A 229,239-nucleotide genomic window follows, 5' to 3' on the forward strand; every position below is an offset into this window, starting at 1 on the left:
CGTGCGTGCCGATCACCAGTTGCGCGGTGCCGAGCGCCGCGGCCTCGATGGCTGCGCGCTTCTCCCTGGTTTTCAGACTGCCGGCCAGCCACGCGACGCTCACGCCAAGCGGCTCCAGCCAGCCGCGCAGCTTGCGTGCGTGCTGTTCGGCGAGGATTTCGGTCGGCGCCATCAAGGCGGCCTGATAGCCGGCGTCGATGGCCTGCGCGGCGGCAAGCGCGGCGACGACGGTCTTGCCGCTGCCCACGTCGCCCTGCAGCAGACGTTGCATGGGATGTGGCTGCGTCAGATCCAGTGCGATTTCACCGCCCACGCGCTGCTGGGCGCCGGTCAGCGAAAACGGCAGCGCTTTCAGGAGCCGCGCCACCAGTGAGGCTGGATCGTCCGCAGTTCGTCGTGGCATGCCAGGCGCCGCGCGCGTGCGGCGCTCATCGTGCGCGCGCTTCAGGGACATCTGCTGGGCGAGCAGTTCCTCGAACTTGATGCGTACCCATGCCGGATGCGTACCGTCCATCAGGGCGGTTTCGTCCGAGTCGACGCCGGGGTGATGCAGCATGCGCACCGCCTGCATCAGTGGCGGCACGCCAAGCGGGTCCAGATAAGTCCTGGCGACGGCCTCGGGCAGCAATTCCGGTAGTGCCGCGCGCGACAGCGCGTTGTCGATCGCCTTGCGCAGATAGGCCTGGCTGACGCCCGCCGTGCTCGGATACACCGGCGTGAGCGCTTGCGGCAAAGGCGTGTCTTCATCGACGACGCGCACGGCCGGATGCACCATCTCCATGCCGAAGAAACCGCCACGGACGTCGCCACGCACCCGCAGGCGTGCGCCGATCGCCATCTGCTTGACCTGCGAGCCATAGAAATTCAGAAAGCGGAGCACCAGTTCGTCGCCGGTGTCGTCGCGTAGTTTGACCAGCAACTGGCGGCGCGGGCGATAGGCGATTTCGTTATCGAACACCACGCCTTCGGTCTGCGCCATGCCACCCGGCAGCAGGTGCGCGATCGGCGTCAACGAGGTCTCGTCCTCGTAGCGCATGGGCAGATGCAGGACCAGATTGATGTCGCTCGTGAGCCCGAGCTTGGCGAGCTTGTCAGCGGTTTTGGCAAGCGCCGGAGCGGGCTTCTCTGCCGCCTTGGGTGCCTTCGCTCCCTTGGGCGCTTTGGCCTCGCCGGATGCGCTCGTCTCTTTAGGCGCTTTGACCGCCTTCACCGATCTGGCTTCCTGCGACGGCCCAGGGTTGAGCAGTTCGCCCCCCTTGCCACGAGCGGCGGGGCGCTTCGGCTCGACGCTCACTTCGTCGGTAGCGGAGGGCAAACGGCGGTCGGACAAAGGCATGGGTTGCTTCGCAAGTACAATATCGGCTTTCAAAGGTTTCGCGACGCCGCTGCGGCGTCCCGCAATCATAGCCGCAGGCCGCGAGGCTTCGGTGCAAATCCGACCGGCTTCGGCCCAATTCAGTTTCGTTCACGTCCTGCTTCCAGCCAGTCCGCATGTTCACGCTTTCCGATTTCGATTTCGACCTGCCACCCGAACTCATCGCGCAAACGGCGTTGCCAGAGCGCAGCGCGAGCCGTCTGCTTGAAGTGGACGGCTTCGCCACGCCGGCGCGTTTCACCGACCGCCGCTTCGCGGAGCTGCCTGAATGCATCGCGCCAGGCGACCTGCTGGTGTTCAACGATACCAAAGTCCTGAAGGCGCGCTTCCTCGGCCAAAAGGCCAGTGGCGGCAAGATCGAAGTGCTGGTCGAGCGGCTGACCGGCGAGCGCACCGCGCTCGCGCAGGTCCGCGCCAGCAAGAGCCCGGCGCCCGGCACGACGCTGCGTCTGGCGGATGCCTTCGACGTGACCGTCGGCGAGCGCGTTGAGCCGTTCTACACCCTGCACTTTCCCGAAGACTGCCTGACGCTGATCGAACAGTTCGGCCGGCTGCCGCTGCCGCCCTACATCGAGCACGATCCCGACGCGACTGACGAAACCCGTTATCAGACGGTGTTCGCGCAGAATCCGGGAGCGGTGGCTGCGCCGACCGCGGGGCTGCACTTCGATGACGCGCTGCTGGCGCGGCTCGACGAGCGCGGCGTGGAACGCGCGACGCTCACGTTGCACGTCGGCGCCGGCACGTTCCAGCCGGTGCGGGTGGAGAACATCTCCGAGCACAAGATGCACAGCGAGTGGTACCAGTTGCCGCAAACGCTGGTGGACCGGATCGCCGCGACCAAAGCCCGCGGCAACAAGGTGATCGCAGTAGGCACGACGTCGATGCGCGCGCTCGAAGCCGCCGCGCGCGACGCCGAAACCGCCGGCCGACCACTTGCCGCGACTGCCGCCGAAACCGATATTTTCATCACGCCGGGCTACAGGTTTCGCGTGGTCGACCGGCTGGTGACGAACTTCCATTTGCCGAAATCGACGCTGTTGATGCTGGTGTCGGCGTTTGCGGGCATCGAGACGATCCGTTCCGCGTACCGGCATGCCATTGAAGAGCGCTACCGGTTCTTCAGTTACGGCGACGCGATGCTGCTCACGCGCAAAGACGGCTGAGCTGAGCCCCTGTAGTTACGCGTCCGCATGACGATATGCCGTCCGGTAGCGTTGCGCGCGCGCCTCGCTCGGGGTAGTCTGCCGCACCTTGATTTCTTTACCCAGCCGTCGGGGCTAGCCCGGCGGCGTTCATGTCATGCGCCGGACTGTTCTCCGGTGGCACAGGAGTTCTCATGACCGAAGGTCATAACCACGATACCGGCGCCTCGAGCGCCAATTGTCCAAGCTGCGCCAATCACGACGGCAACTCCGCCGAACGTCCCGACAACGGCCTCAAATTCGAGCTGCTCAACACCGATGGCCAGGCGCGCCGCGGCCGCTTGACGCTCAATCACGGCGTGGTCGAAACACCGATCTTCATGCCGGTGGGCACCTACGGCACCGTGAAGGCAGTCCAGCCGCGCGAACTCGAAGAGATGCATGCGCAGATCATCCTCGGCAACACCTTCCACCTGTGGCTGCGGCCGGGACTCGAAACGATCGGCGCGCACGGCGGCCTGCACCGCTTCATGGGCTGGAACCGGCCCATCCTCACTGACTCCGGCGGTTTTCAAGTGTTTTCGCTGGGTGATCTGCGCAAGATTACCGAAGATGGCGTCACGTTCGCCTCACCGATCAACGGCGACAAGCTGTTTCTGTCGCCGGAAGTGTCGATGCAGATCCAGAAGGTGCTGAACTCGGACATCGTCATGCAGTTCGACGAATGCACGCCCTACGCCACCAACAACATCCCGACTTCGCACAAGGACGCCGCCGACTCGATGCGCATGTCGATGCGCTGGGCCCAGCGTTCGATCAACGAATTCAACGGGCTGGGCAATCCGAACGCGCTGTTCGGGATCGTCCAGGGCGGCATGTTCGAGGATCTGCGCGACGAATCGCTGGCGGGTCTCGGAGAGATGGACTTCCATGGCTACGCGATCGGCGGCCTGTCGGTGGGCGAGCCGAAGGAAGACATGATGCGCGTGCTCAACCACATCGGCCCGAAGCTGCCGGCCCACAAGCCGCACTATCTGATGGGCGTAGGCACGCCGGAAGACCTGGTAGCGGGCGTGGCAGCCGGCGTCGACATGTTCGACTGCGTGATGCCGACCCGCAATGCGCGCAACGGCTGGCTCTTCACCCGCTTCGGCGACGTCAAGATCCGCAACGCGACGCACAAGAACTCCCTGCGCCCGCTCGACGAAACCTGCGGCTGCTATACCTGCCGGAATTTCACCCGTGGCTACCTGCACCATCTGCATCGCGTTGGTGAAATTCTTGGCGCGCAGCTCAACACGATCCACAATCTGCACTACTACCTCGAACTGATGAGCGAGATCCGCGAATCAATCGAGACTCAGACGTTCGAGGCGTTCCGCACGCGCTTCCACGAAAACCGGGCACGGGGTGTCGAACAGGCCGCCTAGAGGGTTTCTAAAAAAGCCCCGCTGAAAGATTTCGCTGACGGCGCCCGAACTCAAAAAAGAAGATGCGGACGCAAGCAAGTAACCAAGGAAGGCGCACAATAGCGCCCGCCGACGGATTCCCCCGAAGAAACCGTCGGCGCGAGACCTGAACATTACAATTCCATTTCGCGACGGCCCAAAGAAGCCTTTAACAGCTTGATCGGAAAGCTCATTTGCCGTGCCGTCGTACCAAATGCCGGTGGTAGAATAATCGGCTGATTTTTTTGTTCGTTATAACGGAGAGACCAACGTGTCGTTTTTTTCCAACGCCTTCGCTCAAGGCTCAGGCGGTGCAGAATCAAGCCTGATGAGCTTCCTGCCGCTGATCCTGATGTTTGGCGTGCTGTACTTCATCATGATTCGCCCTCAAATGAAGCGCCAGAAGGAACATCGCAACATGCTCGCCGCTATGGCCAAGGGCGATGAAGTGGTCACGAACGGTGGCATCGTCGGCAAGGTGACCAAGGTTAGCGACGCGTACGTCGGCGTCGAAATCGCCGAAGGCACGGAAATCACCGTGCAAAAAGCATCGGTCACGACGATTCTCCCGAAGGGCACGATCAAGTCGCTGTAAGGCCTGCTCTCTCGCGTCCGGCGCGGCCTCGCGAAACTGAAGCCAGCATGCCTGTCATGCCATCCATGCCAACAGGTACGCTGCGCCTTCCGCGCCCATCGCCGGACGCATCGCTTACGAGCCAACTTTCCCGTTGGACCACTCCATGAATCGTTACCCCCTCTGGAAATATGTCGTGATGGTCGTGGCGCTTGCCATCGGCCTCATCTACACATTGCCCAATTTCTTCGGCGAAGCGCCGGCGGTGCAGGTGCTGAGCGGCAAGGCAACGGTCAAGCTCGATTCGTCGACACTGTCGCAAATCGAAGCCACGCTGGCCGCCAATCAGATCGCCGCTTCCGACGTGACGTACGACAACTCGTCGAGCAACGCGAATATTCGCGTGCGTCTGTCGGATACCGACACGCAGTTGCGCGTGAAGGACCTGCTGTCGAAGACGCTGAACAGCGATCCGAACGATCCGAATTTTGTCGTCGCCCTGAACCTGCAAAGCGCGTCGCCGCGCTGGCTGACTGCCCTGCACGCGTTGCCGATGTACCTCGGCCTCGACCTGCGCGGCGGTGTGCACTTCCTGCTGCAGGTGGACATGGCGGGCGCGCTGAACAAGAAGCTCGACTCGGACGCCTCCGACGCGCGCACGCTGCTGCGTGACAACAACATCCGCGATGGCGGCGTGAATCGCGTCAACCAGACCGTGGTGATCAATTTCGCCGACAAGGACACGGCGGACGCGGCGAGCAAACAGCTTTCGCGCAGCATCAGCGAGCTCCAGTGGGAAACGCAGACGGCGCCTGACGGCAGCTATCAGCTGGTCGGCACGTTTACGCCGGCCGTGCAGAAGACGGTCGAAGACGCGGCGCTCAAGCAGAACATCACGACACTGCATAACCGGGTCAACGAACTTGGCGTGGCCGAACCGGTGATCCAGCAGCAAGGCGCCGACCGCATCGTGGTCGAACTGCCAGGCGTGCAGGACACGGCGAAGGCGAAGGACATCATCGGCCGCACGGCGACGCTCGAAGCGCGTCTCGCCGATCCGAACGACCTGCACCCGAATCCGGGTGACGCCGTGCCGCCGGGCGACGAACTGTTCACCGAAGGCAACCAGGCGCCGGTCATGTTGAGGAAGCAGGTGATCTTCACTGGCGACCGCATCATCGACGCTTCGGCAGGCTTTGACGAACACCAGCGTCCGTCGGTCAACATCCGTCTCGACTCGGCCGGCGGCCGGGCCGTCGCGAGCGTCTCGCGCGACAACATCGGCAAGCCGATGGCGATGGTGCTGTTCGAAAAGGGCAAGGGCCAGGTGTTGACGGTCGCGACGATCCAGTCCGAACTGGGCGACCGCTTCCAGATCACTGGCCAGCCGACCCCGCAAGCTGCCGCCGACCTCGCGCTGCTACTGCGCGCCGGTTCGCTGGCAGCGCCGATGGACATCATCGAAGAACGCACGATCGGCCCGAGCCTCGGCGCCGATAACATCAAGAAGGGCTTCCACTCGGTGATCTGGGGCTTTACGGCCATCGCCGTCTTCATGATTGCGTACTACATGCTGTTCGGCGTGGTCTCGATCATTGGCCTGTCGGTCAACCTGTTGCTGCTGATCGCGGTGCTGTCGATGCTGCAGGCCACCCTGACCTTGCCGGGTATCGCGGCTATCGCGCTGGCGCTCGGTATGGCCATTGACGCGAACGTGCTGATCAACGAGCGCGTGCGTGAAGAGCTGCGTCACGGCGCGCCGGCGCAGCTGGCCATCCAGAACGGTTACGCGCATGCATGGGCGACCATTCTCGACTCGAACGTAACCACGCTGATCGCCGGTCTGGCGCTGCTCGCGTTCGGCTCGGGTCCGGTGCGCGGCTTCGCGATCGTGCACTGTATCGGCATCCTGACGTCGATGTTCTCTGCCGTGTTCTTCTCGCGCGGTCTCGTGAACCTCTGGTACGGCGGCAAGAAGAAGCTGAAGTCGCTGGCCATTGGCCAGGTGTGGAGGCCGGCAGCGGTCGAAGGCGCCGCCGCTGCCGCGTATCTCGGCAGTGAAGATGCCGAAACCGACACAGGACGGGCCATCACCGCAGCAGCCGCCAAGCCGAAGGCCGCGGCCCAGGCTCAGGCCCGCGCCGGCAAGCCGACGGTGCGCCGTCGCAATGCCCCCGGCAACACGCCGCAGAAACCGGGTTCATCCCGCTGAGTCCCGGAGAACAAGACCATGGAATTTTTCCGCATTCGCAAAGATCTACCGCTCATGCAGCGGGCGTTGGTGTTCAACGCGATCTCGCTGCTGACGTTTATTGCTGCCGTGTTCTTCCTGCTGCATCGCGGGCTGCATCTGTCGGTGGAGTTCACCGGCGGTACGGTCATCGAAGTGCAGTATCCGACCACGGTGCCGCTCGAACCGGTGCGCGGCACACTCGCCAAACTCGGCTATCCGGACGCTCAGGTGCAGAACTTCGGCACTTCGCGTGATGTGCTGATCCGTCTGCCGGTCAAGGCCGGCCTCACCTCGGCCCAGCAGAGCGATCAGGTGATGGGCGCATTGAAGGGTGAAGATGCCCAGGTGCAGTTGCAGCGCGTCGAGTTCGTCGGCCCGCAGGTCGGCAAGGAACTGGTCACCAACGGTCTGCTCGCGCTCGCCTGCGTGGTGGCCGGCATCGTGATCTACCTGTCGTTCCGCTTCGAATGGAAGTACGCCGTGGCCGGCGTGATCGCCAACCTGCACGACGTGGTGATCATTCTCGGTTTCTTCGCGTTCTTCCAGTGGGAGTTCTCGCTGTCGGTGCTGGCTGCCGTGCTTGCGGTGCTCGGTTACTCGGTGAACGAGTCGGTGGTTATCTTCGACCGGATTCGCGAAACCTTCCGCCGCGAACGCAAGATGACGGTCATCGAGGTCATCAACCACGCCATTACCAGCACGATGTCGCGGACCATCATCACCCACGGCTGTACGCAGATGATGGTGCTGTCGATGTTCCTGTTCGGCGGTCCAACGCTGCACTACTTCGCTCTGGCGCTGACGGTCGGTATTCTGTTCGGTATCTATTCGTCGGTGTTCGTTGCGGCAGCGCTGGCGATGTGGCTCGGCGTGAAGCGCGACGACCTGATCAAGGAAAAGAAGGAACGTCACGACCCGAGCGACCCGAACGCAGGCGCACAAGTCTGAAGTTCGAGACAGTCGGGAACAAACGCAAAGGCCGGTTCAGTGGAACCGGCCTTTGTTGTTTACCGCCGTCGTTTGGTGCGAGCGTTCTAGTCCGCGTGCCTGCCGGCAATGCTGATGCGCAGTACGCCTTACTTACGCGCTGCGACGATATGAAACCTGATGACGACGTCGTCGGCCACCACCGAGGTGTCCTTCCACTCGCCGGTACCGATATCGAACTGTGAACGCTGGATCGTCAGCGCCCCATCGAACGCCTCGCTCCCGCCCTGCTGCGTGACGGTCACAGGCACGACCATGGTCTGCGATTTACCCTTGATGGTCAGCTTGCCAGTCACCTTGAACTGGTTGCCGCCTGCCGGCGCGATTGCGCTCGAGACAAAGGTCGCCTGCGGGAACGTCTTCGCATCGAACCATTCCTTGCCGCGCACCTGCTCGTTGTAGCTTTCGTCACCCAGATCGTAGCTGCTCACGTCGACGCTGAACTGCGCGCTGCCTTCGGCCGGCTTCGCCGGGTCGAACTTCACGTCCGCACTGAACTTGCCGAACTTGCCTTCCACCGGCACGTTCATCTGTTTTGAGGTCGCGGTGAGCGTGCTCTTCGCGATGTCGACCTGGGCCAGCGCGCTGCCCGCCGCACTGAGGGACGCGGCAGCAAACGCCGCCAACATGTAGCGATAAAACGAAACCTTCATGTCGCTCCTTATTTGAGGAAAGGGATCATGCGCGACAGCAGGCCGTCGCGATCGAGCCACTGATGTTTGAGCGCCGCCGCCACATGCAGCACGAACAGGACGAGCAGCGTGTAGTTGAGCGTGATGTGGATATTTTTCAGCAACACCTTGAGCACGGGATCGGGCGCAATCAGGCGCGGCAGCGGCACGAGCCCCAGATACACCACCGGCACATTGGCCGCGGAGCTGTACAGATAGCCGGAGACCGGAATCGCGATGATCAGCACGTACAGCAGCAGATGCACGAGATGGGCCGCGCCCCGTTGCCACGACGATATCCGGCGCGGCAACGGCGGCGCATCATGGGTGGCGCGCCAAAGGATGCGCAGCACCGAAAGCCCGAACACCGTCACGCCAATCCACTTGTGCCAGGAAAAATAGCGCAGCTTCGTAGGCGTGAAGCCGGGGATATCGGTCATCACCCAACCGAGCGCGAAGCCGCACACAATCAGCAACGCAATCAGCCAGTGAAGCGCGATGGCTGTTCGCGTGTACGAATCGCGGGAGCCGAAGTTAGGTTTGGGTGCCATGAAAGCTCAACGCAAGCTGAAAGGTTAGCGGCGCACGAGGGTGGAGTCCCCCTATGCGAACTGCGCAGAACGCGGCTGCCAGGTGTCGGCAGACAACAGCGAAGCACGCCAAGGCCGCCATGCTACTCCAAGCCGAAAAAGCCGGCTGGCAAGTTCCGCACGGGGCTATGCGGCGTCAAATACAGCTTAACAAGAAGGATTGAACAATTGGGGCCGGAAAATGTCCGACAGCTGTCAGGGTATGCTGCGCGGTGCTGCCGTTTTGCCTGACGGACGTCGCACAAGCAGCCCTGTTACGCACGAGCGAGCGCCTTTGGTACTATTGCTCCAGGCTTTCGCCATTCTTTCGCCAGTCCATACCGTGCAAGCCTTCGATGCACGCTCCCGCTCATGTCGTTTTGCCCTTCTGCCGTATGGAACATGACAACCTGATCGCGTGCCACGAGTGCGATACCCTTTTCACCAAACCGCGTCTGCTCGGCAGCCGGACGGTGGCGCGCTGCCCGCGTTGCGGCGCGACGCTCTATCGCGGCATCTCGCGGCGGCTGGACGCCATCTGCGCCATGACGCTCGCCGCGCTGATCACGTTTCTGATCGCCCAGGGCTATCCGATCGTCGAACTGGACGCCAACGGCATTACCTCGCAAACCACGCTGTTCGGCGCGCTCGTCGCGTTGTGGAACGAGGACATGCAGATCGTCGCGGTCATGGTGTTCTGCGCGACCACGCTGTTTCCGCTCACCGAACTGGTCGCGCTCCTCTACGTGCTGATCCCGATCCGCTCGGGCTTCGTGGCGCCGGGCTTTAACCAGGTGCTGCGGGCCATCCAGTTCGTGCGGCCGTGGGGCATGATCGAAGTGTTCATGCTTGGCGTGCTGATCACCATCGTCAAGATGGTGAGCCTCGCCCGCGTGATCCCCGAGGCCGCGCTGTTCGCCTTCGGAGTGCTGACCTTGATGTTCGCCGTGGTCGTCACGTTCGATCCGCGCACCTTGTGGGATCTCGCCGACGAGCTGAACGCAAGGCGTGCGCGTCCCATGCCGCGCACGGCTGCCGACAGCGCGGCAGCTGCGGTCACGGCGAACGTGGACAGCCAGTCCGCCGCGCCCCATCAGGGATAACGCACGATGAATTACATTACCGCGCGCCGCGCGGGCCTGGTTTCCTGCCACGCGTGCGGCAGCGTGGCACCACGCATCCGCTCGATCACGAAACAGCACTGCGCGCGCTGCGGCGCGGTACTGCACCGGCGCAATCCGGACAGTCTGATGCGCACATGGGCACTACTGATCGCAGCCGCATTGCTGTATATTCCGGCGAATCTGTTGCCGGTGATGCACACCTCCTCGTTGCTTGGCTCGGAAGACGACACGATCATGAGCGGCGTCGTCTACTTCTGGACCTCGGGCGACTGGCCGCTGGCCGTCATTGTGTTTATCGCCAGCATCATGGTGCCGATGCTGAAACTCACGATCCTCGTGCTGCTCTGCATTACGGCTCAGCGCCGCTCACGCTGGCGCCCCACGCAACGCGTGAAGCTGTACCGGATCGTAGAGCGCATCGGCCGCTGGTCGATGCTCGACGTGTTCGTGGTCACGCTGACGGTTGCGCTGGTGCGATTCAAGTCGCTCGCCGTGATCACGGCGGGGCCTGGCGCGATCGCGTTCGGCTCGGTGGTGATTCTGACGATGCTGGCATCGATGCAGTTCGATCCACGGCTCATCTGGGACAACGTGGAAGGCGCGGACAACTCGGAAAATGCAAAGAATGCGAAGCGCGCCCGCCGTGCCAAAGATGCAAAAAGCGGTACCCAACAAACTCAGGACCAAACATGACTAGCCCGCAAGGACCGACGCCCGCTCCCAGCGCGCCGCGCAACGATTCGAACGGACCCACGCTCCCACCCAACCTGCCCGATCCCGAGATCGAGCCGCGCAGCCACTGGTTGCCGTCGCTGGTCTGGGTGATTCCGCTGATCGCCGCACTGATCGGCGTCGCGCTCGTGATCAAGTCCGTGACCGAGAAAGGGCCGCAGATCACTATCAGCTTCAACGATGCCGAAGGGCTCGAGCCGGGCAAGACCCAGGTCAAGTACAAGGACGTCGACGTTGGCCTCGTAAAGGCCATCACGCTCTCGAAAGACCTTTCACACGTGCTGATTCAGGTCCAGTTGACCAAGGAAGCCGAGAACTTTGCCGTCAAGGACAGCCGCTTCTGGGTGGTGCGTCCGCGGGTCGGCGCGAGCGGCGTCTCGGGTCTGAGCACGCTGCTCTCCGGCGCGTACATCGGCGTGGACGCCGGTCATTCGCAGGATACGCAGAAGGACTTCGTCGGCCTTGAAACGCCCCCACCAATTACCGGTGGGCAGAAGGGCCATCAGTTCACGTTGCATGGCGACTCGCTCGGCTCGATCGATATCGGCTCGCCGATCTTCTACCGGCGCGTGCAGGTCGGCCAGGTGGTGGGCTTCTCGCTCGACAAGGACGGCACCGGCGTGACCATGCAGGTGTTCGTTGCCGCGCCGTATGATCAGTACGTCGGGATCAACACGCGCTGGTGGCATGCGAGCGGCGTCGATCTGCGGCTCGACTCGGGCGGCTTCAAGCTGAACACGCAGTCGCTTGCGACCGTGCTGGTCGGTGGCCTGTCGTTCCAGTCGCCACCGGGGCAGCCGGTCGGAGCGCAGGCGCCGAACAACATGACGTTCCGCCTGGGTTCCGACGAAGCGGACGCCATGCGCGAGCCGGACGGCGTGCCGCTGCGGGTGGTGATGACCTTCAACCAGTCGCTGCGCGGGCTGTCTGTGGGGGCGACGGTCGATTTCCGCGGCATCGAGCTCGGTCAGGTGACCAACATCGGCATCGACTACGACCCGAAGACCAACAACTTCACCATGCCGGTGACGATGAACCTGTACCCCGACCGCCTCGGCAAGCGCTTCCGCGAGACGGCGCCGGAGCCGGGTAGCGTGGCCGGTCAGCAGTTGCTGAAGAGTCTGGTGCAACACGGCCTGCGCGGCCAGCTGCGCACGGGCAACCTGATTACCAGCCAGCTGTACGTCGCGCTCGACATCTTCCCGAAGGCGCCGCCGGCTACCGTCGACGTCAATAGCGATCCGCTCGAGCTGCCGACGATTCCGAATACGCTCGACGAGTTGCAGGTGCAAGTGGCCGATATCGCCAAGAAACTCGATCAGGTGCCGTTCGACCAGATCGGCGACAACCTGAACAGCGCGCTAAAGAACGCCGACCAGTTGTTCACGCGCCTGAATACCGAGGTGGTGCCGCAAGCGCGCGACACGCTGGCCGCCGCCAAGCAGACCTTCGGGTCGGCCGAGGCGACGCTGCAGCAGGACTCGCCGCTGCAATCGGACGTCCATCAGGCGCTGCAGGAATTGACCCGCACGCTGCAGTCGTTGAATGCGCTGTCGGACTATCTGGAACGCCATCCGGAATCGCTGTTGCGCGGAAAACCAGGAGATAAACCATGATGTTTGCCCGGCTCCCCCGTTCGCCGCGCGGGCTTGCCCGCGCCACCGCGTGCCTCGGTGCCTGTGCCGGACTGCTGGCGGTAGCGGCATGCTCGTCGTCGCCGCCCAGCCATTTCTACACGCTGGGCGCCAATGGCGCGCCAAGCACCGCGAGCACGATTTCGGCTCCTTCACTGCTGATCGAAGTAGCGCCGGTCGACGTACCGTCCCAGGTCGCGAAGAACCAGCTCGTGGTTCAGACTGGCCCGACCCAGGTGCAGGTGCTCGAGCAGGAACGTTGGGCCTCGTTGCCGGGTGACGAGATTCGCCGCGCGCTGTCGACCGATCTCACGCAGCAACTGGGCACGATCGATGTGTATGGCACGCCGTATCCAGAAGGTACGCCGGTCTATCGCGTCAGTGTGAACGTGCAACGGTTCGAATCGTGGCCGGGTTCGCATGCCTTGATCGATGCCGTGTGGAGCGTGCGCGCGGTGCGCAGCGAAGCCATCATGACGTGCCGCAGCGTCGTCAACGAGCCTGTGACGGGCAGCTATGACGCGCTGGTCGACGGTCATCGGCAGGCCGTGCAGCAGATCTCTATGCAGATCGCCGCCGGCATCAGGGCCTTGGCCGCTGCCGCGCCGCGGATGCCGACGAGTACCGCCGCAAAAGGCGCATCCGGCACGCAAGCGCGCATGACGCCCCCGACGGTGCCGTGCCCGTTGCCCACCGGCCCAAGCGCTGCGCTCGACAGCGCCGGCGCGGACAATCGCACGACCGGCTGACCGGCTCCTGAAGCTCGCGCGGCGAACTCCACCGTCGCCCGCGAGCCTACGCACTATCCCATCCGGCCAGCTTGCGGGGTCCTCTGTATTTAGCGATCCTGAGTGCTTCGGCCCACAAGAGTGCGCCTTGCCACACATCTGACAATCCATGTTTCGCTCTCTCAAAACCTTCGTCAAGAAATGGCGCGCGTCGCGCAACAGCGGCCATCAACTCGATGCGCTGCTGGCGATTGCCGACCAGAACGCGCCGTATGCGGACCGCAGCGAATGGCTGATCGAGGTGGCTCACTGGATTCATCGCGACGGAAGCGTGCAGCCGGTCGTGCCTTCGGTCACGCAGGACCCGACCGAAGACAACGTGCGCCGGGTACGCGAGCATGCGCGTTTGCGCTATCTGCTGCATGTGCTGGATCGCAACCCGGCGTGGAAAGCGAACGTCGCGGGGATTCTGCGCGCGCTGCTGCGCGAAAGCGACGGCATCTCGCTACTGTGCGATGCCGGCATGCCGGTGCACTCGGCATTTTTCGGCGCCCTGTTCGAGCGCTTCGAGTCGTCGCTGATCCCGCCAGCACCGAACCGCCGTGACCTGACAGCGATCTTCACGTTGATGTTCACGTCAGCGCGCGATGCCGAATGGATTGCCGCGCTACCTACCGACCTGCTCACGCGTATCCGCGAGCTTTTCATCTATGGGCAGGAGGCGAGCGATCAGCGAGAGGCGGCGCCGTTCTCGCTCGATCTGCTAGCGGCGCTGCACAACCTGACCTGCCAGATCAGCTCCACCGGGCTGTCGCAAACGGTGCGCAGCCGTCTGGGCGACGCCGACGTGCGCGTCGCCATGGAAAAGCAGCCGTTCTACCGGCTCACACGAGCCATGCTGGCGGTCGAGGCCGCCCATCAGGCGCCTGAAGGCGGCGCAGAGCCGGGCAAATTGCTGCACGAGGTCAACTATCTGCGTGTGCTGCTCGACGACTGCCGTATCGCCACCGATAACGTCTTTACCCACCTGTACCGCAACGGCGTGAGCGTCGACATCGTGTTTCAGGTCGAGCGCATGCGTATGCGCATCCAGCGCGCAGAACATCTGCTGGACGCCTGGATGGCGTCCGACGACCTGCACGCCGGCTCGCGCCTCGTCGCCGAACTGGTCAATGCAAATCACGCGAGTCAGAGCGTCGCCCATCTGATGCGCAGCAATTTCTCGTTGCTGGCGCGCAAGGTGGTCGAATATAGCGCGGATACCGGCGAGCATTACATTGCCCGCGATCGCGCCGAATATCTGAAGATGCTGCGCATGGCGGCAGGCGGCGGCCTCGTCACCGTGGTGACGGTGTGCGTCAAGTTTGCGATCACCGGCTTGCATCTGCATGCAATGCTGGAAGGCTTGCTGGCCGGCATCAACTATGCGGCGAGCTTCCTGCTGATGCACTTCCTGCATTTCTCGCTCGCCACCAAGCAGCCGGCCATGACAGCGCCGACCATCGCCCGCGAACTCGACGGAGCAGGTACACCTGAAGGGGTAGACAGTTTCGTCACCTCGGTAGTCGCGCTGATCCGCACCCAGGCTGCCGCCGTGCTCGGCAACGTGATGCTGGTGTTTCCCGTGTCGCTGGGCGTGCAGTTGCTGTGGCACGCCGTCTTCAATACGAACATCATCTCGCCGGAAAAGGCCCACGCCACGCTGCATTCGTTCTCGCTGCTCGGACCGACGCCGCTCTATGCGGCGCTGACGGGCGTGCTGCTGTGGTCGTCGAGCCTGCTCGCGGGCTGGGCCGACAACTGGTTCGTGCTGCACCGGGTCGCGGACGCGCTGACCTACAACCGCCGCCTGCGGATGACGCTTGGCGTCGCTGGCGCCGCCCGGCTGGCGAGGTTCTGCCGCTCCAACGTCGCCGGCGTGGCGGGCAATATCACCTTGGGCCTGATGCTTGGTCTCGTGCCTGCCATCCTCACCGCCTTCGCTTTCACCTTCGAAGTCCGGCACGTCACCTTGAGTTCGGGTTCGATCGGCGTCGCACTCGGTGTGCTCGGCAAGGGCGCGCTGGACCTGCCGGAGTTCTGGTGGGCCATCGCCGGCACGTTCAGCATGGCAATCCTGAACGTGGCCGTCAGTTTTGCGCTCGCGTTTCATATGGCCGTGCGTTCGCGCGATCTGCGGCGCAACTATGTGCGCTCGTTGCGCGGCGCGATCTGGCGCCGGGTGTTCCACCGGCCGCTGGATCTGGTGTGGCCGGTCAGCGCATCACGCGAAGGGCATTGAACGCCAGCGCGCGGGAAGCACACCCCGACCGCGTACAATAGCGCCTTATTCAACGCCTCCCGGCAACTTCAATGTCCTTCGATTTTTTCATCCCCTGCCCTCGCGGCCTCGAAGCCGCGCTCGCGGCCGAACTCGCCGAAATCGCCTCGCGCCACCTGAACGGAGCACCGTTCACTGCGGGCGCGCAGGTGCCGGGCGGCGTGCATTTCCGCGGCGGCTGGGCGGCCGGTATGGCGGCCAATCTGCATTCGCGCATCGCGAGCCGTGTGCTGCTGAAGATCGCGCATCGTCCGTATCGCAGCGAGCAGGACATCTACGACCTCGCGCTCGAGCAGCGCTGGGAACAGTGGTTTTCCGCCCAGGAGACGCTGCGCGTCGACGTCACGGCCATCAAATCGCCGCTGCGTAGCCTCGAATTCACCACGCTGCGCGTCAAGGATGCGATCTGCGACCGCCTGCGCGACGTGAGCGGCGCGCGTCCGAACATCGACACCAGCGCGCCCGACGTGCGCGTGTTTGCGTTTCTCACCGCGACCGATTGCACCTTGTATCTCGATACCTCCGGCGAGCCGCTTTTCAAGCGCGGCTGGCGGCTCGATAAAGGTGCGGCGCCGTTGCGCGAAAATCTCGCGGCGGGCATCTTGCGCCTGACTGGCTGGACCGCCGGCACACCGCTGTACGACCCGATGTGCGGCAGCGGCACGTTCCTCGCGGAAGCTGCGCAAGTGGCGCTGAATATCGCGCCGGGCGCGGAGCGGCGCTTCGGCTTCGAGAATCTCAAGCAGTACGACGCGAAAGCGTGGCAGGCGTTGAAAGCCGCGGCACTGGATGCGAAGCACGCCGCCCGCACGTCGCGCACCGATCTGCAGATCTTCGGCAGCGACATTTCCGGTGACATGCTGGTCAAGGCGCGCGCCAACTTCGAGCGCGCCGGTCTGTCGTCGGTCTCGCTCAAGCAGGTCGACGCACGCGGCATGACCCCGCCGTCGTCGGAGCCGGGCATTCTGGTGGCCAATCCGCCGTACGGCGAGCGGATCGAAGTGCGTGGCCGCAACGCGCGTGGCGAACTTCGTGAGACGGGCCGTGAAAGCCGCGATGACGACAGCTTTCGCCGTGCTCAGGAAGAAGCACCGGACAGCGAATTCTTCAAGTCGCTCGGCGACGCGCTCAAGCAGCGTTTCACCGGATGGCACGCGTTCATTCTGACGTCGGATCGTAAGCTGCCGGGACAACTGAGGTTGCGCGAATCGACCAAGACGCCGCTTTTCAACGGCGCGCTTGAATGCAGGCTGTTTCGCTTCGATCTGATCGCGGGCAGCGTCAGGCAACGTCCGGCGAGCGACACGCCGGCGGCTTAAGCCGGCAAGTCAACGCCGGGAAGAATTTCGCAGCCAGCCAATCGCTACTGACAGAACGCTGTCAGTAGCCCCGCCGCACACTCCTGATCACGCCATCCGGCGCATCACATGGGCCTTCGGGTCATGCCAAGGAGAGTGTCATGTCAGCAGCCGCATCCCACGTCATTTCCTGGTTCGAAATTCCGGTCACCGATTTCGAGCGCGCCGCACGTTTCTACGAGACTACGCTCGGCACGACACTGCGGCGTGAAAATTTCGGCGGCGAGCCGATCGGCATTTTTCAGTACACCGAGCCGTCCACCGGCGGCTGTATCATCCAGAGCCCCAACGCCAGGCCTTCCGGCGATGGCGTCGTCGTTTACCTGAACGCGCAGCCGAACGTCGACACCGTGCTGGGCCGCGTCGAGAAGGCCGGCGGGAAGGTGCAAGGGCCGGTCATCGATCTGCCGCAGGATATCGGTTATATCGGCTTCTTTACCGATACCGAAGGTAACCGCATCGGGCTGCATTCGCCGAAGAACGGTTGACCGATTGGCCCGCGCAGGGGTGACGGCCACGCAGCACCGCATGAGCGTCACGCGGCGCTATGATCTCGGGAATGCCCGTTTGCGGGCCGCGGTTCGCAACCCCCGTGACGCGGGCCACTCCGTTTCGGGTGAAGCGATCGCAACACCCCCGCCCCTACTACAACACGACAAGACGCCCACGATGACGCGCCGCGCCGACCGCCTGTTCCAGATCGCCGAACTGCTCCGCGGCCGGCGTCTGACTACCGCGCAACAGCTCGCGGACTGGCTGCATATCTCGCCGCGCACGGTCTACCGGGACGTGCGCGATCTGCAACTCTCAGGCGTGCCGATCGAAGGGGAAGCGGGAATCGGCTACCGCCTGAACCGCTCGGCGAGCTTGCCGCCGCTCACCTTCACCGTCGACGAACTCGCTGCGCTCGCCGCCGGCGCACGCATGCTCGAAACATGGGGTGGTGCGAGCTTCGCCAAGGGCGCCCGCGGCGCGCTGGCGAAGATCGCCTCGACCATGCCCGCTGACAAGCGCGCGACGCTCGACCGGCTGCCGATCTTTGCGCCTTCGTTTCACATCAAGGGTGAATTCGCGGAGAAGGTCGATGCGCTGCATCTGGCCATCGACCGCAACCGGATCGTGAGTTTTGCGTATCGCGATCGCAAAGGCGCGCAAACCGAGCGGCGCGTCTGGCCGCTCGGGCTCTTTTATTGGGGTGCGCGCTGGACCATCGGCGCGTGGTGTGAGTTGCGCGGAGACTTCCGCAATTTCGACGTCGAAGAGATTCGCGAACTGCAGGTAGTCGAGCCGTTCCCCGATATGGAGGGCAGACGGCTCGCGGATTTTCTGAGGCACGTCGAGGTGAAACAGCGCTAACTGCAGCGACAGCGTTCAAGGCCGCATACCGTTGCGGCCCCAACCCTCACTCCACCGACTTCACCATATCCTCGATCACCTTCTTCGCATCGCCGAAGACCATCATGGTCTTGTCCATGTAGAACAGATCGTTGTCGAGACCCGCATAACCGGCCGCCATCGAACGCTTGTTGACGATCACCGTGCGCGCCTTGTACGCCTCGATAATCGGCATGCCCGCAATCGGCGACTTCGGATCGTTCTTCGCCGCCGGATTCACCACGTCGTTCGCGCCGAGCACCAGCACCACGTCCACTTGGCCGAACTCGCTGTTGATGTCATCCATCTCGTAGACCATGTCGTAGGAGACTTCGGCTTCAGCGAGCAGCACGTTCATGTGCCCCGGCATGCGGCCCGCCACCGGGTGGATCGCGTACCGCACATCAATGCCCTTTTCGGTCAGCTTGTCCGTAAGTTCTTTCAGCGCATGCTGCGCCCGTGCCACCGCCAGACCATACCCCGGCACGATCACCACGGTTTCAGCGTTGCCCAGCATGAACGACGCATCCTCGGCCGAACCCGACTTGACCGGCCGCTGTTCCTGGGCTCCGCCCGCAGCCGCCGCGCCCGCCTCCGCGCCAAAGCCGCCCAGCAGCACATTGAAGAACGAGCGGTTCATCGCGTGACACATGATGTACGACAGGATCGCACCGGACGACCCCACCAGCGAGCCTGCGATGATCAGCATCGGGTTATTCAGCGAGAACCCGATGCCCGCCGCCGCCCAGCCCGAATACGAGTTGAGCATCGACACGACCACCGGCATATCCGCGCCGCCGATCGGGATGATGATCAGCACGCCCAGCGCGAACGCGATCAGCGTCATGATGATGAACGGCAGCCACGCTTGCGTCAGAAAGAAGATCACGCCGAAGCCGATCATGCCGATCGCCAGCATCAGGTTGATCAGATGCTGACCCGGATACACCACCGGCGCGCCCTGAAACAGGCGGAACTTGTACTTGCCCGAGAGCTTGCCGAACGCGATCACTGAACCGGAGAACGTGATCGCCCCGACGAAGGTGCCGATAAAGAGCTCAATCCGGTTGCCGTACGGCAGAAACCCCGGGATCGGATTGTCCGGATCGACGAGGCCGAACGCCGATGGCTCCGAGACGACCGCATAGGCAATGCACACGGCAGCGAGACCGATCAGCGAGTGCATGGCGGCGACCAGTTCGGGCATCTTGGTCATCTCGACGCGCGCGGCGACGAACGCTCCGATCGCGCCGCCTACCACCAGCGCCGCGAACAGCAGTCCGAGGCCCAGCCCGAGATTCGAGCCGAGTCCGGCCGCCTGCTTGAGGATCAACGCGATGGTGGTGAGGATCGCGATCGCCATCCCGGCCATACCGAACGTATTGCCGATGCGCGCGGTCTTCGGATTCGAGAGCCCTTTGAGCGCCTGAATGAAGCAGACCGAAGCAACCAGATAAAGCAGCGTGACGACGTTCAGACTCATTGCGCCTTCTCCTTTGCCGCTGCGGGGAGCTTCTTCGGCTCTTTCTTCTTGAACATCTCCAGCATTCGCCTGGTGACGAGGAAGCCGCCGAACACGTTGACCGCTGCCAGCCCGACCGCCAGGGTCCCGAAGAACTTGCCTGTGCCGCCCACCGTCAGGCCGGCCGCAAGCATCGCGCCCACAATGACGATCGCGGAAATCGCGTTGGTCACGGCCATCAGCGGCGTATGCAGTGCCGGGGTGACGTTCCAGACCACGTGGTAGCCCACGTAGATCGCCAGGATGAAGATGATCAGGTTGATGACCGTATGGTTGATGACTTCCATCGCCGGCTCCAGTTATGCCTTGCGCGTGACTTCGCCGTCACGGGCCAGCAGCGTGGCCGCGACGATGTCGTCCGCGAGATCGATGTTGAGTGCGCCTTCCTTGTTGATGATCAGCTTCAGGAAGTCGAGCAGGTTGCGTGCGTAGAGCGAGGAGGCGTCGGCGGCCACCATCGAGGCCAGGTTCGTGAAGCCGACGATCTGCACGCCGTTTCTGGTCACGATCTTGTCCGCCACGGTGAGCGGACAGTTGCCGCCGCGCTGGCCTTCGTACTCGGGGCCACGGCCGGCGGCCAGATCGATCAGCACGGAACCGGGTTTCATGGCCTGCACGGTTTCGACCGAGATCAGCGTCGGTGCAGGACGGCCGGGGATCAGCGCGGTCGTGATGACGATATCGGCCTGTTTGGCGCGTTCGTGGACCAGAGCGCTCTGGCGTTGGAGCCAGCTCGGCGGCATAGGGCGAGCATAACCGCCTACGCCCTGTGCGGCCTCGCGCTCCTCGTCGGTCTCATACGGCACGTCGAGAAACTTGGCGCCGAGCGATTCGATCTGCTCTTTCACCGCCGGACGCACGTCCGAGGCTTCGATCACCGCACCTAGGCGCTTGGCAGTCGCGATCGCCTGCAGACCCGCCACGCCGGCGCCGAGAATCAGCACACGCGCCGCTTTCACCGTGCCTGCGGCGGTCATCAGCATCGGCATGAAGCGGGGGTAGAGATCGGCGGCGAGCAGCACGGCCTTGTAGCCGGCAATGTTGGCTTGCGACGACAGCACGTCGAGGCTCTGCGCACGGGTCGTGCGCGGCGCGGCTTCCAGCGCGAATGCCGTTACACCAGCCGTTGCGAGCTTCGCCGCGTTGTCGGCATTGAAAGGATCGAGCATGCCCACCAGCACCGAGCCGCGTTTCAGATGCGGCAGCTCGGCTTCGGTTGGCGATTGGACCTTGAGGACGAGATCGGCGCCGAAGGCGGTGGCTGCATCGACGATCTCCGCGCCCACCGCGCTGAAAGCCTCGTCAGGAAAGCTGGCGCCAGTCCCGGCGCCGCTCTGGATCGTGACCCGGTGGCCCTGCGATACGTATTTCTTGACCGTCTCGGGGGTGGCGGCAACGCGTGTTTCATGCGCTCGCGTCTCGGCTGGCACTCCGATGTGCATCGTTGAATCCTCCTCGGCCTTCCTGTTGTTACGACAGAGCTGCCGACGAGGCACGCCGGCTTGAACTTGCAACGGCAACGACGCCACTGTAACCGAAACCGGGGGGTTCCCCGAAATCAGGGACAATCCGGGGGGCAGCCGACCGCTTCCGGGCAGCCAGCCGTCATAGACGGTAAAATACCGCCCCATGAATCCGGAAACCTGGGCTGCGCACGTCACCGTGGCCGCCATCGTCGAGCGCGACGGACGCTTCCTCCTCGTCGAGGAACATACGGACGACGGGCTGCGTCTGAACCAGCCCGCCGGCCATCTGGAGGCGGGCGAAACGCTCGTCGAAGCGGCCGTGCGCGAAACGCTCGAAGAATCCGCGCATCCGTTCACGCCCGAGGCCCTGGTAGGCGTCTATATGGCGCATTTCGGACGGCCCGCCGCTGCAGGCGCAGCGCAGGATGCGGGCGGTGGAAATACGGACGGCAGCGCGACTGGCGCCACTTATCTGCGCTTCACCTATTGCGGCAGTGCCGGGGCAGCCGATCCCAACCGCGCGCTCGATCCCGATATCGTCCGCACGCTGTGGATGAGCGCCGACGAGTTGCGCGCGTGCCCCGAGCGGCATCGCACCCCGCTCGTGATGCGCTGTATCGACGATTACCTCGCAGGCCGGCGTTTCCCGCTCGACTTCGTGCATACGCATTCGGTCGGGCCCACCCGATCAAGCAAGTCAGGCAACCCATGAGCAAGCAGAAAGTCGTAGTAGGCATGTCGGGCGGCGTCGATTCGTCGGTCACCGCATGGCTGCTCAAAGAGCAAGGTTACGACGTCGTCGGTCTTTTCATGAAGAACTGGGAAGACGATGACGACGGCGAATACTGCTCGACCCGGCAGGACTGGATCGACGTCGTTTCGGTGGCCGATCTGATTGGCATCGACGTCGAGGCGGTCAACTTCGCCGCCGAATACAAGGACCGCGTGTTCGCCGAATTCCTGCGCGAATACTCGGCCGGCCGCACGCCGAATCCGGACGTGCTGTGCAACGCCGAGATCAAGTTCAAGGCTTTCCTCGATCACGCCATGACGCTTGGCGCCGAGACCATTGCGACTGGCCACTACGCCCGCGTGCGCGAAGTCGAAGGCCGCTTTGAACTGCTAAAGGCGTTCGACCACACGAAAGATCAGTCGTACTTCCTGCATCGCCTGAATCAGGCGCAGTTGTCGAAGACGATGTTTCCGCTCGGCGAAATCCCCAAGACGAAGGTGCGTGAGATCGCCGAGCAGATCGGTCTGCCGAATGCGAAGAAGAAGGATTCGACCGGCATCTGCTTCATTGGCGAGCGGCCATTCCGCGATTTTCTGAACCGCTATCTGCCGACCAAACCAGGGCCCATGAAGACCACCGACGGCAAGGTGGTTGGCGAGCATATCGGCCTCGCGTTCTACACCTTCGGCCAGCGCAAGGGTATCGGTCTGGGCGGCAGCAAGGAAGGCAGCGGCGAGCCGTGGTTCGTGGCGGGCAAGGATATTCCGTCGAACACGCTCTACGTCGCACAGGGCCACGATCATTCGTGGCTGCTGAGCCATTCTCTGAGTGCCGGCAATACCAGTTGGGTGGCGGGCCATCCGCCGACCGAAGACTTCGCGTGCGGCGCGAAAACGCGCTACCGCCAGGCCGATGCCCCCTGCACATTCAGCACGACGGGCGAGGCAGACGGCCACTTCGCGCTGCATTTCGAGGACGCGCAGTGGGCTGTCACACCAGGGCAATCGGCTGTGCTCTACGATGGCGAAATCTGTCTTGGCGGTGGCATCATCGAACACGCAGCAACTGCACAGCCGGCCGTGCGGCAACCTCAAAGCGCTGCACTGCTGACCGCGCGGTAAGGGGCGCGCTCAGCGGCGCAGCAAGATAACAATCAGCGGTCAACCGCTCTCTGCAACGGAGTCCCCATGTTTTCTCGACGCTACCTGGCCATGTGGTGTGCAGTTGCCCTGCTCGTCGCGTGCGCGGCGCTGGCCGCGACACAACACCTGTCGTGGTTCTGGATCATCATTCCCGTGCTGCTGGTCGCGCTCGGCCTGTTCGATCTGACCCAGGAGCGCCACGCGATCCTGCGCAACTATCCGTTGTGGGGCCATTTCCGTTTCATGTTCGAATTCGTCCGGCCTGAGATCCGCCAGTATTTCGTCGAGGACGATACCGAGGAAAGGCCGTTCTCGCGCGCGCAGCGAAGCATCGTCTATCAGCGCGCCAAGAACGACGTCGACAGCCGTCCATACGGCACCGAGCTCGACGTGAAGGCGGTAGCGCACGAATGGATTAGCCACTCGCTCGCGCCGACCAAACTCGACGGCCACGACTTCCGCATCGTCGTGGGCCCGGATCGCAAGCAGCCCTACTCGATGTCGATTTTCAACGTGTCGGCGATGAGCTTCGGCTCGCTCTCGGCTAACGCAATCATGGCGCTCAATCTCGGCGCCAAGAAGGGCAACTTCGCGCACGACACCGGCGAAGGTTCGATGTCGAAGTATCACCGCGAGCACGGCGGCGACATCATCTGGGAAATCGCTTCGGGCTACTTCGGATGCCGCAACGACGACGGCAGCTTCAACGCCGACAAGTTCGCGAAACAGGCGCACGAGCCGCAGGTGAAGATGATCGAGGTGAAGCTCTCGCAGGGGGCGAAGCCGGGCCACGGTGGTGTGCTGCCGGCCGCCAAGATCACGCCGGAGATTGCCGAAACGCGTGGTGTGCCGATGGGCCGCGACTGCATCTCGCCCGCGACCCACTCCGAGTTTTCCACGCCGCGCGGCCTGCTCGAATTCGTCGAACGTCTGCGCAATCTCTCAGGCGGCAAGCCGACCGGTTTCAAGCTGTGTATCGGCCACCCGTGGGAGTTCTTCGGCATCGCCAAGGCGATGCTGGAGACGGGCATCCTGCCGGACTTCATCGTCGTCGACGGTGCGGAAGGCGGCACCGGTGCGGCGCCGCTGGAGTTCACCGATCACGTCGGCGTGCCGCTGCAGGAAGGCCTGCTGCTGGTGCATAACACGCTGGTAGGCATCGGCCTGCGGACGCGGATTCGCATCGGCGCGAGCGGCAAGATGATCACCGCTTTCGATATCACCAAAACCCTCGCGATCGGCGCCGACTGGGTCAACTCGGCGCGCGGCTTCATGTTCGCGGTGGGCTGCATCCAGGCGCAGACGTGTCACACGGGGCGTTGCCCGACCGGCGTGGCCACCCAGGACCAGGTGCGCCAGCGCGCGCTCGTGGTGCCGGACAAGTCCGACCGCGTCTTCAACTTCCATCACAACACCTTGCACGCGCTGCAGGAGATCATTCAGGCGGCGGGTCTCAAGCATCCGGCGGAACTGCGTGCGCATCACATCGTGCGGCGGGTGTCGTCGCATGAGGTGAGCCTCATGTCGGATCTGCTGAAGTATCTCGAGCCGAATGATCTGCTGAACGGCAACCACCGCTACTCGATCTACGAGAAGTGGTGGCCGGTGGCAAGCGCCGACTCGTTCGCGCCGAAGATCGAACTCGCGGCGACCTGATGCCTGCAACGAACCTGAGGACGCAGGCGGCGAAGCCGTCGTCCGTCACGCCTGCGCAGCGCGCTCAGTCCGCCGGAAACGTATCGATAAACGACTGCCGCTGCGACAGCTTCTGGAAGTGTTTGTCGAGATTCGGATAGGCCTCGCGCCAGTTGAGCGCCGGCATGCGGAAATCGAGGTAGCCGAGCGCGCAGCCCATGGCGATATCCGCCAGCGTGTAGCGACTACCCGCACACCACGGGTTGCTACCCAGCCCTTGCGACATCGCCACCAGCCCGTCGTCGATCTTGCGCTGCTGGCGCGCGAGCCACGCGTCCGAACGGTGTTCCTCCGCCCGTAGCGTGCCCTCGAGCCGGATCAGCACGGCGGCATCCATGACGCCGTCCGCAAGCGCTTCCCAGCAGCGCACCTCGACACGCTCCCGGCCCGACGGCGGAATCAGCTTGCCGACCGGCGACAGCGTATCCGCGTACTCGCAGATCACGCGCGAGTCGAATACCGCCTCGTCGTCGTCCATCACGAGGCACGGCACCTTGCCGATCGGATTGAAGGCATGGATGCTGGTATCCGGCGCCCAGACGTTTTCGAGCACCAGCTTGTAGTCGATCTTCTTTTCGGCGAATACGATCCGTGCCTTGCGGACAAACGGACTGCCGAGCGAACCGATGAGTTTCATCATCACCATTTGCCTTTTCTGGAATTGGGCGGAAGTATACGTTGGTTGACCGCGATACAGACGGCCGCTCCCATCTTCTGGACTGGCGGCGGCCGGACCTGTGGACGGATTGCAACATTGCCGTGTGCCGCGCCGGACGTCTATCCGGCCAGATGGCCAGGGGGTGCGCGCCGCAATCCTGGCTCAATTGGGCGCTACAATCTCGCTATGAACCAGCCGAACGAACCCACTCTCGCCATCGACGTTTACCGCAAGCGCCGCGAGCGCGTGCTCGCTGCGCTGCGCGCGGCAGGCGGCGGCGTCGCCATCGTCCCCACCGCACCGGAGGTGGTGCGCAACCGGGACGCCGATTATCCGTACCGGCACGACAGCTACTTCTACTACCTGACCGGCTTTACCGAGCCGCAGGGTCTGCTCGTGCTCGACGCCAGCGCAGGCGGGAGCGGACCGGCTTCGATCCTGTTCTGCCGGGCCAAGAACGAAGAGCGCGAGATCTGGGACGGCTTCCGCTTCGGCCCCGAGGCCGCGCGCGAGGCGTTCGGCTTCGACGCGGCGTTTGCTGTCGAAGATATCGAAAGCCAGATGCCGCTGATCCTCGCCGACAAGCCCGCGCTGCACTACGCGCTCGGCAGCTCGGCGGATCTGGACGAACAGGTCCGCCGCTGGCTCGACGCGGTGCGTGGCAAAGCCCGCAGCGGCGTCGCCGCTCCGGTTGCCGCGCATGACCTGCTGCCGCTGCTCGACGAGATGCGGCTCTTCAAGGACAGCCACGAACTGTCGATCATGCGTCGTGCCGGCCAGATCTCGGCGCAGGCGCATCGCCGCGCGATGGCCGCGTCTTTTGCAGGCGTGCGTGAGTACGAACTCGAAGCCGAACTGCTGTACACATTCCGCAAACACGGTGCGCAAGGGCCGGCATACGGCTCGATCGTCGCTGCGGGCAGCAACGCCTGCGTGCTGCACTACGCAGCCGGCAACACGATTGCCCGCGACGGCGACCTGATCCTGATCGACGCCGCCTGCGAGCTCGACGGCTACGCTTCCGATATTACGCGCACGTTCCCGGCAAACGGCCGCTTTACGCCGGCGCAGCGCGAGCTGTACGACATCGTGCTCGCCGCCCAGGAAGCCGCCGTCGCCGCCACCCGGCCTGGCGCCGCCTTCGACGACCCGCATAACGCCGCGCTGCGCGTGTTGTCGCAGGGCCTGCTCGATACGGGCATCGTCGACCGGGGGCTCTTCTCGTCCGTCGACGATGTGATCGTGGAGCGCGCCTACGCGCCCTTCTACATGCACCGCACCAGCCACTGGATCGGCATGGACGTGCACGACTGCGGCGACTATCGCGAACGCGGCGCACCGCGCGATGCGCAAGGCGCGCTGCCGTCGCGCACCTTGCATCCGTCGATGGCGTTGACGATCGAACCGGGTCTCTATATTCGCCCGACGGAAAACGTCCCCGAGCGTTACTGGCATATCGGCATCCGCATCGAAGACGACGCTGTCGTCACGCCGAACGGCTGCGAACTGTTGACGCGCGACGTGCCGGTCAAGGCCGACGAGATCGAAGCGCTGATGCGGGAAGCGCAGGCAACAGCCAGCGCCACGCGCGCGGTTTGAACGGACCGACCGATCGCTCATGAACGACGCTTCTCAACCAGCCGGCGTTGTGCAAGCCGGCTCACAAGACGCCACTGGCGGCGCAGATTCTACTGAAGCGTCGTTCGATTTCGACGTGACCATCGTCGGCGCGGGGCCGGTCGGGCTCGCGTTGGCCGGTTGGCTCGCGCGGCGCAGTGCGACCCAGGGACTGTCGATCGCGCTGATCGACGCACGCAAGCCGGAAGACGCTTTGCGCGATCCACGCGCAATCGCCGTGTCGCAAGGCAGCCGGATGATTCTCGAGCCGCTGCGCTGGCCCTCGGACGCGACCGCGATTCACCACATCCATGTATCGCAGCGCGGACATTTCGGCCGTACGCTGATCGACCACACCGAGCATGGCTTGCCCGCGCTTGGGTATGTGTTGCGCTATGGCTCGATCGTGCAGTCGCTCGCCGAGGCAGTGCGGCCGACTTCCGTGCACTGGTTCCAGTCAACCTCCGCCCAGACGCCGGTTCAGGAAGAAGACGGCGTAACGCTGCCGGTGGAAACCGAACACGGCGCACGCACGCTGCGCACGCGTATTCTCGTGAACGCCGAAGGTGGGCTGTTTCATGAGCAACAGAAACGCGGTGGCACCGGCGGCACGCGTGATTACGGTCAGACGGCGCTCGTCGGCACGGTCACGGTATCGAGGCCACGCCCGAATGTCGCGTGGGAACGTTTCACCGACCAGGGGCCGATTGCGCTGCTGCCGACCGGCGGCGCGCGCGATGCCGACTACGCGCTGGTCTGGTGCTGCGCCCCGGAAGAAGCGGCGCGCCACGCGCAATTGCCCGACGATGCGTTTCTGCGCGAACTCGGCAGCGCGTTTGGCGACCGGATGGGACGCTTCACTCAGATCAAGGGCCGCGCTTCGTTCCCGCTCGGCCTGAACGCACTCGATACGTTGGTCAAGGGCCGGATCGCGGCAATCGGCAATGCGGCGCAGACGTTGCATCCGGTAGCGGGCCAGGGGCTCAACCTCGGGCTGCGCGACGCCCACGCCCTCACCGACGCGCTCTCGCAACACGGTGCGACACCGCTCGCACTAGCGTTGTTCGCCCAGCGCCGCGCGCTCGACCGGCGTCTGACAATTCGCTCCACCGATACGCTCGCGCGCCTCTTCACGGTCGACCTTCCGGCTCTCGGCACGCTGCGCGGGCTCGCGCTGACGGCGCTCGAATTCGTGCCGCCGGTCAAGACCGCACTGGCACGCCAAATGATGTTCGGACAGCGCCGCTAGACGGCTCAGGAATCGCATCGCGCGCAGACCGTGCGCCGGGCCAGTGCATCGGCTCGCCCCGCTGCCCGCTTGCGGTGATTCGCGTTCCGCGGGTCTATGAACCCGGGCACTTTCATAGAAGATTTAATGGCTTAGGAGCGTCTCAAGTCCGGTGACGGGAATCCGTTAACGCTAAAATAGCCGTTTTCCCTCGTGATCTGCGACCGTTTCTCATCGATTCGATGTGCCGCGGCTGCGCCCCTGTCATGCCCACTCTCGGCTCCCACAATCTGCGCAACAACCTGTTCGTCGCCCCCATGGCGGGTGTGACCGACCGGCCGTTCCGTCAGCTCTGCAAGCGGCTGGGCGCGGGCTATGCCGTGTCGGAAATGGTCGCATCGAACGCGCAGTTGTGGAAAAGCGAAAAAAACCATGCGCCGCGCGAACCACACGGGCGAGGTCGAGCCGATCGCCGTGCAGATCGCCGGCGCCGATCCGGACATGATGGCGGAGGCGGCTCGCTATAACGTCGCCAACGGCGCGCAGATCATCGACATCAACATGGGCTGTCCGGCCAAGAAGGTGTGCAATGTGGCGGCCGGCTCCGCGTTGCTGCAGAACGAACCGCTCGTGCAGCGCATCGTCGAGGCGGTGGTCGGCGCGGTGGGCGTGGGTCCCGACGCGGTGCCCGTCACGCTGAAAATCCGCACCGGCTGGAATCGTGACAACAAGAACGCGTTGAGTGTGGCGCGTCTGGCCGAAGACGCCGGCATTTCGATGCTGACCGTACACGGCCGCACGCGCGCCGACCTGTACCACGGCGACGCTGAATACGAAACCATCGCCGCCGTGAAGGCCGCGGTGCGCATCCCGGTGGTCGCCAACGGCGACATCACTTCGCCGCATAAGGCGCGCCAGGTGCTCGCCGCTACCGGCGCGGACGCGATCATGATCGGCCGCGCGGCGCAGGGCCGTCCGTGGCTGTTTCGCGAGATCGGGCATTTCCTGCAAACCGGCGAGCTGTTGCCGCCGCCGCGCATCGACGAGATCCAGCAGGTCATGAACGAGCATCTCGAAGATCACTACGCGTTCTACGGCGAATTTACAGGCGTGCGCACGGCACGCAAACACATCGGCTGGTACACTCGCGGCCTTTCTGGCGCCAATGTGTTCCGCCACCGCATGAATACGCTGGACACGACGCGCGAACAACTGCTCGCCGTCAACGAGTTCTTCGACGCCCAAAAGGCGTTCTCCGACCGCCTCGTCTACGTGGAAGAGGATGTCAACCCGAACGGCGAGCCGGACCAATCCGACCGACTAGCAGCATGAGCAAGAACAATATCGAACAATCAGTCCGCGACAGCCTGGGAATGTACTTCCAGGACCTCGACGGCTCCAATCCGCACGACGTCTACGACATGGTTATTTCGTGTGTCGAAAAACCGTTGCTCGAGGTGGTGCTCGAGCAGGCCGGCGGCAATCAGTCGCTGGCCGCCGAGTATCTCGGCATTAACCGCAATACGCTGCGCAAGAAGCTGCAACAGCATGGTCTGCTGTAGCGCATTGTAGTTTCCTGACGCCCCTGCCACCTCCCCTTCGGCTTCTCATTCTTCATCATGATCAAGCAAGCGCTCATCTCCGTTTCCGACAAGTCCGGCATCGTCGATTTCGCCAAATCGCTGTCGGACCTCGGCGTCAAGATCCTGTCCACCGGCGGCACCGCGAAACTGCTCGCAGATGCGGGTTTGCCCGTTACCGAAGTGGCCGACTACACGGGCTTCCCGGAAATGCTCGACGGGCGCGTGAAAACGCTGCATCCGAAGGTGCACGGTGGCATCCTCGCGCGGCGCGACCTGCCGGAACACATGGCTGCGCTAGAAAAGCACGACATTCCGACAATCGATCTGCTGGTCGTGAATCTGTACCCGTTCGTGCAGACGGTGGCGAAGGAAGAGTGCTCGCTGGAAGACGCGATCGAGAACATCGATATCGGCGGCCCAACCATGTTGCGCTCGGCGGCGAAGAATCACCGTGATGTGACCGTGGTGGTCGACCCGGCGGATTACGCGGTGGTGCTCGAGGAGATGCGTGCGAACGGCAATGCGGTGGGCTACAAAACCAACTTCCGTCTCGCGACAAAAGTGTTCGCGCACACCGCGCAGTACGACGGCGCGATCACGAACTATCTGACGAGCCTGACCGAAGAGCTGCAACATTCCTCGCGCAACACCTATCCGGCTACGTTCAATCTGGCGTTCGACAAGGTGCAGGATCTGCGCTACGGCGAAAACCCGCATCAGAGCGCCGCGTTCTATCGTGATCTGTCGGTGCCGGCCGGTGCGTTGGCAAACTATGAACAGTTGCAAGGCAAGGAACTCTCGTATAACAACATCGCCGATTCCGACGCGGCGTGGGAATGCGTGAAGACGTTCGACGTGCCGGCCTGCGTGATCGTCAAGCACGCGAATCCGTGTGGCGTCGCCGTGGGCGCGGATGCGAATGAAGCGTATGTAAAGGCGCTGCAGACCGATCCGACCTCGGCGTTTGGCGGCATCATCGCCTTTAACCGTGAAGTGGACGAAGCAACGGCGCAGGCCGTGGCCAAGCAGTTTGTCGAAGTGCTGATTGCGCCTTCGTTCAGCGTGGCCGCGCGTCAGGTGTTCGAGGCGAAGAAGAATGTGCGTCTGCTGGAGATCGCTCTCGGCGAGGGTCATAACGCGTTCGACCTGAAGCGCGTCGGTGGCGGTCTGCTGGTGCAATCGCTCGATTCGCACAATGTGCAGCCGCATGAGCTGCGCGTCGTCACGAAGCGTCATCCGACGCCGAAGGAAATGGACGATCTGCTGTTCGCGTGGCGTGTGGCTAAGTACGTGAAGTCGAATGCAATCGTGTTCTGTGGCAACGGCATGACGCTCGGCGTCGGCGCGGGCCAGATGAGCCGCGTGGACTCGGCACGGATTGCGAGTATCAAGGCACAGAACGCGGGTTTGACGCTGGCGGGTTCCGCCGTGGCGTCGGATGCGTTCTTCCCGTTTCGCGACGGCCTCGACGTGGTAGTCGCGGCAGGCGCGACCGCGGTGATCCAGCCGGGCGGTTCGATGCGCGATGATGAAGTGGTCGCAGCGGCCGATGAGCACAACATCGCGATGGTGTTGACGGGTGTGCGGCACTTCCGGCATTGATTGATTTGCGCGTGGGCTAGTGGGGTTGCGCGGCGGTTCTGAAGCTGGCGCGTTACGTTAGGCTCGATGGCTTGAAAAAGAATGGCCCGGCAGATTTTCTGCCGGGCCGTTTTGTTTCTTACGCGCAATTTTCTGCGTCAAGGCGCGCCGCCCGATCCTAGTCGTCCGGGTTCTTCCTGGCGTAACCGGCACTCACGTCGGGGTGCGTGCTGATGTACGTGCTGAGCCCTTTGCCATTGCAAGCTAATCGCGTCATCTCGGCCACATGATCCGGCCCGACGCTCGCCTCCGTGTACCAATAGATCACGCCGGTCCTGAAGCGAACCGCGATGCAGCCCTCACCGAGCGCGTAGGCCTCGACGCCTGAGTCACCGCTTAGATTCCGATAGCGTTCCACGTTTGCACGTCCCGGTTGCTGCGAATCTCGCCCTTTGTTCAGCTTGCCACGTTGCGGACAATCCAGCGAGCCTATTTATTCCCGTCTCAACAACTCGCGAACGCCGCCTGGCCGCCGGTTCGTTGTAGTATCGCAAGCACTTGGTTCACAGCGTATCTCATGAGAATTCTCGGCATCGACCCCGGCTTGCGTGTGACCGGCTTCGGCGTAATCGACCAGAACGGTCACAAGCTCACTTATGTGGCAAGCGGCGTCATCAAGACGGCTGACGCCGACCTGCCGTCGCGTCTGGGCACGATTTTCGAAGGTATTTCGACGCTGATCCGTCAGCACGCCCCCGATCAATCCGCGATCGAAAAAGTGTTCGTCAACGTCAACCCGCAATCCACGCTCCTGCTCGGCCAGGCGCGTGGCGCTGCCATCTGCGGGCTGGTTGCTGGCGGTGTGCCAGTGGCCGAGTACACCGCACTGCAGTTGAAGCAGGCAGTGGTGGGCTACGGCCGCGCGACCAAGGAGCAGATGCAGCAGATGGTGGTGCGTCTGCTGAGCCTCTCAGGCGTGCCGGGGACAGACGCCGCCGATGCTCTCGGAATGGCGATCTGCCATGCGCATGGCGGCAGCACGCTTAACACGCTGGGCGGTATTGCGCCCTCGCTGGCGAAGAAGGGCCTGAGGGTGCGGCGTGGGCGTCTGGTGGGTTAGGCGTGGCTAGGCCCGCCCCGCTGAGTCCCGCCGTTCGCTCTGCTCGCTCCCTGCGCTACACTCGCCCTTTCTCTCACGATTGAATCCGCCATGATCGGTCGCATTGCCGGCGTCCTGCTGGAAAAAAACCCGCCACACCTGCTCGTCGACTGCAATGGCGTGGGCTACGAAGTCGACGTGCCGATGAGCACGTTTTACAACCTGCCCTCCACCGGGGAACGGGTAGTCCTGCTCACGCAGATGATCGTGCGCGAAGACGCTCATCTGCTGTACGGCTTCGGCACCGCCGAGGAACGCGCCACTTTCCGTGAGCTGCTGAAGATCACCGGCATCGGCACCCGGATGGCGCTCGCCGTGCTCTCCGGCATGAGCGTGCACGAACTGGCGCAGACCGTCACGCTACAGGATGCGGCGCGCCTCACGCGCGTGCCCGGCATCGGCAAGAAAACGGCCGAGCGGCTACTGCTGGAACTGAAGGGCAAGCTCGGGGCCGACCTCGGCTCGATGGCTGGAACGGTGTCGGCGTCCGACCACGCTTCCGATATCCTGAACGCATTGCTCGCATTGGGTTACTCCGAGAAAGAAGCCTTGGCAGCGGTCAAGAACGTGCCCGCCGGCACCGGCGTGTCCGAGGGCATCAAGCTTGCATTGAAGGCGCTCTCGAAGGGTTGACGGGAATCGCCGCGTCCGAGGCTGCTCAAAGGTCGCTGGAAGGTCGCTCAAAGGCCGCTCCATGCTGCCAAGGGTTGGCCCATAACGCTTGAGTCGCCGCAGCGAAACGTCTTGCGTGCGACGGGTTAAAGCTTCGCACGTCACGGCCCAAAGCGCACCCCGGCCATTCGGCCAGCTTCGGCGGCGAGCACCACGCGGTACAATGCAAACATGATCGAAACCGACAAACTCGCAGCCGAGCGCATCATCGCTGCCACGCCCGTATCGCCGAACGAAGAAGCGTTCGAGCGGGCGTTGCGTCCGCGTCAGCTAGACGAGTACGTCGGGCAGGAAAAGGTGCGCGGCCAGCTCGAAATCTTCATCGAGGCCGCCCGCCGCCGCTCCGAATCGCTCGATCACGTCCTGCTGTTCGGGCCGCCGGGTCTGGGCAAAACCACGCTCGCGCACATCATTGCGCGGGAAATGGGTGTCAATCTGCGGCAAACGTCCGGGCCAGTGCTCGAGCGCGCGGGTGACCTCGCTGCGCTGCTCACCAACCTCGAAAAGAACGACGTCCTGTTCATCGACGAAATCCACCGGCTCTCGCCTGTCGTTGAGGAAATCCTGTACCCGGCACTCGAGGATTATCAGATCGACATCATGATCGGCGAAGGGCCGGCCGCTCGCAGCGTGAAGCTCGATCTGCAGCCCTTCACGCTGGTTGGCGCCACCACACGCGCCGGCATGCTGACCAATCCGCTGCGGGACCGCTTCGGCATCGTCTCGCGGCTCGAGTTTTACAACGCCGAGGAACTGGCGCGCATCGTCACGCGCTCGGCGTCGCTACTGCAGGCGCAGATTCATCCGGACGGCGCGTTCGAGATCGCGAAACGCGCCCGAGGCACGCCGCGTATCGCCAACCGTCTGCTGCGCCGCGTGCGCGACTTTGCCGAGGTCAAGGCGGACGGCAACATCACCGCCAGCGTGGCCGACGCCGCGCTCAAGATGCTGGATGTGGACCCGGTCGGCTTCGATCTGATGGACCGCAAACTGCTCGAGGCGATTCTGCACAAATTCGATGGCGGCCCGGTGGGCGTCGACAATCTGGCTGCGGCAATCGGCGAAGAGCGCGACACAATTGAAGACGTGCTGGAGCCGTATCTGATCCAGCAGGGCTTTTTGCAGCGTACGCCGCGTGGCCGCGTCGCTACGCTGCTGACGTATCGTCACTTCGGTCTCGCCGCGCCGGATTCTTCCAGCCCGGTGCGGGATCTGTGGGATTCCGGCGCACCCTGAAAGAGCGAACGAATGGTCAGAGGGTCCGACGAGGACATGCGACCAGGTCAACGCCTAAGGTCCAACCGGTGGGGCTAGTCATTGCAGGACAGGGCGCCTGTCGTACGCGGTTTCCAAACACGCCGCTGAACGCTTAACGCCGTCACTCCCGCTTCCGCGCAGTCCCCATCAAAGCCCCGGCGTAACAATCTTGCGCAAGGTGTCGTCCTCACTCGGCGCGTCCAGATGCGACACGTCAGCCCACGATTTCACCGTTGCCTTGCCACCGTCGAAGTCCACCACATTGACGCTCGTATTGAGCAACGCATAGTCACGCGGCACTTCCAGCGACAGGTCACGCGCGAACCGGTAGACGCAATCCAGCACGCCGCCGTGCGCCACGCACGCAACACGGCCGCCGGGATGCGCGGCGACGATCGGCGCAATCGCATCCATGACGCGATGGTAGAACGTCCGCATCGATTCGCCCTCCGGCGGCGCAAAGCCCGCGTCGCGGCTTTGCCAGCGCTCGTATTCATCCGGATAGCGTTCGGCGATTTCGTCGCGGTCATAGCCCTGGAATGCGCCGTAAGAACGCTCGCGCAAACCTTCACGCAGTTGCAGCGGCAAGCCGAGGACATGCGCGATAGGCTGCGCGGTCTGCTGCGCGCGCTGCAGGTCGCTCGAATAGATTGCATCCAGCCGGGCACCTTGCTGCGCTTCGTCTGCGAGGCGGTGCGCAAGACGCTCGGCCTGCTCGAGACCGCTCGTCGCCAGCGGAATATCAATGAACCCCTGAATCCGCTTGGCGCGGTTCCATTCGGTCTCGCCGTGCCGGATGAAAAGAATCTGTGTGGACATGAGATGGGAGTGGGCGTCGCTAGCCGGTTGTGCCAAGACGCTATTGTCGCAAAACCGGCTCAGAGCCGTGCGAAGGGTTAGGTCAGGTTGAGGCGTGCGTCTGCAGCCAGAACGTCACCGGCCCGTCGTTGACGAGCGAAACCTGCATCTCCGCGCCGAATTCGCCAGTCCCGACAATCGGATGCTTCGCGCGTGCCGCTGCCACGAAGTAGTCGAACAGACGTTTGCCCTCGTCAGGCGGCGCGGCCGGCGTGAAGCTCGGACGCAGGCCGCTGTTCGTGTCCGCTGCCAGAGTGAATTGCGACACCAGCAGCAGGCCGCCAGCGCGGCCGGCGCCGTCGATATTCTGCACGGAGAGATTCATTTTGCCGGCCGCATCGCTAAACACGCGGTAGCCGAGCATCTTGGCGAGCAAGCGGTCGGCCGCGGCTTCGGTGTCGCCGCGCTCGGCGCATACCAGCGCCAGCAGGCCCGCTTCGATGGCGCCCGTGACACGTTCGCCGACTCGCACTTCGGCGCGCCGGACCCGCTGAATCAGCCCGATCATGAACGGCGCTCCATCACGCCGTCAGCGTGACGCGCGCAAAACGACGCTTGCCAACCTGCACGACATACTCGCCCGCTTCGACCTTCAGGCCCTTGTCCGATACCGTGGCGCCATCGATTTTCACGCCGCCCTGCTCGATGTTGCGCAGCGCCTCGCTGGTCGACGGCACCAGGTTTGCCTGCTTCAGCAGTTGGCCAATCGCAAGCGGTGCACCCGCTAGCGTGACGGCCGGAATATCGTCAGGCACACCGCCCTTCGCGCGATGATTGAAGTCTTCGAGCGCGCGCTCAGCGTCAGCCTGCGAATGGAAACGCGCAACGATCTCTTGCCCGAGCATCACCTTGAAGTCACGTGGATTTCGGCCGCCTTCGATTTCCTTCCTGAAGCCGGCGATCTCGTCCATCGGGCGGAACGACAGCAGTTCGAAGTAACGCCACATCAGGTCGTCCGAAATGCTCATCAGCTTGCCGAACATATCGGTCGGCTTTTCGCTGATGCCGATGTAGTTGTGCTTCGACTTCGACATCTTCTCGACGCCATCAAGCCCTTCGAGCAGCGGCATGGTCAGGATGCACTGCTGTTCCTGGCCGTACTGCTTCTGCAGCTCGCGACCCACCAGCAGGTTGAATTTCTGGTCGGTGCCACCGAGTTCGAGGTCGGCATTGAGCGCGACCGAGTCGTAACCCTGCATCAACGGATAGAGGAATTCGTGAATCGAGATCGGCTGGCCGCCCTGATATCGCTTGGTGAAGTCTTCGCGCTCGAGAATGCGCGCGACCGTGTAGCGCGACGCCAGCTTGATCATGCCATCGGCGCCGAGCGGCATCGACCATTCGCTGTTGTAGCGAATTTCGGTCTTCTCGCGATCCAGCACCAGCGCGGCCTGCTCGAAGTAGGTCCTGGCATTGGACTCGATCTGCTCGCGCGTGAGCGGTGGACGCGTGGCGTTGCGGCCCGACGGGTCGCCGATCAGCGAGGTGAAATCGCCGATCAGGAAGATCACCGTATGCCCGAGATCCTGCAGCTGCCGCATCTTGTTCAGCACGACGGTATGGCCGACGTGGATATCGGGCGCCGTCGGGTCAAGACCGAGCTTGATGCGCAGCGGCGTGCCGGTGGCCGCGCTCTTCGCGAGCTTCTGTGCGAATTCTTCCTCGATCAGCAACTCATCGACGCCGCGCTTGGTAACGGCTAGCGCGTGGCGGACTTCGTCGGTGATCGGGAAGGCGGGAGTGGGCTTGGAGGTGGACTCGGTGCTCATGCTGGAACGGGAGGTCGCAAAAGGGAGATTGTCCCATAGATGCGCGCCGCCGCGCGGCCGGGAAGCGGTCATCCGGCTCCACCGCCGTCACCAGGACTACCTCACCGGCGCGAGCGCTGCTAATCTGCGAAGACGGTTCGCAATCAACAACTGACAGGAGCAGCAACGTGGAGCAAGAGAGTACGGCGGACGGCGTCTATCTCGGACTGATGTCGGGTACCAGTATGGACGGCGTGGATGGCATCGCCGTCGAATTCGCCAAAGGCAAGCCGCCGGTCGTGCTTGCAGAGGCGTTTGTCGGCTTCGCGGAGAGCCTGCGTCAGGCACTGTTCGGTCTGCAGCACCCCGGAGAGAACGAGATCGAACGCGAGGCGCTGGCGGCCAATGCGCTCGCCACACGGTACACGGTCTGCTGCCATGAATTGCTGCGCGCGGGCAATCTGTCTGCCGCGGACGTGCGGGCGATCGGCGTACACGGTCAGACCGTGCGGCATCGTCCCGAAAAGGGCTATACACGCCAGATCAACAATCCGGCATTGCTGGCGGAAATGGCCCGCATCGACGTTATCGCTGACTTTCGCAGCCGCGATGTCGCCGCAGGCGGTCAAGGCGCACCCCTGGTGCCGGCCTTTCACGCAACGGTGTTCGGGGCGCCGGGCGAAACGCGCGTGGTCTGCAACCTGGGCGGGATTAGCAACATCACGATTCTCAACGCTGCCGGCAGCGTGCGCGGTTTCGACTGCGGGCCGGCGAATGCGCTGCTCGACGAATGGGCGCAACGGCACCTGGGCAAGCCTTACGACGAAAACGGGCATTTTGCAGCAAGCGGACAGGTACACCGGCCGTTACTGCATGCGCTGCTCGACGAACCGTTCTTCGAGCAAAAACCGCCCAAAAGCACCGGCCGCGATCTGTTCAATCCCGCGTGGCTCGGCGCCAAACTGCAGGGCTTCGCAGGCGTCACACCCGCCGACGTGCAGGCCACACTCGTTGCGCTGACGGCTATTACGGTGGCGCGGGAGATCGAGCGGCATGCGTCCGATGTCCGCGCGGTCTACGTCTGCGGGGGAGGCGCACGCAACCCGGTCTTGATGAAGGCGATTCAAGGCGCACTGGAGGAAACCGGTGTGAGTGGCGTGCCTGTTCTGACCACCGAGGCGCTCGGCGTGCCGCCGCACCAGGTCGAACCACTGGCGTTCGCGTGGCTGGCGATGCGCTGCGTGGCCCGCGAGCCGGGCAACCTGGCGGCCGTCACGGGCGCTGCGGGCGAGCGGGTACTGGGCGCGATTTATCCGCGCTGAGCGCTCTACCGGAAAGCGGGCACGCAAATAAAAACGGGGCTTAAAAGCCCCGTTTTCGCGTACCGCCAGTGCAATTTTCGATCGTTTAGACCGAGAACGACGAACCGCAACCGCACGTAGTCGTGGCGTTCGGGTTCTTGATCACGAACTGGGCGCCGTTGATATCGTCCTTGTAGTCGATCTCAGCGCCAACCAGATACTGGTAGCTCATCGAGTCGATCAGCAACTGGACGCCGCTCTTGTTCATCACGGTGTCGTCTTCGTTGACGGCTTCGTCGAACGTAAAACCATACTGGAAGCCCGAGCAGCCGCCACCCTGCACGAATACGCGCAGTTTCAGCTCCGGGTTGCCTTCTTCGTCGATCAGCTGCTTGACCTTGTCAGCCGCTGCGTCGGTAAAAACGAAGGGGCTAGGCATCTCGGTCACAGGGGTGTCGGTGACTGCGTTCATTCGAACTCTCCAAAAAAGCTTCTAACCGCTATTGTAGGGCTGATCTCAATATCGTGCCGAAGCCCACAAAATCAATGGGTTCTCTCCGAGGCGCAGCGATCGCCCCGCATGACGCCCAGATACGAAAAAAGCCGCCAACGCAAACGCGCCGGCGGCTTTTGCAGTGACCTGGCCCGAAGGCCAGAGCACACCGAAGCGATTAACGCTTCGAGAATTGCTTCCTGCGACGTGCCTTGTGGAAGCCGACCTTCTTACGTTCGACTTCACGAGCGTCACGCGTAACGAAGCCAGCTTTCGACAGTTCCGGCTTCAGCGTTGCGTCATAGTCCATCAGCGCGCGGGTGATGCCGTGGCGAACCGCACCGGCTTGACCCGTTTCACCGCCACCCGACACGTTGACCTTGATGTCGAACGTGACAGCGTGGTTCGTGAGTTCCAGCGGCTGACGCACGATCATCAGCGACGTTTCGCGCGAGAAGTACTCAGCGATGGGCTTGCCGTTGACAACGATGTCGCCCTTGCCTGCCTTGATGAACACACGTGCAGTGGCGCTCTTGCGGCGGCCCGTGCCGTAATTCCAGTTACCGATCATGTGGGCTCCCCTTAGATCTCGAGCGCTTTCGGCTGTTGTGCCGAATGCGGATGCGTTGCTTCAGCGTAGACCTTCAGCTTCTTGATCATCGCGTAGCCGAGCGGGCCCTTCGGCAGCATGCCTTTGACCGCTTTCTCGAGCGCACGGCCCGGGAAGCGTTCCTGCATCTTGCCGAACGTCGTTTCATAAATACCGCCCGGGTAACCCGAGTGACGGTAGTACTTCTTGTCCGTGGACTTGTTGCCCGTCACACGGAGCTTGCCGGCGTTGATAACGATGATGAAATCACCGGTGTCGACGTGCGGAGTGAATTCTGGCTTGTGTTTGCCGCGAAGACGGTGTGCCACTTCGCTGGCGACACGCCCGAGAACCTTATCCGTCGCGTCAATCACGTACCATTCGCGCGTAACCTCATGGGCTTTTGCGGAAAATGTCTTCATGATCGATCCAAAAATAATTGCTGCGCCCAGTGTTTTTTTCCTGCTTGTAATGTGCGCATCGAGGCGCGTGCAGGCTCTCCCTGTTCTTCCTCCGCGGGCACGAATGCGGAAAAGCCTTGGATTATAAAGGAAATTCCGGCCTCAGGTCAAAATTTGAGGCGACCGGCGAGCAGGCGAAAAAAAACCCGAACGAGCGGTTCGGGTTTAATCCACCAAAGGAGGAGGGTGGAGGAGACATGCGGAGGTTGTCTGACTGCGGCAACCAATGAAAACGATTATATGAGCCGACCTTGTGCGACGCAAGAATATTTGCATTGCGAAATGCGATTTCATAATGTGGTTGTCACCAAGACCTCTCAACCGGCCTGCAATCTTCTTTAAGATCAAATATATAGCCTCAATCTGGCGCGGTTTCCGGTGTGAAAAAGTAGAGTAAAACCCCTAACCGGATCAGGGCAATCCCCGACCGCCAAACCATGCCGCACCGCAGCACACAAGGTGCCAACGAGCATAAAGGCGTGCCCGAGTGCCCTCGGGCGAACGCGCAGGCCTCGGGCTACAATGGCATTTCGAATACAAGTTATGCGAGCTGGGGTACAGGGATGGAATGCAAAGTAAGCTGGATGGGGCAGGACGGCATGGCGTTCGCCGCCGAAACGGGTAGCGGCCACCTCGTCGCCATGGACGGCGCGCCCGAAGGTGGCGGCCGCAATCTGGCCCCGCGGCCCATGGAAATGGTGCTGCTCGGCACCGGCGGTTGCACCGCGTACGACGTGGTGATGATCCTGAAGAAGAGCCGCCAGGAAATCGCCGGATGCTCGGTGACCTTGAAAGCCGAGCGAGCCAGCGAAGATCCGAAGGTGTTCACGAAGGTTCACTTTCACTTCACCGTGACCGGCAAGAACCTGAATCCGGCCACCGTCGAACGGGCGATCAACCTGTCGCACGACAAGTACTGCTCAGCGTCGATCATGATCGCCAAGACCGCCGAACTGACGCACTCGTTCGACATCGTCGCGGGCTGAATCGGGCGACAACGCAAAGCACCGAAGAGCACCAAAAGGAAATGCCGGCATCCTCACGGATACCGGCATTTTTCTATTCAGCGGCAAAGCAGGCCGATAAGCCGGATTCTGTGCACACGCCGCGCCGAAGCGCCGCGCGCGTGGCAGTCATTCCTCTAGACGCGCCATTACTGGCGCGCTCAAGCTTCCTACCCGCAGACGTGACGGGGGCCCCATCCTGCATCTCGAAGATGCTAGCCTGCCTACTTGGAATTGCTCCGGGTGGAGGTTACCGTGCCGGTCTGCCTCGCAGCAGCCGCGGTGCGCTCTTACCGCACCGTTTCACCCTTACCTGATCCCGGCTTGCGCCGGGCCATCGGCGGTTTGCTTTCTGTTGCCCTGTTCCGCGTGTTGCCACGGATGGCCGTTAGCCATCACCCTGCCCTATGGAGTCCGGACTTTCCTCGCCCTCGTTGGCCGAAGCCGCAGAGGCCGCGACTGCCTGGCCTGCTTTGCTGGCGGAATTTTAACATTAGTGGTGGCGACGGCTTTGAGCGGATGAACCAGACGTGCGGCGATTTCGACATGCAGGAAGCCGATTGAGCGCGGCCTGGATCGATGATCGTGCGGTTTTTTGGGTTACCGAACCCGGCGGCGCCCCGCGCGAAACACAGCGGGATCGTCATAGAAAGATGGCGTTTCGTTTTCGGGCCACCAGCCGGGGATACCCAGCACCGGAAGCGGCGCGAACAGACGGCTCGTCAGTTCCTCGGTGGACAACAGAGCAGTGCTAACCGCCTCGTCGAGCCACGCATCGCGCGACGCCCTGGGCCAGGAGAAATACTCGGATGGAACGTCGACAATCCATGCGTGGCCGGTGCACGCTTTATATGGCGCGATCAGCTTCTCCAGCAGCGCGTGGCCAAAGCAGCGCACCTCGCAGCGCGTGCTCCACGCTGTGCGGTTGGCGACCAATAGCGTCGACCAGTCGAAGCCGCGCAATGCGCTGCTCAGCGCCGGGTCGGCGCATGCGAACAACAGTGCGTTCTCGTCGAACAAGGTCAGCGCGTCCCGCAGGCCACCACGCGTCGGACCGACGCCCAGCGAATCTATCGCTGTGGACTGCCGCGTGTTCAGCGCCGCCTTGATCCGTGGAAACGCAAACCAGACCGACGCGTTGAAAAAATCATGCAGATTATGGCGAGTCGGCACGCAGCCGGTCGAAGCGATATGCGCCTCGTAAGCTGCGCCCGGTGGTAGGTCGTCCTGGGCGATGAACGCGAGCCGTTGACCGCGGCCCGTGGTCTGGCCGGACTGCTGCGCATCGACATTCATTTCCGCGAGCAGCGCGGCGTAGCTCATCAACGCTGCCTGCTGCCAGCGCACGCCACGTCCGGCAAACTGAGCGAACCACGGCAGCGACCAGTCGATATCGGCGAAGCCCGGTTTGCGGGCTTGCGCAGCCTCGTTGGCACCGGCGCGTGCAGATGCGGGTGCGGTCACCACCGTCCCCATCCCAACCTTAAATCAACCGCCAACCAATCGGCTCCCCACCGCGCAACGGCACAACCGGCGTATCGCCAACTGCCACCTCAGCCGGCAGCGTCCATTGCTCACGGCGCAGCGTGACCTGCTCGCTGGCACGCGGCAAACCGTAGAAATCCGCGCCGAAAAAGCTGGCAAATCCTTCCAGCTTATCAAGCGCGCCAACCTGATCGAACGCTTCCGCATACAGCTCAAGCGCATGCAGCGCCGTATAGCATCCAGCACAGCCGCACGCATGCTCCTTCAGCCCCTTCGGATGCGGCGCGCTATCCGTGCCGAGGAAAAAGCGCGGATTGCCCGACGTCGCCGCCTCAACCAGCGCCACGCGATGCGTCTCGCGCTTGAGCACCGGCAGACAGTAGTAATGCGGACGAATACCGCCCTGGAAGATCGCGTTGCGGTTGTACAGCAGATGATGCGCGGTAATCGTCGCACCCAGCAGCCCCGGCGCCACGCCAGCCTCGCGGATGTAGTCCACCGCGTCTTTCGTCGTGATGTGCTCGAACACCACCTTCAGCGCCGGAAACGCACGGCGCAGCGGCGTCATCACCCGGTCGATAAACACCTTCTCGCGGTCAAACAGATCAATCGACGAATCCGTCACTTCGCCATGCACCAGCAGCGGCATGCCGGTTTCCTGCATGACTTCGAGCGTCTTCGCGCACTTCATGATGTCTGTCACGCCCGCATCCGAATTCGTTGTAGCACCCGCCGGATACAGCTTCACACCATGCACGAAGCCGCTTTCACGCGCGCGGCGGATCTCGTCGGGCGGGGTGTTGTCGGTGAGGTACAGCGTCATTAGCGGCTCGAACTTCACGCCGGCCGGAATCGCCGCGACGATGCGCTCGCGATAGGCCTGCGCCATCGCCGTGGTCGTCACGGGCGGCTTCAGGTTCGGCATGATGATCGCTCGGCCGAACTGGCGTGCGGTGTGCGGCAGCACCGCTGCCAGCATCGCGCCGTCGCGCACATGCAGATGCCAGTCGTCGGGACGGGCGAGCGTCAGGGAATCGGGGGAAGCGAAAGAGGCTGAGGAGGCAGTCATGGCGTGAAGTTGACCTGCCCGGCGCAACAGGATTGACGTGAACAAACCGCAAGTTACGGCCTATACATAGATCAATTTAGCTATTTGACGCGCCTGGCTCGGTGATATGCTTGGAAATCATCATTGTAACGGTTCACCCCGTTAAGACGCTCCGCTTCAGTACTATGTGCCAACTCCTCGGAATGAACTGCGCCGCGCCGACGGACGTTACGTTCTCGTTCACCGGCTTTGCCGCGCGCGGCGGCGTCACGGATCATCACGCGGACGGCTGGGGCATCGCCTTCTTCGAAGACAAGGCTTGCCGGCTCTTCATCGACCATCAATCGTCGGCCACCTCGCCGATCGCCGAGATGGTCAAGCGCTACCCGATCAAATCGAAGAACACCATCGCGCATATTCGCAAAGCGACGCAAGGCCATATCCAGCTGGAGAACTGCCACCCGTTCATGCGCGAACTGTGGGGCCGTCACTGGATCTTCGCGCACAACGGCGACCTGAATAACTATTCGCCGTTTCTGACCGGTGTCTACCAGCCGGTCGGCACCACCGACAGCGAACTCGCCTTCTGCGCGTTGCTGCAAGGATTGCGTAAGGCTTTCCCGAGCACGCAGCCTCCGCTCAACGAACTGTTTGAAGCGCTCGGCACGCTTACGCGCGAGATTACACAGTTCGGGGTATTTAACTTTTTGATGTCCAACGGACAGGCGTTGTTCGCGCATTGCTCGACCAACCTGCACTACATCGTGCGCCGCTGGCCGTTCTCGACCGCGCATCTGGTCGACGCGGACGTGTCGATCGATTTCGCCAAGTACACCACGCCGGAAGACCGCGTCGCGGTCATCGCCACCGCGCCACTGACCGACAATGAAGTGTGGACCGCGTTCAAGCCCGGCGATCTGTTGATGTTCCAGCACGGCGAAGTCGTGGGCCGCGTGAATGTGCCGGTACCGCCGTGTGTGCTCGAGAAGCTGCGCAATCCGGCGCTGGATGCGTCGGCTTCGGCCGCGATGGCGACTGCGTCTATCCATCCCACGCCATCGCTCGAATCCGTCACGCTCGACGTCGAAGCCGCGGACGACGCCGCAGCCTTCGAGTCCTGAGCCAAACGAACAGCCGTTTAACCGGCGCTCGCGCTCAGCGCATCAGTGCAGGATCTTCGCCAGAAAATCCTTCGCCCGATCCGACTTCGGATTAGCAAAGAAGTCCTCCTTACGATCGTCTTCGACGATCAAGCCCTTGTCCATGAAGATCACGCGGTGCGCGACCTTCTTGGCGAAGCCCATTTCGTGCGTGACGCACATCATCGTCATGCCTTCCTGCGCAAGCTCGACCATCACGTCAAGCACTTCGTTGATCATCTCGGGGTCGAGCGCCGAGGTGGGTTCGTCGAACAGCATCGCGATCGGGTCCATTGAGAGCGCGCGGGCAATCGCCACACGCTGCTGCTGACCGCCCGACAATTGCCCCGGAAACTTGTCCGCATGCGCGCGCAGTCCGACGCGCTCCAGCAGCTTCAACGCCTTCGCGGCCGCTTCGTCCTTCGAGCGGCCCAGCACCTTGATCTGCGCGAGCGTCAGATTTTCTGTGATCGAGAGATGCGGGAACAGTTCGAAATGCTGGAACACCATGCCGACTTTCGCGCGCAGCTTCGACAGATTGGTCTTCTTGTCGCCGACCGATTGGCCATCAATGGTGATCTCGCCTTTCTGGAACGGTTCGAGGCCGTTGACCGTCTTGATCAGCGTCGACTTGCCCGAGCCCGACGGGCCGCACACCACCACCACTTCACCCTTTTTGACTTCCGTCGAGCAGTTGGTCAGTACCTGGAACTGACCGTACCACTTCGAAACATCTTTGATAGAAATCATCTCGCAACCTTTTTCTGTAGACCTTTGACGAGGCTCGACGCGGTCCCACGGACCGCAGAATAACGCGCACCCGGGAACAGTACCATTTCGACATTCGTGCCGTCACGGTCGCCAATATTCGCGGTCGTAAGGAAAAGGCTGGGAGATGGCATCCCGGCACGGATGCACGGCTAGTCGATAGGCTTGTCGTTCGGACTTTTGAAAAGCGCCCTGATGGCGTCGCTTTCGGGGAAGTTCAGGTTCAGGCCTTTAGGTGGAATCGGCGATTCGAACCACTTCTGGTAGATCTGGTCCGCCTCGCCCGAGGTCTCTATCTTCGCAATTGCTCCGTCCACCACTTTCTTGAACTCGGGGTCGTTCTTGCGCATCATGCAGCCGTACGCTTCTTCCGACTGCGGCGCGCCGAGGATCACGAATTCAGCTGGATGACCCGACTTCGCGCGCTCACCGGCGAGCAGCGCGTCGTCCATCATGAATGCGGAGGCGCGGCCGCTGGCGAGCGCCTGGAACGCCTCCTCGTGATCCTTCGCGCTAATGATGTTCATCCCCATGCCCTTGTCCTGGTTCATCCTGCGCAAGAGCCGCTCGGAGGTGGTGCCGGCCGTCGTCACAACTGTCTTGCCCTTGAGGTCCAGCCAGTCCTTGATGCCCGAATCCTTGCGGGTCATCAGGCGGGTTCCGATCACGAAGATGGTGTTTGAAAACGTGACCTGCTGCTCGCGTTCCATGTTGTTGGTGGTCGAGCCGCATTCGAGGTCGACGGTGCCGTTCTGCACCAGCGGGATGCGGTTTTGCGGCGTGACCGGAGTCAGTTTGGTCTTCAGGTCAGGCGTGTTGAGTTTCTGCTTGACCGCGTCCACGATCTTCATCATGAATTCGTGCGAGTAACCAATGACGTTCTGCTGTTCGTCGTAGTACGAAAACGGAATCGACGATTCGCGGTACCCGAGAGAAATGACGCCCGTATCCTTGATTTTCTTTAATGTGCCGGCCTCCTGAGCGTGCGCGCCCCCTGCGAACAGTCCGAGTGTCGCGACCAGCAGCGCAGCCTTCCTGACCTTCATAGGTGATCTCCTCTCGACCAGAGCTAGCGCTTTGAGCGCCTAGCTTACTCCGGTCCCCTGCAAAGCCCGGCAAGGAACCGTATCTGTTCAACTGTAATTGAATTGACACTATTCCTGTAGCACAAGGCATTACAGGGTAACTCGCCAGGCCCTTCGGGCGTACCCGGTTGCATGCGCCAGGGCAATGCATCAACGAAAAAAACGGACGGCATCATTACGATGCCGCCCGTCGAGGAGACCCGCGGCCGTGTGCATCGGCCGCGTGACAGGGGAAAGGGATACTGTCCGATCAGGGATACAGGCCACGCAGTTCGCGCGCTTCGAGGATGCGCTTACAGGCGACGATAAACGCTGCAGTACGTACCGAAACCTTCTGCTCGCTCGACACTTGCCACACCGCGGCAAACGCTTCGCGCATCACGCGCTCGAGACGCTGGTTGATCTCGTCCTCGGTCCAGAAGAAGCTTGAGAAATCCTGCACCCATTCGAAGTACGACACGGTCACGCCACCGGCATTCGCCACCACGTCCGGGATCACGAGGATGCCCTTGTCATGCAGGATGTCGTCCGCCGCGGTGGTGGTCGGGCCGTTTGCACCTTCCACGACGATCTTCGTCTTGATCTTGCCGGCGTTCTTCTCGGTGATCTGGTTTTCCAAAGCGGCCGGGATCAGGATGTCCGACTCAACGGTCCAGAAATCTTCGTTCGCGATCGTGTCCGCTTCAGGGAAGCCACCCACGCCGCCATTCTTCGCCACGTACGCAAATAGCGCCACGGCATCGATACCCGCCGATTTGAAGATCGTGCCCGTGTGATCCTGCACCGCCACGACCTTCGCGCCGGCTTCCTGGAACAGGCGTGCGGCGATGCCGCCCACATTACCGAAGCCCTGCACGGCGATGCGTGCGCCTTCGATATCGACACCGATACGGCGTGCCGCTTCCGCAGCGACCACGAACACACCGCGACCCGTTGCTTCACGCCGGCCCAGCGAACCGCCGAGCGCGATCGGCTTGCCGGTCACGACGCCGGTGGCCGTTTGGCCCTGGTTCATGGAGTACGTGTCCATCATCCACGCCATGATCTGCTCGTTCGTGTTCACGTCCGGCGCGGGGATGTCGGTATTCGGTCCGATGATGATGCCGATTTCGCTGGTATAGCGGCGCGTGACGCGCTCGAGCTCACCACGCGAGAGCGTGCGCGGATCGACACGGATACCACCCTTGGCGCCGCCGTACGGCACGTTCACAGCCGCGTTCTTGACCGACATCCACGCGGACAGTGCCATCACTTCCGACAGCGTCACGTCCTGGTGATAACGCACGCCACCCTTACCCGGACCGCGCGACACGTTGTGCTGCACGCGATAGCCTTCGAAGTGAGCCACGGTGCCGTTATCGAGTTCGATGGGTACATCGACGATGAGAATGCGCTTCGGACGCTTGAGGGTTTCGAGCCAGCGCGACAGCGAGCCGAGATACGGCGCGACGCGATCGACCTGGCGAAGATAGTTGCCCCAAGGGCCGAGGTTATCGCTATTCAGATAGGACGGGACGGATTGCAACGACGATGCGGACTGCGGTTGGGATGACATGAACGCTCCAAGCGTTTTGACCGAATGACGACATTGTCGAAAAACGCCAATTTGAAATCCAATGCCGTTTGGTCATCCCGTTATGTCTTTCGTGCATAACGTTGAAATTCCGCAAAAACCTGTCGCGCAGAGCGTAACAATACGCCGTCGCAACGACGAGCGTCTCGCCGCATATAGCGCACATGATGGGCTTGCGACGACCTTACACCGCGTCCTGAGCGAGTTCGCCGGTGACCGTGTCCCAGAGCTTGCGCGCCAGCACGTGACGCGCATCGTCGCCCTGCACCGCGAGCTTGTCGCGATACAGACGAATCTCCATGGTCAATGTGAACTGTCCTTCCACGGTGCCGCGCGTTGCACGGTCGAGGCGGATCAGCTTGCCCTCGGCAACTGCATCTTCCACCGCACTATGCGGCAAAAAGGCAATGCCGTGGCCAGCCAGCGCCATCGCCTTGAGTCCCTCGGCCATGTCGGTTTCGTAAAGACGGTCCAGCGACAGACGCGTCGGCGCATTGGCGATGATCACCTCCGTCATGCGGCCAAGGTACGCGTTCGGCGTGTACGACAGATAAGGTGCTGGCTCGTCAGGTGTGCCCGGCAACGTGTAGCGCGGACGACCCGCACGGCCCGGAGCGGAGAACGGACTGATCGGCTCGATGCCGAGCGTGAGCATGTCGTAACGCGCGGGGTCAAGCGCTACGGGTTGGCTCGGATGATGGTAGCCCATCACCAGATCGCAGCCGCCTTCCACCAGCGAGAGCACCGCGTCGTGCACGTTAAGCGCGCGCAGGCGGGTATGCACGGGACCTAACTGCGCCTCGATGCGTTGCAACCAGCGCGGAAAGTACGTGAGCGAGAGCGTATGCGGCACCGCGAACTCGATCGTCGCAGCAGGCGTCGCCGTGTGTCCGCGCAACAGCGTACGTGCTTCGTGGAACTGCGAGAGCATCGCCAAGGCCTGCTCGTAGAACACCTGGCCCGCGGCCGTGAGCCGCGTCGGATAAACCGAACGATCGATCAGTTCCGTGCCGAGCCACGCTTCAAGCGCCTGAATACGGCGTGAAAATGCGGGTTGCGTGACGTGCCGCAACTCCGCAGAACGGCTAAAGCTGCGGGTTTCCGCAAGCGAAACGAAGTCTTCGAGCCATTTCAGTTCCATGCGGAGCGTGCGGCCTGCAGGGGAGGAGAAGTCAGCATTCTAGCGGGGCGATGCCGGCGCCGCGACGTTTGACGCAATAGCCGGTGTTAGCAGCAATAGGCCGGCGAATCAGGAGCATGCCCGTCCGGTGGTAAAATTCCGGGTTCCCTCCGTTTCGATCTGCTCACCGAGCGCTCACGCCTCCATCATGTCCGACACCCGCTCCGATACCCTGTTCGCGCTCACCGCGCTCTCCCCGCTCGACGGCCGCTACGCGTCGAAAACCGAAGCCCTGCGCGAATGGCTTTCGGAAGCCGCGTTCATGCGCCATCGCGTGACGGTCGAAATCCATTGGCTGATCGCGCTGTCGCAGGCCGGTTTCGCTGAGGTGCCCCGCTTCTCCGCGGCGTCCGAGCAATTCCTGCTGCAACTGGCCGAGCGCTTCACCGCGCACGACGCCGCTCGCATCAAGGAAATCGAGCGCGTCACCAACCATGACGTGAAGGCCGTCGAATACTGGCTCAAGGAATCGGTGAAGGGTCAGCCGGAACTGGAACGCGCGAGCGAGTTCATCCACTTCGCCTGCACCTCGGAAGACATCAACAACACGTCGCACGGCCTGATGCTCGCGGGTGCGCGTGAGCACGTAATCGTGCCGGCGCTGCGTTCGGTGCACGCGCGTCTCGTCGCGCTCGCGCATGCGCAAGCCGCGCAACCGCTGCTGTCGCGCACGCACGGTCAACCGGCCAGCCCGACCACGCTCGGCAAGGAAATCGCCAACGTCGCAGCGCGTCTCTCGCGCGCGATCGAGCGTATCGAAAACGTGGAACTGCTCGGCAAGATGAACGGCGCGGTGGGCAACTTCAATGCTCATTTGTCCGCCTATCCTGAGTTCGACTGGGAAGCGTTTTCGCGCGAAGTGGTCGAGAAGCGTCTGAAGCTCAAGTTCAATCCGTACACGATCCAGATCGAACCGCACGACTATATGGCCGAGCTGTTCGACGCCGTCTCGCGCGCCAACACGATCCTGCTGGATCTGGATCGCGACGTGTGGGGTTATATCTCGCTCGGCTACTTCAAGCAACGTCTGAAGGCTGGCGAGATCGGTTCGTCGACGATGCCGCACAAGGTCAATCCGATCGACTTCGAAAACTCGGAAGGCAACCTCGGGCTGGCGAATGCAACGTTGCGGCATCTGGCAGACAAGCTGCCTATCTCGCGCTGGCAGCGCGATCTGACCGACTCGACCGTGCTGCGCAATATCGGCGTCGCGTTTGGCTACTCGCTGCTGGCGTATGACGCGTTGATCCGCGGTCTGGACAAGCTCGAAGTGAACCCCGCGCGTCTGAACGAAGATCTGGATAACTGCTGGGAAGTGCTGGCTGAACCGGTGCAAACCGTGATGCGCCGTTACGGCATCGAGAATCCGTACGAGCAGTTGAAGGAACTCACGCGCGGCAAGGGTATTACGCGCGAGGCGCTGCAGACGTTTATTGGCGGGTTGAATATTCCTGCGGATGCGAAGGAACGCTTGCTGGCCATGACGCCGGCTTCGTATGTGGGCAAGGCGATTGAACTGGCCAAGCGGATTGCTTAAGCTGGGCGGCAGTAATCGCTGCGGTTAGCGGCAGCGCCACAATTCGGAAAAATGCCGTTCAGTTAAACACTGAACGGCATTTTTGTTTTTGGAGTCGTAGGTAGCGCGAATTAGCGGCGATGGCACGATGACAAACATTAACAATTGACTCAGATGCAACCCTTACATTGACATCTTTTGACCACGGGGTTTCGTCATGGCAATTCCCTTGCATCTTTGGCTCAAGGACGACGGTGGCGCCGACATCAGAGGCTCAAGCCAGGTAGTGGGCCGCGAACACAGTATCGAGGTACTGAGTTTGTCCCATGGTATGCATGCACCAGCAGACAGTTACACGGGCAAGCTAATGGGGGGACGCTCGCATCGACCGCTGATCATAGAAAAAGAAATCGATAAGTCCTCCCCGGTCCTATATCAGGCAGTCGCCCGGGGAATGACGTTGGCGTCAGCCGAACTAAAGTGGTACCGAGTCAATGAGGCGGGCTACGAAGAAGAGTACTTCAACATGTTGATGCGCAACGTCAAGGTAGTTTCGGTTTCTCCTCGCGTACCCAACATAAAAGAACAGGCGAGCGCGCATCAAAATCACGTCGAGGTCGTCGAGTTCATGTACGAGGAAATTCAATGGTCCTATCTGGATGGGAACCTGATCTTCAAGGACGCCTGGAACCTGATTTGAGGAGCTTTGAATGCGTGCGGTCAGGTGTACATTTTATCTTAACGACCAGCGGACATCGTGGCTTCATTGTTCCGGAGCAGGCCCAATGGCGGCGTTTTCAGGGCAGAAGGACGGCCGAGACAATCCGGCATACGTCGACCGGGAAGATGTCGGACCGCTTCCCAAAGGGACCTACTATATCGTTGACCGACAATCGGGCGGTCGTTTGGGATTTCTTTACGACCTTTGGGGTGAGTACGGCCTCGGCACAACAGACCACAAAAAATGGTTCATGCTATGGAACCCGAAGACAGGCGATTCAACGATGATAAATGGCATCAAGCGGGGCAACTTTCGATTGCATCCGATGGGATCGCGCCGCCTAAGCGAAGGCTGTATAACCGTTGTCGATCCTTCCGACTTCGATCGCCTCTCGCGCTACCTACGCTCGCACGCGCCGGATTTGCCAGTTCCCGGAGCGACGCTCAAGGCTTACGGAACCGTCGAGGTCCGATGAAAAAAATTCTTGTAAGACCGTTATTGGTTCTGGGAAATATCGCCGTAACGATTGCCGGCTCATTGGGCCTTGTGCGTTTTGTTGACACGTTACCGATGAACATGCCGTATGGAGTCGACATGTTCATCCGAGCAATACTGAGAATTTCCGGGCATACCGAACTGGCAAACCCCGACGACATGGAAGTACTCGCGCTACTTCTCTATCTGTTCGTGTCGTTGGTGCTCGTAGGAGCCGGTGTCTTGCTTTGCAACATTGCTTTGCGCCGGTACTTCATACGATCTTAACGAAGCTTCATCTGCTTCAAAACTTCATCCACGATCTCATCCGGCGTCAACTCGATACTCACCGTAATCGCCTCATCCGCACCCGGCTCTTCGAGCGTATCCAACTGGCTTTGCAGCAACGAAGGATCGAAGAAGTGTCCGGTGCGCGTCGCCAGACGCTCGTGCAGCACCTCGTATGAGCCCTTCAGATAGACAAACACCACGTCCTTATCACCACCTCCACGCAGAACGTCGCGATACGAGCGCTTCAGCGACGAGCATGTGAACACCGCCGTCTCCCCCGCACGTTGCTTCTCTTCGATCGCCGCACGAATCGTCTTCAGCCAGGGCCAACGGTCTTCGTCGGTCAGCGGGATGCCTTTGTGCATCTTCTCCTTGTTGGCTGCGCTATGAAACGCATCGCCATCGGTGAAGCTGCAGTGCAGGCGCTCCGCCAGCATCTCGCCGATCCGCGTCTTGCCGGCGCCCGAGACGCCCATTCCGATCAGAATCATTCAATACTCCTTACAGGACCGTCGCGAGCGCGAAGGTCAACCCCAAACCCATCAAGGAAATGATGGTTTCGAGCAGCGACCACGTCTTGAACGTCTGTCCCACCGTCATTCCAAAGTATTCCTTGATCAACCAGAATCCGCCGTCGTTGACGTGTGAAAAAATCAGCGAGCCCGAACCCGTCGCCAGCACCAGCAACTCCGGACGCACCTGCACACCGCCCGCAGCCGCGATAGGCGCGACGATGCCGCAGGCCGTCGTCATGGCAACCGTAGCCGAACCTGTGGCAAGACGGATCAGCGCGGCCACGCACCAGGCAAACACCAGCGGCGACAGATGCGCCGCAGTCGCCGCATTGACGATTTCCTTCGAAATACCGCTATCCATCAGCACACGTCCGAAGCCACCGCCAGCACCGACGATCAGTGTAATGCCGGCGATCGGCGCCAGACACTCTCCGCAGAACTTCTGGATCTGCTCGCGATTGAAGCCGCGCTTCGCGCCGAACGTCCAGAAGCTGACGAGCACCGCGATCAGCAACGCCACATCCGAGTTGCCGACGAAATGCAGCAAGTCATTCGGCAAGGTCTTTGGGGCGAACACAAGGTCCGCCCAACTGCCGATCAACATCAGAATCACCGGCAGCAAAATCGTGAACAGCGTGATGCCAAAGCTCGGCAGCTCACGCTTCGTTGCCTTGTCGTCGCCAGCCGAGCCGAGAAATTGAGCAGCCAGAGGATTATGCTCGGGCAACTTGATGTAGCGGCTGACCAGCAGCGCGAACAGCGGCCCCGCGACAATCGCACAGGGCACACCCACGATCAGGCCAAACACGATCGTCTTGCCAATGTCCGCGTGATACGCCTGCACGGCGAGCATCGCGGCAGGGTGCGGCGGAATCAGCCCGTGCACGACGGACAAACCGGCGATCATCGGTAAACCGATCAGCAACAGCGACTTGCCGGTTCGCTTCGCGACGTTGAACGCAATCGGAATCAGCAGCACGAAGCCCACTTCAAAGAACACCGGCAAACCGACGATGATCGCCACGACCATCATCGCCCAGTGGATATGCTTTTCGCCGAACTTGTCAATCAACGTCGTCGCAATGCGTTCCGCCCCGCCGGATTCGGCCATCATCTTGCCGAGCATGGTGCCGAGTCCAACCACGATCGCAATGTGCCCGAGCGTGTTGCCGTTGCCGGTCTCGAACGACTTGACGATCGTGCCCATTGGCATGCCGGCCACAAGACCAAGCAGCAGCGACACGATGATCAGGACGAGGAACGGATAGACCTTGTAGCGCGTAATCAGCAGGATCAACGCGGCGATGGCGACCACCGCGTAAATCAGCAGCAAGCTGCCATGGCTAGCTCCCATGGAGCTCCTCCTTTTGCATTGTTGGTTCTAGTTGCAAACGCGGTGCAAACTTTCTCGCGCTGCCTGTCTCTACGCCTGACGTGAAACGGCAGTGTCACCGGTAATCACGTGGACGCCAATTTTACTGTCTGTTTGAGGATGAGCGCGCGGAAACTCTGCACGCGGATTAAAAAGAAGCCTCGCCGTCGCGGCCTTAACGGCTGCAGCGGCGAGGCTTCTTCGGATGCAGCCGGACTCTGACGTCACTCTCTGCTCCATCTACTGCTTACGTGGATGCTGGTGCTTGCTGTCCCACCTCCAGCATCATTCGGTTCGACTCAGTCCGAACTCAATGCGCCGGTGCAGCAAGTTCGCTTGCCGCACGGGCGAGACGCGTGACTTCATCCCAGTTCTGCGCCGCGAGTGCGGCCTTCGGCGTGAGCCAGGAGCCGCCCACGCACACAACGTTCGGCAGTGCGAGGAAATTGGGGGCGGTTTCAGCCGTAATCCCGCCGGTCGGACAGAACTTCAGGGCCGGGAACGGGCCGTGGAAGGCCTGCAGCATCGGCACGCCACCGGCCTGTTGGGCCGGGAAGAATTTGACGATCTCATAGCCGAGTTCCAGCGCGACGATGATGTCGGACGGCGTCATCACGCCCGGCAGCAGCGGTAAGCCGGCATCCTGCGCAGCCTGGTGCATCTCCCTCGTGAGGCCCGGCGACACGCCGAACTGTGCGCCAGCCTTCTTGGCTTGCGCGCAGTGCTCCGGCCTCGTGATCGTGCCGACGCCGACGACGATGTCTTCCGCCAGATGGCTCGCGCGTTCGATGGCTTCCAGACCGGCCGCCGTACGCAGCGTGATCTCGAGCACCTTTACGCCACCAGCATGCAGTGCGCGCGACACGTTCTCGCCCTGTTCCGCCGAGTCGAACGCCAGCACCGGAATCACCGGGCCGAGGCGCACGATGTCGCTTACTTTCTTTGCCGTCATAGTCAGACTCCTTGTTTCTGCAGTTCGTGGCTTGGGTGAACGCTTGCGTGAACTTCGCCCACCATCGGACCAAATACCGAAGCGCCCAGTTCCGCGGGCGCAGCGGCCGCACGGAAGACGCCAAACAGTTCGCGGCCGAAGCCGACTTCGTTTTCCGCCTGATGCTGCGGGACGGCCTCAGGCCGCGCCGCCCATTCGGCCGCATCGATTTCGACGTCGAGCACGCCCGCTTCGGCGTCGATCACCAGCATGTCGCCATCGCGCACCTTGCCGATCGGGCCTTCCAGCAACGCTTCCGGCGACACGTGGATCACCGCCGGCACCTTGCCCGAGGCACCCGACATGCGTCCATCAGTAACCAGCGCGACATGGAAACCCTGATCCTGCAACACGCCGAGCAGCGGCGTCAAACGATGCAGCTCGGGCATGCCGTTTGCACGAGCGCCCTGGAAGCGGACGACGGCCACGAAGTCGCGCTTCAGTTCGCCTTTATCGAAGGCTTCCTGCACCGCTTCCTGCGAATCGAACACGATCGCCGGCGCCTTCACCTTGCGATGCTGCGCCGCAACCGCCGAAATCTTGATCACGCCACGGCCCAGCTTGCCCTGCATCAGCCGCAGACCGCCGTCAGCCTGGAACGGTTCCTTGAGGCCGCGCAGCACAGCCGTTTCCTGGCTCTCCGTCACGCCCGGTACCCACGTCAGCTTGCCGTCGAGCAGCTTGGGCTCTTCCGTGTAGTGATGAAGCCCCTTGCCCGCCACGGTGTTGACGTCTTCGTGCAGCAAGCCCCCTTCCAGCAGATTGCGGACCAGGAACGCCACGCCGCCCGCCGCGTGGAAGTGGTTCACGTCGGCCTTGCCGTTCGGATAGATCTTCGCCAGTAGCGGCACGTTTTGTGACAACTGATCGAAGTCGTCCCAGTCGATCACGATGCCCGCCGCACGCGCAATCGCCACGAGGTGCAGCGTGTGATTGGTCGAACCGCCCGTCGCCAGCAACGCAACGATGCCGTTGACGATCGCCTTCTCGTCGACCACGTGACCGATCGGCGTGTAATTGCCGCGTTCCACCGTCAGGTCGAGCACGCGACGCGCAGCCTGTGCCGTAAGTGCATCTCGCAGCGGCGTGTGCGGATGCACAAATGCCGAACCCGGCAGATGCAGGCCCATCACTTCCATCAGCATCTGGTTGCTGTTGGCCGTGCCGTAGAACGTGCAGGTGCCGTGGCTGTGATACGCAGCGGCTTCCGCTTCGAGCAGCGCGCTGCGGTCACAATGACCGGTCGCGAACTGCTGGCGCACCTTCGCCTTGTCGTCGTTGCCCAGACCACTCGTCATCGGGCCAGCCGGCACGAAGATGGTCGGGATGTGGCCAAACTGCAGCGCACCAATCAGCAGACCCGGCACGATCTTGTCGCAGATCCCGAGACACAGCGCCGCGTCGAACATGTTGTGCGTGAGCGCGACCGCCGTGCTCATCGCAATCACTTCACGCGAGAACAGCGACAGTTCCATGCCCGCGTTGCCCTGCGTGACGCCATCGCACATGGCCGGCACACCGCCCGCGAATTGCGCCACCCCGCCGTTTTCACGGGCGGCCTGCTTGATCAGATCGGGATAATTCTTGAAGGGCGCGTGGGCCGACAGCATCTCGTTGTACGACGACACGATGCCGATATTCGGCTCGCGGATCTGCTTGATCACGAGCTTGTCGTTACCTTCGAGGCCGGCAAAGCCGTGTGCAAGATTCGCGCAGGACAGCGCGCCACGCACCGGAAACTTGCCTTGGGCTTTATCGATGCGGGCCAGGTAGGCGTCGCGGGTAGGCTTGCTGCGGTCGATCACGCGTTGCGTAACCTTGAGCAATTGCGAATGCGGGGAAACCATCGAAGCTCCTTCGTCGCTGGCTGGGGCGAACATGCGCGGGGCCAGGTGGGGATCGCGGGGACGTCGGATTAGACCGACATCGAGAGTTTAGTAGAAAAACTACACGATCGCAATGCGACCATCTTTCCATTTTCCATCGCCCGGAATTCCATGAAACGCCCACTACAAAGCCGTTCGACCAAAAGCGCGAATCACTTAGGGAATACACCTACAGCGCGAAATGTAGTTTTTGTACATTTTCAGCAATCAGCTATAGTCCACGCATTCTTCAGCATAGTGCGAGTTTTCCAATGATGCTGTCCCAGGTGGAAGCGATGCGCGAGCAGTTGCGCCCGTCCGAACGGAAGTTAGCCGACTACGTGATCGAAGCGCCGCGCGAAGTACTGGATCTGTCGATGAACGAGGTGGCCGCCCGTGCAGGCGTGAGTCAGCCGACCATTGCGCGCTTTTGCCATGCGCTCGGCTTTTCGGGCTTTCGGGAGTTCAAGATCCGGCTCGCGCAAGGCATCGCTGCGGAGGTGCCGGTCGTCTATCGCGATGTTCGGCCCGACGAGCCGGCGCCCGGCGTCGCGGCCAAGGTGCTGGACCGGACTATCGGCGCGCTGATCCAGGTGCGCAATAACCTGTCGTCGGACAGCGTGGCAGCGGCTATCGAACTGCTTTCCAAAGCACGGCGGATCGAGTTTTACGGCGCCGGCGGCTCCGGCGTCGCAGCACTCGATGTGCAGCACAAGTTTTTCCGGCTCGGCATGCCGAGCGTCGCCTATTCGGACCCGCATACGTTTCTGATGTCGGCGTCGCTGCTAGGCGAAGGCGACGTCGTGGTGGCGATTTCGAACACGGGACGCACACGCGATATCGTCGATGCGGTCAAGGCGGCGCTGGCCACAGGCGCCAAGGTGATTGCTATCACGCATGGCAATTCGCCCCTCGCGCGACTGGCGACCGTCGGACTCTTTGCGAATGTGGACGAGGATACGGATATCTTTTCACCGATGACCTCGCGCGTCTCACATCTGGCCATCGGCGACATCCTCGCGGTCGGGGTAGCGTTGAGCCGAGGACCGGAGTTGGTGGAGAAACTGGCGCAGGCAAAGGAAGTGATCAATCGTCGAAGGATCGATCCGCAGACGTGATCAGCGTCACGCTTGGCGTCGTGCGTGGCATGGTCCGTAGAAACAAAACACCCTGCAGCGCGACTCGCATGCAGGGTGGGAGCGATAATCGCCTCGCGAGCGGTGACCTTCCGGCCACCGGGAATTTCAGCTCAGCTACCGTGCGCTATCCAAGGCAACCAGCTCAGAACTCGTAACCGACCTGAGCGCGCACGCCCGCGTCGCCAGTCGACGTCACAGACACCGCGCCGTTTGCAAGCCAATGGCCGCTCAGCGAGCGATAAGTAACACCCGCCGCGGCTGCCGATGCGCCCTTGTATGTTCCGCCACCGGCCGCAACGACGGTCCTGCCTGGACCCGACGGCGTCATGTTCGGCATCGCCATAGCGGCGGCTACGCCGGCATAGGCATTCTTCGCGACTTCGTTGATCGAGTTTTGCACACCCGCGATGCGAGTGTCCGTGTAGCTATTCGCCTGCGTTGTGGCCGCGTTCAACTGGTCCACGTTGACCGCGTCGGTGCCCTGCTGCCCGGCCGCAACGTTCGTCACCTGACGTTCGCTACCCACCGCACCCACCGATACCGAGTTGGCACGGTCGGCCACCGAGTTCGCACCTAGCGCGACCGAGTTGTCAGCCTGCGCGGCCGAGCCTGCACCCACTGCAACCGCATTGACACCCGCAGCCGAGGCGTTGGCGCCCATCGCCGTAGCATGCGTGCCGCTTGCCATTGCTGCTTCCGCATTGCGATCACCGCTCGCCGTGAAAAGCGGATTCGTGGCATTGACCGCAACATTCGCTACGGCGCCGAGCGCCGCGTTCATCTGGGCGACATTCACTGCGTCGGTATCGGCCACACCTGCCGCCACGTTGTGGATTGTCGTGCCGCCCGAGGCGCCGCCGCCCATTGTCACGCTACCGTAGTCGACCGAACCGTCGGCGTTATGGTCGTAAATGACCGCGGCATTTGCGTTGCCATTCTTGTCCACGAGGCCAGCCGCCTTCAACTGCGATACGTTTACCGCGTCGGTATCGGCCGTACCGGCTGCGACGTTGGTGATCTGCCGTTCCATGCCCACTGAGCCGACCGACACCGAATTGGGACGATTCGCCACCGAGTTCGCGCCCAGGGCGACCGAGCCTTCGTCCCAGGCCTGCGCGTTGCCGCCGATCGCCACTGAATCCACCCCCATTGCCTGCGAATCCACCAGCGTCGAGTTCGAGTGGAAATACATGATGCCCGCACCACCGCCGATGTTGTTCAGGATGCTGTTGATATTCGCGATGCTGTCGGTATTCTGCGCTGTGCGGCCGTCCAGATTATTCAGCGCATCGCCGACGGTATAGAACGTGCTGCCTCCGATGTCGTATTGCGGTCTCGCGACCGAACCATCCGGATTCACAGTCGAGTTGCCGCCCAATGCACCCGCGACGCTTTGCGAAACGCCGTACAGTTGGCTGCCGTTCACGGCGTCCGTGCTAGCCGCCGACACCGTGCCCGCCGCCACACCAATAATCTTGTTCGCGGTGCCCGAGGTCGTGCCATTGCTAAACAGACTGAGCTGACCATGAAGGTACGCAACGGGAGACCCGGCAGAAACGCCGTCACCGAAAATCTCCAGGCCACCTCTGGCAATCAGGCCAGATGAGTTCGAGATAAGGTTGAGAGACGTATTGCTGGCGAGCGCAGTTTGGGAACTGCTCTTATTGCCGATGGTCGCCTGGCAGGCCGGCGAAGTCAGAGCGGTAGTGGTACCGCCGCCTGGAATGCCATCGTTCACCGCGGCACAGGTATCGTCGGTAGCGTCATTAAAAACCGCAACGGGAGCCGCCGCCGCATACGCTGTTCCGGCAGAAAGAAACCCGGCCGCAACCAGTGAAATAACACCATTCTTTACGGAGGATTTTTTCGCAGAGGCGCGAATAAACTTTGAGGCTGCTGTCCATGCGCACGTGACATCGTTGCACATTGACCGAGATATTTTATTCATTAAGTTGTCCCCATTAGATACACAGATTTCAATTCGCAGAAGCGTGCGCGCTTGCAGCGAACACGCGACGCGCTGGCCGGGGTCAACTCGTTCGACAGTCGCCGCTCACGGTCAAAGGAGACGAGAGCAGTATGTCGAGTGGCAAAACAGAATTGAGGTCCAGACCAGGAAATCTACGTTATTGATCTGAGTATCCGGTCGACATCGGACCAGTCTTAAATCCGTTAAATAGACACAGCAAGTTATGTCGATTGCATAACTCTTATTTAAATCGCATAGAACGTGACACAGGATGGGCAAATCGTTGCCTCCGCGTTGGAGACGGGGACCGTATCGTCACAGGCTGAATTTTAGAAGTGCGTACCGACGGATAGCATCCGAACGAATCTCGAGATGCCAAAAGGACGCTTTAACCCGGCATTTATGAATTGATACCGGGTTGCCGCAATTGATGAAGATTTACCGCACCGGTTCTTTTAGAAGAATTCCGATTATTTTTAAAACGGCTTTAAAACCACCAACGCCACCGCCGCCAGCATCCCCAGCACGGGCAGTTCATTGAACATCCGATACCACTTATGCGTACGACGGTTCTCACCCCGTTCGAACGTCGCCAGCAAACGTCCGCAATAGAAGTGATAGACGATCAGCAGCACGACGACGGTGAGCTTCGCGTGCATCCAGCCCTGCCCACGCCCAATGCCGACCACCAGCCACAGCCACAGCCCACAGGCGAGCGCGGGAACTGCAATGAAGCTCATAAAGCGATAAAGCTTCCTCGCCATGATCAGCAGGCGTGCCGTGGCGGCCGGTTCCGTTTCCATCGCCAGATTGACGAAGATGCGCGGCAAGTAGAACAGGCCGGCAAACCAGGAAGCAATCAGAACGATGTGAAACGTTTTTACCAGAAGCATTGGCGGTCCTCGTGCGTCGAGTTGGCGTTGATGATCGCGCGCCCATCAGCGCGCCGAGGGTTACTGACGGCCTTCGCCGTGCCCGAGCACAACGTACTTCAGCGACGTCAGCCCTTCCAGTCCCACCGGCCCGCGCGCGTGCAGCTTGTCGTTCGAAATGCCGATTTCTGCGCCAAGGCCAAATTCGAAGCCATCGGCGAAGCGCGTCGATGCGTTGACCATCACGCTCGCCGAATCCACTTCGCGCAAGAAACGCATCGCGCGGTCGTGGTCTTCGGTGACGATCGCATCGGTATGCGCGGAACTGTAGGTGTTGATGTGCTCGATCGCCGCATCGAGGTCGTCGACCACCTTGATCGCCAGCACCGGTGCGAGATATTCGGTGCTCCAGTCTTCCTCGGTTGCATCGACGAGCGGGCCGACGCCCGCCGCTTCGAGTACCTCGCGCGCCGCCGGATCGACGCGCAGTTCGACTTCCTTGACGCGATACAGGCGCCCAAGCTGCGGTAGCACTTCATGCGCAATGCCACGCGCCACCAGCAGCGTTTCCATCGTGTTGCAGGTGCCGTAGCGGTGCGTCTTCGCGTTGTCGCACACGGTCATTGCCTTGGTGATGTCCGCACGATCGTCGACATACACGTGGCAAATTCCGTCGAGGTGCTTGATCATCGGCACGCGCGCTTCTTCCATCAAACGTGCGATCAGGCTCTTGCCGCCGCGCGGCACGATCACGTCGACGTATTCCGTCATCGTGATCAGCGCGCCCACCGCAGCGCGATCCGAAGTCGCCACCACCTGCACGGCATCCTGCGGCAAACCGGCCATCTCGAGGCCTTCGCCAATCAGCTTCGCCAGCGCGGTATTGCATTCGAGCGCTTCCGAACCACCGCGCAGAATCGTTGCGTTGCCTGACTTCAGACACAACGCGGCGGCGTCGATCGTCACATTCGGCCGCGATTCGTAGATGATGCCGATTACGCCGAGCGGCACGCGCATCTGCCCGACCTGGATGCCACTCGGACGGTATTTGAGGTTGCTGATCTCACCGATCTGATCCGGTAGCGCCGCGACCTGGCGCAGGCCTTCGACCATCGTCTTCAGCGCCTTGTCCGACAAGGTCAAACGGTCGATAAACGCAGCGTCGTGCCCTTTCTCGCGTGCGCGTGCAACGTCGCGTGCATTGGCCTCTTTCAGCTGCGCCGACTCGCGTTCGATCGCGCGGGCCACTGCCTCGAGCGCGGTGTTTTTCGCTGCCGTCGACGCCCGCGCCATCGCACGCGAAGCGTGCCGGGCGCGGCGGCCGAGGTCGGTCATGTACTGGTCGATATTCATGGTGATTCTCGTGATGTCCGTACGTGTCTTCGGTACGCGGTGGACAGGCAGAATTGGCGAAAGATCAAACGATTGTAAGTCTGGTTGCAGCGGCTTGCTGGATGCGCAGCCAACGGGGCCGATCAGAGTGGTTGCTGCGCGCTCACAGTCAGACCAGCGTCAAAACGCAGCCTGCAGGCGTGCGCTCTGTTCAGACCGGCCTGCGCGCTGGCGCGGCTGGCGGTCGTGGCCTGCCAGGCGACCCGATTGGCGCAGCCGTCGCCTTCGCCGGCGCAGCGACTGTCATCGCCAGTTCGAACAGCCCATCCCATGGGTCAGGCGGTGGGTCATTGCGATGATTGCCAGGCGTGCCGCCGGACAGCCCCTTGACCTGGCGATCGAGCTTCGCCGCGAGCGCGAGCGCCTTCTCCAGCGCCGCTTCGGTTACGCGCGACAAAGCCGGGCCGATCAGCCGCTCACGCGGCCCCCACACGCGGTTTTCGCGCACCAGCATCGCAAGCGGCTTGCCCGCCGCCACGCCGCGTTTGATGCGCAAAAGCGTCCGCACTTCCTCGACAACGGCCCACAGCACCAGCACCGCCGCCTCGCCTTCGCCGCGCAAGCCGTCGAGCATGCGGGCAAGCCGTCCCACGTCGCCCGCCAGCATCGCCTCGTTCAGCTTGAAGACGTCATAGCGCGCGACGTTCAACACAGCGTCCTGCACCTGCTCGAGACTCAACGCCCCGGCCGGATAGAGCAACCCGAGCTTCTGAATTTCCTGATGCGCAGCAAGCAGATTGCCTTCCACGCGCTCCGCAATAAACTGCAAGGCGCGCCGCCCTTCCTCGCCGGCAGCCACACGCTGCCCCTGCTGCGACAGCCGCTGGCCGACCCAGTTGGGCAACTGCGCCCGCTCCACCGGATCGATCTTCAGCGCCACACCCGCCTCGGCCAACGCAGTAAACCAGCCGGACTTCTGCGTTGCCGCATCGAGACGAGGCAGCGTGATCATCGTCAGGACATCGGAATTCACCGCGTCAGCGAGCGACTTCAACGCATCCGCGCCTTCCTTGCCCGGCTTGCCAGATGGAATCCGCAGCTCGACGAGCTGCTTGTCGCCGAACAGCGACATCGACTGGCTCGCACCCAGCAGCGAACTCCAGTCGAAGCCACGCTCCACCGTGAACACCGAGCGATCGGTATAGCCGGCCGAGCGCGCGGCCGCGCGGATCCGGTCGCCCGCTTCCTGCGCGAGCAGGTGCTCGTCGCCGTACACGACGTACAGGTCGGCGAGTCCCTTCGCGAGGTGCGCTTCGAGCGCGTCAAGTCGCAGTTGCATGGCTACGGATCAACAGGATTGGCAAAACACGTCTGTGCAAGGCGCCGCTCAAAGCGGCGGCGGCGGCAACGGCACGCGCGGCGCAACGGCAGGCGCGCCTTGGCCCGGCGCCGGATGCAGCGAATGCACGACACCCAGACGGCGGATCAGCTGATCGACGGCGTCACTTTGCATGTCCGCGTACAGGAGATCCGCTTCGGCCATTTTCGCCTGCGTGAACTCATCGCTGTAAGTCATGGCGCGGTTCAGCTCGATCGCGCTTTGCGGAATCAGTACCGTTCCGTCCGTGCCGTTGAGCGAGTAGAGCAGCGTGTAGGTGACTTCATATTCTTCGACGACGCCGAGAGAATTCATCGTCAGCACGCTGTTGCCACGAACCTCGGAAACATGCAGAACGGCATCCGCGTTCGACACCGCTTTGACGATCACCGTGTCGCTGCCGCCTTGAACCATTCGAGTCAAACGGCCGAGGAACGGGGCCGGCGCGCCCGCAACAGCGAGGCGCTTAAACGGATAGTCCTGCTGACCGCGTAGCTGAAAGCCACACGCGGACAACACCATTACCCCACACGCCAGCGTCAAAAACGATCTGCGAGTCACATTGGCTCCTGGTTCGCAGTAAATGCTGTACCACACTCGGGTGGCGCCACGGCTCGCGGCGCCGCCCTGCTTATTGCCAGCTTCGGCGTCAAACGACGATGTTCACCAGGCGGCCCGGCACGACGATGATTTTCTTCGGCGCATTGCCTTCGCTGAACTTGGCGAACATCTCATGCGCGAGCGCGGCCTGCTCGATCGCGTCGCGCGGGGCGTCCTTCGCGACCGTGACCGCACCGCGCACCTTGCCGTTCACCTGCAGCACGAGTTCGATCTCGGCCTGCTCCAGCGCCTTCTCGTCGACCTTCGGCCAGGGCGCGTCCAGCAGCGTACCAAATTCGTCGGCATAGCCGAGTTCCTGCCACAGCTGATAGGTCGCATGCGGCACAACCGGGTACAGCACGCGCAGCAGCACGCCATAGCATTCGCGCAGCACGGCGGGGTGAGCGCCCTTGGCGCTGTCGAGCGCGTTGAGCATCTTCATGGCCGCCGACACCACCGTGTTGTACTGCAAACGCTGGTAATCGAAATCGGCCTGCTTCAGCACGCTGTAGATCTCGCGGCGCAGTACCTTGTCCGTTTCGCCGAGTTGGGCGGCGTCGAACGAAGCCTGTTTGCGCAAGGCCGCTTCGTTCGCGTGGCCAAAGCCCCAAACGCGGCGCAGGAAGCGGCTCGCACCTTCCACGCCGGAACCCGACCATTCAAGCTGCTGCTCGGGCGGAGAGGCGAACATCACAAACAGACGCGCCGTGTCGGCACCGTACTCGTCGATCAGCACCTGCGGATCGACGCCGTTATTCTTCGACTTCGACATCTTCTCGATGCCGCCGAGCACCACAGCCTCGCCGTCCGAGTTCAGCACGGCGCCGACCGGACGGCCCTTTTCGTCGTGCGTCACGGTGACGTCGGCCGGGTTGTACCAGGTCTTCTTGCCCGCTTCACTTTCGCGGTAGAAGGTTTCGTTGAGCACCATGCCCTGCGTGAGCAGGTTCTTGGCCGGCTCGCCGAAATTCACCAGGCCCATGTCGCGCATCACCTTCGCCCAGAAACGCGAGTACAGCAAGTGCAGGATCGCGTGCTCGATGCCGCCGATGTACTGATCCATCGGCGCCCAGTAGTCGGTGCGCTGGTCGACCATGGTCTTCGCATCCGGCGACGCATAGCGATAGAAGTACCACGACGAATCGACGAAGGTGTCCATCGTATCGGTTTCGCGCTTCGCGGCGCCGCCACACGTCGGACACGTGCAGTTCACGAACGCTTCGGACTTCGCAAGCGGGTTACCCGTGCCGTCCGGCACGAGATCCTCAGGCAGCACGACGGGCAGATCCTTCTCCGGCACCGGCACGTCGCCGCAGGTCGGGCAGTGGATGATCGGGATCGGCGTGCCCCAGTAGCGCTGACGCGAGACACCCCAGTCGCGCAGACGGTAGGTGACCTGCTTGTCGCCAAGGCCCAGATCCTTCAGGTCGCTTGCGATCGCATCCACGGCTTGCGTGTAGGTCATACCGTCGTACTTGCCGCTGTTGATCAGCGTGCCGTCCTTGTCGCCATACCATTCCTGCCAGGCGTCGGTCGAGTATTCCTTGCCTTCGAGCGCCACCACCTGTCTGATCAGCAGACCGTATTTCTTCGCAAACGCGAAATCGCGCTCGTCGTGCGACGGCACGCCCATCACGGCGCCCTCGCCGTAGCTCATCAGCACGTAGTTGCCGATCCACACCTCGACCTGTTCCTGCGTCAGCGGATGCGTGACGTAGAAACCGGTGGCCATGCCCCTCTTTTCCATCGTTGCAACGTCGGCCTCGGCGACACCGCCGCGCTTGCATTCTTCGATGAACGCCTGCAGTTCCGGCTTGTCTTGCGCCAGACGCGTGGCGAGCGGATGCTCGGCCGCGACTGCACAGAAGGTCACGCCCATGATCGTGTCGGCGCGCGTGGTGAAGACGCGCAGCACTTTCTGCTCGCCGTCGATCTCGTACGGGAAGCCGAAGTTCACGCCGAAGCTTTTGCCGATCCAGTTCTGCTGCATGACCTTCACGCGCTCGGGCCAGCCAAGGCCTTCGAGGTCGTTCAGCAGTTCGTCGGCGTACTGCGTGATCCGCATGTAGTACATCGGGATCTCGCGCTTTTCGACCAGAGCGCCGGAGCGCCAGCCGCGCCCGTCGATCACCTGTTCGTTGGCGAGCACGGTCTGGTCGACCGGGTCCCAGTTCACCGTACCGGTCTTCTTGTACGCAATGCCCTTTTCGAGCATCTTCAGGAACAGCCACTGGTTCCACTTGTAGTAATCGGGGCTGCAGGTGGCGACTTCGCGCGACCAGTCGATGGCGAGGCCCATCGCCTGCATCTGCTTCTTCATGTACGCGATGTTGTCGTACGTCCACTTGGCCGGCGGCACGTTGTTGGCGATCGCGGCGTTTTCCGCCGGCATACCGAACGCGTCCCAACCCATCGGCATCAGCACGTTGTTGCCGTTCATCCGCAGATAGCGGTACATCACGTCGTTGATCGTGTAGTTGCGCACGTGGCCCATGTGCAGCTTGCCCGACGGGTACGGCAGCATCGAGACGCAATAGAACTTGGGCTTACCGGAGATTTCCGTCGTCTTATAGGCGTCGCTGGCGCGCCATTGCCCTTGCGCGGCGGCTTCGACGTCGGAGGGAACGTATTTTTCGTGCATGGTGTGATGGGATCGCTAGGTTCGGTGCTTTCGCACCGGGCCTGGTGCTCTGCTAGATGAAATGGCGTCGTTTCCCCTTGTGCAGGGGAAAACGCTGATTATACCGTTCGCCGAGGGGTCTGCCGCGCGCCGCGCGGCATGGCTAATGGCCCGGCACGGGCGGCGGCGGGTCCGTCACAAAGCCTAGCCGCTGTAGCCCCGCCTGCTGCGCCGCGCCCATCACCTGGGCGATGACCTCGTAGCGCGTCGAGCGCTCGGCGCGCAGCTGGATCTCCGGCTGTTCCTGCTGCTTGCCCGCTTCCACAAAGCGCGCGCGCATCTGGTCGAGCGTCAGGGCATTGCCGTTCCAGTAGATCTTGCCCGCCGCGTCGATAGACAGCGAGATCGTCTGCGGTGTCTGACGGGCCGGTGCGGCGGCGACTTTCGGTAGGTCAAGCCGGATCGCGTGTGTGAATAAAGGCGCGGTAATGATAAAAATCACGAGCAGCACCAGCATCACGTCGATCAACGGCGTCATGTTGATCTCTGCCATCGGCGCTGCGGTCTGCCGTTTTTCGAGTCCGCCGAATGCCATGTCGACCTCCTGCCTGACTAAAGCTGAACTGGGCTAAGCTGGTTTCACCTGATGCGAGCGGCGGCGCCGCTCAAGCGGGCGCGCAGACGTAGGCGTGCAGATCGTGCGCGAAGCCGTCCAGTTCCTCGGACAGTTGCCGCACCATGCGGCCGAGCACGTTGTAGGCAAGCACCGCGGGAATCGCAACCACGAGGCCGAAGGCCGTCATGATCAGCGCCTCGCCGACTGGCCCGGCAACGTTTTCGATCATCGCCTGCCCGCTCGCGGCAATACTGCCGAGCGCGTGATAGATGCCCCACACGGTGCCGAGCAAGCCGACGAACGGCGCCGTGCTACCCACCGATGCCAGCAGCACCTGGCCAAACTCGAGCCGCCGCTGCGAGGTGGTGAGCGCTTGACGCAGCGCCCGCAAGACCCGCTCGCTGCGCTCGACGCGTGCGAGCAACGCACCGGGGATATCCACCTCCGAGGCATGCAACGCGGCTTCGGCGAGCGGCGTGAAGACCCGTTCGCTATCGACAAGCCGCAGCGCGGCGACACCGTCGGTTAAGGTCGACGCCTGCCAGAACTCGGTTATCGCGCGCGACGCCTGACGCTTCGCGCGGCTCAGAACCCAGCTTTTGACGATCAGAAAGCACCAGCTCGCCACCGACATCGCTAGCAGCACATAGGCTACTGCATGGGTGATCGTGTCGCTGGATTGCAGGTAGTGAAGAATGCCGGTGCCTGCCATTGGACCTCGCCGTCGGAAAGTGTGCGCAGATGGGATACGGGGCGCACGCCGAGCATACGTGCGCTCAGCGCAGGCCGAGTACGTCCTGCATGTCGTACAGGCCGCTTGCGTGGCCTTCGAGGAAACGCGCCGCGCGTAGCGCGCCCTGTGCATAAGACAAGCGGCTCGCCGATTTGTGCGTAATCTCGACGCGTTCGCCGGTACCGGCGAACAGCACGGTGTGATCGCCGACGATATCGCCGCCGCGGATCGCCGCGAAACCGATGGTGGACGGGTCACGCTCGCCGGTGATGCCCTCGCGGCCATAGACCGCGCAGTCGTCGAGATTGCGGCCGAGCGCGCCGGCGATCACTTCGCCCATTGCCAGCGCGGTACCGGACGGCGCGTCGACCTTGTGGCGGTGATGCGCCTCGATGATCTCGATGTCGTACCCGGTCGCGAAGTGCTGCGCGGCGTATTCGAGCAGCTTCAGCGTGACATTGACGCCCACGCTCATGTTGGCGGCAAAGACGATGCCGATCTTTTCAGCCGCCGCGCGCAGTTGCGCCTTCTGCTCGCTTTCGAAACCCGTGGTGCCGATCACCATCTTGACGTTGTGGCGCTGCGCCGCTTCGAGATGCACGAGCGTGGCCGCCGGCCGCGTGAAATCGATCAGGGCGTCGGACTGGGCGAACACCTGCTCGATATCGTCGCTCAGCAGAATCCCAGTTTGCTTGCCGAGGAACGCGCCGGCATCCTGACCAAGTTGCGCCGACCCGGTCCGCACGAGCGCGCCGGAAAGCTTGACGCCAGAATCGTTCAGGACGGTTTCGATCAGCATCCGGCCCATACGGCCCGAGGCACCGGCAATAGCAATGTTCATGGCAGTCACGCGCGAAATATGACGTTAGAAACGACGGGGTAAAAAACAACGCGAAGCGCAAAGCGCGTCACAGGGCACCTGAAAGCGCGCCCCTCAGGACAGAACACAAGGCGCAACAAACACAAATGACGGGCTCGCGCGCTAAACGCGGCCCGTCATTGTCAGGGACAGCGTATTTAGCTACCCGTTCCCGTGGTCGCCGGAGCGGACGTCAGCGGTGCGTTGTAGGTCGGCCCGTTGTTGCTCTGCGAGCCAGCCGGTCCCACCGGGTTGTCCTGCTGTTCGCTCGGCACGGTAGGCGGCGCCGGACGCGTGAACTGGAATTGCGGCGCCCCAGGCGACGTAGCGCCTTGCGGGACCACACCACCGTTCGCGGTCGGCGTACCTGCCCGCACCGACGGCGTGATCTTGCCGCTCGGGGCCTGCACGGCGTCCGTTGCACGATTGGCCGCCTGCGCGGCTTCGGCGTTCGGATCCATGGACTGCGCAGACACCGTGCCGGCCGTTGCCGGCGGCGTAGCCGCAGCGGCGCCCGAAGCGGCAACCGCCCCGCTGGCTGCCGCAGCCTCTGCTGCCACAAACGCTTTCTTGCCGCGCTTGTCGCCGTCGATTTCGGCGAGCAATTCAAGGTTGGACGGCAGATCCTGACCGCCCGACCAGTTTGCAACCGTATCGCCCGAGAAGTTCACGACGAAGTCACGCTGTTGCACGACGCTCGTATTGCCACGCTTGAAATAGAACACGTAGTCCCAACGGTCTGCGTGGAACATATCCGCCAGGAGCGGCGTGCCGAGCAACTGGCGCACCTGGTCCCGTGTCATACCCACCTTCATTTGCGCAGCTGCCTCAGCCGAGACAAAATTGCCCTGCACAACGGTAATCCGATAAGGCGTGATGCTTTGCGCGATTCGCTGCGTTACGCTGTCGTAGGTCGAGCACCCGGCAAGAACCGCGACAGTCGCTGCAGCAATCAAGGTACCCCGCATGCGGCTCCCCCGGTAGATCAGTAGAGATTTTGAAATCATTTCACTCACCGTGCGGGCCCTGCCTGTGGCGGACCGCGCGAGTTTCATTGCATCGAAGATGACCTGAACAGCGTAAACACATTACTATTAGAACCCTGCATTGTACTCTAGGGATCCCTTGTCATGACCAATCCAACCGATCTGAAAAATATCGGGCTCAAGGCGACCCTACCGCGCCTCAAGATTCTGGAGATTTTCCAGCACAGCCCGGTGCGCCACCTGACTGCGGAAGACGTCTACCGCAACCTGCTGCACGAGGAGCTCGATATCGGGCTTGCTACGGTCTATCGCGTGCTGACTCAGTTCGAGCAGGCGGGGCTTTTGTCGCGCAGCAACTTCGAATCCGGCAAAGCCGTGTTCGAACTCAACGAAGGCACCCACCACGATCACCTGGTGTGTATCGACTGCGGGCTGGTCGAGGAGTTCTTCGACCAGGAAATCGAGAGCCGCCAGCAGGCTATTGCCAAAGAGCGCGGTTTCAAGCTGCAGGAGCACGCGCTCGCGCTGTACGGCGCCTGCACGAAGGAAAACTGCCCGCATCGCAAGCATTGAGCGGCATTATCGTCGCGAGCCTCATGGTTCGCGAGCCACGCAGGTAATAAAGAGAAACCCGGTCGTCGTCAGTCGGCCGGGTTTTTTTGCGTCCAGGGTACGCAGGGCCTACCGTACGGTGCGTTCGGGCTGCTCAGAGGCCGTAAGCGTAGGTAACACGCGCGAGATGCCATGGCTCAGCCAGCGCAATCTCGTCGCAATTGGGCTGATCGCCGCCTCGATCCACCACCACGAAATCGCTGACGCGCTCGAGCGCGAGCAGCGGGTGGTGCCAGACCCCTTTTGCGTAGTTGACGCCCTGCCAACCCTCGGTCCAGAAGCCGCGCATGTGCGCCGGATCGAACTCGCCAGCCGGCGCGACGACGATCAGGTAGCTCAACGCTGAAAGCGGGAGGAAAGCCTGACTGCCGAGCGGGTGGCGCTCCATCATGTTGATCTCGACCGGCAACGCACGCGGTTGCGCGCGAAACAGGTTGATCAGTGGGCGGCCGCCCTGCTCGCCCACGTCGACCTGCGCAAGATCGTGGTAGCGCTCGGTCGTGCCGCCATTGATAGGAAAGTGACGTGCGCCGTCCAGTTCGATCACGTCTCCAAACGGTGCGAAAGCTTCGCGCGTCAGGCGCTCCATCTGCAGGATCTTCATTGCGGTGTCTCCGTTGCCATGCTCCTCTGGGTGCTTCGCTTACGCCAACTCACCCCACAGACGCAGGCGGGAAACACCACCGTCCGGATAGATATTGAAGCGCACATGGGTGACCGGGCCAAGCTTGGACAGTTCGGCCTCAAACGGATGCACGTGGTCCATCTGCAGTTTCTGCTCGCCCATCAGCACCGGCCAGAACATGGCCTGGGTGACGAGCGACTCGTCCGTACCACCCGTCACGCTCGCGGCCTGCAGCGAGCAGCGGTCTGGGAAATTGCCCTTGAAATGCGCCGTGTCCACTTCGACCTTGCGAATCACACCGGGTCGCGCCAGCGCGACGATCGCCCAATCGTTGCCTGGCTCGCGGCGGCGGCGCGTTTCCCAGCCGTCGCCCATGTTGACCCCGCGTCCTGGCATCAGCATCTGCGAGGCCGGTCCGAAATGCTGGTTGTTCGCGGCGACCAGATAGGCGCCGTTTTCGATCGCCGCCAGATCGATCAGGCTGGCGCGTTCGACGCGATCCCAATCGCGCTTCGGTTGTCCGTAGACACGCAGGCGCGCGAGACCACCGTCCGGGTAAAGGTTCACACGCAGGTGCGTGAAGGCGCGCGGGTCGCTGACTTCCACGTAGTGGTGCTGATTGCCCTGCAGCGTCATCGCGGGCACGACGACTTGCCAGTCGGCGTTGTCGGGCGGCGTGTCGCTTTCTGCATGGCAGCCTTCCAGTGACGCCGCCGGCGGAAAGTTGCCGGTGAAGTGGCTCGTATCCAGGTCCACGCCATGAATGACGCATGGGCGCGCGAGCCGGACCACGCAATAGTCGTGTCCGGTGGTGCGCTTGCGGCGGGTCTCCCAGCCGTCCATCCATTTGCCGTGATCGTCGTACTTGCCAGGAATGAACACCGCCGGCTGCGGTTCGAGCATGCGCTCTTTGGGCGCGAAGAATTCATCGCTTGCATAGAGCGCCTGCGCACCCAGGCGCGGGTCGGCCAGGTTCATGTAGCGGCGCGTGAAAGCGGGTGCGTTCGGGTCGAGGGTCGGAGTAGCCATGGTCTCGGTCTGACGGTAAGAGGGTGAAAATCCGCTGGCGCGGCTGCGTGTGTTGCCTGCATTGGCGTACCGCTGCGTTGCGCCTGACGGACCAGTGATGAGATGTAGTTGGTGGTGCCGTTTGAATCAGGTTGCGTGCGCGGGATTGACTGAGACGCCCGCCACATTCGTTTCTTCGCCTGCGGGAACATAGAGGAACGCGGCTTCCCGGTTCAATACGCTACGAGCGCGGGCTTTGTCGATATCGTTTTCCCAGACCGCCACGACCACCGTGGCAACGCAATTGCCGATCAGATTCGTCAATGCACGCGCAATGCCGACGAACCAGTCCACCGGCAGAATCAGCACCAGACCGAGTACCGGGATCGCAGGAATCGCGGAAAGCGTCGCGGCCAGAATCACGATTGCCGAACCGGGGATACCATGCGCCCCTTTCGACGTCACCAGTGACACCAGCACCACCACGATCAGATCGTGAAGCGACAGCGGCGTATTGGTGGCCTGCGCAATGAAGATCACCGCGAGCGTCAGATAGATCGAGAAACCGTCGAGATTGAACGAGTAGCCCGTCGGAATCACGAGGCCGACCGTCGAGTCTTTTACCCCCATCCATTCGAGCTTGCGCATCACCTGCGGCAACACCGCATCGGAGGAGGCCGTGCCGAGCACGATCGACATTTCCTCACGCAGATAGCGGATCAGCTTGAAGACGCTAAAGCCGGCCAGACGCATCACGACGCCAAGCACCACGGCCACAAACACGATACAGCTCGCGTAGAACACCACCACCAGCAATCCGAGTTGTTCGAGCGAAGCGACACCATAAGTGCCTGTGGTAAATGCAATCGCGCCAAGCACGCCGAGCGGCGCCAGCTTGATGATGAAGCTCATCACGCGAAAGAACACTTGTGCCAGTTCGTCGATCAGGCCGCTCACCTTCTGCGCCTTGTCGCCGAGCAGCGACAGAGCCGAACCGAACAGCACCGAGAACACGAGAATCTGCAGGATGTCGCCGGTGGCGAACGCGTTGAAAGCGGTGTCGGGGATGATCTTCAGCAGAAATCCTGCGGTGTCCTTCAGATCTTTGGTGTGTTCGGTGTACGTATTGAGCGAGGCCGCATCGAGTGAATGCAGGTTGATGTTCATGCCGACGCCGGGCTTCGTGACATAGGCCAGCACCGCGCCGATCACCAGAGCAATCGTCGTCATGAACTCGAAGTAGACCACCGCTTTCAGGCCCACCCGTCCCACTTTCTTCAGATCGCCCGCATGCGCCATGCCGCTCACCACCACGCAGAACACGATCGGACCAATCACCATCTTGATCAGTTTGAGAAAGCCGTCGCCGAGCGGCCGCAACGACTGGGCGAAATGCGGAAACAGCGCGCCGATCACGATGCCCGCCACTAGAGCGACCACCACCCGGCCAAACAGCGAATTGAAAAACTTCAACACGGCCTTCTCCCGGTTACGGATTTCATCTGTTCATACTGGTCCGACCAGTACTGTTATGGCGAATAGTAGGAAGCCGATATAGTCCCGTCAAGGTCGAAATAAATAGCGTTTACCCGCCTGTCTTTGCTCTGCTTACGGGCTATTTTGTCGGGAGATTAATTGCGCGATGCGTGCGTCGAAGCCCGGGATTACAATGCCGGTCAGACCACGCGCTTCCGTCGAGGATCATGAAGAACGTCCCGCATACCGTCACCGACTCCGCCATTGCCACCATCCGCGAACGGATCGAGGGCGGCGTGTATCCGGTGGGAAGTTTGTTGCCCGCACAACGTCAGCTCTCCGAAGAACTGGCCATCAGCCGTGCTTCGCTGCGCGAGGCGCTCTCAACGCTCGAGGCGCTCGGCCTGTTGATGATCCGTCCCGGCAAGGGCGTATATGTCGAGAGTTCGCAGGTGTCCTCAGCGAATCCATGGCGTTTCGCAGAACAGTCTTCCCTGCCGGATACGTATCAGATGCGCTTTGCGCTCGAAGGCTTCGTTGCGCGCATGGCGGCGCTGGCGATCAGCGACACTGACCTCGCGTGGTTCGAGGAGAACATCGACGCGATGCACGGTGCTCTCGCCGGCAACGAACTCGATGAAGCCGCGCAACTGGATTTTGATTTTCATATGCGCATGGTCAGCATTGCCGGCAACGCCGCGATCGAGTCGATCCTGCGCAGCAGTTCGGACATCATGAAAGAGAGCCAGCGCATGCCGTTCTTCAAGCGCGAGCTGGTGCTTTCCACTTATCACGAGCATCGCCAGATTCTCGATGCGCTCAAGACGCGCGATTCCGCCGCGGCCGGTAAAGCGATTGAGACGCACATTACTAATGCTGCCCAGCGTGCGGGCGTTTTCTTCCCGGTGCCGAAGGCATAGCCCCGCCCGAGAGAGAAGGGTTGGCCGCTTAACCACACGCACATAAAAAAGCCGCTCCTTAGAGCGGCTTTCTAATCTACTGCGCCTGAATTCAATCAGGCGCAGTGCAGCATCAGCGGTCGAGCTTACTTCGCGTTCGCGAGCGCCACAGCCGTATCCAGCATGCGGTTCGAGAAGCCCCACTCGTTGTCATACCAGCTCGACACCTTCACCAGACGGCCCGACACCTTGGTCAGCGTCGCGTCGAACGTCGACGAAGCCGGGTTGTGGTTGAAGTCGATCGACACCAGCGGCGCCTTGTTGTAGCCGAGGATGCCCTTCAGTTCGCCTTCCGACGCTTCCTTCATGATGGCATTGACTTCGTCCACCGTCGTATCGCGCTTGGCGATGAACGACAGATCGACGATCGACACGTTGATGGTCGGGACGCGAATTGCGTAGCCGTCCAGCTTGCCGTTCAGTTCCGGCAGCACGAGGCCGACAGCCGATGCAGCACCCGTCTTCGTGGGGATCTGGCTGTGCGTGGCCGAGCGCGCGCGGCGCAGGTCTTCGTGATACACGTCAGTCAGAACCTGGTCGTTCGTGTACGCGTGGATCGTGGTCATCAGACCGTTTTCCAGACCGATCTTGTCGTTCAGCGGCTTCACCAGCGGCGCGAGGCAGTTGGTGGTGCACGATGCGTTGGAGATGACCGTGTCCGATGCCTTGAGCACCTTGTGGTTCACGCCGTAGACGATCGTTGCGTCGACATCCTTACCGCCCGGTGCCGAGATGATGACCTTCTTCGCGCCACCCTTGATGTGCGCGCTGGCCTTTTCCTTGGTCGTGAAAAAGCCCGTGCATTCCATCACGACGTCGACGTTCAGCTCGCCCCACGGCAGTTCGGCCGGGTTACGGTTAGCCAGCACGCGGATACGGTCGCCGTTGACGACGAGGTAATCGCCATCCACCGACACTTCGCCCGGGAACTTGCCGTGAGCCGTGTCGTATTGCGTCAGGTGGGCGTTGGTGTTGGCATCGCCCAGGTCGTTGATGGCGACGATCTGGATGTCGTGCTTCTTGCCGTTTTCATAGAAGGCGCGCAGCGTGTTGCGGCCGATCCGGCCGTAGCCGTTGATTGCGACGCGAATCGTCATGGTCTATCTCCTGATGGCTGAAAAAATACGTCCATGTTTGGCTCTGCCAGGCCGGTTCCCGCCAGGCGTGGGGTGCACGCATGCGGCGAGAACCGGACACTCATCAGCCGAGTGCGGCTTTAGCCGTCGCTACGACGTTTTCGACGGTGAAGCCGAAATGCTTGAACAGCACGCCAGCCGGGGCCGATTCGCCGAACGTGTCGATCCCGACCACGCCGCCTTCCAGACCCACGTACTTGCGCCAGAAATCCGTCACACCCGCTTCGATCGCGACACGGCGTACGCCCGTAGGCAGCACGCGTTCGCGGTACTCGGCGTCCTGCTGGTCGAACACGGTGGTAGCCGGCATCGACACCACGCGCGCTGCAATTCCTTCGCGCGCCAGCGGCTCAACCGCATTCAGCGCCAGTTCGACTTCAGAGCCAGTGGCGATCAGGATGATCTTGCGCGCAACGATCTCGTCGTTCCAGTCGCGCAGCACGTAGCCGCCCTTGGCGACGTTGGCGATCTGCGCATCCGTGCGTTCCGAGAACAGCAGGTTCTGACGGCTAAAGATCAGCACCGACGGACCGTGGTGCTCAACCGCCTGAGTCCACGCCACCGCCGTTTCGACGGTGTCAGCCGGACGCCAGACTTGCAGATGCGGAATCAGACGCAGGCTCGCGACGTGTTCGATGGACTGGTGGGTCGGGCCGTCTTCGCCGAGGCCGATCGAATCGTGCGTGAACACGAAGATCGACGGCGCCTTCATCAGCGCGGCGACGCGCAGCGCGTTGCGGCTGTAGTCGGAGAACGTCAGGAACGTGCCGCCGAATGCCTTGAAGCCGCCGTGCACCGCGATGCCGTTGATGGCGGCGCTCATGCCGAATTCGCGCACGCCGTAGTTAACGTAGTTACCGGCTGCGTGGCCTTCCGCGTTGACGCGCACCGGCTTGGCCGCCTTCCAGTTGGTGAGGTTCGAACCGGTCAGGTCGGCCGAGCCGCCGAGCAGTTCAGGCAATGCTGTCGACAGGCCTTCAATGGTCTGCTGCGATGCCTTACGCGTGGCGATGGTTTCCGCGCGCTCGTTCGCACCGGCGATGATGGCCTGAGCCTTCTGCGCCCAATCGGCCGGCAGTTGCTTGGCCATACGGCGCGTGAATTCCGCCGCTTCCTGCGGATACTTGGCCTGATAGGCGGCAAACGCCTTGTTCCACTCGCCTTCGTTTTGCGCGCCGGCTTCCTTCGCATCCCACGCCGCGTAGACTTCCGCCGGGATCTCGAACGGCGCCCACTTCCAGCCGAGCTTCTCACGCGCGCCCGCGATTTCCTTCTCGCCGAGCGGCGCGCCGTGCGAATCGTGGCTACCGGCTTTGGTCGGTGCGCCTTCGCCGATCACCGTCTTGCAGCAGATCAGCGTGGGCTTGTCCGACAGTTTGGCTTTCTTGATGGCCGCATCCACCGCTTCGACGTCGTGACCAATCACGTTCGGCACCACGTTCCAGCCGTACGCTTCGAAGCGCTTCGGCGTGTCGTCGTGGAACCAGTTCACCACTTCACCATCGATCGAAATGCCGTTGTCGTCGTAGAACGCGATCAGCTTGTTCAGCTTCAACACGCCCGCGAGCGAGCAGGCTTCGTGCGAGATGCCTTCCATCAGGCAGCCGTCGCCGACGAACACGTACGTGTGGTGATCGACGATCTTCGCGTCCGGCTTGTTGAATTCCGTAGCGAGCAGCGACTCGGCGAGCGCCATGCCAACTGCATTGGCCAGACCCTGGCCGAGCGGGCCGGTGGTCGTTTCGACGCCCGGCGTCATGCCGTATTCCGGGTGGCCCGGCGTCTTCGAATGCATCTGACGGAAGTTCTTCAGTTCACCGATCGGCAGGTCGTAGCCGGTCAGATGCAGCAGCGAATACAGCAGCATCGAGCCGTGACCGTTCGACAGCACGAAGCGGTCGCGATCAGCCCACTGCGGATTCTTGGGGTTGTGGCGCAGATGGCGCGACCACAGCGCAACGCCGATCTCGGCCATGCCCATCGGCATGCCGGGGTGACCGGAGTTCGCTTGCTGAACTGCATCCATAGCCAGCGCGCGGATCGCATTGGCCATCAGGGAGGTAGGGGCGGGAGACGAGGTCGTCATGTCGAGTTCCGGAGAACGAGTCCAAAAAGCGGGGCGCGGGCGGCGGGTCCGGAAGCTCGGCGGCCAGTCTGCTACGGCGCACGGTGCGGCGCCTGGAGACGCGATACGGGCAGAGCAAACGGACAAGGCTGCAAAGCGTCACATTCTAACAGATGGTTGTGGCCTTTCCGGCTGCAAACCGCATGGGACGGCGGGTTTAGATTGGGGCCGGACGCCAGTTCACCCCATCTTCGACTCTATAATCCGAGCATCGCCAACTCGCCGCGCCCGTCCGCGCCCCGTTCACCGTGAGCGTCCCGCTACTTTTCCAGCCGACCCCTTACGTCCTGTACGGCTTCCCCAACTCGCGACGCCTCGCGAGTGTCGCCTCGCCTCATCAGCAGATCGAGGTCTGGGACACGCCGCAACTCGGGCGGTTTTTCACGCTCGACGGCCGCCCGATGACTTCCGTCGGCGACGAGTTCATCTATCACGAATGCATGGTGCATCCGAACGCGCTGGCCCATCCGGCGCCGCGCGCGGCCCTGGTGCTGGGCGGTGGCGACGGTGGAGCGGCGCGGCAACTGCTGCGGCATCCGAGCATTACGCGAATCGTCGTAGCCGAACTCGACGCGGAAGTCGTGCGCCTCACACGTGAGTATCTGCCTCAGGTTCACGACGGCGCGTTCGACGATCCGCGTGTGGAACTGGTAATAGGAGACGCCGCCGAATTCGTCGCGACCTGCGAAGAACGATTCGACCTGGTCGTATTCGACCTGACTCCACCCGACTCTCCGGCCGCGGTCCTGTACACCCAGGCGTTCTATGCACAGCTCAAACGCGTGATGAACCCGAACGCAGCCTTGTCGATGCATCTCGGCGCGCCGTATTTCCAGGCCACGCGTGCTGCGAAGCTTTTAGACGGGCTGAACGAAGCCTTCACTGTGGTCCGCACCATGGGCGCATACGTGCCGCTGCACGGCTCGCTCTGGATGATGGCCACCGCCAGCGATTCGCTCGACCCCGCCGCCCTGACTCCGGCCGAACTCGCCAGACGCCTTGCCGCCCGGCAGATTTCCGGGCTCGGCTGGTACGACGAGCACGCCCATGCCGGACTCTTCTCCGCATCTCGCGCAGTGCGCGATAAACTAAGTCAATTCTTAAAGCCAGTAAGGTAACGCAGCGGCAGAATGTGCGGTTTGGTCGGCGCGGAGGTCTCATGCGCCGGCCACCTGGCTCTGCTGCTCGTGCCCCGCTGACCATAGCTAGATCCGGAGAACTCCATGACCGCCTCCCGCCCAGCCGGTGTGCCCTGGTTGACCCCCTATCTGACGGTACGGGACGCACGTGCCGCCATTGCATTCTTCGAAGCCGCCTTTGGCTTCGAGGTACGCGACAGCGTCCAGGACGACGGGATCGTCATGCATGTCGAAATGGTCTATCAAGGCCAGTTGATTGTGATGTTCGCGCCGGAAGGCGCGTTCGGCTCGACAGCGAAGACTCCCAAAAGCGCGGGCGCAATTGCACCGCAATCGTTCTATGTTTATGTCGACGATGTCGACGCGGTTTATGCGCGAGCGCTGGCGGCTGGCGCGAAATCGTTGAGCGAGCCGCAAGATCAGTTCTGGGGTGACCGTTTTGCACAGGTCGAAGACCTGGACGGCTACCGATGGGCGCTCGCTCGCCACCTTTCGTGAACTAATGAGTATTTTCCTGATGCCTCGCTTCTTCGTCGGTACGTCACTCAAGCCCGACGACATCATGCAGCTTCCCGATGACGTCACACGGCACATCCTGGTCCTGCGTCTGCAACCGGGTGATTCGATCGTGCTTTTCAACGGCGACGGCGGCGAGTACAGCGCTGAACTGATCGAAGTAGAACGCCGTTCGGCCACCGTCAAGATTCGGGAATTCCGCGAAATCGAGGTGGAACCGCCCTATCACCTGACCCTCGCGCAAGGCATCGCCGGTGGGGACAAGATGGACTGGCTGATCGAGAAGGCCGTCGAACTCGGCGCGTCCAGTTTCGTGCCGCTCACCACGACGCGCAGCGTGGTGCGCCTGTCCGGCGAACGCGCACAGCGGCGTCACGTGCACTGGCAAGGCATCGTGCGCGCGGCGTGCGAACAGTGCGGACGCAATCGCCTGCCTGAAGTCGCACCGGTACGTGAAATCGCGACATGGCTGGGCGCGCTGCCGCGTGCCACTGAAGAAGGCGAGTTGCGCCTGCTGTTGTCGCCGCGGGCAAGCATCAGCTTCAACGCATTGCCGGTCGAACCGCCGCGCGGGCGCGTCATGTTGCTAATCGGACCGGAAGGCGGATTTTCGGCTGCAGAAGAAGCGGCAGCGACGAGCCATGGCTTTACCGCTGTGGGGCTAGGACCGCGCGTGTTGCGCACGGAAACAGCTGGGATCGCCGTGCTGGCCGCGCTGGCTGCACGCTGGGGTGGCTGGTAATCTGATCAGTATGTCGAACTGACCCGATCCAAAGCAAAGGCCCGCCAATTGTTCTTCCCCCCAACCAAAGATACATAGTTGTGGGTTTAAGGAACAGAGGATAGCTGGAAACTCATCTCACACCCCTCTCGAAGGGGTGTTTTCTTGTCCTTCAGTTTTGAAGTTACCCCCTAATGTGACATCGTATGTATCGGTCCGCAGTCGAGTAGCCGTCTTTCTTTGAAAGACGAGTAGCCGCTTTTTGAGCGACCTCAGGACCGCATCTGTTTACAAATTGATGTGTCGAGACGTATTATTCTTACCGGCCGTTGAGTTGAGGGTAAATCTACACTGTTCGAGCTCCTCCGGAGTACGGTGAAGAGGCCCTGTAGTCGCGACACCTCGGCCATGTTGTAACCGTCTGCCTTGCGCCCGAAAATCGAACCCGGGCGACTCACAAGCCGGGCGAATTTCTTTCGTCTCATCGAGGAGATTCGCTTTGGCTCGTCTTGCTTCTGAAGAACTCGTCCGTTTACGCCAGGTTAAGGCGGTCATTGCGCTTGTTGCGCTGACTGACTATGCGAAGCGCGACATCACGTTCGTCCCCACGAAATCCGAAGGCACCGAGCGCTGGCACGTGGCCGTCGGCGCCTCTCACTTTGAACTTTTACTCAACGGCTCCAAGTTCTTTGATACGCGGGCCAAGACGGGTGGTGGAGGCGCCATTGACCTAGCTATTCACCTCTATCATCTTAGCTTCAACGACGCAATCGGGCTGCTCCGGAAGCGGAGCGTCTGATGTTCATTTCCGTACGAAGCAAAGTAATCTCCGACACGACCGGCGTCCACACAGAAATACCTGCGTTGTTGACGCCCGCGGGCGTGCTCGAACCGTTGCTCGACTACTGCCTGTCCCGTGCCCATGACCGTAGCTTGGCATGGATGGCGAAGGTTATACGGTCAGTGCGGATGTTCCTCGAATACCTGCAGAGCAATCCGGCCGAACGAGACACCTATCGCCTGTTCCAGAACTTTGCTCAGCGACTTTACACGGGCTCCTTCGACCGGGAGACGGGGCTGGACCCGAGTGGTTTGTGTTGGTCACCGCGCTCGCCGCAGGATGCGTCTCACATCGTTACTTACCTGACCGACTTCTTCGACTGGCTGGGCGAGATGCGGCCGGAAGCAGCCAAGGTAAATCCGCGCTATGCCGGTGGCGCCTTCGACCGCTTAACCGATGAACTGGCTTATCAGTATCGACGAAGCAAAGCCTTCCTCGGGCACACATGGGCGACGAACGCAACGCCTGCGGCGACCGGGACCCGGATTCGCGCACAGCGCCTCCCTAAGGTCGATAAAGGCGAACCGCCAGCATTTCCGGAAGAACGATTTGAAGAGTTGCTGGTCAATGGCTTCAACACAGCGGGTCGCTACGACTATCGGGGCATGCTTATCACGCTCCTACTTCACGGCGCGGGCTTCCGCGAATCGGAACCCTTCCACCTGTACATTCCGGACGTCTTTCCGGACCCTGCCAACCCTCACCAAGCTAAGGTTCTCATCCACCATCCGGCCCACGGTGGAGCGCCGTCCGATTGGCGTGACGAGCGGGGACAACGGCGCAAAGGGAATCGGGCAGATTATCTCGCCCATGAGTACGGCCTAGTGCCCCGCACGGAACTGATGGACTCTCGCCAAGCTGGATGGAAAGGTGGCATGCACGATGCAGCGTATTACAAGCAGGCGTACTGGTTCGTGCCCGAATACGGCAAGTGGTTCCTGCAACTGTGGCAACTCTACCTCAAACAGGTCGTACGCATAGAGCGTAGCCATCCGTTCGCGTTTATCAACTTGAAACGCGGGCCAATTGGGGCGATGTATACGCTCGCGCAGTACAACAAGGCACACGCGGCTGCGTGCAAACGCATCGGCCTTACAGTCAGCAAGGCGCTCGGGACGACCCCGCACGGCCATCGCCACGCCTATGGGCGGCGCCTGAAGAACGCCGGCGTCGACAAGCAGTTCATCCGCCGCTTTATGCACCACGCCTCCCTAGAGAGCCAAGAGGTCTATACGCAGGCAACTACCAAAGAAGCCCTGGCCGCCCTTGAAGCAGGTGTACGGCGGTTGCGGGATAAGCACAGCAGCGCGCCTGCATCGTTCGTTCTCAAGCTTCCCTCCATCAACTTCGACGACTAAGAAAACAATATGTCAAAACCGAAGGAAAAGACCGCGTTAAAGGCTGTCACTGCCCTCCCCAAGAAAGTGAAGGGCCTCACACGAGCAACTGATGTCAACCTCGGCTGGGTTGAGCGCGAATATCCGCAAATCGCCGCTTGGCGCACGTTAGCGGTGGAGTGGCTTAAGGGTGAAACCACAGGTGTTGGCGCCAGGCTCTGGGCATTGACGACATTCTTCGAGCGCTACCTCATCCGGTGCGGACTACCGCTCGAGCCGGCGGTGTTCTTGGCGCGCGACACGATTCTGCCCGACTTCTATCGGACGGTGTGCCCGGACTCGCGTTGGGGCCTCAAATACAACAATCTCATTCACGCCTTCCTCCACTTCGTATTGCTACGCGACTTCAGCGAGCCAGCCGACGACGGTCAACTAGTGGTCGTGCCAGCCTTCAGAAACCCGATTCCTCGCCTGTCCGCGGCGGGGCAGCCGAAGCTCGATGAGAGCGTGCATTCCCCGTTACCCTACGGCTACATCGATGAACTCCGCCAGATACTCGTGGAGGGGCCGCATTTCCGTGACTGGCACTGGGCGCAGGGTAATCTTGGCGTTGAAATAGGGAAACGAGGTCTTAGCGCACCCGACTGGTTCGAGGTAACCGAAGACCTGATTGACCGGAACGACCCCGACTGCGTGTGGAGGTTGAGAACATTTCGTCAGAATTACCGGGGTGGCGCGGTGCTGGAGATGTGGAGCCCAGTCCGATGGGTAGCGATGCTCGCGAAGCTCATCTTGCCACTGCGCACCTTCCAAGTCCGCATGCTCGATTCAGGCGAAGCCGACACGTGGCGCTACGAGGCAGATGAGTGGGCGCTAAACAAAGGGCCACTCGCGCAAGGAGGCAAACGGGGGCCCGTGCAACAGGGCGTCTTCCGCCGGACTGCTCCTATCACTGATGGCGAGGCGCTCTCGACTGTGCTCTATATCAACACTAACAAGACCGCCGACATCGGCAGGTCCGGTGCTGAAAAGGGCTACCTCCTGCCATGGTCCTTCGGAGGGCCAGTGCATCAAGACGTCTTGTACTGGCTGGAAAAGCTGCGCAACTGGCAGGAAAAGTACAACCCTGTCTCGCGACGCACCGCCTGGACAGAACTGGACAGCCGACACATTGCGGCCAAGAGTGAGGTGCAATTGGCGAGCTACTCTGACACCTGCTTCCTGTTCCGCTTGCCGGAAGCACGTGAGAGCGAAAATCATCTTCCTTTGGCAGCGGGGGGACCTATGGACCGTTGCTGGTTCGGGCTGCTTGAAGTACTGGAACAACGGCTTGCGGACCGAGGCGAAACTCATCGTAATGGGGCGCCAATTACGTTTTTACCTCCAATCGCCGAGCGAAAAACCTATCCGACGACCCTCTTTCCCTTGCACAGCCTCCGGGTCTCGCTCATTACGGCACTTGCCTTGGAAGGACAGGTGCCGTTCCCTGTCTTGCAAAAGCTTGTCGGCCACAGTCGCTTGCTGATGACGTTGTATTACACCAAACCTGGGGCGACGCACATTCGCGACGTGCTGCTTGGGGCGGCAGAGCGTCTTGATGCGAACAAGGAGGCGAGCATTGAGAACTTCCTGTCTGATACCGAGCACGACGAGCTGCTGAAACGGGCCATCTGCAACAGCGTGCCCAGCCTTGCTGCCGCTATCCCGCAACATCCAGCTGCTCGCAACCTAGTCGGTTGGCTGCCGATGCACCATGGGCTCTGCCTAGTCGGCGGCAATACCAGCGAAGTGGAAGACAATGGCTCTGTGGGCGGCTGCTACAACGGCGGGACCCTTGTTGCCAAAGGCTCCTCAGCAGCGAATCCAAAATATGGCCCCGTGCCCGGTGGCAGTCGTAACTGCGTACGCTGCCGCTGGTTCGTGACTGAGCCACACTACTTGCCGGCGCTCGCCGCACACTTCAACGTACTTGCTTACCACTTCGACGAGTCCCGCAGCGTCTGTATGAACCACGAAAACACGCTACAAGAACTGAAGAAACAAAAAATGGACGCCGAAGAATCCGGTGGGCCGTTCGACCGGCTCGACACCTACCGGCAAGCCGAGCGGGTGTGGGAGAGTGCAATGAAGCGCTTTAGCGACTTGGCCGAGGACTTGGTGGCCTGCTGGCGGCTTATGGAACGCTGCAAAGCAGCCCTTGAAGCGCCGCAAGCCGACGGTACGCAACTGGTCGCCGCCGGCGCCACGGGTGACTTGAATATCGCCTTCGAGGAGACAGAGTCAGAGATGCTCCAACTTGCGGGCGTCTGCGAAAACGCTGAGGTCTATCCAGACCTTATGCCTGGCAAGGCAGTATTCCGCCGCAGCCAATTGCTCGACGCTGTGCTTTACCGTGACGACCTACCGCCAGTGTTCATACTGCTGAGCGAACAGGAGCAGTTGCTCGTGGGCAATGCCTTTATGCGGCGCCTCGCCCAACAGATGAACCCCGCGAACCCAGCATTGGGCCAACGGGAAGTGATTCGCCTAATGGACGCTGGCCTGGGCCTCGGGAGGTACTTCGATATTGACCTCACCACATTGCTGACCACCACAAGTCCCGTCCAAGCGTTTCCCGCAAAACGTCAAGTACTGTCGGGAGATAAGGTATGAATGTCGCGACGGATATCCACCCCGATGCTGTACTGGAGGCACTCTTGGCCAAGGGCGGGCGCTCTAACCGGCGGGCAAATCTGGCAAAGATGCACGAACTCTGTCGTAGGCAGCAAGGAGTGGGAGCGCGCGACTTCACTCTTCCCGCCATCGGCCGTCTGGCAGAGGCAGAAGGCATCATAAAGGGACGTGCTCTTTACAACGCTCAGTCAGTCGACTATAGGGCGCTGATTGAAGCTTGGGCCGCCTACGCCGGGCCGCCCGCGCCCAAGCCGCTAAGAACGCTGGCGAGCCACGAATATCTGATGCGTATCGAGGACCCAGCCATCCGCTCCCTCATGCAGGCCATCACCGTCGAGCGCGACAAGCTCAGGGCGCAAGTCAATATGCTGAAGGCTAACACGCAGGTGACCGTGGACCGTCGCCCCCTCGGGGCGACCGTCGCTGTTGCGACTGGCTCACAACCGGTGACCGTGCTTGCCATGACCGCGCTGCTCACGCCTTCGGAGCGCGAAGCCATGCTGAAGGCTGTTTCGGCAGACTACCTCCAAGAGCGAGGCCTCCGGGAAGGTAGCCATGGCGAAATCGTGAATGACCGAGGCCGGACGGTATTCGAGGTCGGATTCGCCCGCGCGATTCGCAAGGTGCTGGGCGAATGAAGCAGACGGCGTAGCAGTGCAGGCATGGGAAATGAAAAAGCGCCGACGGCAACGCGTCGGCGCTTGAAAGGAACGATGTATTGTGATGTATCAATACATCGGTGGTCGGGCTACCTCAGAAGGGTTGTTCAGCAACGCTTCTGAGGCATCCACTCCTGAATTATGTATCGTCAAGGTATAAGCCCAATTGGCGGGCCTTTGCTTTGTTCAGTCATGCGTATTCTGGCGATTCGGACGCTCAGGCGAACGAATAAAACACACGGAACGCCACTTTGCGCTCGGCCCAGAATTCGGAGGCCTCGCGGAATACGTCGAGCAGCGTTTCGCGCCCTTCCTTATCGAATTTCTGTGCCACCGGCAGCGCCTCCAACACGATGACGAAACCCGGTTGCGCACCCGCCTTGGCGACCAGATCGGTCAGGCAATCGTAGAGGGCATCGTAATTTTTGCCGAAGTGCTTCGGAAACAGAAATGACGTCGCAATCGTTTCGAGAACTTCTTGTTTGGACTGCGCGTTCGCACAGAACGCATACAGAAAGTGCTGGCCGAGCTGGCTGGCCTCGTCAGCGAGATCCTGCACGCGAAAGGCGCGGATCGACTGTACGATGTTCGGTCGTACGGTCTTGAAAAGACTCATAGGCCCCTCGTTCGATGAAAGCACAGTGCTGGCTTCGCTCTGGGTGTCCCGTCCGTCACCGGCCGTGCGCATCTGCATGACGCGCTGAAACATATTGCCGTCGCCGGCCGCGAAAAGATCCGTCGCGACTCCGGAGTCGTGCGCGTAGACGTTGTCGCTCATGCCGTTCATCCCGATGTCATTCAACAATACGATTAAAACTGGTGTAGTGGTCGTCCGAGTAGAAGCAATTATCGGTGCGCTGCAGCGGACCCCCACAGACAATGCGACGCGCGCCGCGATTGTGGGCGCGCGGCGTAGGAACGGTGTATTCGTGATAATAGCCGCGCCGATGCGGTGGCAGCAGCCCTTCGCGGTTGCCGAATACGATCCCGTCCTTCTCATACGGGTAAGGCCCGCCTGCGGCAATCAAGTTCAAAGTATTGACTGCTTCACGCGGTAACTGCGCGACCGCGATGGTGCCCTGCACCTGATTGTCGCCATTGCTGGGCGCCGAATAGTCCCGCGCAAACGCGCTGTTGACCAGACCCCCGCACAAACCGCCAAACGCCAGGGCGCCCATCAGCACGCCGTTGCGGAGCCACTTGCGTGCCATGAATCAGGTTCCCGCTGTCAGATCACGAGTTTGACGACCATGAAAGACGTAAGGGTATCGCTAATGGTCTCTGGAATCAACGTTCGTTCGGCGAACGAAAGGTTCCCATGTTGCGGGAACACGCCGCTCAAGCAATCTTGACGACTTTTGACAGATTTTTATAGCTTGGTCAAGATAAAATTAGCCTCGACGGTAGGGCGTGGAACGGGCGAATCTGGCCGCTCTATTTCACGCACAGTGAGGTGGATTTACCGTCGTGTTTGGTCTTTATTGGGTGACAATCCCCTGTTTGCCCAAAGGCGTGCCCATTGCGGGCACGCCTTTTTTTTCGCCTTGCGGCGCTCGTGTGGGCTATCGCCGCTTAGCGCGCGGCGATCACGTCTGCCACCAGCAGCGCCGTCATGTTGACGATCCGGCGCACCGTCGCCGAAGCCGTCAGCACATGGACCGGCTTGGCCGCGCCCAACAGGATCGGGCCAATCGCGATGTTGTTGCCGGCAGCCGTCTTCAGCAGGTTGTAGGAAATGTTGGCCGCGTCGATGTTCGGCAGGACCAGCAGGTTCGCGTCCCCCTCGAGCGTCGATTCGGGCAGCACTTCGCGGCGCAGGTTGTGATCGAGCGCGACGTCGCCGTGCATTTCGCCGTCTACTTGCAGGTCAGGCGCGCGCTCGCGCAGGATCTCGAGCGTGTCGCGCATTTTCTGGGCAGTCGGCGCGTTGCTGGTGCCGAAGTTGGAATGCGAGACCAGCGCGATCTTCGGCTCGATGCCGAAACGGCGCACTTCCTCGGCCGCCATGATGGTGATCTCGGCGAGCTGCTCAGGCGTCGGATCGACGTTCACATGAGTGTCGACGAGGAAAATCTGCCGGCCCGGCAGCACCAGTCCGTTCATCGCCGCGTAGGTGTTGCGGCCTTCCTTCTTGCCGATCACCTGGTCGATAAAGTGCAGATGGCGATGCGTCGTGCTGACCGTGCCGCAGATCATGCCGTCGGCCTCGCCCTTCTTCACCAGCATCGAGCCGATCAGCGTGGTGCGGCGGCGCATTTCGAGCTTGGCCATCTGCTCGCTGATGCCCTTGCGCGCCATCATCTTGTGATACGTCTGCCAGAAGTCGCGATAACGCTCGTCGTGGTCCGTGTTGACCACCGTGTAGTCCTGACCGTTGATCAAACGCAGGCCATAGCGCGCAATGCGCTGCTCGATCACCGCCGGACGGCCGATCAGGATCGGCTTGGCCAGCTTTTCGTCGACGATGATCTGCAAGGCGCGCAGCACGCGTTCTTCTTCGCCTTCCGCGAATACGATGCGCTTCTTCTCCGGCTCGACGCCACGGGCGAGCTGGAAAATCGGCTTCATCGTCGTGCCGCTGTGGTAGACGAACTGCTGCAGATGCTGCTCGTACGCGTCCATATCTTCGATCGGACGCTCCGCCACGCCTGATGCCATCGCGGCCTTCGCAACAGCAGGCGCGACCTTGACGATCAGACGCGGATCGAACGGTTTCGGAATCAGGTAAGCCGGCCCAAACGACAGGTCCTGGATGCCATAAGCCGTCGCGACGATGTCGCTCTGCTCCTGACGCGCCAGCTCAGCAATGGCATTGACCGCAGCAATTTCCATTTCCCGCGTTACCGTCGTCGCGCCCACATCCAGCGCGCCGCGGAACAGGAATGGGAACACGAGGACGTTGTTCACCTGATTTGGATAATCAGTGCGGCCCGTGCACAGCACGGCATCCGGGCGCACTTCGAGCGCCAGTTCCGGCAGGATTTCCGGCGTCGGATTGGCCAGCGCCAGAATCAGCGGCTTGTCTGCCATCTGCTTGACCATGTCCTGCTTGAGCACGCCCCCAGCTGACAGGCCGAGAAAAACATCCGCGCCGCCGATCGCTTCCGCCAGCGAGCGGGCGTCGGTTTCGCGCGCGAAACGCTCCTTGTCCGGATCCATCAGCTCGGTACGGCCCTTGTAGACCACGCCGGCCAGGTCGGTCACGGTGATGTTCTCGAGCGGCAGTCCGATGTCGACCAGCAGGTCCAGACAGGCCAGGGCGGCAGCGCCCGCGCCGGACGAGACCAGCTTGACCTCCTTGATGCTCTTGCCGACGACCTTCAGGCCGTTGGTGATCGCCGCCGCGACGACGATAGCCGTGCCGTGCTGGTCGTCGTGGAACACCGGGATCTTCATGCGTTTGCGGCATTCGCGCTCGACGATGAAGCAGTCCGGCGCCTTGATGTCTTCGAGGTTGATGCCGCCAAAGGTCGGTTCGAGCGCCGCGATCACTTCGACCAGCTTGTGCGGATCGGACTCGTTCAACTCGATATCGAACACATCGATGCCGGCGAACTTCTTGAACAGCACCGCCTTGCCTTCCATGACCGGCTTGGATGCGAGCGGGCCGATATTGCCGAGACCCAGTACCGCGGTGCCGTTCGTCACAACGCCGACCAGGTTGCTGCGCGAGGTGAAGCGCGCGGCATTCAACGGGTTCTCGACGATTTCTTCGCACGCGAACGCGACACCCGGGGAATACGCCAGTGCGAGGTCGCGCTGGTTGATCATTTGCTTGGTCGGCGCGATCGCGATCTTCCCGGGGGTCGGGAATTCGTGATAATCGAGAGCGGCTTCGCGGAGTTTGGTGTTGACGGGATTCGACATAAGGCGGGCTTGGAGTGCGGATTAGAATAGATACTCGACGGCATTGTAGCGCCATTCCCCATCGTGATTCCTGCAATCAGGGACATAGCTGCCGCGACTGAAATAAAGCGAAAGTTTTCGTGCCTCCGTGGTCGCGATCATTGCCGCGGCGCAGCAATTTAACCGTACAATGCGCGCCGTTGGCCGCTGCTAAAGCGCTTTTCCGTGCACGGACCTCTACTATGCTCTCCGAGTTTTCGCTAATCGACCGTTTTTTTGCGCGCCGCGCCGACGCCATGAGCCGGCGCCTTGAAGAGGGGGAACTCGGCATCGGCGACGATTGCGCTTTGCTTGCGCCGCGTCCTCGCGAAATGATGGCGATTTCGACGGACATGCTGGTCGAAGGACGTCATTTCTTCCCTGATATCGATCCGCACGCCCTCGGACATAAAGCGTTGGCGGTGAACCTCTCGGATCTGGCCGCGATGGGCGCGCAGCCGCAAGGGTTCACGCTGGCGTTCGCCCTGCCGGAGGCGCGCGAAGATTGGCTCTCCGCGTTTAGCGACGGCCTCTTTGAACTTGCAGAACGCTATGGTTGCGACCTGATCGGCGGCGATACCACTGCCGGACCGCTGAACCTGTGCATCACCGTTTTCGGCAGCGTCCCGCCACAGTTGGCGCTGCGTCGCGATGCAGCCAAGCCCGGCGACGACATCTGGATTTCCGGCACGCTTGGCGACGCACGCGCGGGACTGGGCGTGATACGCGGCGAGTGGTCAGCCGGTGAGACGGACGCTGCGACATTTCGCCGCGCCCTTGAACGCCCCGAACCGCGCGTCGAACTGGGCCTGGCGTTACGCGGTATTGCACATGCCGCGCTCGATATCTCCGACGGCCTCGCCGGCGACCTCTTGCATATCCTCGAACGCTCGCAACTCGAAGCGCGGGTCGACGCCGACGCCGTGCCCCGCTCGAATGCGCTGCGCAGGCTGCCCGCCGAAGTGCAACGCCGCTGCACACTGGCGGGCGGCGACGACTACGAACTGTGCTTCACCGCGCCGGTGAGCGCGCGCGCAGCGGTTGAAGAAGCCGGTCACAAGGTAAATCTTCCGCTCACCCGTGTCGGTACAATAAACGCTCCTGGGCCATCGGCAAACGGCCCTGCGATCCATTGGCATGACGCAACCGGCGCCCCGCTCACCTTGACCTTGCAAGGCTTCGATCATTTCCATGCAGACTGAACCCTCGCTCGGCCCAGCCGACGATTTGTCCGACGGCCCGTTACACGGAGGGCCGCCGGACTCGCCCGAGCCCCGTCCTGTCCGGCCGCGCCGGGCCACCGCGCGTTTCATGCTGACGCATCCGCTGCATCTGATCTCGCTCGGTTTTGGCAGCGGCCTGTCGCCGATCATGCCCGGCACGGTCGGCACGCTGTTCGGATGGGCATCGTTCGCCGTGCTCAACCGCTATCTGACGGTGCTCGACTGGGGCGTGCTGATTATCGTCGGCTTTTTCGCCGGCATCTCGATCACCGCCTTTACCGCGAAAAAGCTCGCCATCGACGATCCATCGGCAATCGTCTGGGACGAAATTGTTGCGTTCTGGCTGGTGCTGCTGATGGTGACCCCGATCACTTTCACCGGCCAGGTGTGGTCCTTCATTCTGTTCCGTTTCTTCGACATGGTGAAACCTCCGCCTATCCGTTACTTCGACCGCAGACTGAAAGGTGGTTTTGGCATCATGTTCGATGACCTGGTCGCCGCCTTTTTCACTTTGCTCGTGATCGCGCTGTGGCGCATGGCGGTCTGACCGTCACACGTTTTTCCGGACCTACGCATGGCTACCGATTCCGTCGTCCACCAACTCGCTATCCGCGTCAGCAACCGGTTGCGCGACGAACGCCTGATGCTCGTGACCGCCGAGTCCTGCACGGGCGGCATGGTCGCAACGGCGATTACCGACATCTCCGGCAGCAGCGGCTGGTTCGAGCGCGGCTTCGTCACGTATTCGAATCAGGCCAAGAGCGAAATGATCGGCGTGCCGCCGGATCTGATCGAAAAACACGGGGCGGTCAGCGAACCGGTCGCCCGCGCGATGGCCGAGGGCGCGCTGCGCAATAGCCGCGCGCAGGTGTCGCTGGCGATTACCGGGGTGGCCGGCCCGAGCGGCGGCACCGAGACGAAGCCGGTCGGAACGGTCTCATTTGGCTGGACCAACCGGCTGCATACGTCGGTGGAAACGGTTGTATTTAAGGGTGACCGCGAGAGAATCCGCGTTCAGGCGGCGGCGCATGCGCTGCGCGGACTGCTAGCGTTGCTCGACGAGCGCGAGCGATAACGATGCCGGTTTCCTCGTTGGCTAAAGACGATCTGGTTCGGCGCTTCGAGTTGCAGGCGCATCCGGAGGGCGGCTACTTTCGCGAAGCGTATCGCTCGGCGGCGAGGGTGGATCGTGATGGGGCCGGGGCTGGAGAAACGCGAGCGGCGTCTACGGCGATTTACTACCTGTTATGCGACGGCGCCCATTCGGCATGGCATCGGATCAAGTCCGATGAAGTCTGGCACTTCTACGCCGGCGAGCCGCTGCTGGTTCACGTTCTTGATGAGAATGGGCAACTGGTCACGCATCGGCTCGGCAACGCACTGACGCATCCTGGCACCGTGTTTCAGGCGGTGGTGCCAGCCGGTTTGTGGTTTGCAGCGGAATGCGCAGATCCAGCGACGTTCGCGCTGGTCGGTTGCACGGTCGCGCCGGGGTTCGAGTTCAGTGAGTTTGAACTGGCTGATGTCGACGCACTGCGAAGCGCCTATCCGGCGCAGGCGGAATTTATCGCGCGGCTGGGGCCGACGGCGCCGATCGATTAGCGCCTAGGCCGCTTCCAGTTCCACGTGCACTCGTCGACCCAGTGCGGTGGCAATGTTCACCAGCGCATCAAGCGAAAAGCGCGATACACGGCCACGCAGTAAATCGTTGATGCGAGGCTGCGTCACACCACAATGCGACGCCGCTTCCACCTGCGTCCATCCGCTCGATTTAACAAGCTCGGCGATCTGCTGCATCAGTTCGGCGCGAGTACGCAAATTGGCAGCCTGCTCCGGCGTATCAGCTAGTGCGTCCCAGACGCTGGCGTAGGTTTCGGTTCGAGTCATTTCACACCCCTCATCAGTTCGTTATATCTCGCCTTGGCAACGTCTACATCACGTTGCGATGTGGCCTGAGTTTTCTTCTGGAAGGCATGCAATACATACACCGCTTCGGCCACGCGAGCGGTGTAAACAACACGGTAAGTGCCGGACTCATCCCAGACACGAAGTTCCTCTACGCCCCTGCCAATCGAAGGCATGGGCTTAAAGTCGTCCGGCTGGTGACCTCGTTGCACTTTGTCTAACTGATAACCCACGTCCTGCCTGGCGTCTTCCGGGAACTCGCGCAAGCACTTCAGCGAGTCTCCAAGAAATCGCACTGGCTTCATGAACGAGATTATATCCAAATGGATATAATTCGCAAGAGGTCATCCGCGCTAGCTCGCCCTTCCCTCACCGATACCCATTAATCCGATCCCGCGTTTCCATCGCCGCCTTCGCCGCGGCCTGCGCGTAATCGTCGCCCTTGCCCGCATAAATAATCGCGCGCGACGAATTGATCAGCATGCCCGTACCCGCCGCGGTGCGCCCCGCATTCACCGTTGCCTCGACATCGCCGCCTTGCGCGCCGATACCCGGAATCAGCAGCGGCATCTCACCGACAATGCCGCGCACCACCTCGATCTCCTTCGGGAAAGTCGCGCCCACCACCAGCCCGAGCTGGCCGCTCGCATTCCACTTCTGCGCCGCCAGTTGCGCGACCACCTGATACAGCGGGCGCCCCGCCGTATCCAGAAACTGCAGATCCGAGCCGCCCGGATTCGACGTCCGGCACAGCACGATCACGCCTTTACCCTCGTGTTCCAGATACGGCTCGATCGAATCGAAGCCCATATACGGATTGACGGTCACCGCATCGGCCTGGTAGCGCTCGAACACCTCGCGTGCGTATTGCTCGGCAGTGCTGCCGATATCACCGCGCTTCGCATCGAGAATCACCGGCAGGCCCGGATGTTGAGCGTGAATATGCGCGATCAACTCTTCAAGCTGGTCTTCCGCGCGATGAGCGGCGAAGTACGCAATCTGCGGCTTGAATGACGAGGCATAAGGCGCGGTCGCGTCGACGATCGTGCGGCAAAACTCGAAGATCGAATCGGCGCGGCCGGCGAGCGCCCCCGGAAATTTCGCGGGCTCGGGATCAAGGCCGACGCACAGCAGCGAATTCGTGCGCTGCCAGGCGTCGTTGAGTGTCTGGATAAAAGTGGACATATCGGGCTCGCGGCGGGCTGATGAAAGAAGTGGCGCGCGTATTCTACCCGTCCTCGCGCAGAGCACGGCGGGCAGGCTGCCACCTCCTCTCACTGCCGGCGCGAACCCCGCGCCCCTGCCGCTGCGCGCAAGCCGGTCCGTTCGACCGTAAACCGGAACGAGCGGCGCAAGTGCTCGCCGCGCGCCAGCATGGTCATGCCATGGGAGGCCGCCCCGCCGGGCAGGTTCATCGCATTAATCGGATGATCGACCGGCTCGAAGCAAAAGAAATCCTCGCCCGGCGGCGTGTAGAGCACGTAGTAATCGGTATCCGAGGCAATCGTCAGCGACAGTCGCCGCTTTGGCCAGACCACCGCGGCCTGTCCGCTCCAGCCGGTAAACGCGTGATTGACGATGGTTTGCGGCAACGGATAAGCCACGCCGAACTGCCACGCCGGCGGCGCCGGCACGTGACGCAGCGGCAGCCAGTCGTCACCCTGCAACCAGAGTCCCGCGGCAGCCGCGGACAGCTCAGTTTGCGCGTCGCGCACCAGAAACGGATGGATGCCGAGACCGAACGGCAGCGCATCGCGTCCCGTGTTCTCGACCTCGAGCGTAATCACGAGCGTCGGGCCTTCGAGCGCATACGTCTGCGTCGCGCGGTATGCGAAGGGCTTGCCATCGCTGCGGTCAAGCGTCAGGCGCACGCGGTCCGGGCTCGTTTCCGCCACACCCCAGTGGGCCAGCCAACCGTCGCCATGAATGGGCAGCGGCTCAGCCACACGATTGCGCGGCACGTCGATGCGTCGCCCGCCCACGCCGAAATGACCGCCGCCGATGCGATTCGAGTAAGGCAGCATCGGATAGCACGCCAATTGATTCGGATCGGTATCGGTCGCGACGTGACGGCAGCGGCGGAATATCGGCACCAGCGCGCCGTCGCTGCGCCAGTCGAAGCGGGTGATGCCGCCGCCAAGCGACGGCGCCACGTCGAGCCGCAAATGGGTGTTGGCGAGCGTCACGCACGCCACGTCGCCGCCACTCGTCTCACCCACCGCCACCGCCGATGTGCTCGGCCCCGCCAGCACCGGATGGGCGGCGGCCGCCAGCCGGGCGCGGCGCGTCTGTGCAGTCTGGGAATTCTGTGAAGCGGATGCGAGATTCGCTACAGTCATATCAGGCTCCAATCGAGAGGCGTGAGACGTTGCCGTCATCGCTGACGGATGTTTTATTGGTGGGCGCCTTGGCCGGCTGCCTCTTTGAGTCCTTCCTTGCTCAACTCACTCGTCCTGCGTCCTGCACCGCAGCGGTGCGCCCTGAAATACCGCTTCGGGCAAGCCTCGCTGTCCCGGCACGGCCACAAACACGCCGCCCGCGCGGGAGTCGCCGGCAAGCGCCGCCGCATCCAGATCGGTACGCGCGCTCGTGATGTACAGCGTGCCAAGCTGTGCGCCGCCCAGCGCCACACAACTCGGTTGCACGGTCGGCACCGTGACGCGCGCGGTTTCGACACCATCGGCGCCGTAGCGCACCACGCGAGCGCCGCCCCACTGCGCATTCCACAGGCCGCCGTCGCGATCGACGGTCGAACCGTCGGGCTCGCCGGTCGCGTCCGCGAGCGTCGTGAACACCCGGTCGTTCGCGATACTGCCGTCCGCGCCGTAATCGCACGCGCGAATCTCGCGGGTCGGCGAATCGCAGTAATACATCGTCGCGCCATCCGGACTGAACGCAATGCTGTTCGAAATCGCGGGCGCCGGCAGCGGCAGGCGCTCGAGCGACAGATCGCGGTTCAGACGGTAGAACCCACCCACTGCGCGTAAGGGCGAACCCTCATCCTTCGTACCGAAGACGAAACGCCCCTGACGGTCGCAGCGGCCGTCGTTGACGCGTGTATTCAAACCGGGCTCGACATCGACAATACGCTCTGTCTCGCCAGTTGCAAGGTCGAAGAACGCCAGATGCGAGGCGAGTCCGAGTAAAAGGTAGTGCGGATTGGCGCAGAGCGCAAATGTCGCGAGCCGTTCCGGCATGCGCCAGAACGTGCTGCGGCCGTCGCGCGGGTCATAGCGCCAGAGCTTCGCGCCTTCGATGTCGGTCCAGTAGAAACGGCCGCTGCGCGAACACCACGTCGCGCCCTCGCCGAGCGTGCATTTGGCGTCGACCAGCAGCGCCGCACGCGTAACAGGCACGGCTGCGCTCACGCCCAACCTCCATCCACGACGAGGTCCTGTGCGGTGATCATGCTGCTGTCGTCGGCGGCAAGGAACAGCGCCATACGTGCCAGATCAGCGGGCATCAGCTCGGCATCGATGCACTGGCCATCCTTGATCGCACGGCGCCCCGCATCGTCGAGCCACAGGCGCTTTTGCTTCTCGGTCATGACCCAGCCCGGCACCAGCGTATTCACGCGGATATTGAAGTGGCCGAGATCGCGCGCCAGACCGCGCGTGAGGCCCTGCACGGCCGATTTCGACATCGTGTAGACCGGAAAGCCACCCTGCTTCAACATCCAGCTAATCGAGCCGAGATTGATGATCGAACCGCGTCCGGCCACTTTCATGTCGTCCATCACGGCCTGCGCCACAAAGAACTGGTGGCGGATATTCACGGCAATAGCCGCATCGAAAAACGCCGGCGTCACCTCTTCGATCTTGTGACGCTTGTCGTTCGCAGCATTGTTGACGAGCACCTCGACCGGGCCGAGTGCCGCTTTGACATCGGCAACGGCCTTGCGCAGTGCGTCGAGGTCAGTCAGATCGCAGGACAGAAACAGCGGCTTGTGACGCGAATCGCCGAGTTCGTCCGCAAGCGCCTCGCCGGCGCTCGCGTCGATATCGAAGAAGGCAACCCGCGAACCCTGTGCCGCAAAATGCTCGACGAACGACGCGCCAATCCCGGTCGCGCCGCCCGTGATCAACACGATGCGGTCTACAAGACTCGGATAACGCGCGTACACGTTGTCCGCCTGGCGGGCGTTGGCATTGGCAGGTGACGACATCGTTCGTTTCCTCAGAAGGCAGTTAGTCAGACGCCGCGCGTCAATCGCGCGAGCCGCGGTTCTTCAGCTGGTCGAGCAGCACGGCAGCGAGCAGGATCGCACCGCGCACCAGGTACTGGTAGAACGCGTCGATATTCAAAAGGTTCATCACGTTTTCGACCGTGCCCATGATCAGCACGCCGATCACCACGCCCGAAATCGTCGCACGGCCACCCAGCAGCGAGACTCCGCCCAGCACGCACGCGGAGATCACGTTCAGCTCGAAGCCTTCGGCAGCGTTCGGCTGACCCGAGGTGATACGCGAAGCGAGAATCACACCGGCCAGCGCGGTCACCGCGCCTTGCACCAGGAAGATGTACACGCGGGTGCGTTCGACGTTGATGCCAGCGAGACGCGAGGCTTCCGGATTGCCGCCGATTGCCAGCGTATTGCGGCCATACACGGTCTGGTTCAGCATCACCCCGAACACGACGAAGCACAACAGCGTGACCCAGATCGGCAGCGAGACGCCGAACATCGACAGGCCGCCCAGCGCGATAAACGTATCCGACGACACGCCCACCGCCTGACCATGCGACACGATAAAGCCGAGGCCACGGACGATTTCCATCGTCGCGAGCGTGGTGATCAGCGCATTGATGCGCAGGTACGCAATCACAGCGCCGTTGATGAAGCCGATCACGCCACCCGCCACGACTGCTGCAATGATGGCGATAAACGTGTTACCCGTCGCGTTGAGCACCATTGCGCACAGCACGCCGGCAAATGCCACGGTGGAACCCACGGACAAATCGAAGTCACGTGAAGCGAGACAGAACATCATCGTGCACGCGACCATGCCGATCTGCGAGATCGACAGCGCGAGCCCGAGCATGTTTTCGATCGAGAAGAAGTGATCGACGGTCAGCGACATCGTAATGAACATGATCGCGAAGATCACGATCAGGCTGTAGTCGGTGACCTGCTGCCACCATTTCTGCTTGTCGTTGCTCTGCGGAATCAGCGCTTCGGCGGCACTCTTGGCGGCCTGTTGCGCGAGGTTTTCTCTGGCTTGCATTTGATTACTCCTCCCGTTTTCGTCACGGGCTGACGGGTTATTGGGGACTTGCGTCCGGTCGGTGGTCGATATCAGGCCGCTTCGGGCGCGGCGGCTTGCGGTGCGGTCGAACTTTGCGGCAATGCGAGACTCAGCACTGCCTGCTCGTTCGCCTTGCTGCGCAGCAACTCGCCGGAGATGCGCCCCTGCCGCATCACCACGATCCGGTCGGACACGCCGAGCACTTCCGGCAGCTCCGACGAAATCATCACGATCGCGCAACCCCGTTCCGCAAGCTGATAAATCACGTTATAGATCTCATGCTTCGCGCCGACGTCAATGCCGCGTGTCGGTTCGTCGAAAATCACCACTTTCAGATCCGGCTCCGCGAGCCAGCGCGACAGAATCGCTTTCTGCTGGTTGCCGCCGGAGAGGAAACGGATCTTCTGGCGACGGCTCGGCGTCTTGATCTTCAGCAGCTTGATAAAACTGTCCGCTGTTTGCGCTTCTTTCTTGCGGTTCAGGAAGAAACCTCCGCGCAAATAGTGACGGCGACAGCTGATGTTGATGTTCTCGGACACGGTCGCCATCGCGACGATGCCCTCTTCCTTGCGGTCTTCCGGGCACAGCACGATGCCGTGGCGAATCGCTTCGCCGGCGCTGCGCACCTTGATCGGCTTGCCATCGAGCACGATCTCGCCGTTCTTCTTGCTGTCGGCGCCGTACACGAGGTGCATCAGTTCGCTACGGCCCGCGCCCACCAGACCAAAAAAGCCGACGATTTCACCGCGCCGCACTTCGAAGTTGGCCGGCTCCTTGAGCGCGTGCCCTTCGATCCCCTTGGCGGCAAAGCGTACTTCGCCGAGTTCGCGCGGCTTGTAGCTATAGATGTCCGAAATCTCGCGGCCGACCATTTCGGCCACGATCGTGTCGCGCTTCACGCCTTCCAGCGTCGGATGCGAGGCCACCTTGCGGCCGTCGCGGAAGATCGTGCAGGCGTCGCACAACTCATAAATCTCATCCATCCGGTGCGAGATATAGATCATCGCCCGGTTGTCGGCGCGAAGGTCGCGCACCAGTTTGAACAGCACCTCGGTCTCGCTGTGCGACAGCGAGCTGGTCGGCTCGTCCAGCGCGATCACACGCGCATTGCGCAGCAGCGCCTTGCAGATTTCCACCATCTGACGCTGTGCGATCGAGAGCCTGCGCAGCTTCGCGTTCGGATCGAGCGCCACGCCCATCGCTTCGAGCCGCTCGCGCACGAAGCGTTTGGCTTCGCGCTTGTTGACCCAGCCGAGCGAGTTCGGTAACTGGCCAAGCAGCAGGTTTTCCGCGACCGTGAGGTCGGGCACGTATTGCAGTTCCTGGTGAATCACGGCGATTCCGGACGCAATCGACGCGGCCGCGCTACCGAAGCGCACCTCGTTGCCATCGATCAACAGGCGGCCGGAATTCGGCTGATATTCACCACCGAGAATCTTCAGCAAGGTCGATTTCCCCGCGCCGTTCTCGCCCATCAGGCCGTGCACCTGGCCGACGTTCACGTCGAAGGACACGCCGTCGAGCGCACGCACGCCTGGGAAGACCTTACCAATATTGTCAAAACGCAGCGTCGCTGACACTTCGCCTCCTGTTGCATCCTGTGAACCGAGCGGTCCGGCGCGTTTCTCCCGCGTTGCCGGCACACCGGTTTGTCTCTACTGCTGTTGCGCCTGCGAGCACGGCAATTGATCCGCGCCTTGCATGTGCTGCCGGGACGACCAGGCGCCGGATCATTGCTGTCCGGCGCCCAGCCGCTGCACGTCTATTAAAGACTGCTTACTTCGATGCCAGACCCATCTTTTCACGCACGTCCGCGACGTTGTCACGCGTGGCCAGCATGCCGGTCGTCAGCGTAAGTGCCGGCGGTTCCTTGCCTTGCGTGATCCAGTCGTACATCAGCGTCGAGGTTTCTTCGCCATGGCGCTTCGGGCTGATGATGACGGTGCCGTAGAAGCCCGTCGGCGTCGGCTTCTTGAACTCGTTCAGAGCCGAGTCCGAACCGCCGATACCGATGCCGATCATGTTGTCCGCCTTGAAGCCGCGGCCTTCCGCTGCACGCACAGCGCCGAGCACGGCTTCGTCGTTCAGGCCGTAGGCAATCCAGTGCTTGAATTGCGGGTTCTTGGTGAGCGCGATGTTGGCGGCGTTGAAAGCGTTTTCCGTATCGGTCTTCGCTTGCGGCGCTTCGATCACGTTAGCCTTCGGGAAGCCGGCGGCCACGAGCGCGTCGGTTGCACCGCCGGTGCGGTCGACTGCGGTCGGCAGCTGGTTGTAGGTCACGTCGATCGCGCCCACATCCTTCATGTCCCAGCCACGCTTCTTGATTTCCGCAGCCAGACCGTCGCCGACCTGCTTGCCGATGTTGTAGGCCGAAATGCCCATATGCGGCACCGATGCGATCGGCTTGCCGGCACCGTCGACGAGGCGGTCGTCAACCGTCATCATCTTCAGTCCGTCAGCCTTCGCCTTGGCGACGATCCCCGGTCCAAGTTTGACGTCCGGCGTGCAGATAATGAAGCCCTGCGCCTTCTGTGCAGCCAGGTTGTCGATCGCGCTCATCACCTTCTCGCCGGAAGGAGCACCGATTTTCACCAGCGTGAAACCCTTTTCCTTGGCAGCGATCTCGGCGAACTTCCATTCGTCCTGGAACCACGGTTCTTCCGGCTGCTTCACCAGAAAACCGATCTTGACCTGATCGGCGGCCTGGACGACCGGTGCATTGAACAGCACCCCTGCTGCTGCAGCTGCCAGCGTGAGGAAAATTCTACGTTTCATGTTGCAGTCTCCTGACTAATTAGTAGATAACGAGAAGGTATCGGCCGCGTCTTCTTATCCGGTCCTTGACACACGCGGCCAGCGCGTCAACCGGCTGAAACTGATCGTCGCGCTCTGCGGCGCTTCGCTTCGTTGTGCTTCACAGCGGCACACTTTCCACGGCGTGCCGCCTGGGTTTTCTCCAGACGGTGGCTCAGTCGTGATACAGCGCTGAGCGCCCGCCATCTACCGTGATACAGCTCGCGTTGATGAACGGTGCCTCGTCCGAGGCGAGAAACACTGCCGTCATCGCGACTTCTTCCGGGCGGCCGATTCGCTTCATCGGCTGCAGATCGAGCGTCGCCTGCTGCGCGGCCGCCGGGTCCGGCTGACCGTTCCACCAGTCATGCGTCAACTGCGTTTCAATGTAGCCCGGTGCGATTGCGTTGACGCGCACATTGCGCGGCGCGTATTCGATACCGAGGGCCCGGGTCAATCCAATCACACCGTGCTTCGCAACCGGGTACGGGAAGCAGCCCGGGATGATCTTGAACGCATGTGTCGAAGCGATGTTCACGATGCTGCCCGCACCACGTTCCACCATTCCCGGCAACACCGCGCGGCAACCGTTCCAGACGCCGTCGAGATCCACCGCGAAGCAGCGGCGCCAGTCGTCGTCGGTCATCGTCAGCGGGTCGCAGAACACGTTGATGCCGGCGTTGTTGACCAGCACATCGACCGCGCCGAAGGTGCTTTCCGCTTCGTGCACGGCGTGCTGCACCGAGGCGGATTGCGTCACGTCGGTCTGCACCGCGAGTACTCTGGCGCCGCTTGCTGCAGGGCCACGCGCTGCACTCGCGCCATTCGCACTGCCGGCGCCACTTGCCTTGCACGCCGCCTCGATGTCGCGCGCGGTGCGCTGCGCGGTTTCAACATCCAGTTCCGCCAGCACGACCGCCGCACCTTCGCGCGCAAACGCCAGCGCGATGGCTGCGCCGATGCCGCGACCGGCACCGGTAATCAACGCGACCTTGTTGGCGAGCCGGTTCATTTCTTTGCACTCGCCCGTGCGATTCGCAAGCCGTTGATATAGGCCCGCGCATGCGACGCCGTCGCCGCCACATTCTGGCCCGGCTTGTAAAGCGCAGAACCGAGCCCGAAACCATTCGCGCCTGCGGTCAGGAACGGCCCCATGTTGTCCGGCGTAATGCCGCCGACTGGCACCAGCGGCACCTCGGCGGCGATCACCGCGCGCCAGGCTTTCACGACCTGGCAGCCAAGCTGTTCAGCCGGGAACATCTTCAGCACATCTGCCCCGTTCTTCAGCGCGAGGAACGCTTCGTTCGGCGTAGCGACGCCCGGGGCACACGCGAGGCCACGCGCCTTCGCTGCCGCCACCACCTCGGCGTCGCTATGCGGCATCACGATCAGTTCGCCACCGGCCAACAGCACATCGTGGACGAAGCTCGCATGCAGGACGGTGCCCGCGCCGACGATCGCATCGGCCGGCAATGCCTTGCGGATCGCGGCAATGCTGTCGAACGGCTGCGGTGAATTCAGCGGCACTTCGACGATCCGAAACCCCGCCTCATACAGCGCCTGAGCATGCTCGGCGGCGTCAGCCGGCGTGACGCCGCGCAGGATGGCGATAAGCGGACACGCTTCGAATGCCGCCATCAGACCGGCATGCGGCAGATACGGAGCGGGTAGGTTGATATGAGGTTGCATGTCGATTCCTTGTCTATGTCGTGCGCGGCCGCTTAACCTTCTGACTAACCGCCGACGGCGCGTGCGGCCTGTGCAGCACCGGACGCCGGCGCGACAAGCCCGGCCTGCGTCGCGATGCGCCACAGACCGCGTTCGGTGGCTTGCCGGGCCAGTTCCGCCTCGGTACAACCGAATTGGGTCAGCGCGAGCTGATAACGCCCGCACAGCGCCTCATTGCCGATCAGGCGCAGCGCGTGCCCGTCGAGCTTGCTTTGATGTTGCACGAGGACCGCGTCGAGGCCGGCAAGCTCATGGCCGATCAGCAGACCTGACAGATAGTCGGGCTGCTGCTGGCCCGCGAGTTGCCCGGTCAGGCCGAGCGTGCGCGTGCTGAATATCGTGGCGAGCACCCCAGCCTGCCCTTTCAGGCGTGCGTTGTTCACGCCGCGCAGAAATGCCTCGGTGTCCATACGATCGGGCGTCACCATGGTGCGGCCGAGAATCGTGTGCTCCCGCAGGGCTGCGAAGACTTCGCCGGTCATGAAAGTATGAAAGCGCTCGATGCGGCTGCCACGCACCACCACCCATTTCGCGTGCGTGCCGGGCAGGCCGATCAGTTCGTGCTGTCCATCGGTTGCGGCTGCGGGGCTATCGCCGAGCGCGCCGAAAATTTGCGTTTCTTCGCCACGCATGACGTTCGGCAGTTCGCCGCGCTCAAGCACGCCTGGCACGATATGCAGCGTCACGCCCCGTGCCGTTTGCACACGGACGATGCCATCGACCAGCGCATCGGCGCTCGCCGGCGCATCCACATAGGGTGCTTCGAGCCAGCCTTGCGCACTGCCGACCATACCGGCTGCGATCACCGGGACATTGGGTGCACGCTCCAGCCAGGCGCCGCAAGCGGACTCGAAGGCCGCATCGAAGCCGCCATCAGCCGCCGGACGCGGCAGATTCATGATGCCCGCGGTCGACTCGCGCGTGTCCAGCACGTTACCGGCGGCGTCGAACAGATAGGCGCGCAACGATGTCGTGCCCCAGTCGAGCGCGACCAACGCGGCCTGATCGAGGCTGACGGCCTGCGTTTGCGCGGTTGCTGCGCCACTCGCGTCGAGCGCGGCGTCCGTCAAGCTGGCGGCCTCTACAGCGCCTGCGAGTTGAGCGGCCGGCATGGGGGAACCCGCTTGCGTCATCGTTTGATCCTGCGCGTCGCCGGCTGCGGCACACGCCAGCCGAGTTCTTCCGAGATGGCGCGTGCTTCGCGCTGCACGACTGGAATCAGTTCGTCCATCCGTTCGAGCGACATATAGGGAATCGTGCTCGCCACCGACAGCGCCGCGACGATCGAACCCGACGCATCGCGCACGGGCGCGGCGACGCATCGAATCGACGCCTCGTTCTCCTCGAGGTCGAACGTATAGCCGCCGGCCGAGTAGTTCGTCATGCGTTGCATGAAGGTCGGCATGTCGGGGCGGTTATCGGGTTTGAAGCTGACGCCAGCGAGCGCACGACGCGAGGCGTCGAATAGCGACTGCCAGGAATCGGGCGTGAGATCTAGCATCATCGCCTTGCCGATGCCAGTGGAGGCCAGTGGCATGCGGTGCCCCACGCGCGAGCGCATTTCCAGACCGCGCGTGCCGGGGATCTTGTCGATGTAGAGCACGTCGTCGCCATCGCGCACGCCGAGGTGGATCGTATCGAGCGTCTGTTCGGCGAGCGATTCGAGATGTTGCCGGGCCACGGTGGTGAGCGGCATCTGTTCGAGCGCGATGGTGCCGAGTTCGATCAGCTTCGGGCCGAGCAGATAGCCGCCTTGCACCTGACGCAGATAGCGCGCCTGGACGAGGCTGCTGACGAGCCGGTGCGTCGTGCTGCGGGTCGTGCCGAGCGCGGCGCCGAAGGTACGCAGATCGCGTACACCCGCGGCAGCAGCTTCGAGAATCGCGAGACCGCGCAACAGGGTCTGCGTGCCGGCTTGCTGCGGCGTGATGTCGAGCAGCGTGCTGGGCAGCGCGATTCCGTCGGCGGGGGCATGTGAGCCGGGCGCACCGTTGGGCGTGCGGGGACGCGATTGCGGCAGGGCTTCGGAGTCGGCGTCGTGGTCGGCTGCGGCGTGGGTGGACATCGCTTTGTTCATGGCGATTGGGCGACTGGTTGGGGTGTTAGCGCGCGGGACCGGCGTGGCGGCCAGAGAAACGGGACGGCGCGCTATATGCGCGCGATTGCTGCCTGACGGTGAGGGGCATGGCTGTTGTCTCCGATCGTATGGTCCAGCCGGCCGCGCTTGCTGGGTGCGCGGAGGTTCTGGACTCTTTTTGCCTTGCAGGCGGCTCTAATTCGCGCTCGGCGCGTAGGCTTATTAGCCGTGCTCTGCAGGCTTGGTGCTTCGGATTGTAGGGCGGTTTTATTCAAATCTCCAATATGTGAGTGTTGTATTCATATAATGGGATTTGGCCGCTGGGCGCGGGTTTTGGGGGGTTTGCCTGCGGCGCCTTGGTTTGGTTTGTTGTTCTTGTGGTGTTGGCCTTTCCTTGCTTTCTTATCGGTTTGCTTGCGTTGCCCCTGTGCGGGGCGGCACCTACTTTTCTTTGCCGCCGCAAAGAAAAGTAGGCAAAAGAAAGCGGGCTCACACCGCCAGCCTGTAGGTGTGCACCACTGGCATGAAGCCGGAGTGGTACGCGCACGAAATCGTCCCTCGCGCACTCACCCCTCGTGACAAAGGACTCATCCATCCCGCCCGCACACTACGTGCGCGGCGGATCGGTCAGCAAGGGGAGACGGTGAGTATGGCGCGCAGAACATGCCGAGCGAACTCGGCCGGCCGTACGTTCAATTACACGATCGCAAAAGCGGAGCTCGGCAGTCCACCGAATAGGCCGACACTCAGTAAAGTTAGAATTCCTGCAGAGTTTGCAGAAGGGGGGTTATGCCCGACGGCGGGGCGCGAAGCGCAACGCTGGAACGGATGAGCGCTGTGTCACTGACGGGTGTGGAGCGAGAGCGCAATGCGTGCGCGGACCACTCCGGCTTCATGCCAGTGGTGGACACCTACAGGCTGGCGGTGTGAGCCCGCTTTCTTTTGCCTACTTTTCTTTGCGGCGGCAAAGAAAAGTAGGTGCCGCCCCGCACAGGGGCATCGCTAATAAACCACTAAGAACGCAAGGAAAGGCCAACACCGCAAGAACAACAACCCAACCCAAGCCGCCGCAGGCCCCCACCTTCATTCTGGCAATTCAGCCGCCCCCATCCGATGAGCAATCACCCCCGCCCTCTGCGCGAGATACGGCGAACTCCGATGCTCATCAAAATATTTAGGCCTCGGCAGCATCACCGCCAGCCGCGCCGACTGCCACGCGGTGAGCTTAGCCGCCGAAGTCTTATAGTAATAGTTCGCGGCAGCCTGAGCCCCATAAACCCCATTCCCCCACTCGACCGAGTTGAGGTAAATCTCGTAGATCCGCTCCTTGTCCATCAAAGTCTCGAGCATCCACGTGATGATCAGCTCCTGCCCCTTACGGATATAACTCTTCTGCCGCGATAGAAACAGATTGCGCGCCAGTTGCTGCGAAATCGTAGAACCGCCCGCCACGATCTTGCCGCGCGCCTTGTTCTTTTCCCACGCCTGCAGAATCGCGTCGGTCTCGTAGCCGTTGTTGTTCACGAAGTTCGCGTCCTCGGACGCAATGATCGCGCGCTTGAGATTGCGCGAGATCTGATCGTATGGCACCCATGTATGCTGGATCGACAGGTCGGGGCGGTCCTGCGAGAGCGTCCACGCGTCCGAGCGCATGAATGCCGTCGACTGCGGATTGACGTAGTTCCAGACGCCAATCTGCACGAAGTAGAACAGTTGCGTCGCTATCCAGGCAATCGCGACCACCGCGCCAACGTAAAGAGTCCAGCGGGTCGGTCCCGGCCTGCCTGATCCCCTCGTTCGCGCCATCATCGTCACGCTGCGCCCGGTGCAGACAACATCTGACGCAATTGCACCAGCACCGGCGCGCCGTCAGGACGCACGCCACGCCAGATATAAAACGACTCGGCGGCCTGCTCGACCAGCATGCCCAAGCCGTCCGCCGCTCGCGCGCCCAGCGTTTGCGCATGCTGCATGAACACGGTCGGCTGCGCGCCGTACATCATGTCGTAGGCAAGCGTGCCGCTGCCGAATGCGCCGTCGTCGAACTCGGGCAACGCGGCATCCAGACTGCCGGCGGTTGCATTGATGATGACGTCGTAAGCGCCTGGCTCGATCGCTGTTGCGCTGCCGCCGCTCAAACGGCAACCGGCCGCCTGCGCCGCCGCGCTGAACTGATCGACCAGCGCACTGGCCTTCCCGGCGGTGCGGTTGACAATGGTCAACGTGTGCGGTGCGCGCTCCAGCATCGGCAGCACCACGCCGCGCGCCGCACCGCCTGCGCCCAGCAGCAGGATGCGAGCACCCTTAAGTGGCGTAGCCAGATTCACTTCGATGTCGCGCACAAGCCCAAAGCCGTCGGTATTGTCGCCGTGGATACCGGCAGCATCGAAGCGCAAGGTATTCACCGCGCCGGCTGCCGCGGCGCGAGGCGACAGCGTCGTCGACAACGCGTGGGCGTCCAGCTTGAACGGCACCGTGACGTTGAGCCCGCGTCCGCCGGCTTCCATGAAAGCGCGTACGTGCGGCACAAACGCATCGATCGGCGCCAGCAAATGGGTGTATTCGATCGGCTCGCCAGTCTGCTCGGCGAAGCGTGCATGAATGAACGGCGACTTGCTGTGGCTAACCGGATTGCCGATTACTGCGTAGCGGTCGCGCACACCGGATGCCGTTAGTTGTCCAGACGCACTTGAGCTCGCCTGAGCAGCAGCAGCAGCAGCGGCTCCGCCGCCGAAGTTAGCCGCGTTAGCCGTTTGACTCATTGCCCAGGCTCCGCCACGTGCTGATCGGCGGGCGCCGCCTCACCGTTGTCAGTGCCTGCGCCGCTGTTTTCCGCGGAATCTGCGTCGGCCTCGCCTTCACCTTGACCCGACGCTTTCGCCGCTGCTTCCGCTTCGCTTTCCGCAGAGTCATCCGCGGCGTCGATGACCTCTTCTTCGCCCTCGTCAGCCTCTTCCGCTTCCGTACCGCTCGTGACCGTCGGCGCGTCGAGCACGTGCAGCATCCGCACGGACGCTTCGACCGTCAGCTCGTCGATCGACATCACTTCCATCAACAGGCGTGTACCGCGCGCATGCACCCCGAGCGCCGGCACATGCAACAGCAACGGAATCTCTTCAAGCCGCACGAGGTCGTCCTTCACCACCGATGCCACCACCTGCTTCCGGTTCTCCTGCTTCAACCAGCGCAGGCACCAGAAGTACTCCATGCGGCGCTGGTGATCGGCATAGGCCGAATACGTGTCGTCGAAACCTTGCACGACAGCAAACAGATCGGCGTCCTTCGGCTTGAACGGTGCGGCCAGCTTGGCGGTCACGCCATGTTGCACGCAGGCGAGCAACTGCCATTGATTGACCAGGTCCACATAGCGGCGCAGCGGCGACGTGCTCCACGCATACTGCGTCACCCCAAGGCCTTCGTGCGGCGCGGCGGTGGTCTGCATACGCGTGCGCTTCGGACCCGTCGGCGCGCCGAACGCCCGCTGCGTTCGGTAAATCCCCGGCACGCCGTGGTCATGCAGGAATGCGCCCCATGACGAATTGGCCAGAATCGCCAGCTCGGCGACGATCGTGTCGAGCGGTGAACCGCGGCGGCGCGGCGTGATCGTGATGTGCTCGCCGTCCACGTAGAAATTGAAGTCGGTATTGCGCTGCACTTCGCGACGCAAACCATAGCCCGCGCGCGCCTGCTGGCGCTTCTCGAACAACGCCAGCGCGAACGGCCACAGCACCGCAATGTCTTCCTTATGCGGATATTCGCCGCTACCGGCGGCAAGCGCCTCTTCGGTGACCAGTTCGTCCAGCGTGTTGTGGCGCAGATTGTTCTTCACGAAGACGCGCTCGGCGCGCGTCTCGCTTGCCACAATTTCCTGCGTCTCGCGATTGACGATCACATACAGCGAGAGCGCCGGCCGCAGGCCGCCCTCAGCCAGCGTGAACGCCTCCACCACGCTGTCCGGCAGCATCGTGATCTTGTCACCCGGCATATATACCGTCGACAGACGCGTGCGGGCAATGCCATCCACTTCGTCGCCACGCTGGATGCCCAGCGCCGGCGCCGCGATGTGTACGCCAATGCGCACGCGGCCATCCGCGAGATGCTCGACCGAGAACGCATCGTCGATTTCGGTGGTGGTGACGTCATCGATCGAGAACGCCTGTACGTCCGCTGTCGGCAAGTCCTCCGGCACAGCGCCGACCGTCACGGGCGCAAAACCCGTACCGTGCGGGAAGAATTCCGACAGGAAGCGTGCTTCATGCAATGCGCGCGCCGAGGGAATGCCGCCACATTCGAGCATCAGTCGCGCCTGCGAAATGCCGCGCGCCGCCGCAGCAGCTTCGAGCGCCTTGTATTCGATGGTGTTCTTGTCAGGCTTGGTCAACAGGCCAAGCGCCTTGCCGGCGAAGACTTCGGGCAGACGGCCGGCCTTCAGCTCTTCTTCGTACCCGGCCTGCACCAACCCCTGCTGACGTTTGCGTTCGAGCGCGGCCAGCGCCAGCTTGAGCTGCTCTTCCGGCGCGCGTTGATACTGGCCGCGGCCCTTGCGGCGGAAGTACACCGGTGCGCTGTGCATCCGCAACACCAGCGCCGCCCGCTCCACCGGACCGAACGACGCGCCGAAGTAATCGGCGCCCAGCGTCGCAAACGGGAATTCATCCTCGGGTGCGCACTCCCACAGGAAATCCAGATCGATCTCCTGCGCGGCCGCGTCGGCCTGCTGGATCAGATCGCCGGCGCTCGGCTTCTCGAATTCGATCAGCACGTCTTTTGACCGTACCTTCGTGCGCCGTCCGCCCGGCAACTCCACCTGGAATGCATCGCCCTGGCGCGACAGCACGCTGCCCGCCTTGAAACTGCCCGATTCCTCGAAGAAAACGTTCACTCAATACTCTCGTTCTGACTTGCATCTGCCGCAGCGCCTGGCGGTTGAATCCGGCCTGCGCGTCGGCAACGTGTTCGTGGTGGTAGATCCGCCGCGCTCGTGTTGGGCGCCGGCGGCATGAATCAATGCATTACCGGATCAGGCCGCCGCGCGTGGCGCCGGCGGTTCCAGATCCTCTGCGTCGCAAAAGGCCAGCACGTCGTCGACGTACTGCTCGAATTCACTGATTGCGTGGTCGCTGCCTTCGATCAGCGTCGTGCGTGCGCCCGGATAGTGGGCGAGCATCTCACGGTAATCGAGTACTTCGTCACCGGTCGCTGCAATCAAATAATAGCGTTCGGGCCGCGTGATGGCGGTGACACCCAGTGCCCGCAGTTCGTCCAGATGATGCGGTTCGACGACGATGCTGCCGCCACCATGCCACAGCGGCTGCTCGCCGAGATACTGGCTGAGATCGCGCTGCGGCACGACCGCCGGATTCAGCAGGACCGCTGGCCAGCCGTGTTTTTCGGCCAGATGCGTGGCGAAATAACCGCCGAGCGAACTGCCGATCACGGTCACCGGCGTTGCTGCCCTGGCGGCCAGCGATTCAGCCAGCGCGATGGTTTCGAGCGGCGATACCGGCAACATCGGGCAGCACCATTCCGCCGAGCGGCCGAGTTCGGCCAGACGCGTCGCCATCACGCGTGCCTTGAACGAATTCGGCGACGAGCGGAAGCCGTGCAGATAGAGGATCACGCCTCGCCCCGTCCGGTTGAATCGGGCCGCGCCTCAGCCGGCCGCGCCTGAACCGGCCGTGCCGACAGCGCATCGAGCAGCTTCTGATGGACACCACCGAAGCCGCCATTACTCATCACCAGCACCTGATCACCAGGCCGGGCGGCTGCCACAACCGCTTTGACGAGCGCATCGAGGTTATCGAAGGCCTGCGCCTTGTCGCCGAGCGGCGCCAGCGCTTCGCCGAGATTCCAGCCCAGCGCGTCGCGTCCGGTAGGCGCGCCATAACCGAACACCAGATCCGCATCCGCGAGACTCGCCGGCAATTGCGCCTTCATCACACCGAGCTTCATCGTGTTCGAACGCGGTTCCAGCACGGCGAGGATGCGCGTGCGTTCGCGGCCGACGCGTGTCCGCAGACCGGCGACGGTCGTCTCGATGGCGGTGGGATGATGCGCAAAGTCGTCGTAGACCGTCACGCCGTCGACGCTGCCGCGCACCTCCATCCGGCGCTTCACATTGCGGAAGCTCGCCAGCGACTGCGCGGCCTGCGCGGGCGGCACGCCTACGCTGCGCGCCGCGGCGATCGCCGCGATCGCATTCATGCGGTTATGTTCGCCTTGCACCTGCCAGTCGACCACCCCAACACGCGCACCGTTGTGATACACCGCGAAGCGCTCGTCGACGGGCACGCCGTCTTCAGCCGGCAGCGCTTCCCAACCGCCCTGCACGCCAAAGCGTTCCACTTCGCTCCAGCAGCCGCGCGAAAGCACGCGTTCAAGCGCGTCCTCGCGACCGTTGGTGACAATCCGCCCAATGCCCGGCACGGTACGCACCAGATGACGGAACTGCGTCTCGATAGCAGCGAGATCGGGGAAAATGTCGGCGTGATCGAACTCGAGGTTATTCAGAACCGCCGTGCGCGGCCGGTAGTGGACGAACTTCGAACGCTTGTCGAAGAAGGCCGTGTCGTACTCGTCGGCCTCGATCACGAAGAAGCTCGAATCGGTCAGCCGCGCCGAGATGCCGAAGTTCAGCGGCACGCCGCCGATGAGAAACCCCGGATTCAGCCCCGCATCCTCGAGCAGCCAGGTGAGCATCGAACTCGTGGTGGTCTTGCCGTGCGTGCCAGCTACAGCCAGCACCCACTTGCCGTTCAGCACGTGCTCGCCGAGCCACTGCGGGCCGGACACATACGGCAGGCCGCGATCGAGAATCGCTTCCATCAGCGGATTGCCGCGTGAAACCACGTTGCCGATCACGAACAGATCGGGGTTCAGATCGACCTGCTCCGCGCCGTAACCCTCTATAAGACGAATCCCCTGGGCCTCGAGCTGCGTGCTCATGGGCGGGTAGACGCCGGCGTCGCAGCCGGTCACCGTATGCCCGGCGCCACGCGCGAGTACCGCGAGACCGCCCATGAACGTACCGCAGATGCCGAGGATGTGGATGTGCATAAGCCTGTCGTGCCGCGCGGGCGTATTTGCGTGGGAGGAGGGCGCAGGAGGGGCCGAAAAGGTCCGTCTGCAAAGGACGCTATTGTAACCGACGCCCTTCGAATGCCCTACGCAGCGCGGACGTGCCCAGCCGTTCCGGCCCGCCGGGCGGACTTCACGCCGGTCACCCCGGCGCGGGACAGACCGCCCGGCGCGAAAAGGCCGCACTTCAATCTCTAGTATGATTGTGAGATGGTTCGCAAATCACATTTCGATCCGCAGCGGGTGCGCGAGGAAATCGCCATCGCCGCTGCGCGGATGATCGCCGAGGACGGTCTGGACTACTCGACGGCCAAGCGCAAAGCTGCGCGGCAAGTCGTCGGGGAGACACGTGTCGCCGGTGAATGGCTGCCGGATAACGACCAGATCGAGGAAGAAATCCGCGAATACCAGTCGCTTTTTCAGGGCGACAGCCAGCCAGTGGTGCTGCGCCGCTTGCGCGGCGTAGCGCTGGACTGGATGCAGCGGCTCGCCCCATTCAATCCCTATCTGACCGGCGCGGTGCTCAATGGCACCGCGGGCGAGCATTCGGATGTCTATCTGCAGGCGTTCTGCGACAACCCGAAAGACGTCGCGATCTATTTCCTTAATGCCAACGTGCAATACGACGTGTCCGAGACGCGCCATTTCGCGGGCCGCGGCTACGTCGAAACGCTGAGTTTCCTGTGGCGCCCCGAGCGGGCAACGCCTGGCGACGAGCCGGTCGGCATCCATGTGGCGCTTTACGGCACTGACGACTTGCGCGGCGCGGTGCGTGCCGATGCGCGCGGCCGCCACGCCCGCGCGAGCGTGCAGGCCGTGCAGGCGTTGCTCGATAAAGACGGCATCACCTCCCCCAATAATTGATCGGACAACAATGAAGACCAAGTTGATTGTGGCAAGTGCGTTCGTAGCGTTAATCGCAGCAGGCGCGGGCGTATTCGCGGGCCACAGCGCGCTCAACGCAGGCGGGATGGAAGTCGCGGAGGCCGCCCAGCCGGCCCCACAAAACGCCGTCGCACAGTTGTGGGCCGCTCCCGTCACCAATGCAGATGGCAAACCGCAGTCGCTCAGCCTGCTCAAGGGACACCCGGTGGTGGTCAACTTCTGGGCCTCGTGGTGTGGCCCGTGCGTGGAAGAGATGCCGTCGCTCGCCCAGCTGCATCGCGAATACGCGAAAAAAGGCATCGAGTTCGTCGGACTTGGCGTCGATTCGGACAAAAACGTGAAAGCGTTTCTGCAGAAGGTGCCGGTGGACTACCCCGTCTATGTGATCGGCTTTGGCGGTGCGGACCTCGCCCGGGCCTTCGGCAATAATGCGGGCGGCTTGCCGTTCACCGTCGTGATCGACGCAAAAGGCAACGTTCGCTCGACAAAATTAGGGCAAATCCAGCCGGACGAGCTGAAACACACCCTCGACACGCTCTGAATTTGACATTCGCCTAACGGTTAATTGCGGCCGGAACGGGTCGAATTGGGTGCAAATTGCATAAAATTGCCGGAAGATGCGGGCACGGACGATCCGCCGAGGACCGTCCAGATCAAGCCTCGTGCGCGTGAAACTAGACAAGTTTCTCTAATCAGCGCTAAAGTGCGCCCAACTCCACGGAAATAGAAGCGACCATGACGCGACTGCTGGTACTGCACGGACCTAACCTCAATCTTCTCGGTACCCGGGAACCGGAGGTCTATGGTCACGTGACGCTGCCGCAGATCGATCAGGCGCTGGCCGACCGTGCAACGGACGCCGGTGTCGAACTCGCGTCGTTCCAGAGCAATCATGAAGGCGCCCTGGTCGATCGCATCCAGTCCGCACGGATCGAAAAAACCGATTTCATTCTGATCAATCCCGCCGCGTACACGCACACCAGCGTGGCGGTTCGGGACGCACTGGCGGGGGTCGGCATCCCGTTCGTCGAGATTCATCTGTCGAACGTGCATCGTCGCGAACCGTTCCGGCATCACTCGTATTTCTCCGACCAGGCCGAGGGCGTCATTTGCGGCCTCGGCTGGAAGGGATATCTGTACGCGCTCGAATTCGCGCTGGACCGGCTCGCCGCCGGCTCGTCGCGCGGCTGATTCCAACAAACTACTTTTAGCCGGCAGGCAACGCCGCCGGCACTTCATGTATTGAAAGGGGATGTGCCCAATGGATCTACGTAAACTGAAGACTCTGATCGACCTCGTCTCCGAGTCCGGCATTTCGGAACTGGAAGTGACTGAAGGTGAAGGCAAGGTCCGCATCGTCAAGAATGCGCCGCCGGTTTACGTCCAGCCGTCCGCGTCCTATGCACCGCAGTACGCCGCGCCGGCACCGGCCGCAGCAGGCCCCGCCGCTGAAGCGCCGGCTGCTCCGGCAACGCCCGCGCCCGTTGCGCAGCAAGGCCATGTCGTAACCTCGCCGATGGTCGGCACGTTCTATCGCGCGCCGTCGCCGGGTGCCGAGGCGTTCGTCCAGGTGGGCGATACGGTCAAGGAAGGCCAGACCATTTGCATCATCGAAGCGATGAAGCTGCTCAACGAGATCGAGTCGGACAAGTCCGGCGTGGTCAAGGAAATCCTCGTCGACAACGGGCAAGCCGTCGAATACGGTCAGCCGCTGTTCGTGGTCGGCTAACGCGGCACGCTTTGCGTTTGCCGTCCGCGCACCTGCAGGAACGGGGTGCGCGACCGATCCTCTGAGGCTCCCGCTACCCTGCGGCGCCCATTGATGAGTCGAAAATCCGCTATGTTTGAAAAAATTCTCATTGCCAATCGCGGCGAGATCGCGCTTCGAATTCAGCGCGCCTGCCGTGAGCTCGGCGTCAAGACGGTCGTCGTCTATTCCGAGGCCGACAAAGAAGCCAAGTATGTGAAGCTCGCCGACGAGGCCGTCTGTATCGGCCCGGCGCCTTCGAACCTGAGCTATCTGAACATGCCGGCGCTGATCAGCGCGGCCGAAGTCACCGACGCCGAAGCGATCCACCCCGGCTACGGCTTTCTCTCCGAGAACGCCGACTTCGCCGAGCGCGTCGAACAGTCCGGCTTCACCTTCATCGGCCCGCGCCCGGAAACAATCCGGATGATGGGCGACAAGGTCACGGCCAAGCAGACCATGATCAAAACCGGCGTGCCCTGCGTGCCGGGTTCTGAAGGCGCGTTGCCCGACGATCCGAAAGAGATCGTGAAAATTGCCCGCCAGGTCGGCTATCCGGTGATCATCAAGGCAGCTGGCGGCGGCGGTGGCCGCGGCATGCGCGTGGTCCACACGGAAGCGGCGCTCGTCAACGCGGTCAACATGACGCGCGAAGAAGCCGGCCGCGCTTTCGGCAACCCGCAGGTCTACATGGAGAAATTCCTGGAGAACCCGCGGCACATCGAAATCCAGATCCTCGCCGATTCGTTCAAGAACGCTATCTGGCTCGGTGAGCGCGATTGCTCGATGCAGCGCCGTCACCAGAAGGTGATCGAAGAAGCGCCGGCGCCTGGAATTGCACGCCGCCTGATCGACCGGATCGGCGATCGTTGCGCGGATGCCTGCAAGAAGATGGGCTATCTCGGCGCGGGCACGTTCGAGTTCCTGTACGAAAACGGCGAGTTCTACTTCATCGAGATGAACACGCGCGTGCAGGTCGAACATCCGGTGACCGAACTGATTACTGGTGTCGATATCGTCCAGGAACAGATCCGCATCGCGGCCGGCGAAAAGCTCGCCTTCCGCCAGCGCGACATCGTGTTCAAGGGCCATGCAATCGAATGCCGGATCAACGCCGAAGATCCGTTCAAGTTCACGCCGTCGCCGGGACGCCTCACCTCCTGGCATATGCCGGGCGGCCCCGGCATCCGTGTCGATTCGCACGCGTACAACGGCTACTTCGTGCCGCCGAACTACGATTCGATGATCGGCAAGCTGATCGCCTATGGCGCGACGCGCGAGCAGGCTATCAAGCGGATGCGTATCGCGCTGTCGGAAATGGTGGTTGAAGGCATTCAGACCAACATCCCGCTGCACCGCGAGCTGATGCTCGACGCAAAGTTCGTCGAGGGCGGCACCAGCATTCACTACCTCGAAAACCGTCTGGCCGCAAAGCAGCAGGCCGCGCCGGAAGAAGCGTAAGCCATGAGTTACCGGGAACTGATCGTCGAGCTGGCACGTGAGCACGCGGAGGAACTGTCCGACGCGTTGCTCGAGCTCGGCGCGTTGTCCGTGTCGGTGGAAGATGCGGATGCCGATACGCCCGACGAGCAGCCGCTCTTCGGCGAACCCGGTCTTACACCTGATCGCACGGCATGGCAGCATTCGCGCGTGATCGCGCTGCTGGCGCCGGAACATGAGCCGGCGGTTCTGCTGACCGCCGCCGCGAACGAACTGGGTTTAAGTCCCGCGCCTACGTTCAGCGTGCGTGAAGTCGAAGAACAGGACTGGGTGCGGCTCACGCAGTCGCAGTTCGATCCGATTCCGATCGGCGAACGCATCTGGGTCGTGCCGTCATGGCACGATGCACCGGATCCCGATGCGCTCGTGCTCGAACTCGACCCGGGTCTCGCCTTCGGCACCGGCAGTCATCCGACCACGCGCCTGTGTATGGAATGGCTCGAGCAGTCGGTCAAGCCGAACCAGTCGGTGCTCGACTACGGTTGCGGCTCCGGCATTCTCGCGATCCTCGCGAAGAAGTGCGGCGCGAATCCCGTCTACGGTATCGACATCGATCCGCAGGCCGTCGAATCGGCTCGCCATAACAGCGAGCGTAACCGCGCCGAAGTCATCTACGGCCTGCCCGAAGACTGCCCGGCCGGCGAGTTCGATATCGTCGTCGCCAACATCCTGTCCAATCCGCTCAAGCTGATGGCCTCGATGCTGTCGTCGAAGGTGAAGCCGGGTGGACGCCTTGCGCTGTCGGGGATTCTGGCGCGCCAGGCCGAGGAAGTCGCGCGCGTTTATCAACAGTGGATCGACATCGCCGTATGGCGTGAACACGAAGGTTGGGTATGCCTGACGGGAACGCGTCGGGAAAGCCATTAGAATAAGACGTATTGTCCAACCACCGGCCCTGCGGCCAATCGGCTCAATATGCTCCTGGCGACGCGCTGTCCTTTCTGCGAAACGGTCTTCCGGCTTCAGCCGGCGCAGCTCGCGCTGCGCCGCGGCCTTGTGCGCTGCGGGCATTGCCAGGAAGTGTTCGACGCATCGAGTAGTCTGTATGAGACCGCCGAGGGCGGCGACTTCGCCACGGCCACGCCGATTTCTCCGGCAGCCGTGACTGCGTTGAACCCGGCTTCGAGTGCGGCCCCCGCACCGGCTCCGCGCCCGAAAGCACCGAATTTCAGCGCCGAGGCATGGGACCCGTGGGCACCACAGGCCGACGCCGTCATCGACCAGAGCTTGCTGCACAACGCAAGCAACCTGCCGCTGGCGCCTGTCTCCGGCAACCTCGCTGTCACCCCGTGGCACGCCTCGGAGCGGGATGCTGCCGATCATCGGGAACCAGTATTCGCGGCCGAGCCGGAACCGGTCAGCGTGGATGACGATCACTTCGTGTCCCACGCGGCGCCCGAGGTAGAACCGGAACTCGTGTCCGAGGCCACTCCCGAGGTCGCGCCCGAGCCTGCGCCGGTATGGCGTCAGCCGGAACATCGCGCGGACGACGAGCCTGCCTTGCAGGACGCGCATGCCGCCGCTGAAACGCTACGCACCGCTCCAGACCACGAACCGCATTTCGGTACCGCCGCTGCCACTGCCAGCGCCACGCCCTTCGCCACCAATCCGCCGGCGGATGAAGCCGATCCGTTCCAGGTGATCCGCGAGACGCGTGCGGCTCCGCCGCGCCGCGTCGGCTGGACGATCTTCGGCGCGCTGGTTGCTTTCATCCTGTTGCTCGGTCTGCTCGCGCAGCTCGCCTGGTGGCAACGCGAACTCATCATGGTCGATTGGCCGGCCTCGCAGGCGCTCTATGCACAGGTTTGTGCGCCGCTTGGCTGCACCGTCATGCCGCCGCACGATATTGATGGCCTGCAGGTCGAGCCGTCCGATCTCCGCCAGATCGACGGGCCGCACAAGCTCGAGCTGAAGATGCCGCTGCGCAACCGCTACAACGTCGCGCTCGCCTATCCGGCTATCGAACTCACGCTGCTCGACGATCAGAACAACGTCGCCGTGCGCCGTGTGCTGTGGCCGCAGGACTACGTCAAACCCGGCACGCCGATCGCAGCCGGCCTGCCGCCACGCACGACGCAAACCATGGTCGTGCACCTGGATACCGGCAACGCAGTCGCATCGAATTTCCGCGTACAGATCTTCTACCCCTGAACATAAGCCGCAGTTTTCTTGCGCCCGCGACACAGCGGGCGCGTTCACCGTCAATCCCTGATAAATCTTCGGAGCACAACATGAGTCAAGTCACGCTGGGTGGCAACCCGATCGAAGTCGCCGGCACGTTTCCGGCCGTGGGCCAGAAGGCGCCTGCGTTCTCGCTGGTCGGCAAGGATCTGAAGCCGGTCACGCTCGCCGATTTCGCCGGCAAGCGCAAAGTGCTGAACATCGTGCCGAGTCTCGACACGCCGACCTGCGCCACCTCCACCCGCAAGTTCAACGAGGCCGCAGGCAAGCTGTCGAATACGGCCGTGATCGTGGTGTCGGGCGATCTGCCGTTCGCGGCCACGCGCTTCTGCACGACCGAAGGCATCGAAAACGTCTCGACCGCTTCGACTTTCCGCGGCCACGAGTTCGCTCAGGCCTACGGTGTCGACGTGACGAGCGGCCCGCTGACCGGCCTGACGGCGCGCGCCGTGGTCGTCATCGACGAGAACGACAATGTGGTTCACGCTGAGCTCGTCGGCGAGATCAAGAACGAACCGAACTACGACGCGGCACTCGACGCACTGAAGTAAGCGTCCAGCACCCGGACCCGCGCCGCGCCTTTTTGCGCGGCGCTTTCGCATCCGTCGCACGGTTTATGCGGTGCGCGAAGCGCGCGGGTCCGGGAGCGCCCCCCGTGTTTTATCTTTGCAGATTTCTACAGGACTACTCGCCTTGGCTACGCTGATTTGCGGCTCGCTCGCCTACGACAACATCATGACCTTTGAGGGCCGCTTTCGGGAGCACATCCTGCCCGAGCAGGTCCATATCCTCAACGTGAGCTTCCTGGTGCCGACGATGCGCAGCGAGTTCGGGGGTTGCGCCGGCAACATGGCCTACTCGCTGAATCTGCTGGGCGGCGACGCACGCATCATGGGCGCGCTCGGCGCGGTCGACGCACAACGCTACCTGGATCGCTTCGACCAGCTGGGCCTCTCGCGCGAGCACGTGCTCGTGCTGGAGAACACCTACTCCGCGCAAGCGATGATCACCACCGATCTGGAAAACAATCAGATCACCGCCTTCCACCCCGGCGCGATGATGCAGGCGCATCTGAACCACGCCGACGAAGCGAAGGACATCACGCTCGCGATCGTAGGACCGGACGGCTACGACGCGATGACCCAGCACTCCGAACGACTCGCCGCTGCCGGCGTGCCGTTCATCTTCGATCCGGGCCAGGGGCTGCCGCTGTTCGACGGCGCGACGCTGCGCCGCATGATCGAGCTCGCCACTTACGTGGCGGTGAACGACTACGAGGCCAAACTGGTGAGCGACAAGACCGGCTGGTCAGTCGAAGAAATTGCCGCAAAGGTCGAAGCGCTGATCGTGACGCGCGGCGAGCATGGCTCGCAAATCCATCACGCGGGCGGTATTGAGGAGATCCCTCCCGTCACGGCCAGGCAGGTACTCGACCCGACCGGCTGCGGCGATGCCTTCCGCGGCGGTTTGCTCTACGGTATCGAGAAGCAGCTCGGCTGGGCCACTACGGGCCGTCTCGCAGGCCTGATGGGCACGCTCAAGATAGAGCATCTCGGACCGCAAAACTATGCGCCCACCCGGGCAGAGATCAACGAGCGGTTCAAGCAGGTATTTGGCTACGATCTGACGTAACGCCAAAGCGCCCGCGCACGAAACACAGCGGGCAAAAAAAATCCCGCCGCCGGAAACCCGGCGACGGGACGGTGATTGAGCAGCGAGACTGAAGGGCTACTCAATCATCGGACACATCGAAATGTGCCTAACGACTCAGCCAGTTACGGACGGCTGCCGGTCGGGAACGGCCATGCTGCAGCCGGGTTCAACGCGGTCTTCACCGTAGCTGCCGGTGCTGCGCTCGTTGCAGCGGGAGCAGCAGGTGCCGGTGCAGCCTTCTTGGCAACAGCCTTCTTCGGAGCAGCAGCCTTCTTGGCAGGCGCAGCGGGGGCTTTCGCAGCCTTCTTCGCAGGGGCCTTGGCGGCCTTCTTCGCGGGGGCCTTGGCAGCCTTCTTGGCAGGCGCCTTCTTGGCAGCGGCCTTCTTAGCCGGTGCTGCCTTCTTGGCAACCTTCTTCGCTGCAACCTTCTTTACTGCTGCCTTCTTTGCCGGTGCTGCCTTCTTCGCTGCAACCTTCTTCACTGCAACTTTCTTGGCTGCAACCTTCTTCACAGCGGCCTTCTTAGCCGGCGCCTTCTTCGCTGCAACCTTCTTCACAGCGACTTTCTTCGCAGCAACCTTCTTCACTGCGACTTTCTTCGCTGCGGCCTTCTTTGCCGGTGCTGCCTTCTTCGCTGCAACCTTCTTCACAGCGACTTTCTTAGCGGCGGCTTTTTTTGCAGTTGCCATCATTTTCTCCTTCAGGTTTTCAGATGAGAGTCAGTTCAAACTACACCCTTCGTCAAAACCCGCTTCCCGCGGACGCTTCTCAGGGCGCGCACTACGAAGCGGGCTATTCATCGGCGTACGCAGGTGCTGCGCGCTTACGCTAATGAATACGGTAAGGCGCGCCGTGCCATCGGGCACCGCGCGCCAAGTCCAGTCAGCGTCGGATCTCGACGCCGGCAATCGTTTGATCGAGCCGCCGGCCGTCAGGCCAGCGGCTTTTTCCGGGGGGAAGTTTGCCCATCCCACTGAAGGGTTCGCAAAGTGCCTATCATGTTTGTGGGCCGCTAAGGCACCGGGCACGCTTTGCATCAGGCGGTTCTGCTCCTAACCATAACTGCCGCGGGCTCGGCCGGCGGCATCCCCATCAAAGAGTTCGCATTCCAACTGCGTTCAACCGCAGCGCACCCGGGATTACTCCCAGCTCAGCGCACCGCCGGTCTGATATTCAATCACTCGCGTTTCGAAGAAGTTGCGTTCCTTCTTCAGGTCGATCATCTCGCTCATCCACGGGAACGGGTTTTCCTCGTTCGGGTACAGCGGATCGAGACCGATCTGCTGGCAACGGCGGTTGCAGATGAAGCGCAGATAGCTCTTGAACATCGACGCATTGAGGCCGAGCACCCCGCGCGGCATCGTGTCTTCTGCGTAACGATATTCAAGGTCGACCGCTTGCTTGAAGATTTCGCGGATTTCCGCGCGGAACTCAGCCGTCCACAAGTGCGGGTTTTCGAGTTTGATCTGGTTGATCAGGTCAATGCCGAAATTGCAGTGCATCGACTCGTCGCGCAGGATGTATTGGTACTGTTCCGCCGCGCCGGTCATCTTGTTCTGACGGCCAAGCGCCAGGATCTGGGTAAAGCCGACGTAGAAGAACAGCCCTTCCATCACACAGGCGAACACGATCAGCGAACGCAGCAGCGTCTGGTCTGCCTCGACGGTCCCGGTCTTGAAGGCCGGATCGGTCAGCACGTGGATGTACGGAATCAGGAATTCGTCTTTCGCGCGGATCGAGGAAACCTCGTGGTACGCGTTGAAGATTTCGCCTTCGTCGAGGCCCAGCGATTCGACGATGTACTGGTAGGCGTGCGTGTGGATCGCCTCTTCGAACGCCTGGCGCAGCAGGAACTGGCGGCATTCGGGCGCCGTGATGTGGCGGTAGGTGCCCAGCACGATGTTATTGGCGGCGAGCGAGTCGGCCGTCACGAAGAAGCCGAGGTTGCGCTTGACGATGCGGCGCTCGTCCTCGGTCAGCCCATTCGGGTCTTTCCACAGGGCGATGTCGCGGGACATGTTGATTTCCTGCGGCATCCAGTGGTTCGCACAGCCGGAGAGATACTTCTCCCACGCCCACTTGTACTTGAACGGCACCAGCTGATTGACGTCGGTCTGGCCGTTGATGATGCGCTTGTCGGCGACATTCACGCGCGCTTCGGAGACGGCGGCGGATGTGTCGGCGGAGGTTTGAGCGGTAGATGGAGTAGCGGCACGGGCGGCGACGGGAGCGACAGCGATGTCGTTCGCGAAGATTTCCTGGGCCGAGGGAGCTTGATGAGGGGCACGCGTTCCGACTTGCGTACCGACAGCCGATCCCGAGGCGTTGCGCAACTCATTCAGTTGCGTAGCGCTCGAGGGAGTTACGGCAGTGATCTCGTCATCCCAGTTGAGCATAAATGTCACCATCAATTTAGAACGGTTTGTACCATCTTTTCACGAGCGATAAAAGAGTTCGCTGATGAAAAATCCTGTTTTCGATTCGCGTTGCGACCTTCATACAACACTTTGGTCAACAGACTGTCTCTGATACCTCATGTGAGGTGACCCAAACATGTGTTGTCGAAGTGCTTCGCTCTCTCGAGAGAACATCGAATCGAAGCGATCCCGATGCTCTGAAAACTGTGTTGTGTTGCCTGATGTACTGCCTGGCTTTTGCACGTTGCCTTGGCTGTTGCTAGTTCGTCAGCACGAGCAAGGCAAAGTTCAATGAGTCGTGAGAGCTGGCGAGCGCGTGTTGCTCGTATGTCGCTCGCGTGCTGCGCGCTTCTTCGTGTCGAGCGCCTGGGGTTGCCTGGTAGTGCGCGCTGCTGTTCGTTACTGTTTGTTGCTGCTTTTCGCTGATGCTGATCGCAAGACAAGTGCCCGGTCGAAATCGGGTCGACGCCTGGCGAAAGCCAGGCATCGACCCTGAACGATTACTGGCAAGCCTCGCACTCGTCGAAGCCAGGATCGCCCGGACGCATCATGCACACCGGACCATCGGCTTCAGGCGCCGCTTCGACTGCGACTGCCGGCGCGGCTGCTGCCGCCTGCAGACCGCCCGACGCTGCGCCACCGCTCACGCCGAAGCCACCTACAGCGCCGCCGCCGATACCACCCGCGCCGCCCGCACCTTCACCGCCGCCCGAGCTCACCGCGTTCAACGCGCCGTGCGCCACCGTCGATTTCTCAACGTGCGTCGCCGCCATCGTGCGGAGGTAGTAGGTCGTCTTCAGGCCGCGCAACCAGGCGAGCTTGTAGACCTCGTCCAGCTTCTTGCCCGACACGCCACCCATATAGATGTTCAGCGACTGCGCCTGGTCGATCCACTTCTGACGACGCGAGGCCGCCTCGACCAGCCACGTGGCGTCGACTTCGAACGCCGTCGCGTAGATCGCGCGCAGGTCGGCCGGGATGCGGTCGATGCGCGAGAGCGTGCCGTCGAAGTACTTCAGGTCGGCAACCATCACCTCATCCCACAGGCCGCGCGCCTTCAGGTCGCGCACCAGGTAGTCGTTGACCACCGTGAATTCGCCCGACAGATTCGACTTCACATACAGGTTCTGGAAGGTCGGTTCAATGCAGGCCGACACGCCGATGATGTTGGAGATCGTCGCCGTCGGCGCGATCGCCACGCAGTTCGAGTTGCGCATGCCGTACGTTGCGATGCGCGAACGCAGCTCCGTCCAGTCCATCGACTCGCTCGAATCCACTTCCACGTAGCCGCCACGCGCGTCGGCCAGCAGCTTCAGCGTGTCTTGCGGGAGGATGCCGCGATCCCACAGCGAACCGCGGTAGCTGGAGTAACGGCCGCGTTCCTGCGCCAGCTCCGTCGACGCGTAGTAGGCGTAATAGCAGACCGCTTCCATCGACGTATCCGCAAACTTGACCGCCTCTTGCGACGCGTACGGCGTGCGCAGCAGGTGCAGGCAGTCCTGGAAGCCCATGATGCCCAGACCCACCGGACGGTGCTTCAGGTTCGAGTTACGCGCCTTGGCAACCGCGTAATAGTTGATGTCGATCACGTTGTCGAGCATGCGCATGGCCACGCTGACGGTGCGCTTCAGCTTGTCGTGGTCGAGCACCAGCGTGCCGTCGGCCTGAGTCTTCAGGTGGGCGACGAGGTTCACCGAACCCAGATTGCAGACGGCGATTTCGGTGTCGCTGGTGTTCAGCGTGATTTCCGTGCACAGGTTCGACGAGTGGACGACGCCCACGTGCTGCTGCGGCGAACGGATATTGCACGGATCCTTGAACGTGATCCACGGATGGCCGGTTTCGAACAGCATGCCGAGCATCTTGCGCCACAGTTGCGCCGCCGGGATCTTCTTGAACAGCTTGATCTCGCCGCGCGCGACCTTGTCTTCGTAAGCTGTGTAAGCTGCTTCGAACTCGGCGCCGAACTTGTCGTGCAGATCCGGGCAGGTGGACGGCGAGAACAGCGTCCAGTCGCCGCCTTCGTGCACACGCTTCATGAACAGGTCGGGAATCCAGTTCGCCGTGTTCATGTCGTGCGTGCGGCGACGGTCGTCACCGGTGTTCTTGCGCAGCTCGAGGAATTCCTCGAGATCCAGGTGCCACGATTCCAGGTACGCGCACACCGCGCCCTTGCGCTTGCCGCCCTGGTTCACGGCGACAGCCGTGTCGTTGACCACCTTCAGGAACGGCACGACGCCTTGCGACTTGCCGTTGGTGCCCTTGATGTGCGAGCCGAGCGCACGCACGCGCGTCCAGTCGTTGCCCAGACCGCCGGCGAACTTCGACAGCAACGCGTTTTCCTTCAGCGCTTCGTAGATGCCGTCGAGGTCGTCGTCCACTGTGGTCAGGTAGCACGACGACAGTTGCGAACGGCGCGTGCCCGAATTGAACAGCGTAGGCGTGGACGACATGAAGTCGAAGCTCGACAGCACGTTATAGAACTCGATGGCGCGCGCTTCGCGGTCGATCTCGTTCAGCGCCAGGCCCATCGCTACACGCATAAAGAATGCCTGGGGCATTTCGATACGCACGCCGTCGTGATGCAGGAAGTAGCGGTCATACAGCGTTTGCAGGCCGAGGTAGCCGAACTGCAGGTCGCGATCGGCGTCGAGCGCGGCGCCCAGGCGCTTCAGATCGTACTGTTGCAGCTTCTCGTCGAGCAACTCGGCTTGCACGCCGCGCTTGATGAAGGTCGGGAAGTACTCGGCATAGCGCGTGCTCATCTCAGCCTGAGTGACTTCCTCTTCGAGGATTTCGCGGCGAATCGTATGCAGCAGAATGCGTGCGGTGACCTGGCTGTACGCCGGATCTTTTTCAATCATCGTGCGCGCAGCGAGAATGGCCGAGTCGTAGACCTGGCTCATCGGCACGCCGTCGTACAGGTTCTTCACCGTTTCCGTGACGATCGGCTCGGCGCTCACCGCGTCGCCCAGGTTTGCACAGGCCGATTCGATGATGCCGCGCAGCGCCACCATATCCAGCGGACGCGACACGCCGCCGTCGGTGACGGTGAGGCCGAGCGAGCCGTTCGGCGCTTCGAGCGCATCATGGCCACGCTCCTGCGTGCGCTTCTCGCGATACAGCACGTACGCACGAGCGACGTTGTGCTCGCCGCCGCGCATCAGCGCGAGTTCGACCTGATCCTGGATGTCTTCAATATGGAAGGTGCCGCCGTTCGGGCGGCTGCGCAGCAGCGCGCGCACCACGCTTTGCGTGAGTTGCTCGACCAGTTCGCGCACGCGTGCCGACGCCGCGCCTTGCCCACCGTTGACGGCCAGAAAGGCCTTCGTCACGGCGATGGCGATCTTCGACGGCTCAAACGACACTACGCTGCCGTTGCGGCGGATCACCTTGTAGTCAGCGAAGGTCGCTTGCGGCGCGAGCGCCTGCGTGCCCGGCACCTGGCCGCCGAAATTCTGGCCAGCGGTTGCGCCCTCGTACCGGGTCGACGCGTTATCGGTGGTTTGCATGTGCAAAGCTCCTGGTCCTGGAAGTGTGCGAAGAGAATTCGCGGATTAATACGAACGCTGCGCCGCCAGCGCAAGCGATGAGGTGCAGGAAAAAGACCGGCTGAGCCAGGTGGCGGGATGCGACAGCAATGAAGCCAGATTCGAGTTGTTGATGGTCTTCATTGTCCGTGTCGCGATCACTTGCTAAGCCCCTTTCCTGAATGCTTCTTTCTGGACGCGGCCGGCGGTCTCTCCGGCTGCACCGCAGGAATATTTTTGCTGTCGCGAATGCTTACGGCGCCCCGCTACAGAGCGGGACACCGCATAACTTATGCACCCAGTTATTCACATGGTTATGCACAGGACACACAACATATAGTGCAAAACTGAACCCCTAGCACCAAGTATAGTGGAGTTTCGGGACAGCGCAAATTGATTTATTTCGCCTTACGGGGTTGACTTTTGCGCTTGCGATGCACTCATGCATGGCCCGGAAAACGAGGCTGGGCCTGGCTCTCCACCTATCTCGCAAATGGGGACGGAGGGTCGTTACCGCGTTTTGGAAAACTTTAGATAGGGGAAGTACTGATCTGCGAGTTGTGTATCGCGCTGCAGGCGGGACCACTCGAAATGGGGCCCAGGATCGGTCTTGCGGCCGGGTGCAATGTCCGAGTGACCGGCGAGCGATTCGACCGGATAGCGGAGCATCAGCGCTTTCACGAGCGCTCCCAGCGTCTCGTATTGCGCCGCTTCGAATGCGGTTGCGTCGCTGCCTTCCAGTTCGATGCCGATCGAGAAATCGTTGCAGCGCTCGCGGCCGAAAAAGTTCGACGCACCGGCATGCCATGCACGCTGCTCGCACGAGACATATTGCTCAAGCGCACCGTCGCGATGGATCACGAAATGCGCGGAGACCCGCACGCCACGCAGATGGGTGTCGTAGTACGGGTGTGCATCGCAGTCGAGACGGTTCAGGAACAGGTCCGCAATCGCCGTGCCGCCGAACTCGCCGGGCGGCAAGCTCATGTTGTGCACCACGATCAGGCTCGGCACCGCGCCTGCGGGACGCGCCTCGAAGTTCGGCGACGGCAGCTTGCGCGCGCTCGCCACCCAGCCATCGGCGTCGACGGTGAAGCCACCGTTCATCGGGCGTCGCGGCCCGTCGGTCGAGCAGCGCGACGTTGCGCGTGAGCGGTGCAGCAGAACGGCTCGCCCGCCACGACAATCGAATCGCTCGCCGGCGCATGCACGCCGCACTCGACACAGCGGATCATCGGCTCAGGCAGTTGCAGGGGTCTCGACGCACGGGCCTGCGCACCGCCGCCTGCCGTCGCTCCGGCTCCGTTGCTGGAAGCGCGGCCGCCTGCAGACCCACCTGCGGGACCACCGGGCGCGCCGGTACGCTGTGCGTTTTGCGCGTCGGAGCGACGCAGCGCCTTCACCAGCCATTGGCCGATGACGAACATCAGGATCAGCAGAAAAATTTGTCGCATGAACCGCTCACACTACAGGACGGTGCAACAGCACCTGGAAAACGAAACGGCTACCGACGTACGCCAGCAGCAGCGCCACGAATGACGCCAGCACCCAGCGCAGCGCCGCACGGCCGCGCCACCCTGACACCTTGCGGGCGGTCAGGAGCGCACCGAACATCAGCCACGAGAGAATCGCAAAGACGGTCTTGTGATCGAGCCGCAGCGCGCGGTCGACCAGTTGTTCGCTGAACATAATCCCGGAGAGCAAGGTCAGCGTGAGCAGCACGAAGCCGGCGCTGATCAGACGGAATAGCAGCTTCTCCAGCGTGAGCAGCGGCGGCAGCGTGTCGAGCCAGCTCGACAGCCAGCCGTTGCCGGCCGCGGCGCCCTGGCGCTGCAGTTCACCGCCGCGCATCGCATGCAGGCGCCGCTCGACCAGCAGCATCAGCACCGCGTGCAGCGCGGCAATCGCAAACAGGCCATAGGCGACATTGGCGATCAGGAAGTGCAGCTTGAACATCGGCGCGGCCGAATACGACAGCACCCGCACGCCGCCGAAGGCGAGCGGCAGCAGCGAGGCCACGCAGGCGAGCGGCAACACCAGCAGTTGCAGTCCGTCGAGCGGGAAGAAAAAGCTTTCGATCCAGTAGATCCCGGCGCCGAGCCAGAACATCGCGGAGAGCGCGAACGCGAAACCGAACACCATCGCGTTCTGCGGGAAGATGGTGGTATGCAGCAATACGCCATGTGCGAGCAGCGCTACAAACAGCAGCAACCGGCCCGGCGCGCTGAACGCGGCGACCGACGGCGTGCTCGCCACGGCTGGCAGCGCGGGCACGCTCTCGAGCACCGGGCGCAACGCGGTGTGCCGGTGCGAGCGCCAGCCTGCGACGGCGAGACCGCCGTACAGGAGCGCAGTGAGGGCATACAGTACAATATCCATATTCGAAGTTTACACTAGGCCCCTGCTCCGCGACGTGTCCCGCGTCGCGCGCTGCTCCGGCCGCACAGTTCATCGCTCCCCATGCTCGACAATCTGACTCAACGGATGGCGCGCGTCGTCAAGACGCTGCGCGGCGAAGCCCGGCTCACCGAGGCGAACACCCAGGAGATGCTGCGCGAAGTGCGCCTCGCGCTCCTCGAGGCCGACGTGGCGCTGCCCGTCGTGCGCGAATTCATCGCCAAAGTGAAAGAGAAGGCGCTCGGCGAGGAAGTCATCAGCAGCCTGTCGCCCGGTCAGGCGCTGGTCGGCGTGGTGCAGCGCGAGCTGACCGCGATCATCGGCGGCGACTACGAAGGCAAAGCGGTCGAACTGAATCTCGCGGTTACGCCACCCGCTGTCATCCTGATGGCGGGTCTGCAGGGTGCCGGCAAGACGACCACGGTCGGCAAGCTTGCCAAGTTACTACGCGAAAAATACAAAAAGAAAGTCCTGACCGTTTCGTGCGACGTCTACCGCCCGGCTGCCATCGCGCAGTTGAAGACGGTGACCGAGCAGGTCGGCGCGGATTTCTTCCCGTCGGAACCCGATCAGAAGCCGGTGGACATCGCACGCGCCGCCGTGGATTGGGCCAAGCGTCACTATCACGATGTGCTGCTGGTCGACACCGCCGGCCGTCTCGGTATCGACGAAGCGATGATGCAGGAAATCGCTGCGCTGCACAGCACGCTGAATCCGGCTGAAACACTCTTCGTGGTCGACGCGATGCTCGGCCAGGACGCGGTCAACACCGCCAAAGCGTTTAGCGACGCGCTGCCGCTCACCGGCGTGGTACTCACCAAGCTCGACGGCGACTCGCGCGGTGGCGCGGCGCTGTCGGTGCGTCACGTGACCGGCAAGCCGATCAAGTTCGTCGGCGTCGCCGAAAAACTCGACGGTCTGGAAATTTTCTATCCGGACCGGATGGCGAACCGGATTCTCGGCATGGGCGACATTCTCGCCCTCGTCGAGGAAGCCCAGCGCGGCGTCGACGTGGAAGCCGCGCAGAAGCTCGCCAACAAGGTCAAGAAAGGCGGCGATTTCGACCTCAACGATTTCCGCGCGCAACTCACGCAGATGAAGAGCATGGGCGGCCTGTCGTCGCTGATGGACAAGCTGCCCGCGCAGTTCCAGCAGGCCGCCGCCGGCGCTAACATGGGCATGGCCGAGTCGCAGATGCGCCGCATGGAAGGCATCATCAATTCCATGACGCCCACTGAGCGCGCCAAGCCGGAGCTGATCAAGGCTACCCGCAAGCGCCGCATTGCAGCGGGCGCGGGCGTGCAGGTGCAGGAGGTCAACCGCATGCTGAATCAATACGAGCAGATGCGCACGATGATGAAGAAGCTCAAGGGCGGCAATCTGCAGAAGATGATGCGCGGCATGAAGGGCATGCTGCCTGGCATGCGCTAGGCCTCGCTGCCTGCATTCGGGCTGGATGATCCGGGTCCGCCGGATCGTCCCAACGACCAGCGCGCGCGTTTCGGGACGCACGGGTATATGCTGTAGCGCGCGCCGTCGTTATTTCTCACACTAATGTATACAGCTACCGCCCGCCAGACGTCATGAATCGCGAAGAAGCTCTCCACATATTCCGCCACTCCGAAGAAATCGTTTCGGCCCACGACGTCAATGCGTCGATCAGCGGAATGGCTGCGGCCATCGCTGCCGAAATGAGCGAGGAGTTTCCGCTGGTGCTCTCGGTGATGGGCGGCGCGGCGGTGTTCACCGGCATGCTGTTGCCGCACCTCGATTTCCCGCTTGAGTTCGACTACATCCACCTCACCCGCTATCGCAACACCACCAAGGGTGGCAGCGAGATGCAGTGGCGCGTGGCGCCGGCCGAATCGGTAAAGGATCGCGTCGTGCTGGTGCTCGACGACATCCTCGACGAAGGCGAGACGATGGCCGCGATCCGCGACCGCATCCTCGATATGGGCGCGAAACGCTTCATGAGCGCGGTGCTGTGCGAGAAGATCATCCCGAAGGCCAAGCCGCTGCGTCCGGACTTCTGTGGCTTCGAAGTGCCGGACCGCTATGTCTTCGGCTGCGGGATGGATGCGAAGGGATACTGGCGCAATTTGCCCACGATTCGTGCTTTGACCGACGGGGCGTGAGGGACTGCGCTCAAACCGCAGCGGCTGTGGTCTGGTCAGCGGTCAGCGCCCGGCAACAAAAAAGCGGCCTGCGTGGCCGCTTTTTTGTTGATCTCAGCGCGTTGAAACCGGCGACGCGCAACTCACAGCTGATGCACGAAGGATCGGATCCCACCGAGAATCATTTCGACCGAGATCGCCACCAGCACGAGTCCCATCAGCCGTTCGAACGCCATCATCGTGCGCTCGCCTAACCACTTCTGGATGCGCTCCGCCAGCATCAAAACAATCGCGCAAACCAGCATGGTCACGGTCAACGCACCGATCCACTCGAACGTCTTGCCGGGCGCCTGCGAGGTCAGCAGCATCACCGTCGCCAGCGCCGACGGACCTGCGAGCGCGGGGATCGCGAGCGGCACGATCAGCGGCTCGCCGCCGCGCGTGTCGTTGCCGAATGGGCCGTCCGGATGCGGAAAGACCATGCGGATCGCGATCAGAAACAGCACAATGCCACCGCCAATCCGCAACGACTGATCGGTGAGGCTCATCATCCGCAGAAAGCGGTCGCCGACCACCATGAACACCAGCAGGATCACAAACGCGATCGCCACCTCGCGGAGGATGACGACGGTCCGCCGATCCGGCGCCACCCCGCGCAGGCAACTGATAAAGAGCGGGATGTTGCCCAGCGGGTCGGTGATCAGAAGGAGCAGGACGGTCGCAGACAGGAAGTTGTACTCCACCGTCCGCCCCGGTTAATGCGCGAGTGCTGCGCGGATCTTCTCCGACACCGTCTGCACGGCGCTCTCAACCGGCAGCAGCGTCGCTTCGGTATCGCGGCGCGCCTGATACTCGACCTTGCCTTCCTTCAGGCCGCGGTCGCCGATCACCAGACGGTGCGGCACGCCAATCAGCTCCCAGTCGGCGAACATCACGCCCGGGCGCTCGCCGCGGTCGTCGAGGATCACGTCCACGCCAGCTGCGACCAGTTCCGCATACAGCTTGTCGGCCTGCTCGCGCACAGCGTCGCTGCGGTCGTAGCCCATCGGGCACAGCACGACTTCGAACGGGGCGATTGCTTCCGGCCAGATGATGCCCTTGTCGTCGAAGTTCTGTTCGATCGCCGCGCCGAGGATACGCGTGACGCCGATGCCGTAGCAGCCCATTTCCATCCGCTGCGGCTTGCCGGTTTCGTCCAGAAACGTGGCGTTCATGGCTTCCGAATATTTCTTGCCGAGCTGGAACACGTGGCCCACTTCGATACCGCGGCAAATGTCGATGACGCCCTTGCCGTCCGGCGACGGGTCGCCCTTCTGGACATTGCGGATGTCTGCGACGACCGGCTCCGGCAGATCGCGGCCCCAGTTCACACCGGTGATGTGGTAATCCACCTCGTTCGCGCCGACCACGAAGTCGCTCATGTTCGCGACCGTGCTGTCCGCGATCACCTTGACAGGCTTCTTCGTGTTGATGGGCCCGAGATAGCCGGGAGGCGTGCCAAAGGCCGCGACAATTTCCGCTTCCGTCGCCATGCGGAAGTCAGCCAGACCCGGCAGCTTGCTCGCCTTGATCTCGTTCAGATCGTGGTCGCCGCGCAGCATCAACAGCCAGACCGTCGGCTCGGCGCCTTCGTTTTCGGTCGCCAGCACGATCGACTTGATGGTGCGCTCGAGCGGGATATTCAGCAGTTCAGCCACGGCCTCGCACTTTGCCTTGCCGGGCGTGGCGGTCTTCTTCATCTCTTCGGCGGGCGCGGCGCGCTGCGCGATCAGCGGCAGCGCTTCCGCCGCTTCGACGTTCGCCGCGAACTCCGAGGTCGGGCAGTAAGCGATCGCGTCTTCGCCCGTGTCGGCAATCACGTGGAACTCGTGCGAGCCGCTGCCGCCGATCGACCCGTTGTCCGCCGCCACTGCACGGAAGTCGAGACCGAGGCGCGTGAAGATGCGCACGTACGCGTCGTACATCTTGCGATACGACTCTTTCAGACCGTCCAGATCCTTATCGAACGAGTACGCGTCTTTCATGATGAATTCGCGGCCGCGCATCACGCCAAAACGCGGACGGATCTCGTCGCGGAACTTCGTCTGGATCTGATAAAAATTCACCGGCATCTGCCGATAGCTCTTGATCTGGTTGCGGGCGATGTCCGTGACCACTTCCTCGTGCGTCGGCCCGATCACGAAATCGGACTGCTTACGGTCCTTGAAACGCAACAGTTCCGGCCCGTATTTCTCCCAGCGACCCGATTCCTGCCACAACTCGGCCGGCTGCACCGCCGGCATCAGCAGTTCGATCGCGCCTGCCCGGTTCATTTCCTCGCGCACGATGGCTTCCACCTTGCGGATCGAGCGCAGGCCGACGGGCAGGTAGTTATAGATGCCGCCTGCCACGCGACGGATCATGCCGGCGCGCACCATGAGCTGGTGGCTGACGATTTCGGCGTCGGCCGGGGCTTCTTTGAGGGTGCCGATAAAGAAACGGGAAGCTTTCATTCAGAATTTTTCCAAAAGCGGCGGCGCCGGAGCGACCGCCCGAAAGGTGAAAACGGTGGGGAACCCGACAAAGGCGCGACAAAGACGTCACAAACGCTTCGCAGACCTGTGAAAAACCCTTAGGCCGAAGCCATCGCCATACGTGCCACCACGGCGCCGTTGCGCCGGATGGCCCACAGACAAAGGCTATAGCAAACGCGCCTATGTTGCGGCGAATCATTCCAATCCAGAGCGATCCGCTGCGTCAGGCCCGTTATCTGTTTATAATCAAAGCAATTTTAAAGGATTCGAAGGTGGTTGTATGCTGGATCGTGAAGGCTTTCGCCCGAACGTCGGCATCATCCTCTTGAACGCGCACAACGAGGTGTTTTGGGGCAAACGGCTCCGTGAACATTCCTGGCAGTTTCCGCAAGGGGGCATCAAGTATGGTGAAACCCCCGTGCAAGCGATGTATCGGGAGTTACACGAAGAAACCGGTCTGCTTCCGGAGCACGTCAAGATCATCGGTCGCACGCGCGACTGGTTGCGCTATGAGGTGCCGGACAAGTTCATCAAGCGTGAAGTACGCGGTCATTACCGCGGCCAGAAACAGATCTGGTTCCTGCTTCGGATGGTGGGGCGCGACTGCGATATTTGCCTGCGCGCCTGCGATCATCCGGAGTTCGATGCGTGGCGCTGGAACGAGTACTGGGTACCCCTCGACTGTGTGATCGAGTTCAAGCGGGATGTGTATCAGTTGGCGTTGACGGAGTTGTCCCGTTTTCTGCGCCGTGCTGCGCCGCGTTCGGATAAACCTGGCGGCCATCACGGGCCGCGCTATCCCCGGATAGCGTCGACCGTGACGGAGATGCAGGAAGTGTCGGTAACAACCGTAACGGTTGAGACTACGATTCGCACGACGATCGAGTCCGACTGCGGACCTGCCGACAACACCCTGACCCAGCCAGGTCTGCGCGACTAAACCCTGTGCGGCTTTCTGCGCCGCATCTGCCGGTGCGGCTCATGAAAAGCCGCGCCGGCGTTTCGAGGAAATCATATTGAAAGCATTTGCTCTCGTCGTGGCGTGCGTCGCCACCGGCGCCCTGCTGGCTGGTTGTTCGAACACCCCCACCAACAAGGATGACAGCGCGTTTACGTATCTGCTGGATCGCAAGCCTAACTGGACCGAAGACAAGGTCGACACACTGCCCTCGCTGCCGCTGGCCTCCAATTTGATCCCGTTCGATGTATCCGGCAACACGCCGCTGAAGTTTGCGGTCGACGCGAAATCGCTGTCGGTTGGCAATGACGGTGTGGTGCGCTACACGGTGGTCGTGACGAGCCCGAGCGGCGCGCACAACGTGAACTACGAAGGAATTCGCTGCGATACCTATGAGTGGCGCCAGTACGCCGCTCTCAATGCGGATCACGATGGCTGGGACAACACCGTCGCCACGGCGTTTGCGCGTATCGAAGACAGTACGCTGAATGGCTATCAGGCGTCGCTCTATCAGGACTACTTCTGCGCGAACAAGATTCCGACGGGTTCAGCCAAGACGATCGTCGATAACTTACGCATGCACCGTACCGCGGCGTCGCAACTTCATTGAGTTTCGCGCGGTTTGCACGCTTACCTTTCCTTTCGGGTTAGCGTGATATCAGACCAGTACGAGGTTGTCGCGGTGGATCAGTTCGGGCTCCAGCATATAGCCCAGCACGCCTTCGATATCGCCACTCGGGCGGCGCTGAATCAGCTTGGTCTCGGCGCTGCTGTAGTTTGTGAGTCCGCGTGCGACCTCGCGTCCCGCCGCGCTTAAACAGGCAATCACCTCGCCACGCGCAAACGCGCCCTGCACGCCGACCACGCCGATCGGCAGCAGGCTCTTGCCGCCTTCCGTCAGCTTTTCGACCGCGCCGTCGTCGATCACCACGTGTCCGCGCACCTGCAGGTGATCGGCCATCCATTGCTTGCGCGCCGCCATCCGCGCGGTGCGGGCAATCAACTGGGTACCGATCGCCTCGCCGGCGGCGAGCCGCGCCAGCACGTCAGGCTCCCGACCGCTCGCGATTACCGTATTGGCGCCGCTATGGGCCGCCCGCTTGGCCGCGAGAATCTTGGTCAGCATGCCGCCGCGGCCGAGACTCGAGCCCGCGCCACCGGCCATCGCCTCAAGCTCTGGTGCACCAGCGTCGGCCTGCTGAACGAGCGTGGCTGACGGGTCCTTACGCGGATCAGCGGTGAAGAGACCTTGCTGGTCGGTAAGGATGATCAGCGCATCGCCTTCGATCAGATTCGCCACCAGTGCGCCCAGCGTATCGTTATCGCCGAACTTGATTTCGTCGGTAACGACCGTGTCGTTTTCATTGATGATCGGCACCACGCCCAGGCGCAGCAGCGTCAACAATGTGGAACGTGCGTTCAGATAGCGTTCGCGGTCGGCCAGATCGGCATGGGTCAGCAGGATCTGCGCTGTGCGGATCGAATGTTCGGCAAAGCGGCTCTCGTACACTTGCGCGAGCCCCATCTGCCCGACAGCGGCAGCCGCCTGCAACTCGTCGATTTCGCGCGGGCGTTTGGTCCAGCCAAGCCGCTGCATCCCCTCGGCGATAGCCCCAGAACTCACCAGCACGACCTCTTTGCCCTGCGCCCGTAAGGCGGCGATCTGCGCCGCCCAGCGGCCGATCGCGGCATGGTCCAGGCCGCGCCCGTCATTAGTGACGAGGCTCGACCCGACTTTCACTACCAATCGCCTGGAGTCTGCGATGACGGAACGCATTCTGCGCGGTCTCCCAAGATGATGCGTATGCTGGCCGGCGGCCCTATTCGGACACGTCGGCGCCCAAGCTATGCCCGTTTATTCCTGCGGCTGGACCGGCTCACCGGTTTCACCCGACGCCGCGCCCTGTTGCTTCTCACGGAAGCGCACGTCTGCGGCGAGATCTTCGGCTTCCGCCTGGCGCTGCGCGTCCGAATGCGCGGCAATATAGTCGTACACCGCATAGGTCAGCGCTTCGCATCCCTGACCCGTCAACGCCGAGATTTCGAATACCGGGCCGTCCCAGCCAAAGCCGTCGCGGAAGGCCGCGACGCGCGCTTCACGCTCGTCTTCCGGCACCATGTCGAGCTTGTTCAAGACCAGCCAGCGGGGTTTTTCGTACAACAGTTCGTCGTACTTGCGCAGTTCGTTGACGATCGCCTTGGCTTCCGCAACCGGATCGACCTCAGCATCAAACGGCGCGATGTCGACGATGTGCAGCAACAGCCCCGTACGCTGCAAATGGCGCAGGAACTGGTGCCCTAGGCCGGCGCCTTCTGCGGCGCCCTCAATCAGCCCAGGGATGTCAGCGATCACGAAGCTGCGGCTCGGCCCGACGCGCACCACGCCCAGATTCGGCGCGAGTGTGGTGAACGGATAGTCGGCAATCTTCGGCTTCGCGTTCGACACCGAGGAAATGAAGGTGGATTTGCCGGCATTCGGCATGCCGAGCAGGCCGACATCGGCCAGCACCTTCAGCTCAAGACGCACCATGCGGCGTTCGCCCGGCTTGCCGTCGGTCTTCTGACGCGGCGCGCGGTTCGTGCTGGACTTGAAATGCAGGTTACCGAGGCCACCCGCGCCACCCTGGGCGATCTGGACGCTCTGATTGTGCTCGGTCAGGTCGGCGATCAGCTCGCCGGTCTCCATGTCCGAGATAGTCGTGCCAACCGGCATGCGCAGCGTAACGTCGTCGCCACCCTTGCCGTAGCAATCCGCACCGCGACCGTTTTCGCCGTTGCGCGCCAGATGCTTCTTGGCGTACCGGTAGTCGATCAGAGTGTTGATGTTGCGGTCCGCCACAGCGTACACGCTGCCGCCGCGGCCGCCGTCACCGCCATCCGGACCGCCGAACGGGACGAACTTCTCGCGGCGCATCGACGCGCTGCCATCCCCTCCGTCGCCGGCGATGACTTCAATCCTCGCTTCGTCAATGAACTTCATGCCTAACTCCGTCCCGTTTCCTGTTGCTATTTTGCCGTGCCCGCAGTGCGTTGGACAATCGACCGATCGGCCATCCGCGCGGACTCACGACACCCCTCTCAGCCGTGAACCTGGAATGAAAAAGGCCCCGCTAACTTCGCGGGGCCTTTGTTCCGGTCCTGAAGCCCGTGCCTGAATAAACTCAGGCTGCTGCCGGGACTACGTTGACCGTTTGCTTCTTCGCTGCGCCCTTCGTCGTGAACTTGACGTGGCCGTCCGTCAGCGCGAACAAGGTGTGATCCTTGCCGATGCCGACGTTTTCGCCCGGGTGCATACGCGTGCCGCGTTGACGTACGATGATGCCGCCAGCGTTGATGGCTTGACCGCCGTAAACCTTCACGCCGAGACGCTTCGACTCGGAGTCGCGGCCGTTACGTGACGATCCGCCTGCCTTTTTGTGTGCCATTTGATAGCTCCTTAACCGGTGCGCTTACGCGTTGATCGCGTCGATGCGCAGTTCGGTGTAGTTCTGGCGGTGGCCGCCATGCTTCTGGTAGTGCTTCCGGCGACGCATCTTGAAGATGGTCACTTTCGCGTGACGACCTTGCGACACGACGGTAGCCTTGACGGAAGCCCCACTGACCAGCGGCGTACCGAACTTAATCGATTCGCCTTCGCCCACTGCGAGAACCTGGTCGAGCGTGATTTCAGCGTCAATGTCTGCCGGTATCTGTTCTACTTTAAGTTTTTCGCCGACGGCAACTTTATACTGCTTGCCACCGGTTTTTATGACCGCGTACATTGAGAACCTCACTCTGTGTTCATTTTTCCTACGCACCACGCGCGGAAACCCGTGATTATACATAGAGTTAGCTGCGTGGTCAAAACTCATTGACCGGCGCCGCAAGGCTTCGCAGAGCCCGGCCGGACGGGGCGCCGTGCTTCGATCCCGCAGGCTGCGGCCCGGAACTGTCGCGATTCGCCTTATAATTCGCGGCACTACCCAATTCAGCCATCATGTCGTCGACTGCCACCCCCTCTCCCAACGCCGCCAGCCTGCTCGCTCCGATCGCCGAAGACATGGAGCAGGTGAACCGCGTCATCCGGCACCGCCTGGCGTCCGAGGTGATGCTGATCAACCAGATTTCCGAGTACATCATCAGCGCCGGCGGCAAACGCCTGCGGCCCGCGCTGCTGTTGCTGGTGGCCGGCGCGCTTGGTGAGACGACGGGGCACCGGCACGAACTGGCCGCGGTGGTCGAATTCATCCATACGGCCACCCTGCTGCACGACGACGTGGTCGATGAATCCGACCTGCGGCGCGGCCGTCAGACGGCGAACGCCCTGTTCGGCAACGCGGCAAGCGTGCTGGTGGGCGATTTCCTGTACTCGCGCTCGTTCCAGATGATGGTCGGGGTCGGCAAAATGAGGGTCATGGAGATTCTCTCGGAGGCGACCAATATCATCTCCGAAGGCGAGGTCCTGCAACTGCTCAACATGCATGACGCCGACGTGGACGAAGCGCGCTACATGCAGGTGATCCGCTACAAGACGGCCAAACTGTTCGAGGCGGCGGCCCAGCTCGGTGCGGTGCTGGCAGGCTCGGATGCGACCACCGAAGCCGCGGCTGCAGAATTTGGCCGGCGCATCGGCACCGCCTTCCAGATTATGGACGACTGGCTCGACTACACCGGCACGGCCGAATCCATGGGTAAGAATGCCGGGGACGATCTGCGCGAAGGCAAGCCCACACTGCCGCTCATCTATCTGATCGAACGCGGCACGCCGGAGCAGTCGGCGCTCGCGCGCGAGGCGATCGAGCAAGGCGGCACGGACCGTTTCGATACCATTTTCGAGGCGATCACCCGCTCCGGCGCGCTGGATCACACGCTGGAATGCGCGAAACAGGAAGCCCAGGCCGCGGCTGCAGCAATTTCTTCGTTCCCGGATTCCATTTTTAAAGAGAGCCTGCTAGAATTATGTTCTTACTCGACGGCGAGACAGTCCTAAACGGGACTTAAACGCCGAATCAGTCTGAATCGAGTTGGCAGTATCCAGCAGTACAAATCGGGGTGTAGCTTAGCCTGGTAGAGCGCTACGTTCGGGACGTAGAGGCCGGAGGTTCGAATCCTCTCACCCCGACCAGATTTTGAAAAAACCGCGCAATGTTGTGCGGTTTTTTTTCGCCTGTCGTTTGCGCAATCGTCGTGCGCTTCTAGCCTTGTTGTCCCTATGCCTTTTGGCCAGGAAGGCACGCACGATCCCCTCTGCTATATTCTTTCCATCCCGGCCCCCTACCAGTTCGCGACACGTGGAACAACTACCCTTATGGGCGCAGATAGGCGCCGTCGTCCTGCTGCTTATCTGTTCCAGTTTCTTTTCCATCTCCGAAACGGCGATGATGGCACTCAACCGCCACCGCCTGAAGCATCTCTCCAATCAGGGCGCACTCGGCGCCAAAACCACGCAAGGGCTGCTCGCGCACACCGACGAGTTGCTGAGCGTGATCCTGATCGGCAACAATCTGTTCAATACGATCATCCCGGTGCTCACCACCTCGGTCGCGCTGCATACGTTCGGGCGCAACAATCTGGTGCTGTCCATCGCAACCGGCATCGTCGCATTCCTGATCATCGTGTTCGCGGAGATCACGCCGAAAATTGTCGGCGCCACCTTTCCGGAAAAGATCGCACTGCCGGCGAGCCTGCTGATCGCACCGCTGATGCGCGCGACCAGGCCGATTGTCTGGTTCGTCAACCTGTTCGCCAACACCATCCTGCGCATCCTGCGTATCAATACCAAAGGCGCGCACGATCAGCGGCTTTCGACTGAGGAACTGCGGACCATCGTGCTCGAGTCTGGCAGCTTCATGCCGACCAAGCACCGCAGCATCCTGTTGAACCTGTTCGATCTGGAAAACATCTCCGTCGACGACGTGATGATTCCGCGCCGCCGGATCGAGGCGCTCGATTTCGACGCGCCGTTCGAGCAGATCCTGCATCAGCTCGAGACCTGCTATCACAACAAGCTGATCGTCTATCAGGGCGACATCGACCGCGTGCTCGGCGTGCTGCATGTACGCAAGACACTGTCAGCGCTACACAACCAGGAACTGGAGCGGGAGACGTTGCGCGAACTGCTCGCCGAGCCCTATTTCGTGCCGAGCGGCACACCGGTGTTCCAGCAGTTGCAGTATTTTCAGGAAAGCCGTCACCGTACGGCACTGGTCGTCAACGAATATGGCGAACTGCAGGGTCTGGTCACGCCGGAAGACATCATCGAGGAGCTGATCGGCGAGTTCACCACGTCAATTCCGCGAGGCGCAAACTCGCGCGGCGGCTGGAACGAGGAAGGCGAGTGCATCGTCGCGGGCAGCATGCCGTTGCGCGAGCTGAACCGTTGGCTACAGTTGACGCTGCCGACCGACGGGCCAAAAACGCTCAATGGGTTGATTCTGGAAGTACTCGAGGAAATCCCCGACGGCGATGTGTGCGTGCAGATCGGCGAGATCAAACTCGAGGTGATGCGCAGTGACGATCAGGCGGTTCGCACCGTCAAGATATTTAAGCCAGGTTCACGCTCGGGGGCGAAGAGCAAGGCGCCGCGACGCCTGACCGGAGAGGCGTGAGGCACGCCTGGCCATCCGGCTGAATAGCGGCCGTGACCGGCGTAATGGATGATGGAGTCGTTGTGTTCTACAGGCGGCTCCAGCCGGTTTCCGATGTCATCCTCTTACCGTTCCGCGCCGGCGGGTATCAAGCATCACGCGGCGAATCTTGTTGCCGCGGGCAACGTATCGCACCGTGCCCTCGCGACTGAAGCCGAGGCGGTCGCTGGGTCGGCCATATCCACACCGCCTGCGCCATCTCAACCGTCAGGGGTCAGGCCGTTCGCCGGGGCAACCCGCGAGGACGCCCCCAGCCGCAACCCCGCACCCGCCCTTGCCGATGCCGACAACACCCCCGCCGTCCGTCTGCTGAACGAGACGCTGCGGGAAGCCACGCGCCGCAATGCATCCGACCTGCATATCGAGCCGGCCGAACAGGGTTGGCGGATGCGTCTGCGAATCGATGGCGTGCTGCATGCCATCGCGCAACCACCCGCGCATCTGCGCGACGCGTTCATCACGCGCGTGAAGGTCCTGGCGCGCATGGACATTGCCGAACGACGGATTCCGCAGGACGGCCGCCTGCGCATTGCGACGAGCCCGGGGCGCTTCGAAGACTATCGGGTGAACTCTCTGCCCACGCTATTCGGCGAAAAGCTAGTGCTACGCCGGCTCGACGCTCTACCCACGACGCTCTCGCTCGATTCGCTCGGGCTCGATCCCGCTCAGCGCCTTGCGCTCGAAGCGGCCATCGGCGCACCGCATGGACTAGTGCTCGTGACCGGTCCAACCGGCAGCGGCAAGACACTCTCGCTGTACTGCTTCCTGCAGATGCTGAACGCTGAATCACGCAATGTCTGCTCCGTCGAAGACCCCGCTGAAATCCAGCTGGCCGGCATCAATCAGGTCAGCGTACGCGAGAAGGCCGGCCTCACGTTCGCCGTCGCGCTACGCGCCTTCCTGCGCCAGGATCCGGATGTGATCATGGTTGGCGAGATTCGCGATGAAGAGACCGCGGACGTCTCCGTCAAGGCCGCGCAGACCGGCCACCTCGTGCTCTCCACGCTGCACACCAACGACGCGCCCGCTGCCATCGCTCGCCTGATCGATATCGGCGTCGAGCCGTACAACCTCGCCGCGGCGCTGCGGATGGTCACAGCGCAACGCCTCGTGCGGCGACTGTGCGTAGCGTGCCGGGCGCCGGCGCCGCAATCGGCAACGGCCTTGAATGCGGCCGGCTTCGCCGATGATCAACTCGACGGTTGGTGCCCTTACGAAGCGAAGGGCTGCGAAGCATGTCACGGTATCGGCTACCGCGGGCGCATCGGCATTCACCAGGTCATGCCGGTGTCGGACGCGATGCGCGAGCTGATCGTTGCAAGCGCGGGCACCCATGCGCTCGCCCGCCTTACTCACACTGAGCGCGTAACCACGCTGCGCGATGCCGCGCTAGCGCGCGTGCGGGACGGTACGACCAGTCTCGCCGAAGCCCTGAGCGCTACCGAGGTCGCATAACGATGATGAATCGTGCATCCTCCGACACCGAAATGCTCGACGTGCGTTTTGCATGGCGCGGCGTCGACGCAACCGGCACGCAGCATAGCGGCACGCTGATTGCGCCAGACACGGACGCCGTCCGGGCCGTGCTCAAGCGCGACAAGCTGTTCGTCGTCGAGATCAAGGCGCTTGGGCCGGCGCCGCGTCCCAAAGCTCGCGCGGCTGACGTGACGAGGTTCACGCGCCAGCTCGCAAGCCTGCTGCGCGCCGGATTGCCGCTCGCACCTTCGCTCGATCTGCTGGCGCACGCACCTGCGCCCCGTCAGCGCGGCATGTCGCGGATCGTCGGTGCCTTGGCGCGCGACATCACCGGCGGCCTGAGTTTCTCCGCGGCGCTGGCGCGGCATCCGGCGCAATTCAGCGCGCTGTATTGCCAGCTGGTCGCGGTCGGTGAAGCGGCCGGCGCGCTGCCTGCCGTGTTGGCTCGCGTCGCGGACGACCGCGAACGCGGCGCCGCACAACGCGCCAAAGTAAAGGCGGCGCTGACCTATCCGGTCGCGATCCTGTTGCTGGCGCTCGCTATCACGGCAGCACTACTGGTCTGGGTCGTGCCAACCTTCAAGCAGATCTTCGACGGCTTCGGCGCGCGCTTGCCGGTGCCGACGCAGATCGTGATAGCGCTATCCGCCGGCGCAGCACGCTGGAGCGTGCCCGCACTAGCATGCGCAGTGACGGCCGGTGCCGCCCTGTCCTACCTGCTGCGTCGTTCGGAAGCAGCGCGGATGACGCTTGGCCGACTGTCGCTAAGATTGCCCATAGCTGGCCCACTGCTGGCCACGCTATGTGCCGCCCGCTGGAGCCGCGCACTCGGCACCCTGCTGTCCGCCGGCACGCCACTCGCCGACGCGTTCGACTCGCTCACGCACGCCACCGGCAACGCGTGGTTCGATCGCGCCACCGTCGACATCGCCGCCCGCCTGCGGCGCGGCGAACGCCTGGCCGCGGCGATGCGCGCGGTACATTGCTTTCCGCCCGAAGTGGTTCAGCCGGTTGCCGTCGCAGAGGAGTCCGGTGCATTGGACGCGATGCTGATCGACGTGGCGTCACTCAGCGATCGTCAGGTCGACGAAAAGATCGGCACACTTGCCAGCCTGTGCGAACCGCTGGTGATCATCGTGCTGGGGACGCTGGTCGGCGGCCTTGTGATTGCGATGTATCTTCCCATCATTCAACTCGGCAACGTGGTGTAGCATCGCAGCCGAATCCCACTCTTTTGCCATGCCGGCTAACTACGCAACCGTGTCAGACACTTCCTTCAGCGCGCTTCATGGCCATGTTGCGGCCGGCTTCGGCGCCAGCTTTGGCATCTTGCCGGCCGGCCTGCAATTCACCTTCGCCGTCGTTTTCGGGCTGGTCATCGGCAGCTTTCTGAGCGTGGTGGCGCATCGCCTGCCCATCATGCTCGAGCGTGCATGGCACGACGAAGTCAGCGGCACCACCGACCAGCCGCCAGTGGACGATGGCCTGCCGGCGCGCTACAACCTGTGGCTGCCGCGCAGCGCGTGCCCGCACTGCGGACACGTACTGCGCGCGTGGGAAAACATCCCGGTGGTGAGCTACGTGTTGTTGCGCGGGCGATGTTCCGCGTGCAAGGCCCACGTGTCGATACGCTATCCGTTAATCGAGATCGCTAGCGCTGCCTGCGCCGCGGGAGCCCTGAGCGTGTTCGGTCCTACCACGATGGCACTCGCCGCGTTCGGTTTGTGCGCCGCGCTGCTTGCCACGAGCGCGATAGACATCGACACGCACCTGCTGCCCGACTCGCTGACGCTGCCGCTGCTATGGGCCGGGCTGATCGTCAATTTCAACGGCATGTTCGCCAGCCTGCATAGTGCGGTCGCCGGCGCGATTGCGGGCTATCTTGTACTGTGGGTAGTCCACTGGGTATTCAAGCTCGTGCGCGGCATCGAAGGCATGGGTTACGGAGACTTCAAGCTGCTCGCCGCACTCGGCGCGTGGCTCGGCTGGGCCGCGTTGCCGCAGATCGTGTTGATCGCCGCGGTGACCGGCGCAGTCGTGGGGCTTGCCGCTACGTGGCGCGGGCGGATGCGCTTCGAAGAACCGTTGCCGTTCGGTCCGTTTCTCGCGGCCGGCGGCGCGATCACCCTGTTTCTCGGCTCCCCGCTCTATCTCGCACTCGGAGGCTGACGCATGTTTGCTGTGGGACTGACAGGCGGCATCGGCAGCGGCAAATCCACTGTCGCGGACCTGTTCGCGACGAACGGTGTGGCAATCGTCGATACCGATCTGATTGCTCATCAGATCACCGCGCCGAACGGCGTCGCGATGCCGCAGATCGCCAGCGAGTTCGGTGCCGCGTTCGTAGCAGCGGACGGTTCCATGGATCGCGCCCGCATGCGCGCGCTGATCTTTAGCGACGAGCAGGCGCGTCGGCGTCTTGAAGGCATCACGCACCCGTTGATCCGCGCCGAAACCGAGCGTGCGAGAAACGCGGCCAGCGGACCCTACGTCATGATGGTGGTGCCGCTGCTGGTCGAATCGGGCGCCTGGAAAACACGTGTGGACCGTATATTGACCGTGGACTGCAGCGTCGAAACCCAGGTCTCGCGTGTGATGCGCCGCAACGCCTTCGGCCGCGAACAGGTGCTTGCCATCATCGCCCGTCAGGCAACCCGCGAGGCGCGTCTCGCCGCGGCCGACGACGTCGTCGTGAACGACAGCAACACCTCGATAGATGAACTCACCTGGCAGGTCGAGGCGCAGCACGCTTTGTACCTGTCGCTCGCCAGCGCGTGAGCCAGATCAACGGCACGGGAGATGGCCCCTCGCGACAGTTCAGTCCTGTCGCAATAAAGAACAGAGGGCGCATTCAAACAATCGCAAAACACGGAGAGAAACTCGCAAAAGCGCACCAAAAAAGTGTGTGATTGCTAGGGTAGTCGCACGGCATTAGAATGTTCTGCATTCCCGTCACCGACCACGCCCGAGGCGAGCCCGCTTGATCCTTTACGAGTATCCCTTCAACGAGCGAATCCGGACGCTATTGCGCCTCGAAGACCTGTTCGAGCGCTTCACGTTCTTTCTGACTCAGGAAGACGCCAGGGAACATCATGTCGCGCTGACGACATTGTTCGAAATCTCTGAGGTCGCGGGTCGCGCGGATCTGAAGTCGGATCTGATGAAGGAACTCGAGCGGCAACGGCAAACGCTCGCACCGTTCCGCGGCAATCCGGGCATCGAGCAGAATGCCCTTGAGGCCGTACTGGGCGAGATCGAACAGACGCTGTCAGGACTGTCCCAGATGCAGGGCAAGACTGGCCAGCATCTTGCAGACAATGAATGGCTCGCGAGTATCCGCAGCCGTGCAATCATCCCGGGCGGCACCTGCAAATTTGACCTGCCGTCTTACTACGCCTGGCAGCAAACTCACCCGGATCAGCGTCGCCAGGACATCGCCAAATGGGTCACTCCGCTTCTGCCGTTGCGCGATGCAGCGACCATCGTTCTGCGTCTGGCGCGTGAATCGGGTCAGGCGTCGAAGGTGATGGCGATGCAGGGCAGCTACCAGCAGATGTTGTCTGGCCGCTCGTACCAGTTGATGCAGGTGCGGGTTCAGCCCGAGCTGCGGGTCATTCCCGAGGCAAGTGCCAACAAGTACATGCTGTGGGTACGCTTCACCGTGCAGGATGGCGATCTGCGGCCGCGCGCCGTTGATGTCGACGTGCCGTTCCAGCTTACGCTCTGCAGCCTGTAACGTGATGGTCTCGGCTGTGCTTGTGGGGCCGCCTTTCAAACAGCGAAAATGCCCCTATATTAGAAACTTGTCCCGTTTGCGATTGATTGCCTGACCGAATGATTACTGTCGTTAAATGCCCAACCTGCGCAAAGGAAGTCCTCTGGACGCCTGAAAACCGCTTCCGCCCGTTCTGCTCCGACCGTTGCAAGCAGATCGACCTCGGTGCGTGGGCCGCCGAGAAATACAAGATCGGCGGCACTGACGAAGAAGCGCCTTCAGACGACGAACCGAGCGGCGACTACAACCCGCACTGAGTGCCGAGTTGCGTCGACGCATTTCCCAGCGTCTTGCGCGCCACGCCGTTATTCCGCAGCAAGCCACTCCAGCACTGGAATGGTCGCGGGCAGCAGCGGCGACACTTCCGCAGGCAGCGATTGCCAGACAAACGCCTGCCCCTCGCGGCCATGCGGATCACCTGTCCACTGTGTCACCTTGCAGAAATAAAGCCGCACATAGGCATGCGGATAGTCGTGCTCAAGCGTATGCCAGCGATGGCTCGCCTTGACCTCGATGCCCAGTTCCTCGTGCAGTTCACGGGCCAGCGCCGCTTCAACTGATTCACCCGGCTCCAGCTTGCCGCCCGGAAATTCCCAATAACCTTCGTAGGGCTTCCCCGCCGGCCGTTGCGCGAGCAGATAGCGCCCATCGGGCTGCACCAGCACGCCGACCGCCACTTCGGTGACAGGGCGGCCAGTTGGGTTCGCAGCAGGCGCGTGAGTGGTGTTGGTAGCGTCCGTCATGCCTGCGACTTCCGGCCTGACCAGTCGCGCGCAAACTGCCACGCCACACGTCCCGAGCGCGAACCGCGTTCGAGCGCCCACACCAGTGCATCGCCGCGCGCCGATTCGATCTCAGCGGCGGCGCAGCCAAAATGCTGCAGCCAGTGCCCGACGATCGCCAGATAGTCGTCCTGCTTGAACGGATAAAAGCTGACCCACAGGCCGAAGCGCTCCGACAGAGAGATCTTTTCTTCGACCACTTCACCCGGGTGAATCTCGCCATCGGACGTGTGCTTGTACGTCTCGTTGTCACTCATGTACTCGGGCAACAGATGGCGGCGGTTCGACGTGGCATAGATCAGCACGTTATCGGACTGGGCCGCCACCGAGCCGTCGAGCGCTACCTTCAGCGCCTTGTAGCCCGACTCGCCATCCTCGAACGACAGGTCATCGCAGAACACGACGAAGCGCTCCGGGCGCTCCGAGATCAGGTCGACGATATCGCCCAGGTCGTGCAGGTCGTCCTTGTCTACTTCGATCAGGCGCAGCCCGTCTTTTGCGAAAGCGTTCAGGCAGGCCTTGATCAGCGAAGACTTGCCGGTGCCGCGCGCGCCTGTCAGCAGCACGTTGTTGGCGGGCTGCTTGCGCACGAACTGACGTGTGTTCTGCTCGATCAGCCCTTTCTGGCGGTCGATGTTCTGCAGATCGTCGAGCGTGATGTCCGAGATGGCCGGCACCGGCTGCAGGTAGCCACGCCCCTGGCGCTTGCGCCAGCGGAAGGCGACCGCTGCCGACCAGTCGACGTCGGGCGTAGCAGGCGGAAGCACGGCTTCCAGGCGGCCGAGCAATGCTTCGGCACGAGTCAGAAACTGTTCGAGTTTATCCATGACGAAAATTTAGGCTGATCGGATACTGGCTTACGAGCGATAGTCGGCGTTGATGCTCACGTATTCATGCGACAGATCGCACGTCCAGATCGTGGCATGCGCGTCGCCGCGACCGAGTACCACGCGAATCAGGATCTCGGCCTTCTTCATCACGCGCTGCCCGTCTTCCTCACGGTACTCCGGATTGCGCCCGCCTGCCTTGGCGACCAGCACGTCGTCCAGATACAGGTCGATCTTGCCGACATCGAGATCTGTCACGCCCGCATAACCAATTGCCGCGAGGATCCGTCCAAGGTTCGGGTCCGAGGCGTAGAACGCCGTCTTGACCAGCGGCGAATGACCGATCGCATACGCGATCTGGCGGCATTCGGCCACGTTCGCACCGCCTTCGACCTGCACCGTCATGAACTTGGTGGCACCTTCGCCGTCACGCACAATCAGTTGAGCCAGTGTCTGCGCGACCTCGGTCACCGCATCGCGCAGTGTCGCGTAAGCGGGCGAATCGGTGCTCGTGACCGCCGGCAGGCTCGACTTGCCCGAGGCGATCAGGATGAACGAGTCGTTGGTCGACGTATCGCCGTCGATCGTGATGCAATTGAACGAGCGATCCGCGACATGCTTGACCAGCGCATCGAGCACCGGCTGCGAAACCGCTGCGTCGAACGCGAGGAAGCCCAGCATGGTCGCCATATTCGGCTTGATCATGCCGGCGCCCTTGCTGATACCGGTCATCGTCACCGTGTGGCCGTCGATCGTCACCTGGCGCGAGGCTGCTTTCGCCAGCGTGTCGGTGGTCATGATGGACTGCGCCGCCTCGTACCAGTGCGCGGCCCGGCGATTCTCCAGCGCAGCGGGCAGGCCAGCCTTCAGGCGGTCCACCGGCAACGGTTCGAGAATCACGCCGGTCGAGAACGGCAGCACCTGCTCGGGGGCGACGCCGGTCAGACGCGCCAGTTCGACGCAAGTCTCGCGAGCATGCGCGAGGCCCGGCTCGCCAGTGCCTGCATTCGCGTTACCGGTATTGATTACCAGCGCCCGAATCGCCTTGCCGCCCGCGCGAACGTGGTCCAGATGCTCGCGGCACACCGTGACAGGCGCCGCGCAAAACCGGTTCGACGTGAACACGCCGCCAACCGTCGCGCCTTCTTCAACGGAAATGACCAGCACGTCCTTGCGGTTCGGCTTACGAATGTTCGCTTCAGCCCAGCCTAGCGTGACGCCGGCGACGGGATGGAGTTGAGCGGGATCGATCGAGGGGAAATTGACAGCCATGGTCGCGACCTGTCTAAGTTGAAAATGCCGGCATAGAGCCGGCATCGGAAATCACAATGGGGTGGAACGACGTGCGACGCACCACCGCGGAGTCACCAGCAAAACGCTGGGTAAAACGATGCGGCGCGCTCGAGGCGCGCCGCTGGGTCAATCTCAAGCAATCTTGCCGTGGCACTGCTTGTACTTCTTGCCGCTGCCGCAGGGGCAAGGGTCGTTACGGCCCACCTTCGGCACGTTGTCTGCAAACGGCTCGGCCGTTGCACGCGCTCCGCTGTGGCTCATCGCGTCGCCGATCATGGCGGCGGTCGCCACTTCAGCCGCTACAGGCGCAGCGGCTTCCACAACTTCGGCATGTCGGAACTCGACATTCTCGAGGTGGCTACCCTGCTCTTCGAAATCCTCGGCAGCCTGTTCCAGTTGTTCCCGCGATTCGATCTGCACGTTCATCACCGTGCGCGTGACGCTGAGCTTCACATCGTCCAGCATCGCAGCAAACAATTCGAACGCTTCGCGCTTGTATTCCTGCTTCGGATTCTTCTGCGCATAACCGCGCAGATGGATACCCTGACGCAGGTGGTCGAGCGCGGCGAGGTGTTCGCGCCAGTTCCGATCCAGCGTTTGCAGCAAGATGGAGCGTTCGAAGTTGCTGAAGGACTCGCGGCCAACCAGCGTCACCTTCGATTCGTACGCTTCGTCCGCCGCGGCGATCACGGCTTCGAGAATCTCGTCCACATTGATCGAAGACGATTCGTTGATCATTTCCTGAATGGCGAGATCGAGCTGCCACTCTTTGCGCAGCACTTCTTCGAGCTCGGGCACGTCCCACTGTTCTTCGATACTGCCGGCCGGCACGAACTGATGGACGATGTCGGTGATCACGCCATGGCGCATGGCGCCGATGGTTTCCGTGATGTCATTCGCCTCGAGCAACTCATTGCGCTGCTGGTAGATCACCTTGCGCTGATCGTTCGATACATCGTCGTATTCGAGCAACTGCTTACGAATATCGAAGTTGCGTGCCTCGACCTTGCGCTGCGCCGATTCGATCGAGCGCGTGACGATGCCCGCTTCGATCGCCTCGCCTTCCGGCATCTTCAGGCGATCCATGATGGCGCGCACGCGGTCGCCGGCGAAAATACGCAGCAGCGGATCTTCCAGCGACAGATAGAAGCGCGACGAACCCGGGTCACCCTGACGGCCGGCACGGCCGCGCAACTGGTTGTCGATCCGGCGCGATTCGTGACGTTCGGTGCCGATGATGTGCAGACCGCCCGCGGCCTTCACCTGATCGTGCAGTGCCTGCCACTCGTCGTGCAGCTTCTGGATGCGGCGTTCCTTCTCGTCCGACGGGATAGCCGGGTCGGCTTCGATAAATGCAGCCTGCTTCTCGGCGTTGCCGCCCAGCACGATGTCGGTACCGCGACCGGCCATGTTGGTGGCGATGGTCACGCGCTTCGGACGGCCCGCTTCCGCGACGATCTCGGCTTCCCGCGCGTGCTGCTTGGCGTTCAGCACTTCGTGCGGCAAACCGGTCTGCTTGAGCAGATGCGACAGCAGTTCGGAGTTTTCGATCGACGTGGTGCCGACCAGCACCGGCTGGCCGCGCTCGTAGCAATCGCGGATGTCGCGAATCACCGCGTCGTAGCGCTCCTTGGCCGTCTTGTAGATCTGATCCTGCTTGTCGACCCGCCGGGACGGACGGTTCGTCGGGATCACGACCGTTTCCAGCCCGTAGATCTCGTTGAATTCGTACGCTTCCGTGTCCGCCGTGCCGGTCATGCCCGACAACTTCGCGTACATCCGGAAGTAGTTCTGGAACGTGATCGATGCGAGCGTCTGGTTTTCGCTCTGGATCTTGACGTGTTCCTTCGCCTCGACGGCCTGGTGCAGGCCATCCGACCAGCGGCGACCCGACATCAGACGGCCGGTGAACTCGTCGACGATCACGACTTCGCCGTTCTGCACCACGTAATGCTGATCTTTGTAGAACAGCGTGTGCGCACGCAAGGCGGCGTACACGTGGTGCATCAGCGTGATGTTCTGGGGCGCGTAGAGGCTTTCGCCTTCGCCGATCAGGCCCCACTCGGAGAGCAGGCGCTCGGCCTTTTCGTGGCCCGATTCCGTCAGGAACACCTGACGGCCTTTCTCGTCCAGCGTGTAGTCGCCCGGCTTTTCGACGCCCGTACCATCCGCCTTTTCCTCGCCGATCTGACGCTCGAGCAGCGGCGGCAGCGCATTCATGCGCACATACAGCTCGGTGTGGTCTTCAGCCTGACCGGAGATGATCAGCGGCGTACGCGCTTCGTCGATCAGGATCGAGTCCACTTCGTCGACGACCGCAAAATTCAACGACCGCTGCACCCGCGCATCGGTCTCGTAGACCATGTTGTCGCGCAGGTAGTCGAAGCCGAATTCGTTGTTCGTGCCGTAGGTGATATCCGCGCCGTAGGCCTGCTGCTTCATGCCATGGTCCATCTGCGACAGGTTGATGCCGACTGACAGACCGAGGAAGTTATACAGGCGCGCCATCCATTCGGCGTCGCGTTGCGCGAGGTAATCGTTCACCGTCACGACGTGGACGCCGCGCCCGGTCAGCGCATTCAGGTAGACCGGCAGCGTAGCGACGAGCGTTTTGCCTTCGCCGGTGCGCATTTCGCCGATCTTGCCGTAATGCAACACCATTCCGCCGATCAGCTGGACGTCGAAGTGGCGCATTTTCAGGACGCGCTTGCTCGCCTCCCGGCACACCGCGAAGGCCTCCGGCAGCAGTTTGTCGAGCGACTCGCCGCTGGCGATGCGCTGGCGGAATTCACCCGTTTTGGCGCGCAGTTCGTCATCCGTCAATTGCTCGATCTGCGGTTCGAGCGCATTGATCGCCGCGACGGTCTTTTGATATTGCTTGACTAGCCGCTGGTTGCGGCTGCCAAAAATCTTTTGTAGAAAACCGGTGGTCATCGGATCGGTGTCTGCGTCGCGGCTTCGGCTGGTTCACGGCATGCGGTTTGATCGCATGCCGGTCCGGGGTCGGAAGTGCCTCGGCGGCTTAGTCCAAGAGTGAATTCGAATCGGGCATTTTAGCACGCGCCCCAGAGCGCGCCTGTGTCACAGGCGCGACGTAGGGATAGCGTGTAGAGCTCCGGCCAGAGCCTCAATGAGCCCGGCCCGGGGCACATCCCGCGCGGTACAATCCCGGCGTGAGCGCACATTGTGTGCGACCACGCCCTACTATCCTACATGAGCCGCTCCCCGTCGTTTTCAAGGCCGCCGCCCAGGCAGTTCAACACGCGCCGCCCGCAACCGGTCTCCGAAGTGCTCAAGCGCACGGATGCGTTTGCCGCCCTGCGCGCCGGTGTGGAGCAGATCGCCTCGCTCGAGAAGGATCTACGCGAATTGTTGCCGGATTATTTGGGTTCGAGCGTTGAACCGGGTTTTATCAAGGATGGCGTACTGGCACTTTTTGCCGCGCATAACGCGCTAGCGGCGCGTTTGCGGCATCTTGAGCCACGGCTATTGTCCGATCTGCAGCAGCGCGGCTGGTCGGTCAATTCCCTGAGAATCCGCGTGCGTCCGCAGGCGGTAAAAGAGCCGCCGCCCGTCAAACAGGCGCGCATGACCCCGGCAGGCGCCGATGCCTTGCATGCGCTGAGCGAGTCGCTCGCGCCATCGCCGTTGCAGGCCGCGCTCGCGAGGATGGCGGCCCGGCATCTACGGAATCGCGAGAGCAAAAAATAAGCGGCCCAAGGGGCCGCTTATTTTTTCTACCTGAGAGCCAAACCCGACCGCACTGCATCACGCAGCGGGTCGCTGGCGGAAGGAATCAGGCAAATGCCGTCTGCGTATCGAACGCAAAGCCACGCGGGGCCTTTTGCGTATCTTCAAACGTGACGATTTCGTATGCGTCTTCGTGCTTCAGCAGTTCGCGCAGCAGCGCGTTGTTCAGGCCGTGGCCCGACTTGTACGCCGTGTACGAGGCGAGCAACGGATGGCCGACCACATACAGGTCGCCAATCGCGTCGAGCATCTTGTGCTTCACGAACTCGTCGTCGTAGCGCAAGCCGTCGTTGTTGAGGATGCGGTATTCGTCCAGTGCGATGGCGTTGTCCATGCTGGCGCCGCGGGCAAGGCCCAGTTCGCGCAGCATTTCCACTTCATGCGCATAACCGAAGGTACGGGCCCGTGCGATGTCACGCACGTACGACGTATGCGCAAAGTCCACTTCCAGCGCCTGGCCGGTCTTGTCGACCGCCGGGTGACGAAAATCGATGGTGAATTTGAGCTTGAAGCCGAAAAACGGGTCCAGACGGGCAAACTTGTCGCCGTCAATGATTTCGACCGGCTTCGTGACCTTGATGAATTTCTTCGCGGCATTCTGCTCCTCGACACCCACCGACTGAATCAGAAACACGAACGTGGCGGCGCTGCCGTCCATGATCGGAATTTCTTCGGCGGTAACGTCAACGTACAGATTGTCGATACCGAGGCCCGCGCAGGCCGACATCAAATGTTCGATGGTCGAGACGCGCACGCCGTCCTTCTGGAGCACAGACGCCAGACGTGTGTCGCCGATCGACGTCGTGGCCGCCGGAATCTCAACGGGAGTCGGCAAGTCCACACGCGTGAACACGATGCCGGTGTCAGGAGCGGCCGGGCGGAGCGTCAATTCGACCTTACGGCCGGAGTGAACGCCGATGCCGACAGTCTTGACAATCGATTTGATAGTGCGCTGCTTCAACATGGTGATCTTCTGTTCGATTGAAAATCCCAATCGGGACTTTTTATTCCATAGCGCGAAGTATACTCCATTACCCTGGGAAACGTGATTTCCGAGGAGGTATCAATCTGTTTCTCTACATTACCCAGAGGGTAAAGCGTGACGGGCCGATGTCCCGGAACGGAGGCGTTTCCGGTCATCAGCCCGCGTTACGGCTTGTCACATGAATGCCTTCTGGCCGTTGCCCCGGCACAACGTAACGCCGGGAAAAGGCCGTTTGGCACCCTGTACTAGCTCAACGTGGCGAGGATACTGCCCGCATCGCTGACTTCGAACTTGCCGGGTGCCTCGACGTTCAGCGTCTTGACCACGCCGTCGTCGACCACCATCGCGTAGCGCTGGGAACGAATCCCCATGCCGCGCGCCGACAGGTCCTGCTCCAGACCGAGCGCCCGCGTGAAAGCCGCACTACCGTCCGCCATCATGCGCACCTTGCCCGAGGTGTGCTGATCGCGTCCCCACGCGCCCATGACGAACGCGTCGTTGACGGACACGCACCAGATTTCATCGATGCCGGCAGCGCGCAACTGCTCGGCATGCTCGACATAACCCGGTACATGCTTGGCCGAACAGGTCGGCGTGAACGCGCCCGGCAATCCAAAGATCACCACGCACTTACCCGCCGTCTGCTCGCGCACGTCGAAGCTGTTCGGTCCGATCGTGCAGCCCGCACGCTCCTCTTCGATTAACTCAAAGACGGTTGCGCCGGGTAGCTTTTCACCCACCTTAATCATGGCTCAGTCCTTCACGTCAATGCGGAGCATGCCCGCACGTCGTCGTGCCGCAGTGAATCGTGCAGTCGCGCACCTGCCCCAACTTTTGCGCTACCTGCCGGCCGCATCTGCCAGCGACAGCCGCCCCATCCGCTTCGCGAATCCGAAGGGGGCACCTGTCCTTGCCGCGTTTCCGGAGAAACCGCGGCCTGCTTTGCCGTCCACTCGCCACGCTCGTGCATTCCCTGCTCGCACGCAATTCACGTGCCGCAGCGAAAGCCTGCTCGTATGCGTCAGTCCGCCTGCTTGCGCAGGAATGCCGGGATATCGTACGTATCGACGCCTTTTTCCTGCAGCGCCTGCACGTGCGATGCCGCCGTGTCACGCGAAGTGCGCCACACTGCCGGCGTATCCAGCGCGCCGTAGTCTGCCGTGCTTGCGTAATGTTGCGGAGCGTGCCCGTGCTGCATTGCACCAACCGGCTGGTTGTCCGTACCGGTACGCAGCAGCGTCATCGGAGCCGATTGCTGCTTCTTCGCAGCACGGCCCAGACCCGTTGCCACCACCGTCACGCGCAGCGCGTCGCCCATTGCATCATCGTATACCGCGCCGAAAATCACCGTTGCGTCTTCCGCCGCGTAGCTCTTGATGGTGTTCATCACTTCGCGGGTTTCCGACAGACGCAGCGAACGGCTCGACGTGATGTTGACCAGCACGCCACGTGCGCCCGACAGGTCCACGCCTTCCAGCAGCGGGCTGGCAACAGCCTGCTCGGCAGCCAGACGCGCGCGATCGACGCCGGCAACCGTCGCCGTGCCCATCATCGCCTTGCCCTGCTCGCCCATTACCGTCTTCACGTCTTCGAAGTCGACGTTCACCAGACCGTCGACGTTGATGATTTCAGCGATACCGGCAACTGCGTTGTTCAGAACGTCGTCCGCGCACTGGAAGCACTTGTCCATCTCGGCGTCATCGCCCATCACCTCGAACAGCTTGTCGTTCAGAACGACGATCAGCGAGTCGACGTGATCCTCCAGTTGCTGCGATCCAGCTTCTGCTACACGCATGCGCTTGCCGCCTTCGAATTCGAACGGCTTGCTGACCACGCCAACAGTCAAAATACCCATTTCCTTGGCGATCTGCGCCACGACCGGAGCTGCCCCCGTGCCCGTGCCGCCACCCATGCCTGCGGTGATGAACACCATGTGTGCGCCGCGCAATGCGTCTGCGATACGCTCACGTGCTTCTTCTGCTGCGGCGCGGCCCATTTCCGGCTTGGCGCCAGCGCCAAGACCGGTGTTGCCGAGCTGGATCACCGACGACGCGCGCGAACGCGACAGAGCCTGCGCGTCCGTGTTCATCACGATGAAGTCGACGCCTTGCACGCCTTTGTTGATCATGTGCTGAACGGCATTGCCGCCAGCGCCACCGACTCCGATCACCTTGATGATGGTGCCGTTGGTTTCGGTTTCCAGCATCTGGAATTCCATGTTGCCTCCGTCAAGATAAAAAATTGCAGCCACTCGGCCGTTATTCGGCAGGAGATCGGGCAACCTCCTGTCGCGCGCCGGCCGCCGGCACCAGCGCGTATTGCGAAATCTGTGCGTACTGCGAATGCTTTAAAAATTACCCAGGAACCAGTCCTTCATGCGCGTGAACACCTGGCCCATCGAGCCGGATTGCACCGCCACCTTGCGGCCGCGCATCCGTTGGGAACGTCCTTCCACCAGCAGGCCCATCGCAGTCGAGTAGCGCGGGTTGCGCACTACATCCGCGAGACCGCCTGCGTATTCGGGCACGCCGATGCGCACCGGCTTCAGGAAGATGTCCTCACCCAGTTCGACCATGCCAATCATCATCGACGCGCCGCCGGTCAGCACCACGCCGGAGCTCAGCAGTTCCTCGTAACCCGACTCGCGCACCACCTGCTGCACGAGTGAAAACAGTTCTTCGACACGCGGCTCGATCACCGCCGCCAGCGCCTGGCGCGACAGCGTGCGCGGACCGCGCTCGCCCAGACCCGGCACTTCGATCATCTCGTCCGGATCGGCCAAAGCCTGCTTGGCGATGCCGTAATCCACCTTGATGTCTTCCGCATCCGGCGTCGGCGTGCGCAGCGCCATCGCGATATCGCTCGTGATCTGGTCACCGGCGATTGGAATCACCGCGGTGTGGCGGATCGCGCCTTCGCTGAAAATCGCGATGTCCGTCGTGCCGCCGCCGATATCCACCAGCACCACGCCCAGTTCCTTCTCGTCTTCGGTCAGCACTGCCAGCGACGACGCCAGCGGCTGCAAGATCAGATCGTTCACTTCGAGGCCACAACGGCGCACGCACTTGACGATGTTCTGCGCCGCGCTCACCGCGCCCGTCACGATATGCACTTTCACTTCGAGGCGAATGCCGCTCATCCCAATCGGTTCGCGCACATCTTCCTGACCGTCGATGATGAATTCCTGGGTCAGGATGTGCAGCACCTGCTGATCGGTCGGGATGTTGATCGCCTTGGCTGTCTCGATCACGCGGGCCACATCGGCCTGCGTCACTTCTTTTTCCTTGATCGCCACCATGCCGCTCGAATTGAAGCTGCGGATATGGCTGCCGGCGATCCCCGTGAATACATTGGTGATCTTGCAGTCGGCCATCAGCTCCGCTTCTTCGAGCGCACGCTGAATAGACTGCACGGTGGCCTCGATGTTCACCACCACACCCTTTTTGAGCCCCTTCGATTCGCTCTGGCCGAGGCCGATCACCTCGTAGTGACCTTCGCCTTTCAGCTCGGCGACGATGGCCACGACCTTCGACGTCCCGATGTCGAGGGCGACCAGCAGATCTTTATAGTCTTTACTCATAGCGTGCTCATTGCGTGTGATGTCCTGTTACTTCTTGCCCTTGTCGGGTTCGGTGATAAAGCGCATACCTGCTGCGCGAATCGCGAAACCGTTCGGATAGCGCAAGTCCGCATACTCGATATCCTTCCCCCAACGTTGCGTCACTGCTGCCCACGCCGCTGTCAGGCGCTTGCTGCGATCGAGCAGCGTCTGCTGATTGCGCTCGCGCCCCAACTCGATCTGCGTACCGTTCGACAACTTGACCGTCCACGCGTAACGCGGTGACAGCGTGACCTCTTCCGGTGTCGCACCCAGCGGGGCAAACCACTTCTTGAAGTCGCGATATCGCGCGACCACTTCTTGCGCCGTGCCATCGGGACCGTCGAAGGCCGGCAAATCCTCTTCGAGCTCGCCCTGGTTCGCGGTGAACAGTTCGCCGTCCACGCTCACCAGCTGATCGCTGCCCCACGTTGCTAGCGGTTTGTACTCTTCCAGAGTGACAGCCAGTGCGTTCGGCCAGACGCGCCGCACACTCGCATGACGCACCCACGGCATCTGCTCGAAAGCCTGGCGCGCCGCGTCCAGATCGACCGTGAAAAAATTGCCCTTTAAGCGGCCCACTACGCCCGCACGCACCGTCGGCGAATTGATGTGCTCGGTGTCGCCGTCGATCTGGATTTCGCGCAGCGCAAAGCTCGGCCGCTGCACCAGCCACACTCCGCCGGCCGCCAGCAGCACGAGCACCAGCAACGCGTGTAACGCGTTGGCGGCGAAATTGAGCTGGCGAACGTTGTTCCACATAGCGTCGGCGTCAGTCCTTCAGCGTGAGCGCCAACACGCTCACGACCAGATCTTTGTAGCTGATGCCAACCGCACGCGCCGCTTTCGGCGGCAGCGAGTGATCGGTCATGCCTGGGGCGGTGTTCACTTCCAGGAAATACGGATTGCCCTGTGCGTCCAGCATGAAATCGGCGCGGCCCCAATCGGTGCAGCCGAGCACGTCGAATGCGCGGCGCGCCAGCGCTTTCAGGCGTGCTTCCTCGGCCGGCGCCACGCCGCACGGAATCAGATACTGCGTGTCATTGGCGACGTACTTCGCGTGATAGTCGTAGAACTCGCCCGCCGGCACGATGCGGATTACCGGCAGATCGAGATCGCCCGCGATACACGCCGTGTATTCGCCGCCGCCTTCGATGCTCTTTTCCACCACCACGATCTTGTCGAACTTCGCAGCTTCTTCGAGCGCGGCCGGCAATGCGTCTGCGCTCTTGACCTTGATCACCGCGACGCTCGAGCCTTCACTCGCCGGCTTCACGAAGAGCGGCAAGCCAAGCTTCGCGACGATGTCCGTTGCACGCGCTGCGTAGTCGTCGCCGCGCAGCACCGCTTCGAACGGCGGCGTCGGCACGCCCAGTTGCTGCCACACGAGCTTGGTGCGGAACTTGTCCAGACCGAGCGCCGAGCCCAACACGCCGCTGCCCGTATAGCGAATGCCGTAGAAGTCCAGCGCGCCCTGAATCTGGCCGTTCTCGCCGTAGCCACCGTGCAGCGCGTTGAACGCGCGCACAAAACCTTCGTCTTTCAACGCCGCTAGCGGACGCTCGGCGGGATCGAACGGATGAGCGTCGATACCGGCCTCACGCAGCCCCTGCACCACGAGGCGGCCCGAGTTGAGCGACACTTCGCGCTCGGCGGATTCACCGCCGAGCAGGACTGCCACCTTGCCGAACTGTTTAGGATCGAAACTGCTCATTTCACACCTTCGTTTTGCGCGAGACGACCCGGCACACCACCAATCGAACCCGCACCCATCGTGATCACCACATCGCCGTCGCGCACGAGCGTCGTGAGCGCGTCCGGCACTTCTTCCACTGTTTCGACAAACACCGGCTCGGTCTTGCCCGCCACGCGAATTGCGCGAGCAAGCGCGCGGCCATCTGCGGCGACGATCGGCGCTTCGCCTGCCGAATAGACTTCGGTCAACACCAACGCATCGACGGTGGACAGCACCTTCACAAAATCTTCGAAGCAATCGCGCGTACGCGTGAAGCGGTGCGGCTGGAACGCGAGCACCAGACGACGACCGGGGAACGCACCACGTGCCGCGGCGATCGTCGCGGCCATTTCGACCGGGTGATGGCCGTAATCGTCGACCAGCGTGTAGGTGCCGCCGGGTTGATCAGCCGTCGTAACCGGCACTTCGCCGTAGCGCTGGAAGCGTCGGCCTACGCCGTTAAAATCTGCGAGTGCTCGCTGGATATCGGCATCTTTCACTTCAAGTTCAGTCGCAATTGCAATTGCGGCCAATGCGTTCTGCACATTGTGCGTACCGGGCAGGTTCAGCACGATGTCGATCGGCGCCGCATCTTCACGCAGCGCCGTGAAATGCATGCGGCCATCGTGAGCCTCGACATTCACCGCGCGCACCTGTGCCTCGGCCGCGAGACCATAGCGGATGATCGGCTTCGACACGAACGGCAGGATCTCCTTCACGTTCGGATCGTCGACGCACAGCACCGCGATGCCATAGAACGGCAGCCGATGCGTGAACTCGATAAACGCCTGCTTGAGCCGCGCAAAGTCGTGGCCGTAGGTGTCCATGTGATCGGCGTCGATGTTCGTGATGACTTCGATCACGGGGAACAGATTCAGGAACGACGCATCCGATTCGTCCGCTTCGGCCACGATGAAGTCGCCGGTGCCAAGGCGCGCATTCGCGCCAGCACTGATCAGCCGGCCGCCGATCACGAAGGTCGGATCGAGCCCGCCTGCGGCGAGCACGCTCGCCACCAGCGAAGTGGTAGTCGTCTTGCCGTGCGTGCCGGCGATGGCAATACCCTGCTTCAGGCGCATCAGCTCCGCGAGCATCACTGCGCGCGGCACGATCGGAATATGCCGATGACGCGCGGCGAGCACCTCCGGGTTGTCGCTGCGCACCGCAGTCGAAACGACCACGGCATTGGCGCCTTCGATGTTCCCGGCGTCGTGACCAATCGCAATACGCGCGCCGAGCGCGGCGAGCCGGTCGGTCACCGCGTTCTTCGCGAGGTCCGAGCCGCTTACCTGGTAGCCGAGATTCACCAGCACCTCGGCGATGCCGCTCATCCCTGCACCGCCGATGCCGACGAAGTGAATATGTTTGACGATGTGTTTCATTGTTGCCTTCCTTCTGTGCTCGGGCTCTGGCTCGGGACTACGCCTGCCACGGTGGCGCAAATCTGCGCGACCTGTTCGGTGGCATCGGGTTTCGCGAGCGAGCGCGAACGCTCTGCCATCTGCGCGAGCGTCTCGCGAGTCTGGCTACGCAACCAGGCGACGAGACCCTCCGCCGTCAGATCGCGTTGCTGCACTACCAGCGCCGCGCCGTGATCGGCGAGGAACGCTGCATTGGTTGTCTGGTGATCGTCGACTGCGAACGGGAACGGCACGAAGAACGCCGCCACGCCCACTGCCGCAATCTCGGCCACGGTCATCGCACCCGAGCGGCAGATCACCAGATCCGCTCTCGCGTAGGCGCTCGTCATGTCGTCGATGAACGGCACGAGTTGCACGTCCGCCTCTTCACCTTCCAGGGATAGCAAACCGGCTTGCGCGTAATTCGCTTTCAGCGCGTCGATATGCTTCGCGCCAGCCTGATGCACCACGCGCGGACGCTCCTCTGGCTTGAGCATCGCCAGCGCACGCGGCACGACTTCATTAAGCGCCGCCGCCCCAAGACTGCCGCCGACAACCAGCAGATTCAGCGGACCGCTGCGTTGTGCGTAGCGTGCTTTGGGTGTCAATGTGCGCGCAAGTTCCTCACGAATCGGATTACCGGTCCATTCAGCGTGCGGAAGCGCGTTCGGGAACGCCACGAGCACGCGTTTCGCGACCTTTGCCAGCACCTTGTTCGCGAGACCGGCGATCGAATTCTGTTCGTGCAGTACAAGCGGACGGCCGCTCAGCGCCGTCATCAAACCGGCCGGGAACGTGATGTAACCGCCCATGCCGAGCACGACGTCCGGCTTCACGCGACGCAGCACACTCAGGCTTTGGGCGCAGGCGCGAAGCAGATTGACCGGCAGCATCAGCTTGGTAATCAGGCCCTTGCCACGTAGACCGCCAAAGCGCACATATTCCATCGGGATGCCATGCTTGGGCACGAGCGTCGCTTCCATGCCGGCAGGGTTGCCGAGCCATACGACTTTCCAGCCCCACGCCTGCATCAGGTGAGCAACCGCGAGCCCCGGGAACACGTGTCCCCCGGTGCCGCCGGCCATCACCATCAGCGTGCGCTGTTGCATGGAGGTCATACTTTCCCTCCGCGCATCAGCACCCGGTTTTCGTAATCCACGCGCATCAGCAGACCAATCGCAATACAGTTCAGCAAGATGCCCGAGCCGCCGTAACTGACGAGCGGCAACGTGAGACCCTTGGTCGGCAGAAGCCCCAGGTTCACACCCATATTGATGAAGGTCTGCGCACCGAACCACAGGCCGATGCCTTTCGCGACCAGCCCCGCAAACGTGCGATCGAGCGCGAGCGCCTGACGGCCGATCTCGAACGAGCGGCGCACGATCCAGTAGAACATCAGGATCACCACCAGCACGCCCACGAAGCCGAGTTCCTCGCCGATCACCGCGAGGATGAAGTCGGTATGCGCTTCCGGCAGGTAATTGAGCTTCTCGACGCTGCCGCCGAGGCCCACGCCGAACCACTCGCCGCGTCCGAAGGCGATCAGCGAGTGCGTCAATTGATATGCCTTGCCCTGTGCGTAACGGTCGTCCCATGGATCGAGATACGCGAAAATCCGCTCGCGGCGCCATGGCGATGCCCACACCAACAAACTAAATGTCCCCACCGCAGTGGCAACCAGCCCACCGAACAGCTTGCCGTTCACGCCACCCAGGAACAGCACGCCCATCGCGATCGCCGCGATCACCATGAACGCGCCCATGTCAGGCTCGAGCAGCAGCAGTGCGCCCACCACGCCTACGGCAAATGCCATCGGCAGGAAGCCCTTGGCGAAGCTGTGCATGTATTCCTGCTTGCGCACCGTGTAGTTCGCCGCGTAGATCGTCACGGCAAGCTTCATGATTTCCGATGGCTGCATGTTCGTGATGCCGAGCGGAATCCAGCGGCGCGCGCCGTTCACGCCCTTGCCGACGTGAGGAATCAGCACGATGACGAGACTGGCCAGCGCGAGCAGGAAGATCTTCGGCGCGTACTTGTCCCACGTCGAAACCGGAACCCGGAAAGCGACCACACCGATCACCGAGCCCAGCACCACGAAGACAATCTGGCGCACAAGGAACGCCCAGTCGCGATACGACGCGTATTTGGGCGAGTCGGGCATCGCAATCGAAGCCGAGTACACCATCACGATGCCCAGGCCGAGCAGCGCGATCACCACCCACAGCAGCGAGTGATCGTAATCGAGCATGCGCGAGCGCAGCGGACGCACACCGTTGACAGCGCTCGCGAGGCCGCTCGCCGTGCGTGCTGCGCTGGCATCGCCAACTGAGCCGCGCTGCTTGGAAAGGCGCGAACCGAAGCGTTCCGACCAGCTCATATCATCGTCCCCCGTTCGGCAGCGATGTCTTCAACCGTGCTGCGGAACACAGCGGCACGATGCGCGTAATCCTTGAACATGTCGAAGCTTGCACAGGCCGGCGACAGCAGCACGGCGTCTCCCGGTTGCGCGAGCGCTGCCGCGGCGCGGGTGGCATCTTCGAGCGTGGGCTGATCGGTCAGCGCAATGCCGGTATCGGCCAACGCGGCGCGAATCAGCGGTGCATCACGGCCAATCAGCATCACTGCGCGGCACCAGCGCATCACCGGCGCGGCGAGCGGCTCGAATTCCTGGCCCTTGCCGTCGCCGCCGGCGATCAGCACGGCGCGCTGTGCGAGGCCATCGAGCGCGGCAACCGTTGCGCCGACATTGGTGCCCTTGCTGTCGTCCACGTAGTCGATACCCTCGATCGACGCGATCAGTTCCACCCGATGCGGCTCGCCGCGATATTCGCGCAAACCGTGCAGCAACGGTGCGCCCGGCAGATCGATGGCGCGTGCGAGCGCGAATGCGGCGAGTGCATTGGCGGCGTTGTGCAGACCGCGGATGCGCAACGCGTCAGCCGGCATCAGACGCTTGAGGGCGATGCTCGGCGGCGCGGCAGTTTCGTTCTTGCGGCGACGGGTCGGCGCAGGTTCGTCGGTGGCGTCGCGGTCGAGCGCTTCGACGAGCCAGACGATACCGTTGTCGCGCAGCAGACCGTAGTCGCCAGGACGCGTCGGCTCAGTCACGCCAAAGGTGACCGCGGGTGCCGCGCCGTCAGCCGCGGGCGCAAGCGCCATCACACGAGCGTCGTCGCGGTTCAGCACGCGCACGGTCTGCGGCCCGAAGATCTTGCCCTTCGCCGCAGCATAGGCATCGAGGCCACCATGCCAGTCGAGGTGGTCCTGCGTGATGTTGAGAATGACCGCCGTATCCGGCGCGAACGTGTGCGCCGTCTCCAGCTGGAAGCTCGACAGTTCGAGCACCCAGATGTCGGGTAGCGCGGTGTTGTCGATTGCTTCGGTGAGCTTGTCGAGCACCGCTGGGCTGATGTTGCCCGCCACCGCGACTTTCTTGCCGGCGCGTTCGCACAACAGGCCAGTCAGACTCGTTGTCGTGGTCTTGCCGTTGGTGCCGGTGATTGCGATCACCTTCGGCGCGTAACCGCTCTCGCCAAGCGTCTTCAGCGCCTGTGCGAAAAATTCGAGTTCGCCCCAGACCGGGATGTCTTTTTCACGCGCTTCGGTAATCAGCGGCAGCAAATCTGCGGCGAGCGGCGAGAGACCTGGGCTGATCGCCACCAGGTCGACGCCTTCGAGCAACACCGGCGAAAACGGTCCACCGACAAAGTCGGCGTCGACGCCATGCGCTTCCAGGGCAGACAGATTCGGCGGTACTTCACGCGTGTCGGCCACGCGCAACCGACACCCGTGCCGCGCGCACCAGCGCGCCATGGCGAGACCCGATTCGCCGAGTCCCAGCACGAGCACCATCGGCTTTTGCCGATCCCGAAACTTCTCGCCAAACATCGCTTTCCCTTTTACTTCGACAACGGCTTAACGCAACTTGAGCGTGGACAGACCGAACAGACACAGCATCAACGTGATGATCCAGAAACGCACGACAACTTGCGTCTCTTTCCAGCCGGACAATTCAAAATGGTGATGCAGCGGCGCCATCTTGAAGAGACGCCGGCCTTCGCCATAGCGGCGCTTGGTGAACTTGAACCAGGTGACCTGCAGCATCACGGAAAGCGTTTCCGCCACGAAAATGCCGCCCATAATGAAGAGCACGATTTCCTGGCGGACGATCACCGCAACCGTGCCGAGTGCCCCGCCCAACGCCAGCGCGCCGACGTCGCCCATGAACATCTGCGCGGGGTGCGTGTTGAACCAGAGGAACGCGAGGCCAGCCCCACCCATCGCGGAACAGAAAATCAGCAACTCACCGGCGCCGGCGATATGCGGAAACAGCAGGTATTTCGAATAGATCGAGCTGCCCATCACGTATGCGAACACACCGAGCGACGCGCCCACGAGCACCACGGGCATGATCACCAGACCATCGAGGCCGTCGGTCAGATTCACCGCGTTGCTTGCGCCGACGATCACCAGATACGTCAGAACGATAAAGCCCCACACGCCGAGCGGATAGCTGATCGACTTGAAGAACGGCAGCATCAGGTCGGCGTGCGGCGGCAGGCCAATTGAAAAGCCGCTACGCACCCACGCCATGAAGAGATCGTAGACGCGCACGTTGCTCGCCTCGGACACGCTGAAGGCGAGATATACGGCGGCGAACAGACCGATCACCGATTGCCAGAAATACTTCTCGCGCGAGGACATGCCGCGCGGGTCCTTGTAGACCACCTTGCGGTAATCGTCGACCCAGCCGATCACACCGAAGCCGAACGTCACCAGGATCACGATCCAGATAAAGCGGTTGGTCAGATCGGCCCACAGCAGCGTCGAAACCGCGATGCCGAGCAGAATCAAGACGCCGCCCATGGTCGGCGTGCCGGATTTGATGAGGTGAGTCTGCGGACCGTCCTTGCGAACGGCCTGCCCCACCTTCATGGCGGTCAGCTTGCGGATCACCGCCGGGCCGCAGACGAGTCCGATCAGCAGCGCGGTGATAGTCGCCGCCACCGCACGGAAAGTCAGATAACTGATCACGCGCAAGAAGCTTGCGTCATTCTGCAGCCATTGCGCCAGCGCCAGTAACATGCTTCGGTCCTTCTATTTCAGTGTGCATCGGGCGCTGCGCCCGGTGCGATGGGTTGTGGACTCGTTACGGCGTCCACCACGCGCTCCATTTTCATGAAGCGCGAGCCTTTCACGAGAAGCGTTGCCGAGGCGTCGAACCCAGCCTGCAGCAGTTGTGCAACCAGCGTGGCGACATCGTCGACGTGATGCGCATCCGCGCCGTAGGCAGAGCAGGCATCGCGCGAGGCGTCACCGAATGCGTACAGCGCGTCGATGCCGCGCTCTTTGGCGTAGGCACCGATTTCGCGATGAAACGCGGGGCCGTGGTCGCCGACTTCACCCATGTCGCCCATCACCAGCACGCGCGGCGAGGGACGCGAGGCGAGCACGTCGATTGCGGCGCGCATCGAATCGGGGTTGGCGTTGTAGGTGTCGTCGATCACCGTTGCGCCGGCGAGCGCTCCAAGCGCCGCACGCTTGACCTGCAGACGACCCTTCACCGCGCCGAACGATTCGAGCCCGCGCTTGATGGCATCGAGCGAGACGCCCGAGGCGAGCGCGGCCGAGGCAGCGGCCAGTGCGTTGTGCCCGTTGTGATCGCCAAGCACTTGCAACGTGACGTCGAGGTGGCCTTCCGGTGTTTCGATGCTCAGCTGGTTACCGGCGAAGCTGCCTTTCACGGCGGCTTCGGTTGTGCGACCGTCGTTATTGAGCGCGAAGTCGATGATGCGGTTGCCGGTAGCGGCGACGCGCCAGATGCCTGCGTAGGCATCGTCCGCCGGAAACACCGCGATGCCATCCGGGGTCAACGAATGGATCACGCTCGCATGTTCGAGCGCGACCGCTTCGACGGTCGCCATGAACTCCTGGTGCTCGCGTTGCGCGTTGTTCACAACCGCAACCGTCGGCTCCGCGATCTTGCCGAGCAAGGCGGTTTCGCCCGGGTGATTCATCCCGAGTTCGACGACCGCCAGTCGATGCGCCGAGGTGAGACGAAACAACGTCAGCGGCAAACCGATGTCGTTGTTGAAGTTGCCTGCCGTAGCAAGACGGAATTCGCTACCGACCGCCGCCGCGAAAATCGACGCGATCATTTCCTTGACCGTCGTCTTGCCATTGCTGCCCGTCACAGCCACGAGCGGCATCGTGAAACGACGACGCCAGCCGTGGGCGAGCGCGCCGAGCGCAGTGCGGGTATCGGCCACCTTCAGGGACGGGACTTGCCAATCCGCAGGGGTGCGCGTCAGCAGCGCCGCCGAGACATTGCGAGCCGCCACATCGGGCAGGAAGTCGTGCGCGTCGAAACGGTCGCCCTTGAGCGCGACGAACAGATCGCCAGGACCCGCGGTGCGGCTATCCGTCGACACGTGCTCGAACGTGACGCCGTCGTCACCCACGACGGTTGCCGACGGAATCAGTGCTGCTGCTTCGCGCAGGGAGAACATCGCGCCACCTCGCCGGGTCATTCGCCACCTCCACGAGCTTGCGTCGCGCGGGCGGCCAGCGCCAGCCGGGCATGGTCCTGATCGGAGAAAGCGCGTTTCTTGCCCATGATTTCCTGTGTTGCTTCGTGACCTTTACCGGCCAGCACGATCACGTCTTCACGCGCCGCGCCGCGGATAGCCTGCAGGATGGCGCTCGCGCGATCTTCGATACGGCGCGCCTTCGACGGGTCTTTCATACCCGCGCCAATCTGGTCGAGAATCTTTTGCGGGTCTTCGCTGCGCGGGTTGTCGCTCGTCATGACCACGCCGTCCGCCAGCCGCTCCGCGATCGCGCCCATCAAAGGACGCTTGGTCGCGTCGCGATCACCGCCGCAACCGAACATGCAGATCAGTTCGCCGCCGCGCGCTTCCGCCATCGGGCGTAGCGCTTCGAGCGTTTTTTCCAGTGCGTCCGGGGTGTGGGCGTAGTCGATTACGACGAGTGGTTCGTCGTTCTGCAGGCGGCCGCCGAGACGTTGCATGCGGCCATTCACCGGCTCCAGCTTCGCCAGTTCGGCAAGCGCGACGTCGAACGGCACGTCAGCCGCGAGCAACGCACCGAGCACGCCCAGCAGATTGCTGACGTTGAAGGCGCCGAGCGTCTGGACTTCGACTTCTGCGTCACCCCAATCCGAGGTGGTCAGATAAAACGCGGTGCCGGTCGCGGTGGCGCGCACGTCGGCCGCATGCAGCCATGCGTCGGCCTGCGGCGCTGCGGCGTCCGGTGCCTCACTGCGCGTGCCGAGACCGTAAGCGATGGTTCGTGCGTGGCCTTGCGTGCTGGCGAGCAGGCGCCGTCCGGCTTCGTCGTCGTGATTGATCACGGCACAGCGCAGCCCCGGCCACGCAAACAGACGCGCCTTGGCGGCTTCGTAGGCAGCGAAGGTGCCGTGATAATCGAGGTGATCCTGCGTGAGATTGGTGAACACGGCAATCTCGAACGCGGTGCCGTTCACCCGTCCCTGATGCAAGGCGTGTGACGACACTTCCATCGCGACCGCCTGCGCGCCCGCATCGCGCAACTGAGCAAGGTTGCGTTGCAATTGCGGCGCGTCCGGCGTCGTAAAGCCTGTATGGACAAGGTGGCCGGGCATACCGCTACCGAGCGTGCCGATGATGGCACAAGGCGTGCCGAGCGCGCTCAGCGCCGCCGCGATCCACTGGCTGCACGAGGTCTTGCCGTTGGTGCCCGTGACGCCGACCACGCGCATCGCATCGCTCGGGTCGCCGTACCAGCCGCTCGCAATCGATCCCGCCAGCTCGCTCAGCGCGGGTACCGCGCGCGCCAAGGCCGGATCCGGCGAACCCGTGAAGTTCTCCGGTTGAAACAGCACGGCCGCCGCGCCGCGCTCAATCGCGCTTTCAATGAATGGGCGATTGTCAGCGCCGTCGACGGCATAGGCGAGGAATACATCGCCCGCGGCAAGCGAGCGCGTATCTGCGTGCACATGGGCACCTGGCTGCACGCGAGCGTGCAGCCAGGTGAGGGCGTCGGCGATCTGCCGGTGCGCTGGATGCTTCGAACGTAGCGCACTCATCGGACTACTCCCGGATGGCTTTTCGCATTGGCCGCGATGGTCATTTTCTTGGCGCCACCACTGGTGGACAGCTTTTTCGCCGCCGGAGGCGGCAGCGTCGGCGCGGCGGGGGCGACCGGCGCCGAGTCGTCCGATACCACCATCTGCTTGACCGGCATGTCCGGCGGAATATTGAGCGAGCGCAGGGTGTCGCCGGCGATCGCCGAGAACACCGGGCCCGACACCTGGCCACCGAAGTGGCTGCCGGCGGTCGGTTCATCCACCGAGACAGCGACCACGATGCGCGGATTCGGCATCGGCGCCATGCCGACGAACGAGGCGCGGTACTTCGATTTGTCGTAGCCGTGTGCGCCGTGCTTGTACGCCGTGCCGCTCTTGCCGCCTACGCGATAGCCCGGCACGGCCGCATCCGGCGAGGTGCCGCCCGGCGCAACCACGGTTTCGAGCATCGCACGCACTTCACGCGCGGTGACCGGCGAGAAAATCTGCGGACCGTTGACCGGCTGATCGCCCGGGTTACGGAAAATCGTCACCGGCAGAATTTCGCCGTCGTGAGCAATCGCGGTGTAGGCGCGCGCCAGCTGGAACAACGAAGCCGACAGGCCGTAGCCATACGACATCGTCGCCTGTTCGATACGACGCCAGCTCTTCCACGGACGCAGATGGCCCGCGGTCGCGCCGGGGAAACCGATCTTCGGCGCCTGGCCAAGACCGATGCTCGTATACATATTCCACATCTCTTCGGGCTTGAGCGTCATGGCGATCTTCGTCGCGCCGATGTTGCTCGATTTCTGAATCACGCCGCCGACCGTCAGCACGCCGAACGCGCTGTCGTCGGTGATCGTCGCGCCATCGAGATTGAAGTGGCCCGGCCCCGTGTCTACCAGTGTAGTCGGCGCCACGCGATGCAGATCGAGCGCGAGCGAGATCGTGAACGGCTTCATGATCGAGCCCGGTTCGAACTCGTCCGTCAGCACGCGATTGCGCAGCTGATCGCCGGTCAGGTGAGTGCGGTCGTTCGGGTTGAAGGTCGGATAATTGACGAGCGCCAGCACTTCGCCGGTGCGCACGTCGATTACCATCGCCGCGCCGGCCTTGGCCTTGAATTTGTCGACCGCGGCCTTCAGGTTCGTATAGGCGATGTACTGGATCTTGCTGTCGATCGCCAGATCCACGTCCTGGCCGTTGTGCGGCACCACCTGTTCGTCGACGTCTTCAATGACGTGCCCCATCCGGTCCTTGATGACGCGGCGGATGCCCGGCATGCCTTCGAGCAGCTTCTGGTCGCCGAGCTCGACGCCCTCCTGGCCTTCGTCCTCGACATTGGTGAAGCCGATCAGATGGGCGGCAATCTCGCCTTCCGGATAGAAACGCTTGTATTCGTCGCGCTGATAAACACCGGGAATGTCGAGCGCGGTCACCTGCTCGGCGATGTCGACCGGCACCTGACGTTTCACGTAGACGAAGTTCTTGTCCTCGGACAGCTTGGCGCGCAGTTCGGTATTCGACATCCCCAGCAGCTTGCCGAGCGCAGTCAGCTTGTCGGCGCCGAGATCGTCGGGAACGGCTTCGGGAATAGCCCAGATGGCGCGCACCGGCAAGCTCGTGGCGAGCACAAGGCCGTTGCGGTCGAGAATCTTGCCGCGCGTAGCAGGCAGCTCGAGCGTGCGCTGATAGCGGCTTTCGCCCTGCTTCTGATAAAACGCGTTGCCCGGACCCTGAATCCAGAACGCGCGGCCAGCCAGCGCGACGAACGCCATGAACAGCATGAACACGACGAGCTTCGAGCGCCACATCGGCAAACGCACGGACAGGATCGGGTTCGACGCGAACGCGACACTCTTGCGGGTTGAACTCTTTTTCATCGCGCGTTCCCCTGACGGGTGACGTGCGGGGCAGAGGCCGTGGCCGGCGCGGGCGCCGACGTCGGTACCGGCGCATCTTCAGCCATGGCGGCGCCCGGGGAGAGCGTCAGATATTGAGTGCGGCCGGTGGTAACGGCCGCCATCTTCAGCGAATCCGTCGCAATCTGCTCGATGCGCGAGGTTTTCGACAGTGCGCTCTGCTGGTATTGAAGCTGCGAATAATCCTGCTGCAACTGACGCTCCTGCGACTCCGCGCGCTGCAACTGGATAAAGATCTGACGCTGCTGATTCGTCGCGTTAACTACAGATAATGCACAGCCCATTACAACAATCAGCAGAAAGATATTGAGGCGGCTCATGGCGCGATACGCTCCGCCACACGCATCACGGCAGAACGGGCGCGCGGATTCGCGGCGACTTCAGCGTCACTCGCGAATACGCGGCCGATGATTTTGAGCGGCGGGCTGGGCAGGTCGACGGCACGGATCGGCAGACGGCGATCCACCGCCGGAGCACTGGCGTGCGCCTGCATGAACCGTTTGACGATCCGGTCTTCGAGCGAATGAAAGCTGATCACCACCAGCCGCCCCCCTTGCTCCAGCAGCGCTAGCGCCGCTTCTAAAACGACTTGCAGCTCCGCAAGCTCTTGATTGATGTGAATCCGTATAGCCTGAAAGGTGCGGGTTGCCGGATCCTTGCCCTTCTCACGGGTTTTGACGACGTTAGCCACGATTTGGGCAAGCTCGCCCGTGCTGACGAGAGGCCCAAGACGGTCGGACTCTGCCCGGCGAGCAACAAGCGCCTTTGCAATCTGAAAAGCAAACCGTTCTTCCCCATAATCTCGTATTACCTCCGTCAATTCCTGCACCGTGGCCCGCGCCAGCCAGTCAGCAGCAGATTCGCCGCGCGTCGGGTCCATCCGCATGTCGAGTGGGCCGTCGGCGCGGAAACTGAAACCCCGCTCCGGATCGTCGACTTGCGGCGACGACACGCCCAGATCCAGCAACACCCCCGACACCCGCCCTACCCCACGCTCCGCAACCGCGTCGCGCAGTGAAGCAAAACTCTCGTGCACGATCTCGAAACGCGGATCGGCGATTTGCTGAGCCGTGGCGATGGCTAGCGGATCCTTGTCGAATGCGATCAACCGCCCCGACTCACCCAGCTTGCCCAACACCGCGCGGCTATGTCCGCCGCGACCGAACGTGCCGTCTACATAGACGCCGTCCGGGCGCTTGATCAACGCTTCGACCGCTTCTTCCAGCAGCACCGTGCGATGCTGCAACTCGTTTCCCATCGCAGGTGCCATATATGTGAGCCGCGATCAGAACGTGAAATCTTTTAACGCTTCGGGCATGCCCTCAGCCATTGCCGCCTGTTCCTTGGCGGCGTATGTTTGTGCATCCCACAGTTCGAAGTGGCGGCCCATGCCGAGCAGCGTCAATTCTTTTTCCAGCCCGCCAGCCGTGCGCAATTCCGGCGACACGAGCACGCGCCCTGCGCCGTCCATATCAACGTCCATTGCGTTACCGAGGAAAATGCGCTTCCACCAGGTCGCGTTCATGGGCAGCTTGTCGACCTTGTCGCGGAAGATCTCCCATTCCGGGCGCGGAAAGAGCAACAGGCAGCCGTCCGGGTGCTTGGTGATCGTCACCCGGCCCTCTGCCTGTGTCTGCAGCGCATCCCGATACCGAGAGGGAATAGACATCCGCCCTTTCGCATCGAGCGTCAGCGCCGACGCCCCTTGGAACACTTCTCTCTCCCTTGTCGACTGGAGTTGGCGCTTTAGCGCCTACTCCAGTCCCATGCAGCTTGCTGCGGTCGATCAGAGTTGGCGCTTAGCGCGCCAACCACCCGATCCGTGAAAATCTACCTGAAACCATCTGTGAGATCACACAAAAATACACTTTCTCACACTGTCTCCCACTTTAGAGGAAGCCCCAGGAGGGGTCAAGGGAGATGCGTGGTTTTTTAACGAAATTTGTTTGTTAGAACAAGGACTTAGCGCGACTCTTTCAAGTCAGGCCTAAAACAGAAAACCGTTATAAATGAATGGACTAGTGCAACTTGTGAAGGTGATACGTGAAAAGTCCCGGGGAAAGGCGTGGAATCTAAGCGATCTGCGGCGGGGGATTAAACGAATCAGCGGAGGGTTTGAGGCGATTGAACGGACGACGCACGCTGCGCCGTCCCACTTCCACAGCGGTTAAACGTAGTAGGCAGTCCGGGTCATGATTTTCGACGCCGCGCGCATCAGGACGCGAGCGGGAAAAGGCAGTTCGACACCGCCCGCATCGATTGCGGCTTTACCGTGCGCGGCCTCGTCGGTGCGCATCTGTTCGACGATCGCGCGAGACTCGAGATCCGCCTCTGGCAGTTTCTCGAGATGGCTGTCGAGGTGCTGCTCCACCTGACGCTCGGTCTCGGCCATGAAGCCGAGGCTCACGCGATCTCCGAAGCGTCCAGCCACCAGACCGAGCGCAAGAGCACCTGCATACCAAAGCGGATTCAGCAGACTGGGACGCGAGTCGAGTGCTTCCAGACGGCGCGCGGTCCACGCGAGATGGTCCTCTTCTTCGCGAGCTGCACGCTCGAAGGTCTCTTTCAAGGCGGGAGAGCGGGTGGCCAGTTTTTGCGCCTGATAAAGCGCCTGGGCACACACCTCACCGACGTGGTTCACACGCATCAGGGCGGCCGCGTGCTCACGCTCGGCCGGCGACAGCTCCGGCATCTCCGCCACCACGGGCGGCACAGGCACTGGACGGTTCATCCGCGATACGCCTGTCATTGAACGTAAACCCCGATCCAGCTCGGTAATCAATTCATCCAGCATCCAGCCCTCCCGGTTCGACACATCAGCCCGGATCTTCCGGAGGTCCGTGCGACGTGCGTCTGCAAAGCAACTCGCGCGTCGGGACTTCCGTTAAGGGCTGATTTCATGACTATTTTTCAATTTTAGACCATGTTGCGTAAACGAAACAGCTACGTACCGAGCAACCTGCTTTTTCTTTGCGCAGGGTATCCCTTTTGTTACATTAGCGACGAACCTCTCGCGAGGGTAGAAAAACAAAGCGACCAAAAAACAAAACGCACCGGGTTAACAAGTCGTAATAAAGCTGTACATCCTAAAGGCGCCTTCGGGCGCTTTTTTTTTCGTATGGCGTTTGTTCGACTGAAGTGGGAGAAAGGTAGCGCCATTGGTGCCGCCTTAGGCCTCGCGCAAATAGAAACGGCCCGGCGAGGATTAACTCGTCGGACCGTTCTTCTTTTGCTCAGGCTGGTTTCGCTAGTCGGCGCTACATGCGGTCAAGACAAGACAAGACAAGACACGCCTCACGCGCGGCCGTCGCGTAATTCCCGCCGCAAGATTTTGCCCACATTGCTCTTCGGCAGTTCCGTGCGGAACTCGATAATCTTTGGCCGCTTGTAGCCGGTGAGCTGTTCCTTGCAGAAAGCGAAGATGTCCGCGTCGGTCAGTGCCTGATCCTTCTTGACGATGAACAGCTTCACCGCTTCGCCCGAATGCTGATCCGGCACGCCAACCGCAGCAACTTCAAACACGCCGGGTAGCTTGGCGACGACGTCTTCAATCTCGTTCGGATAGACATTGAAACCGGACACCAGAATCATGTCCTTCTTGCGGTCGACAATCTTCACATAACCCGCGTCGCTCACCACGCCGACGTCGCCCGATTTGAAGAAGCCGTCCGGGGTCATCACCTTGGCGGTTTCATCCGGACGGTTCCAATAGCCGGCCATGACCTGCGGACCGCGGATGCAGATCTCACCCGGTTGACCGAGGGGCACCTCGTTATTGTCGTCGTCGCGAATCGAGATCTCGGTCGATGGCAGTGGCAAGCCGATCGTGCCGCTGTACGAAGTAACCGACACGGGGTTGCAGGTCACACACGGCGACGTTTCCGACATGCCGTAACCTTCGACGATCGGCGTGTGCGTCCTTTCATACCAGCGCTTCGCGACGGCTTCCTGAACAGCCATCCCCCCACCATTGGCGACGAGCAGCTTCGAGAAGTTGAGCTTGTCGAAATCGGGATGGTTGAGCATCGCGTTATAGAGCGTGTTCACCGCCGGAATAGTGGTGATCGCATAGCCTTGCAGTTCCTTGATCATGCCACCGATGTCGCGCGGATTTGGAATCAGCACGCCAAGCCCTCCCGTACGAACGGTGAGTAGTCCGCACACCGTCAAGGCGAAGATGTGATACAGCGGCAGCGCGACGACGGTGATGAACTGGTCGATGTCGTCTCGACCCTCGCGCGCCGGGTCGAGCCAGACTTGCGACTGCAGGACGTTGGCGATCAGGTTGCGATGGAGCAAGGTGGCGCCTTTCGCGACGCCGGTCGTGCCACCGGTGTATTGCAGGAACGCGACGTCGTCCGGCCCTTGCTTGACCGGCTTGAACTCCTGGCGAGCACCCTCGGCAATCGCTGCATTGAACTTGATGTGCCCCGGCAAGCTCCACGCCGGCACCATCTTTTTAACGTGACGTACGACGAAGTTCACGATGAGCCCTTTCGCGCCCATCAGATCGCCCATCGCCGCGACCACCACATGCTTGACGGCCGTATTGCGCAGCACCGCCTGGAGCGTCACCGCGAAATTCTCGAGCAGGATGATGGCTTCGGCGCCGCTATCCTTGAGTTGATGTTCGAGCTCGCGTGGCGTGTAAAGCGGATTCACGTTCACCACCACGTATCCCGCGCGCAAGATGGCTGCGATCGCCACCGGGTACTGCAGCACGTTGGGCATCATGATCGCGATACGCGCGCCCCGCGCGAGACCTTTGGACTGGAACCACGCCGCAAGCTTGCGCGACAGGGTGTCCAGTTCGCCATACGTTATCTGCTTCCCCATGCAGACGAACGCAGGCTTGGTCTGATATTCACGAAAGCTTTCTTCGAACAGTTCGGCAACGGACGAGTACTGACTCGGATCGATCTCTGCTGGAACGCCGGGCGGATATGATTTCAGCCAGATTTTTTCCATGCGGCGTCTCCTCCTTTATTTTCGAATGGTCGTGCTAAACGGGCATCGTAGCATGCGCTCTACTCTGCCATTTGCGAATGCACGTAGGTTAGATGCCACCCTCCAACACGGTTCGCACTCAACGGCGTGCTGTGATGGAAGCAGGTGTCGTGCGATGCGTTTCAAAGGCTTGCAACGCGCTCGACCTCGACGAGGCAATCGTAGAAGGTGGCCGAACCGCCAAGGTCTGTCAGCGCCTGACTCGTCACCTGATTCGCGTTGCAGCCGTCGGGGGCGAGTTTTTTCCACCAGATAGAAAGTCCGACTACGAGACCTTCCCGCGCCTTGTCGGTGACCCGGGCGCGGGCTTGCATCGAACCGCGGTCGTTGAAAACGCGCACGAGGTCGCCATCGATAACCTCGCGCCGGCTCGCGTCGATGGGGTGAATGTCGAGATGCGGCTCGCCTTCGGTCGACCGCAAACTCTCCACGTTGACGAAGGTGCTGTTCAGGAAATTGCGGGCCGGCGGCGAAATCATCGCCAGAGGAAAACGGGCCGCGAGTTCAGGGGCGCCGTCGGCGGATTCGTAGGGCGGCAAATAGTCGGGCAACGGATCGAGTCCTTGCTGTGCGAGCCGCCCGCTAAAAAATTCGCACTTGCCGGAAGGAGTGCGGAACCCGCCTTCGGCAAAGGGAGCATCAGGCAGATTGAGCTTCGCCCAGCCGCTCGCTTTCAGGGACACCCAGTCGACACCTGCGAATACCGGGTCGCTCCAACGGAACGCGTTTGCGGCCACGCTATCGTCGGTCTCGAACAGTGCCGGCTCCTGCAGGTTCATATGGCGGGCGATGCCGCGGAAGATTTCAGTGTTGGGCCGGGCCTCGCCTACCGGTTGAATCGCGGGCAGGTTCGCCATCACGTGCGTGTGCCCGTAAGACTTATGCAGATCGAGATGTTCTAGCTGCGTGGTCGCGGGCAGCAGCAAGTCGGCGTAGTCAGCGGTGTCAGTCTGAAAATGCTCGAGGACGATCGTAAACAGATCCTCCCGCGCAAAGCCGGCCGCAACCCGCTGCGAGTCCGGTGCAACAGCAACCGGGTTCGAGTTGTAGACGATCACCGCTTCGATCTTGGGACCGAATTGGGCGTCGCCGGGATGCAGCAATGCGTCGCCAATCGCATTCATATTGATCACGCGCGGCTGGTGCGACGGCCAACCGGGGATCAGGTCAGGACGTTGCAGCGCGTGGGAATCGACCGGAGCCCAGCCCGACGAAGAGAGCAACGCCCCGCCGGCGCGCTCGCGCCACGCGCCGGTCAACGAGGGCAGACAGGCGATGGCGCGCACCGCATTGCCCCCGCCGCGTACTCGTTGCAAGCCGTAATTCATGCGGATCGCGGCCTTTCGGGTTCCACCGTAAAGGCGTGCGAGGTCGACGATCGTCTGCGCATCAATACCGCAAATCTGGGCTACGCGAGCGGGTGGGTAGTCCAGCGCGCGGGCCTTCAGTTGTTCAAAGCCCAAGGTATGTTCGGCGATATAGGCGTGATCGAGCCAATCTTCGGTGATCAGCACGTTCATCATGCCGAGGGCAAGCGCACCGTCGGTGCCGGGTTTGAGGGCGATATGCTGATGGCATTTTTCCGCCGTCAGCGAGCGGTATGGGTCGATCGCGATCAGACGCGCACCGTTGCGTTTGGCCTCCTGCGCGCGGGTCCAAAAATGCAGATTCGATGCGATCGGATTCGATCCCCAGATCAGAATGAGCTCGCTCTCGGCGAAGTATTCCGTCAGCATGCCGAGACTCGCACCGTAGGTGTACTTCAGACCGGCCGCGCCGGCCGCCGCGCAGATCGTACGGTCCAATTGGGATGCGCCCAGCTTGTGGAAGAACCTCTGGGCGATGCTGTCGCCCTGGACGAGGCCCATCGTTCCGGCGTAGCTGTAAGGAACGATCGCCTCGGGAGCGCGGCTCGCAATTTCCGATAGACGCGCGGCCGCGAGTCCAAGCGCCTCATCCCAACTGATCGGCTCAAAGCGGCCCTCACCTTTGGCGCCGACGCGGCGCATCGGCTTCGTAAGACGGCGCGGATGATGTACCCGCTCCGCATAACGGCTGACCTTGGTGCACAACGCCCCTTGCGTCGGCGGATGATCGGGATCGCCAACCACCTTGATCGCCCGACCATGCTCGACTGTCACGCGCATCGCGCAGGTGTCCGGGCAGTCATGCGGACACACGGCGCGGGCAAATTCGGTCGGGGCATTCATGGGGAGATCCGTATAAAGGACAACTTGGCACGAAATGCAATTTTATTACGTCCGTGGTCGCCCGCACTCTCCCGCGCCGCCAAAAATGCGGGTGGGCGTAGAATTGATCATCACCGAGCCCGGGCGAATAGCCTCGAGCAACTCAATGCATATCGAAGCACATCGCACTATGAAACTAATCCCCGAAATCCAGGCCGCACACGGCGAAATACAAACCCTCCGACGAACCATTCACGCGCATCCGGAACTGCGTTACGAAGAGACCCAGACTTCCGATCTTGTCGCGAAAAGTCTGACTGAGTGGGGTATCGAGGTCCATCGCGGCCTCGGTAAGACCGGTGTCGTGGGCATTCTGAAGCGCGGCAGTAGCAATCGCTCTATCGGATTGCGAGCCGACATGGATGCGCTACCGATCCAGGAGATCAACAGCTTCGAGCATCGCTCTCGTCACGACGGGAAGATGCACGCCTGTGGACACGATGGGCATACGGCCATGCTATTGGGTGCTGCTCGACACCTGGCCAGGCATGGCGAGTTCGACGGAACGATTGTGTTCATTTTCCAGCCGGCCGAAGAAGGCGGTGCAGGCGCGCAGGCGATGATCGACGATGGTCTGTTCACGAAGTTTCCCGTCGATGCTGTGTTCGGGATTCATAACTGGCCGGGTATGCCGGCTGGGCAATTCGGCGTGACCGAAGGCCCGATCATGGCGTCGAGCAACGAATTCCGCATCGAAATCACAGGCGTAGGATCACACGCGGCGATGCCGCACAACGGTCGCGACCCTGTTTTCACCGCGGTGCAGATCGCCAACGGACTGCAGGGCATCATCACGCGTAACAAGAAGCCGCTGGATACGGCGGTACTGTCGATCACGCAGATTCACGCAGGCGATGCGGTGAACGTCGTTCCTGATCGAGCCTGGATGGCGGGCACGGTGCGCACGTTCACGACGGAAACGCTGGACCTCGTCGAAGCTCGTATGCGGACGATTGCAGAGAATATTGCTGCGGCTTACGACTGTTCGGTAAATATCCGCTTCCATCGCAACTATCCGCCTACGGTGAATAGCAGCGAAGAGACGCGCTTTGCCGCGTCGGTCATGAAGGAGGTTGTGGGGGCAGAAAACGTTGACGACGCCGTGGAGCCAACAATGGGCGCCGAGGACTTTTCGTTCATGCTGCTCGCCAAGCCGGGTTGCTACGCTTTCCTCGGCAATGGAGGGGGCGGGCATCGCGATGCCGGTCATGGTGCCGGGCCCTGCATGCTGCATAACGCGAGTTACGATTTTAACGATGAGCTTTTGCCAATCGGATCGACGTATTGGGTAAGGCTCGCGCAGAAGTTTTTGGCGTCCAAGTAGTTTGGTGGGTTTGGTTTGTTGCGGGCGGGGCACGCTCTCCGCTCGCCCGAGCGGTATCTGGCACTAGGTGGCCTGCGCGCTTTCATGGGCGTAAACGCAGAAACCCCACCTTTGCGGGGTGGGGTTTCTGATGCTGCTAGGGAGCCTGACGATTACCTACTTTCACACGGGTAATCCGCACTATCATCGGCGTGGAGTCGTTTCACGGTCCTGTTCGGGATGGGAAGGGGTGGTACCGACACGCTATGGTCATCAGGCATGACTGGTTGCTGCACTGCTCATGGAGCAATACAGCCAATCGGGAAGAAGTAGTTTCTGGTGATGCTCACCAGCGGGAGCGTTCTGGGGTTGTGTTGTTTCTGGCACAACACTGATCTCAACCTGCGTGCTCCGTGCCCCCTTCGGGGGTGGGGTCCGCGTAAGTGCTGAAGCACTAACGCTGACCGACACGAGACACACCTGTTATAGGATCAAGCCTTACGGGCAATTAGTATCAGTTAGCTTAACGCATTACTGCGCTTCCACACCTGACCTATCAACGTCCTGGTCTTGAACGACCCTTCAAGGGGCTCGAAGCCCCGGGGATATCTCATCTTAAGGCGAGTTTCCCGCTTAGATGCTTTCAGCGGTTATCTCTTCCGAACATAGCTACCCGGCGATGCCACTGGCGTGACAACCGGTACACCAGAGGTTCGTCCACTCCGGTCCTCTCGTACTAGGAGCAGCCCCCTTCAAATATCCAGCGCCCACGGCAGATAGGGACCAAACTGTCTCACGACGTTTTAAACCCAGCTCACGTACCTCTTTAAATGGCGAACAGCCATACCCTTGGGACCGGCTACAGCCCCAGGATGAGATGAGCCGACATCGAGGTGCCAAACACCGCCGTCGATATGAACTCTTGGGCGGTATCAGCCTGTTATCCCCAGAGTACCTTTTATCCGTTGAGCGATGGCCCTTCCATACAGAACCACCGGATCACTATGACCTGCTTTCGCACCTGCTCGACTTGTCGGTCTCGCAGTTAAGCACGCTTATGCCATTGCACTATCAGCACGATTTCCGACCGTACCTAGCGTACCTTCGTACTCCTCCGTTACACTTTGGGAGGAGACCGCCCCAGTCAAACTGCCTACCATGCACTGTCCCCGACCCGGATAACGGGTCAAGGTTAGAACCTCAAACAGACCAGGGTGGTATTTCAAGGTTGGCTCCACGCAGACTGGCGTCCACGCTTCACAGCCTCCCACCTATCCTACACAGACCGGTTCAAAGTCCAATGCAAAGCTACAGTAAAGGTTCATGGGGTCTTTCCGTCTAGCCGCGGGGAGATTGCATCATCACAAACACTTCAACTTCGCTGAGTCTCGGGAGGAGACAGTGTGGCCATCGTTACGCCATTCGTGCAGGTCGGAACTTACCCGACAAGGAATTTCGCTACCTTAGGACCGTTATAGTTACGGCCGCCGTTTACCGGGACTTCAATCAAGAGCTTGCACCCCATCATTTAATCTTCCGGCACCGGGCAGGCGTCACACCCTATACGTCCACTTTCGTGTTTGCAGAGTGCTGTGTTTTTATTAAACAGTCGCAGCCACCAGTTTATTGCAACCCCTTCACCCTTTGCCCGCAGGGGCATCAAGCTACAGGGGCGTACCTTATCCCGAAGTTACGGTACCAATTTGCCGAGTTCCTTCTCCCGAGTTCTCTCAAGCGCCTTAGAATACTCATCTCGCCCACCTGTGTCGGTTTGCGGTACGGTCTTGTTGAACTGAAGCTTAGAGGCTTTTCCTGGAACCACTTCCGATTGCTTCGTCGCCTAAGCGACTGGCCTCACACCCTTGAATTCCGCGCCCGGATTTGCCAAAGCGCCTTCTCCAATGCAAGGACCGGGACTTCCAACACCCGGACAACCTTCCGCGATCCGTCCCCCCATCGCATTCAACAATGGTGCAGGAATATTAACCTGCTTCCCATCAGCTACGCATTTCTGCCTCGCCTTAGGGGCCGACTCACCCTACGCCGATGAACGTTGCGTAGGAAACCTTGGGCTTACGGCGAGGGGGCCTTTCACCCCCTTTATCGCTACTCATGTCAGCATTCGCACTTCCGATACCTCCAGCACACTTTCCAGTGCACCTTCGCAGGCTTACGGAACGCTCTCCTACCATGCATATAAATATGCATCCGCAGCTTCGGTATATTGCTTAGCCCCGTTACATCTTCCGCGCAGGACGACTCGATCAGTGAGCTATTACGCTTTCTTTAAAGGATGGCTGCTTCTAAGCCAACCTCCTGACTGTTTTAGCCTTCCCACTTCGTTTCCCACTTAGCAATATTTGGGGACCTTAGCTGGCGGTCTGGGTTGTTTCCCTCTTGACACCGGACGTTAGCACCCGATGTCTGTCTCCCGTGATTGCACTCTTCGGTATTCGGAGTTTGCTATGGCGAAGTAATCCGCAATGGACCCTTCAACCATGACAGTGCTCTACCCCCGAAGGTGATACACGAGGCACTACCTAAATAGTTTTCGGAGAGAACCAGCTATTTCCAGGTTTGTTTAGCCTTTCACCCCTATCCACAGCTCATCCCCTAACTTTTCAACGTTAGTGGGTTCGGACCTCCAGTACGTGTTACCGCACCTTCATCCTGGCCATGGATAGATCACCTGGTTTCGGGTCTACACCCAGCGACTGAATCGCCCTGTTCGGACTCGCTTTCGCTACGCCTGCCCTAATCGGTTAAGCTTGCCACTGAATGTAAGTCGCTGACCCATTATACAAAAGGTACGCCGTCACCCCTTGCGAGGCTCCGACTGTTTGTATGCATGCGGTTTCAGGATCTGTTTCACTCCCCTCCCGGGGTTCTTTTCGCCTTTCCCTCACGGTACTGGTTCACTATCGGTCGATCACGAGTATTTAGCCTTGGAGGATGGTCCCCCCATCTTCAGACAGGATTTCACGTGTCCCGCCCTACTTGTCGTACACCTAGTTCTTCCAAACTGCTTTCGTCTACAGGGCTATCACCTGCTATGGCGGCACTTTCCAGAGCCTTCGACTAACAGTAAAGATAAAGAGTACAGGCTGGTCCCATTTCGCTCGCCACTACTCTGGGAATCTCGGTTGATTTCTTTTCCTGCGGCTACTTAGATGTTTCAGTTCGCCGCGTTCGCTTCGCACAGCCTATGTATTCAGCTGCGGATACTCCATACGGAGTGGGTTTCCCCATTCGGACATCTACGGATCAAAGCTCGTTTGCCAGCTCCCCGTAGCTTTTCGCAGGCTACCGCGTCCTTCATCGCCTGTGATCGCCAAGGCATCCACCACATGCACTTGTTCGCTTGACCCTATAACGGGTGTGTCTCATGTGTCACCCACTGGGAATGACACGCTTGCCACACACGCTACAGGTTGAGTATTCGTGTTGCGCCGTATTCCAAGGCAATCTTTCGATCACCTTTTCATACATTGATACAATCACAACCCTGATTCACCTACTCAATCACCCATCTCTAAGTGATCTTTCGTGAATCTCTTTACTACTTCTTCCTGATTGTTAAAGAACGACAGCCGATATCGCAATCTCTGATTGCGTATCACTCTGACTGGCTCAATCGCCAATGCATAACGCCCGGTTCACCGAACCAGACTTTCTGCATTGAAGATTGGTGGAGGATGACGGGATCGAACCGACGACCCCCTGCTTGCAAAGCAGGTGCTCTCCCAGCTGAGCTAATCCCCCAGTCACACAGACATCTCTATCTGTATTGATGCCCCAGGGGTTTCAGTCATTAGCGCAGCCACCGCAGAAACAGTGGTGGGTCTGGATGGATTCGAACCATCGACCCCCGCCTTATCAAGACGGTGCTCTAACCGACTGAGCTACAGACCCCTGAGTCTGTCTTAAATCACAGCCGATAAGCGTGAGCGCTCAACGTTTGACACGTTTTAGCTCGAGAAAGGAGGTGATCCAGCCGCACCTTCCGATACGGCTACCTTGTTACGACTTCACCCCAGTCATGAATCCTACCGTGGTGACCGTCCTCCTTGCGGTTAGACTAGCCACTTCTGGTAAAACCCACTCCCATGGTGTGACGGGCGGTGTGTACAAGACCCGGGAACGTATTCACCGCGGCATGCTGATCCGCGATTACTAGCGATTCCAGCTTCACGCACTCGAGTTGCAGAGTGCGATCCGGACTACGATCGGTTTTCTGGGATTGGCTCCCCCTCGCGGGTTGGCGACCCTCTGTTCCGACCATTGTATGACGTGTGAAGCCCTACCCATAAGGGCCATGAGGACTTGACGTCATCCCCACCTTCCTCCGGTTTGTCACCGGCAGTCTCCCTAGAGTGCTCTTGCGTAGCAACTAGGGACAAGGGTTGCGCTCGTTGCGGGACTTAACCCAACATCTCACGACACGAGCTGACGACAGCCATGCAGCACCTGTGTATCAGTTCCCTTTCGGGCACCCCCACCTTTCAGCAGGGTCCTGACCATGTCAAGGGTAGGTAAGGTTTTTCGCGTTGCATCGAATTAATCCACATCATCCACCGCTTGTGCGGGTCCCCGTCAATTCCTTTGAGTTTTAATCTTGCGACCGTACTCCCCAGGCGGTCAACTTCACGCGTTAGCTACGTTACCAAGTCAATGAAGACCCGACAACTAGTTGACATCGTTTAGGGCGTGGACTACCAGGGTATCTAATCCTGTTTGCTCCCCACGCTTTCGTGCATGAGCGTCAGTATTGGCCCAGGGGGCTGCCTTCGCCATCGGTATTCCTCCACATCTCTACGCATTTCACTGCTACACGTGGAATTCTACCCCCCTCTGCCATACTCTAGCCCGCCAGTCACAAATGCAGTTCCCAGGTTAAGCCCGGGGATTTCACATCTGTCTTAGCGGACCGCCTGCGCACGCTTTACGCCCAGTAATTCCGATTAACGCTTGCACCCTACGTATTACCGCGGCTGCTGGCACGTAGTTAGCCGGTGCTTATTCTTCCGGTACCGTCATCCCCTCAGGGTATTAGCCCAAAGGATTTCTTTCCGGACAAAAGTGCTTTACAACCCGAAGGCCTTCTTCACACACGCGGCATTGCTGGATCAGGCTTGCGCCCATTGTCCAAAATTCCCCACTGCTGCCTCCCGTAGGAGTCTGGGCCGTGTCTCAGTCCCAGTGTGGCTGGTCGTCCTCTCAGACCAGCTACAGATCGTCGCCTTGGTAGGCCTTTACCCCACCAACTAGCTAATCTGCCATCGGCCGCCCCTGTAGCGAGAGGTCCTAAGATCCCCCCCTTTCCTCCGTAGAGCGTATGCGGTATTAATCCGGCTTTCGCCGGGCTATCCCCCACTACAGGACACGTTCCGATGTATTACTCACCCGTTCGCCACTCGCCACCAGGATTGCTCCCGTGCTGCCGTTCGACTTGCATGTGTAAGGCATGCCGCCAGCGTTCAATCTGAGCCAGGATCAAACTCTTCAGTTCAATTCCTGTTACTGTTTTCTATTCTTCCGAATAGGTCGCTCACTCAACGTACTGACGAATTGTTCAATCATCTTGCGATGAAAAAACCTTCCTTTCATTACTGTGTGAGACTTGATACTTTCGCTTTCGCGGCAAACCCCGAAAGGTCTACCGCCGCGTCGCCATCAAGCGCCCACACTTATCGGCTGTTAATTTTTAAAGATCGGTTACGCATTCACCACCAAACCGGCACCGCGTTGCATCACCTTCACAACCCTTCGGTACCGCTTCGTTCTGCGTCGCTGCATCAGCAGCAGAGAAACGAGATTATGAAGAACTTCCGCTACGTCGTCAACAGGTTTTTTGCACCAGCCTGACCTGCCCAACCCGCCGAAAGCCTTGCCACTGCTGGCTCTCCCGCTCCCCGCGCCCCGGTGTCCGAAGCGCGAAAGAACGAGATTCTAGCGACACAGCACATGGCTTGCAAGCGTTATTTGGATAGCCTTATTACCGGTGCTTGAATACCGGTTTGCGCTTCTCCACGAAGGCCGCCATCCCTTCCTTCTGATCCTCAGTCGCGAACAGCGAATGAAACAGCCGGCGCTCGAAATGGACACCCTCTGCAAGCGTGGTTTCGTAGGCGCGATTCACCGACTCCTTGACCATCATGATTGCGGGCAAGGGGAACTCGGCGATCGTCGCCGCGGCAGCAACCGCTTCGTCGAGCAACGTCGCAGCGGGAACAACCCGTGACACCAGTCCTGCACGCTCTGCCTCGGCCGCATCCATAAAGCGCGCGGTCAGGCACAGATCCATTGCCTTCGCTTTCGACACTGCGCGCGGCAACCGTTGCGTACCGCCCGCACCCGGCATGATGCCGAGCTTGATTTCGGGCTGACCAAACTTGGCCGTATCTGCCGCGAGGATAATGTCGCACATCATTGCTAGTTCACAGCCACCACCAAGCGCAAAGCCAGCAACGGCCGCAATGATCGGCTTACGGATAGAGCGTACGGTTTCCCAATTGCGCGTGATGTAGTCGCCTTTGTACACATCCATATAGGTGTAGGTCGCCATCATGCCGATATCGGCACCCGCAGCGAATGCCTTTTCGCTGCCCGTGATGACAATCGCTCCAATCTCATCGTCAGCGTCGAAGGTCTTCAAAGCCGCGCCCAACTCATCCATTAGCGCATCGTTCAACGCATTCAGCGCCTTCGGGCGATTCAGCGTGACAAGACCGACCCGCCCACGGGTCTCGATCAAAATATTCTCGTAAGCCATGCAGCCTCCTTTGTATGAAGAGTGAGTAGCGCGAAAACGCTTCGCACCGAGATCTTAATAATGCTAACATTCACCAACCAACCGGTCGGTCAATTATTCGACAGGATTTCTCCTAACCTCCAGCTTCCATTTCGCCATGACACACCCGCTATTTTCCAAGCACGAAGACACGTTGCAAAAGGCGCTCGCCGCCATCGAAACGCGCGGCTACTGGAGTCCATTCGTCGAGATGCCCAGTCCGAAAGTGTACGGGGAAACAGCGAACGCCGATGGCGAGGTGGCATTCAAGGCGCACCTGAATCAGGCCTTCAAACTGGACCAACCGACTACCGGAGAAACCGTCGGAGCCGAAATCTCGCCGTTTGGCTTTCCGCTCGGCATCCGCTACCCCAAAGCCGACCCCGATGCCCTGCTTGCCGCCGCGGCCGTCGCACAAGCAAGCTGGCGCGCCGCCGGCCCGAAAGCGTGGGTCGGCGTGAGCCTCGAAATTCTGGCGCGCGTAAATCGCGCAAGCTTCGAGATTGGTTACAGCGTCATGCACACAACGGGGCAAGCGTTCATGATGGCGTTTCAGGCAGGCGGCCCCCATGCCCAGGACCGCGCACTCGAAGCCGTCGTCTACGCATGGGATCAACTGCGTCGTATCCCGGCTGACGCCCACTGGGAAAAACCGCAAGGCAAGAATCCGCCACTTGCGATGCATAAGCGCTATACCGTCGTGCCACGTGGTACCGGACTTGTACTCGGCTGCTGCACATTCCCAACATGGAACGGTTATCCGGGATTGTTCGCCGATCTCGCAACCGGCAACACGGTCGTCGTCAAACCACATCCGGGTGCCATTCTGCCGCTCGCTATTACCGTGCGCATCGCGCGCGACGTTCTGCGGGAAGCCGGCTTCGATCCGAACGTCGTCACCCTGCTCGCTACTAACCCGGATGACGGTGCGCTGGTCCAGGATCTCGCGTTGCGTCCTGAAATCAAGCTGATCGATTTCACCGGCAGCACGCAAAACGGTACCTGGCTCGAACGCCATGCACACCAGGCACAGGTGTACACGGAGAAAGCCGGCGTCAACCAGATCGTGATCGACTCGGTCGCCGACATCAAGGCCGTTGCGCGCAATATCGCTTTCTCGCTCGCGCTCTATTCCGGCCAGATGTGCACGGCGCCCCAAAACATCTATGTGCCACGTGACGGCATCCGCATCGCCGAAGGCACACTCAGCTTTGACGCGGTCGCGCAGGCTCTCGCCGAAGCCGTGCAAAAGCTGGTTGCCGATCCCGCCCGCGCCGTCGAACTGTTGGGCGCAATTCAGAATCAAGGCGTCGCCACGCGCGTCGACGAAGCTCGCAAGCTTGGCCGCGTGCTGGTGGAAAGCCAATCGCTCGAACATCCTGCCTTTGCTGGCGCCCGCGTGCTTACGCCGCTTGTCCTGCAACTCGACGCCGCCACCGACGCGGCGAAATTCTCCAAAGAATGGTTCGGCCCAATCTCGTTCGTCGTCGCGACAGACTCGACGATGCAGTCATTGCAGCTGGCCGGCAAGCTGGCCGCGGAGCACGGCGCACTTACTCTCTCGGTGTACAGCACGGATGAAGCCGTCATCGAAGCCGCTCACGAAGCTTCGATCCAAGGCGGCGTGGCGCTGTCCATCAATCTGACTGGCGGTGTTTTCGTCAATCAGTCGGCCGCATTCTCCGATTATCACGGCACAGGAGCAAACCCGGCAGCCAACGCAGCGCTCGCCGATGCAGCATTCGTGGCAAACCGTTACCGCGTGGTTCAGAGTCGTGTTCATGTTGAACCGAAAGCGGCGCCGGCGGCAGTCGGCTGAAAGTCATAAGCCGGAAAGAGTCGATGCGTCCTAGGCCATTTGGCCGAATGGAATACGCGGCCCACCACGCCTAACATGCCAAGGTATTGCACTTGCCATTGAGCGCGTCTGAAGCAGCTGTACCGCACTCAATGGCCATTCAAACGCTAGCAGGAGACAGGAGAAGCCGATGTCATATGAAGCGATCCGCGTCGATTTCGACGCTTCGAGCCGCGTTGCCACCGTGACGCTGAACCGCCCCGAGAAGCTCAACAGCTTCACGCGCTCCATGCATCAGGAACTGAGCGCCGCCCTCGACGAAGTCGTCGCTGGTGGAGCACGAGCCCTTGTGCTGACCGGTGCAGGCCGCGGCTTTTGCGCAGGGCAGGATCTTGCCGACCTCGACTTCACACCCGGCGCCATGACCGACCTGGGCGAGTTGATTGACGCTCACTTCAATCCGCTGATCCGTCGCCTGCAAGCGTTGCCCCTGCCGGTAATCGCCGCCGTGAATGGCACAGCGGCCGGCGCGGGGGCAAATCTCGCACTTGCCTGCGACATCGTCCTCGCAGCACGTTCGGCCAGCTTTATCCAGGCGTTCGTGAAAATCGGTCTGGTGCCGGACTCCGGCGGCACATGGTTCCTGCCGCAGCGCGTCGGTATGGCCCGCGCGCTCGGGCTCGCCCTGACAGGCGACAAACTCAGCGCCGAGAAAGCCGAAAGCTGGGGACTCGTGTGGCAAGTCGTCGACGACGCGGACCTCGCCCCCATGTCCGCCAAACTGGCAGCCCAACTCGCCCAACAACCCACCCGTGCAATCGCCGCGATCAAGCACGCCATGCGCGCCAGCGTCACGCAAACGCTCGATCAGCAGCTCGACCTGGAGCGCGATTTGCAGCGCGAGCTAGGCGCATCCCATGACTACGCGGAAGGTGTGCAAGCGTTCATCGAGAAACGCGCACCGCGCTTCGAGGGCCGTTGAGATGTCCTTACAGCCCGAACAAGCCGTCAACATCGCGCCCCGACCGGTCAGCGGCGCCGCGCTGTCGCCCGACGAACTGGCCCGTGCCACCGCGGATGCCATGTACGCCGCCGATGCCTGCAGCCGCGCGCTAGGACTGGAACTGCTGGAAGTCCGGCCCGGTTACGCGCGTCTACGCATGGTGGTGCGACCCGACTTCCTGAACGGCCACCAGATCTGCCATGGCGGCCTGATCTTCACGCTGGCCGACTCCACGTTCGCATTCGCCTGCAACAGCTACAACCTCAGCACGGTGGCATCGGGTTGTTCGATCGAATTTCTGCGGCCGGTACAAGGCGGCGATGTGCTGACCGCCGAAGCCGTCGAGCAGACATTAAGCGGCCGAACAGGCATTTACGACATTCGTGTCACCAATCGCGCGGACGAAACCGTAGCGATGTTTCGCGGCAAATCTGCCCAGATTAGAGGCAGTGTGATTCCAACAGAAAGCTGAACCGGCAACCCGCGCGATACCCAAAGCCGAAGGCGGTCGCGCGCACCGCAACCCATTCTGAAAGAAGCAAGGAGACATTCGATGAACACCTCGCTCCCGCTCGAGCCGATCGAAACGGCGAGCCGCGACGAACTCGCCGCACTTCAGCTTGAACGACTGAAATGGTCGCTCACGCACGCTTATGAGAACTCGCCGGTTTATCGGCGCAAATTCGACGAGGCTGGCGTCCATCCAGGTGAGGTGAAGACGCTCGCGGACCTGTCGCGCTTTCCGTTCACCACCAAGAAGGATCTGCGCGATAACTATCCGTTCGGAATGTTCGCAGTCCCACAGGAGCAGGTATCGCGGATTCATGCGTCCTCAGGTACAACCGGCAAACCGACGGTGGTGGGCTACACGGCGCGGGACATCGACACATGGGCCAACGTAGTGGCCCGCTCGATCCGCGCGGCCGGCGCGCGGCGCGGTGACAAGGTGCACATAAGCTACGGCTACGGCCTGTTCACCGGCGGACTCGGCGCCCACTACGGGGCGGAACGTGCCGGCCTCACCGTGATTCCGTTCGGCGGCGGCCAGACCGAAAAGCAGGTTCAGCTCATTCAGGATTTCCGCCCTGACATCGTCATGGTGACGCCAAGCTATATGTTGTCCATCGCCGACGAGTTCGAACGTCAGGGCGTCGACCCTGCCCAATGTTCGCTGCGCATCGGCATCTTCGGTGCCGAGCCGTGGACCAACGACATGCGCGGCGCGATCGAAAAACGCATGGGCATCGACGCGGTCGACATCTACGGCCTCTCCGAAGTAATGGGACCGGGCGTGGCATCGGAATGTGCGGAGACCAAGGACGGCCCGACCATCTGGGAAGATCACTTTTATCCCGAGATCATCGATCCGGAAACCGGCAACGTGCTGCCAGACGGCGAACTGGGCGAACTGGTGTTCACCTCATTGACGAAAGAAGCCCTGCCGATCATCCGCTATCGCACCCGCGATCTCACACGACTGCTGCCCGGCACTGCCCGAACGATGCGCCGGATGGAAAAAATCACCGGTCGCTCGGACGACATGATGATCGTGCGCGGCGTGAACGTCTTCCCGACGCAAATCGAGGAGTTGCTGCTGAAACGGCACGTGCTCGCGCCGCACTATCAGATCGTTCTGACGAAAGAGGGTCCGCTCGATGTGCTGACACTGAACGTCGAAGCGTGCCCCGAGACAGCACCCGACACTGCAGCGCTCGCCGCGGCAAAACAGGCTTTGAGTTACGACATCAAGGCGTTGATCGGCATCAGCGCCGTGGTCAACGTGTTACCGGTGAACGGCATCGAACGCTCGGTGGGAAAAGCACGGCGTGTCGTGGACAAGCGTAAGGCGAGCGTCTGAGAACGCCGGCGGCGTTGTCCGCGGAGGGAGAGGTAGCGGGGGACGGAGGTAGCGGTGAAGATAGCGGCAGTACTAGCGAGGCGGGCGTGCCGGCGGTCGTGGATAGCCGCCTAAGCCTGCTCTAGCGACCTGGCGCTCCAGCCCCGACACCGCTTAACCTCAACCTGCCCAGCAGCCTCGGCATCGCCCACAGCCATCCACACACTCCGCCGCCCCACCCCAAAAAATCACGAATTCGGCAACAACAACCACATCCGCCCGGCCTGCCTCATCTTCCCAGCCAGGTCGCCCGCATCATCACCAAGGCCCCAGAAATAATCCGCCCGCACACCACCCTTGATGGCCGACCCCGTATCCTGCGCAAAAACCAGACGGTTCATCGGCGAATTGGTCAACGGACGAGTAGTCTGCAAAAACACGGGCGTCCCTAGCGGAATCGAAGACGGGTCGACGGCAATCGACCGTTCCGGTGTCAAAGGCACGCCCAAGGCGCCGATTGGACCATCGGCCCCGCCGCCCGAAGTACCCTCCGCGGAAGGCATCTCTCGAAAGAAAACAAAGCGCGGATTCGTATCCAGCAGCGCGTCGACACGTGTCGGATTAGCGCGCGCCCACGCCTTGATCCCCTGCATCGTGGCCTGAGACGGCGTCAGCTCGCCGCGATCGAGCAACCAACGCCCAATCGACTTATACGGCTGATTATTGGTGCCGCCAAAGCCGAGCCGCATGACGCTGCCGTCTTCCATCACGATGCGTCCCGACCCTTGCACCTGCAGGAAAAACGCTTCGATCGGATCGTCGACCCAGACAAGTTCATTGCCATTGAGCACACCCGAGCGCTCAAGCTGAGCCCGGCTCGGCATCTCAGCGCCGGGACGATAACCCGCCGGCCACCGATATAACGCCGTCTGATAAACACCATGCTGGGTCCGCGAGCCACGCAGCAACGGCTCGTAGTAACCGGTCACCAGTCCATCGAGCGTGCCGTCGGTATTCGAGAACTGGAACGGGGTGAAGTAGGCTTCGAAGAAAGCGCGGGCGCTCGTCAGATCCAGATCGTCGATCTGCGCCGCCGCCGCACAGGCGCGTTGCCAGTTCGGCAGACGCGCGAGCCGCACGCAGTTCTGCCGCAGCGCGGCCGTCGCCCCGATCAGCGAGTCATCCTGCCAGCCAGGCACCTGTTGCCACGCTACCTGCGTGAGCCTCGCCGCAGCCACCTGACCAGGAACAAACGCCGCGCCGGTCGGCGGCCCGGAAGGCCGCACCGCACCGCCGCCTCCGCACGAAGCCAGCATCACCGCAACCGAAAGCGCCCCCAGCCAGCCGCCGACCGCCCGGACAAAACCCCTACAATGTTCGTACTTGATGGAAACCGCCATGTCTGATCTGTTCGACGAATACCCGATGCTCATGCTCGTACCGGAATTGCTGATAGCGCTCTTCCTGGTCGTCTTCATCGTTATCTATATGTCGTCCGGCAAGAAGAAAGCGAACCGCGACAAACAACGCTAGCGCTGTTTAAAGACCGAAAGCAACGCCGCCGGTTCAATGCAGCGTGCGCGGCATGCGCAGGACAAATTCCGGCACCGGCGCTTCAAAGCGCTCGCCGTCTTCGGCGACGCAGAAATACTCTCCGCGCATGGTGCCGACAGGCGTCGCAATCACGGCCCAACTCGTATATTCGAATTGCTCGCCCGGCTTGAGCAGCGGCTGGTGACCGACCACGCCGAGTCCCTTCACCTCCTGCTCGTGCTTGTCGCTGTCGGTGATCACCCAATGGCGCGCAATCAGTTGTGCCGGCACCTGACCGCTGTTGCGGATAGTCAGCGTGTAGGCGAACGCATACTGACGGCGTTCCGGGTCCGACTCGTCGGGCAGGTACTGGACCTGCGCCGCTACGCTGAATTCGTACTGGCTCATCCTGATTCCGGTCTGGTGAAACGGTGTCGTGAAAGGCTGCGAGAGGCTCGGGCGCCCATACCGTCAGGCGCGCCGGCAAAGGCTTCATTATTGTCCCGCATTCTGCTTTATGCACGGCATGCCCGCAACCCGGCCGTCCCGTCCGGACACGGCCCGGAAATCCACAAGACGGTAAAATGGGTTTTTCCGCCTACCGCCCGCCACCGCCATGACGCAATTCCGCATCTCCCCCAGCATTCTGTCGGCCGACTTCTCGCGGCTCGGCGAAGAAGTCCGCAGTGTCATCGCCGCCGGCGCCGACTGGATCCACTTCGACGTAATGGACAACCATTACGTGCCGAACCTGACCATCGGTCCGCTCGTCTGCGAGGCGCTCCGTCCGCACTGCAGCGTGCCGATCGACGTGCATCTGATGGTGCGCCCCGTCGACCGGATCGTGCCCGACTTCGCCAAGGCGGGCGCCAACGTGATCAGCTTTCACCCTGAAGGCTCGGACCACATCGACCGCACACTGTCGCTGATCCGCGATCACGGCTGCAAGGCCGGTCTCGTGTTCAATCCGGCCACGTCGTTGAGCCACCTCGATTACGTCATGGACAAGGTCGATCTGGTGCTGATCATGTCGGTGAATCCGGGTTTTGGCGGCCAGTCGTTCATCCCCGAAGCGCTCGTCAAGTTGCGAGAGGCCCGCAAGCGCATCGACGCGTACAAGGAAAAAACCGGCCGCGAGATCCATCTCGAAGTGGACGGCGGCGTGAAGATCGACAACATCGCCGCGATCGCGGCAGCGGGCGCGGACACCTTCGTAGCCGGCTCGGCCATTTTCGGCCACCACGACTACAAAACGATCATCGCCGAGATGCGCGCCGAACTGGCGAAAGTCGAGCAGCGCGCATGACGGCAAGCGCAACGCCGCAGTTTGCCGCGCCAGTGTTCAGCGGCCCGCGTATTCTCGCGGCGATCATCGACCTGGACGGCACGATGGTCGACACCGCCGACGACTTCACAGCAGGTCTGAACGGCATGCTCGCCCAACTCGATGCGGCGGAAACCTCGCGCGAGGAAGTGGTGGGTTATGTCGGCAAGGGCTCGGAGCATCTGATCCGCAGCGTGCTCGCGCCGCGCTTCGAGGCGGCCCTGGCACAGGACCGCTTCGACGAGGCACTCGCGATCTACCAGGAAGAGTACGCGCGGATCAACGGCCACCATACGCGACTGTACCCGGACGTCGAGGCCGGCCTGAAAGCCATGCGCGACGCCGGCCTCAAGCTCGCGTGCGTGACGAACAAGCCGTACCGATTCGCTGTAGAACTCCTGGAGCAATACGGGCTTGCCAGCTATTTCAGCGTCGTGCTCGGCGGCGACAGTCTGTCGAAAAAGAAGCCGGATCCGCTGCCGATGCTCACCGCCTGCGCGCAATTGCAGGTCGAGCCCGAGGCGACGGTAGCGATCGGCGACTCCGAAAACGACGCGCTGGCCGGCCGCGCAGCGGGCATGGCGACGCTAACCGTGCCTTACGGATACAACCATGGCCAGGCTATACAAACAATAAAATCGGATGGTATAGTTGCCTCGCTGCTCGAAGCCGCCAAGGCCATTGCAGCGCAACACGCAGCTCACCATACATCGACTTAACAAGTCCATCATCCTCATGTTTCTGAACAAAAAACGGAGTCTGAGCAGCATCGACCGGGGAGCCTGGCCCTGGCGTCGCTGGTCGCGCTAACCTCGCCTGAGGTACGCTGAAGCTCGTCTTCGGCACCGTTTTTTGCTTCGCTGCGCTCACGCGCCTTTCCCAGTAGTTCTCGTCGCATCGGTTCATGCGGCCGTCGTGTACCTTAGGTACGGTGGCACGCCCGTCCCGTACACGCTTCGTGGGAAAGCTCGCGCCGGTTGGCCTAACCTTGTCTTAAGCATCGCCAAACCAGGCTTCGCCCAAACCGGCCACGTAGACAGCGCATCGCCCCGCTTTGTCCGTCGCACGCCGCGCACGGACCTATGAACAGGATCGGAACATGACCGAACTCGAATTCCAGTCCCTCGCGAACGAGGGCTATAACCGCATCCCGCTGATCGCCGAAGCGCTCGCCGACCTGGAAACGCCGCTGTCGCTGTATCTGAAGCTCGCGCAACCCGAGCGCAACGGCGCCAACTCGTTCCTGCTGGAATCCGTGGTGGGTGGCGAACGGTTCGGACGCTATTCATTCATCGGCCTGCCGGCCCGCACGCTGCTGCGCACCCGCAACGGGGTATCGGAAGTGGTGCGCGACGGCAGCGTGGTCGAAACGCACGAAGGCGACCCGCTTGACTTCATCCAGCAATTCCAGGGGCGCTTCAAAGTGGCGCAACGGCCGGGATTGCCGCGTTTTGCAGGCGGTCTCGCAGGGTATTTTGGTTATGACGCGGTCCGCTACATCGAGAAGAAACTTGCGCACAGCGCGCCGCCAGACGACCTGAACCTGCCGGACATCCAGTTGCTGCTGACCGAAGAAGTCGCGGTGATCGATAACCTCGCGGGCAAGCTATACCTCGTGGTCTACGCCGATCCCACCACGCCCGAGGCCTACACCCGCGCCAAACAACGTCTGCGCGATCTGCGTCAACGCCTGCGCACGACCGTGCAGCCGCCGGTGACTTCGGCGAGCGTACGCACCGAAACCTACCGCGAATTCGCCAAAAACGATTACCTCACCGCTGTGCGCAAGGCGAAGGAATACATCGCCGCCGGCGAGCTGATGCAGGTCCAGGTCGGCCAACGTCTGACGAAACCGTATCGCGACAATCCGCTTTCGCTATACCGAGCGCTGCGTTCGCTGAACCCGTCGCCGTACATGTATTACTACAACTTCGGCGACTTCCACGTGGTCGGCGCATCGCCGGAAATTCTGGTGCGTCAGGAAAAGCGCGGTGAGGATCGTATCGTCACCATCCGCCCGCTCGCCGGCACCCGTCCGCGTGGCAACACGCCCGAGCGCGATGCCGAGCTCGCCACCGAACTGCTGAACGACCCGAAGGAAATCGCCGAGCACGTCATGCTGATCGACCTCGCGCGCAACGACGTGGGCCGCATCGCGCAGATCGGCTCGGTGATCGTCACCGACAAGATGGTGATCGAGAAGTACTCGCACGTGCAGCACATCGTGAGTTCGGTCGAAGGCAAGCTGAAACCCGGTACCACCAATTTCGACGTGCTGCGCGCCACCTTCCCGGCCGGCACGCTGTCCGGCGCACCGAAGGTCCGCGCGATGGAGCTGATCGACGAACTCGAACCGGTCAAGCGAGGCCTGTATGGCGGCGCGGTCGGCTACCTCTCGTTCACCGGCGAAATGGATCTGGCCATCACAATCCGCACGGGTGTGATCGCCAACGGCAATCTGTATGTGCAGGCGGCAGCGGGTATCGTCGCTGATTCGGTGCCCGAATCCGAATGGCAAGAGACCGAAAACAAGGCGCGCGCGGTATTGCGCGCCGCCGAGCAGGTGCAAGACGGCCTCGATAGCGACTTCTGACCGGAGACAGACCATGCTGCTGATGATCGACAACTACGACTCATTCACCTACAACCTGGTCCAATACTTCGGCGAACTCGGCGAAGACGTTCGGACCTACCGCAACGACGAGATCACGCTGGACGAGATCGCGAAGCTCAATCCCGAGCGGATTTGCCTGTCGCCAGGACCGAGCAACCCGCAACACGCGGGCATCACGCTCGACGTGCTGCGCGAGTTCTCGGGCAAGTATCCGATACTCGGCGTGTGCCTCGGCCATCAGGCCATCGGCGAAGCATTTGGCGGTCGTGTCGTGCGCGCGCAGACCATCATGCACGGCAAGGTCAGCACGATCGAAACCGACTGCAAAGGCGTCTTCGCCGACCTGCCGAAGCACTTCGTCGTGACGCGCTATCACTCGCTCGCCATCGAGCGCGAGTCGCTGCCCGATTGCCTCGAAGTATCCGCATGGACCGACGACGGCGAGATCATGGGCGTGCGTCACAAGGAACTGGCCGTCGAAGGCGTGCAGTTCCACCCGGAATCGATCCTGTCCGAACACGGCCACGCACTGCTCGAGAACTTCGTGAAGCAGTCGAAAGCCGCTTCAGCGAAGCGCAACGCTTGATCACCCGAGGCGAAATCATGACGATTACCCCCCAGGAAGCGTTGCAGCGCACGATCGAGCACCGCGAGATTTTCCACGACGAGATGCTGCATCTGATGCGCCTCATCATGCGCGGCGAGCTATCGCCGGTGATGGCGGCCGCAATCATCACGGGACTGCGCGTCAAAAAAGAGACCATCGGCGAAATCACCGCGGCCGCCACGGTGATGCGTGAGTTTGCCCGGCACGTTGAGGTGCAGGACAACTCGAACTTTGTCGATATCGTCGGAACTGGCGGCGACGGCGCGCACACGTTCAACATCTCCACGGCGACGATGTTCGTCACGGCCGCGGCCGGTGCGAAGGTCGCGAAGCACGGCGGGCGCAGCGTATCGAGCAAGTCGGGTAGCGCGGATGTGCTCGAAGCGCTCGGCGTCAATATCGATCTGCAGCCGGAACAAGTGGCGGCCTCGATTGCAGAAACCGGCATGGGTTTCATGTTCGCGCCGAACCATCATCCGGCCATGAAGAATATCGCCCCAGTGCGTCGCGAGCTCGGCGTGCGGACCCTCTTCAACATCCTCGGACCGTTGACCAACCCGGCCAGCGCGCCGAACCAGTTGATGGGCGTGTTCCATGGGGACCTGGTTGGCATCCAGGTGCGTGTGATGCAGCGCCTTGGCGCCAAGCACGTGCTGGTCGTCTACGGCATGGACGGCATGGACGAGGTTTCGCTGGGCGCGGCAACGCAAGTCGGCGAACTGCGCAACGGGGAGATTCTGGAGTACGAGATTCACCCGGAAGACTTCGGCATGCAGATGGTCTCGAACCGCTCGCTGAAAGTGGCTGATGCCACCGAATCCAAGCTGATGCTGCTCGAAGCGCTCGATAACAAACCGGGCGTGGCGCGTGAGATTGTCACACTGAACGCCGGCACAGCGCTCTATGCTGCGAATGTGGCGGCCTCGATCGCGGACGGCATCGAACTGGCGCGCGAAGCGATCGCAAACGGCAAGGCGCGGGCGAAGGTCGACGATCTGGTTCGCTTCACCCAGCAATTCAAGCACTAAATTCTGTATCGAGAAATCTATGAGCGATATTCTGGAACGCATCATCGACGTCAAGCGCCAGGAGGTCCGCGCGGGTCAACTGAGCGCACCGCTCGAGGAACTGCGCCTCGAAGCCTCGGCGCGCGACAAGCGCGACTTTGTCGGCGCGCTGCGCGCCAAACATGCCTTGGGTCAGGCCGCGGTAATCGCCGAAGTGAAGAAGGCGAGCCCTTCAAAGGGTGTGCTACGCGAGCATTTCGTGCCGGCTGAGATTGCGCGTTCGTATGCGAAGCACGGCGCCGCCTGCCTGTCCGTCCTCACCGACGTGCAGTTTTTCCAGGGCAGCGCCGCCTACCTGGAACAAGCGCGCGCCGCCTGCGACCTGCCGGTCCTGCGCAAAGACTTCATCATCGATCCGTATCAGATCGTCGAAGCGCGCGCGATGGGCGCCGACGCGATCCTGCTGATCGCCGCCGCGCTCGAAACCTCGCAGATGCAGGATCTCGAAGCGTTCGCGCATTCGCTGGGGCTCGCGGTACTCGTCGAAGTGCATGACAGGAACGAGTTGATGGAAGCGCTGACGCTGAAGACGCCGCTGATCGGCGTTAACAACCGCAATCTGCGCACGTTCGAGACATCGATCGAAACCACCATCGGCATGCTCGACCTGATCCCGGAGGATCGCATCGTCGTGACCGAATCGGGCATCCTGGCGCGCGCGGATGTGGATCGCCTGCGCGAGATGGATGTGCATACGTTCCTCGTCGGCGAAGCGTTCATGCGGGCCGAGGAACCGGGCGCAGAACTTGCGCGGATGTTTTTCTGAGCTTCGTTTTGAGCTAACCAGGAAAACACCGCCATGGGCATGGAACGTGAAATCAAGCTGGCATTGGCCGCCGACCAGATAGACGCGGCGACGCGCTGGTTCGTCGCACGCACCGGCACCGCGGGCCGTCCAATCGCGCTTGCCAATATCTACTTCGACACGCCCGCTCTGACGTTGGCGCGCTCGAAAAGCGCGCTGCGCCTTCGTCACACGCCGGACGGCTGGCTGCAAACCTTCAAGACCGCCGGCAATGCAAGCGCCGGCATGCACAGCCGACACGAGTGGGAAATGCCGGTAGCCGGCGAGAAGCTGGAGATCGACGCGCTGCTGCACGCCTGCGACGAACCCACGGTGGCCGCCGCGCTGCGCGGCGCCGCCCCGGACCTGATCGAACTGTTCCGTACGAATTTCACCCGCACTCTGTGGCAGGTGGCGCACAGCGGCGCCACGGTGGAAGCGGCAATCGATCAGGGCGATGTGATCGCCGACGTCGATGGTGAAACGCGCCGCGCACCGATTCTCGAAGTCGAACTTGAGTTGAAAAGCGGTGACGAAGCCGCACTGCATGCGCTGGCGGACGAACTCCGCGCCAAGGTCCCCGGACTCGCGCCGGACGATGTCAGCAAGGCGCAACGCGGGTATCGGCTGCGGGAGCAGTAAGAGCGCTTGCTCTGCCTCAACGCTAACGTTGAGCAATACGCGAGGCTTGCTGCCGCAATATGCCCTCTGACCGCACGCCTTGAGCTACACCCCGTTTGCTGCGACACTTGCGCGTCATGAACTCTGCCTCCCGTACCCGTTCCCCCTCGTCGCAAGCCTCGCTGTTTGGCGACGAATCGTCCGATCACCCTGCTGAAGCGCAAACGCGGGCCACGTCATCCATGAAGTCCACGTCTACGCCCACGCTCGAAGCCCAATTCGATGCGTTGCCGCCTGCATGGCGAACCCATCTGCGACCGTTCATCGAAAGCGATGCGTACGACGCGTTGTGCCGTTTCGTCGACGGCGAGCGCGCTGCGGGCAAGACGGTTTATCCCGCCGACGTATTCCGCGCACTGCGCCTCACCAGTCCGGACGAGGTCAAAGTCGTGATCCTCGGCCAGGATCCTTACCACGGTGAAGATCGCGGCACACCGCAGGCTCACGGGCTGGCGTTCTCGGTACCGCCGGCTGTGCGTCCGCCGCCGTCGCTGCGCAATATCTTCAAGGAAATTGCCGCGAGTCTGGGCCACGAGCCGCCGCGTCACGGCTGCCTTGATGCCTGGGCAAAACAGGGCGTGCTGCTGCTGAACACCGTGCTGACCGTCGAGCGCGACTCGGCGGCAAGCCACGCGAAACGCGGCTGGGAGAAGTGCACGGACACGCTGATCCACGAACTGGCGCAGCGTCACGACGGCCTCGTGTTCATGCTGTGGGGCGCGCACGCACAAGCCAAGCGGGCCTTGCTCGGCGGCAAATCACACTACGTGCTGGAGGCGCCGCATCCGTCGCCGCTGTCGGCGCATCGGGGCTTTCTCGGTTGCGGGCACTTTGCGCTCGCTAACGAGTACCTCACCGAACACAAGCGTCAGCCGATCGACTGGCGTCTGCCCGACGAAGCGCAGACGCTCGCTTAGTAACAAAAGGCGACACGCGACGACGCGGATCACCCCCGCGCGAACCTTAGAACGCGGCGATCGCTTCGCGTGCGCCGGCCAGAGCGGCGGTCGCTGCATCCGGGCCCATGTTCAGGCCTTCAGCGTAGATGAAGTTCACGTCGGTCATGCCGAGGAAGCCCAGGAAGGCCTTCAGATACGGCGTTTGGCTGTCGTTCGGGGTGCCGAGATACTTGCCGCCGCGTGCCGAAACCACGAACACCTTCTTGCCCTTCACAAGGCCTTCAGGGCCGGTTTCCGTGTACTTGAACGTGATGCCAGCGCGAGCGATGAAGTCGAAGTACGTCTTCAGTTGCGACGACACACCGAAGTTGTACATCGGTGCGCCGATCACGATGATGTCGGCTGCTTGCAGTTCGGCGATCAGCGCTTCGCTGCGGGCAGAGATGGCAGCCTGTTCCGGCGTGCGTTGGTCAGCCGGCGTGAAGAACGCGCCAAGGATCGCATCGTCGAGGTGGGGCAGCGGTTCAGCTTGCAGGTTACGGACGACGACTTGCGCGCCCGAATTCGATTGTTGCAGCTTCTCAGTCAGTTCGTTGACGAGCAGCGTCGATTGAGCGCCTTGCGAGCGGGCTGCCGAGTTGATTTGCAGGATCGTGGTCATGGTTGACTCCAGTAGGGGCGCGCAGTGTTGCGCGAGTGGAGCCATTGTGTTTTTTTACCGGCCCGCGAAAAAGCCGTGCGGCAGCGAAGGATTGTTGCATGGGTAGAACAATCCGACGCTGAATCTCGCGATTTAAGCAGACTGTAAGGACGTTTCGCCGCTTTCAGGCCGCCAGCCAACGCTCGCGCCAGTTGCGCGCCGCCGTGCGCCGGTCGGTGACGGTTAGCGAATAGCGCGACACCTCAGGGCCGTCCAGCTTGACTTGCACGGTGCGCAGCTCGTCGCGGCGGAACGCGTGCACTTCCACTTTTGCGCCCGGCAGATAGCGCGAGAGCAGCGCGTCAAGATTCGAGCCAGTCACGCGCAGACCGTCGATCGCCACCAGCACGTCGCCCGCGGAAAGCCCGGCTTTCTGCGCTGCGCTGCCGTCGTGGACGGCGGCGAGCGTGCAATCCCCGCCGCCGCGCACGCGGGCGCCGAGCGTTGGCGTGGCGTTCTTGTCGCGCTCCGGAGCGAGCGAAACGCCAAACGGCTCGAGCATTGTCTCGAGCGGCAGATCGCGCGTGCTGCGCACCGCCTGCTCGAATAGCGCGCCAAGGTCAGCGCCGGTTGCCTCGGCGAAAATCTCTTCGACCTCGTCCTCAGCCACACCGACCGGCTTGCCGCGATAGAAGTCGCGTCCGAAACGCTGCCACAGAAGGCGCATCACGTCATCGAGCGACTTGCGGTTGTTGGTTTGCGCGCGAATCGTCAAATCAAACGCCAGCGCGACCAGCGAACCCTTCGTGTAATAGCTGACGATCGCGTTCGGCGCATTCTCGTCCTGCCGGTAGTACTTCACCCAGGCATCGAACGAGCTTTCCGCGACGGTCTGCTTCAGGCGGCCGCTGCCCCGCATCACGCCGCCCACCACCTTGCCGAGCAGCGCGAAATATTCTTCCGGCGAGATAAGACCGGTGCGCACCAGAATCAGATCGTCGTAGTACGACGTGAACCCTTCGAACAGCCACAGCAGCGAGGTGTAGTTCTCACGCGTCAGATCGTACGGCGCGAAGGCGGCCGGCTTGATGCGCTTCACGTTCCACGTGTGGAAGTATTCGTGGCTGCACAGGCCGAGGTACGTCCGGTAGCCTTCCGTGGTCTGCGGGCGGCCTTCAACCGGCAGATCCGACCGGTTGCAGATCAGCGCAGTCGAAGCGCGATGCTCGAGTCCGCCGTAGCCATCGCTCACGGCCTGGGTCATGAATACGTAGCGTTCGACCGGCGCCTTCTTCGATTTCGGCTCAAACAAGGCAATCTGCGCTTCGCAGATGCGCTTCAGATCCGCGGCGAGACGCGCCATATCGAGCGCGACCACGCGGCCGGCAATCACGATGTCGTGCAGCACGCCATGCGCCTTGAAGGTCGCCAGCGCAAATTCGCCGAGCGTCACCGGATGGTCGGCCAGTTCGTCATAGTTCTGCGCGCTGTACTCACCGAAGCCGTAGCGTCGGGTGCCGCGCGCTTCCGGCAACGCCGTGGCGACGCGCCAGCTCCGGTAAGCCGGGCCGGCCGGCTTCTGGATGTCCACCAGACACGGCGCATCCTCATGGCCCACGGCCGCAAGAAACACGCTGGTGCCGTTGAAGAACCCCGTCGTATCGTCCAGATGCGCCGCCCGCACCGACATATCCCACGCGTACACCTCGTAGCGCAGCGTCAGCGGACCGTTAACCGGCGCGGCTTGCCACGTCTGCTTGTCGGTCTTCTCCACCCGCACCTTGCGCCCGGCCTCGTTGACCGCGCGCAGCGTGACAATATTGCGGGCGAATTCGCGCACCATGTAACTGCCGGGAATCCACACCGGCAGCATGAAACGCTGACCAGAAGGATCAGGATCGGCAACGGTGATGGTGACTTCGAACAGGTGGGCGGCGGGTTGCTTCGGAACGATGCTGTAGCGGATCGGCTTCATCGGCGGGGTAGGTTAGAAAAATCAGGGGTCCAGAAATGGCAGGAGGCGCAAAGTGCGCCTCCGGTCTGACGATGCGAGCAGTTTAGTGCACCGAGGAGAGTTCTTTGTCCAGCCGGTCGGCCGGCACCGCGCCTGGCAGGCGGCGGCCGTCGGCGAGGAAGATGGTGGGCGTGCCGTCCACGTTCATGGCGTGGCCAAGATCGAGGTTCTTTTCGATGGCGGCTGTGTCACAGGTGCCTGCGGCGGTCGGCGCCTGACGGTCCTGCATCCACGATTCCCAAGCCTTGGCGCGGTCCGACGAACACCAGATCGACTTCGATTTCACCGTCGAATCCGGCGACAGCACCGGGTACAGGAAGGTGTACACGGTAACGTTGTCGATAGACTTCAGCGTGGTTTCGAGCTGCTTGCAATACGGGCAGTTCGGATCCGAGAACACCGCCATCTTGCGGCTGCCATTGCCCTTCACCACCTTCACCGCGTTCGCGAACGGCAGGCTCGCAAAGTCGATGCGGTTGGTTTCGGACAAGCGTGCCTCAGTCAGATTCTTGCGGGTCTTCGCGTCGACGATATCGCCGAGCAGCAGGTAATCGCCGTTCGCGTCGCTATAGACGATCTGCGTGCCAAGGTTGATCTCGTACAACCCGGCAATCGGCGATTTCGAGATGCTCTTGATGGTCGCGTCGTCGCCGAGACGAGCCTGCAAGGTCGCCTTGAGTTTGTCGGTGGCCTGGTCGGCCTGCGCGGAGCAGCCGAGTGTCGCGACGGCCACGGCAAGGGTGAGCGCGGCGATTCGGAGGTGCTTTTTCATACTGGATATCCTGGTTCATTCGAACACGCATCACGCGTCTTCGCTTGGTACGTCTCGGACAGGCGGGCGGCCCACCCGTTCATCATACTCGCGCGCCGTGCCCTCTTAGCCCAAAGCCGCCGAAACGAGCCAGCGCTTGATTAGCGGCTGCGCGCCTACGAAAGCCATGCCCGTGTTGCGCAGGACGCGGGCAACCGGGCCCGGAACGGAGAACAGCTTTTGCAAGCCATCGGTGGCGACCATCAGCGCGCGGATGTCTTCGCGGCGTGCCCGTTCGTAACGCCGCAGCAGCACGGTGTCGCCGAGATCACGGAACGCTTCCTTGCCGGCGATCGCATCGGCGAGCGCCGCGACGTCGCGCAGTCCAAGGTTCATGCCTTGCCCCGCGAGCGGATGGATCAGGTGCGCGGCGTCGCCCACCAGGGCGACCCGCGGAGCAGCGAGCCGGTCGACGGTTTGCAGCGCGAGCGGAAAACCCTGCGCCGGCGTCACGCAGTCGAGCGCGCCCACCTGGCCGCCCGTGATGCGTTCGACTTCCGCGGCGAGCTGCGCGGGATCGAGCGCGAGCAGTTCCTGCGCATGCTCGGTACGCGCCGACCACACGAGCGAGACGTGTCCATCAGGCAGCGGCAGCAACGCGATGATCTCGCCGTCCTTGAACCACTGATAGGCCGTTTCGCCGTGCGGCCTTTCGGCCTTGAAGTTGGCGACCACGCCGGTCTGCTTATAGTCCTGGCGGATGACCTTCGACCCGATCTGCGCACGTACCCAGGAGTGGGCGCCGTCCGCGCCGACCACCAGATCCGCGTCAAGCATTTTGCCGTTGGCAAGACCGATGGTCGCGCCGCCCGGCTTCACGTCGAGCCCCTGGGCGCGCGAGTCGATCCATTCGAGACTCGGCTGGAACCGCAGCGCCGCATCGAGTGCGCGCTCGATCAGCGACGATTCCGCGATCCACGCCAGTTGCGGCACGGACGCCTGAAACGCCGAGAAGTGCAGCTCGGCGTGGGCATCGCCATAGACCCGCATGTCATAGACCGGGCCGAGGCGTGCGGTGTCGAGCGCCTGCCAGACCCGCAGCCGCTCGAGCAGGGCCTGCGAACTGGAGGACAGCGCATAGACCCGCGCATCGAAAATCGAACCGGCTGGCAGCGGGGCACACGGTTGCGCCAGCAGGCCGACGCGCAGGCCGCCTTGCGCCAACGCGAGCGCCGCAGTCTTGCCGACGAGCCCGCCGCCGATCACGGCGACGTCAAAGGTCTGGAGGTGAGCAGTCATGCCCGCATTATAGCTGCGGGGGATGGCGGGGCCGGATCGTGGATGCGCGAAGGCGACGCCGGACAGGGTTACAATTGCGGATTCCGTGATTCACGTCATGCATCAGTCTAGAGAAACCCCATGAGCCTCAAATGCGGCATCGTCGGCCTGCCTAACGTCGGCAAGTCCACCCTGTTCAACGCGCTAACCAAGGCGGGCATTGCCGCCGAAAACTATCCGTTCTGCACGATCGAGCCGAATGTCGGCATCGTCGAAGTGCCGGACGCGCGGCTGAAGGCGCTCGCCGACATCGTCAAGCCCGAGCGCATCATGCCGGCGGTGGTGGAATTCGTCGATATTGCCGGTCTTGTCGCCGGCGCGAGCAAGGGTGAAGGGCTTGGCAACCAGTTCCTCGCCAACATCCGCGAAACCGACGCCATCACGCACGTTGTGCGCTGCTTCGAAGACGATAACGTGATTCACGTCGCCGGCAAGGTGGATCCGCTGTCGGATATTGAAGTCATCAACACCGAACTGGCGCTGGCCGATCTGGCGACGGTCGAAAAGTCGCTTTCGCGTTATTCGAAGGCTGCTAAATCGGGCAACGACAAGGAAGCGATCAAGCTCGCCGCGGTGCTGGAAAGGGTCCGTGCGCAGCTCGACCAGGCCAAGCCGGTGCGCGCGCTCGACCTGTCGGATGAAGAGCAGGTGCTCCTCAAGCCGTTCTGCCTGATCACCGCCAAGCCGACGATGTACGTCGCCAACGTGAAGGAAGACGGCTTCGATAACAATCCGCATCTGGACGCCGTACGCAAGTTCGCGGACGCTGAGAAGGCGCCGGTCGTCGCGGTGTGCGCGGCCATTGAAGCGGAAATCGCCGATCTGGAAGACGAAGACAAGCAGGTTTTTCTCGCCGACCTGGGCATGGAAGAGCCGGGTCTCAATCGCGTGATCCGCGCCGGTTTCAAACTACTCGGTCTGCAGACGTACTTCACGGCTGGTGTGAAGGAAGTGCGGGCGTGGACGATCCATATCGGCGACACGGCACCGCAGGCTGCGGGCGTGATTCACACTGACTTCGAACGTGGCTTCATCCGTGCACAGACGATTGGCTTCAATGACTTCGTGGCTTACAAAGGTGAGCAAGGCGCGAAGGAAGCCGGCAAGATGCGGGCGGAAGGTAAGGAATACGTCGTGCACGACGGGGATGTGATGAATTTCCTGTTTAACGTGTAAACGGCGATCGTTAACTAGCGCGTGGCGCCACGATGTGTAAAACCCCGTAGCGTCGTGGACGCTTACGGGGTTTTTCTTTGTGGGGGCCGCTGCGAGCAGCGAACGCGTTGAGATTTACGCCGGAAAGAACACCGCAGGGCTGACGCCAAAGCGCTTCGAAACGTCGCGAATCTGGCGCGCGTTCAGTTCGCGTTTGCCGTTGAGTATCTCCGACACCACACCTTGACTACCAATCTCCGGTAGCTCCGATTGCCTGATGCCGTGCTGGTCCATGAGCGCGCGAAGAACCTCGGCAGGCATGGCGTCGGGCAATGAATAGTGAGCGTCATCGAAGTCGACGATGAATTCGCCGAGCGCGGTCACGAGGCCCGCGAGAGGATGCGTCTCATCCGCCGCGCCAACGTCCAGCAAAGCATTGAGTACTCGCACCGCCTCTTCATATTCGGCAACGTCGGCAATGGGACGCAAAGGCACCTTTTCGGACAACGCACCAAAATGACCCGCAAGTTCAGCGACTTCCGTCGACGAGAAAATCAAGGCTTCCATTTGTCGTATTCCTTGTGTGTCAGTACATGACGCACGTACAGCTTCTGCACATTAAAGTGCACCGCGGCGACCAATCTAAACTTGTTGCCGCCGATATCAAACACATAAAAGTCGCCAACCCGATCCGTTGCATTGAACGCTTGCCTGAGCTTGGCGAAGTTCGAAAACGAGCCGGCTTCGATTGTCTTGCGCCACATTTGAAGCGCCACTCGCGCCTCAGGGCGTCGTTCGGCAAACTCGACCAACGACCTGTTAGAAATAACACGCATACACCAAAATATCTCAATTTGCGATTTTTATCAAGGCCCACATTTGGCCGCGCTTAATCTTTGGTACCCGCTACCTGCCACACCGCAACGCCCCCGCCATCCCCGCCCGAATCGCCGTCATCTTCTCCGGCGAGTCCGACAGCACCGCGTCAATCCCGAGACACGCCGCGGCACGATAATCATCCGCGTCGTTCACCGCAATCGCGACGATATGCACGTCCGGATGCGTCCGAAAACACGCCACCGTTGCGGGCGTCCACAGCGTCGCGTTCACCTCCGAGCGCCCTTCCCCAAGCGTAAATCTCTCGACCACGGTCACCGCCCGATGCAGCTCGAACGCGGCCGAAGCATGTTCAGCCGGCGCGTCCAGACACCCTTGATCAAGCAAAACGCGCACTAAACGAGTGCGCGTCGCATCGCGCGATTCAAAGACCTTCGCCTGCGGATACACCGCGAAACCACGCTGATATTCAGCCTCCGTTGAATAAAGCGTCACCCGCGTCCAGGCGTTTTCTTCGCTCAGCACCTGCGCGACCGCCCGTGTCTGCGGCTCCGCCGGCAGCGCTTTCATATCGAGGACGACCGGCATCGAAGCCGGTATAGCGCGTAGCGCCTCGCGCAACGTAGGAATGCCAACCGGTCGGCTCCGGTACGGGTAAGCCTCCGCCCCTTGAGCGTCAGCCAGACGAAAACTCCACCCCGCGTTGACATGAGCAAGCTCTGCCGCCGTACGCGCCGAGACTGGCCCGCTGGCATCCGTCAACGCGGACAGATCCGCCGGCCGGTAAAGCACCGGCACGCCATCCTTGCTCAGTTGCACCGTCAACCACATGGCGTCGGCGTGGTGCGCGAGCGCGAGACGAATCGCCTCCAGCGTGTTCTCAGGCGCATCGCCCGTGCCGCCACGATGCGCGATGATCTGCGGCAGCGCAGTCGCAGACGCGGACGTATCAACAGGCGCCGCGCAAGGCGCAGCACAGCCGGACAAAAAGGCACTACAAAACACAACAGCCAACCCGGCGCAAATCAGACGAGGCATCTGGACTCCTCACTAGAACAGACGAAGCCGAACTAGCCATGTTACGGGTCAACGGTCTCAAAACAAGCCACCGCAAGCGGCTCCGGCACAAGTAAGCCGCCATCGGCGGGCATCAAAATCCCCACAGGCGACGGTCTCCGAAAGTTAGCTTCAGTTTCAATTCTGCCGGTGTTAAATTGCGGCTTCCGGCGCCGCAGAAGCCGGCCGCTGCCAGCACCGATAGCGAGCACAACATAACAACGCTCAACTTCTGTCTGTCATCGAGTCCAATTAGAATCGCGCAACCTCAAGTTGCACACCTTCCGACCAAGGAGACCATTGATGAGTTGCAAACCCCTGTTCCGTACGCTTGCCGCGGCGGCTGTTCTCGCTCTCGGCGTCAATCAGGCCGCTCAGGCCGCGACGGAAATCCAGTTCTGGCATGCCATGGAAGCCGCCCTCGGCGAGCATCTGAACGACATCGCCAACGACTTCAACGCATCACAATCCGACTACAAGATCGTCCCGGTCTTTAAGGGTTCCTACGACCAGACGCTCGCGGCCGGCATCGCCGCCTATCGCAGCGGCAACGCGCCGGCGATCCTTCAGGTCTACGAAGTCGGCACGGCCACGATGATTCAGGCGAAGAAAGCGGTGATTCCGGTATCCGAAGTATTCAAGCAGGCCGGCGTGCCGCTCGACGAAAAGGCCTTCGTGCCCACCATCGCGAGCTATTACAGCGACTCCAAGACCGATGAGCTGATTTCGATGCCGTTCAACAGCTCGACGCCGGTGTTGTATTACAACAAGGATGCGTTCAAGAAGGCCGGGCTCGATCCTAACCAGCCGCCGAAGACGTGGGACGAACTGCGCAAGGACGCGCAGAAGCTGAAGGCGTCGGGCATGTCGTGCGGTTACTCGTCGGGCTGGCAGAGCTGGATCCAGCTCGAAAACTACAGTGCCTGGCACGGTCTGCCGTTTGCGACGGAAAACAACGGCTTCGACGGCGCCGATGCGCAACTCGAATTCAACAAGCCGCAGCAGATCGCCCATATCCAGTTCCTTCAGGACATGGCGAAGGAAGGCTCGTTCACCTATGTCGGCCGCAAGGACGAACCGGTGTCCAAGTTCTATAGCGGCGACTGCGGCATCATCACGAACTCGTCGGGCTCGCTTGCCAACATCAAGAAGTACGCCAAGTTCGACTTCGGCACCGGCATGATGCCTTACGACGCCAACGTGAAGGGTGCACCGCAAAACGCGATCATCGGCGGCGCAAGTTTGTGGGTACTGTCGGGCAAGGATCCGAGCGTCTACAAGGGCGTGGCAAAGTTCCTCGCGTACCTGGCCACGCCGCAGGTTGCGGCCAAGTGGCATCAGGACACTGGCTATCTGCCTATCACGACTGCCGCCTATCAGCTGACGCAACAGCAGGGCTTCTACACGAAGAACCCGGGCAGCGACACCGCGATCAAGCAGATGCTCAACAAGCCGCCGCTGCCGTTCACGAAGGGCCTGCGTCTGGGCAACATGCCGCAGATCCGTACGGTGGTCGACGAGGAACTCGAGCAGGTCTGGAGCGGGAAGAAGACGCCTAAGGAAGCGCTCGACTCCGCGGTCGAACGCGGCAATGAACTGCTGCGCCGCTTCGAGAAGGCCGGCAGCTAAGCGTTGACCTGCCCCACCCGGCGGACGCGCCTCAGCGAGGCGCGTCCGTTAGTATGACGGAGCGTTTCGTTCCGTCGCCTCGCACTTCGTACACCGGGCGGACAAGCAAAGCTGAGCCGCTCCAGCATTATCTTCAGAGAGATGCTTCATGGAAAAGCGATCCCGCTTCGGGACTGGCGTGCTGCCTTATCTGCTGGTAGGTCCGCAGCTGGCGATCACGCTAGTGTTCTTTCTTTGGCCTGCCGGCGTCGCGCTGTGGCAGTCCACGCAAAGCCAGGATGCGTTCGGCACGTCGAGCGAATTCGTGGGCCTCGCCAACTTCAAGCAACTGTTCGCCGATCCGCTTTATCTGGCGTCGTTTAACACTACGCTGTACTTTTGCGTGCTCGTCACCGTTAGCGGACTGGTGATCTCGCTACTGCTCGCGGTCTGTGCCGATCGTGTGACGCGTGGTGCGAAGGCGTATCAGGCCTTGCTGATCTGGCCGTATGCGGTCGCGCCCGCGATTGCCGCGGTGCTGTGGTCGTTCCTGTTCAATCCGAGCATCGGGCTCGTAACCTACGCGCTTGCGAAGTACGGCATCGTCTGGAATCACGCGCTCAATCCGGGCCAGGCCATGTTCCTGGTCGTGCTGGCGTCAGTGTGGAAGCAGGTTAGCTACAACTTCCTGTTTTTCTATGCCGGCCTGCAGGCCATTCCGCGCTCGCTGATCGAGGCGGCCGCCATCGACGGCGCCGGACCCGTGCGGCGCTTTTTCGGCATCGCGCTACCGCTGCTGTCGCCGACGAGCTTCTTTCTGCTCACCATCAATCTGGTCTACGCGTTCTTCGACACCTTTCCGATTATCGATGCCGCCACGGGCGGCGGACCGGCCCAGGCCACCCGCACGCTGATCTACCGGATCTTCGCCGAGGGCTTCCAGGGCCTCGACATCGGTAGCTCGGGCGCGCAGTCGGTCGTGCTGATGCTGATCGTGATCGCGCTGACCGTCGTGCAATTCCGTTTCATCGAGCGGAGGGTTCAATACTCATGATCGAGAATCGCCGTGGTTTCGACCTCTTCTGCCATGCGGTGCTGATCATCGGCGTCGCGCTGATCGTGTTCCCGGTGTACGTCGCGTTTTGCGCCGCCACCATGAATGAGCACGAAATCTTTTCTGTGCCGCTTTCGCTGATCCCGAGCACGCATCTGTTCGAGAACATCGCTAACGTCTGGGTGCACGGCAGCGGCAACGCGGCCGCCCCGTTCGGCCGCATGCTGATGAACAGTCTCGTGATGGCGCTGGTGATCTGCATCGGCAAAATCGCGATTTCGATGATCTCCGCCTACGCGATCGTATTCTTCCGCTTCCCGTTCAGGAATCTCTCGTTCTGGCTGATCTTCGTCACGTTGATGCTGCCCGTTGAAGTGCGCATTTTCCCAACCGTGCAAGTCGTGTCGTCGATGCACATGTCCAACACGTACGCCGGACTCACGCTGCCGCTGATCGCGTCGGCTACCGCCACGTTCCTGTTCCGGCAGTTCTTCATGACGCTGCCCGACGAGCTGATGGAGGCTGCGCGTATCGACGGTGCGGGTGCGCTGCGATTCTTCTGGGACATCGTATTGCCGCTGTCGAAAACCAATATCGCCGCGCTCTTCGTGATCACCTTCATCTACGGCTGGAACCAGTATCTGTGGCCGATCCTGATCACGAGCCAGCAATCGTTGACCACGGCGGTGGTGGGTATCAAGAGCATGATCGCGTCGGGCGACACCGCCACTGAGTGGCATCTCGTGATGACCGCGACGCTGCTCGCAATGTTGCCGCCGCTCGCGGTGGTGCTGACAATGCAGCGCTGGTTCGTACGCGGACTCGTGGACTCTGAAAAATAAGCCGACCGTGCCGGCGCAACGAGCGACTCCACAGCCGGCTCCGGAACCGAATAACTTCGCGGCGACACGCAGCTCTTGGGGCAAGCGTAACCGCAGATGAAAAAGAAAGGCGGATGGAATGGCTGCATTGACGCTAAAGGGCGTAAAGAAAAGCTACGACAGCAAACAGTTCGTACTGCACGGCATCGACGTGGACGTGACCGATGGTGAATTCGTCGTGATGGTCGGACCGTCGGGCTGCGGCAAGTCGACCTTGCTGCGGATGGTGGCGGGCCTCGAAAGCATTTCCGAGGGCACGATCTCGATCAACGACAAGGTGGTCAATCAGCTCGAGCCGAAAGACCGCAACATCGCGATGGTGTTCCAGAACTACGCGCTCTATCCACACATGAGCGTGGCGCAAAACATGGGCTACGCGCTCAAGATCGGCGGCGTGGACCGTGCGGAGATCGACCGGCGCGTGCAGGCCGCCGCGCAGATTCTCGAACTCGGGCCGCTGCTTGAACGCAAACCGCGCGAGCTGTCGGGCGGCCAGCGGCAGCGCGTGGCAATGGGTCGCGCGATCGTGCGGGAGCCCGCCGTGTTTCTGTTCGACGAGCCGCTGTCGAACCTCGATGCCCGGCTGCGCGTGCAGATGCGCCTCGAAATCCAGCGGTTGCACGCGCGTCTCGCGACCACCAGCCTGTACGTCACGCATGACCAGATCGAAGCGATGACACTCGCCCAGCGTGTGATCGTGATGAACCGCGGCCACGCCGAGCAGATCGGCGCGCCGGTCGACGTCTACGAACGGCCGGCGACGGTCTTCGTTGCGAGCTTCATCGGCTCACCGGGGATGAATCTGCTGGAAGGCCGCGTATCGGACGACGGCGCTGCTTTCGAGGTCGCCGGCAATGGTCCGAAGCTGCCGCTCGCGGGCGTGCCGTGCATCGGTAGCGAGGTAGCGGCCGGGCGCGATTGGGTCCTCGGCATCCGGCCGGAGCATATGACACCGGGATTCCCGGACGCACCGCACGTGAGCATCGCGGTCGATTCATGCGAACTGCTCGGTGCGGACAACCTCGTGCATGGCCGCTGGGGCAAACACGACGTGACCGTGCGCCTGCCGCACACCCATCGGCCGGCCAACGGCGAAGCACTGCCCGTAGCGCTGCCTGCGAAACACCTGCATTTCTTCGATCCGGCGAGCGGCAAGCGGGCAAACTGATTTGGGGTCCGACTCGCTGTCTGGCGCCGCTGCGGCCTCGCAAGCGGCGCCACAAGACGATGTGTAGAATGAGCCGAATGACATAAAGCGATGCCACGTCGGACGATGTGCCTCGACGCGGCCCGTTGACCCAACAGAGTCAAGGAGACACGCGATGTGGTTCGTCGGCAAAAGCGAGTTGCTGTCGCTGATCCAGCTGAATTGCCTCGACGAGGTAATGCCTGCGTTCAGCGATCACAGACATCTACGCAAGAACACCACCGTTTATCGTCCGGAGGACCGCAGCGACTGCGTCTATCTGCTGAAGAAAGGCAGCGTCCGGCTGTATCGGCTCACCGAGGATGGCCAGGAAATCACGCTGTCGTTCATCAAGGCGGGCATGATTTTCGGCGACGGCGATGTCCTCAACGAGCCCAGTTATTCGCACTATGCGCAAACACTTGCGCCCAGCATGATCTGCTATATCCGCAAGCCGGATTTCAAGGAACTGCTGCGGCGCTACGACGTGATCAACCAGTTCGTGCTCAAGAGCCACTATCAGCGCTGGCAGGAAGCCCAGCAGTTGATCGAAAACCTTTCGCTGCACGACGTCCGTAAGCGCCTCACGAATATTCTCACCATGTTCGCCGCGCAGATCGGTTGCGATTTCACGTATCACGACGAGCCGGGCGCGATCCTGATCGACCTGACGATTGCCCAGGACAAGCTGGCGGATTTCATCGGCACGTCGCGTGAATCGGTGAACCGGCACTTTAGCGATCTGAAAGCGGCGGGTCTCGTCGACACGCACGAACGCAAGATCGTGTTGACACCCACGTTCGTCGGTCAATATCTGGCGCCGTCGGCGGCGAATCAGGTGCTGGCGCGCGCCCGCTCGCTCGCTGCCGAAAGCCTCAAAGCGCCGCTAGCGCGCGCCTGACCTCGGCGACGCCGCTCTGCGGACTCGCCAGCACGGGCACCTTGGTCGACCCGAGCAAGGGCACGAGGCGCGCCATCGATACCTGCGCGAGCACGACCACATCCACTTCGTCCATCAGGGCAACGATGGTGCGCTTCAGGATGTCGTCGTGGCGCGCGGCGTCGCCGGCGAGCAATGCGTCGAACGCACCGTCGGCGATGCGCTCCACGACCGTCACGTCGCGCTTGTTTTCAGCGGCTTTCTTCCTGATCAATCGCACCGTCGGTTCCAGCGTCGTCGACACCGTCGCGACCACGCCGACGCGTTGCCCGATGCGGCTTGCCTCTTCGGCCATGACCTCATCCACCTTGATGATGGGTGTGCGGATCATCCCGCGCAGCAGGTCGGTGGCCTCGCCTACCGACGAGCAGGCGTTGAGTATCAGGTCGGCGCCCATCGACTGCGCGTTCTGCATGTAGCTATAGATGCGGCTCGTCACCTCTGGCGTCAGATGGCCGGCACTGCGCACGTCGTTTAACAGGCTGTCGTCAACGATATTGATCACGCGTGCATCGGCGAGTTGTTCCTTGAACTGATCCTTGAGCGGCTGCACTGTCACCGGCCCGGTGTGAATTACGACAATCGTGGTCATTGCACTAACACTCCCTATCGAGACAAACGCAAGACAAACAAAACATAAAACGGACCGTTGCAAGCAAAGCCGTCATGCGGTGGCAGCAGCCATCACACGTTCCTGGGTAGCCTCAGCGCGCGTCAGTTCGCCATTGAGGCGTCCTTCGCGCACCACCAGCACGCGGTCACTCACGGCCAGCACTTCCAGCAGATCCGACGAAATCACGATGATCCCGATCCCCTGCGCTGCGAGCCGCGCCAGCAAGGCGTGCACTTCGGCCTTCGCGCCAATGTCGATGCCACGCGTCGGTTCATCCACGATCAGCACGCGCGGATTGCGTGCCACCCATTTCGCCAGCACGACCTTCTGCTGATTGCCGCCGCTCAGGTTGATCACCTTCTGCTCGATTGAAGGCGTCTTGACGCTCAACGTGCGGACGAACTGTTTGCAGATTTCATCTTCCTTCGCGCGCTGCAGGAACTGAAACGGCGAATACGCTTCGAGATGCGTAAGACTGAAGTTTTCGCGCACACTCATCTCCAGCACGAGACCTTGAGCCTTACGGTCTTCGGTGACAAAGCCAATGCCATGCGCAATCGCCTCGTGCGGCTTGCGGATCGTCACCGCTTTGCCGTCGACGAAAATCTCGCCTGTGCACGGCCGGATGCCGAAAATCATCTCCATGATTTCGGTGCGGCCCGAGCCCACCAGGCCCGCGATCCCCAATATCTCGCCACGATGCAACCTGAAGCTGATGTCGCGAATGTGCACGTCGGCGGCGCGCGGATGCCGCATCGCCAGATCGCGCACTTCGAGCACGACCTCGCTCGTCGCATGGGAAACGGGCGGCGCGTACAGCTCGCTCAACTCGCGGTCCACCATCTTTCGCACTAGCGATTCACGCGTCACGTCGGCGATCGGCTGTGTATCGACAGTCGAACCGTCGCGCAACACCGTGACGCGATCGGCGAGTTCAAGCACCTCTTCCAGACGATGCGAGATATAGATGATGCCGATATCCTTCTGCCGCAAACGCTTGATCAACTCCAGCAGCACACGCGTTTCGTGATGGCTGAGCGAAGCCGTCGGCTCATCCATCACGATCACCGCCGACTGATACGAGATCGCCTTGGCGATCTCGATCATCTGTTTCTGGCCCACGCTCAGTTCGCTGACGCGCGTGGTTGGATCGATCTTCATGTCGATCGTCTCGAGTACCGTGCGCGCGTCTTCGTTCATGCGAGCAACGTCCAGAAAACCGAAACGGTTGAGCGGCTCCCTCGCGAGATAGATGTTCTCCGCGATCGTCAGGTTGTCGACAACCGAGAGTTCCTGGTAAATGATGTTGATACCCAGTGCGCGTGCATGATTGCCGTCGCGCAACACGATCTCCTGACCGTCGACGAGAATGCTGCCGCCCGCATCGTGCGAGAGAACGCCGGTCAGAATCTTCATCAGCGTGCTCTTGCCGGCGCCGTTTTCGCCGGCGAGTCCAAGCACTTCGCCGCGCGACACGTGCAGGTTGACGCGATCGAGCGCTTTCACGCCCGGAAACGTCTTCGAGATATTGCGCATCTCCAGAAACGGCGTCATCGAATCGCTCCTGCCTGCACGTGCGGACACGGAAATTACTTCGGGCTGCTTCGCGTTACTTCGTATAACTCCCTATGTTGTCCTTCGTCACCACGGTGACCCCGGTATCGATGTCCTTGATGTCCTTATCCTGCCCTTGCACCTGGGCCACCAGATGCTCCACCGCAAGCCGCCCCATCGTCACCGGACGCTGCACCATGATCCCCTGAATGTAGCCTTCCTTCAGCCCCTTCAAGGTATCCGGCAGATCGTCGAACGCGAACACCTGCAGCTTGCCCTTCATCGCGCCGAATTCCTTCGTGTTGAGCACCTTCGCTACCGCCGGGCCGCCCACCTGGCTCACGCCGAAGATGCCTTTGAGTTGCGGATGCGCCCGCAGCGTCGTCTCTGTCACCGATACGCCTTTGGCGAGATCGTCCTCCGTGCCCTGCGTTTCGACGATCTTGATGCCAGGATATTTGACGAGTTCTTTTTTGATACCGGCAATGCGCTGGTTCAGGTTCACCGCGCCGAGCTGCCCGGTAATGATCGCAACCTCGCCTTGGCCGTTCAGCGCCTTCGCCATGGAGTCCGCCATGGTTGCGCCAGCCGATTCGTTGTTGGTACCGATATACATCGAGCGGCCGCTGTTCGGCGAATCGGAGTCGTACGTCAGCACCTTGATGCCGCTCTGTTCGGCCCGCTTCATCACACCTTCGACCGACTTCGGCTCGTTGACCGAAATCGCAATGCCGTCGACGTGCTTCGAAATCAGATCCTCGATGATCTGCACCTGGGTCGAGCCCTGGGTGTTTTGCGGCACGACCCATTGATAGCCGACGCCCGCCTTCTCGGCGGCCGCTTTCGCGCCGTTGTTGCAATCGTCGAAGAACGGCACGGCCACCTTCGGGATCACCGCCACCGTGATGTCCTTTGGATCCTTCGCCTGCGCGGCGCCGTATCCCATCATCAGTACAACTGCGGCCAGGCTGCCTGCCAGCAGGCGGGGCATAGCATTCGTGTTCATGACGTTGTCTCCTTGTTTTCTTGTGTTAGCGAAGTGATGCTTGTGACGAAAATCTCCGGTCTAGCGGCCTTTGCGCCGCACACGCCAGATATCGATGCTGACCGCGATCAGGATCACGCAGCCGGTGATGGCCTGCTGCGCGTAGGTATCGATGTTGAGCAGTACGACGCCATTGGTGATGATCCCGGCGAGCGCCGCGCCGATGATCGCGCCTTCGACGCTGCCCACGCCGCCCGAGAGACTCGCGCCGCCAATCGCGGCAGCCGCAATGACGTCGAGTTCAGCGCCGAAACCCGACGCCGGTTCCGCCGACACGAAACGCGAAAAGCTGACGACGCCCGCAAGTGCGGCGATCAAACCCGACAACGCGTAGACCGTGAACTTGACGCGGTGGGTGCGCACGCCGCTCAGCCGCGCCGCGACTTCGTTGCCGCCCGTCGCATAGACGTGACGGCCAAAGCGCGTACGCCGCATCAGGATGGAGAAGCACACGGTCAGCAGAAGCATGATCACGACGGGCACCGGCACGAAGCCGAAATAGCCCTGGCCGATGAACGTGAAGCTGTCGGGGACATCGGGCGTGAGCGGCACGCCTTTGGTGATGATGTACATCAGGCCGCGGCCGATGCTGAGCGTACCGAGCGTCGCGATAAACGGCGGCAACTGGATCCACGTGATCAGGACACCGTTGAACGCGCCGACAATCAATCCGGCGCACAAGCCCGCCAGCACCGCGGGCAGCGGTCCCCAACCGTGCTGGAAGGCGAGCGCGGTCATCAGCGACGACAGTCCCATCACCGAGCCGACCGACAGATCGATGCCACCGGTGATGATCACGAGCATCATTCCGATCGACATGATGCCGACCAGCGAAAACGAGCGGAACACCCCCATCAGATTGTTCGTCGTCAGGAAGTACGGAGAGAAAATACTGATGACGATGCCGACCAGGATCAGCACCGACAGGATGTTGAGCTCGCGGATTTTCAGCCAGTTGCGCATCGTATCCAGCACGCCGGCGTGCGCCGGCTCCCCTGTCTTGGTCGAGATGGCTCTCAAAGGGCGTCTCCATGCAGATCATTGCGGCCCGGCGGTTTTTACCCCGCGGCGTTTCGAGCACGACTACGCCTTGCTGCCAACGCGCCGCACCTTGGGACTGGCACCGATCATAGGATCAGAGCGCCACAGGAAACTGTGACGTACGTCATACATACGTATTGGGGTTCTCCCGAGGTGACTGGATGCGGCCCCGTGACTATGACGTTCGTCACAGAAACGCATGGCAGGAAACGTCTATGATGTTTTAACCCCCTGATTCACCTGAACCTGACAAGGAGCAAGGCAGATGACGAAGCGAGTGATTGTCACCGGCGGTAGCGGACTGGCCGGCAAGTGGGTGGTCGAAGACCTGGTCGCGCACGGTTATGAAGTGCTGAACCTCGACCGCGTGCCGATGGCAAAGCAAACCGCCCGCACCCTCATTACAGACCTGACCGACGCGGGCCAGGTGTTCAACGCGCTTGCCTCGAGCACGACCTCGAAGGAGTTCGACGACGACATCGAGCCGAAGCCGATCGACGCGATCGTGCACTTTGCGGCCATTCCGCGGATTCTCGTCACGACCGACAACGAGGTGTTCCGTATCAACGTGATGGCGACGTACAACGTGCTCGACGCGGCCTCGAAGTACGGCATCAAGAAGGTGATTCTCGCGTCGAGCGAAACGACCTATGGGGTGGTGTTCGCGCATCGTCACCGCGACCCGGCCTATTTCCCGCTGGATGAAGAGTATCCAGTCGATCCGATGGACAGCTACGCGACGTCGAAGGTCATCAACGAAGTGACCGGCAAGGCGTTTCATGCGCGCACCGGCGCGGACATTTACTGCTTCCGGATCGGCAATGTGCTCGATCCGGCCGACTATGCGAAATTCCCGACCTGGCTGAAGGATCCGATCCTCCGCAAGCGCATTGCGTGGAGCTATATCGACGGCCGCGATCTGGCTACGGCCTGCCGCCTCGGCATCGAGAAGGATGGTCTGGGCTTCGAGGTGATGAACGTCGCCGCGGATGATGTGTCTTCAGATCTGCCGACTGCGGAACTGCTCAAACGCTTCTATCCGGACGTGCCGGTGAAAAAGCAGCTCGGCGAGTTCGAAACGCTGTTGAGCAATGAAAAGCTGAAGCGCCTGCTTGGGTGGAAGCAGCAGTATCGCTGGAGGGAACAGCCGGGCGCCAAATAGCCTGACTCAGGTCCACGCACGACTGGCCACGGGGATCGCGCCCGCGGCCAGTCATCCGCCATACCTGCGCGTCCACGCGTGCACATTCCCCCCTCAGTGCGCCGTCACCGCACGCTCCGCGTCACGCAAACCTCGCCCTCTTATCCGGCGGATTCCGCCAGGACACGCCCTGCACGCCCGCGCCCCCCGCCCCGAAGTACAATGACACCTCTCCCGCCGTGCGCGCTCTCATGCCGAAAGCTTCGATCGTAAGGATCGACCGACGCTCACGCCGCACTGGCCGGAAACCAGCGGCACCGAATTCCCATCCACCCACGACCGCCCGCCCTCTGTGCGGCCGGCGGCGTCAACGCCTACTGCAAGCAAAATGGCCCAATACGTCTTCACCATGAACCGGGTCGGCAAGATCGTGCCGCCCAAGCGTCAAATCCTGAAAGACATCTCCCTGTCATTCTTCCCCGGCGCGAAAATCGGTCTGCTCGGCCTGAACGGCTCGGGCAAGTCGACGCTGATCCGCATCATGGCGGGCGTCGACAAGGACATCGAAGGCGAAGCCACGCCGATGCCCAACCTGAACATCGGCTACCTGCCGCAGGAACCGCAACTCGATCCGCAAAAGACGGTGCGTGAAGCGGTCGAAGAAGGCCTTGGCGAAGTGTTCGGCGCGCAGAAGAAGCTCGACGAGATCTACGCCGCATACGCCGAGCCGGACGCGGATTTCGACGCGCTCGCCGCCGAGCAGGCCAAGTACGAAGCGATCCTCGCCACCGCGGATGGCAGCGCCGAGCAGCAGATCGAAATCGCCGCGGATGCACTGCGTCTGCCGGCATGGGACGCGAAAATCGAACATCTGTCGGGCGGTGAAAAGCGCCGCGTCGCGCTGTGCAAGCTGCTGCTCGAAAAACCGGACATGCTGCTGCTCGACGAACCGACCAACCACCTGGACGCCGAATCGGTCGACTGGCTCGAGCAGTTCCTGACACGCTTCCCGGGGACAGTGGTCGCCGTGACCCACGATCGCTACTTCCTCGACAACGCCGCCGAGTGGATTCTCGAACTCGACCGCGGCCACGGCATTCCTTGGAAGGGCAATTACAGCAGTTGGCTCGATCAGAAGGAAGAGCGCCTGAAGCAGGAAGAAGCGTCGGAATCGGCACGCCAGAAGGCAATCAAGAAGGAACTGGAGTGGGTGCGCCAGAACCCGAAGGGCCGTCAGGCGAAGTCGAAGGCACGTATCGCCCGCTTCGAGGAACTGAACAGCCAGGACTACCAGAAGCGCAACGAAACCTCGGAAATCTTCATCCCGGTCGGCGACCGTCTCGGCAATGAAGTGATCGAGTTCAAGAATGTGTCGAAGGCCTACGGCGATCGTCTGCTGCTCGACAACGTCAGCTTCAAGATTCCGGCGGGGGCGATCGTCGGCATCATCGGGCCGAACGGCGCCGGCAAGTCGACGCTGTTCCGCATGCTGACGGGCAAGGAACAGCCGGATTCGGGCGAGATCGTGCAAGGGCCGACGGTCAAGCTTGCCTACGTGGATCAAAGCCGCGATGCGCTCGACGGTTCGAAGACGGTGTTCGCAGAGATTTCCGGCGGCGCCGACGTGCTGACGGTCGGCAAGTATGAAACGCCGTCGCGGGCCTACATTGGCCGCTTCAACTTCAAGGGCGGCGACCAGCAGAAGATCGTCTCCAACCTTTCGGGCGGTGAGCGCGGCCGTCTGCATCTGGCCAAGACGCTGATCGCGGGCGGCAACGTCCTGCTGCTGGATGAACCGTCGAACGACCTCGATGTCGAAACGCTGCGCGCTCTCGAAGACGCCCTGCTCGAATTCGCCGGCTCCGTGATGGTGATCTCGCACGATCGCTGGTTCCTCGACCGCATCGCGACGCATATCCTGGCATTCGAAGGCGATTCGCAGGTGACGTTCTTCGACGGCAACTACCAGGAATACGAAGCGGACAAGCGCAACCGTCTGGGTGAGGAAGCCGCCCGGCCGAAGCGTCTGCGCTATAAGCCGATCGCGCGTTAAGACGTTCGCCGCATACGTCCCGGTTATCGGCCAGGCCGTGCATTGCACGGTTTGTGCCCGGTAACCGGCGGGCGGCGCGGCATGAGGTTTGCTCACCTTTAAACGGCCAGCCGCGCGTCGCGCGACCACGAGGAGGCAAGCATGGCGATGTCGACTGCAAGACGTGTGGCCATTGCCGTCGCCGGTATCGTTCTGGTGCTGCTCGTTATCGCCCTGGGCGGTTTTTATTTCGCGCAATACGAAGTCAAACAGCGGATCATCTCCGTGCTCGGACCGCTCGGCAGCGCGGATAGCATCGATGTGGGTCTGACCTCCGTACGCCTGACCAACGTCCGCCTCAAGGGGCCGCCAGGCTGGCCCGCGCCCGACTCGCTGCGGGCCGACCAGATCACGATCGTTCCCGACGTCCGTGAACTGCTCCAGAAGCGGGTACATATCCGCTCGGCGGTCGTGACCGGCTTCGACCTTTCGGTTGTGCGCAAAGCAGATGGCACGTTGCAACTGTTACCCAATCTCAAGGAATCGATGAGCCGGCCGGATACCGGCGCGAGCGTCGGCGACGTGTCCGTACAGCAGGAGAAACTCATCGATCACATCGCCTTCCAGCAAGGCACATTCGAGTTCTACGATTTGACCGTCAGCAAGCCGGCCTATAAGGTGGCCGTCACCAACGCGAGCGCCACCGTCGATCACCTGCATCTGCCCGCGCTTACGGAGCCGACGAACGTCGCGGTGAATGGATCGATCGTCGGTCCGGCGCACACCGGCACGGTCTCGTTCGGCGGCTGGATCAAGATCGCCAGCAAGGATTCGCAGACCACCAGCACGCTGCGCGGCGTCGATGTGGCCATGCTCGATCCGTATCTGCTCAAGAAGGCCGGCGCCAAGACCCAGATTGCCGGGGGCACGGTCGACCTGACGGTGGAGTCCACGGTCGCGAGCTATCATCTGCATGCGCCGGGCACGATCACCCTGCACCACCTGCAACTGGCCGACAACGGCAACCCGCTCGACACCTTCCTGTCGATTCCCACCAAGGCCGCGGTCGCGGCGTTGAAGACGCGCAACGGTGACATCACCGTGCATTTCGTGCTGGACGGCAACTTGCGCGATCCGAAATTCTCGGTGAACGAAAATCTGCTGACCAAGCTGGGTACTGGCTTCGCACAGGCGATGGGCGTCAGCGTCGAAGGGGTGGCGAAAGGTGCAGGCGACACCGTCAAAGGTTTGGGCAACGCATTGAAGAACCTGCTTGGGCAGTAAGCCGTAAAGTCCATAGACTCGACAATCAAGGAGACGCCATGCCAGCACCCACCGCTGCCGCCGACGCGATGACGCCGTATCAGCTCCCCAACCCGCCCGAGGCGCTGCGCGAGATCGTGGTCGAATCGGCTATACCTCAAGACGAGCGCCTGTGGGTACCGCAAGCCGATAACGTGTGGTTCCGGCCGCTGTGCCTGAACGTCTCCACCGGCTACTGGATGAATCTGCTGCGCGTGCGCAAGTCGGGGGTGTTGAGCCGTCACCGTCATCCGGCCGCCGTGCACGGATTTGTGCTCAAAGGCAAATGGCGCTATCTCGAACACGACTGGATCGCCACCGAAGGCAGCTACGTCTTCGAGCCGCCGGGCGAAACCCATACGCTGTATGTCCCCGAAGACGTCGAGGAAATGATCACCTACTTCCAGGTGAACGGCGTGATGTACTACTGCGACCCGTACGGCAATTTCACCGGGTACGAAGACGTTTTCACCAAGCTGGAGATGTGCCGCGCACACTTCGAGAAAGTCGGGCTCGGCGCGAGTTATGTGGACCAGTTCGTGAGGTAGCGCAGGCCTTCAGGGCCTCAGGCAGTTGCAGCATTCCGTCCATAGACGCTCAAGGTCATTTCAAAAAAGAGCATAGGAGGAGACACAAACCATGCAGGCAAAAACACCGCGCTTACGGCGCATCCAATGGGTCGCAGTGACGTTTCTGACGCTCGCGGGCCTCGTCAATTATCTCGACCGCAGCACGCTGTCGATCGCCAATCACTCGGTGAGCGGCGAACTGGGGCTCTCCGCCTCGCAGATGGGTCTGCTGCTGTCCGCATTCTCGTTCTCGTACGCGTTCGCGCAATTGCCGATGGGCGCGCTGCTCGATCGCTTCGGCGCGCGGCTGATGCTGGGCGTCGGCATGTTCGTCTGGTCGGTGGCGCAGTTCTTCGGCGGCCTTGTGCAGACCTTGCAGCAGTTCCTGATTGCGCGGATCTGCCTCGGCATTGGCGAAGCGCCGCAGTTTCCCGCGGGCGCGAAAGTCGTCAGCGAATGGTACGCGCTACGCGAGCGCGGTCGACCCACCGGTATTTTTACCACCTCATCGACGATCGGCCCGGGCCTCGCACCGCCCATTCTCACCGGCCTGCTGCTCGCGTTCGGCTGGCGCTGGATGTTCGTCGTGATGGGCGTGATGGGCATTGTGGTGTCGATCAGCTGGTACATCGTGTATCGCAATCGCGGCGAAATCACGCTCAATGCGGACGAGGTCACGCACCTGACCGAGGAGGAGCCGCAGATGCGCGCCGAGCGCCGCATGACGGGGGCCGAATGGCGCGGGCTGTTTGCGTCGCGCACCACATGGGGCATGATCTTCGGCTTCATGGGCGTGATCTACATGGTGTGGCTGTATCTGACCTGGCTGCCTGCGTATCTCGAACACGAACGGCATCTGTCGATTGCGAAGACTGGCTGGATCGTGTCGATTCCGTATCTGTTCGGCACGCTTGGCATGCTGTCGAGCGGGTTCGTCGCCGATGGACTGATGGCGCATGGCGTCGCGCCGATCCGCAGCCGCAAGTGGCCAATCTGCACCGGGCTGATTTTCGCGGCCGTGTTCACGGTGCCGGCGGCCTATACGCCAAATACCACGCTTGCCATCGTCTATCTGTGTCTCGCGATGTACTTCATCAACATGGCGAGCGGCGGCGCCTGGGCGCTCGTCAGCGTGGCCGCGCCGCGGCACCTGGTGGCGTCGCTCGGCAGCATCCAGAACTTCGGCGGTTATTTCGGCGGGTCGTTTGCGCCGTTCATTACGGGCGTGGTGGTCGATCAGACCCATTCGTTCGTCGATGCGTTTCTGATCAGCGCGGGTGTGTCGTTCGCGGCTGCGCTCGTCTACATGTTCGTGGTGCGCGCGCCAATTGCCGAGCGCGCCGATACCGCGGCGGCGGCTACGCTCGCATGAGCGCGTCTCCTGAAACCTTCCCCCACTCGGAGAAGCATCGGCCATGACGTTTCAGCAGGATCTTTTTCAAGGCAAAACCGCGGTGGTGACGGGTGGCACGCAAGGCATCGGGGCGGGAATCGCGCGCCAGCTCGCCGCGCTTGGCGCTCGCGTGATTGCAGCGGGGCTCGCGCCAACGGATGCGCAGCGTAACGCCCTCGGAGCCGACATCGAAGTGGCCGCACTCGACGTCGGCTCGAACGACGAGGTCGCCGCGCTGTTCGCGCCACTCGCCTCGCTCGACATCCTGGTGAACTGCGCGGGGATGATCCGCCGTGTCGAGGAGCATCAGCTCGACGTATTCGAACAGGTCATCAATGTGAACCTGACGGGGACGATGCGCGCCTGCTCGGCGGCACGCGCTCTGCTGGGCAAAAGCCGCGGCACGATCGTCAACACGGCGTCAATGCTGAGCTTTTTTGGCGGCGGTCTGGTGCCGGCATATAGCGCGAGCAAAGGCGGTGTCGCGCAATTGACCAAGTCGCTCGCGCTGGCGTACGCGCAGGACGGGATTCGCGTGAACGCAGTCGCGCCCGGCTGGATCGCAACACCGCTCACGCAGGCGCTACAGGACGACGAAGGCCGCTCGCAGGCGATTCTGGAGCGTACGCCGCTCGGGCGCTGGGGCGAGCCGGAGGACGTGGCGCAAGCGGTGGTGTTCTTGTGCTCGCCCGCAGCGGCGTTTATCACCGGCACGATCGTGCCGGTCGACGGCGGGTATCTGGTGGCGTAAGCGGCGGCCGATATCAGGCGAGCGCCAGCGCCCTAACGGGCGCCGCCTGGGTTAGACCGGCAAACCGAGCTCGCGCAGCTTCGCTTCTGTCTGCGCTGCAGACGTGTGATGGATGGCGTTCCAGCCGAGCGCAGTCGCGGCCGCGACGTTCCTCGTGACATCGTCGATAAACACCAGTTCCTGCGCTTCGATGCCGGGCAGTTGAACCTCGATGCGCCGCTGCATTTCAGCAAAGATCGCCGGATCAGGCTTGACCATTTTGACGCGGCCGGACACCACGACGTCGCGGAAGCGCCGTAGCACCGGGAAGTTCTCCCACGCATACGGAAACGTCTCGTCGGACCAGTTGGTGAGACCGAACAGCGGCACGCCCGCTGCATCGAGCTTGTCGAGGACCGTCACGGTGTCCTCGAGCACGCCGCGGATCATCTCGTGCCAGCGCTCGTAGAACGCGCGGATCAGCGGCTCGTGATCGGGAAACTGCGCGATCAGTTCGGCCGTGCCGTCCGCGATCGTCTGACCGCCATCCTGACGAAGGATCCACTCCATCGAACAGACATGCGTCAGAAACCAGCGGCGCTCGGTCTCGTCCGGGATCAGTTCGCCAAACAGATATTCAGGGCTCCAGTCGATCAGCACGCCGCCGAAGTCGAACACCACCGCCTTGATGCTCATGCGAACTCCGTGGCAAGAACGTCGGCGAGCGGGCGAACCGAGACGCGGTTGCCCTGCAGTGAGGAATGCTCCCACACGCGGTTGTAGTGCGCGACGATCTGTTCGGGCGTGAGCTGTGAAGTCCGCTGGGTGGTGTGAAGATCGGAGACGACTGTCGTCCGGTAGCCGAGCAAGGCAGCGCGGCGCGCGCCGGTGTCGATGCAAAACTCGGTGGCGTAACCGCAGATCACCAGACGGTCGATGCCGAGCCGGTCCAGGTGCGCTTTAAGCGGAGTCTCGTGAAACGAATCGCCAACCGATTTCCTGATGAGTGTGTCGCCGCCGGTGCGCACGAGGCCGGCTGGCAGTTGCCAGCCCTCGCTGCCGTACTCGACTTCCTCGTCGCCCTCTTCATCGTGCTGGACGATGAAGACCGGCGCGCCCGCTGCGCGCGCCGCCGCCGTCAGACGGTTGATGCCGTCGATCACCTCAGCGCCGCGATACGCGGCGTTCGTGCCGGAGAAGAACGCATATTGCACATCGATCACCACTACTGCCACGCCCGTCATCTGTAGCACTCCTCGTAATCGAATCGAACCGCAACGGCGCGCGACGCGCTATCTCCCGCAAGTCGCCTAGACGGCCTGCGTTCGCGTCTCCAGCCACGCCTTCGCTTCGCCCGACACATGCGGCGAAATCCGCGTGCGCACCATCTCGTGATACGCGTTCAGCCATGCACGCTCGTCCTCGCGCAGCATCGACAGGTCGAAGCAGCGCGTATCGATCGGACACAGCGTCAGCGTCTCGAACTTGAGGAAATCGCCGAACTCGGTTTTCTCGGCCGCGCGGTTCAGCACGAGGTTCTCGATCCGCACGCCCCACTTGCCCGGCCGGTAAATACCCGGTTCGACCGAGGTGATCATGCCCTCTTCCATTGCCGTGAACGGTTCGGCCGGCGCGTAGTGCGAAATGATCTGCGGGCCTTCGTGCACGTTCAGGAAGTAGCCGACACCATGCCCGGTACCGTGACCGTAATCGGCCCCGGCTTCCCAGATCGGCGCGCGCGCGATCGAGTCGAGCATCGGCGAGCGGATGCCGCGCGGAAACCGCGCCCGCGACAGCGCCATCATCCCCTTCAGCACCACCGTGCAATCGCGTCGCTGCGCGTCGCTCAGCGTGCCGACCGGCACGACCCGCGTGATATCCGTCGTGCCCGTCAGATACTGGGCGCCCGAGTCGATCAGCAGCAGGCCGTTGCCTTCGATGGTCGAATGCGACGCCGCGCTCGCGCGATAGTGCGGCATCGCGCCATTGGCGTTGAAGCCGGCGATGGTCGCAAAGCTCAGCGAAATGAAATCCGGACGACGGGCACGAGCGGCCGTCAGACGTTCGTCCACGGTCAGCTCGGTGATCGTTTCGCGACCCTGCGCGCCTTCGAACCAGGCGAAGAATTCGGTGAGCGCCGCGCCGTCCTGCTCCATCGTCGCGCGTACGTGCTCGGCATCCGCCTCGGTCTTGCGCGATTTAAGGAAGGTGGACGGATTCACTGCCTCGACGATGTTCACCGTCGTCGGCACCGACTGCAGCAGGCCATACGTGATCCGGCGCGGATCGATCAGCAGGCTCGCGCCGCCAGGCAACCCCGCGAGGGCTGCGGCGGCCTTGCCATACGATTCGACATGGATGCCGTCGCGCGCCAGCGCTTCAGCCAGCGCCCGCGGCACCTTGCCGTCGGCCACGAACAGCGAGACGCGGTCCAGTCCGATCAGCGCATGCGCAACGAATACCGGGTTGTAGCTGACGTCGGCGCCGCGCAGGTTGAACAGCCACGCGAGATCGTCGAGCGTCGAAATGAAGTGCCATTGCGCGCCCTTGTCCTGCATCGCACGGCGAATCTGGTCGAGTTTCTCGGAACGGGCCACGGTGGCGTGCGGCGCGGTGTGCTCGAACACCTTTTCGGTGGGCAGCGCCGGCCGCTGGAGCCAGATGGCATCGAACAGATCGACGTCGGTGCGCAGCTTTACGCCGTACGCGCTCAGCGCGTGCGTCAGCGAGCGTGCGGCGGCCAGCCCCAGCACCGCACCGTCGACACCGACGGTCGCGCCAGCCGGCAGGTTTTGCGCCATCCATTCGAAGTGCGGCTGCGACTGCTGGCCGCCGAACATCTTCATCAACTCGACGCCGGTGCCGGCCAGTTGCGCTTCGGCCTGCTCCCAATAACGGCTATCGGTCCACAAGCCGGCAAAGCTGTCTGTCACGACCAGCGTGCCGGCCGAGCCGGTGAAACCCGATAGCCATTGGCGACCCTGCCAGCGTCCCGGCAGATACTCGGACAGGTGAGGATCGGCAGACGGAACCAGATAGGCCGCGAGGCCCTCGCGCGTCATCGCGCCACGCAGGTGGGCGATCCGCTCGGGAACGGAAGAGGTTTCGGGAAGTCGGGCATTCATCAGATTCACCTGCAAAGTTCAGCGACGGGAGAACAAGCCGACCGTCACGGCAACGGCAATCAACGCAACAGCCGTACACACCGGCCATTCGAGCGTATCACCATCATGGAAGAGACCAGTCACGTTGCCGGCCAGGCTGGCGAACACTGCGCCCAGCACACCCATCAGCAACGCCACCCAGATACGTGCCCGGCTCGCGCGCCGCAGCGGATGGAACCACCAGCCCGCAAGGCCGACGGCCACGCCCAGCAACACGATACCAGGCCAACCCATCAGTAGGGGACCTCACTCACTTTCGGACTCTTCCCATATGCGCAAAGCGTTCGGACAGCTAGCATTTTTCTCTCGTTAATTATAAAGGTCAGCACGGCGCTTCCCGCATAGCGGTCGAGTTTAGGGGCCGGGGTCACATTTAGGCAAGCCGAAAGGAATGCCGCCCACGCCCGCCACGCTGAAATCGCGTTCTATGCGAATCGCTCTCATCGAGCCTGACCCGCGCCACGCGGAACTGGTCGACCGGCTGATTTTCGCCGGCGGCCACGGCTGCCAACACTTCATCGCCAGCGAGCCGTTCCTGGTGCACGCGGCCAGCCAGTTCTTCGATCTCCTGTTGACCGATAGTTGGGCAGGCGACCGCTCTGCCGAAGATGTCATCCCTCGGGCGCGCAGCGTTCTGCCGGGCTTGCCGGTCATCATGCTGATGTCGGCGCCGCGCGAAAGTGAGATTGTCGCAGCACTTCATGCCGGCGCCGACGATTGTCTGGTTAAACCGGTACGTGGGCCGGAAATGCTAGCCCGTGTCGAGGCGCTGCTGCGACGCGCCGGACTGCGCCGTCCGCCCAACCGCCGGCTCGATGTGTTCGGCGGTTATGCATTCGACGCCGCGCACTTTACCGTTACATTCCTTGAACAGACAGTGGCACTAACCCCCAAGGAATTCCGTTTCGCGCTTCTACTGTTTATTAATGTGTCGCGGCCGGTGTCGCGTGTGCACATTCTCGAAACAGTCTGGGGCCGCCGGCGTGACGTAAGATCGCGTACGCTCGACACGCACGCGTCGCGGGTGCGCACCAAACTGCAGTTGCGGCCTGAGCATGGCTATTTGCTGACCCCGCTCTACGGCTATGGTTACCAGCTCGACGCAGTCCCGCCGGAACGCGCCGTGGGAGCCTGAAGCGGCCGTAGAACTGAAAGAAATGCGAAAACGCTATAATATTGGGCTAAACCATAGTCCCGCACATGCAGCTTCTAACGATCGGAATCAATCACCACACCGCGCCCGTCGCCTTGCGCGAACGCGTGGCGTTTCCGCTCGAACAGATCAAACCTGCATTGGCAACCTTCAAGGACATCTGGCTCGGCCCCGCCGCCCGGAGCGCGCCTGAAGCAGCCATTCTCTCCACCTGCAACCGCACCGAGCTCTATTGCGCGACCGACGATCATGCGGTCCGCGAGGCGGCTATCCAGTGGTTTTCGCAGTATCACAAGCTGCCGGTCAGTGAACTGGCGCCGCACGTGTACGCGCTGCCGCAGTCGGAAGCCGTGCGTCACGCGTTCCGGGTCGCGTCGGGGCTCGATTCGATGGTGCTGGGCGAGACGCAGATCGTCGGGCAAATGAAGGACGCCGTGCGCACGGCTTCGGAAGCCGGCGCCCTGGGCACCTATCTGAACCAGTTGTTCCA

The 229,239-nt window shown here is 62.0% G+C and carries 209 protein-coding genes, 3 tRNA genes, 3 rRNA genes, 1 other RNA gene and 2 pseudogenes (1 of these 218 only partly in view); 96 read left to right on the forward strand and 122 right to left on the reverse strand.

Annotated features, from left to right (window positions below; all coding sequences use genetic code 11):
* Positions 1-1,336 (reverse strand): DEAD/DEAH box helicase (locus BUS06_RS00005; RefSeq protein WP_143787432.1); only part of this gene is annotated, 1,336 nt, incomplete at its 3' end.
* 155 nt (positions 1,337-1,491) lie between these two features.
* Here BUS06_RS00005 and queA point away from each other — a divergent pair.
* The 5 genes from queA (at position 1,492) to secF (ending at position 7,723) form a co-directional block, all read left to right on the forward strand.
* Positions 1,492-2,541 (forward strand): tRNA preQ1(34) S-adenosylmethionine ribosyltransferase-isomerase QueA, encoded by a 1,050-nt coding sequence (gene queA / locus BUS06_RS00010; protein ID WP_074262419.1) that lies wholly within the window; start codon positions 1,492-1,494, stop codon positions 2,539-2,541.
* A 173-nt stretch (positions 2,542-2,714) separates the two neighbouring features.
* Positions 2,715-3,950 carry a tRNA guanosine(34) transglycosylase Tgt gene (tgt, locus tag BUS06_RS00015; protein ID WP_074262420.1) on the forward strand — a complete coding sequence of 412 codons (1,236 nt, stop codon included), beginning with the start codon at positions 2,715-2,717 and terminating at the stop codon, positions 3,948-3,950.
* 289 nt (positions 3,951-4,239) lie between these two features.
* Entirely contained in the window at positions 4,240-4,563 is a 324-nt protein-coding gene (gene yajC, locus BUS06_RS00020) for a preprotein translocase subunit YajC (protein ID WP_074262421.1), read from the forward strand.
* Between the two features lie 145 nt (positions 4,564-4,708).
* A complete protein-coding gene (gene secD / locus BUS06_RS00025) occupies positions 4,709-6,754 on the forward strand; it encodes a protein translocase subunit SecD (RefSeq protein ID WP_074262422.1) in 2,046 nt (681 codons plus the stop codon).
* A gap of 18 nt (positions 6,755-6,772) precedes the next feature.
* On the forward strand, positions 6,773-7,723 hold the full coding sequence (gene secF / locus BUS06_RS00030) for a protein translocase subunit SecF (RefSeq protein WP_074262423.1): 951 nt from the start codon (positions 6,773-6,775) through the stop codon (positions 7,721-7,723).
* Between the two features lie 128 nt (positions 7,724-7,851).
* Here the strand turns inward: secF and BUS06_RS00035 are convergent, their stop codons facing one another.
* A complete protein-coding gene (locus BUS06_RS00035; protein ID WP_074262424.1) occupies positions 7,852-8,415 on the reverse strand; it encodes a YceI family protein in 564 nt (187 codons plus the stop codon).
* An 8-nt stretch (positions 8,416-8,423) separates the two neighbouring features.
* A complete protein-coding gene (locus tag BUS06_RS00040) occupies positions 8,424-8,984 on the reverse strand; it encodes a cytochrome b (RefSeq protein ID WP_074262425.1) in 561 nt (186 codons plus the stop codon).
* Positions 8,985-9,397: 413 nt separating this feature from the next.
* Here BUS06_RS00040 and BUS06_RS00045 point away from each other — a divergent pair, with 413 nt between their 5' ends.
* The 8 genes from BUS06_RS00045 to BUS06_RS00080 all read left to right on the forward strand — a co-directional run bounded on the left by BUS06_RS00045 (position 9,398) and on the right by BUS06_RS00080 (position 18,254).
* Positions 9,398-10,105: a paraquat-inducible protein A gene (locus BUS06_RS00045; RefSeq protein ID WP_074262426.1), complete on the forward strand. Its 708-nt coding sequence runs from the start codon at positions 9,398-9,400 to the stop codon at positions 10,103-10,105.
* Between the two features lie 6 nt (positions 10,106-10,111).
* Positions 10,112-10,819 carry a paraquat-inducible protein A gene (locus BUS06_RS00050; protein ID WP_074262427.1) on the forward strand — a complete coding sequence of 236 codons (708 nt, stop codon included), beginning with the start codon at positions 10,112-10,114 and terminating at the stop codon, positions 10,817-10,819.
* Positions 10,816-12,474 (forward strand): PqiB family protein, encoded by a 1,659-nt coding sequence (locus BUS06_RS00055; protein ID WP_074262428.1) that lies wholly within the window; start codon positions 10,816-10,818, stop codon positions 12,472-12,474. The genes BUS06_RS00050 and BUS06_RS00055 overlap by 4 nt, the downstream gene beginning before the upstream one ends.
* Positions 12,471-13,241 carry a PqiC family protein gene (locus BUS06_RS00060; RefSeq protein WP_074262429.1) on the forward strand — a complete coding sequence of 257 codons (771 nt, stop codon included), beginning with the start codon at positions 12,471-12,473 and terminating at the stop codon, positions 13,239-13,241. The genes BUS06_RS00055 and BUS06_RS00060 overlap by 4 nt, the downstream gene beginning before the upstream one ends.
* Before the next feature lie 148 nt (positions 13,242-13,389).
* Complete coding sequence (locus BUS06_RS00065; RefSeq protein WP_074262430.1) at positions 13,390-15,501, forward strand: site-specific recombinase; 2,112 nt, start codon at positions 13,390-13,392, stop codon at positions 15,499-15,501.
* A 71-nt stretch (positions 15,502-15,572) separates the two neighbouring features.
* A complete protein-coding gene (locus tag BUS06_RS00070) occupies positions 15,573-16,859 on the forward strand; it encodes a THUMP domain-containing class I SAM-dependent RNA methyltransferase (protein WP_074262431.1) in 1,287 nt (428 codons plus the stop codon).
* Between the two features lie 140 nt (positions 16,860-16,999).
* On the forward strand, positions 17,000-17,386 hold the full coding sequence (locus BUS06_RS00075) for a VOC family protein (RefSeq protein WP_074262432.1): 387 nt from the start codon (positions 17,000-17,002) through the stop codon (positions 17,384-17,386).
* Between the two features lie 181 nt (positions 17,387-17,567).
* On the forward strand, positions 17,568-18,254 hold the full coding sequence (locus BUS06_RS00080; protein WP_074262433.1) for a helix-turn-helix transcriptional regulator: 687 nt from the start codon (positions 17,568-17,570) through the stop codon (positions 18,252-18,254).
* A gap of 46 nt (positions 18,255-18,300) precedes the next feature.
* On the opposite strand, the gene BUS06_RS00085 is transcribed toward BUS06_RS00080, so the two are convergent.
* From BUS06_RS00085 to BUS06_RS00095, 3 genes are read right to left on the reverse strand one after another with little or no spacing between them, the layout of a single operon-like run.
* The gene (locus BUS06_RS00085; RefSeq protein ID WP_074262434.1) at positions 18,301-19,755 is read right to left on the reverse strand and encodes an NAD(P)(+) transhydrogenase (Re/Si-specific) subunit beta; all 1,455 of its coding nucleotides are present in this window, start codon (positions 19,753-19,755) and stop codon (positions 18,301-18,303) included.
* Positions 19,752-20,081, reverse strand: a complete 330-nt coding sequence (locus tag BUS06_RS00090; RefSeq protein ID WP_074262435.1) for an NAD(P) transhydrogenase subunit alpha part 2 — start codon at positions 20,079-20,081, stop codon at positions 19,752-19,754. Before BUS06_RS00090 ends, BUS06_RS00085 begins: the two co-directional genes overlap by 4 nt.
* 12 nt (positions 20,082-20,093) lie before the next feature.
* Positions 20,094-21,236: a Re/Si-specific NAD(P)(+) transhydrogenase subunit alpha gene (locus tag BUS06_RS00095; RefSeq protein ID WP_074262436.1), complete on the reverse strand. Its 1,143-nt coding sequence runs from the start codon at positions 21,234-21,236 to the stop codon at positions 20,094-20,096.
* A 187-nt stretch (positions 21,237-21,423) separates the two neighbouring features.
* Between BUS06_RS00095 and BUS06_RS38095 the strand changes: the two genes are divergently transcribed.
* The 3 genes from BUS06_RS38095 (at position 21,424) to BUS06_RS00110 (ending at position 24,791) form a co-directional block, all read left to right on the forward strand.
* Positions 21,424-21,972, forward strand: a complete 549-nt coding sequence (locus tag BUS06_RS38095) for an NUDIX hydrolase (RefSeq protein WP_083611322.1) — start codon at positions 21,424-21,426, stop codon at positions 21,970-21,972.
* Complete coding sequence (mnmA, locus tag BUS06_RS00105; protein ID WP_083611323.1) at positions 21,969-23,114, forward strand: tRNA 2-thiouridine(34) synthase MnmA; 1,146 nt, start codon at positions 21,969-21,971, stop codon at positions 23,112-23,114. Before BUS06_RS38095 ends, mnmA begins: the two co-directional genes overlap by 4 nt.
* 66 nt (positions 23,115-23,180) lie before the next feature.
* Complete coding sequence (locus BUS06_RS00110) at positions 23,181-24,791, forward strand: FMN-binding glutamate synthase family protein (RefSeq protein ID WP_074262438.1); 1,611 nt, start codon at positions 23,181-23,183, stop codon at positions 24,789-24,791.
* Between the two features lie 64 nt (positions 24,792-24,855).
* Here BUS06_RS00110 and BUS06_RS00115 read toward each other — a convergent pair whose 3' ends face one another.
* A complete protein-coding gene (locus tag BUS06_RS00115; protein WP_074262439.1) occupies positions 24,856-25,476 on the reverse strand; it encodes a glutathione S-transferase C-terminal domain-containing protein in 621 nt (206 codons plus the stop codon).
* Positions 25,477-25,674: 198 nt separating this feature from the next.
* On the opposite strand from BUS06_RS00115, the gene BUS06_RS00120 reads away from it, so the two are divergent.
* The 5 genes and pseudogenes from BUS06_RS00120 to purH all read left to right on the forward strand — a co-directional run bounded on the left by BUS06_RS00120 (position 25,675) and on the right by purH (position 31,518).
* A complete protein-coding gene (locus tag BUS06_RS00120) occupies positions 25,675-27,087 on the forward strand; it encodes an aminopeptidase P N-terminal domain-containing protein (RefSeq protein ID WP_074262440.1) in 1,413 nt (470 codons plus the stop codon).
* A 19-nt stretch (positions 27,088-27,106) separates the two neighbouring features.
* Entirely contained in the window at positions 27,107-28,354 is a 1,248-nt protein-coding gene (locus BUS06_RS00125) for a UbiH/UbiF/VisC/COQ6 family ubiquinone biosynthesis hydroxylase (protein ID WP_074262441.1), read from the forward strand.
* Positions 28,355-28,599: 245 nt separating this feature from the next.
* Positions 28,600-29,665 (forward strand): annotated as a pseudogene (gene dusB, locus BUS06_RS00130) (tRNA dihydrouridine synthase DusB).
* Positions 29,662-29,895 (forward strand): Fis family transcriptional regulator, encoded by a 234-nt coding sequence (locus BUS06_RS00135; RefSeq protein ID WP_007180440.1) that lies wholly within the window; start codon positions 29,662-29,664, stop codon positions 29,893-29,895. Before dusB ends, BUS06_RS00135 begins: the two are co-directional and overlap by 4 nt.
* 57 nt (positions 29,896-29,952) lie before the next feature.
* Entirely contained in the window at positions 29,953-31,518 is a 1,566-nt protein-coding gene (purH, locus tag BUS06_RS00140; protein WP_074262442.1) for a bifunctional phosphoribosylaminoimidazolecarboxamide formyltransferase/IMP cyclohydrolase, read from the forward strand.
* Between the two features lie 157 nt (positions 31,519-31,675).
* Here purH and BUS06_RS00145 read toward each other — a convergent pair whose 3' ends face one another.
* Entirely contained in the window at positions 31,676-31,915 is a 240-nt protein-coding gene (locus tag BUS06_RS00145; protein WP_074262443.1) for a hypothetical protein, read from the reverse strand.
* A gap of 159 nt (positions 31,916-32,074) precedes the next feature.
* On the opposite strand from BUS06_RS00145, the gene ruvC reads away from it, so the two are divergent.
* The 3 genes from ruvC to ruvB all read left to right on the forward strand — a co-directional run bounded on the left by ruvC (position 32,075) and on the right by ruvB (position 34,564).
* Positions 32,075-32,617: a crossover junction endodeoxyribonuclease RuvC gene (gene ruvC / locus BUS06_RS00150; RefSeq protein ID WP_074262444.1), complete on the forward strand. Its 543-nt coding sequence runs from the start codon at positions 32,075-32,077 to the stop codon at positions 32,615-32,617.
* Between the two features lie 90 nt (positions 32,618-32,707).
* A complete protein-coding gene (gene ruvA / locus BUS06_RS00155; RefSeq protein WP_074262445.1) occupies positions 32,708-33,289 on the forward strand; it encodes a Holliday junction branch migration protein RuvA in 582 nt (193 codons plus the stop codon).
* A 210-nt stretch (positions 33,290-33,499) separates the two neighbouring features.
* Positions 33,500-34,564: a Holliday junction branch migration DNA helicase RuvB gene (gene ruvB / locus BUS06_RS00160; protein ID WP_074262446.1), complete on the forward strand. Its 1,065-nt coding sequence runs from the start codon at positions 33,500-33,502 to the stop codon at positions 34,562-34,564.
* A 168-nt stretch (positions 34,565-34,732) separates the two neighbouring features.
* On the opposite strand, the gene BUS06_RS00165 is transcribed toward ruvB, so the two are convergent.
* The 3 genes from BUS06_RS00165 to tyrS all read right to left on the reverse strand — a co-directional run bounded on the left by BUS06_RS00165 (position 34,733) and on the right by tyrS (position 37,212).
* Positions 34,733-35,404 (reverse strand): histidine phosphatase family protein, encoded by a 672-nt coding sequence (locus tag BUS06_RS00165; RefSeq protein WP_074262447.1) that lies wholly within the window; start codon positions 35,402-35,404, stop codon positions 34,733-34,735.
* Positions 35,405-35,486: 82 nt separating this feature from the next.
* Positions 35,487-35,951 carry a D-aminoacyl-tRNA deacylase gene (dtd, locus tag BUS06_RS00170; protein ID WP_074262448.1) on the reverse strand — a complete coding sequence of 155 codons (465 nt, stop codon included), beginning with the start codon at positions 35,949-35,951 and terminating at the stop codon, positions 35,487-35,489.
* Between the two features lie 13 nt (positions 35,952-35,964).
* Entirely contained in the window at positions 35,965-37,212 is a 1,248-nt protein-coding gene (tyrS, locus tag BUS06_RS00175; RefSeq protein WP_074265837.1) for a tyrosine--tRNA ligase, read from the reverse strand.
* Positions 37,213-37,379: 167 nt separating this feature from the next.
* Here tyrS and BUS06_RS00180 point away from each other — a divergent pair, with 167 nt between their 5' ends.
* Positions 37,380-38,513, forward strand: coding sequence for an anhydro-N-acetylmuramic acid kinase (locus tag BUS06_RS00180; RefSeq protein WP_302050846.1), 1,134 nt, complete (start codon positions 37,380-37,382; stop codon positions 38,511-38,513).
* An 85-nt stretch (positions 38,514-38,598) separates the two neighbouring features.
* Here BUS06_RS00180 and erpA read toward each other — a convergent pair whose 3' ends face one another.
* The 3 genes from erpA to rplM all read right to left on the reverse strand — a co-directional run bounded on the left by erpA (position 38,599) and on the right by rplM (position 39,996).
* The gene (gene erpA / locus BUS06_RS00185) at positions 38,599-38,964 is read right to left on the reverse strand and encodes an iron-sulfur cluster insertion protein ErpA (protein WP_074262450.1); all 366 of its coding nucleotides are present in this window, start codon (positions 38,962-38,964) and stop codon (positions 38,599-38,601) included.
* 199 nt (positions 38,965-39,163) lie between these two features.
* Positions 39,164-39,556, reverse strand: a complete 393-nt coding sequence (gene rpsI / locus BUS06_RS00190) for a 30S ribosomal protein S9 (RefSeq protein ID WP_074262451.1) — start codon at positions 39,554-39,556, stop codon at positions 39,164-39,166.
* 11 nt (positions 39,557-39,567) lie between these two features.
* The gene (gene rplM, locus BUS06_RS00195; RefSeq protein ID WP_074262452.1) at positions 39,568-39,996 is read right to left on the reverse strand and encodes a 50S ribosomal protein L13; all 429 of its coding nucleotides are present in this window, start codon (positions 39,994-39,996) and stop codon (positions 39,568-39,570) included.
* 602 nt (positions 39,997-40,598) lie between these two features.
* Here rplM and BUS06_RS00200 point away from each other — a divergent pair.
* The gene (locus BUS06_RS00200; protein ID WP_074265838.1) at positions 40,599-41,021 is read left to right on the forward strand and encodes an OsmC family protein; all 423 of its coding nucleotides are present in this window, start codon (positions 40,599-40,601) and stop codon (positions 41,019-41,021) included.
* A gap of 81 nt (positions 41,022-41,102) precedes the next feature.
* Here the strand turns inward: BUS06_RS00200 and rnpB are convergent.
* The 3 genes from rnpB to pyrC all read right to left on the reverse strand — a co-directional run bounded on the left by rnpB (position 41,103) and on the right by pyrC (position 43,593).
* Positions 41,103-41,514, reverse strand: an RNA gene (gene rnpB, locus BUS06_RS00205) — RNase P RNA component class A.
* 125 nt (positions 41,515-41,639) lie between these two features.
* Complete coding sequence (locus BUS06_RS00210; RefSeq protein ID WP_074262453.1) at positions 41,640-42,515, reverse strand: DUF3025 domain-containing protein; 876 nt, start codon at positions 42,513-42,515, stop codon at positions 41,640-41,642.
* Positions 42,516-42,522: 7 nt separating this feature from the next.
* A complete protein-coding gene (pyrC, locus tag BUS06_RS00215; protein WP_074262454.1) occupies positions 42,523-43,593 on the reverse strand; it encodes a dihydroorotase in 1,071 nt (356 codons plus the stop codon).
* Between the two features lie 164 nt (positions 43,594-43,757).
* Between pyrC and BUS06_RS00220 the strand changes: the two genes are divergently transcribed.
* Positions 43,758-44,693, forward strand: coding sequence for a class II glutamine amidotransferase (locus BUS06_RS00220; protein WP_074262455.1), 936 nt, complete (start codon positions 43,758-43,760; stop codon positions 44,691-44,693).
* A gap of 42 nt (positions 44,694-44,735) precedes the next feature.
* Here the strand turns inward: BUS06_RS00220 and BUS06_RS00225 are convergent, their stop codons facing one another.
* The 5 genes and pseudogenes from BUS06_RS00225 to BUS06_RS00245 form a co-directional block, all read right to left on the reverse strand.
* Positions 44,736-45,461 (reverse strand): amino acid ABC transporter ATP-binding protein, encoded by a 726-nt coding sequence (locus BUS06_RS00225; protein ID WP_074262456.1) that lies wholly within the window; start codon positions 45,459-45,461, stop codon positions 44,736-44,738.
* Positions 45,458-45,595, reverse strand: a pseudogene (locus BUS06_RS00230) (amino acid ABC transporter permease); the annotation flags it as partial. The pseudogene BUS06_RS00230 and the gene BUS06_RS00225, both read right to left, overlap by 4 nt.
* A gap of 36 nt (positions 45,596-45,631) precedes the next feature.
* Positions 45,632-46,525 (reverse strand): glutamate/aspartate ABC transporter substrate-binding protein, encoded by an 894-nt coding sequence (locus tag BUS06_RS00235; protein WP_074262457.1) that lies wholly within the window; start codon positions 46,523-46,525, stop codon positions 45,632-45,634.
* A 289-nt stretch (positions 46,526-46,814) separates the two neighbouring features.
* Entirely contained in the window at positions 46,815-48,119 is a 1,305-nt protein-coding gene (locus BUS06_RS00240) for a Glu/Leu/Phe/Val family dehydrogenase (RefSeq protein WP_074262458.1), read from the reverse strand.
* A gap of 202 nt (positions 48,120-48,321) precedes the next feature.
* Positions 48,322-49,278: a LysR family transcriptional regulator gene (locus tag BUS06_RS00245; RefSeq protein ID WP_074262459.1), complete on the reverse strand. Its 957-nt coding sequence runs from the start codon at positions 49,276-49,278 to the stop codon at positions 48,322-48,324.
* Positions 49,279-49,465: 187 nt separating this feature from the next.
* Between BUS06_RS00245 and purB the strand changes: the two genes are divergently transcribed.
* From purB to BUS06_RS38100, 4 genes are all read left to right on the forward strand, one after another.
* Positions 49,466-50,854, forward strand: a complete 1,389-nt coding sequence (purB, locus tag BUS06_RS00250; RefSeq protein ID WP_074262460.1) for an adenylosuccinate lyase — start codon at positions 49,466-49,468, stop codon at positions 50,852-50,854.
* 196 nt (positions 50,855-51,050) lie between these two features.
* The gene (tssD, locus tag BUS06_RS00255) at positions 51,051-51,533 is read left to right on the forward strand and encodes a type VI secretion system tube protein TssD (protein WP_074262461.1); all 483 of its coding nucleotides are present in this window, start codon (positions 51,051-51,053) and stop codon (positions 51,531-51,533) included.
* 10 nt (positions 51,534-51,543) lie between these two features.
* Positions 51,544-52,029 (forward strand): DUF2778 domain-containing protein, encoded by a 486-nt coding sequence (locus BUS06_RS00260; RefSeq protein WP_074262462.1) that lies wholly within the window; start codon positions 51,544-51,546, stop codon positions 52,027-52,029.
* Positions 52,026-52,316 carry a hypothetical protein gene (locus tag BUS06_RS38100; protein ID WP_254368710.1) on the forward strand — a complete coding sequence of 97 codons (291 nt, stop codon included), beginning with the start codon at positions 52,026-52,028 and terminating at the stop codon, positions 52,314-52,316. The genes BUS06_RS00260 and BUS06_RS38100 overlap by 4 nt, the downstream gene beginning before the upstream one ends.
* Here BUS06_RS38100 and BUS06_RS00270 read toward each other — a convergent pair.
* The 4 genes from BUS06_RS00270 to edd all read right to left on the reverse strand — a co-directional run bounded on the left by BUS06_RS00270 (position 52,313) and on the right by edd (position 57,044).
* Positions 52,313-52,810 (reverse strand): gluconokinase, encoded by a 498-nt coding sequence (locus BUS06_RS00270; RefSeq protein WP_074262463.1) that lies wholly within the window; start codon positions 52,808-52,810, stop codon positions 52,313-52,315. The two genes, BUS06_RS38100 and BUS06_RS00270, sit on opposite strands and share 4 nt — an antisense overlap.
* A gap of 10 nt (positions 52,811-52,820) precedes the next feature.
* On the reverse strand, positions 52,821-54,188 hold the full coding sequence (locus BUS06_RS00275; RefSeq protein WP_074262464.1) for a GntP family permease: 1,368 nt from the start codon (positions 54,186-54,188) through the stop codon (positions 52,821-52,823).
* A 328-nt stretch (positions 54,189-54,516) separates the two neighbouring features.
* Positions 54,517-55,158: a bifunctional 4-hydroxy-2-oxoglutarate aldolase/2-dehydro-3-deoxy-phosphogluconate aldolase gene (eda, locus tag BUS06_RS00280; protein ID WP_074262465.1), complete on the reverse strand. Its 642-nt coding sequence runs from the start codon at positions 55,156-55,158 to the stop codon at positions 54,517-54,519.
* A 2-nt stretch (positions 55,159-55,160) separates the two neighbouring features.
* Entirely contained in the window at positions 55,161-57,044 is a 1,884-nt protein-coding gene (gene edd, locus BUS06_RS00285; protein ID WP_074262466.1) for a phosphogluconate dehydratase, read from the reverse strand.
* A 290-nt stretch (positions 57,045-57,334) separates the two neighbouring features.
* Between edd and BUS06_RS00290 the strand changes: the two genes are divergently transcribed.
* Positions 57,335-58,180, forward strand: coding sequence for a MurR/RpiR family transcriptional regulator (locus BUS06_RS00290; protein ID WP_074262467.1), 846 nt, complete (start codon positions 57,335-57,337; stop codon positions 58,178-58,180).
* Between the two features lie 163 nt (positions 58,181-58,343).
* Here BUS06_RS00290 and BUS06_RS00295 read toward each other — a convergent pair whose 3' ends face one another.
* From BUS06_RS00295 to bamE, 10 genes are all read right to left on the reverse strand, one after another.
* The gene (locus tag BUS06_RS00295; RefSeq protein ID WP_254368711.1) at positions 58,344-59,939 is read right to left on the reverse strand and encodes a YadA family autotransporter adhesin; all 1,596 of its coding nucleotides are present in this window, start codon (positions 59,937-59,939) and stop codon (positions 58,344-58,346) included.
* Positions 59,940-60,646: 707 nt separating this feature from the next.
* Positions 60,647-61,063 carry a CopD family protein gene (locus BUS06_RS00300; RefSeq protein WP_074262469.1) on the reverse strand — a complete coding sequence of 139 codons (417 nt, stop codon included), beginning with the start codon at positions 61,061-61,063 and terminating at the stop codon, positions 60,647-60,649.
* A gap of 60 nt (positions 61,064-61,123) precedes the next feature.
* Positions 61,124-62,446 carry a glutamate-5-semialdehyde dehydrogenase gene (locus BUS06_RS00305; RefSeq protein WP_302050856.1) on the reverse strand — a complete coding sequence of 441 codons (1,323 nt, stop codon included), beginning with the start codon at positions 62,444-62,446 and terminating at the stop codon, positions 61,124-61,126.
* 139 nt (positions 62,447-62,585) lie between these two features.
* On the reverse strand, positions 62,586-63,713 hold the full coding sequence (gene holA / locus BUS06_RS00310) for a DNA polymerase III subunit delta (protein ID WP_074262471.1): 1,128 nt from the start codon (positions 63,711-63,713) through the stop codon (positions 62,586-62,588).
* Between the two features lie 48 nt (positions 63,714-63,761).
* Entirely contained in the window at positions 63,762-64,313 is a 552-nt protein-coding gene (locus BUS06_RS00315) for an LPS-assembly lipoprotein LptE (RefSeq protein WP_074262472.1), read from the reverse strand.
* Between the two features lie 88 nt (positions 64,314-64,401).
* Entirely contained in the window at positions 64,402-66,993 is a 2,592-nt protein-coding gene (gene leuS / locus BUS06_RS00320; protein WP_074262473.1) for a leucine--tRNA ligase, read from the reverse strand.
* Positions 66,994-67,135: 142 nt separating this feature from the next.
* Positions 67,136-67,567 (reverse strand): ExbD/TolR family protein, encoded by a 432-nt coding sequence (locus BUS06_RS00325; RefSeq protein ID WP_074262474.1) that lies wholly within the window; start codon positions 67,565-67,567, stop codon positions 67,136-67,138.
* Positions 67,568-67,637: 70 nt separating this feature from the next.
* Positions 67,638-68,300 (reverse strand): MotA/TolQ/ExbB proton channel family protein, encoded by a 663-nt coding sequence (locus BUS06_RS00330; RefSeq protein WP_074262475.1) that lies wholly within the window; start codon positions 68,298-68,300, stop codon positions 67,638-67,640.
* 64 nt (positions 68,301-68,364) lie between these two features.
* Positions 68,365-69,162 (reverse strand): 4-hydroxy-tetrahydrodipicolinate reductase, encoded by a 798-nt coding sequence (gene dapB / locus BUS06_RS00335; RefSeq protein WP_074262476.1) that lies wholly within the window; start codon positions 69,160-69,162, stop codon positions 68,365-68,367.
* Between the two features lie 176 nt (positions 69,163-69,338).
* Positions 69,339-70,148, reverse strand: coding sequence for an outer membrane protein assembly factor BamE (gene bamE, locus BUS06_RS00340; protein WP_074262477.1), 810 nt, complete (start codon positions 70,146-70,148; stop codon positions 69,339-69,341).
* 162 nt (positions 70,149-70,310) lie between these two features.
* Here bamE and fur point away from each other — a divergent pair, with 162 nt between their 5' ends.
* Complete coding sequence (fur, locus tag BUS06_RS00345) at positions 70,311-70,739, forward strand: ferric iron uptake transcriptional regulator (RefSeq protein WP_074262478.1); 429 nt, start codon at positions 70,311-70,313, stop codon at positions 70,737-70,739.
* Between the two features lie 133 nt (positions 70,740-70,872).
* Here the strand turns inward: fur and BUS06_RS00350 are convergent, their stop codons facing one another.
* From BUS06_RS00350 to BUS06_RS00360, 3 genes are all read right to left on the reverse strand, one after another.
* The gene (locus BUS06_RS00350) at positions 70,873-71,382 is read right to left on the reverse strand and encodes an ureidoglycolate lyase (RefSeq protein ID WP_074262479.1); all 510 of its coding nucleotides are present in this window, start codon (positions 71,380-71,382) and stop codon (positions 70,873-70,875) included.
* A gap of 39 nt (positions 71,383-71,421) precedes the next feature.
* Positions 71,422-72,432, reverse strand: coding sequence for an allantoicase (gene alc, locus BUS06_RS00355; RefSeq protein WP_074262480.1), 1,011 nt, complete (start codon positions 72,430-72,432; stop codon positions 71,422-71,424).
* Between the two features lie 126 nt (positions 72,433-72,558).
* Positions 72,559-73,887, reverse strand: a complete 1,329-nt coding sequence (locus tag BUS06_RS00360) for a C4-dicarboxylate transporter DctA (protein ID WP_074262481.1) — start codon at positions 73,885-73,887, stop codon at positions 72,559-72,561.
* Between the two features lie 227 nt (positions 73,888-74,114).
* On the opposite strand from BUS06_RS00360, the gene BUS06_RS00365 reads away from it, so the two are divergent.
* Positions 74,115-74,807 (forward strand): FadR/GntR family transcriptional regulator, encoded by a 693-nt coding sequence (locus BUS06_RS00365; protein WP_074262482.1) that lies wholly within the window; start codon positions 74,115-74,117, stop codon positions 74,805-74,807.
* Positions 74,808-74,932: 125 nt separating this feature from the next.
* On the opposite strand, the gene gap is transcribed toward BUS06_RS00365, so the two are convergent.
* On the reverse strand, positions 74,933-75,943 hold the full coding sequence (gene gap / locus BUS06_RS00370; RefSeq protein WP_074262483.1) for a type I glyceraldehyde-3-phosphate dehydrogenase: 1,011 nt from the start codon (positions 75,941-75,943) through the stop codon (positions 74,933-74,935).
* A 103-nt stretch (positions 75,944-76,046) separates the two neighbouring features.
* Entirely contained in the window at positions 76,047-78,068 is a 2,022-nt protein-coding gene (gene tkt, locus BUS06_RS00375) for a transketolase (RefSeq protein ID WP_074262484.1), read from the reverse strand.
* Between the two features lie 287 nt (positions 78,069-78,355).
* On the opposite strand from tkt, the gene speE reads away from it, so the two are divergent.
* The 7 genes from speE to gmtX all read left to right on the forward strand — a co-directional run bounded on the left by speE (position 78,356) and on the right by gmtX (position 85,972).
* Positions 78,356-79,225 (forward strand): polyamine aminopropyltransferase, encoded by an 870-nt coding sequence (gene speE, locus BUS06_RS00380; protein WP_074262485.1) that lies wholly within the window; start codon positions 78,356-78,358, stop codon positions 79,223-79,225.
* 105 nt (positions 79,226-79,330) lie between these two features.
* On the forward strand, positions 79,331-79,744 hold the full coding sequence (locus tag BUS06_RS00385; RefSeq protein ID WP_074262486.1) for a VOC family protein: 414 nt from the start codon (positions 79,331-79,333) through the stop codon (positions 79,742-79,744).
* A 19-nt stretch (positions 79,745-79,763) separates the two neighbouring features.
* Complete coding sequence (locus BUS06_RS00390; RefSeq protein ID WP_074262487.1) at positions 79,764-80,504, forward strand: 16S rRNA (uracil(1498)-N(3))-methyltransferase; 741 nt, start codon at positions 79,764-79,766, stop codon at positions 80,502-80,504.
* Between the two features lie 478 nt (positions 80,505-80,982).
* Positions 80,983-81,282, forward strand: coding sequence for a hypothetical protein (locus BUS06_RS00395; protein WP_074262488.1), 300 nt, complete (start codon positions 80,983-80,985; stop codon positions 81,280-81,282).
* Entirely contained in the window at positions 81,282-82,682 is a 1,401-nt protein-coding gene (gmtY, locus tag BUS06_RS00400) for a gamma-mobile-trio recombinase GmtY (protein ID WP_074262489.1), read from the forward strand. The genes BUS06_RS00395 and gmtY overlap by 1 nt, the downstream gene beginning before the upstream one ends.
* A 9-nt stretch (positions 82,683-82,691) precedes the next feature.
* A complete protein-coding gene (gene gmtZ, locus BUS06_RS00405) occupies positions 82,692-85,313 on the forward strand; it encodes a gamma-mobile-trio integrase GmtZ (RefSeq protein ID WP_083611325.1) in 2,622 nt (873 codons plus the stop codon).
* Entirely contained in the window at positions 85,310-85,972 is a 663-nt protein-coding gene (gmtX, locus tag BUS06_RS00410) for a gamma-mobile-trio protein GmtX (protein ID WP_074262490.1), read from the forward strand. The genes gmtZ and gmtX overlap by 4 nt, the downstream gene beginning before the upstream one ends.
* 238 nt (positions 85,973-86,210) lie before the next feature.
* On the opposite strand, the gene BUS06_RS00415 is transcribed toward gmtX, so the two are convergent.
* The 3 genes from BUS06_RS00415 to BUS06_RS00425 form a co-directional block, all read right to left on the reverse strand.
* Positions 86,211-86,780, reverse strand: a complete 570-nt coding sequence (locus BUS06_RS00415) for a barstar family protein (protein ID WP_174567496.1) — start codon at positions 86,778-86,780, stop codon at positions 86,211-86,213.
* A 7-nt stretch (positions 86,781-86,787) separates the two neighbouring features.
* Complete coding sequence (locus BUS06_RS00420) at positions 86,788-87,204, reverse strand: ribonuclease (protein WP_074262491.1); 417 nt, start codon at positions 87,202-87,204, stop codon at positions 86,788-86,790.
* Between the two features lie 361 nt (positions 87,205-87,565).
* A complete protein-coding gene (locus BUS06_RS00425) occupies positions 87,566-89,860 on the reverse strand; it encodes an NADP-dependent malic enzyme (RefSeq protein WP_074262492.1) in 2,295 nt (764 codons plus the stop codon).
* 221 nt (positions 89,861-90,081) lie between these two features.
* On the opposite strand from BUS06_RS00425, the gene thiL reads away from it, so the two are divergent.
* From thiL to BUS06_RS00445, 4 genes are read left to right on the forward strand one after another with little or no spacing between them, the layout of a single operon-like run.
* On the forward strand, positions 90,082-91,080 hold the full coding sequence (gene thiL, locus BUS06_RS00430) for a thiamine-phosphate kinase (protein ID WP_074262493.1): 999 nt from the start codon (positions 90,082-90,084) through the stop codon (positions 91,078-91,080).
* Positions 91,070-91,648 carry a phosphatidylglycerophosphatase A family protein gene (locus BUS06_RS00435; RefSeq protein WP_074262494.1) on the forward strand — a complete coding sequence of 193 codons (579 nt, stop codon included), beginning with the start codon at positions 91,070-91,072 and terminating at the stop codon, positions 91,646-91,648. The genes thiL and BUS06_RS00435 overlap by 11 nt, the downstream gene beginning before the upstream one ends.
* A gap of 27 nt (positions 91,649-91,675) precedes the next feature.
* Positions 91,676-92,176, forward strand: coding sequence for a CinA family protein (locus tag BUS06_RS00440; protein ID WP_074262495.1), 501 nt, complete (start codon positions 91,676-91,678; stop codon positions 92,174-92,176).
* Positions 92,177-92,178: 2 nt separating this feature from the next.
* The gene (locus BUS06_RS00445; RefSeq protein ID WP_074262496.1) at positions 92,179-92,703 is read left to right on the forward strand and encodes a cupin domain-containing protein; all 525 of its coding nucleotides are present in this window, start codon (positions 92,179-92,181) and stop codon (positions 92,701-92,703) included.
* A gap of 3 nt (positions 92,704-92,706) precedes the next feature.
* Here BUS06_RS00445 and BUS06_RS00450 read toward each other — a convergent pair whose 3' ends face one another.
* The 18 genes from BUS06_RS00450 to mpl all read right to left on the reverse strand — a co-directional run bounded on the left by BUS06_RS00450 (position 92,707) and on the right by mpl (position 111,903).
* On the reverse strand, positions 92,707-92,988 hold the full coding sequence (locus BUS06_RS00450; protein WP_074262497.1) for a helix-turn-helix domain-containing protein: 282 nt from the start codon (positions 92,986-92,988) through the stop codon (positions 92,707-92,709).
* Complete coding sequence (locus BUS06_RS00455; RefSeq protein ID WP_074262498.1) at positions 92,985-93,311, reverse strand: type II toxin-antitoxin system RelE/ParE family toxin; 327 nt, start codon at positions 93,309-93,311, stop codon at positions 92,985-92,987. Before BUS06_RS00455 ends, BUS06_RS00450 begins: the two co-directional genes overlap by 4 nt.
* Positions 93,312-93,375: 64 nt before the next feature.
* Positions 93,376-94,191 carry an orotidine-5'-phosphate decarboxylase gene (gene pyrF / locus BUS06_RS00460; RefSeq protein ID WP_074262499.1) on the reverse strand — a complete coding sequence of 272 codons (816 nt, stop codon included), beginning with the start codon at positions 94,189-94,191 and terminating at the stop codon, positions 93,376-93,378.
* A gap of 89 nt (positions 94,192-94,280) precedes the next feature.
* Positions 94,281-95,345, reverse strand: a complete 1,065-nt coding sequence (locus tag BUS06_RS00465) for an aldose 1-epimerase (RefSeq protein ID WP_074262500.1) — start codon at positions 95,343-95,345, stop codon at positions 94,281-94,283.
* A gap of 105 nt (positions 95,346-95,450) precedes the next feature.
* Complete coding sequence (locus BUS06_RS00470) at positions 95,451-96,374, reverse strand: SMP-30/gluconolactonase/LRE family protein (RefSeq protein ID WP_074262501.1); 924 nt, start codon at positions 96,372-96,374, stop codon at positions 95,451-95,453.
* Positions 96,371-97,171 carry an SDR family NAD(P)-dependent oxidoreductase gene (locus BUS06_RS00475; protein WP_074262502.1) on the reverse strand — a complete coding sequence of 267 codons (801 nt, stop codon included), beginning with the start codon at positions 97,169-97,171 and terminating at the stop codon, positions 96,371-96,373. Before BUS06_RS00475 ends, BUS06_RS00470 begins: the two co-directional genes overlap by 4 nt.
* Positions 97,172-97,211: 40 nt before the next feature.
* A complete protein-coding gene (gene araH, locus BUS06_RS00480) occupies positions 97,212-98,228 on the reverse strand; it encodes an L-arabinose ABC transporter permease AraH (protein ID WP_074262503.1) in 1,017 nt (338 codons plus the stop codon).
* Positions 98,229-98,299: 71 nt separating this feature from the next.
* Positions 98,300-99,829 carry an L-arabinose ABC transporter ATP-binding protein AraG gene (gene araG, locus BUS06_RS00485; RefSeq protein ID WP_074262504.1) on the reverse strand — a complete coding sequence of 510 codons (1,530 nt, stop codon included), beginning with the start codon at positions 99,827-99,829 and terminating at the stop codon, positions 98,300-98,302.
* Positions 99,830-100,025: 196 nt separating this feature from the next.
* Positions 100,026-101,024 carry an arabinose ABC transporter substrate-binding protein gene (locus tag BUS06_RS00490; RefSeq protein WP_074262505.1) on the reverse strand — a complete coding sequence of 333 codons (999 nt, stop codon included), beginning with the start codon at positions 101,022-101,024 and terminating at the stop codon, positions 100,026-100,028.
* Between the two features lie 193 nt (positions 101,025-101,217).
* On the reverse strand, positions 101,218-102,054 hold the full coding sequence (locus BUS06_RS00495) for an SDR family oxidoreductase (RefSeq protein ID WP_074262506.1): 837 nt from the start codon (positions 102,052-102,054) through the stop codon (positions 101,218-101,220).
* Entirely contained in the window at positions 102,051-102,731 is a 681-nt protein-coding gene (locus BUS06_RS00500; protein ID WP_074262507.1) for a 2-dehydro-3-deoxy-6-phosphogalactonate aldolase, read from the reverse strand. The genes BUS06_RS00495 and BUS06_RS00500 overlap by 4 nt, the downstream gene beginning before the upstream one ends.
* Before the next feature lie 44 nt (positions 102,732-102,775).
* Positions 102,776-103,903 carry a 2-dehydro-3-deoxygalactonokinase gene (locus BUS06_RS00505; RefSeq protein WP_074262508.1) on the reverse strand — a complete coding sequence of 376 codons (1,128 nt, stop codon included), beginning with the start codon at positions 103,901-103,903 and terminating at the stop codon, positions 102,776-102,778.
* Entirely contained in the window at positions 103,900-104,847 is a 948-nt protein-coding gene (locus BUS06_RS00510) for an IclR family transcriptional regulator (protein WP_074262509.1), read from the reverse strand. Before BUS06_RS00510 ends, BUS06_RS00505 begins: the two co-directional genes overlap by 4 nt.
* A 1,083-nt stretch (positions 104,848-105,930) precedes the next feature.
* Positions 105,931-106,653, reverse strand: coding sequence for a monofunctional biosynthetic peptidoglycan transglycosylase (mtgA, locus tag BUS06_RS00515; RefSeq protein WP_074265842.1), 723 nt, complete (start codon positions 106,651-106,653; stop codon positions 105,931-105,933).
* A 5-nt stretch (positions 106,654-106,658) separates the two neighbouring features.
* The gene (aroE, locus tag BUS06_RS00520) at positions 106,659-107,609 is read right to left on the reverse strand and encodes a shikimate dehydrogenase (protein ID WP_083611326.1); all 951 of its coding nucleotides are present in this window, start codon (positions 107,607-107,609) and stop codon (positions 106,659-106,661) included.
* Complete coding sequence (locus BUS06_RS00525) at positions 107,606-109,729, reverse strand: ribonuclease catalytic domain-containing protein (RefSeq protein ID WP_074262511.1); 2,124 nt, start codon at positions 109,727-109,729, stop codon at positions 107,606-107,608. Before BUS06_RS00525 ends, aroE begins: the two co-directional genes overlap by 4 nt.
* Positions 109,730-109,867: 138 nt before the next feature.
* On the reverse strand, positions 109,868-110,467 hold the full coding sequence (locus tag BUS06_RS00530; RefSeq protein WP_074262512.1) for a YqiA/YcfP family alpha/beta fold hydrolase: 600 nt from the start codon (positions 110,465-110,467) through the stop codon (positions 109,868-109,870).
* Positions 110,464-111,903, reverse strand: coding sequence for a UDP-N-acetylmuramate:L-alanyl-gamma-D-glutamyl-meso-diaminopimelate ligase (gene mpl, locus BUS06_RS00535; protein WP_074262513.1), 1,440 nt, complete (start codon positions 111,901-111,903; stop codon positions 110,464-110,466). The genes BUS06_RS00530 and mpl overlap by 4 nt, the downstream gene beginning before the upstream one ends.
* A gap of 231 nt (positions 111,904-112,134) precedes the next feature.
* On the opposite strand from mpl, the gene BUS06_RS00540 reads away from it, so the two are divergent.
* From BUS06_RS00540 to BUS06_RS00580, 9 genes are all read left to right on the forward strand, one after another.
* Complete coding sequence (locus tag BUS06_RS00540; RefSeq protein WP_074262514.1) at positions 112,135-112,788, forward strand: UDP-N-acetylmuramate--alanine ligase; 654 nt, start codon at positions 112,135-112,137, stop codon at positions 112,786-112,788.
* A 10-nt stretch (positions 112,789-112,798) separates the two neighbouring features.
* Positions 112,799-113,350, forward strand: a complete 552-nt coding sequence (locus BUS06_RS00545) for a TlpA family protein disulfide reductase (RefSeq protein WP_074262515.1) — start codon at positions 112,799-112,801, stop codon at positions 113,348-113,350.
* Positions 113,351-113,544: 194 nt separating this feature from the next.
* A complete protein-coding gene (gene aroQ / locus BUS06_RS00550; RefSeq protein ID WP_074262516.1) occupies positions 113,545-114,000 on the forward strand; it encodes a type II 3-dehydroquinate dehydratase in 456 nt (151 codons plus the stop codon).
* A 70-nt stretch (positions 114,001-114,070) separates the two neighbouring features.
* On the forward strand, positions 114,071-114,538 hold the full coding sequence (accB, locus tag BUS06_RS00555; RefSeq protein WP_074262517.1) for an acetyl-CoA carboxylase biotin carboxyl carrier protein: 468 nt from the start codon (positions 114,071-114,073) through the stop codon (positions 114,536-114,538).
* Between the two features lie 111 nt (positions 114,539-114,649).
* Positions 114,650-116,017, forward strand: coding sequence for an acetyl-CoA carboxylase biotin carboxylase subunit (gene accC, locus BUS06_RS00560; protein WP_074262518.1), 1,368 nt, complete (start codon positions 114,650-114,652; stop codon positions 116,015-116,017).
* A gap of 3 nt (positions 116,018-116,020) precedes the next feature.
* On the forward strand, positions 116,021-116,923 hold the full coding sequence (prmA, locus tag BUS06_RS00565) for a 50S ribosomal protein L11 methyltransferase (protein WP_074262519.1): 903 nt from the start codon (positions 116,021-116,023) through the stop codon (positions 116,921-116,923).
* A gap of 48 nt (positions 116,924-116,971) precedes the next feature.
* Positions 116,972-118,207 carry a zinc-ribbon and DUF3426 domain-containing protein gene (locus tag BUS06_RS00570; protein ID WP_074262520.1) on the forward strand — a complete coding sequence of 412 codons (1,236 nt, stop codon included), beginning with the start codon at positions 116,972-116,974 and terminating at the stop codon, positions 118,205-118,207.
* 80 nt (positions 118,208-118,287) lie between these two features.
* Entirely contained in the window at positions 118,288-118,788 is a 501-nt protein-coding gene (gene tpx / locus BUS06_RS00575; RefSeq protein ID WP_074262521.1) for a thiol peroxidase, read from the forward strand.
* 142 nt (positions 118,789-118,930) lie between these two features.
* Positions 118,931-119,869 (forward strand): carbohydrate kinase family protein, encoded by a 939-nt coding sequence (locus tag BUS06_RS00580; protein ID WP_074262522.1) that lies wholly within the window; start codon positions 118,931-118,933, stop codon positions 119,867-119,869.
* Positions 119,870-120,012: 143 nt separating this feature from the next.
* Here the strand turns inward: BUS06_RS00580 and BUS06_RS00585 are convergent, their stop codons facing one another.
* The 7 genes from BUS06_RS00585 to BUS06_RS00615 all read right to left on the reverse strand — a co-directional run bounded on the left by BUS06_RS00585 (position 120,013) and on the right by BUS06_RS00615 (position 128,216).
* The gene (locus tag BUS06_RS00585) at positions 120,013-120,579 is read right to left on the reverse strand and encodes a histone H1-like DNA-binding protein (protein WP_074262523.1); all 567 of its coding nucleotides are present in this window, start codon (positions 120,577-120,579) and stop codon (positions 120,013-120,015) included.
* Between the two features lie 30 nt (positions 120,580-120,609).
* Positions 120,610-120,927: a hypothetical protein gene (locus BUS06_RS00590; RefSeq protein WP_074262524.1), complete on the reverse strand. Its 318-nt coding sequence runs from the start codon at positions 120,925-120,927 to the stop codon at positions 120,610-120,612.
* 102 nt (positions 120,928-121,029) lie between these two features.
* Entirely contained in the window at positions 121,030-122,286 is a 1,257-nt protein-coding gene (locus tag BUS06_RS00595; RefSeq protein ID WP_074262525.1) for a ribonucleotide-diphosphate reductase subunit beta, read from the reverse strand.
* A gap of 521 nt (positions 122,287-122,807) precedes the next feature.
* Entirely contained in the window at positions 122,808-125,819 is a 3,012-nt protein-coding gene (locus BUS06_RS00600; protein WP_074262526.1) for a ribonucleoside-diphosphate reductase subunit alpha, read from the reverse strand.
* Positions 125,820-126,347: 528 nt separating this feature from the next.
* Complete coding sequence (gene ampD / locus BUS06_RS00605) at positions 126,348-126,944, reverse strand: 1,6-anhydro-N-acetylmuramyl-L-alanine amidase AmpD (protein WP_074262527.1); 597 nt, start codon at positions 126,942-126,944, stop codon at positions 126,348-126,350.
* The gene (locus BUS06_RS00610; protein WP_074262528.1) at positions 126,941-127,291 is read right to left on the reverse strand and encodes a PP0621 family protein; all 351 of its coding nucleotides are present in this window, start codon (positions 127,289-127,291) and stop codon (positions 126,941-126,943) included. The genes ampD and BUS06_RS00610 overlap by 4 nt, the downstream gene beginning before the upstream one ends.
* 7 nt (positions 127,292-127,298) lie before the next feature.
* Positions 127,299-128,216 carry a cytochrome C assembly family protein gene (locus tag BUS06_RS00615; RefSeq protein WP_074262529.1) on the reverse strand — a complete coding sequence of 306 codons (918 nt, stop codon included), beginning with the start codon at positions 128,214-128,216 and terminating at the stop codon, positions 127,299-127,301.
* A gap of 81 nt (positions 128,217-128,297) precedes the next feature.
* On the opposite strand from BUS06_RS00615, the gene ffh reads away from it, so the two are divergent.
* Both ffh and BUS06_RS00625 read left to right on the forward strand, forming a co-directional pair.
* On the forward strand, positions 128,298-129,665 hold the full coding sequence (ffh, locus tag BUS06_RS00620) for a signal recognition particle protein (RefSeq protein WP_074262530.1): 1,368 nt from the start codon (positions 128,298-128,300) through the stop codon (positions 129,663-129,665).
* 152 nt (positions 129,666-129,817) lie between these two features.
* On the forward strand, positions 129,818-130,369 hold the full coding sequence (locus BUS06_RS00625; RefSeq protein ID WP_074262531.1) for a hypoxanthine-guanine phosphoribosyltransferase: 552 nt from the start codon (positions 129,818-129,820) through the stop codon (positions 130,367-130,369).
* A 122-nt stretch (positions 130,370-130,491) separates the two neighbouring features.
* Here the strand turns inward: BUS06_RS00625 and BUS06_RS00630 are convergent, their stop codons facing one another.
* Both BUS06_RS00630 and BUS06_RS00635 read right to left on the reverse strand, forming a co-directional pair.
* Positions 130,492-131,091, reverse strand: coding sequence for a MarC family protein (locus tag BUS06_RS00630; RefSeq protein ID WP_074262532.1), 600 nt, complete (start codon positions 131,089-131,091; stop codon positions 130,492-130,494).
* Between the two features lie 12 nt (positions 131,092-131,103).
* A complete protein-coding gene (locus tag BUS06_RS00635) occupies positions 131,104-132,840 on the reverse strand; it encodes a proline--tRNA ligase (RefSeq protein WP_074262533.1) in 1,737 nt (578 codons plus the stop codon).
* A gap of 301 nt (positions 132,841-133,141) precedes the next feature.
* Between BUS06_RS00635 and BUS06_RS00640 the strand changes: the two genes are divergently transcribed.
* The gene (locus BUS06_RS00640) at positions 133,142-133,801 is read left to right on the forward strand and encodes an RNA pyrophosphohydrolase (protein WP_074262534.1); all 660 of its coding nucleotides are present in this window, start codon (positions 133,142-133,144) and stop codon (positions 133,799-133,801) included.
* Between the two features lie 76 nt (positions 133,802-133,877).
* Positions 133,878-134,429, forward strand: a complete 552-nt coding sequence (locus BUS06_RS00645) for a CNP1-like family protein (protein WP_074262535.1) — start codon at positions 133,878-133,880, stop codon at positions 134,427-134,429.
* A 48-nt stretch (positions 134,430-134,477) separates the two neighbouring features.
* On the opposite strand, the gene proB is transcribed toward BUS06_RS00645, so the two are convergent.
* The 4 genes from proB to rplU all read right to left on the reverse strand — a co-directional run bounded on the left by proB (position 134,478) and on the right by rplU (position 137,580).
* Positions 134,478-135,596 carry a glutamate 5-kinase gene (gene proB, locus BUS06_RS00650; protein ID WP_074262536.1) on the reverse strand — a complete coding sequence of 373 codons (1,119 nt, stop codon included), beginning with the start codon at positions 135,594-135,596 and terminating at the stop codon, positions 134,478-134,480.
* A 78-nt stretch (positions 135,597-135,674) separates the two neighbouring features.
* Positions 135,675-136,799 (reverse strand): Obg family GTPase CgtA, encoded by a 1,125-nt coding sequence (gene cgtA / locus BUS06_RS00655; protein ID WP_074262537.1) that lies wholly within the window; start codon positions 136,797-136,799, stop codon positions 135,675-135,677.
* Between the two features lie 181 nt (positions 136,800-136,980).
* Complete coding sequence (gene rpmA, locus BUS06_RS00660; protein ID WP_074262538.1) at positions 136,981-137,244, reverse strand: 50S ribosomal protein L27; 264 nt, start codon at positions 137,242-137,244, stop codon at positions 136,981-136,983.
* Between the two features lie 24 nt (positions 137,245-137,268).
* Entirely contained in the window at positions 137,269-137,580 is a 312-nt protein-coding gene (gene rplU / locus BUS06_RS00665; RefSeq protein ID WP_007180329.1) for a 50S ribosomal protein L21, read from the reverse strand.
* Positions 137,581-137,795: 215 nt separating this feature from the next.
* On the opposite strand from rplU, the gene BUS06_RS00675 reads away from it, so the two are divergent.
* From BUS06_RS00675 to yacG, 9 genes are all read left to right on the forward strand, one after another.
* On the forward strand, positions 137,796-138,788 hold the full coding sequence (locus BUS06_RS00675; RefSeq protein WP_074262539.1) for a polyprenyl synthetase family protein: 993 nt from the start codon (positions 137,796-137,798) through the stop codon (positions 138,786-138,788).
* A 58-nt stretch (positions 138,789-138,846) separates the two neighbouring features.
* Positions 138,847-138,923: transfer RNA gene (locus BUS06_RS00680), tRNA-Pro, on the forward strand.
* 166 nt (positions 138,924-139,089) lie between these two features.
* Positions 139,090-140,406: an HlyC/CorC family transporter gene (locus BUS06_RS00685; protein WP_074262540.1), complete on the forward strand. Its 1,317-nt coding sequence runs from the start codon at positions 139,090-139,092 to the stop codon at positions 140,404-140,406.
* Positions 140,407-140,499: 93 nt separating this feature from the next.
* On the forward strand, positions 140,500-141,900 hold the full coding sequence (locus BUS06_RS00690) for a GspE/PulE family protein (RefSeq protein WP_254368713.1): 1,401 nt from the start codon (positions 140,500-140,502) through the stop codon (positions 141,898-141,900).
* Positions 141,901-141,905: 5 nt separating this feature from the next.
* A complete protein-coding gene (locus BUS06_RS00695; RefSeq protein ID WP_143787563.1) occupies positions 141,906-143,132 on the forward strand; it encodes a type II secretion system F family protein in 1,227 nt (408 codons plus the stop codon).
* Positions 143,133-143,160: 28 nt separating this feature from the next.
* Positions 143,161-144,090, forward strand: a complete 930-nt coding sequence (locus tag BUS06_RS00700; protein ID WP_074262542.1) for a prepilin peptidase — start codon at positions 143,161-143,163, stop codon at positions 144,088-144,090.
* A gap of 3 nt (positions 144,091-144,093) precedes the next feature.
* The gene (coaE, locus tag BUS06_RS00705) at positions 144,094-144,699 is read left to right on the forward strand and encodes a dephospho-CoA kinase (protein WP_074262543.1); all 606 of its coding nucleotides are present in this window, start codon (positions 144,094-144,096) and stop codon (positions 144,697-144,699) included.
* 202 nt (positions 144,700-144,901) lie between these two features.
* Positions 144,902-145,657, forward strand: a complete 756-nt coding sequence (gene zapD / locus BUS06_RS00710) for a cell division protein ZapD (RefSeq protein ID WP_074262544.1) — start codon at positions 144,902-144,904, stop codon at positions 145,655-145,657.
* Positions 145,658-145,755: 98 nt separating this feature from the next.
* Positions 145,756-145,953, forward strand: coding sequence for a DNA gyrase inhibitor YacG (yacG, locus tag BUS06_RS00715; RefSeq protein ID WP_074262545.1), 198 nt, complete (start codon positions 145,756-145,758; stop codon positions 145,951-145,953).
* A 48-nt stretch (positions 145,954-146,001) separates the two neighbouring features.
* Here yacG and BUS06_RS00720 read toward each other — a convergent pair whose 3' ends face one another.
* The 4 genes from BUS06_RS00720 to secA all read right to left on the reverse strand — a co-directional run bounded on the left by BUS06_RS00720 (position 146,002) and on the right by secA (position 151,532).
* Complete coding sequence (locus BUS06_RS00720) at positions 146,002-146,439, reverse strand: NUDIX domain-containing protein (RefSeq protein WP_074262546.1); 438 nt, start codon at positions 146,437-146,439, stop codon at positions 146,002-146,004.
* Positions 146,436-147,305: an ATP-binding protein gene (locus BUS06_RS00725; RefSeq protein WP_074262547.1), complete on the reverse strand. Its 870-nt coding sequence runs from the start codon at positions 147,303-147,305 to the stop codon at positions 146,436-146,438. The genes BUS06_RS00720 and BUS06_RS00725 overlap by 4 nt, the downstream gene beginning before the upstream one ends.
* 30 nt (positions 147,306-147,335) lie before the next feature.
* Positions 147,336-148,577, reverse strand: coding sequence for a bifunctional glutamate N-acetyltransferase/amino-acid acetyltransferase ArgJ (argJ, locus tag BUS06_RS00730; RefSeq protein WP_074262548.1), 1,242 nt, complete (start codon positions 148,575-148,577; stop codon positions 147,336-147,338).
* Positions 148,578-148,730: 153 nt separating this feature from the next.
* Entirely contained in the window at positions 148,731-151,532 is a 2,802-nt protein-coding gene (gene secA / locus BUS06_RS00735) for a preprotein translocase subunit SecA (protein ID WP_074262549.1), read from the reverse strand.
* Positions 151,533-151,811: 279 nt separating this feature from the next.
* On the opposite strand from secA, the gene BUS06_RS00740 reads away from it, so the two are divergent.
* A complete protein-coding gene (locus BUS06_RS00740; RefSeq protein WP_074262550.1) occupies positions 151,812-152,309 on the forward strand; it encodes a DciA family protein in 498 nt (165 codons plus the stop codon).
* Positions 152,310-152,394: 85 nt separating this feature from the next.
* Here BUS06_RS00740 and lpxC read toward each other — a convergent pair whose 3' ends face one another.
* From lpxC to BUS06_RS00840, 20 genes are all read right to left on the reverse strand, one after another.
* A complete protein-coding gene (gene lpxC / locus BUS06_RS00745; RefSeq protein WP_074265844.1) occupies positions 152,395-153,312 on the reverse strand; it encodes a UDP-3-O-acyl-N-acetylglucosamine deacetylase in 918 nt (305 codons plus the stop codon).
* 266 nt (positions 153,313-153,578) lie between these two features.
* Positions 153,579-154,082 (reverse strand): peroxiredoxin, encoded by a 504-nt coding sequence (locus tag BUS06_RS00750; protein ID WP_074262551.1) that lies wholly within the window; start codon positions 154,080-154,082, stop codon positions 153,579-153,581.
* 272 nt (positions 154,083-154,354) lie between these two features.
* Positions 154,355-155,551 carry a cell division protein FtsZ gene (ftsZ, locus tag BUS06_RS00755; protein WP_074262552.1) on the reverse strand — a complete coding sequence of 399 codons (1,197 nt, stop codon included), beginning with the start codon at positions 155,549-155,551 and terminating at the stop codon, positions 154,355-154,357.
* Between the two features lie 129 nt (positions 155,552-155,680).
* Complete coding sequence (gene ftsA / locus BUS06_RS00760; RefSeq protein WP_074262553.1) at positions 155,681-156,913, reverse strand: cell division protein FtsA; 1,233 nt, start codon at positions 156,911-156,913, stop codon at positions 155,681-155,683.
* A gap of 27 nt (positions 156,914-156,940) precedes the next feature.
* Positions 156,941-157,693: a cell division protein FtsQ/DivIB gene (locus tag BUS06_RS00765; RefSeq protein ID WP_074262554.1), complete on the reverse strand. Its 753-nt coding sequence runs from the start codon at positions 157,691-157,693 to the stop codon at positions 156,941-156,943.
* Between the two features lie 10 nt (positions 157,694-157,703).
* The gene (locus BUS06_RS00770) at positions 157,704-158,645 is read right to left on the reverse strand and encodes a D-alanine--D-alanine ligase (protein ID WP_074262555.1); all 942 of its coding nucleotides are present in this window, start codon (positions 158,643-158,645) and stop codon (positions 157,704-157,706) included.
* A complete protein-coding gene (murC, locus tag BUS06_RS00775; RefSeq protein ID WP_074262556.1) occupies positions 158,642-160,048 on the reverse strand; it encodes a UDP-N-acetylmuramate--L-alanine ligase in 1,407 nt (468 codons plus the stop codon). The genes BUS06_RS00770 and murC overlap by 4 nt, the downstream gene beginning before the upstream one ends.
* Positions 160,045-161,184, reverse strand: a complete 1,140-nt coding sequence (gene murG / locus BUS06_RS00780; RefSeq protein WP_074262557.1) for an undecaprenyldiphospho-muramoylpentapeptide beta-N-acetylglucosaminyltransferase — start codon at positions 161,182-161,184, stop codon at positions 160,045-160,047. Before murG ends, murC begins: the two co-directional genes overlap by 4 nt.
* Positions 161,181-162,443: a putative lipid II flippase FtsW gene (gene ftsW, locus BUS06_RS00785; protein ID WP_074262558.1), complete on the reverse strand. Its 1,263-nt coding sequence runs from the start codon at positions 162,441-162,443 to the stop codon at positions 161,181-161,183. The genes murG and ftsW overlap by 4 nt, the downstream gene beginning before the upstream one ends.
* Positions 162,440-163,954 carry a UDP-N-acetylmuramoyl-L-alanine--D-glutamate ligase gene (murD, locus tag BUS06_RS00790; RefSeq protein WP_074262559.1) on the reverse strand — a complete coding sequence of 505 codons (1,515 nt, stop codon included), beginning with the start codon at positions 163,952-163,954 and terminating at the stop codon, positions 162,440-162,442. Before murD ends, ftsW begins: the two co-directional genes overlap by 4 nt.
* A gap of 27 nt (positions 163,955-163,981) precedes the next feature.
* Entirely contained in the window at positions 163,982-165,151 is a 1,170-nt protein-coding gene (mraY, locus tag BUS06_RS00795) for a phospho-N-acetylmuramoyl-pentapeptide-transferase (protein ID WP_074262560.1), read from the reverse strand.
* Between the two features lie 17 nt (positions 165,152-165,168).
* On the reverse strand, positions 165,169-166,596 hold the full coding sequence (locus tag BUS06_RS00800; RefSeq protein WP_074262561.1) for a UDP-N-acetylmuramoyl-tripeptide--D-alanyl-D-alanine ligase: 1,428 nt from the start codon (positions 166,594-166,596) through the stop codon (positions 165,169-165,171).
* Positions 166,593-168,152 carry a UDP-N-acetylmuramoyl-L-alanyl-D-glutamate--2,6-diaminopimelate ligase gene (locus BUS06_RS00805; protein WP_074262562.1) on the reverse strand — a complete coding sequence of 520 codons (1,560 nt, stop codon included), beginning with the start codon at positions 168,150-168,152 and terminating at the stop codon, positions 166,593-166,595. Before BUS06_RS00805 ends, BUS06_RS00800 begins: the two co-directional genes overlap by 4 nt.
* Positions 168,149-170,017, reverse strand: a complete 1,869-nt coding sequence (locus tag BUS06_RS00810) for a peptidoglycan D,D-transpeptidase FtsI family protein (RefSeq protein WP_074262563.1) — start codon at positions 170,015-170,017, stop codon at positions 168,149-168,151. Before BUS06_RS00810 ends, BUS06_RS00805 begins: the two co-directional genes overlap by 4 nt.
* A complete protein-coding gene (ftsL, locus tag BUS06_RS00815) occupies positions 170,014-170,376 on the reverse strand; it encodes a cell division protein FtsL (protein WP_074262564.1) in 363 nt (120 codons plus the stop codon). Before ftsL ends, BUS06_RS00810 begins: the two co-directional genes overlap by 4 nt.
* Positions 170,373-171,326: a 16S rRNA (cytosine(1402)-N(4))-methyltransferase RsmH gene (gene rsmH / locus BUS06_RS00820; RefSeq protein WP_074262565.1), complete on the reverse strand. Its 954-nt coding sequence runs from the start codon at positions 171,324-171,326 to the stop codon at positions 170,373-170,375. Before rsmH ends, ftsL begins: the two co-directional genes overlap by 4 nt.
* Positions 171,327-171,341: 15 nt before the next feature.
* Complete coding sequence (gene mraZ, locus BUS06_RS00825) at positions 171,342-171,770, reverse strand: division/cell wall cluster transcriptional repressor MraZ (RefSeq protein WP_074262566.1); 429 nt, start codon at positions 171,768-171,770, stop codon at positions 171,342-171,344.
* 453 nt (positions 171,771-172,223) lie between these two features.
* Positions 172,224-172,850 (reverse strand): 2-polyprenyl-3-methyl-6-methoxy-1,4-benzoquinone monooxygenase, encoded by a 627-nt coding sequence (coq7, locus tag BUS06_RS00830; protein ID WP_074262567.1) that lies wholly within the window; start codon positions 172,848-172,850, stop codon positions 172,224-172,226.
* Positions 172,851-173,350: 500 nt separating this feature from the next.
* Positions 173,351-175,024: a long-chain fatty acid--CoA ligase gene (locus tag BUS06_RS00835; protein WP_074262568.1), complete on the reverse strand. Its 1,674-nt coding sequence runs from the start codon at positions 175,022-175,024 to the stop codon at positions 173,351-173,353.
* 161 nt (positions 175,025-175,185) lie between these two features.
* Positions 175,186-177,273 carry a molybdopterin-containing oxidoreductase family protein gene (locus BUS06_RS00840; protein ID WP_074262569.1) on the reverse strand — a complete coding sequence of 696 codons (2,088 nt, stop codon included), beginning with the start codon at positions 177,271-177,273 and terminating at the stop codon, positions 175,186-175,188.
* Positions 177,274-177,442: 169 nt separating this feature from the next.
* Here BUS06_RS00840 and BUS06_RS00845 point away from each other — a divergent pair, with 169 nt between their 5' ends.
* Entirely contained in the window at positions 177,443-178,636 is a 1,194-nt protein-coding gene (locus BUS06_RS00845) for a M20 aminoacylase family protein (protein ID WP_074265845.1), read from the forward strand.
* A 143-nt stretch (positions 178,637-178,779) separates the two neighbouring features.
* On the opposite strand, the gene rrf is transcribed toward BUS06_RS00845, so the two are convergent.
* From rrf to BUS06_RS00875, 6 genes are all read right to left on the reverse strand, one after another.
* Positions 178,780-178,893 (reverse strand): 5S ribosomal RNA (gene rrf, locus BUS06_RS00850).
* A 209-nt stretch (positions 178,894-179,102) separates the two neighbouring features.
* Positions 179,103-181,982, reverse strand: a 23S ribosomal RNA gene (locus tag BUS06_RS00855).
* Between the two features lie 319 nt (positions 181,983-182,301).
* A tRNA-Ala gene (locus BUS06_RS00860) sits at positions 182,302-182,377 on the reverse strand.
* A gap of 73 nt (positions 182,378-182,450) precedes the next feature.
* Positions 182,451-182,527: transfer RNA gene (locus BUS06_RS00865), tRNA-Ile, on the reverse strand.
* Positions 182,528-182,593: 66 nt separating this feature from the next.
* Positions 182,594-184,124: ribosomal RNA gene (locus tag BUS06_RS00870) — 16S ribosomal RNA — on the reverse strand.
* The 16S, 23S and 5S rRNA genes sit together here with 2 tRNA genes alongside, the layout of an rRNA operon.
* A 486-nt stretch (positions 184,125-184,610) precedes the next feature.
* Positions 184,611-185,387, reverse strand: coding sequence for an enoyl-CoA hydratase (locus tag BUS06_RS00875; protein ID WP_074262570.1), 777 nt, complete (start codon positions 185,385-185,387; stop codon positions 184,611-184,613).
* A 136-nt stretch (positions 185,388-185,523) separates the two neighbouring features.
* Between BUS06_RS00875 and paaN the strand changes: the two genes are divergently transcribed.
* The 4 genes from paaN (at position 185,524) to paaK (ending at position 190,064) form a co-directional block, all read left to right on the forward strand.
* Positions 185,524-187,224, forward strand: a complete 1,701-nt coding sequence (gene paaN, locus BUS06_RS00880; protein WP_074262571.1) for a phenylacetic acid degradation protein PaaN — start codon at positions 185,524-185,526, stop codon at positions 187,222-187,224.
* 169 nt (positions 187,225-187,393) lie between these two features.
* Positions 187,394-188,185, forward strand: a complete 792-nt coding sequence (gene paaG, locus BUS06_RS00885) for a 2-(1,2-epoxy-1,2-dihydrophenyl)acetyl-CoA isomerase PaaG (RefSeq protein ID WP_074262572.1) — start codon at positions 187,394-187,396, stop codon at positions 188,183-188,185.
* A 100-nt stretch (positions 188,186-188,285) separates the two neighbouring features.
* A complete protein-coding gene (gene paaI / locus BUS06_RS00890; protein ID WP_429411489.1) occupies positions 188,286-188,678 on the forward strand; it encodes a hydroxyphenylacetyl-CoA thioesterase PaaI in 393 nt (130 codons plus the stop codon).
* Positions 188,679-188,759: 81 nt separating this feature from the next.
* Positions 188,760-190,064 carry a phenylacetate--CoA ligase PaaK gene (gene paaK / locus BUS06_RS00895; RefSeq protein ID WP_074262573.1) on the forward strand — a complete coding sequence of 435 codons (1,305 nt, stop codon included), beginning with the start codon at positions 188,760-188,762 and terminating at the stop codon, positions 190,062-190,064.
* A 227-nt stretch (positions 190,065-190,291) separates the two neighbouring features.
* Here paaK and mltA read toward each other — a convergent pair whose 3' ends face one another.
* Entirely contained in the window at positions 190,292-191,443 is a 1,152-nt protein-coding gene (gene mltA, locus BUS06_RS00900) for a murein transglycosylase A (protein ID WP_254368714.1), read from the reverse strand.
* On the opposite strand from mltA, the gene BUS06_RS38515 reads away from it, so the two are divergent.
* Positions 191,442-191,576, forward strand: a complete 135-nt coding sequence (locus BUS06_RS38515) for a hypothetical protein (RefSeq protein ID WP_302050847.1) — start codon at positions 191,442-191,444, stop codon at positions 191,574-191,576. The genes mltA and BUS06_RS38515 overlap by 2 nt on opposite strands.
* A gap of 33 nt (positions 191,577-191,609) precedes the next feature.
* Here the strand turns inward: BUS06_RS38515 and apaG are convergent, their stop codons facing one another.
* Positions 191,610-191,984: a Co2+/Mg2+ efflux protein ApaG gene (apaG, locus tag BUS06_RS00905; RefSeq protein ID WP_074262575.1), complete on the reverse strand. Its 375-nt coding sequence runs from the start codon at positions 191,982-191,984 to the stop codon at positions 191,610-191,612.
* Between the two features lie 208 nt (positions 191,985-192,192).
* Between apaG and rpe the strand changes: the two genes are divergently transcribed.
* From rpe to BUS06_RS00945, 8 genes are all read left to right on the forward strand, one after another.
* Entirely contained in the window at positions 192,193-192,882 is a 690-nt protein-coding gene (rpe, locus tag BUS06_RS00910) for a ribulose-phosphate 3-epimerase (RefSeq protein ID WP_074262576.1), read from the forward strand.
* A complete protein-coding gene (locus BUS06_RS00915; RefSeq protein ID WP_074262577.1) occupies positions 192,879-193,619 on the forward strand; it encodes a phosphoglycolate phosphatase in 741 nt (246 codons plus the stop codon). The genes rpe and BUS06_RS00915 overlap by 4 nt, the downstream gene beginning before the upstream one ends.
* 380 nt (positions 193,620-193,999) lie before the next feature.
* Positions 194,000-195,493 (forward strand): anthranilate synthase component I, encoded by a 1,494-nt coding sequence (trpE, locus tag BUS06_RS00920; protein ID WP_074262578.1) that lies wholly within the window; start codon positions 194,000-194,002, stop codon positions 195,491-195,493.
* 13 nt (positions 195,494-195,506) lie between these two features.
* Positions 195,507-196,100: an aminodeoxychorismate/anthranilate synthase component II gene (locus tag BUS06_RS00925; RefSeq protein ID WP_074262579.1), complete on the forward strand. Its 594-nt coding sequence runs from the start codon at positions 195,507-195,509 to the stop codon at positions 196,098-196,100.
* Between the two features lie 17 nt (positions 196,101-196,117).
* Positions 196,118-197,149 (forward strand): anthranilate phosphoribosyltransferase, encoded by a 1,032-nt coding sequence (gene trpD, locus BUS06_RS00930; protein WP_074262580.1) that lies wholly within the window; start codon positions 196,118-196,120, stop codon positions 197,147-197,149.
* A 19-nt stretch (positions 197,150-197,168) separates the two neighbouring features.
* Positions 197,169-197,954 (forward strand): indole-3-glycerol phosphate synthase TrpC, encoded by a 786-nt coding sequence (gene trpC, locus BUS06_RS00935; protein ID WP_074262581.1) that lies wholly within the window; start codon positions 197,169-197,171, stop codon positions 197,952-197,954.
* 33 nt (positions 197,955-197,987) lie between these two features.
* A complete protein-coding gene (locus tag BUS06_RS00940) occupies positions 197,988-198,614 on the forward strand; it encodes a CYTH domain-containing protein (RefSeq protein ID WP_074262582.1) in 627 nt (208 codons plus the stop codon).
* A 116-nt stretch (positions 198,615-198,730) separates the two neighbouring features.
* A complete protein-coding gene (locus tag BUS06_RS00945) occupies positions 198,731-199,570 on the forward strand; it encodes a uracil-DNA glycosylase (RefSeq protein WP_074262583.1) in 840 nt (279 codons plus the stop codon).
* Positions 199,571-199,616: 46 nt separating this feature from the next.
* On the opposite strand, the gene BUS06_RS00950 is transcribed toward BUS06_RS00945, so the two are convergent.
* The 4 genes from BUS06_RS00950 to BUS06_RS00965 form a co-directional block, all read right to left on the reverse strand.
* Positions 199,617-200,213, reverse strand: a complete 597-nt coding sequence (locus tag BUS06_RS00950; RefSeq protein ID WP_074262584.1) for an FMN-dependent NADH-azoreductase — start codon at positions 200,211-200,213, stop codon at positions 199,617-199,619.
* Positions 200,214-200,376: 163 nt separating this feature from the next.
* Entirely contained in the window at positions 200,377-202,167 is a 1,791-nt protein-coding gene (locus tag BUS06_RS00955) for a M61 family metallopeptidase (protein ID WP_074262585.1), read from the reverse strand.
* Positions 202,168-202,249: 82 nt separating this feature from the next.
* A complete protein-coding gene (locus tag BUS06_RS00960) occupies positions 202,250-202,978 on the reverse strand; it encodes a DsbC family protein (RefSeq protein ID WP_074262586.1) in 729 nt (242 codons plus the stop codon).
* A 105-nt stretch (positions 202,979-203,083) separates the two neighbouring features.
* Positions 203,084-204,256, reverse strand: a complete 1,173-nt coding sequence (locus BUS06_RS00965) for a UbiH/UbiF family hydroxylase (RefSeq protein WP_074262587.1) — start codon at positions 204,254-204,256, stop codon at positions 203,084-203,086.
* A 120-nt stretch (positions 204,257-204,376) separates the two neighbouring features.
* Between BUS06_RS00965 and ychF the strand changes: the two genes are divergently transcribed.
* The gene (gene ychF, locus BUS06_RS00970) at positions 204,377-205,471 is read left to right on the forward strand and encodes a redox-regulated ATPase YchF (protein ID WP_074262588.1); all 1,095 of its coding nucleotides are present in this window, start codon (positions 204,377-204,379) and stop codon (positions 205,469-205,471) included.
* Positions 205,472-205,585: 114 nt separating this feature from the next.
* On the opposite strand, the gene BUS06_RS00975 is transcribed toward ychF, so the two are convergent.
* From BUS06_RS00975 to BUS06_RS00985, 3 genes are all read right to left on the reverse strand, one after another.
* Positions 205,586-206,017 (reverse strand): helix-turn-helix domain-containing protein, encoded by a 432-nt coding sequence (locus BUS06_RS00975; RefSeq protein ID WP_074262589.1) that lies wholly within the window; start codon positions 206,015-206,017, stop codon positions 205,586-205,588.
* Positions 206,005-206,214, reverse strand: coding sequence for a type II toxin-antitoxin system HigB family toxin (locus BUS06_RS00980; protein WP_217272793.1), 210 nt, complete (start codon positions 206,212-206,214; stop codon positions 206,005-206,007). The genes BUS06_RS00975 and BUS06_RS00980 overlap by 13 nt, the downstream gene beginning before the upstream one ends.
* A 142-nt stretch (positions 206,215-206,356) precedes the next feature.
* Entirely contained in the window at positions 206,357-207,325 is a 969-nt protein-coding gene (locus tag BUS06_RS00985) for a glycerophosphodiester phosphodiesterase family protein (RefSeq protein ID WP_074262591.1), read from the reverse strand.
* Between the two features lie 321 nt (positions 207,326-207,646).
* On the opposite strand from BUS06_RS00985, the gene ugpB reads away from it, so the two are divergent.
* The 5 genes from ugpB (at position 207,647) to BUS06_RS01010 (ending at position 212,973) form a co-directional block, all read left to right on the forward strand.
* Positions 207,647-208,972: a sn-glycerol-3-phosphate ABC transporter substrate-binding protein UgpB gene (ugpB, locus tag BUS06_RS00990; RefSeq protein WP_074262592.1), complete on the forward strand. Its 1,326-nt coding sequence runs from the start codon at positions 207,647-207,649 to the stop codon at positions 208,970-208,972.
* A 148-nt stretch (positions 208,973-209,120) separates the two neighbouring features.
* A complete protein-coding gene (ugpA, locus tag BUS06_RS00995) occupies positions 209,121-210,005 on the forward strand; it encodes a sn-glycerol-3-phosphate ABC transporter permease UgpA (protein WP_074262593.1) in 885 nt (294 codons plus the stop codon).
* On the forward strand, positions 210,002-210,847 hold the full coding sequence (ugpE, locus tag BUS06_RS01000) for a sn-glycerol-3-phosphate ABC transporter permease UgpE (protein ID WP_074262594.1): 846 nt from the start codon (positions 210,002-210,004) through the stop codon (positions 210,845-210,847). The genes ugpA and ugpE overlap by 4 nt, the downstream gene beginning before the upstream one ends.
* Positions 210,848-210,965: 118 nt before the next feature.
* Complete coding sequence (locus BUS06_RS01005; protein ID WP_074262595.1) at positions 210,966-212,054, forward strand: sn-glycerol-3-phosphate import ATP-binding protein UgpC; 1,089 nt, start codon at positions 210,966-210,968, stop codon at positions 212,052-212,054.
* Positions 212,055-212,208: 154 nt separating this feature from the next.
* Positions 212,209-212,973 (forward strand): Crp/Fnr family transcriptional regulator, encoded by a 765-nt coding sequence (locus BUS06_RS01010; RefSeq protein WP_074262596.1) that lies wholly within the window; start codon positions 212,209-212,211, stop codon positions 212,971-212,973.
* Here BUS06_RS01010 and BUS06_RS01015 read toward each other — a convergent pair.
* The 4 genes from BUS06_RS01015 to BUS06_RS01030 form a co-directional block, all read right to left on the reverse strand.
* Positions 212,948-213,604 (reverse strand): aspartate/glutamate racemase family protein, encoded by a 657-nt coding sequence (locus BUS06_RS01015; RefSeq protein WP_074262597.1) that lies wholly within the window; start codon positions 213,602-213,604, stop codon positions 212,948-212,950. The genes BUS06_RS01010 and BUS06_RS01015 overlap by 26 nt on opposite strands.
* Positions 213,605-213,676: 72 nt before the next feature.
* On the reverse strand, positions 213,677-215,179 hold the full coding sequence (locus BUS06_RS01020; protein WP_074262598.1) for a sugar ABC transporter ATP-binding protein: 1,503 nt from the start codon (positions 215,177-215,179) through the stop codon (positions 213,677-213,679).
* A gap of 55 nt (positions 215,180-215,234) precedes the next feature.
* On the reverse strand, positions 215,235-216,128 hold the full coding sequence (locus tag BUS06_RS01025; protein WP_254368882.1) for a sugar-binding protein: 894 nt from the start codon (positions 216,126-216,128) through the stop codon (positions 215,235-215,237).
* Between the two features lie 117 nt (positions 216,129-216,245).
* On the reverse strand, positions 216,246-217,187 hold the full coding sequence (locus tag BUS06_RS01030) for an ABC transporter permease (RefSeq protein WP_074265848.1): 942 nt from the start codon (positions 217,185-217,187) through the stop codon (positions 216,246-216,248).
* Between the two features lie 343 nt (positions 217,188-217,530).
* Here BUS06_RS01030 and BUS06_RS01035 point away from each other — a divergent pair, with 343 nt between their 5' ends.
* The 6 genes from BUS06_RS01035 (at position 217,531) to BUS06_RS01060 (ending at position 224,453) form a co-directional block, all read left to right on the forward strand.
* Positions 217,531-218,427, forward strand: a complete 897-nt coding sequence (locus BUS06_RS01035; RefSeq protein ID WP_074262599.1) for an NAD-dependent epimerase/dehydratase family protein — start codon at positions 217,531-217,533, stop codon at positions 218,425-218,427.
* A 367-nt stretch (positions 218,428-218,794) separates the two neighbouring features.
* Positions 218,795-220,459 (forward strand): energy-dependent translational throttle protein EttA, encoded by a 1,665-nt coding sequence (gene ettA / locus BUS06_RS01040; RefSeq protein WP_074262600.1) that lies wholly within the window; start codon positions 218,795-218,797, stop codon positions 220,457-220,459.
* Positions 220,460-220,600: 141 nt separating this feature from the next.
* Positions 220,601-221,722 carry a DUF748 domain-containing protein gene (locus tag BUS06_RS01045; RefSeq protein WP_074262601.1) on the forward strand — a complete coding sequence of 374 codons (1,122 nt, stop codon included), beginning with the start codon at positions 220,601-220,603 and terminating at the stop codon, positions 221,720-221,722.
* A 38-nt stretch (positions 221,723-221,760) separates the two neighbouring features.
* Positions 221,761-222,288 (forward strand): 2,4'-dihydroxyacetophenone dioxygenase family protein, encoded by a 528-nt coding sequence (locus BUS06_RS01050; RefSeq protein WP_074262602.1) that lies wholly within the window; start codon positions 221,761-221,763, stop codon positions 222,286-222,288.
* A gap of 91 nt (positions 222,289-222,379) precedes the next feature.
* Entirely contained in the window at positions 222,380-223,681 is a 1,302-nt protein-coding gene (locus BUS06_RS01055) for an MFS transporter (RefSeq protein ID WP_074262603.1), read from the forward strand.
* 43 nt (positions 223,682-223,724) lie between these two features.
* Positions 223,725-224,453, forward strand: coding sequence for an SDR family NAD(P)-dependent oxidoreductase (locus BUS06_RS01060; protein WP_074262604.1), 729 nt, complete (start codon positions 223,725-223,727; stop codon positions 224,451-224,453).
* A 51-nt stretch (positions 224,454-224,504) separates the two neighbouring features.
* Here BUS06_RS01060 and BUS06_RS01065 read toward each other — a convergent pair whose 3' ends face one another.
* From BUS06_RS01065 to BUS06_RS01080, 4 genes are all read right to left on the reverse strand, one after another.
* A complete protein-coding gene (locus BUS06_RS01065) occupies positions 224,505-225,128 on the reverse strand; it encodes an HAD family hydrolase (RefSeq protein WP_074262605.1) in 624 nt (207 codons plus the stop codon).
* Positions 225,125-225,676 (reverse strand): isochorismatase family protein, encoded by a 552-nt coding sequence (locus BUS06_RS01070; protein ID WP_074262606.1) that lies wholly within the window; start codon positions 225,674-225,676, stop codon positions 225,125-225,127. The genes BUS06_RS01065 and BUS06_RS01070 overlap by 4 nt, the downstream gene beginning before the upstream one ends.
* Before the next feature lie 66 nt (positions 225,677-225,742).
* The gene (locus BUS06_RS01075; protein WP_074265849.1) at positions 225,743-227,557 is read right to left on the reverse strand and encodes an aminopeptidase P family protein; all 1,815 of its coding nucleotides are present in this window, start codon (positions 227,555-227,557) and stop codon (positions 225,743-225,745) included.
* Between the two features lie 18 nt (positions 227,558-227,575).
* Entirely contained in the window at positions 227,576-227,830 is a 255-nt protein-coding gene (locus tag BUS06_RS01080; RefSeq protein WP_074262607.1) for a hypothetical protein, read from the reverse strand.
* A gap of 193 nt (positions 227,831-228,023) precedes the next feature.
* Here BUS06_RS01080 and BUS06_RS01085 point away from each other — a divergent pair, with 193 nt between their 5' ends.
* Positions 228,024-228,731 carry a response regulator transcription factor gene (locus BUS06_RS01085; RefSeq protein WP_074265850.1) on the forward strand — a complete coding sequence of 236 codons (708 nt, stop codon included), beginning with the start codon at positions 228,024-228,026 and terminating at the stop codon, positions 228,729-228,731.
* Between the two features lie 65 nt (positions 228,732-228,796).
* Positions 228,797-229,239 carry the start of a glutamyl-tRNA reductase gene (gene hemA, locus BUS06_RS01090; protein WP_074262608.1) on the forward strand. It continues 844 nt past the right edge of the window, so 443 of the gene's 1,287 nt are visible here — the first part of the coding sequence; the start codon lies at positions 228,797-228,799; its stop codon lies beyond the right edge, outside the window.

Source organism: Paraburkholderia phenazinium, assembly GCF_900141745.1.
Classification (GTDB): Bacteria; Pseudomonadota; Gammaproteobacteria; order Burkholderiales; family Burkholderiaceae; genus Paraburkholderia; species Paraburkholderia phenazinium_B.

Excerpts from the sequence above, each read along its gene's own strand:
- BUS06_RS00120 (WP_074262440.1), top strand. The coding sequence starts at position 25,675 with ATGAACCAGCCGAACGAACCCACTCTCGCCATCGACGTTTACCGCAAG.
- ruvA (WP_074262445.1), top strand. The coding sequence starts at position 32,708 with ATGATCGGTCGCATTGCCGGCGTCCTGCTGGAAAAAAACCCGCCACAC.
- BUS06_RS00300 (WP_074262469.1), bottom strand. The coding sequence starts at position 61,063 with ATGCTTCTGGTAAAAACGTTTCACATCGTTCTGATTGCTTCCTGGTTT.
- BUS06_RS00420 (WP_074262491.1), bottom strand. The coding sequence starts at position 87,204 with ATGGCACGCAAGTGGCTCCGCAACGGCGTGCTGATGGGCGCCCTGGCG.
- BUS06_RS00770 (WP_074262555.1), bottom strand. The coding sequence starts at position 158,645 with ATGAGCAGTTTCGATCCTAAACAGTTCGGCAAGGTGGCAGTCCTGCTC.
- secF (WP_074262423.1), top strand. The coding sequence starts at position 6,773 with ATGGAATTTTTCCGCATTCGCAAAGATCTACCGCTCATGCAGCGGGCG.
- pyrF (WP_074262499.1), bottom strand. The coding sequence starts at position 94,191 with ATGTCCACTTTTATCCAGACACTCAACGACGCCTGGCAGCGCACGAAT.
- trpD (WP_074262580.1), top strand. The coding sequence starts at position 196,118 with ATGACGATTACCCCCCAGGAAGCGTTGCAGCGCACGATCGAGCACCGC.
- gap (WP_074262483.1), bottom strand. The coding sequence starts at position 75,943 with ATGACGATTCGCGTCGCAATCAACGGCTACGGCCGGATCGGCCGCAAC.
- paaG (WP_074262572.1), top strand. The coding sequence starts at position 187,394 with ATGTCATATGAAGCGATCCGCGTCGATTTCGACGCTTCGAGCCGCGTT.
- gmtX (WP_074262490.1), top strand. The coding sequence starts at position 85,310 with ATGAATGTCGCGACGGATATCCACCCCGATGCTGTACTGGAGGCACTC.
- secA (WP_074262549.1), bottom strand. The coding sequence starts at position 151,532 with ATGACCACCGGTTTTCTACAAAAGATTTTTGGCAGCCGCAACCAGCGG.
- yacG (WP_074262545.1), top strand. The coding sequence starts at position 145,756 with ATGATTACTGTCGTTAAATGCCCAACCTGCGCAAAGGAAGTCCTCTGG.
- proB (WP_074262536.1), bottom strand. The coding sequence starts at position 135,596 with ATGCGTTCCGTCATCGCAGACTCCAGGCGATTGGTAGTGAAAGTCGGG.
- mraY (WP_074262560.1), bottom strand. The coding sequence starts at position 165,151 with ATGTTACTGGCGCTGGCGCAATGGCTGCAGAATGACGCAAGCTTCTTG.
- BUS06_RS00385 (WP_074262486.1), top strand. The coding sequence starts at position 79,331 with ATGACCGCCTCCCGCCCAGCCGGTGTGCCCTGGTTGACCCCCTATCTG.
- BUS06_RS00165 (WP_074262447.1), bottom strand. The coding sequence starts at position 35,404 with ATGTCCACACAGATTCTTTTCATCCGGCACGGCGAGACCGAATGGAAC.
- BUS06_RS00325 (WP_074262474.1), bottom strand. The coding sequence starts at position 67,567 with ATGGCATTCGGCGGACTCGAAAAACGGCAGACCGCAGCGCCGATGGCA.
- aroQ (WP_074262516.1), top strand. The coding sequence starts at position 113,545 with ATGACGCGACTGCTGGTACTGCACGGACCTAACCTCAATCTTCTCGGT.
- BUS06_RS00600 (WP_074262526.1), bottom strand. The coding sequence starts at position 125,819 with ATGCAAACCACCGATAACGCGTCGACCCGGTACGAGGGCGCAACCGCT.
- BUS06_RS00625 (WP_074262531.1), top strand. The coding sequence starts at position 129,818 with ATGAATCGCGAAGAAGCTCTCCACATATTCCGCCACTCCGAAGAAATC.
- BUS06_RS00675 (WP_074262539.1), top strand. The coding sequence starts at position 137,796 with ATGTCGTCGACTGCCACCCCCTCTCCCAACGCCGCCAGCCTGCTCGCT.
- murG (WP_074262557.1), bottom strand. The coding sequence starts at position 161,184 with ATGACCTCCATGCAACAGCGCACGCTGATGGTGATGGCCGGCGGCACC.
- tssD (WP_074262461.1), top strand. The coding sequence starts at position 51,051 with ATGGCAATTCCCTTGCATCTTTGGCTCAAGGACGACGGTGGCGCCGAC.
- BUS06_RS00080 (WP_074262433.1), top strand. The coding sequence starts at position 17,568 with ATGACGCGCCGCGCCGACCGCCTGTTCCAGATCGCCGAACTGCTCCGC.
- ftsZ (WP_074262552.1), bottom strand. The coding sequence starts at position 155,551 with ATGGAATTCCAGATGCTGGAAACCGAAACCAACGGCACCATCATCAAG.
- ampD (WP_074262527.1), bottom strand. The coding sequence starts at position 126,944 with ATGAACGGTGGCTTCACCGTCGACGCCGATGGCTGGGTGGCGAGCGCG.
- BUS06_RS00075 (WP_074262432.1), top strand. The coding sequence starts at position 17,000 with ATGTCAGCAGCCGCATCCCACGTCATTTCCTGGTTCGAAATTCCGGTC.
- thiL (WP_074262493.1), top strand. The coding sequence starts at position 90,082 with ATGCTCTCCGAGTTTTCGCTAATCGACCGTTTTTTTGCGCGCCGCGCC.
- BUS06_RS00270 (WP_074262463.1), bottom strand. The coding sequence starts at position 52,810 with ATGATTCTGATCGGAATGGGCGTCTCGGGCGCCGGCAAGACGCGGATC.
- BUS06_RS00095 (WP_074262436.1), bottom strand. The coding sequence starts at position 21,236 with ATGCACATCGGAGTGCCAGCCGAGACGCGAGCGCATGAAACACGCGTT.
- ruvB (WP_074262446.1), top strand. The coding sequence starts at position 33,500 with ATGATCGAAACCGACAAACTCGCAGCCGAGCGCATCATCGCTGCCACG.
- BUS06_RS00350 (WP_074262479.1), bottom strand. The coding sequence starts at position 71,382 with ATGAAGATCCTGCAGATGGAGCGCCTGACGCGCGAAGCTTTCGCACCG.
- BUS06_RS00240 (WP_074262458.1), bottom strand. The coding sequence starts at position 48,119 with ATGTCATCCCAACCGCAGTCCGCATCGTCGTTGCAATCCGTCCCGTCC.
- BUS06_RS00330 (WP_074262475.1), bottom strand. The coding sequence starts at position 68,300 with ATGGCAGGCACCGGCATTCTTCACTACCTGCAATCCAGCGACACGATC.
- BUS06_RS01035 (WP_074262599.1), top strand. The coding sequence starts at position 217,531 with ATGACGAAGCGAGTGATTGTCACCGGCGGTAGCGGACTGGCCGGCAAG.
- BUS06_RS00390 (WP_074262487.1), top strand. The coding sequence starts at position 79,764 with ATGCCTCGCTTCTTCGTCGGTACGTCACTCAAGCCCGACGACATCATG.
- ugpA (WP_074262593.1), top strand. The coding sequence starts at position 209,121 with ATGGAAAAGCGATCCCGCTTCGGGACTGGCGTGCTGCCTTATCTGCTG.
- eda (WP_074262465.1), bottom strand. The coding sequence starts at position 55,158 with ATGACGGCAAAGAAAGTAAGCGACATCGTGCGCCTCGGCCCGGTGATT.
- BUS06_RS01065 (WP_074262605.1), bottom strand. The coding sequence starts at position 225,128 with ATGAGCATCAAGGCGGTGGTGTTCGACTTCGGCGGCGTGCTGATCGAC.
- ychF (WP_074262588.1), top strand. The coding sequence starts at position 204,377 with ATGAGCCTCAAATGCGGCATCGTCGGCCTGCCTAACGTCGGCAAGTCC.
- ftsL (WP_074262564.1), bottom strand. The coding sequence starts at position 170,376 with ATGAGCCGCCTCAATATCTTTCTGCTGATTGTTGTAATGGGCTGTGCA.
- BUS06_RS00945 (WP_074262583.1), top strand. The coding sequence starts at position 198,731 with ATGAACTCTGCCTCCCGTACCCGTTCCCCCTCGTCGCAAGCCTCGCTG.
- BUS06_RS00475 (WP_074262502.1), bottom strand. The coding sequence starts at position 97,171 with ATGTCGTCACCTGCCAATGCCAACGCCCGCCAGGCGGACAACGTGTAC.
- BUS06_RS00955 (WP_074262585.1), bottom strand. The coding sequence starts at position 202,167 with ATGAAGCCGATCCGCTACAGCATCGTTCCGAAGCAACCCGCCGCCCAC.
- BUS06_RS00725 (WP_074262547.1), bottom strand. The coding sequence starts at position 147,305 with ATGGATAAACTCGAACAGTTTCTGACTCGTGCCGAAGCATTGCTCGGC.
- BUS06_RS00985 (WP_074262591.1), bottom strand. The coding sequence starts at position 207,325 with ATGCCTCGTCTGATTTGCGCCGGGTTGGCTGTTGTGTTTTGTAGTGCC.
- erpA (WP_074262450.1), bottom strand. The coding sequence starts at position 38,964 with ATGAACGCAGTCACCGACACCCCTGTGACCGAGATGCCTAGCCCCTTC.
- BUS06_RS00960 (WP_074262586.1), bottom strand. The coding sequence starts at position 202,978 with ATGAAAAAGCACCTCCGAATCGCCGCGCTCACCCTTGCCGTGGCCGTC.
- BUS06_RS01055 (WP_074262603.1), top strand. The coding sequence starts at position 222,380 with ATGCAGGCAAAAACACCGCGCTTACGGCGCATCCAATGGGTCGCAGTG.
- BUS06_RS00225 (WP_074262456.1), bottom strand. The coding sequence starts at position 45,461 with ATGATTTCTATCAAAGATGTTTCGAAGTGGTACGGTCAGTTCCAGGTA.
- BUS06_RS00035 (WP_074262424.1), bottom strand. The coding sequence starts at position 8,415 with ATGAAGGTTTCGTTTTATCGCTACATGTTGGCGGCGTTTGCTGCCGCG.
- rpsI (WP_074262451.1), bottom strand. The coding sequence starts at position 39,556 with ATGATCGGTAACTGGAATTACGGCACGGGCCGCCGCAAGAGCGCCACT.
- BUS06_RS00055 (WP_074262428.1), top strand. The coding sequence starts at position 10,816 with ATGACTAGCCCGCAAGGACCGACGCCCGCTCCCAGCGCGCCGCGCAAC.
- tgt (WP_074262420.1), top strand. The coding sequence starts at position 2,715 with ATGACCGAAGGTCATAACCACGATACCGGCGCCTCGAGCGCCAATTGT.
- ffh (WP_074262530.1), top strand. The coding sequence starts at position 128,298 with ATGCTCGACAATCTGACTCAACGGATGGCGCGCGTCGTCAAGACGCTG.
- BUS06_RS00505 (WP_074262508.1), bottom strand. The coding sequence starts at position 103,903 with ATGACGCAAGCGGGTTCCCCCATGCCGGCCGCTCAACTCGCAGGCGCT.
- pyrC (WP_074262454.1), bottom strand. The coding sequence starts at position 43,593 with ATGACTGCCTCCTCAGCCTCTTTCGCTTCCCCCGATTCCCTGACGCTC.
- BUS06_RS00045 (WP_074262426.1), top strand. The coding sequence starts at position 9,398 with ATGGAACATGACAACCTGATCGCGTGCCACGAGTGCGATACCCTTTTC.
- BUS06_RS00085 (WP_074262434.1), bottom strand. The coding sequence starts at position 19,755 with ATGAGTCTGAACGTCGTCACGCTGCTTTATCTGGTTGCTTCGGTCTGC.
- rsmH (WP_074262565.1), bottom strand. The coding sequence starts at position 171,326 with ATGGCACCTGCGATGGGAAACGAGTTGCAGCATCGCACGGTGCTGCTG.
- ugpB (WP_074262592.1), top strand. The coding sequence starts at position 207,647 with ATGAGTTGCAAACCCCTGTTCCGTACGCTTGCCGCGGCGGCTGTTCTC.
- BUS06_RS00640 (WP_074262534.1), top strand. The coding sequence starts at position 133,142 with ATGCTGGATCGTGAAGGCTTTCGCCCGAACGTCGGCATCATCCTCTTG.
- BUS06_RS00875 (WP_074262570.1), bottom strand. The coding sequence starts at position 185,387 with ATGGCTTACGAGAATATTTTGATCGAGACCCGTGGGCGGGTCGGTCTT.
- BUS06_RS00455 (WP_074262498.1), bottom strand. The coding sequence starts at position 93,311 with ATGAAGCCAGTGCGATTTCTTGGAGACTCGCTGAAGTGCTTGCGCGAG.
- bamE (WP_074262477.1), bottom strand. The coding sequence starts at position 70,148 with ATGCGGGGTACCTTGATTGCTGCAGCGACTGTCGCGGTTCTTGCCGGG.
- ettA (WP_074262600.1), top strand. The coding sequence starts at position 218,795 with ATGGCCCAATACGTCTTCACCATGAACCGGGTCGGCAAGATCGTGCCG.
- BUS06_RS00110 (WP_074262438.1), top strand. The coding sequence starts at position 23,181 with ATGTTTTCTCGACGCTACCTGGCCATGTGGTGTGCAGTTGCCCTGCTC.
- rplU (WP_007180329.1), bottom strand. The coding sequence starts at position 137,580 with ATGTACGCGGTCATAAAAACCGGTGGCAAGCAGTATAAAGTTGCCGTC.
- purH (WP_074262442.1), top strand. The coding sequence starts at position 29,953 with ATGATCAAGCAAGCGCTCATCTCCGTTTCCGACAAGTCCGGCATCGTC.
- alc (WP_074262480.1), bottom strand. The coding sequence starts at position 72,432 with ATGGCTACTCCGACCCTCGACCCGAACGCACCCGCTTTCACGCGCCGC.
- murD (WP_074262559.1), bottom strand. The coding sequence starts at position 163,954 with ATGTTTGGCGAGAAGTTTCGGGATCGGCAAAAGCCGATGGTGCTCGTG.
- BUS06_RS00615 (WP_074262529.1), bottom strand. The coding sequence starts at position 128,216 with ATGGATATTGTACTGTATGCCCTCACTGCGCTCCTGTACGGCGGTCTC.
- ruvC (WP_074262444.1), top strand. The coding sequence starts at position 32,075 with ATGAGAATTCTCGGCATCGACCCCGGCTTGCGTGTGACCGGCTTCGGC.
- gmtZ (WP_083611325.1), top strand. The coding sequence starts at position 82,692 with ATGTCAAAACCGAAGGAAAAGACCGCGTTAAAGGCTGTCACTGCCCTC.
- araH (WP_074262503.1), bottom strand. The coding sequence starts at position 98,228 with ATGCAAGCCAGAGAAAACCTCGCGCAACAGGCCGCCAAGAGTGCCGCC.
- BUS06_RS01070 (WP_074262606.1), bottom strand. The coding sequence starts at position 225,676 with ATGACGGGCGTGGCAGTAGTGGTGATCGATGTGCAATATGCGTTCTTC.
- BUS06_RS00835 (WP_074262568.1), bottom strand. The coding sequence starts at position 175,024 with ATGGAAAAAATCTGGCTGAAATCATATCCGCCCGGCGTTCCAGCAGAG.
- BUS06_RS00750 (WP_074262551.1), bottom strand. The coding sequence starts at position 154,082 with ATGATTAAGGTGGGTGAAAAGCTACCCGGCGCAACCGTCTTTGAGTTA.
- BUS06_RS00740 (WP_074262550.1), top strand. The coding sequence starts at position 151,812 with ATGAGCCGCTCCCCGTCGTTTTCAAGGCCGCCGCCCAGGCAGTTCAAC.
- BUS06_RS00690 (WP_254368713.1), top strand. The coding sequence starts at position 140,500 with ATGTCATCCTCTTACCGTTCCGCGCCGGCGGGTATCAAGCATCACGCG.
- ftsA (WP_074262553.1), bottom strand. The coding sequence starts at position 156,913 with ATGAGTAAAGACTATAAAGATCTGCTGGTCGCCCTCGACATCGGGACG.
- BUS06_RS00495 (WP_074262506.1), bottom strand. The coding sequence starts at position 102,054 with ATGAACCGGCTCGCCAACAAGGTCGCGTTGATTACCGGTGCCGGTCGC.
- BUS06_RS00260 (WP_074262462.1), top strand. The coding sequence starts at position 51,544 with ATGCGTGCGGTCAGGTGTACATTTTATCTTAACGACCAGCGGACATCG.
- BUS06_RS00980 (WP_217272793.1), bottom strand. The coding sequence starts at position 206,214 with ATGTGGCGCAAGACAATCGAAGCCGGCTCGTTTTCGAACTTCGCCAAG.
- BUS06_RS00465 (WP_074262500.1), bottom strand. The coding sequence starts at position 95,345 with ATGACTGTAGCGAATCTCGCATCCGCTTCACAGAATTCCCAGACTGCA.
- coq7 (WP_074262567.1), bottom strand. The coding sequence starts at position 172,850 with ATGCTGGATGAATTGATTACCGAGCTGGATCGGGGTTTACGTTCAATG.
- BUS06_RS00845 (WP_074265845.1), top strand. The coding sequence starts at position 177,443 with ATGAAACTAATCCCCGAAATCCAGGCCGCACACGGCGAAATACAAACC.
- BUS06_RS00720 (WP_074262546.1), bottom strand. The coding sequence starts at position 146,439 with ATGACGGACGCTACCAACACCACTCACGCGCCTGCTGCGAACCCAACT.
- BUS06_RS00220 (WP_074262455.1), top strand. The coding sequence starts at position 43,758 with ATGTGCCAACTCCTCGGAATGAACTGCGCCGCGCCGACGGACGTTACG.
- BUS06_RS00290 (WP_074262467.1), top strand. The coding sequence starts at position 57,335 with ATGATGCTGTCCCAGGTGGAAGCGATGCGCGAGCAGTTGCGCCCGTCC.
- gmtY (WP_074262489.1), top strand. The coding sequence starts at position 81,282 with ATGTTCATTTCCGTACGAAGCAAAGTAATCTCCGACACGACCGGCGTC.
- BUS06_RS00490 (WP_074262505.1), bottom strand. The coding sequence starts at position 101,024 with ATGAAACGTAGAATTTTCCTCACGCTGGCAGCTGCAGCAGCAGGGGTG.
- BUS06_RS00245 (WP_074262459.1), bottom strand. The coding sequence starts at position 49,278 with ATGGAACTGAAATGGCTCGAAGACTTCGTTTCGCTTGCGGAAACCCGC.
- queA (WP_074262419.1), top strand. The coding sequence starts at position 1,492 with ATGTTCACGCTTTCCGATTTCGATTTCGACCTGCCACCCGAACTCATC.
- BUS06_RS00570 (WP_074262520.1), top strand. The coding sequence starts at position 116,972 with ATGCTCCTGGCGACGCGCTGTCCTTTCTGCGAAACGGTCTTCCGGCTT.
- BUS06_RS00950 (WP_074262584.1), bottom strand. The coding sequence starts at position 200,213 with ATGACCACGATCCTGCAAATCAACTCGGCAGCCCGCTCGCAAGGCGCT.
- BUS06_RS38515 (WP_302050847.1), top strand. The coding sequence starts at position 191,442 with ATGTCTGATCTGTTCGACGAATACCCGATGCTCATGCTCGTACCGGAA.
- BUS06_RS00800 (WP_074262561.1), bottom strand. The coding sequence starts at position 166,596 with ATGACCCGGCGAGGTGGCGCGATGTTCTCCCTGCGCGAAGCAGCAGCA.
- BUS06_RS00695 (WP_143787563.1), top strand. The coding sequence starts at position 141,906 with ATGAATCGTGCATCCTCCGACACCGAAATGCTCGACGTGCGTTTTGCA.
- BUS06_RS01025 (WP_254368882.1), bottom strand. The coding sequence starts at position 216,128 with ATGATGGGATACGGCGCCGCGCAGGCGAAGGATCCAAAGGACATCACG.
- paaK (WP_074262573.1), top strand. The coding sequence starts at position 188,760 with ATGAACACCTCGCTCCCGCTCGAGCCGATCGAAACGGCGAGCCGCGAC.
- mnmA (WP_083611323.1), top strand. The coding sequence starts at position 21,969 with ATGAGCAAGCAGAAAGTCGTAGTAGGCATGTCGGGCGGCGTCGATTCG.
- BUS06_RS00445 (WP_074262496.1), top strand. The coding sequence starts at position 92,179 with ATGCCGGTTTCCTCGTTGGCTAAAGACGATCTGGTTCGGCGCTTCGAG.
- BUS06_RS01075 (WP_074265849.1), bottom strand. The coding sequence starts at position 227,557 with ATGAATGCCCGACTTCCCGAAACCTCTTCCGTTCCCGAGCGGATCGCC.
- BUS06_RS00805 (WP_074262562.1), bottom strand. The coding sequence starts at position 168,152 with ATGAGTGCGCTACGTTCGAAGCATCCAGCGCACCGGCAGATCGCCGAC.
- rpe (WP_074262576.1), top strand. The coding sequence starts at position 192,193 with ATGACGCAATTCCGCATCTCCCCCAGCATTCTGTCGGCCGACTTCTCG.
- BUS06_RS01060 (WP_074262604.1), top strand. The coding sequence starts at position 223,725 with ATGACGTTTCAGCAGGATCTTTTTCAAGGCAAAACCGCGGTGGTGACG.
- mltA (WP_254368714.1), bottom strand. The coding sequence starts at position 191,443 with ATGGCGGTTTCCATCAAGTACGAACATTGTAGGGGTTTTGTCCGGGCG.
- accB (WP_074262517.1), top strand. The coding sequence starts at position 114,071 with ATGGATCTACGTAAACTGAAGACTCTGATCGACCTCGTCTCCGAGTCC.
- paaI (WP_429411489.1), top strand. The coding sequence starts at position 188,286 with ATGTACGCCGCCGATGCCTGCAGCCGCGCGCTAGGACTGGAACTGCTG.
- ugpE (WP_074262594.1), top strand. The coding sequence starts at position 210,002 with ATGATCGAGAATCGCCGTGGTTTCGACCTCTTCTGCCATGCGGTGCTG.
- BUS06_RS00060 (WP_074262429.1), top strand. The coding sequence starts at position 12,471 with ATGATGTTTGCCCGGCTCCCCCGTTCGCCGCGCGGGCTTGCCCGCGCC.
- cgtA (WP_074262537.1), bottom strand. The coding sequence starts at position 136,799 with ATGAAGTTCATTGACGAAGCGAGGATTGAAGTCATCGCCGGCGACGGA.
- dapB (WP_074262476.1), bottom strand. The coding sequence starts at position 69,162 with ATGAACATTGCTATTGCCGGTGCCTCGGGCCGTATGGGCCGGATGCTG.
- BUS06_RS00135 (WP_007180440.1), top strand. The coding sequence starts at position 29,662 with ATGAGCAAGAACAATATCGAACAATCAGTCCGCGACAGCCTGGGAATG.
- BUS06_RS00500 (WP_074262507.1), bottom strand. The coding sequence starts at position 102,731 with ATGCAACCTCATATCAACCTACCCGCTCCGTATCTGCCGCATGCCGGT.
- BUS06_RS00590 (WP_074262524.1), bottom strand. The coding sequence starts at position 120,927 with ATGCAAAGCGTGCCCGGTGCCTTAGCGGCCCACAAACATGATAGGCAC.
- BUS06_RS00050 (WP_074262427.1), top strand. The coding sequence starts at position 10,112 with ATGAATTACATTACCGCGCGCCGCGCGGGCCTGGTTTCCTGCCACGCG.
- rpmA (WP_074262538.1), bottom strand. The coding sequence starts at position 137,244 with ATGGCACACAAAAAGGCAGGCGGATCGTCACGTAACGGCCGCGACTCC.
- BUS06_RS00700 (WP_074262542.1), top strand. The coding sequence starts at position 143,161 with ATGCCGGCTAACTACGCAACCGTGTCAGACACTTCCTTCAGCGCGCTT.
- BUS06_RS01080 (WP_074262607.1), bottom strand. The coding sequence starts at position 227,830 with ATGGGTTGGCCTGGTATCGTGTTGCTGGGCGTGGCCGTCGGCCTTGCG.
- BUS06_RS01085 (WP_074265850.1), top strand. The coding sequence starts at position 228,024 with ATGCGAATCGCTCTCATCGAGCCTGACCCGCGCCACGCGGAACTGGTC.
- BUS06_RS00975 (WP_074262589.1), bottom strand. The coding sequence starts at position 206,017 with ATGGAAGCCTTGATTTTCTCGTCGACGGAAGTCGCTGAACTTGCGGGT.
- holA (WP_074262471.1), bottom strand. The coding sequence starts at position 63,713 with ATGCAACTGCGACTTGACGCGCTCGAAGCGCACCTCGCGAAGGGACTC.
- murC (WP_074262556.1), bottom strand. The coding sequence starts at position 160,048 with ATGAAACACATCGTCAAACATATTCACTTCGTCGGCATCGGCGGTGCA.
- coaE (WP_074262543.1), top strand. The coding sequence starts at position 144,094 with ATGTTTGCTGTGGGACTGACAGGCGGCATCGGCAGCGGCAAATCCACT.
- BUS06_RS00510 (WP_074262509.1), bottom strand. The coding sequence starts at position 104,847 with ATGAACAAAGCGATGTCCACCCACGCCGCAGCCGACCACGACGCCGAC.
- mtgA (WP_074265842.1), bottom strand. The coding sequence starts at position 106,653 with ATGGCGCGAACGAGGGGATCAGGCAGGCCGGGACCGACCCGCTGGACT.
- fur (WP_074262478.1), top strand. The coding sequence starts at position 70,311 with ATGACCAATCCAACCGATCTGAAAAATATCGGGCTCAAGGCGACCCTA.
- BUS06_RS00200 (WP_074265838.1), top strand. The coding sequence starts at position 40,599 with ATGGAATGCAAAGTAAGCTGGATGGGGCAGGACGGCATGGCGTTCGCC.
- mpl (WP_074262513.1), bottom strand. The coding sequence starts at position 111,903 with ATGCACATCCACATCCTCGGCATCTGCGGTACGTTCATGGGCGGTCTC.
- BUS06_RS01030 (WP_074265848.1), bottom strand. The coding sequence starts at position 217,187 with ATGCGCAACTGGCTGAAAATCCGCGAGCTCAACATCCTGTCGGTGCTG.
- BUS06_RS00210 (WP_074262453.1), bottom strand. The coding sequence starts at position 42,515 with ATGGGGACGGTGGTGACCGCACCCGCATCTGCACGCGCCGGTGCCAAC.
- BUS06_RS01045 (WP_074262601.1), top strand. The coding sequence starts at position 220,601 with ATGGCGATGTCGACTGCAAGACGTGTGGCCATTGCCGTCGCCGGTATC.
- BUS06_RS00940 (WP_074262582.1), top strand. The coding sequence starts at position 197,988 with ATGGGCATGGAACGTGAAATCAAGCTGGCATTGGCCGCCGACCAGATA.
- BUS06_RS00595 (WP_074262525.1), bottom strand. The coding sequence starts at position 122,286 with ATGCTCAACTGGGATGACGAGATCACTGCCGTAACTCCCTCGAGCGCT.
- BUS06_RS01010 (WP_074262596.1), top strand. The coding sequence starts at position 212,209 with ATGTGGTTCGTCGGCAAAAGCGAGTTGCTGTCGCTGATCCAGCTGAAT.
- accC (WP_074262518.1), top strand. The coding sequence starts at position 114,650 with ATGTTTGAAAAAATTCTCATTGCCAATCGCGGCGAGATCGCGCTTCGA.
- argJ (WP_074262548.1), bottom strand. The coding sequence starts at position 148,577 with ATGGCTGTCAATTTCCCCTCGATCGATCCCGCTCAACTCCATCCCGTC.
- dtd (WP_074262448.1), bottom strand. The coding sequence starts at position 35,951 with ATGATCGGGCTGATTCAGCGGGTCCGGCGCGCCGAAGTGCGAGTCGGC.
- prmA (WP_074262519.1), top strand. The coding sequence starts at position 116,021 with ATGAGTTACCGGGAACTGATCGTCGAGCTGGCACGTGAGCACGCGGAG.
- BUS06_RS00125 (WP_074262441.1), top strand. The coding sequence starts at position 27,107 with ATGAACGACGCTTCTCAACCAGCCGGCGTTGTGCAAGCCGGCTCACAA.
- BUS06_RS38095 (WP_083611322.1), top strand. The coding sequence starts at position 21,424 with ATGAATCCGGAAACCTGGGCTGCGCACGTCACCGTGGCCGCCATCGTC.
- BUS06_RS00610 (WP_074262528.1), bottom strand. The coding sequence starts at position 127,291 with ATGCGACAAATTTTTCTGCTGATCCTGATGTTCGTCATCGGCCAATGG.
- BUS06_RS00115 (WP_074262439.1), bottom strand. The coding sequence starts at position 25,476 with ATGGTGATGATGAAACTCATCGGTTCGCTCGGCAGTCCGTTTGTCCGC.
- BUS06_RS00235 (WP_074262457.1), bottom strand. The coding sequence starts at position 46,525 with ATGAAGGTCAGGAAGGCTGCGCTGCTGGTCGCGACACTCGGACTGTTC.
- ftsW (WP_074262558.1), bottom strand. The coding sequence starts at position 162,443 with ATGAGCTGGTCGGAACGCTTCGGTTCGCGCCTTTCCAAGCAGCGCGGC.
- BUS06_RS00435 (WP_074262494.1), top strand. The coding sequence starts at position 91,070 with ATGCAGACTGAACCCTCGCTCGGCCCAGCCGACGATTTGTCCGACGGC.
- aroE (WP_083611326.1), bottom strand. The coding sequence starts at position 107,609 with ATGAGTCAAACGGCTAACGCGGCTAACTTCGGCGGCGGAGCCGCTGCT.
- leuS (WP_074262473.1), bottom strand. The coding sequence starts at position 66,993 with ATGCACGAAAAATACGTTCCCTCCGACGTCGAAGCCGCCGCGCAAGGG.
- BUS06_RS00545 (WP_074262515.1), top strand. The coding sequence starts at position 112,799 with ATGAAGACCAAGTTGATTGTGGCAAGTGCGTTCGTAGCGTTAATCGCA.
- BUS06_RS00915 (WP_074262577.1), top strand. The coding sequence starts at position 192,879 with ATGACGGCAAGCGCAACGCCGCAGTTTGCCGCGCCAGTGTTCAGCGGC.
- tpx (WP_074262521.1), top strand. The coding sequence starts at position 118,288 with ATGAGTCAAGTCACGCTGGGTGGCAACCCGATCGAAGTCGCCGGCACG.
- BUS06_RS01020 (WP_074262598.1), bottom strand. The coding sequence starts at position 215,179 with ATGACGCCGTTTCTGGAGATGCGCAATATCTCGAAGACGTTTCCGGGC.
- BUS06_RS38100 (WP_254368710.1), top strand. The coding sequence starts at position 52,026 with ATGAAAAAAATTCTTGTAAGACCGTTATTGGTTCTGGGAAATATCGCC.
- paaN (WP_074262571.1), top strand. The coding sequence starts at position 185,524 with ATGACACACCCGCTATTTTCCAAGCACGAAGACACGTTGCAAAAGGCG.
- lpxC (WP_074265844.1), bottom strand. The coding sequence starts at position 153,312 with ATGTTGAAGCAGCGCACTATCAAATCGATTGTCAAGACTGTCGGCATC.
- BUS06_RS01015 (WP_074262597.1), bottom strand. The coding sequence starts at position 213,604 with ATGACCACGATTGTCGTAATTCACACCGGGCCGGTGACAGTGCAGCCG.
- rplM (WP_074262452.1), bottom strand. The coding sequence starts at position 39,996 with ATGAAGACATTTTCCGCAAAAGCCCATGAGGTTACGCGCGAATGGTAC.
- apaG (WP_074262575.1), bottom strand. The coding sequence starts at position 191,984 with ATGAGCCAGTACGAATTCAGCGTAGCGGCGCAGGTCCAGTACCTGCCC.
- BUS06_RS00840 (WP_074262569.1), bottom strand. The coding sequence starts at position 177,273 with ATGAATGCCCCGACCGAATTTGCCCGCGCCGTGTGTCCGCATGACTGC.
- BUS06_RS00540 (WP_074262514.1), top strand. The coding sequence starts at position 112,135 with ATGGTTCGCAAATCACATTTCGATCCGCAGCGGGTGCGCGAGGAAATC.
- BUS06_RS00635 (WP_074262533.1), bottom strand. The coding sequence starts at position 132,840 with ATGAAAGCTTCCCGTTTCTTTATCGGCACCCTCAAAGAAGCCCCGGCC.
- BUS06_RS00440 (WP_074262495.1), top strand. The coding sequence starts at position 91,676 with ATGGCTACCGATTCCGTCGTCCACCAACTCGCTATCCGCGTCAGCAAC.
- BUS06_RS00925 (WP_074262579.1), top strand. The coding sequence starts at position 195,507 with ATGCTGCTGATGATCGACAACTACGACTCATTCACCTACAACCTGGTC.
- BUS06_RS00040 (WP_074262425.1), bottom strand. The coding sequence starts at position 8,984 with ATGGCACCCAAACCTAACTTCGGCTCCCGCGATTCGTACACGCGAACA.
- trpC (WP_074262581.1), top strand. The coding sequence starts at position 197,169 with ATGAGCGATATTCTGGAACGCATCATCGACGTCAAGCGCCAGGAGGTC.
- BUS06_RS01050 (WP_074262602.1), top strand. The coding sequence starts at position 221,761 with ATGCCAGCACCCACCGCTGCCGCCGACGCGATGACGCCGTATCAGCTC.
- BUS06_RS01005 (WP_074262595.1), top strand. The coding sequence starts at position 210,966 with ATGGCTGCATTGACGCTAAAGGGCGTAAAGAAAAGCTACGACAGCAAA.
- edd (WP_074262466.1), bottom strand. The coding sequence starts at position 57,044 with ATGGTTTCCCCGCATTCGCAATTGCTCAAGGTTACGCAACGCGTGATC.
- BUS06_RS00065 (WP_074262430.1), top strand. The coding sequence starts at position 13,390 with ATGTTTCGCTCTCTCAAAACCTTCGTCAAGAAATGGCGCGCGTCGCGC.
- trpE (WP_074262578.1), top strand. The coding sequence starts at position 194,000 with ATGACCGAACTCGAATTCCAGTCCCTCGCGAACGAGGGCTATAACCGC.
- BUS06_RS00810 (WP_074262563.1), bottom strand. The coding sequence starts at position 170,017 with ATGAAAAAGAGTTCAACCCGCAAGAGTGTCGCGTTCGCGTCGAACCCG.
- BUS06_RS00450 (WP_074262497.1), bottom strand. The coding sequence starts at position 92,988 with ATGACTCGAACCGAAACCTACGCCAGCGTCTGGGACGCACTAGCTGAT.
- purB (WP_074262460.1), top strand. The coding sequence starts at position 49,466 with ATGTCCGACACCCGCTCCGATACCCTGTTCGCGCTCACCGCGCTCTCC.
- tyrS (WP_074265837.1), bottom strand. The coding sequence starts at position 37,212 with ATGAGCACCGAGTCCACCTCCAAGCCCACTCCCGCCTTCCCGATCACC.
- tkt (WP_074262484.1), bottom strand. The coding sequence starts at position 78,068 with ATGACGACCTCGTCTCCCGCCCCTACCTCCCTGATGGCCAATGCGATC.
- BUS06_RS00425 (WP_074262492.1), bottom strand. The coding sequence starts at position 89,860 with ATGTCGAATCCCGTCAACACCAAACTCCGCGAAGCCGCTCTCGATTAT.
- secD (WP_074262422.1), top strand. The coding sequence starts at position 4,709 with ATGAATCGTTACCCCCTCTGGAAATATGTCGTGATGGTCGTGGCGCTT.
- BUS06_RS00070 (WP_074262431.1), top strand. The coding sequence starts at position 15,573 with ATGTCCTTCGATTTTTTCATCCCCTGCCCTCGCGGCCTCGAAGCCGCG.
- BUS06_RS00765 (WP_074262554.1), bottom strand. The coding sequence starts at position 157,693 with ATGTGGAACAACGTTCGCCAGCTCAATTTCGCCGCCAACGCGTTACAC.
- BUS06_RS00585 (WP_074262523.1), bottom strand. The coding sequence starts at position 120,579 with ATGGCAACTGCAAAAAAAGCCGCCGCTAAGAAAGTCGCTGTGAAGAAG.
- BUS06_RS00090 (WP_074262435.1), bottom strand. The coding sequence starts at position 20,081 with ATGGAAGTCATCAACCATACGGTCATCAACCTGATCATCTTCATCCTG.
- BUS06_RS00275 (WP_074262464.1), bottom strand. The coding sequence starts at position 54,188 with ATGGGAGCTAGCCATGGCAGCTTGCTGCTGATTTACGCGGTGGTCGCC.
- BUS06_RS00965 (WP_074262587.1), bottom strand. The coding sequence starts at position 204,256 with ATGACTGCTCACCTCCAGACCTTTGACGTCGCCGTGATCGGCGGCGGG.
- BUS06_RS00415 (WP_174567496.1), bottom strand. The coding sequence starts at position 86,780 with ATGAACGGCATGAGCGACAACGTCTACGCGCACGACTCCGGAGTCGCG.
- BUS06_RS00365 (WP_074262482.1), top strand. The coding sequence starts at position 74,115 with ATGAAGAACGTCCCGCATACCGTCACCGACTCCGCCATTGCCACCATC.